The organism is Frigoribacterium sp. CFBP 13605, assembly GCF_014839405.1.
Lineage (GTDB): Bacteria > Actinomycetota > Actinomycetes > Actinomycetales > Microbacteriaceae > Frigoribacterium.
Genome location: NZ_JACYNS010000001.1, coordinates 57,672 through 241,058, shown reverse-complemented (window position 1 = coordinate 241,058; position 183,387 = coordinate 57,672). Strand labels below are relative to the sequence as shown.

The 183,387-nt window shown below is 69.8% G+C and carries 168 protein-coding genes, 2 tRNA genes and 1 pseudogene; 84 read left to right on the top strand and 87 right to left on the bottom strand.

The annotated features are described in order from the left end of the window. A partial coding sequence (locus IFT36_RS01125) for a hypothetical protein (protein ID WP_200412209.1) occupies nucleotides 1–327 on the bottom strand: 327 nt, incomplete at its 3' end. A 233-nt stretch (nucleotides 328–560) separates the two neighbouring features. Here IFT36_RS01125 and IFT36_RS01120 point away from each other — a divergent pair. The 3 genes from IFT36_RS01120 (at nucleotide 561) to IFT36_RS01110 (ending at nucleotide 2,453) form a co-directional block, all read left to right on the top strand. Next, on the top strand, nucleotides 561–1,049 hold the full coding sequence (locus IFT36_RS01120) for an FHA domain-containing protein (protein WP_056045006.1): 489 nt from the start codon (nucleotides 561–563) through the stop codon (nucleotides 1,047–1,049). Between the two features lie 2 nt (nucleotides 1,050–1,051). Beyond that, entirely contained in the window at nucleotides 1,052–1,750 is a 699-nt protein-coding gene (ftsR, locus tag IFT36_RS01115; protein ID WP_056045008.1) for a transcriptional regulator FtsR, read from the top strand. Nucleotides 1,751–1,904: 154 nt separating this feature from the next. Beyond that, complete coding sequence (locus tag IFT36_RS01110) at nucleotides 1,905–2,453, top strand: MerR family transcriptional regulator (protein WP_056047373.1); 549 nt, start codon at nucleotides 1,905–1,907, stop codon at nucleotides 2,451–2,453. A gap of 91 nt (nucleotides 2,454–2,544) precedes the next feature. Here IFT36_RS01110 and IFT36_RS01105 read toward each other — a convergent pair whose 3' ends face one another. Beyond that, complete coding sequence (locus IFT36_RS01105) at nucleotides 2,545–3,357, bottom strand: ParA family protein (protein ID WP_054146774.1); 813 nt, start codon at nucleotides 3,355–3,357, stop codon at nucleotides 2,545–2,547. Nucleotides 3,358–3,517: 160 nt separating this feature from the next. Here IFT36_RS01105 and def point away from each other — a divergent pair, with 160 nt between their 5' ends. After that, nucleotides 3,518–4,015 (top strand): peptide deformylase, encoded by a 498-nt coding sequence (gene def, locus IFT36_RS01100; RefSeq protein WP_192123712.1) that lies wholly within the window; start codon nucleotides 3,518–3,520, stop codon nucleotides 4,013–4,015. Here def and IFT36_RS01095 read toward each other — a convergent pair whose 3' ends face one another. Next, a complete protein-coding gene (locus IFT36_RS01095) occupies nucleotides 4,016–5,854 on the bottom strand; it encodes an AMP-dependent synthetase/ligase (protein WP_173150805.1) in 1,839 nt (612 codons plus the stop codon). A gap of 101 nt (nucleotides 5,855–5,955) precedes the next feature. Between IFT36_RS01095 and IFT36_RS01090 the strand changes: the two genes are divergently transcribed. The 3 genes from IFT36_RS01090 (at nucleotide 5,956) to IFT36_RS01080 (ending at nucleotide 9,053) form a co-directional block, all read left to right on the top strand. After that, nucleotides 5,956–6,909: an ROK family glucokinase gene (locus tag IFT36_RS01090; protein WP_173150806.1), complete on the top strand. Its 954-nt coding sequence runs from the start codon at nucleotides 5,956–5,958 to the stop codon at nucleotides 6,907–6,909. Nucleotides 6,910–6,939: 30 nt separating this feature from the next. Then, nucleotides 6,940–7,629, top strand: a complete 690-nt coding sequence (locus IFT36_RS01085; protein WP_200412208.1) for a lysophospholipid acyltransferase family protein — start codon at nucleotides 6,940–6,942, stop codon at nucleotides 7,627–7,629. A 95-nt stretch (nucleotides 7,630–7,724) separates the two neighbouring features. Then, nucleotides 7,725–9,053 carry a class II 3-deoxy-7-phosphoheptulonate synthase gene (locus IFT36_RS01080; protein ID WP_056047376.1) on the top strand — a complete coding sequence of 443 codons (1,329 nt, stop codon included), beginning with the start codon at nucleotides 7,725–7,727 and terminating at the stop codon, nucleotides 9,051–9,053. Between the two features lie 112 nt (nucleotides 9,054–9,165). On the opposite strand, the gene pknB is transcribed toward IFT36_RS01080, so the two are convergent. Beyond that, the gene (gene pknB / locus IFT36_RS01075) at nucleotides 9,166–11,124 is read right to left on the bottom strand and encodes a Stk1 family PASTA domain-containing Ser/Thr kinase (protein WP_123570012.1); all 1,959 of its coding nucleotides are present in this window, start codon (nucleotides 11,122–11,124) and stop codon (nucleotides 9,166–9,168) included. Nucleotides 11,125–11,211: 87 nt separating this feature from the next. Then, nucleotides 11,212–12,558, bottom strand: coding sequence for a LysM peptidoglycan-binding domain-containing protein (locus IFT36_RS01070; RefSeq protein ID WP_249408398.1), 1,347 nt, complete (start codon nucleotides 12,556–12,558; stop codon nucleotides 11,212–11,214). 193 nt (nucleotides 12,559–12,751) lie between these two features. On the opposite strand from IFT36_RS01070, the gene IFT36_RS01065 reads away from it, so the two are divergent. Further along, on the top strand, nucleotides 12,752–13,108 hold the full coding sequence (locus IFT36_RS01065; RefSeq protein ID WP_123570013.1) for an Rv2175c family DNA-binding protein: 357 nt from the start codon (nucleotides 12,752–12,754) through the stop codon (nucleotides 13,106–13,108). Nucleotides 13,109–13,164: 56 nt separating this feature from the next. Here the strand turns inward: IFT36_RS01065 and IFT36_RS01060 are convergent, their stop codons facing one another. After that, nucleotides 13,165–14,286 carry a polyprenyl synthetase family protein gene (locus IFT36_RS01060; RefSeq protein ID WP_173150808.1) on the bottom strand — a complete coding sequence of 374 codons (1,122 nt, stop codon included), beginning with the start codon at nucleotides 14,284–14,286 and terminating at the stop codon, nucleotides 13,165–13,167. Nucleotides 14,287–14,396: 110 nt separating this feature from the next. On the opposite strand from IFT36_RS01060, the gene IFT36_RS01055 reads away from it, so the two are divergent. From IFT36_RS01055 to dnaE, 21 genes are all read left to right on the top strand, one after another. Then, nucleotides 14,397–14,795 carry a DUF3040 domain-containing protein gene (locus IFT36_RS01055; protein WP_200412207.1) on the top strand — a complete coding sequence of 133 codons (399 nt, stop codon included), beginning with the start codon at nucleotides 14,397–14,399 and terminating at the stop codon, nucleotides 14,793–14,795. A 273-nt stretch (nucleotides 14,796–15,068) separates the two neighbouring features. Further along, on the top strand, nucleotides 15,069–15,500 hold the full coding sequence (gene mraZ, locus IFT36_RS01050) for a division/cell wall cluster transcriptional repressor MraZ (RefSeq protein WP_055973040.1): 432 nt from the start codon (nucleotides 15,069–15,071) through the stop codon (nucleotides 15,498–15,500). Between the two features lie 101 nt (nucleotides 15,501–15,601). Next, a complete protein-coding gene (rsmH, locus tag IFT36_RS01045; RefSeq protein WP_200412206.1) occupies nucleotides 15,602–16,552 on the top strand; it encodes a 16S rRNA (cytosine(1402)-N(4))-methyltransferase RsmH in 951 nt (316 codons plus the stop codon). Then, nucleotides 16,549–17,202 carry a cell division protein FtsL gene (gene ftsL / locus IFT36_RS01040; protein ID WP_200412205.1) on the top strand — a complete coding sequence of 218 codons (654 nt, stop codon included), beginning with the start codon at nucleotides 16,549–16,551 and terminating at the stop codon, nucleotides 17,200–17,202. Before rsmH ends, ftsL begins: the two co-directional genes overlap by 4 nt. 74 nt (nucleotides 17,203–17,276) lie before the next feature. Further along, nucleotides 17,277–19,043, top strand: a complete 1,767-nt coding sequence (locus IFT36_RS01035; protein WP_233568309.1) for a peptidoglycan D,D-transpeptidase FtsI family protein — start codon at nucleotides 17,277–17,279, stop codon at nucleotides 19,041–19,043. Between the two features lie 14 nt (nucleotides 19,044–19,057). Next, nucleotides 19,058–20,608 (top strand): Mur ligase family protein, encoded by a 1,551-nt coding sequence (locus IFT36_RS01030; protein WP_056045031.1) that lies wholly within the window; start codon nucleotides 19,058–19,060, stop codon nucleotides 20,606–20,608. Continuing rightward, a complete protein-coding gene (locus IFT36_RS01025) occupies nucleotides 20,605–22,011 on the top strand; it encodes a UDP-N-acetylmuramoyl-tripeptide--D-alanyl-D-alanine ligase (RefSeq protein WP_173150811.1) in 1,407 nt (468 codons plus the stop codon). Before IFT36_RS01030 ends, IFT36_RS01025 begins: the two co-directional genes overlap by 4 nt. Continuing rightward, a complete protein-coding gene (mraY, locus tag IFT36_RS01020) occupies nucleotides 22,008–23,111 on the top strand; it encodes a phospho-N-acetylmuramoyl-pentapeptide-transferase (protein ID WP_043594922.1) in 1,104 nt (367 codons plus the stop codon). The genes IFT36_RS01025 and mraY overlap by 4 nt, the downstream gene beginning before the upstream one ends. Beyond that, nucleotides 23,108–24,673: a UDP-N-acetylmuramoyl-L-alanine--D-glutamate ligase gene (murD, locus tag IFT36_RS01015; RefSeq protein ID WP_200412204.1), complete on the top strand. Its 1,566-nt coding sequence runs from the start codon at nucleotides 23,108–23,110 to the stop codon at nucleotides 24,671–24,673. Before mraY ends, murD begins: the two co-directional genes overlap by 4 nt. Continuing rightward, entirely contained in the window at nucleotides 24,630–25,937 is a 1,308-nt protein-coding gene (ftsW, locus tag IFT36_RS01010) for a putative lipid II flippase FtsW (protein ID WP_192123985.1), read from the top strand. The genes murD and ftsW overlap by 44 nt, the downstream gene beginning before the upstream one ends. After that, a complete protein-coding gene (locus tag IFT36_RS01005; protein ID WP_123570017.1) occupies nucleotides 25,934–27,049 on the top strand; it encodes a UDP-N-acetylglucosamine--N-acetylmuramyl-(pentapeptide) pyrophosphoryl-undecaprenol N-acetylglucosamine transferase in 1,116 nt (371 codons plus the stop codon). Before ftsW ends, IFT36_RS01005 begins: the two co-directional genes overlap by 4 nt. Next, on the top strand, nucleotides 27,046–28,476 hold the full coding sequence (gene murC, locus IFT36_RS01000) for a UDP-N-acetylmuramate--L-alanine ligase (RefSeq protein ID WP_200412203.1): 1,431 nt from the start codon (nucleotides 27,046–27,048) through the stop codon (nucleotides 28,474–28,476). Before IFT36_RS01005 ends, murC begins: the two co-directional genes overlap by 4 nt. A gap of 367 nt (nucleotides 28,477–28,843) precedes the next feature. Next, on the top strand, nucleotides 28,844–29,665 hold the full coding sequence (locus IFT36_RS00995; RefSeq protein WP_056047382.1) for a cell division protein FtsQ/DivIB: 822 nt from the start codon (nucleotides 28,844–28,846) through the stop codon (nucleotides 29,663–29,665). A 138-nt stretch (nucleotides 29,666–29,803) separates the two neighbouring features. After that, nucleotides 29,804–30,964, top strand: a complete 1,161-nt coding sequence (ftsZ, locus tag IFT36_RS00990; RefSeq protein WP_043594926.1) for a cell division protein FtsZ — start codon at nucleotides 29,804–29,806, stop codon at nucleotides 30,962–30,964. Nucleotides 30,965–30,970: 6 nt separating this feature from the next. Further along, entirely contained in the window at nucleotides 30,971–31,669 is a 699-nt protein-coding gene (locus tag IFT36_RS00985; protein WP_200412201.1) for a YggS family pyridoxal phosphate-dependent enzyme, read from the top strand. A gap of 37 nt (nucleotides 31,670–31,706) precedes the next feature. Then, nucleotides 31,707–32,231, top strand: a complete 525-nt coding sequence (locus tag IFT36_RS00980) for a cell division protein SepF (RefSeq protein WP_123570020.1) — start codon at nucleotides 31,707–31,709, stop codon at nucleotides 32,229–32,231. A 93-nt stretch (nucleotides 32,232–32,324) separates the two neighbouring features. Continuing rightward, the gene (locus IFT36_RS00975) at nucleotides 32,325–32,627 is read left to right on the top strand and encodes a YggT family protein (RefSeq protein ID WP_056045042.1); all 303 of its coding nucleotides are present in this window, start codon (nucleotides 32,325–32,327) and stop codon (nucleotides 32,625–32,627) included. Between the two features lie 145 nt (nucleotides 32,628–32,772). Further along, entirely contained in the window at nucleotides 32,773–33,549 is a 777-nt protein-coding gene (locus IFT36_RS00970) for a DivIVA domain-containing protein (RefSeq protein WP_056045044.1), read from the top strand. Nucleotides 33,550–33,553: 4 nt separating this feature from the next. Further along, complete coding sequence (gene lspA, locus IFT36_RS00965; RefSeq protein WP_200412200.1) at nucleotides 33,554–34,225, top strand: signal peptidase II; 672 nt, start codon at nucleotides 33,554–33,556, stop codon at nucleotides 34,223–34,225. Then, nucleotides 34,222–35,145: an RluA family pseudouridine synthase gene (locus tag IFT36_RS00960; RefSeq protein WP_123570022.1), complete on the top strand. Its 924-nt coding sequence runs from the start codon at nucleotides 34,222–34,224 to the stop codon at nucleotides 35,143–35,145. Before lspA ends, IFT36_RS00960 begins: the two co-directional genes overlap by 4 nt. Nucleotides 35,146–35,243: 98 nt before the next feature. Beyond that, nucleotides 35,244–38,708, top strand: coding sequence for a DNA polymerase III subunit alpha (gene dnaE / locus IFT36_RS00955; RefSeq protein ID WP_056047386.1), 3,465 nt, complete (start codon nucleotides 35,244–35,246; stop codon nucleotides 38,706–38,708). A gap of 65 nt (nucleotides 38,709–38,773) precedes the next feature. Here the strand turns inward: dnaE and IFT36_RS00950 are convergent, their stop codons facing one another. Next, complete coding sequence (locus tag IFT36_RS00950) at nucleotides 38,774–39,292, bottom strand: flavin reductase family protein (RefSeq protein ID WP_123570023.1); 519 nt, start codon at nucleotides 39,290–39,292, stop codon at nucleotides 38,774–38,776. Nucleotides 39,293–39,325: 33 nt separating this feature from the next. Here IFT36_RS00950 and hisD point away from each other — a divergent pair, with 33 nt between their 5' ends. The 3 genes from hisD to IFT36_RS00935 all read left to right on the top strand — a co-directional run bounded on the left by hisD (nucleotide 39,326) and on the right by IFT36_RS00935 (nucleotide 42,251). Beyond that, the gene (gene hisD / locus IFT36_RS00945) at nucleotides 39,326–40,636 is read left to right on the top strand and encodes a histidinol dehydrogenase (protein ID WP_200412199.1); all 1,311 of its coding nucleotides are present in this window, start codon (nucleotides 39,326–39,328) and stop codon (nucleotides 40,634–40,636) included. Between the two features lie 83 nt (nucleotides 40,637–40,719). Then, entirely contained in the window at nucleotides 40,720–41,202 is a 483-nt protein-coding gene (gene nrdR / locus IFT36_RS00940) for a transcriptional regulator NrdR (RefSeq protein ID WP_054146163.1), read from the top strand. After that, nucleotides 41,199–42,251 (top strand): quinone-dependent dihydroorotate dehydrogenase, encoded by a 1,053-nt coding sequence (locus IFT36_RS00935; RefSeq protein ID WP_307784991.1) that lies wholly within the window; start codon nucleotides 41,199–41,201, stop codon nucleotides 42,249–42,251. Before nrdR ends, IFT36_RS00935 begins: the two co-directional genes overlap by 4 nt. Nucleotides 42,252–42,338: 87 nt before the next feature. On the opposite strand, the gene IFT36_RS00930 is transcribed toward IFT36_RS00935, so the two are convergent. Beyond that, nucleotides 42,339–42,917 (bottom strand): DUF3043 domain-containing protein, encoded by a 579-nt coding sequence (locus tag IFT36_RS00930; RefSeq protein WP_056045052.1) that lies wholly within the window; start codon nucleotides 42,915–42,917, stop codon nucleotides 42,339–42,341. A 41-nt stretch (nucleotides 42,918–42,958) separates the two neighbouring features. On the opposite strand from IFT36_RS00930, the gene IFT36_RS00925 reads away from it, so the two are divergent. The 5 genes from IFT36_RS00925 to IFT36_RS00905 all read left to right on the top strand — a co-directional run bounded on the left by IFT36_RS00925 (nucleotide 42,959) and on the right by IFT36_RS00905 (nucleotide 48,187). Next, entirely contained in the window at nucleotides 42,959–44,374 is a 1,416-nt protein-coding gene (locus IFT36_RS00925) for a dipeptidase (RefSeq protein WP_056045053.1), read from the top strand. A 131-nt stretch (nucleotides 44,375–44,505) separates the two neighbouring features. Further along, entirely contained in the window at nucleotides 44,506–44,868 is a 363-nt protein-coding gene (erpA, locus tag IFT36_RS00920; protein ID WP_043594936.1) for an iron-sulfur cluster insertion protein ErpA, read from the top strand. 243 nt (nucleotides 44,869–45,111) lie between these two features. Further along, entirely contained in the window at nucleotides 45,112–46,008 is an 897-nt protein-coding gene (gene ctaC / locus IFT36_RS00915) for an aa3-type cytochrome oxidase subunit II (RefSeq protein WP_431521884.1), read from the top strand. A gap of 11 nt (nucleotides 46,009–46,019) precedes the next feature. Continuing rightward, on the top strand, nucleotides 46,020–47,765 hold the full coding sequence (gene ctaD / locus IFT36_RS00910; RefSeq protein WP_082460211.1) for an aa3-type cytochrome oxidase subunit I: 1,746 nt from the start codon (nucleotides 46,020–46,022) through the stop codon (nucleotides 47,763–47,765). A gap of 5 nt (nucleotides 47,766–47,770) precedes the next feature. Further along, a complete protein-coding gene (locus IFT36_RS00905; RefSeq protein WP_054146161.1) occupies nucleotides 47,771–48,187 on the top strand; it encodes a cytochrome c oxidase subunit 4 in 417 nt (138 codons plus the stop codon). A gap of 1,485 nt (nucleotides 48,188–49,672) precedes the next feature. Here IFT36_RS00905 and qcrB read toward each other — a convergent pair. From qcrB to ctaE, 4 genes are read right to left on the bottom strand one after another with little or no spacing between them, the layout of a single operon-like run. Continuing rightward, nucleotides 49,673–51,283, bottom strand: a complete 1,611-nt coding sequence (gene qcrB, locus IFT36_RS00900; protein WP_043595069.1) for a cytochrome bc1 complex cytochrome b subunit — start codon at nucleotides 51,281–51,283, stop codon at nucleotides 49,673–49,675. 47 nt (nucleotides 51,284–51,330) lie between these two features. Beyond that, entirely contained in the window at nucleotides 51,331–52,398 is a 1,068-nt protein-coding gene (qcrA, locus tag IFT36_RS00895) for a cytochrome bc1 complex Rieske iron-sulfur subunit (protein ID WP_043594939.1), read from the bottom strand. A 37-nt stretch (nucleotides 52,399–52,435) separates the two neighbouring features. Beyond that, nucleotides 52,436–53,251 carry a cytochrome bc1 complex diheme cytochrome c subunit gene (qcrC, locus tag IFT36_RS00890; RefSeq protein ID WP_056045057.1) on the bottom strand — a complete coding sequence of 272 codons (816 nt, stop codon included), beginning with the start codon at nucleotides 53,249–53,251 and terminating at the stop codon, nucleotides 52,436–52,438. 21 nt (nucleotides 53,252–53,272) lie between these two features. Continuing rightward, nucleotides 53,273–53,917 (bottom strand): aa3-type cytochrome oxidase subunit III, encoded by a 645-nt coding sequence (gene ctaE / locus IFT36_RS00885; protein WP_082460212.1) that lies wholly within the window; start codon nucleotides 53,915–53,917, stop codon nucleotides 53,273–53,275. 106 nt (nucleotides 53,918–54,023) lie between these two features. Here ctaE and trpD point away from each other — a divergent pair, with 106 nt between their 5' ends. Next, nucleotides 54,024–55,079 (top strand): anthranilate phosphoribosyltransferase, encoded by a 1,056-nt coding sequence (gene trpD / locus IFT36_RS00880; protein WP_123570026.1) that lies wholly within the window; start codon nucleotides 54,024–54,026, stop codon nucleotides 55,077–55,079. Nucleotides 55,080–55,158: 79 nt separating this feature from the next. Here trpD and glpK read toward each other — a convergent pair whose 3' ends face one another. After that, entirely contained in the window at nucleotides 55,159–56,679 is a 1,521-nt protein-coding gene (glpK, locus tag IFT36_RS00875; protein WP_056045060.1) for a glycerol kinase GlpK, read from the bottom strand. A gap of 157 nt (nucleotides 56,680–56,836) precedes the next feature. After that, a complete protein-coding gene (locus IFT36_RS00870; RefSeq protein WP_123517649.1) occupies nucleotides 56,837–57,574 on the bottom strand; it encodes an MIP/aquaporin family protein in 738 nt (245 codons plus the stop codon). A 198-nt stretch (nucleotides 57,575–57,772) separates the two neighbouring features. On the opposite strand from IFT36_RS00870, the gene dhaK reads away from it, so the two are divergent. The 3 genes from dhaK to dhaM all read left to right on the top strand — a co-directional run bounded on the left by dhaK (nucleotide 57,773) and on the right by dhaM (nucleotide 60,193). Continuing rightward, nucleotides 57,773–58,774, top strand: coding sequence for a dihydroxyacetone kinase subunit DhaK (gene dhaK / locus IFT36_RS00865; RefSeq protein ID WP_159826698.1), 1,002 nt, complete (start codon nucleotides 57,773–57,775; stop codon nucleotides 58,772–58,774). A 79-nt stretch (nucleotides 58,775–58,853) separates the two neighbouring features. After that, nucleotides 58,854–59,504 carry a dihydroxyacetone kinase subunit DhaL gene (gene dhaL / locus IFT36_RS00860; RefSeq protein ID WP_200412198.1) on the top strand — a complete coding sequence of 217 codons (651 nt, stop codon included), beginning with the start codon at nucleotides 58,854–58,856 and terminating at the stop codon, nucleotides 59,502–59,504. A 2-nt stretch (nucleotides 59,505–59,506) separates the two neighbouring features. Next, a complete protein-coding gene (dhaM, locus tag IFT36_RS00855; RefSeq protein WP_200412197.1) occupies nucleotides 59,507–60,193 on the top strand; it encodes a dihydroxyacetone kinase phosphoryl donor subunit DhaM in 687 nt (228 codons plus the stop codon). 64 nt (nucleotides 60,194–60,257) lie between these two features. Here the strand turns inward: dhaM and IFT36_RS00850 are convergent, their stop codons facing one another. The 6 genes from IFT36_RS00850 to IFT36_RS00825 all read right to left on the bottom strand — a co-directional run bounded on the left by IFT36_RS00850 (nucleotide 60,258) and on the right by IFT36_RS00825 (nucleotide 64,448). Beyond that, nucleotides 60,258–61,022 (bottom strand): pyrimidine reductase family protein, encoded by a 765-nt coding sequence (locus IFT36_RS00850; protein ID WP_307784990.1) that lies wholly within the window; start codon nucleotides 61,020–61,022, stop codon nucleotides 60,258–60,260. Continuing rightward, the gene (folP, locus tag IFT36_RS00845) at nucleotides 61,019–61,960 is read right to left on the bottom strand and encodes a dihydropteroate synthase (RefSeq protein WP_307784989.1); all 942 of its coding nucleotides are present in this window, start codon (nucleotides 61,958–61,960) and stop codon (nucleotides 61,019–61,021) included. Before folP ends, IFT36_RS00850 begins: the two co-directional genes overlap by 4 nt. Further along, nucleotides 61,953–62,540 (bottom strand): GTP cyclohydrolase I FolE, encoded by a 588-nt coding sequence (gene folE, locus IFT36_RS00840; protein ID WP_192123687.1) that lies wholly within the window; start codon nucleotides 62,538–62,540, stop codon nucleotides 61,953–61,955. The genes folP and folE overlap by 8 nt, the downstream gene beginning before the upstream one ends. A 12-nt stretch (nucleotides 62,541–62,552) precedes the next feature. After that, entirely contained in the window at nucleotides 62,553–63,053 is a 501-nt protein-coding gene (locus IFT36_RS00835) for a hypothetical protein (protein ID WP_200412196.1), read from the bottom strand. A gap of 149 nt (nucleotides 63,054–63,202) precedes the next feature. Then, a complete protein-coding gene (locus tag IFT36_RS00830; RefSeq protein ID WP_307784988.1) occupies nucleotides 63,203–63,667 on the bottom strand; it encodes an NUDIX hydrolase in 465 nt (154 codons plus the stop codon). A 13-nt stretch (nucleotides 63,668–63,680) separates the two neighbouring features. Further along, nucleotides 63,681–64,448, bottom strand: coding sequence for an SDR family oxidoreductase (locus tag IFT36_RS00825; RefSeq protein ID WP_056045077.1), 768 nt, complete (start codon nucleotides 64,446–64,448; stop codon nucleotides 63,681–63,683). 123 nt (nucleotides 64,449–64,571) lie between these two features. Between IFT36_RS00825 and IFT36_RS00820 the strand changes: the two genes are divergently transcribed. From IFT36_RS00820 to IFT36_RS00805, 4 genes are all read left to right on the top strand, one after another. Beyond that, nucleotides 64,572–65,051 carry an NfeD family protein gene (locus IFT36_RS00820; RefSeq protein ID WP_123570043.1) on the top strand — a complete coding sequence of 160 codons (480 nt, stop codon included), beginning with the start codon at nucleotides 64,572–64,574 and terminating at the stop codon, nucleotides 65,049–65,051. A gap of 4 nt (nucleotides 65,052–65,055) precedes the next feature. Then, nucleotides 65,056–66,195, top strand: coding sequence for an SPFH domain-containing protein (locus IFT36_RS00815; protein WP_082460214.1), 1,140 nt, complete (start codon nucleotides 65,056–65,058; stop codon nucleotides 66,193–66,195). Next, complete coding sequence (locus tag IFT36_RS00810) at nucleotides 66,195–66,983, top strand: glycerophosphodiester phosphodiesterase family protein (RefSeq protein WP_307784987.1); 789 nt, start codon at nucleotides 66,195–66,197, stop codon at nucleotides 66,981–66,983. Before IFT36_RS00815 ends, IFT36_RS00810 begins: the two co-directional genes overlap by 1 nt. A 116-nt stretch (nucleotides 66,984–67,099) precedes the next feature. Next, nucleotides 67,100–67,465, top strand: coding sequence for an RNA polymerase-binding protein RbpA (locus tag IFT36_RS00805; RefSeq protein ID WP_043594952.1), 366 nt, complete (start codon nucleotides 67,100–67,102; stop codon nucleotides 67,463–67,465). Nucleotides 67,466–67,549: 84 nt separating this feature from the next. On the opposite strand, the gene lnt is transcribed toward IFT36_RS00805, so the two are convergent. The 9 genes from lnt to IFT36_RS00760 form a co-directional block, all read right to left on the bottom strand. Further along, nucleotides 67,550–69,178 (bottom strand): apolipoprotein N-acyltransferase, encoded by a 1,629-nt coding sequence (gene lnt / locus IFT36_RS00800; protein WP_082460215.1) that lies wholly within the window; start codon nucleotides 69,176–69,178, stop codon nucleotides 67,550–67,552. A 74-nt stretch (nucleotides 69,179–69,252) separates the two neighbouring features. Next, nucleotides 69,253–71,748 (bottom strand): DEAD/DEAH box helicase, encoded by a 2,496-nt coding sequence (locus tag IFT36_RS00795; RefSeq protein ID WP_200412195.1) that lies wholly within the window; start codon nucleotides 71,746–71,748, stop codon nucleotides 69,253–69,255. Between the two features lie 4 nt (nucleotides 71,749–71,752). After that, nucleotides 71,753–72,508, bottom strand: coding sequence for a twin-arginine translocase subunit TatC (tatC, locus tag IFT36_RS00790; RefSeq protein ID WP_200412220.1), 756 nt, complete (start codon nucleotides 72,506–72,508; stop codon nucleotides 71,753–71,755). 78 nt (nucleotides 72,509–72,586) lie between these two features. Next, on the bottom strand, nucleotides 72,587–72,880 hold the full coding sequence (gene tatA / locus IFT36_RS00785; RefSeq protein ID WP_123570047.1) for a twin-arginine translocase TatA/TatE family subunit: 294 nt from the start codon (nucleotides 72,878–72,880) through the stop codon (nucleotides 72,587–72,589). A 104-nt stretch (nucleotides 72,881–72,984) separates the two neighbouring features. Continuing rightward, the gene (locus IFT36_RS00780; RefSeq protein ID WP_056047399.1) at nucleotides 72,985–73,977 is read right to left on the bottom strand and encodes a helix-turn-helix transcriptional regulator; all 993 of its coding nucleotides are present in this window, start codon (nucleotides 73,975–73,977) and stop codon (nucleotides 72,985–72,987) included. Then, nucleotides 73,970–74,992 carry a helix-turn-helix transcriptional regulator gene (locus tag IFT36_RS00775; RefSeq protein ID WP_123570048.1) on the bottom strand — a complete coding sequence of 341 codons (1,023 nt, stop codon included), beginning with the start codon at nucleotides 74,990–74,992 and terminating at the stop codon, nucleotides 73,970–73,972. The genes IFT36_RS00780 and IFT36_RS00775 overlap by 8 nt, the downstream gene beginning before the upstream one ends. A 24-nt stretch (nucleotides 74,993–75,016) precedes the next feature. Beyond that, complete coding sequence (locus IFT36_RS00770) at nucleotides 75,017–75,946, bottom strand: FKBP-type peptidyl-prolyl cis-trans isomerase (protein WP_056045089.1); 930 nt, start codon at nucleotides 75,944–75,946, stop codon at nucleotides 75,017–75,019. Between the two features lie 106 nt (nucleotides 75,947–76,052). Continuing rightward, complete coding sequence (locus tag IFT36_RS00765; RefSeq protein ID WP_192123678.1) at nucleotides 76,053–77,102, bottom strand: tRNA (adenine-N1)-methyltransferase; 1,050 nt, start codon at nucleotides 77,100–77,102, stop codon at nucleotides 76,053–76,055. Nucleotides 77,103–77,169: 67 nt separating this feature from the next. After that, on the bottom strand, nucleotides 77,170–77,862 hold the full coding sequence (locus IFT36_RS00760) for an HAD family hydrolase (protein WP_307784986.1): 693 nt from the start codon (nucleotides 77,860–77,862) through the stop codon (nucleotides 77,170–77,172). A 121-nt stretch (nucleotides 77,863–77,983) separates the two neighbouring features. On the opposite strand from IFT36_RS00760, the gene IFT36_RS00755 reads away from it, so the two are divergent. Then, a complete protein-coding gene (locus IFT36_RS00755; protein ID WP_192123676.1) occupies nucleotides 77,984–78,895 on the top strand; it encodes a proteasome assembly chaperone family protein in 912 nt (303 codons plus the stop codon). Nucleotides 78,896–78,953: 58 nt separating this feature from the next. On the opposite strand, the gene IFT36_RS00750 is transcribed toward IFT36_RS00755, so the two are convergent. From IFT36_RS00750 to IFT36_RS00730, 5 genes are all read right to left on the bottom strand, one after another. Further along, nucleotides 78,954–79,649: a response regulator gene (locus tag IFT36_RS00750; protein ID WP_056045093.1), complete on the bottom strand. Its 696-nt coding sequence runs from the start codon at nucleotides 79,647–79,649 to the stop codon at nucleotides 78,954–78,956. Next, complete coding sequence (locus IFT36_RS00745) at nucleotides 79,646–80,992, bottom strand: sensor histidine kinase (RefSeq protein ID WP_200412194.1); 1,347 nt, start codon at nucleotides 80,990–80,992, stop codon at nucleotides 79,646–79,648. The genes IFT36_RS00750 and IFT36_RS00745 overlap by 4 nt, the downstream gene beginning before the upstream one ends. 130 nt (nucleotides 80,993–81,122) lie before the next feature. Continuing rightward, nucleotides 81,123–82,385, bottom strand: coding sequence for a cysteine--1-D-myo-inosityl 2-amino-2-deoxy-alpha-D-glucopyranoside ligase (gene mshC / locus IFT36_RS00740; RefSeq protein WP_200412193.1), 1,263 nt, complete (start codon nucleotides 82,383–82,385; stop codon nucleotides 81,123–81,125). Beyond that, nucleotides 82,382–83,224, bottom strand: a complete 843-nt coding sequence (locus IFT36_RS00735; RefSeq protein ID WP_056045103.1) for an undecaprenyl-diphosphate phosphatase — start codon at nucleotides 83,222–83,224, stop codon at nucleotides 82,382–82,384. The genes mshC and IFT36_RS00735 overlap by 4 nt, the downstream gene beginning before the upstream one ends. Nucleotides 83,225–83,252: 28 nt before the next feature. Next, a complete protein-coding gene (locus tag IFT36_RS00730) occupies nucleotides 83,253–84,581 on the bottom strand; it encodes a M20/M25/M40 family metallo-hydrolase (protein ID WP_200412192.1) in 1,329 nt (442 codons plus the stop codon). A 109-nt stretch (nucleotides 84,582–84,690) separates the two neighbouring features. Here IFT36_RS00730 and IFT36_RS00725 point away from each other — a divergent pair. Further along, nucleotides 84,691–84,775 (top strand) — tRNA-Leu (locus IFT36_RS00725). A 129-nt stretch (nucleotides 84,776–84,904) separates the two neighbouring features. On the opposite strand, the gene IFT36_RS00720 is transcribed toward IFT36_RS00725, so the two are convergent. Continuing rightward, entirely contained in the window at nucleotides 84,905–85,855 is a 951-nt protein-coding gene (locus tag IFT36_RS00720) for a ferritin-like domain-containing protein (protein ID WP_043594964.1), read from the bottom strand. Between the two features lie 177 nt (nucleotides 85,856–86,032). On the opposite strand from IFT36_RS00720, the gene IFT36_RS00715 reads away from it, so the two are divergent. The 4 genes from IFT36_RS00715 to IFT36_RS00700 all read left to right on the top strand — a co-directional run bounded on the left by IFT36_RS00715 (nucleotide 86,033) and on the right by IFT36_RS00700 (nucleotide 89,832). After that, complete coding sequence (locus IFT36_RS00715) at nucleotides 86,033–86,962, top strand: alpha/beta hydrolase fold domain-containing protein (protein WP_200412191.1); 930 nt, start codon at nucleotides 86,033–86,035, stop codon at nucleotides 86,960–86,962. 55 nt (nucleotides 86,963–87,017) lie between these two features. Further along, a complete protein-coding gene (locus IFT36_RS00710; protein WP_056045111.1) occupies nucleotides 87,018–87,995 on the top strand; it encodes an aldo/keto reductase in 978 nt (325 codons plus the stop codon). A 97-nt stretch (nucleotides 87,996–88,092) separates the two neighbouring features. Beyond that, nucleotides 88,093–88,380 (top strand): hypothetical protein, encoded by a 288-nt coding sequence (locus IFT36_RS00705; RefSeq protein WP_043594967.1) that lies wholly within the window; start codon nucleotides 88,093–88,095, stop codon nucleotides 88,378–88,380. 120 nt (nucleotides 88,381–88,500) lie between these two features. Continuing rightward, nucleotides 88,501–89,832, top strand: coding sequence for an NAD(P)/FAD-dependent oxidoreductase (locus IFT36_RS00700; RefSeq protein WP_123570054.1), 1,332 nt, complete (start codon nucleotides 88,501–88,503; stop codon nucleotides 89,830–89,832). 90 nt (nucleotides 89,833–89,922) lie between these two features. Here IFT36_RS00700 and IFT36_RS00695 read toward each other — a convergent pair whose 3' ends face one another. Then, complete coding sequence (locus IFT36_RS00695) at nucleotides 89,923–90,495, bottom strand: TetR/AcrR family transcriptional regulator (RefSeq protein WP_192123668.1); 573 nt, start codon at nucleotides 90,493–90,495, stop codon at nucleotides 89,923–89,925. An 80-nt stretch (nucleotides 90,496–90,575) separates the two neighbouring features. Here IFT36_RS00695 and IFT36_RS00690 point away from each other — a divergent pair, with 80 nt between their 5' ends. Continuing rightward, complete coding sequence (locus tag IFT36_RS00690; RefSeq protein WP_200412190.1) at nucleotides 90,576–92,033, top strand: MFS transporter; 1,458 nt, start codon at nucleotides 90,576–90,578, stop codon at nucleotides 92,031–92,033. Here IFT36_RS00690 and IFT36_RS16845 read toward each other — a convergent pair whose 3' ends face one another. Further along, on the bottom strand, nucleotides 92,034–93,245 hold the full coding sequence (locus IFT36_RS16845) for an MFS transporter (RefSeq protein WP_233568316.1): 1,212 nt from the start codon (nucleotides 93,243–93,245) through the stop codon (nucleotides 92,034–92,036). An 82-nt stretch (nucleotides 93,246–93,327) separates the two neighbouring features. Between IFT36_RS16845 and IFT36_RS00680 the strand changes: the two genes are divergently transcribed. The 11 genes from IFT36_RS00680 to IFT36_RS00630 all read left to right on the top strand — a co-directional run bounded on the left by IFT36_RS00680 (nucleotide 93,328) and on the right by IFT36_RS00630 (nucleotide 105,744). Next, on the top strand, nucleotides 93,328–94,716 hold the full coding sequence (locus IFT36_RS00680; RefSeq protein ID WP_200412189.1) for an LLM class flavin-dependent oxidoreductase: 1,389 nt from the start codon (nucleotides 93,328–93,330) through the stop codon (nucleotides 94,714–94,716). 242 nt (nucleotides 94,717–94,958) lie between these two features. Beyond that, on the top strand, nucleotides 94,959–95,609 hold the full coding sequence (locus tag IFT36_RS00675) for an ABC transporter permease (RefSeq protein WP_233568317.1): 651 nt from the start codon (nucleotides 94,959–94,961) through the stop codon (nucleotides 95,607–95,609). Further along, entirely contained in the window at nucleotides 95,596–96,858 is a 1,263-nt protein-coding gene (locus IFT36_RS00670) for an ABC transporter ATP-binding protein (RefSeq protein ID WP_200412188.1), read from the top strand. The genes IFT36_RS00675 and IFT36_RS00670 overlap by 14 nt, the downstream gene beginning before the upstream one ends. Nucleotides 96,859–96,932: 74 nt before the next feature. Beyond that, entirely contained in the window at nucleotides 96,933–97,643 is a 711-nt protein-coding gene (locus tag IFT36_RS00665) for an ABC transporter permease (protein ID WP_207114016.1), read from the top strand. Then, complete coding sequence (locus IFT36_RS00660; RefSeq protein ID WP_123570057.1) at nucleotides 97,640–98,653, top strand: glycine betaine ABC transporter substrate-binding protein; 1,014 nt, start codon at nucleotides 97,640–97,642, stop codon at nucleotides 98,651–98,653. Before IFT36_RS00665 ends, IFT36_RS00660 begins: the two co-directional genes overlap by 4 nt. Before the next feature lie 695 nt (nucleotides 98,654–99,348). Continuing rightward, on the top strand, nucleotides 99,349–100,920 hold the full coding sequence (locus IFT36_RS00655; protein WP_200412187.1) for a sugar transferase: 1,572 nt from the start codon (nucleotides 99,349–99,351) through the stop codon (nucleotides 100,918–100,920). Nucleotides 100,921–100,997: 77 nt separating this feature from the next. Further along, nucleotides 100,998–102,260 (top strand): glycosyltransferase family 4 protein, encoded by a 1,263-nt coding sequence (locus IFT36_RS16285; RefSeq protein ID WP_056045142.1) that lies wholly within the window; start codon nucleotides 100,998–101,000, stop codon nucleotides 102,258–102,260. Then, the gene (locus IFT36_RS16280; protein ID WP_307784985.1) at nucleotides 102,257–103,054 is read left to right on the top strand and encodes a CDP-alcohol phosphatidyltransferase family protein; all 798 of its coding nucleotides are present in this window, start codon (nucleotides 102,257–102,259) and stop codon (nucleotides 103,052–103,054) included. The genes IFT36_RS16285 and IFT36_RS16280 overlap by 4 nt, the downstream gene beginning before the upstream one ends. After that, nucleotides 103,051–104,499, top strand: coding sequence for a hypothetical protein (locus IFT36_RS00640; RefSeq protein ID WP_200412186.1), 1,449 nt, complete (start codon nucleotides 103,051–103,053; stop codon nucleotides 104,497–104,499). The genes IFT36_RS16280 and IFT36_RS00640 overlap by 4 nt, the downstream gene beginning before the upstream one ends. Before the next feature lie 146 nt (nucleotides 104,500–104,645). Further along, nucleotides 104,646–105,086 carry an FAD synthase family protein gene (locus tag IFT36_RS00635; protein WP_056047412.1) on the top strand — a complete coding sequence of 147 codons (441 nt, stop codon included), beginning with the start codon at nucleotides 104,646–104,648 and terminating at the stop codon, nucleotides 105,084–105,086. Between the two features lie 91 nt (nucleotides 105,087–105,177). After that, nucleotides 105,178–105,744 (top strand): hypothetical protein, encoded by a 567-nt coding sequence (locus IFT36_RS00630; RefSeq protein ID WP_200412185.1) that lies wholly within the window; start codon nucleotides 105,178–105,180, stop codon nucleotides 105,742–105,744. Here the strand turns inward: IFT36_RS00630 and IFT36_RS00625 are convergent. The 4 genes from IFT36_RS00625 to IFT36_RS00610 form a co-directional block, all read right to left on the bottom strand. Next, a complete protein-coding gene (locus IFT36_RS00625) occupies nucleotides 105,693–105,947 on the bottom strand; it encodes a hypothetical protein (RefSeq protein ID WP_200412184.1) in 255 nt (84 codons plus the stop codon). The two genes, IFT36_RS00630 and IFT36_RS00625, sit on opposite strands and share 52 nt — an antisense overlap. Nucleotides 105,948–105,965: 18 nt before the next feature. Beyond that, nucleotides 105,966–107,822: a DEAD/DEAH box helicase gene (locus tag IFT36_RS00620; RefSeq protein ID WP_200412183.1), complete on the bottom strand. Its 1,857-nt coding sequence runs from the start codon at nucleotides 107,820–107,822 to the stop codon at nucleotides 105,966–105,968. Between the two features lie 11 nt (nucleotides 107,823–107,833). Beyond that, nucleotides 107,834–109,117, bottom strand: coding sequence for a DNA polymerase IV (gene dinB, locus IFT36_RS00615; RefSeq protein ID WP_056045159.1), 1,284 nt, complete (start codon nucleotides 109,115–109,117; stop codon nucleotides 107,834–107,836). A 78-nt stretch (nucleotides 109,118–109,195) separates the two neighbouring features. Further along, nucleotides 109,196–110,398, bottom strand: coding sequence for an acyl-CoA dehydrogenase family protein (locus IFT36_RS00610; RefSeq protein ID WP_307784984.1), 1,203 nt, complete (start codon nucleotides 110,396–110,398; stop codon nucleotides 109,196–109,198). A gap of 22 nt (nucleotides 110,399–110,420) precedes the next feature. Between IFT36_RS00610 and IFT36_RS00605 the strand changes: the two genes are divergently transcribed. Next, on the top strand, nucleotides 110,421–111,209 hold the full coding sequence (locus tag IFT36_RS00605) for an SGNH/GDSL hydrolase family protein (RefSeq protein WP_056045163.1): 789 nt from the start codon (nucleotides 110,421–110,423) through the stop codon (nucleotides 111,207–111,209). Between the two features lie 8 nt (nucleotides 111,210–111,217). Here the strand turns inward: IFT36_RS00605 and IFT36_RS00600 are convergent, their stop codons facing one another. Together IFT36_RS00600 and IFT36_RS00595 are read right to left on the bottom strand one after the other, a co-directional pair. Then, complete coding sequence (locus IFT36_RS00600; RefSeq protein ID WP_200412181.1) at nucleotides 111,218–112,450, bottom strand: D-alanyl-D-alanine carboxypeptidase family protein; 1,233 nt, start codon at nucleotides 112,448–112,450, stop codon at nucleotides 111,218–111,220. 8 nt (nucleotides 112,451–112,458) lie between these two features. Further along, nucleotides 112,459–113,286, bottom strand: a complete 828-nt coding sequence (locus IFT36_RS00595) for a TrmH family RNA methyltransferase (RefSeq protein WP_123570062.1) — start codon at nucleotides 113,284–113,286, stop codon at nucleotides 112,459–112,461. A 103-nt stretch (nucleotides 113,287–113,389) separates the two neighbouring features. Between IFT36_RS00595 and IFT36_RS00590 the strand changes: the two genes are divergently transcribed. Together IFT36_RS00590 and IFT36_RS00585 are read left to right on the top strand one after the other, a co-directional pair. After that, the gene (locus IFT36_RS00590; protein ID WP_056045171.1) at nucleotides 113,390–114,232 is read left to right on the top strand and encodes an NAD-dependent protein deacetylase; all 843 of its coding nucleotides are present in this window, start codon (nucleotides 113,390–113,392) and stop codon (nucleotides 114,230–114,232) included. 28 nt (nucleotides 114,233–114,260) lie between these two features. Beyond that, nucleotides 114,261–114,908 (top strand): histidine phosphatase family protein, encoded by a 648-nt coding sequence (locus tag IFT36_RS00585; protein WP_200412180.1) that lies wholly within the window; start codon nucleotides 114,261–114,263, stop codon nucleotides 114,906–114,908. Nucleotides 114,909–114,933: 25 nt separating this feature from the next. Here the strand turns inward: IFT36_RS00585 and IFT36_RS00580 are convergent, their stop codons facing one another. Next, a complete protein-coding gene (locus IFT36_RS00580; RefSeq protein ID WP_200412179.1) occupies nucleotides 114,934–116,022 on the bottom strand; it encodes a glycosyltransferase family 4 protein in 1,089 nt (362 codons plus the stop codon). Further along, nucleotides 116,019–116,924 carry an alpha/beta fold hydrolase gene (locus IFT36_RS00575; RefSeq protein ID WP_307784983.1) on the bottom strand — a complete coding sequence of 302 codons (906 nt, stop codon included), beginning with the start codon at nucleotides 116,922–116,924 and terminating at the stop codon, nucleotides 116,019–116,021. The genes IFT36_RS00580 and IFT36_RS00575 overlap by 4 nt, the downstream gene beginning before the upstream one ends. 70 nt (nucleotides 116,925–116,994) lie before the next feature. Between IFT36_RS00575 and treS the strand changes: the two genes are divergently transcribed. Next, a complete protein-coding gene (gene treS / locus IFT36_RS00570; RefSeq protein ID WP_200412178.1) occupies nucleotides 116,995–118,734 on the top strand; it encodes a maltose alpha-D-glucosyltransferase in 1,740 nt (579 codons plus the stop codon). Nucleotides 118,735–118,788: 54 nt separating this feature from the next. Beyond that, on the top strand, nucleotides 118,789–119,511 hold the full coding sequence (locus tag IFT36_RS00565) for a 3'-5' exonuclease (protein WP_052505248.1): 723 nt from the start codon (nucleotides 118,789–118,791) through the stop codon (nucleotides 119,509–119,511). 181 nt (nucleotides 119,512–119,692) lie between these two features. On the opposite strand, the gene IFT36_RS00560 is transcribed toward IFT36_RS00565, so the two are convergent. From IFT36_RS00560 to glgA, 3 genes are all read right to left on the bottom strand, one after another. Then, nucleotides 119,693–119,941 carry a type B 50S ribosomal protein L31 gene (locus IFT36_RS00560; protein ID WP_043594989.1) on the bottom strand — a complete coding sequence of 83 codons (249 nt, stop codon included), beginning with the start codon at nucleotides 119,939–119,941 and terminating at the stop codon, nucleotides 119,693–119,695. 118 nt (nucleotides 119,942–120,059) lie between these two features. After that, a complete protein-coding gene (locus IFT36_RS00555; protein ID WP_200412177.1) occupies nucleotides 120,060–120,845 on the bottom strand; it encodes an ABC transporter ATP-binding protein in 786 nt (261 codons plus the stop codon). Between the two features lie 10 nt (nucleotides 120,846–120,855). Further along, entirely contained in the window at nucleotides 120,856–122,040 is a 1,185-nt protein-coding gene (gene glgA, locus IFT36_RS00550) for a glycogen synthase (protein ID WP_123570768.1), read from the bottom strand. Between the two features lie 47 nt (nucleotides 122,041–122,087). Here glgA and IFT36_RS00545 point away from each other — a divergent pair, with 47 nt between their 5' ends. Then, nucleotides 122,088–123,329 carry a glucose-1-phosphate adenylyltransferase gene (locus IFT36_RS00545; RefSeq protein ID WP_054146106.1) on the top strand — a complete coding sequence of 414 codons (1,242 nt, stop codon included), beginning with the start codon at nucleotides 122,088–122,090 and terminating at the stop codon, nucleotides 123,327–123,329. Between the two features lie 53 nt (nucleotides 123,330–123,382). After that, nucleotides 123,383–124,021 (top strand): phosphoserine phosphatase SerB, encoded by a 639-nt coding sequence (serB, locus tag IFT36_RS00540; RefSeq protein WP_200412176.1) that lies wholly within the window; start codon nucleotides 123,383–123,385, stop codon nucleotides 124,019–124,021. Nucleotides 124,022–124,079: 58 nt separating this feature from the next. Here the strand turns inward: serB and fabG are convergent, their stop codons facing one another. Continuing rightward, on the bottom strand, nucleotides 124,080–124,790 hold the full coding sequence (gene fabG / locus IFT36_RS00535; RefSeq protein ID WP_056045191.1) for a 3-oxoacyl-ACP reductase FabG: 711 nt from the start codon (nucleotides 124,788–124,790) through the stop codon (nucleotides 124,080–124,082). A gap of 205 nt (nucleotides 124,791–124,995) precedes the next feature. Between fabG and IFT36_RS16275 the strand changes: the two genes are divergently transcribed. Genes IFT36_RS16275 through IFT36_RS00520 form a run of 3 tightly spaced genes read left to right on the top strand, consistent with a single transcriptional unit; the run spans nucleotide 124,996 to nucleotide 126,454 of the window. After that, complete coding sequence (locus IFT36_RS16275) at nucleotides 124,996–125,370, top strand: DUF3099 domain-containing protein (RefSeq protein ID WP_236556971.1); 375 nt, start codon at nucleotides 124,996–124,998, stop codon at nucleotides 125,368–125,370. Beyond that, nucleotides 125,370–125,606: a hypothetical protein gene (locus tag IFT36_RS00525; protein WP_056045199.1), complete on the top strand. Its 237-nt coding sequence runs from the start codon at nucleotides 125,370–125,372 to the stop codon at nucleotides 125,604–125,606. Before IFT36_RS16275 ends, IFT36_RS00525 begins: the two co-directional genes overlap by 1 nt. Then, nucleotides 125,603–126,454, top strand: a complete 852-nt coding sequence (locus IFT36_RS00520; RefSeq protein ID WP_159826604.1) for an SURF1 family cytochrome oxidase biogenesis protein — start codon at nucleotides 125,603–125,605, stop codon at nucleotides 126,452–126,454. Before IFT36_RS00525 ends, IFT36_RS00520 begins: the two co-directional genes overlap by 4 nt. An 89-nt stretch (nucleotides 126,455–126,543) precedes the next feature. Here IFT36_RS00520 and IFT36_RS00515 read toward each other — a convergent pair whose 3' ends face one another. Continuing rightward, nucleotides 126,544–128,142 carry an ABC-F family ATP-binding cassette domain-containing protein gene (locus IFT36_RS00515; RefSeq protein ID WP_200412175.1) on the bottom strand — a complete coding sequence of 533 codons (1,599 nt, stop codon included), beginning with the start codon at nucleotides 128,140–128,142 and terminating at the stop codon, nucleotides 126,544–126,546. A 148-nt stretch (nucleotides 128,143–128,290) separates the two neighbouring features. Between IFT36_RS00515 and IFT36_RS00510 the strand changes: the two genes are divergently transcribed. Further along, nucleotides 128,291–128,896, top strand: a complete 606-nt coding sequence (locus tag IFT36_RS00510; RefSeq protein ID WP_173150851.1) for a biotin transporter BioY — start codon at nucleotides 128,291–128,293, stop codon at nucleotides 128,894–128,896. A gap of 100 nt (nucleotides 128,897–128,996) precedes the next feature. Here the strand turns inward: IFT36_RS00510 and IFT36_RS00505 are convergent, their stop codons facing one another. The 5 genes from IFT36_RS00505 to sufB are packed head-to-tail and all read right to left on the bottom strand — an operon-like array spanning nucleotide 128,997 to nucleotide 133,108. Beyond that, nucleotides 128,997–129,329 (bottom strand): metal-sulfur cluster assembly factor, encoded by a 333-nt coding sequence (locus IFT36_RS00505; protein ID WP_043594998.1) that lies wholly within the window; start codon nucleotides 129,327–129,329, stop codon nucleotides 128,997–128,999. Between the two features lie 2 nt (nucleotides 129,330–129,331). Further along, nucleotides 129,332–130,117, bottom strand: coding sequence for a Fe-S cluster assembly ATPase SufC (gene sufC, locus IFT36_RS00500; protein WP_056045210.1), 786 nt, complete (start codon nucleotides 130,115–130,117; stop codon nucleotides 129,332–129,334). Nucleotides 130,118–130,130: 13 nt separating this feature from the next. Continuing rightward, a complete protein-coding gene (locus tag IFT36_RS00495; protein ID WP_082460222.1) occupies nucleotides 130,131–130,463 on the bottom strand; it encodes a non-heme iron oxygenase ferredoxin subunit in 333 nt (110 codons plus the stop codon). After that, nucleotides 130,463–131,689: a Fe-S cluster assembly protein SufD gene (gene sufD, locus IFT36_RS00490; RefSeq protein WP_082460223.1), complete on the bottom strand. Its 1,227-nt coding sequence runs from the start codon at nucleotides 131,687–131,689 to the stop codon at nucleotides 130,463–130,465. The genes IFT36_RS00495 and sufD overlap by 1 nt, the downstream gene beginning before the upstream one ends. After that, a complete protein-coding gene (sufB, locus tag IFT36_RS00485; RefSeq protein WP_056047429.1) occupies nucleotides 131,690–133,108 on the bottom strand; it encodes a Fe-S cluster assembly protein SufB in 1,419 nt (472 codons plus the stop codon). A 299-nt stretch (nucleotides 133,109–133,407) separates the two neighbouring features. Between sufB and IFT36_RS00480 the strand changes: the two genes are divergently transcribed. After that, a complete protein-coding gene (locus IFT36_RS00480) occupies nucleotides 133,408–134,376 on the top strand; it encodes a COX15/CtaA family protein (protein ID WP_307784982.1) in 969 nt (322 codons plus the stop codon). 17 nt (nucleotides 134,377–134,393) lie between these two features. Here IFT36_RS00480 and IFT36_RS00475 read toward each other — a convergent pair whose 3' ends face one another. Both IFT36_RS00475 and IFT36_RS00470 read right to left on the bottom strand, forming a co-directional pair. After that, entirely contained in the window at nucleotides 134,394–134,828 is a 435-nt protein-coding gene (locus IFT36_RS00475; RefSeq protein ID WP_200412174.1) for a GNAT family N-acetyltransferase, read from the bottom strand. A gap of 4 nt (nucleotides 134,829–134,832) precedes the next feature. Then, nucleotides 134,833–135,756 carry a heme o synthase gene (locus IFT36_RS00470; RefSeq protein ID WP_123570072.1) on the bottom strand — a complete coding sequence of 308 codons (924 nt, stop codon included), beginning with the start codon at nucleotides 135,754–135,756 and terminating at the stop codon, nucleotides 134,833–134,835. A 281-nt stretch (nucleotides 135,757–136,037) separates the two neighbouring features. Between IFT36_RS00470 and tkt the strand changes: the two genes are divergently transcribed. The 6 genes from tkt to pgl all read left to right on the top strand — a co-directional run bounded on the left by tkt (nucleotide 136,038) and on the right by pgl (nucleotide 144,264). Next, on the top strand, nucleotides 136,038–138,131 hold the full coding sequence (gene tkt / locus IFT36_RS00465) for a transketolase (RefSeq protein WP_043595005.1): 2,094 nt from the start codon (nucleotides 136,038–136,040) through the stop codon (nucleotides 138,129–138,131). A gap of 28 nt (nucleotides 138,132–138,159) precedes the next feature. Further along, entirely contained in the window at nucleotides 138,160–139,287 is a 1,128-nt protein-coding gene (gene tal, locus IFT36_RS00460) for a transaldolase (protein ID WP_056045222.1), read from the top strand. Beyond that, on the top strand, nucleotides 139,284–140,879 hold the full coding sequence (locus IFT36_RS00455; RefSeq protein WP_200412173.1) for a glucose-6-phosphate isomerase: 1,596 nt from the start codon (nucleotides 139,284–139,286) through the stop codon (nucleotides 140,877–140,879). The genes tal and IFT36_RS00455 overlap by 4 nt, the downstream gene beginning before the upstream one ends. A 113-nt stretch (nucleotides 140,880–140,992) precedes the next feature. Beyond that, on the top strand, nucleotides 140,993–142,528 hold the full coding sequence (gene zwf / locus IFT36_RS00450) for a glucose-6-phosphate dehydrogenase (protein WP_200412172.1): 1,536 nt from the start codon (nucleotides 140,993–140,995) through the stop codon (nucleotides 142,526–142,528). Further along, the gene (locus tag IFT36_RS00445; protein ID WP_056045231.1) at nucleotides 142,525–143,478 is read left to right on the top strand and encodes a glucose-6-phosphate dehydrogenase assembly protein OpcA; all 954 of its coding nucleotides are present in this window, start codon (nucleotides 142,525–142,527) and stop codon (nucleotides 143,476–143,478) included. Before zwf ends, IFT36_RS00445 begins: the two co-directional genes overlap by 4 nt. 15 nt (nucleotides 143,479–143,493) lie before the next feature. Next, nucleotides 143,494–144,264 (top strand): 6-phosphogluconolactonase, encoded by a 771-nt coding sequence (gene pgl, locus IFT36_RS00440; RefSeq protein WP_056045234.1) that lies wholly within the window; start codon nucleotides 143,494–143,496, stop codon nucleotides 144,262–144,264. 111 nt (nucleotides 144,265–144,375) lie between these two features. Here pgl and IFT36_RS00435 read toward each other — a convergent pair whose 3' ends face one another. The 20 genes from IFT36_RS00435 to polA all read right to left on the bottom strand — a co-directional run bounded on the left by IFT36_RS00435 (nucleotide 144,376) and on the right by polA (nucleotide 168,636). Then, nucleotides 144,376–144,732, bottom strand: coding sequence for an RNA polymerase-binding protein RbpA (locus IFT36_RS00435; RefSeq protein ID WP_043595011.1), 357 nt, complete (start codon nucleotides 144,730–144,732; stop codon nucleotides 144,376–144,378). Beyond that, nucleotides 144,732–144,983 (bottom strand): preprotein translocase subunit SecG, encoded by a 252-nt coding sequence (gene secG, locus IFT36_RS00430; protein WP_043595012.1) that lies wholly within the window; start codon nucleotides 144,981–144,983, stop codon nucleotides 144,732–144,734. Before secG ends, IFT36_RS00435 begins: the two co-directional genes overlap by 1 nt. Nucleotides 144,984–145,088: 105 nt before the next feature. Beyond that, nucleotides 145,089–145,877 carry a triose-phosphate isomerase gene (gene tpiA, locus IFT36_RS00425; RefSeq protein ID WP_056045237.1) on the bottom strand — a complete coding sequence of 263 codons (789 nt, stop codon included), beginning with the start codon at nucleotides 145,875–145,877 and terminating at the stop codon, nucleotides 145,089–145,091. After that, nucleotides 145,871–147,082: a phosphoglycerate kinase gene (locus IFT36_RS00420; RefSeq protein WP_200412171.1), complete on the bottom strand. Its 1,212-nt coding sequence runs from the start codon at nucleotides 147,080–147,082 to the stop codon at nucleotides 145,871–145,873. The genes tpiA and IFT36_RS00420 overlap by 7 nt, the downstream gene beginning before the upstream one ends. A 63-nt stretch (nucleotides 147,083–147,145) precedes the next feature. Beyond that, nucleotides 147,146–148,150 carry a type I glyceraldehyde-3-phosphate dehydrogenase gene (gene gap, locus IFT36_RS00415; protein ID WP_043595015.1) on the bottom strand — a complete coding sequence of 335 codons (1,005 nt, stop codon included), beginning with the start codon at nucleotides 148,148–148,150 and terminating at the stop codon, nucleotides 147,146–147,148. A gap of 170 nt (nucleotides 148,151–148,320) precedes the next feature. Next, nucleotides 148,321–149,301 (bottom strand): DNA-binding protein WhiA, encoded by a 981-nt coding sequence (gene whiA, locus IFT36_RS00410; RefSeq protein WP_200412170.1) that lies wholly within the window; start codon nucleotides 149,299–149,301, stop codon nucleotides 148,321–148,323. Nucleotides 149,302–149,369: 68 nt separating this feature from the next. Further along, nucleotides 149,370–150,251, bottom strand: coding sequence for an RNase adapter RapZ (gene rapZ, locus IFT36_RS00405; protein ID WP_056045245.1), 882 nt, complete (start codon nucleotides 150,249–150,251; stop codon nucleotides 149,370–149,372). Between the two features lie 40 nt (nucleotides 150,252–150,291). Continuing rightward, nucleotides 150,292–152,214: an excinuclease ABC subunit UvrC gene (gene uvrC, locus IFT36_RS00400; RefSeq protein ID WP_200412169.1), complete on the bottom strand. Its 1,923-nt coding sequence runs from the start codon at nucleotides 152,212–152,214 to the stop codon at nucleotides 150,292–150,294. Next, nucleotides 152,211–155,162, bottom strand: coding sequence for an excinuclease ABC subunit UvrA (uvrA, locus tag IFT36_RS00395; protein WP_123570081.1), 2,952 nt, complete (start codon nucleotides 155,160–155,162; stop codon nucleotides 152,211–152,213). Before uvrA ends, uvrC begins: the two co-directional genes overlap by 4 nt. Nucleotides 155,163–155,232: 70 nt before the next feature. After that, nucleotides 155,233–156,147 (bottom strand): SDR family NAD(P)-dependent oxidoreductase, encoded by a 915-nt coding sequence (locus IFT36_RS00390; RefSeq protein WP_056045248.1) that lies wholly within the window; start codon nucleotides 156,145–156,147, stop codon nucleotides 155,233–155,235. Beyond that, the gene (gene uvrB, locus IFT36_RS00385) at nucleotides 156,137–158,203 is read right to left on the bottom strand and encodes an excinuclease ABC subunit UvrB (RefSeq protein ID WP_043592809.1); all 2,067 of its coding nucleotides are present in this window, start codon (nucleotides 158,201–158,203) and stop codon (nucleotides 156,137–156,139) included. The genes IFT36_RS00390 and uvrB overlap by 11 nt, the downstream gene beginning before the upstream one ends. A gap of 10 nt (nucleotides 158,204–158,213) precedes the next feature. Continuing rightward, the gene (gene coaE, locus IFT36_RS00380; RefSeq protein ID WP_200412168.1) at nucleotides 158,214–158,864 is read right to left on the bottom strand and encodes a dephospho-CoA kinase; all 651 of its coding nucleotides are present in this window, start codon (nucleotides 158,862–158,864) and stop codon (nucleotides 158,214–158,216) included. A 78-nt stretch (nucleotides 158,865–158,942) separates the two neighbouring features. Beyond that, nucleotides 158,943–160,391 carry a 30S ribosomal protein S1 gene (gene rpsA, locus IFT36_RS00375; protein WP_043592805.1) on the bottom strand — a complete coding sequence of 483 codons (1,449 nt, stop codon included), beginning with the start codon at nucleotides 160,389–160,391 and terminating at the stop codon, nucleotides 158,943–158,945. Nucleotides 160,392–160,559: 168 nt separating this feature from the next. Next, nucleotides 160,560–162,251, bottom strand: a complete 1,692-nt coding sequence (locus IFT36_RS00370; protein WP_200412167.1) for a DUF885 domain-containing protein — start codon at nucleotides 162,249–162,251, stop codon at nucleotides 160,560–160,562. A 125-nt stretch (nucleotides 162,252–162,376) separates the two neighbouring features. Further along, complete coding sequence (locus IFT36_RS00365) at nucleotides 162,377–162,646, bottom strand: HPr family phosphocarrier protein (protein WP_043592801.1); 270 nt, start codon at nucleotides 162,644–162,646, stop codon at nucleotides 162,377–162,379. Between the two features lie 26 nt (nucleotides 162,647–162,672). Beyond that, nucleotides 162,673–163,137, bottom strand: coding sequence for a PTS sugar transporter subunit IIA (locus tag IFT36_RS16270; RefSeq protein ID WP_056045258.1), 465 nt, complete (start codon nucleotides 163,135–163,137; stop codon nucleotides 162,673–162,675). Between the two features lie 2 nt (nucleotides 163,138–163,139). Continuing rightward, nucleotides 163,140–163,448: a PTS lactose transporter subunit IIB gene (locus IFT36_RS16265; protein WP_054146078.1), complete on the bottom strand. Its 309-nt coding sequence runs from the start codon at nucleotides 163,446–163,448 to the stop codon at nucleotides 163,140–163,142. A 47-nt stretch (nucleotides 163,449–163,495) separates the two neighbouring features. Then, complete coding sequence (locus IFT36_RS16260; protein ID WP_056045261.1) at nucleotides 163,496–164,692, bottom strand: PTS mannitol transporter subunit IICB; 1,197 nt, start codon at nucleotides 164,690–164,692, stop codon at nucleotides 163,496–163,498. Between the two features lie 113 nt (nucleotides 164,693–164,805). Then, the gene (locus IFT36_RS00355) at nucleotides 164,806–165,567 is read right to left on the bottom strand and encodes a DeoR/GlpR family DNA-binding transcription regulator (RefSeq protein WP_056045263.1); all 762 of its coding nucleotides are present in this window, start codon (nucleotides 165,565–165,567) and stop codon (nucleotides 164,806–164,808) included. Between the two features lie 396 nt (nucleotides 165,568–165,963). Beyond that, entirely contained in the window at nucleotides 165,964–168,636 is a 2,673-nt protein-coding gene (gene polA, locus IFT36_RS00350; RefSeq protein WP_200412166.1) for a DNA polymerase I, read from the bottom strand. Nucleotides 168,637–168,822: 186 nt separating this feature from the next. Between polA and IFT36_RS00345 the strand changes: the two genes are divergently transcribed. Beyond that, complete coding sequence (locus IFT36_RS00345) at nucleotides 168,823–169,176, top strand: PaaI family thioesterase (RefSeq protein ID WP_249408402.1); 354 nt, start codon at nucleotides 168,823–168,825, stop codon at nucleotides 169,174–169,176. A 58-nt stretch (nucleotides 169,177–169,234) separates the two neighbouring features. On the opposite strand, the gene IFT36_RS00340 is transcribed toward IFT36_RS00345, so the two are convergent. Next, nucleotides 169,235–169,840 carry an ANTAR domain-containing response regulator gene (locus tag IFT36_RS00340; protein WP_043592796.1) on the bottom strand — a complete coding sequence of 202 codons (606 nt, stop codon included), beginning with the start codon at nucleotides 169,838–169,840 and terminating at the stop codon, nucleotides 169,235–169,237. 39 nt (nucleotides 169,841–169,879) lie between these two features. Between IFT36_RS00340 and IFT36_RS00335 the strand changes: the two genes are divergently transcribed. Together IFT36_RS00335 and IFT36_RS00330 are read left to right on the top strand one after the other, a co-directional pair. Next, nucleotides 169,880–169,965: transfer RNA gene (locus IFT36_RS00335), tRNA-Leu, on the top strand. Between the two features lie 292 nt (nucleotides 169,966–170,257). Then, nucleotides 170,258–170,461 (top strand): cold-shock protein, encoded by a 204-nt coding sequence (locus tag IFT36_RS00330; protein ID WP_043592793.1) that lies wholly within the window; start codon nucleotides 170,258–170,260, stop codon nucleotides 170,459–170,461. A 124-nt stretch (nucleotides 170,462–170,585) separates the two neighbouring features. On the opposite strand, the gene IFT36_RS00325 is transcribed toward IFT36_RS00330, so the two are convergent. The 9 genes and pseudogenes from IFT36_RS00325 to IFT36_RS00285 form a co-directional block, all read right to left on the bottom strand. Continuing rightward, entirely contained in the window at nucleotides 170,586–171,215 is a 630-nt protein-coding gene (locus IFT36_RS00325) for a hypothetical protein (RefSeq protein WP_200412165.1), read from the bottom strand. Between the two features lie 85 nt (nucleotides 171,216–171,300). Then, nucleotides 171,301–172,749 (bottom strand): pyruvate kinase, encoded by a 1,449-nt coding sequence (gene pyk, locus IFT36_RS00320; protein WP_056045267.1) that lies wholly within the window; start codon nucleotides 172,747–172,749, stop codon nucleotides 171,301–171,303. A 78-nt stretch (nucleotides 172,750–172,827) separates the two neighbouring features. After that, nucleotides 172,828–174,285, bottom strand: coding sequence for a glutamate synthase subunit beta (locus tag IFT36_RS00315; RefSeq protein WP_200412164.1), 1,458 nt, complete (start codon nucleotides 174,283–174,285; stop codon nucleotides 172,828–172,830). Continuing rightward, complete coding sequence (gltB, locus tag IFT36_RS00310) at nucleotides 174,278–178,855, bottom strand: glutamate synthase large subunit (protein WP_056045274.1); 4,578 nt, start codon at nucleotides 178,853–178,855, stop codon at nucleotides 174,278–174,280. Before gltB ends, IFT36_RS00315 begins: the two co-directional genes overlap by 8 nt. A 288-nt stretch (nucleotides 178,856–179,143) precedes the next feature. Further along, nucleotides 179,144–180,145, bottom strand: a complete 1,002-nt coding sequence (gene lgt, locus IFT36_RS00305) for a prolipoprotein diacylglyceryl transferase (protein ID WP_307784981.1) — start codon at nucleotides 180,143–180,145, stop codon at nucleotides 179,144–179,146. Nucleotides 180,146–180,230: 85 nt separating this feature from the next. Further along, nucleotides 180,231–181,046, bottom strand: a complete 816-nt coding sequence (gene trpA / locus IFT36_RS00300) for a tryptophan synthase subunit alpha (RefSeq protein WP_200412163.1) — start codon at nucleotides 181,044–181,046, stop codon at nucleotides 180,231–180,233. Beyond that, nucleotides 181,043–182,251, bottom strand: a complete 1,209-nt coding sequence (trpB, locus tag IFT36_RS00295) for a tryptophan synthase subunit beta (protein ID WP_056045283.1) — start codon at nucleotides 182,249–182,251, stop codon at nucleotides 181,043–181,045. The genes trpA and trpB overlap by 4 nt, the downstream gene beginning before the upstream one ends. Before the next feature lie 2 nt (nucleotides 182,252–182,253). Continuing rightward, entirely contained in the window at nucleotides 182,254–183,027 is a 774-nt protein-coding gene (gene trpC, locus IFT36_RS00290) for an indole-3-glycerol phosphate synthase TrpC (RefSeq protein WP_123570085.1), read from the bottom strand. Further along, nucleotides 183,028–183,243: pseudogene (locus IFT36_RS00285) on the bottom strand (DUF6704 family protein); the annotation flags it as partial. It abuts the gene before it with no gap. Nucleotides 183,244–183,387 lie beyond the last annotated feature (144 nt).

The following is a 183,387-nucleotide window of genomic DNA, read 5'->3' as shown; positions in this document are numbered from 1 at the left end:
GGTGAGGGCGAGCCACTTCTTCGAGCGGCGCGGCCTCGTGGCGCCGCCGAAGGCCGGGGGCACCGTGCCGTCCGCGCCGTCGCCACCCCGCACCGTCGATGCGCCGGCCGCTGCGTCGTAGGCCTGGTGGGCGTCGTCGCGAGCCATCCAGGTGGGAGCCGCCGACACGTAGCGTGCGTCCGACGCGCCGGTGACGTGGGGGAGCGTGTGCGCCTCGGCGGGCTGCTCGACGCCCTCGCCGGCAGGCGGGGCGGTCGACGGGGAGGGCGTCACGGGCGTGGCGTCGTCCGGGGTGCCGGTCGTGTTGTCGCCGTCTCGGTCGTTCATGGTGTGCCTCCTGTGGCGGTGGTGGTGACGTGGGGTCCATGGAACGGCGCGACCCCAAGAGATCCCTATGACCGGACCGTGAGGCGGTGGGGAGTCCCATGAGGAGGCGCGGTGAACGGAGCCGAGATCGCCTCACCATCGCGCGCACCGCGATCTGAGGGGGCCGGTCCCCGAAATCGGTTCCCGACGAGGGTCGGAGTTCCGATACGCTGGGACGCCAAAGGAGGTCCACGATGGCAGAGCCCGCCAACCCGGCACCCGGCGAGCAGGACCGCGCTCCCGGCGCCCCTCGCGAGGTCGACACGACCCTCAGCTTCAACGAAGAGTTCCAGGCGCAACTGGCCGCTCTCGAGAGCGGCGTGTCCACCGACGAGCGTGACGCCGTCGCCGCACTGCCTTCGGGCTCCGCGCTGCTCGTGGTCCGTCGTGGCCCCAACATCGGCGCCCGGTTCCTCCTCGACTCGGACGTCACGGTCGCCGGACGTCACCCCGAGGCCGGCATCTTCCTCGACGACGTCACGGTCAGCCGCAAGCACGCCGAGTTCCGTCGCGAGGGCAGCACCTTCAGCGTGCGCGATCTCGGGTCGCTGAACGGTACCTACTTCGACGGCGTCCGCATCGACGAGGCCCGGCTCTCCGACGGAGCCGAGGTCCAGGTCGGCAAGTTCCGCCTCACGTTCTACGCATCGCGGGTCGACCTCGCGAACCTGGCGATCAAGTAGTCGTGCCCCGCACCGCCACCGCCCGGTCGTCGCAGACCGGGCCGTCCGACCTGCTGACGATCGGGCAGGTCCTCTCACGGCTCAAGCCCGAGTTCCCCGACCTGTCGAACAGCAAGCTGCGCTTCCTCGAAGAGCGCGAGTTGGTCACACCGGTGCGCACCCCGTCCGGCTACCGCAAGTTCTCACCGGCGGACGTCGAGCGGCTCCGCTTCATCCTCGGTCTGCAGCGCGACCACTACCTGCCGCTCAAGGTCATCAGGCAACACCTCGCCGACCTCGACGCGGGCCGACCTGCGTCGCTCCCGTCCGGGGCGGCGCCCGTCTCGATCCTGACCCACGGTCGGCGGCTCGGTCGCGACGAGTTGCTCCGCGAGACCGGCGCCACGCCCGCCCTGCTCGACGAGGCCGTCTCGGCGTCTCTCCTCCCGTCGGCGGGGCACTACGGCGACGAGTCGATCTCGGTGTTGTCGGCCCTGGTCGAGCTGGGCAGGTCGGGCATCGAGCCTCGTCACCTCCGGACGGTCCGGGCCTCGGTCGACCGCGAGCTCGGCCTGATCGAGACGGCCCTCGCGCCACTGGCCCGGAAGCACGACGCGGCCTCCCGGGCGCGGGTCGCCGAGCTCTCCCGTGAGCTCGCGGCGCAGGTCGACGTCGTCCGGTCGGGGCTCGTCCGGTCGGCTCTCGGGCGACTCGACGCCTAGACGTCTGCCCTCCGGGCGAATATCCTCGACACGCCGACCCGTCGATGCGAATGTCGCCCAGGCAGCTCCCCGTTGTGGGTACCGTGAGTCCTGTACAACCATCAACCCGATGTTGAACGTTGAGCTCCGGAAGTAGAACGTGGAAGGCAACAGCATGAGTGAGTCAGGTTCCTCCGAGGAATCCCGCTACGAGCTGGGTCTGCTCTTCACGGACGGCCTGCCCGAACACGACGCCGACAGCGGCTACCGCGGTACCGTCGCGGCCAAGGCCGCCGGCATCAGCTACCGCCAGCTCGACTACTGGGCCCGCACCGAACTCGTCGAGCCGACCATCCGCGGCGCGGCCGGCTCCGGTTCGCAACGCCTCTACGGTTTCCGCGACATCCTCGTCCTCAAACTCGTCAAGCGCCTCCTCGACACGGGCATCTCGCTCCAGCAGATCCGCACGGCCGTCAACCAGCTCCGTGAGGCCGGGGTGAACGACCTCGCCCAGACGACCCTGATGAGCGACGGTGCGAGCGTCTACCTGTGCACGTCGGACGACGAGGTCATCGACCTCGTCAGCCGCGGTCAGGGCGTGTTCGGCATCGCCGTGGGCAAGGTCCTCCGCGAGGTCGAGTCGAGTCTCGTCGAGATCGACAGCACCCCCGCCGCGGATCCCTCCGACGAGCTCGCGGCGCGACGCGGCACCCGAGCCAGCTGACCACACCTCGACCGCGAGTGGCGGTCGAGCACGACGAAGGCCCCGCACGAGATCGTGCGGGGCCTTCGTCGTGTGCAGCTGGGACCGGAGGTCAGCGGGCGGCAGGCTCGGCGTAGTCGCCGATCTTGGCCGTCCGCATGATGCGTTCGAGGAGCTGGTCGAAGTTGCGGGCCATCTCCTGGGCGCTCTCACCGGGCCAGGCGTGCAGCGGCTTGGCGGCACCCTGTGCCTGTTGCAGCGACGTACGCTCGGGCAGCTGGGGTGACAGGACGAGGGGGCCGAACATGTCACGCAGCTCCTTGATGCGGAACTGGTGCTCGAGGGACTGCACCCGGGCCCGGTTGACGATGATGCCGAGGGGCTGGAGGCGCGGTGACAGGCCTCGACGGATCTCCTCGATCGCCCGGAGCGCCCGGTCGGCGGCGGCCACGCTGAACAGACCCGGTTCGGTGACGACCGTCACGCGGTCGGATGCGGCCCAGGCCGTGCGCGTGAGGGCGTTGAGCGACGGGGCGCAGTCGATCAGGACGAGGTCGTAGTCGGCCTCGACGTTGGCGAGGGCCTCTTCGAGCTTCCAGATGTCGCGGATCGACGGGTGCGGACCGTCGAAGTTGATGGCCGAGGGGCTGCCGATCATGACGTCGACCTTGCCCTGGCGGCCCTTGGTCCACCCGCTGGGGGCGATCGCCGCCCGGACCGTCTTCTCTTTGGGCGACGCGAGGACGTCCGCCACGTTGAGGTGGCCCGAGACCGTGATGTCGAGGCCGGTCGAGACGTCGGACTGGGGATCGAGGTCGACGACGAGGGTCCTGAGACCTTTGGCGAAGGCGGCCGACGTGAGTCCGAGCGTCACCGTCGTCTTGCCGACGCCCCCTTTGAGAGAGCTGACGCTGAGTACATGCACGACACAGACGATACCTTCACTACTGTTGAATCACCCAACAGCCACGTCGATGCGGCGTGCGTCGGCTTCTGCGAAGCGACAGCACCAGCCCACCCGTCGTCGTCACGGTGTCGCGACCCGTCGTCCGCACCACACCCCGACCCACCCCAGGAGGCGCGCCGTGAGCGTGAGACCCATCCGCCTGTTCGGCGATCCCGTCCTACGATCGGCGTCCGACCCCGTGACGGTCGGAGATCCTCGGCTCGCGTCCCTGGTCGAGGACCTCCTCGACACCGTTCGCGAGCCGGGACGAGCCGGGGTCGCGGCCGCCCAGATCGGCGTGTCGCTCCGAGCCTTCAGCTACAACGTCGACGGTGAGGTCGGATACGTCCTCAACCCCGTCGTCGTCGAGGTGTCCGGAGAGAAGACCCTCGTCGACGAGGGGTGCCTCTCGGTGCCGGGGTTCTGGTTTCCCACCCCCCGCTACGAGTACGCCCGTGTCGAGGGGGTCGACCTCGACGGCCAGAAGGTCGTGCTCGAGGGCACGGGACTCATGGCTCAGGCCCTCCAGCACGAGACGGACCACCTCGACGGCACGCTCTACGTGCTCACCCTCGAACCCGAGACGAAGCGCGAGGCCATGCGAGAGATCCGCGCCGCCGACTGGTGGCGCGCCTGATCACCGTCCCCGTGCGGTGACCGTGCGCACCGACTCGGTGTCGGGGTGGGCGGTGTAGATGTCGGCGATCTGCTGGGCGAAGTCGTTCAGCACGACGGCACGCTTGACGCTCATCTTGGGCGTGAGATGCCCGCCGGCCTCGGTGAACTCGACCGGCAGGATCTCGAACTTGCGGATCGACTCGGCGCGCGACACGGCGGCGTTCGCACCATCGACGGCTCGTTGGACCTCGGCGCGGACCTTGGGGTGCCGGGCGGCCTCGGCCAACGGCATGTCGGCTGCTTCACCGGCGTTGTTCAGCCACACCGGCAGCATCTCCGTGTCGAGGGTGACGAGGGCCGCGACGAACGGCCGCTGGTCGCCCACGACGACGACCTGGCCGACCAGGGGATTGGCCCTGATCGGGTCCTCGAGGGCGGCAGGGGAGACGTTCTTGCCTCCCGCGGTGACGATGATCTCCTTCTTGCGACCGGTGATCGTCAGGTAACCGTCGGCGTCGAGCGAGCCGAGATCGCCGGTGCGGAACCAGCCGTCGTCGAGGACCTCGGCCGTGGCCTCGTCGGCCTTCCAGTACCCCGCGAAGACGTTGACGCCCTTGACGAGCACTTCTCCGTCGGCGGCGATCGTGATGCCGACGCCGGGGAGTGCCGGGCCCACCGTTCCGATCTTGAACTTGGAGACGAGGTTGACGGCCGCAGGCGCCGTGGTCTCGGTCAGTCCATACCCCTCGAGGATGCGGATGTCGAGACTCCGGAAGAAATGACCCAGTCGTGTCCCGAGCGGAGCCGAACCCGAGACGGCGTAGCGGATGTTGCCGCCCATGGCCTTCTTGAGCTTGCTGTAGACCAGGCGGTCGAACAGTGCGAAGCGGAGCTTGAGTCCCAGGGGCACGGTGCCCTCGTCGAGCGCGCGACTGTGGGCGATCGCGACGGCCACGGCCTGCCGGAAGATGCCGCCCTTGCCCCCGGCCTCGGCTTTCTGCTCCGCCGAGTTGTAGACCTTCTCGAAGACGCGGGGGACCGCGAGCAGGAAGCTCGGCTTGAACGAGGCCAGCGACGGCAGCAACTGCTTGGTGTCCGCCTGGTGCCCGACCTTCACGCCGGCGTGGACCGACATCACGGCGATGAAGCGCGCGAAGACGTGCGCGGTCGTCACGAACAAGAGGGTGGAGGAGCCGGGCGCCACGACGTCGCTCATGGCGACGGCGGCGTTCCGGCTCGTCTCGACGAAGTTGGCGTGGGTGAGCACGCAGCCCTTGGGCCGGCCGGTGGTGCCCGACGTGTAGATGATCGTCGCGACGTCCGCGGCGACGGCCGCGCTCCGGCGGCGTTCGAGTTCGTCGTCGGACACGTCGACACCGGACGCGGCCAGCTTGTCGAGGTCTCCGAGGTCGACCTGCCAGACCCGTGTCACGGCAGGCAACTCGGGGTGCACCTCGTCGAACCGCGAGAAGTGGTCCGCGGTCTCGACGATGACGGCCACGGCCTCGGAGTCGCTGAGGTTCCAGTGGACCTGTGCCGGCGACGACGTCTCGTAGACGGGGACGAGCAGGGCGCCTGCGAACCAGGTCGCGAAGTCGATGAGCGTCCACTCGTAGCGCGTGCGGCACATCAGGCCGATCTTGTCGCCCGGTTCGACGCCCGCGGCGATCAGGCCCTTCGCGAGTGCGCGCACCTGCTCGAGGAACCGAGCCGCCGTGATGTCGCGCCAGCCACCTCGTCCGTCCGGCACGGAGAAGAGTGGTTCGTCGGGCGTGGCCGCCGCCCGCGCGAGCAACAGGTCGGTGGCGTTCGCGGACGGGTCGGCGGGGACGGCGGGGGGGACGATGTGTTCGTTCACGGCAGCTCCTTCGGTACCGAACGATGGTCCGACCACCCTAACGCGGCCTCGCAGGAGCGGGTGCCCGAGGTGGAGGGTCGTCGAGGATAGACTCGATCCTCGTGCAGGCAATCGGAATCGACATCGGTGGGACGAAGATCGCGGGCGGGGTGGTCACCGAGTTCGGCGAGATCGTCGACGAAGAGCGCGTGGCGACGCCCGCGGGCGACGCGGGTGCGATCGTCGACGCGGTCGTCGAGATGGTCACCTCCTTGCAGGCACGCCACCCCGACGTCGCCGCCGCCGGTGTCGCGGCGCCCGGCTTCATCGACGCCGCACAGTCGACCGTGTACTACACGCCCAACATCGCGTGGCGCAACGAGCCCCTCCGGGCCCGGCTGTCCGAACGGCTCGACCTGCACATCACCATCGACAACGACGCCAACGCCGCCGGCTGGGCCGAGTTCCGGTTCGGGGCCGGTCGTCTCGCCAGCGACATGACCATGCTCACCATCGGCACGGGGGTGGGCGGTGCCATCGTGGCGCAGGACCGCCTCCTGCGCGGAGGATTCGGCACGGGTGGCGAACTCGGCCACATGCGCATCGTGCCCGACGGTCTGCCCTGCGGCTGCGGGGCCCGTGGGTGCATCGAGCAGTACGGCTCGGGGCGCGCACTGCTGCGCATCGCCGGTGAGGTGGCCGACGAGGGCGGCCTCGGCCGCGGTCTCGCGGACGTCCGCACGGCGAACGGCGGCGAGCTCTCCGGTCACGACGTCAGCTTGTTGCTGCAGTCCGGTGACGACGGTGCCGTCGAGGCCCTGCGCCGCCTCGGGACCTGGCTCGGACAAGCCGCCGCGTCGCTGAGCGCGATCCTCGATCCGCAGGTGTTCGTCTTCGGCGGCGGGGTCGCGCAATCGGGCGAACTGCTGCTGGCACCCGTCCGCGCGGCCTACCTCGAGCACCTGCCCGCTCGCGGTTACCACCCCGAGCCCGAGTTCGTGATCGCCGAGCTGGTGAACGACGCGGGGGTCGTGGGCGCCGCCGACCTCGCCCGCCTCCACGCCGGCGACCGCTAGACTCCCGACGCCCCGACGAGAGGAGCACCGATGCTCTACTGGTTCCTGAAGACGATGGTCGCGAGTCCGCTCGTCCTGTCGATCTTCCGACCGTGGGTCAGCGGTCGCGAGCACGTCCCGGCCTCGGGTGCCGTCATCTTCGCGAGCAACCACCTCTCGTTCGTCGACTCGATCTTCCTGCCGCTCGCCCTCGATCGGCGCATCTCCTTCCTCGCCAAGAGCGACTACTTCACCGGCAAGGGCATCAAGGGGTGGGCCATCCGACTGTTCTTCACGGCCACGGGTCAGCTCTCCATCGACCGGTCCGGGGGCAAGGCCTCCGAGGCGTCGCTGGCGACGGGCCTGTCCGTCCTCCGTCGCGGCGAGCAACTCGGCATCTACCCCGAGGGCACCCGCAGCCCCGACGGCAAGCTGTACCGCGGTCGGACGGGCGTGGCGCGCATGATCCTCGAGGGTCACGTGCCCGTGGTCCCCGTCGCCATGATCGGAACCGAGAAGGTGATGAAGACCGGTACCAAGATCCCTCGCCTGCACCGGGTCGGGATCGTGTTCGGTGAACCCCTCGACTTCAGCCGCTTCGAGGGCATGGAAGGCGACCGCTTCATCCTGCGGTCCATCACCGACGAGATCATGTACGAGCTCAACGCCCTCAGTGGCCAGCAGTACAGCGACGTCTACGCGACCAGCGTCAAAGAGAAGCGCCCGACCCTTTCACGGTAGGCTCGCCTGTCGAGGTCGTTCGGCCTCGAGACCGTCAAGTGGCAAGGAAGACCGTGGCCCAGCTCACCGAACCGTTCGTCGTCACCGATCCCGACGTGATCGACGGTCTCGACCATTGGCGCACGCTCCCCATCAAGCAGCAGCCCACCTGGCACGACGGTGCAGCCGTCGAGGCCGCCTCGGCCGAGCTGTCCACCCTGCCTCCGCTCGTCTTCGCCGGCGAGGTCGACACGTTGCGCACCAGGCTGGCGTCGGCGGCCCGGGGCGAGGCGTTCCTGCTGCAGGGTGGTGACTGCGCCGAGACCTTCGCGGGAGCGACCGCGGACCAGATCCGCGACCGCGTCAAGACCATCCTGCAGATGGCCGTCGTCCTCACGTACGGCGCGTCCGTCCCCGTGATCAAGATGGGCCGCATGGCCGGCCAGTTCGCCAAGCCGCGCTCGAGCGACACCGAGACCCGGGACGGCGTCACCCTGCCGGCCTACCGCGGTGACATCGTGAACGGCTACGACTTCACCCCCGAGTCCCGACGTGCGGATGCCTCGCGGCTCGTGAAGGGCTACCACACCTCCGCCTCGACCATCAATCTGATCCGGGCCTTCACGCAAGGCGGGTTCGCCGACCTCCGCCAGGTGCACAGCTGGAACCAGGGCTTCGCCCGCAACCCGGCCAACGCCGAGTACGAGCACCTCGCCCGTGAGATCGACAAGGCGATCCGGTTCATGGAGGCGGCGGGGGCCGACTTCGACGAACTCAAGCGCGTCGAGTTCTACACGAGCCACGAGGGCTTGCTCATGGACTACGAGCGCCCCCTGACCCGCATCGACTCGCGCACGGGTACGCCGTACGTGCTGTCGTCGCACTTCGTGTGGATCGGCGAGCGGACCCGCGACCTCGACGGTGCCCACGTCGACTTCCTCTCCCGGGTGCGCAACCCGATCGGCGTCAAGCTCGGCCCGACGACGACGGCCGACGACATGTTGCGCCTCATCGACAAGCTCGATCCCGAGCGTGAGCCCGGGCGCCTGACCTTCATCACCCGCATGGGGGCAGGCACCATCCGGGATGCCCTGCCTCCCCTCCTCGAGGCCATCAAGAAGGCCGACGCGACGCCCCTGTGGGTCAGCGATCCGATGCACGGCAACGGTCTGACGACGCCCACGGGCTACAAGACCCGGCGCTTCGAAGAGATCATGGACGAGGTCAAGGGGTTCTTCGAGGCACACCGTGCTGCGGGCACCCACCCGGGCGGAATCCACATCGAGCTGACCGGCGACGACGTCACCGAGTGCCTGGGTGGTTCCGAGCACATCGACGAGGCGACGCTCGCCACCCGCTACGAGTCGCTCTGCGACCCCCGCCTCAACCACATGCAGTCGCTCGAACTGGCCTTCCTGGTGGCCGAGGAACTCGCGGCCGACTGAGCCCGGTCGACACGGCGACGGCCCCGGGACCCTCGGTCCCGGGGCCGTCGCCCTGTCGGTGCCCTCGACCTCAGAGCTCGTCGGTGCCCTCGGCCTCAGGGGAGGCCGGGACTCATTCCACCCGGTACGTGAGCGTGATCGTCGCACCCTTGGTCGCGGTCAGGCCGGCGACGGGGTTCGTCTCGGTGACCGGCAGGCGGGCCTCCCAGTCGTAGAACGCACACGTGAAGGCCGTGCAGGTCGGGTAGCTCACCCGGAAGCCGAGACCCTGCAACTGGGACGTGGCCGCGTCGATGGTCTTGCCTCGGACGTCCGGGATGGTGATGGGCGGCGGGCCCTTCGACACGACGAGGTTGACCGTGTCGCCGTGTCGGAGCGGCCCCTCGGCCTGCTGTTCGTATCGGATGACCTCCCCGGAGGCGACCGCATCGCTGAATTCCGTTCCGCTCTCCACACCCGTCAACTGTGCCCCCGCGAGAGCGCCCTGCGCGTCCGCCACCGAGAGGCCCGCCACGTCCGGGACGGGGCCGAGCGAGACGGTGAGCGTCACGGGTCGTCGTTCTCCGTACTGGGCTGCTCCGGCGAGATCGACCGGCGTGTCCGCGTCGTCCACGCCACTGATCCCGAGGACGGTGCCGGCGGCCGACTCGTCGAACTGGCTCGACGTCGGCTGCAGCGTGAAGTCCGAGAGCGCTTCGGTGGCCGCGGTCTCGGTGTCGCCGACGACGGTCGGGACCGGGAGTTGCCGGGGCCCCTGGGAGACGACCAGGGTGATCGTGGACCCCTTCTGCACACGGGTCGTGGCGTCGGGGTCCGTGCGCGCGACCTGGCCCGAGGGCACCACCGGGGAGAAGTCCGTCTGGGGATCGGGGGCTACCACGAAGCCGGCCGACGTGAGGGCGGCCGTCGCCGCGTCCGGTGCCCGTCCTGACACGTCGGGGACGGACGCCTGCGCCCCGGGACCCGAGCCGAACCACCAGCCGGTCCCTCCGGCGAGCAGCGCGACCGCGACGACGACGGCCATGAGCACCCGTCCCCGCCGCCGACGACGGTCGGCGACGGCCGCGAGCGTCGTGGCGGCGTCGTCGGGTGCGGCCTGGACCGGCCCGGTCCGGTGTCGCGCCTTGGGCAGGATCTGCGTCTCGCCCGTGCCGCCGGACGGCAGGACGGAGGTCGCGCCCGCGGCAGGGAGCACCATCGTCCGGTTCGCGGGTGGTCCCGAGGGATCGGCCAGCACCCGTTGCACGTCGAGCAGTTGGTCGAGCAGGGCCCGGGCGTCCCTCGGTCGCTGTTCGGGGTCGCGAGCGGTCGCCCAGAGGACGAGCTCGTCCAACTCGACCGGCACGCGGGGGTTGGCGGAGCTCGGGGTGGGGACCGTGTCGTTGGCGTGCTGGTAGGCGATCTGCATGGGCTGGTCGCCCTTGTAGGGCTGCTCGCCCGTGAGCATCTCGTACATCATGATGCCGAGCGCGTAGATGTCGCTGCGGGTGTCGGCGATGCCGCGGGTCACGAGCTCGGGGGAGAGGTACGCGATCGTCCCCAACAGCGCGGCACCCGTGGCGGTGTTGGCCGTCGCGGCCCGCGCCAGGCCGAAGTCGCCGATCTTGATGCGTCCGTCGTCGGCGAGGAGGACGTTCTCGGGCTTGAGGTCGCGGTGCACGATGCCCGCGCGGTGGGCGGCGGCGAGACCGGCGAGGACGGCTTCGAGGATGTCCATCGCCTGCTCGGGCGTCAGCACCTTGTGGTCCTGCAGGAGTTCGCGCAACGTGATGCCGGGCAGGTACTCCATCACCAGATACGCCGACTCGTCGTCCTGGCCCTGGTCGAAGACGTTGACGACGTTGGGGTGGGCCAGGCGGGCGGCCGAGCGCGCCTCCTGGATGAAGCGCTCCTTGAACGACGCGTCGTCGGCCAGGTGGCCGTGCATGATCTTGATCGCCACGCGGCGTTCGAGTCGCAGGTCGGTGGCCAGGTACACGGTGGCCATGCCACCTCGGGCGATGCGCGAACGGACCTCGTACCGGCCCTCGATGAGACGGCCGATCATCGGGTCAGTCTGGTTCACGCTCACCTTCGTGATTTTACGGACCGAGGGCCGTGCGGGTGTCCCAACTCACCGCACGGCGGGAAACCGCCCGGCAGGTGGGTCGTCCGGGGTTCAGCGCAGGGTCGCGAGCCAGGTGGTGGCCGGAGCTTCCCACTTGGCGTAGGCATCCGGGAACGCCGAGTACTGGACGGCCTGGGCCGCCTTCGTCAGGGACATCGACTGCCACCCCTTGACGTCCAGGAGGCCGCGCGTCTTGCCGGTGTTGGGGTTGCTCGCGCCACCGAAGAAGAGCTTGGTCGCGTGCACCGGGTCGCGTAGCTGCGCGGGGGTGCCCCAACCCGTGCTCGGACGCTGTTGGAAGAGGCCGAGGGAGTCACGGTCGCCGTGGTCGAGGTTGCGCAGGCTGCTCTCCTGGGCGGCCGCGGCCAGGGCGATCACGATCGCACGGTCTCCGACCCCGAGCTGGCGTCCGACCGAGATGATGACCCGGGCGTTGGCGGCCTGCTCGGCGGTCAACGTCGCGCTGACGCCCAGCGGTGCGGCCGACGTCGACGCGACGACGGTCGTGGCGGTCGGCGCGGAGACGCCGGGGAGGGTGAGGGTCTTGCCGGCGTAGATGGTGCTGGTGAACGAGAGGCCGTTCGCGGCGAGGAGGGCCTTGACGCTCGTCCCCGACTTCGAGGCGATCGAGGCGATGGTGTCGCCCCGCTGGATGACGTAGCTGCCCACCGCGGGCCCCCCGGCGGGGGCCGGTGTCGGGGCGGCGGCGGAGGCGTCCGTCGGGACGGTCAGGGTCTGGCCCGGGTAGATGATGCTCGACAGTCCCAGCCCGTTCGCCTGGATGAGCGCGCTGGTCGTGACGCCGTGCGCACGCGCGATGGAACTCAGCGTGTCCCCACGGACGATGACGTACCGGCCGCCCGTCGCCTTGGCCGGGGCGGGCGCGGCGGACGGCTTGGCTGCGGCGCTCGTGGCGGCGCTCAGGCTCAGGGTCTGGCCCGGGAAGATGGTGGACTTCCAGCTGAGGCCGTTGAGGGCGAGCACCGACGCGGTGCTCAGGCCGAACGAGCCGGCGATGCTCGCGACCGTGTCGCCCGACTTGACGGTGTACGTGGCGGGGGCCGCGCCGAAGACCGTGGCGGAGGTCGCGGCCGTCTCGACCGTGGCCGCGGTCTTCTGCTCGGGCGCGGACAGTCGAGGAGGCAGCACGGGACGCGGTGACGCGTCGGGCTTCTTCGTCGGGTTCTGGTCGAGGGCGAACACGGGGCCCGTGACGCCCATGCTGAGGGCCATCGAGCCAGCCAGGACGATCGGGACGGTGTTGAGCATCGACCGGGCCATGCGGGAGAGGGGCTTGCGCCCGTCTCCGCCACCGAGGGGGCCGAAGGCGCTGGTCGACCGGGCGTCCTGGGTCGTCACGGACTCGGAGTCGGGGCGGGCGGAACTGACGTCGTTCATGGGCTGATCCTCGGTTCGGGGGCGGGGACACGGTCGCTGGGTGATCGGTGAGCCGCGGTGCCACGTCGTCCAAAGTTGGCACACGTGGATATCCAAGTCAATCAGCGTGACGGATGTTGCGCATGTGACTCGACCCACGTGAGGGAGGCGAGGAGGCGCAGCGAGGGCCACGAACCCGTGGCAAGGTTGTGGCGTGACCGATCTCTCTCAACGCCCCTGGTTCGCCGACACCGAATGGCTCACCGTGCCCGACCTCGTCGAGCGGCTCGGCCTCGGCGTCAGCCGCGTCCGGCGCCTCCTCGAGGAGCACGTCCTCGTCGGGACCCGCGTGGACGGCGTCACGAAGGTGCCATCCGTCTTCCTCGACGGCTCGGAGCCGAGGCACGACCTCCGGGGCACCCTGACGGTCCTGTCGGACAACGGGTTCGACGACGACGAGGCCCTCGACTGGATGCTGTCCCACGACGAGGCCCTCGGCACGAGCCCCGTCGCCGCCCTCCAGGCCGGACGCAAAGCCGAGGTCCGGCGCATCGCGCAGAGCCTCCTCTAGCCCCGATCCGCGCCTCTGGCGGCTGCCGGTCCTCGGCCGCCCTGGCGCAGAGGGCGTCAGGAGGCGCGGCGCGTGACGGTCTCGGCGAGTCGCGTCAACTGCGTCCGGGCCGACGGCGCGAGTCCCGACCTCTCGAGTGCGTGGACGGCACGCTCCACCTGATCGGTGATCGTCTGCTCGACGGCGTCGACGGCACCGCTGTCGCGGAGCGTCGCCTGGAGCATGCTGATCTGGTCGTCGTCGAGTTCGGGGTCACCGAGGAGTTCGTCCAGCAGGCGGACGGCCCCGGGGGGCAGGGCTCGGCGGGCCGTCGCCACGAGGACGGTGCGCTTGCCCTCTCGGAGGTCGTCGCCCGCGGGCTTTCCCGTGACCGAGGGATCGCCGAAGACACCGAGGAGGTCGTCACGCAGCTGGTAGGCGATGCCGAGGGGCAGCCCGAAGTGCCGCAGGGACTCGAGGGCTGGCCGGTCGGCCCCGGCCATGGCCGCGCCGACGGTCAGCGGGGCTTCGACGCTGTACTTCGCCGACTTGTAGACGATGACGCGCTGGGCACGCGGCAACAGCTGCACCTCGTCGACCGTCCGCCAGGCGTTCTCCTCGAGGATGTCGAGGTACTGGCCCACCGTGACCTCGGTCCGCATCCGGTTGAGCTCGAGGCGGGCCGCGCGGGCGGCGTCACGGGACGGGAGGGAGTCCAGGGCCTCGCTGAGGAGCTCGTCGCTCCACGCCAGGAGGAGGTCTCCCATGAGGAGGGCTCCCGAGCGACCGAACGCCTCAGGGGACCCGAGCCAGGCCCCCTCGCGGTGCAGGGACTCGAAGCGCCGATGCGCCGCCGGGAGTCCGCGGCGCGTGTCCGAGTTGTCCATGATGTCGTCGTGCACGAGCGCGGCGGCGTGGAAGAACTCGAGCCCCGCCGAAGCGGTCATGACGGCGTCGATCTCGCGTTCGTCGCGGGGCTCCCCGAGGGGATCGAATCCGGTGTCGAGCCCGGCGACGGACTGCCAGCCCCAGTAGCAGAAGAGAGCCCGGAAGCGTTTCCCGCCGCGGAGCAGATCGCCCGAGTAGAGGGAGAAGGAATCGAGGTCGGGAGCGATGCCCATGAGGGCCGGTCGCTGACGCTCGAGGAACCGATCGATGCGCTCTTGAACGACGTCCACTAACCGCGTACTCTCAGCCACGCTGCCTAGCCTAGCGATAGCTGTCGGGCATACACTCGCAGCTACTCATCGCGTCGATCCCGAGGCTCCCGCCTCGCGCTTGAGAGCCCGTGCTCGAAGGGAACACCAAGATGCCACTTTCCGAACAGGAGCAGCGGCTCCTCGAAGAGATGGAGCGGAGTCTCTACAACAACGACTCCGACTTCGTGGCGACGGTCGGGACCCGCGGCGCCAGACCCAACTACACGCTGGTCGTGGTCGGGGTCCTCGGGGCGCTCGTCGGCATCGCCGTGATCGTCGCGGGCGTCATCTTCCGCCAGCCCTTGATCGGCGTGGCGGGGTTCGTGGTCATGCTCGCGGGCGTGCTGTTCGCCATCGCGCCTCCCAAGCGGAAGGGGTCCTCGACGGCCTCGATGCCGTCGGCTCCCCGTTCCTCCACCTCCCGCCCCGCGCATCCCGCCAAGGGGGGCCTGATGGATCGATTCAACGACCGGTGGGACCGCCGCCAGGACGGCGACGAGCGCTCCTAGGCGCCACCAGCACCACGACCACAGGGGTCGGCCTTCGGGCCGGCCCCTTTTTCGTGCGCCCATCCATCCTGCAGGAGGCGCGCGACACGCAGGACGCGCCTCCTCGTGGTCCTTTCCCTCCACCGTCCTCCACCCGTGTGGCCCCCGAACTGGAGCGGATCGCAGGCCGGACACGCGGCGGAGGACCCGCCTTTTCATTGCCTGGTGGTGGGTTGTGGAGTAAAGTGGAGGTACGTGCCACAGACGGGGTGCGGGGCGAGGGGAGACGGGCGCATGTTCCTCGGCACCTATTCGCCCAAGCTCGACGAGAAAGGGCGCATCATCCTCCCCGCGAAATTCCGTGACGAACTGGCTTCCGGCCTCGTCATGACCCGTGGGCAAGAGCGGTGCGTCTACGTCTTCAGCCAGCGCGAGTTCGAAGACATGCACTCGCGCATCCGTCAGGCGCCCGTCACGAGCAAGCAGGCCCGCGACTACATGCGCCTCTTCCTCTCGGGCGCGAGCGACGAGATCCCCGACAAGCAGCACCGGGTCACCATCCCGGCGACACTGCGCGAGTACGCCGGCCTCGGCCGTGACCTCACCGTCATCGGCGCGGGAAACCGTGCCGAGATCTGGGCCACCGACGCCTGGAACACCTACTACGAGGCCCAGGAGGCCGAGTTCGCCAACACCACCGAGGAGGTGATCCCCGGGCTCTTCTAGCCCGTGGGCCCCGACCCTCAGCCGTCAGCCCTGGCGCACCTTCCCCGGTGCCAGGTCCCGACGGATGGGGATCAGGGCCGACGAGCACAGCCCGTGTCGTCATGGCCGATCAGATCCACACCCCCGTCCTCCTCGAGCGGACCCTCGAACTCCTCGCCCCGGCCGTCTCGCGTCCCGGCGCCGTCGTCGTCGACTGCACCCTCGGCATGGGTGGCCACAGCGAAGCGATGCTGCAGGCCTTCCCTGAGCTCACCGTCGTCGGCCTCGACCGCGACACGGAGGCACTCGCCCTCGCCGGCGAGCGGCTCGCACCCTTCGGCGACCGGGCTCGCCTCGTGCACACGACGTACGACGGCATCGCCGACGCGCTCGACGACCTCGATCTCGAGACCGTCGACGGGGTGCTCTTCGACCTCGGCGTGTCGTCCCTGCAGCTGGACCGGGTCGAGCGCGGTTTCTCGTACTCCAAGGACGCGCCCCTCGACATGCGCATGGACCCCACCTCGCCCGTCACGGCGGAGCGCGTCCTCGCCGAGTACCCCGAGAGCGAGCTCCGGCGCATCTTCTACCAGTACGGCGAAGAGAAGCTGGCTCCGCGCTACGCCCGGCGGATCGTCGAGCACCGGGCCGACTCGCCGCTCACCCGCAGCGGTGAGTTGGTCGACCTCCTGATCGCGGCGACGCCCATGGCCCTGCAACGTGCCGGTCACCCCGCCAAGCGCGTGTTCCAAGCGCTCCGCATCGAGGTGAACGGCGAGCTGGCCTCGCTCGAGGCGGCCGTCCCGGTCGCCCTCGACCGTCTCGCCGTCGACGGGCGGATCGTCGTCCTCGCCTACCAGTCCCTCGAAGACCGTTTCGTCAAGCGGGAACTCGCCGCTCGGACGACCTCAACGGCGCCGCAGGGCCTCCCGGTGGAGTTGCCGGAGCACCGTCCCGACTTCCGCCTCCTCGTCCGAGGGGCCGAGCTGGCTTCCGACGCCGAACGCGACCTCAACCCCCGAGCCAAGCCCGTGAGACTGCGCGCCGCCGAACGAATCCGGAGAAAAGCATGAGCAGCAACCTGGCCATCGCGACCCCGTCGAGCCGTCCGCAGCCGTCGTCGACCCCGACGGCGCGCCCGGTCGAGATCGTCACGAGTCGGTCGCAGCGACGGGCCCGTCCGAAGATCGCCTACGCGCTCATCGCGACGGCGGCGCTGTTCGTCCTCCTGCTGGCCCAGCTCGCGATCAGCATCGCCTTGAGCGACGGCGCCTACAAGATCTCCGACCTGCAGGCCGCGAAGACCGAGCTCGTCCGCGACCAGCAGAAGTTCAGCGAGCAGCGCGACGTGCTGTCCTCGCCGCAGAACCTCGCCGCCAACGCCGACGAACTCGGCATGGTCCGCAACTCGAACCCCGTCTACCTCGATCTGGCCACGGGCGCGGTCCACGGCTCGCCCGCCCCCGCGGCGGGGGCGGACGAGGCGACGTCCGGCAACCTGATCCCCAACACCCTGCTCGAGGGCGTCCCGCTGACGACCAAGGCCCCCGCGACCGCCGCCGACGGCACGGCGACCACCGACCCCTCCGCCTCGTCGGTCGGTGCTCCGACCACGGCGGGCGCCGTGGCCGTTCCGACCGACGCAGGCGCGGCGGACGGGGGATCGGCCGGCGAGTCGGTAGCGTCGGGCGCGAACGAGCTGGCGGCTCCGCAGACCCGCTAGCGGCATGCCGTCACCGGTACATCGAACGACGACAGCGGGTCGGGCAGGCGCCCGGCCGCGGTGAGGAACCTCTCGTGAAAGCAGCTCCCCGAAGCCGCCGTCTCCGCGCGACGCTGGCGATGGCGCTGATCATCGCGCTCGTCGGCGTGTTCGTGGTGCGCCTGGCGGACATCCAGCTCGTGCAGGCGGCCGAGCTCAACGAGCAGTCCCAGAACAAGCGCGAGATCGTGCAGACGACCTACGGCGATCGTGGCGACATCACCGACGTCGACGGCACCGTGCTCGCCGGCAGCGTCACCCGGTACAACATCACGGCCGCTCCGGCCTTCGCCACGACGGCCAAGGTCAAGGGCGACGACGGCACGACCACCGAGCTGACGGTCGACCAGGTGGTCGAACGCATCGCCGAGATCACCGGGGGTGACGCCGCGACCATGACGAAGGCGTTGACCACCGACCCCGAGGCGAACTTCGCGTACCTGGTCAAGGGCGTCGACGTCGACGCCTTCCGCGAGGTCCGCGAGATGGACGTGTCGTGGGTGTACTTCCAGCGCCAGGCCGCGCGCACCTACCCCAACGGCGCGGTGGCGGGCAACCTCACGGGCTTCATCGGCACCGACGGGCCGCAGGCCGGACTCGAGCTGAGCCAGGACGCGTGCCTGGCGGGCACCGACGGCTCGGAGACCTACGAGCGCGGAGCCGACGGGGTCCAGTTGCCCGGCAGCACCGTCACGACCAAGAAAGCGGTCGCCGGGGGCACGCTCCGTCTCACGGTCGACAGCGACCTCCAGTACATGACCCAGCAGGCGCTGGGCGAACAGGCCGAGGCCATCGGAGCCGAGTCGGCCACGGCCGTCGTCATGAAGGCGAGCGACGCCTCGCTGCTCGCGGTCGCCGACTACCCGGCCGTCGACCCCAACGACGTCAACGGCACCGCCGTCGACGACCTCGGCAGCAAGGCCTTCACCTACTCGTACGAGCCGGGTTCGACCTTCAAGGCGATGACCGCCGCCATGCTGCTCGACTCGGGCAAGGCCGATCCCGCGACGCGGGCGACGGTGCCGTACTCCCGCACGTTCCCCTGGGGCGGCGAGATCCACGACGCCACCTTCCACCCGACCGAGAACCTCACGCTGACGGGCATCCTGCGCGACTCGTCGAACGTCGGCATCTCCCTGCTCGGCCAGTCGCTCTCGGCCCAGCAACGTCACGACTACATGGTGAAGTTCGGTCTGAACGACCCGACCGGCGTGGCCTTCCTCGGGGAACCCACGACGGGCATCCGGCCGGCCTCCCAGTGGGACCAGCAGACGAGCATCAACACGATGTTCGGACAGGGCGTCTCGACGACCGCCATCCACATCGCGAGCATCTACCAGACGCTGGCCAACCACGGCACCCGGTTGCCGGTCAACCTCGTCGCCGGGTGCACCGCCCCCGACGGCACCGTCACCGACGCGCCCTCCGCCGAGGGCACGAGCGTCGTCTCGCCGTGGGCCGCCGACACGACCGTCAACATGCTCGAGAAGGTCGTCAGCGACGGCGACCTCAAGGACGTCCTGTCGATCCCCGGCTACCGCGTCGCGGCCAAGACCGGCACCGCCGAGGTCGCGCGGTCCGACGGAACCGGCTACGGTTCTGACCGCATCGTCTCGGTGGCGGGCATCGCTCCGGCCGAGAACCCGCAGTACGTCGTCGTCGTGACCTTCACCAAGCCCAGTACCATCAAGACGTCGGCCGCTGCGGCGCCGACCTTCAACAAGATCATGTCCCAGGTCCTCGAGATGTATCGGGTCCCTCCGTCGACGGAGCCGGCACCCAGCCTGCCCGAGACCTGGTGAGAGAAGAGGATTCTTTGAGCGCCCGGATCCCCCCGGTCCTTCGACCGGAACATCCGTCGGCGAGGTCACTCGCCCAACTGGTCAGCGAGTTCGGACTCGAGCACGAGGGTTCCCTCGACGGCATCGAGATCACCGGCATCACGCTGAGCACGGCGGACCTCCACCCCGGCGACCTGTACGTGGGCGTGCCCGGCGCGCACCGGCACGGAGCCGAGTTCGCCGACCAGGCACGTGACGGCGGCGCGGTCGCGCTGTTGACCGACGCCGCGGGGGCCGAGCTGGCCCGGTCCAGCGGTCTCCCCGTCGTCCTCGTCGACTCGCCCCGGGCGGCCCTTGGCGAGCTCTCGGCATGGATCTACCGCACCGACAGCGACGACGCACCCCTCCTCCTCGCGGTCACCGGCACCAACGGCAAGACCAGCACCTCGTACCTGCTCGAAGGCGTCCTGCGACAGCTGGGCCTCGTCACCGGCCTCAGCAGCACGGCCGAGCGCCACATCGGCGACCTCACCGTCGTCAGCCGCCTCACCACCCCCGAGGCCAGCGAGATGCACGCCCTGCTGGCCCGCATGCGCGAGAGCGAGGTGCGCGCGGTGGCCGTCGAGGTCAGTGCCCAAGCACTCAGCCGCAACCGCGTCGACGGCCTCGTCTTCGACGTCGCCGCCTTCACGAACCTGAGCCACGACCACCTCGACGACTACGCCGACATGGAGGAGTACTTCCAGGCGAAGTTGCCGCTCTTCCAGCCCGACCGTGCCCGTCGTGCCGTGGTCTCGCTCGACTCTCCCTACGGACAGCGCGTGGTGGACAACGCGCGCATCCCCCTGACGACGATCACGATCCTCCCCGACGTCGAGGCCGACTGGACGGTCCAGATCCTCGACGAGCAGGCCGCCTACACCGAGTTCCGTCTGTCGGGCCCCGAGCAGCGTTCGCTCGTGACGCGCGTGCCGCTGATCGGGTGGCACATGGTCGCGAACGCGGCCCTGGCGATCGTCATGCTGGTCGAGGCGGGCTTCGAGCTCGAGGCCATCGGCCAGGCGCTCGACGCCGACGGCGGCATCGTCGCGTACCTGCCCGGGCGCACCGAGCGGGTGTCCGGCGACACCGGCCCGAGCGTCTACGTCGACTTCGGCCACAGCCCCGACGCGTTCCTGACCACCCTGGCCGCGGTGCGCACCTTCACACCCGGCAAGGTCATCATGCTGTTCGGCGCGGACGGCGACCGCGACACGACGAAACGCGGCGAGATGGCCCGGGTGGCCGCGGCCGGTTCCGACATCCTCGTCGTGACCGACCACCACCCCCGTTTCGAAGACCCGGCCTCCATCCGCAAGACGCTCGTCGACGCCGCCCGCGAGGCGTACCCCGAGCACGAGATCCACGAGGTGAGCCCGCCCGAGGCGGCCATCCGGGCGGCCGTGGCCCTGGCCCGAGAAGGCGACTCGATCCTCTGGGCCGGTCCAGGCCACCAGGACTACCGCGACATCCGTGGTGAGCGCACCCCGTACTCCGCTCGCGACGAGGCCCGTGCCGCCCTGCGCGAGGCCGGGTGGTCCGAGTGATCGCGCTCACGCCTCGCCAGATCGCCGACATCACCGGCGGGCGCCTGGTCCACCCCGAGGAGGCGCGGGTCGCGACCCCGGTCGACGGCACGGTCGAGACCGACTCGCGTCTGGTCACCCCGGGGTCGATCTTCTTCGCCCTGCGCGGCGAGGTCACCGACGGGCACCTCTTCGTCGAGGCCGCCACGTCGAACGGCGCCGCCCTCGTGGTCGCCGAGCGCGAACTCGAGACGACCGCACCGCTCGTCGTCGTCGACGACGGGGTCGTCGCGCTGTCCCGACTCGCCGCCGCCGTCGTCGAGCACGTCCGGCGCCTCGGACGCCTGAAGGTCGTCGGCGTCACGGGTTCCAACGGCAAGACGAGCACCAAGAACATGCTCCGCGCGGTACTGGGCGACGTCGCGCCGACCGTCGCCCCCCAGGGGTCGTTCAACAACCACGTCGGTGCCCCGATCTCGATGCTGCGCATCGACGAGACCACCGAGTACCTCGTCGTCGAGATGGGTGCGAGCGGCCCGGGCGAGATCGCCCGGCTCGTCGACATCGCCCGTCCCGACACCGGGGTCGTGCTCAAGGTCGGCCTCGCCCACGCGGGCGGCTTCGGCGGCATCGAGGGCACCCGTGCGGCGAAGGCCGAGATGGTGACCGACCTGCCCGCCACGGGGACGGCCGTCCTCAACGCCGACGACGACCGCGTCGCCGGCATGGCGTCCGTGACGGCCGCACGGGTCGTCACCTTCGGTCAGGGTGCCTCGGCCGACTACCGGGCGTCCGACATCGACGTCTCGGCGTCGGGCACCTCCTTCACCTTCGAGCACGGCGACGCGAGCCGCCGGGTGTCGCTGCGCATCCTGGGCGAGCACCACGTGATGAACGCCTTGGCGGCCCTCAGCGTCGTCGGCGAATGGGGCGTCGACCTCGATCGGGCCGTGACGGTCCTCGAGGGCGTGACACGGGCCGAGCGCTGGCGCATGGAGGTCCTGGACGCCCCCGGCGGCGTGACGGTCGTGAACGACGCCTACAACGCGAGTCCCGACTCGGTCGCCGCGGCGTTGAAGACCCTCGCCCAGATCACCGGCCCCGACCACCGATCGGTGGCCGTGCTCGGCGAGATGGCCGAGCTCGGCGAGTACGCGCGTGACGAGCACGACCGCGTCGGCCGCCTGGTCGTCCGGCTCAACGTCGGCCAGCTCGTGGTCGTCGGCCACGAGGCACGACACATCCACATGGCGGCGGGCCTCGAAGGCTCGTGGGACGGAGAAAGCGTGCTGGTCGACACGATCGACGAGGCGTACGACTTCTTGCAGGGCACCCTGCGAGCCGGGGACGTCGTCCTCGTGAAGTCGTCCAAATCGGCCGGCCTGCGCCTCCTGGGTGACCGCCTGGCCGGGGTGACGGCATGATCGCGCTGCTGATCGGCGGTGGGTTCTCCCTCGCCTTCACGCTGCTGATGACGCCGGCGTTCATCAAGCTCTTCCACCGTCTCGGGTGGGGTCAGTTCATCCGCGACGACGGCCCGCAGTCGCACCACACCAAGCGCGGCACGGCGACCATGGGCGGCATCGTCCTGATCATCGGCACCGTGCTCGGCTACTTCATCGGTCACCTGGTCGGCGGGGACGAGCTCACCCTCAGCGGCATGCTCGTGCTGTTCATGATGGTCGGCCTCGGCGTGGTCGGGTTCCTCGACGACTTCCTCAAGGTGCGCAACCAGCGCAGCCTCGGGCTCGGCGGGTGGGCGAAGATCGCCGGGCAGGTCGTCGTGGGGGCGGTGTTCGCCGTCCTGGCGCTCTCGTTCACGAACGATCGCGGGCTCGCCCCCGCGTCGACGATGATCTCGGGCCTGCGCGACATCCCCTGGCTCGACTTCATGTTCTTCGGCACCATCGTCGGGGGCGGGCTGTTCCTGATCTGGGTCGTCCTGATCACCGTCAGCACCTCCAACGGCGTGAACGTCGCGGACGGCCTGGACGGTCTCGCCACGGGCGCCTCCATCCTCGCGATCGCGTCGTACATCTTCATCGGCTTCTGGCAGAACAACCAGCTCTGCACGAGCGTGCGCCTCGACGAGGCCACGCGGGCGGCCTGCTACCAGGTGGCCGACCCGCTCGACCTGGCCGTGGTCGCCGCCTGCATCTGCGGTGGCCTGATCGGGTTCCTCTGGTGGAACACCTCGCCTGCACAGATCTTCCTGGGCGACACCGGTTCGCTGGGACTCGGCGGGGCGCTGGCCGCCCTGGCCATCCTGAGCCGCACCGAACTCCTGCTCGTGCTGATCGGTGGTCTCTTCATCGTCGTCACCGGCTCGGTGATCCTGCAACGGGCGTACTTCAAGATCACGAAGGGCAAGCGGATCTTCCTGATGAGCCCCTTGCACCACCACTTCGAACTCAAGGGCTGGGCCGAGGTGACCGTCGTGGTCCGGTTCTGGATCATCGCCGGGCTCTTCGTCGCCGCCGGCGTCGGCACCTTCTACCTCGAATGGATCCTCCGCACCTCATGAGCGACGGCAGCACCGCCCCCCTCGCCGAACGGCTCGCCGGGCTCGACAGCTGGCACGCCGAATGGTCGGGCCTGCGCGTGGCCGTCCTCGGGCTCGGCGCGACCGGTTTCTCGGTGGCCGACACCCTGGCCGAACTGGGCGCCGACGTCCTCGTCGTGGCCCCCACGGTCGGCGCCGACAAGGCCGAGCTGCTGCAGCTGATCGGGGCCCGTCTCGACGAGGTCGAGTCCACCGACACACCGTCGGCCACGCTCACGGCCTTCGACGCGCACCTCGTCGTGGCCAGCCCGGGCTTCGCCCCGCACCACCCCCTGGTCCGCTGGGCCGTCGACTCGGGGAGGGCCGTGTGGGGTGACGTCGAGCTGGCCTGGCGCGTACGCGACAAGGTCGAGCGCGTGGCCGAGTGGGTGCTCGTCACCGGGACGAACGGCAAGACCACGACGACGCAGCTGGCGTCGGCGATGGCCGGCGCCGACGGTCGCCGCGTGGCGGCCTGCGGCAACATCGGCGTCCCCGTCCTCGACGCGGTGCGCGACCCCGACGGCTTCGACCTGTTCGTCGTCGAGCTCTCGAGCCACCAACTGCACTACCTGCCGACCGGGGGAGCCGGTGCCCTCAGGCCCCGGGCCTCCGTGTGTCTCAACCTCGAGGCGGACCACCTCGAGTGGCACGGCGGGGCGGACGCCTACCGTGCCGCGAAGGCCAAGGTGTACGAGAACACGGTCGTGGCCTGCGTCTACAACAAGGCGGACGAGGCGACCCTGCGCATGGTCGAGGAAGCCGACGTCGAGGAGGGCTGCCGCGCCGTGGGCTTCGGCCTCGACGCCCCGGGGCCCAGCGAGGTCGGCATCGTGACCGGCGACGGGGTCTCCGTCCTGGCCGACCGCGCCTTCCTCGCCGAGCGCCACACGCGAGCGCTCGAACTGACCACCCGGGAGGCCCTCGAGGGCGTCGGCCTCGGCGCCGACCACCTCGTCGAGGACGTGCTCGCGGCCGCCGCGCTCGTGCGTGCGGTGGGCGTCGCTCCCGTCTCGATCCGCGACGCCCTCGCCGGTTTCGCGGTGGACCACCACCGCACCGAGGTCGTGGCCGAGTCCGGCGGCGTGACCTGGGTCGACGACTCCAAGGCGACGAACCCGCACGCCGCGCGCGCCTCCCTGACGTCCTTCCCGTCGGTCGTCTGGATCGTCGGAGGCCTGTTCAAGGGCGTCGACGTCGAGCCGCTCGTGCTCGAGTCCACGGACGCCGTCCGGGCGGCCGTGTTCGTCGGCGTCGACCGTGAGCCGCTCCGCCGGGCCTTCTCCCGACACGCGCCCGGCATCCCCGTCTTCGAGGTCGACGCCACCGACACTGGGCAGGTGATGCCGACGGCCGTGCGCCTCGCCGCGAGCGTGGCCCGTCCCGGGGACACCGTGCTCCTCGCCCCGGCGGCGGCGTCCATGGACCAGTTCACCGACTACACGGCCCGAGGGCGATCCTTCGCCCAGGCCGTACACGAACACTTGAGGGGTGACGTCGATGGCCAACCCGCCGTCCAGCCTCCCGCGCCGTCGGCCGACTGAGTCGAGCCGCACGCGCCGCGGGCCCGTCCGACCGACCGAGGACGCCTCGAGCGGCCTGGGGTCCTCGAAGCGCACCGCCGGCGCCGTCGTCCGCGTCAAGAAGCTCTTCGCCGCCGAGACGGGCTCGTACTTCGTCATCCTCGGCACGACGTTGTTCATGGTCGTGCTCGGGCTCGTCATGGTGCTCTCGTCGTCCTCGGTCGAGCAGTACATCTCGTCACGACACACGTCGTTCTTCGGCGCGTTCATCCGACAGGGCACGTACGCGGCCGTGGGCATCCCGCTCATGCTCATCGTGTCCCGGCTGCCGGTGTCGTTCCTCAAGCGCTGGGCGTGGCACGTCCTGGGGGCGACCATCGTCCTGCAACTGCTCGTCTTCTCGCCCCTCGGCTACGAGATCGGCGGCAACCGCAACTGGATCGACCTCGGCTCGTTCACGGCGCAGCCCTCCGAGGCCGTCAAGCTCGCGTTGGCGATCTGGCTCGGCATGATCCTCTCGGTCAAGCGCGACCTGCTCGACGACTGGAAGCACCTGGCGATCCCGCTCGTGCCCGTGGCCGGCGTCGCGATCGGCCTCGTCGTGCTCGGTGGCGACCTCGGGACGACCATGATCATGCTCCTGCTCGTCTTCGCGGCCGTCTGGTTCGCCGGCGTCCGGCTGCGCTACCTGCTGGCGCCCCTCGCGTTCCTCGCGGTGGTCGTGCCCCTGATCGCCCAGGGGTCGAGTTCGCGCAACTCACGCATCGCCGCGTGGCTGTCGGGTTGCTCGGACTCGAGCCAGTACCAGGCCGAGTGCTGGCAGACCCTGCACGGAACGTGGGCGTTGGCCTCGGGGGGACTCTTCGGCGTCGGTCTCGGCAACTCGAAGTCGAAGTGGTCCTGGCTGCCCGAGGCCGACAACGACTTCATCTTCGCCATCATCGGCGAAGAGCTCGGATTGATCGGAGCGATGGTCGTGTTGGCCCTCTTCATCGTCCTCGCCGTCGGTTTCGTCAAGATCATCCGCCGGACGAACGACCCCTTCGTCCGTGTGACGACCGGGGCCATCACGGCGTGGATCATCGGTCAGGCGCTCGTCAACATCGCGGTCGTGCTGGGGCTGCTGCCCGTGTTGGGCGTCCCCTTGCCGTTGATCTCGGCCGGTGGATCGGCGTTGATCGTCACGCTCGTGGCCATCGGCGTCGTGCTCTCGTTCGCCCGGGTGCCCGAAGAGCCCGCGACGCCGCAGGGGCTCCCGCGACAGCGGGTAGGGTCTCTGCGGTGACGACGTATCTCCTCGCCGGCGGTGGCACCGCCGGGCACGTGAACCCCCTCCTCGCCGTGGCCGATCGGCTCCGCCGGCGCGAGCCCGACGCGACCGTGCTCGTGCTCGGCACCGCCGAGGGGCTCGAGGCACGGCTCGTCCCGCAACGCGGGTACGAACTGCTCACCGTGCCGCGGCTGCCCTTCCCCCGCAAGCCCTCCGCGGCGGCGCTGCGATTCCCCGGACGACTCGCCGGCGCGATCGACGGCATCCGGTCCTTGCTCGCACAGCACGACGTCGACGTCGTCGTCGGATTCGGCGGCTACGCAGCCGCCCCGGCCTACGTCGCGGCCTGGCGCTCGAAGGTGCCCGTGGTCGTCCACGAGGCCAACGCGAAACCCGGCATGGCGAACGTCCTCGGCTCGTTCCTCTCGTCCCACGTCGGCGTCGTCTTCCGCTCCACCCGACTCCGGGGCGGACGGCAGGTCGGCATGCCGTTGCGCGACGAGATCGAGTCCCTCGACCGACGGGCCCACCGCGACGAGGCCGTCGCGGCCTTCGGCCTCGACCCGGCGCGGCCGACCCTGCTCGTCACGGGTGGTTCGACCGGTGCGCGGCGGCTGAACGAGACCATGTCGAGGGCGGCCGTCAGCGTGCTCGGCGCCGGCTGGCAGATCCTGCACATCACGGGTGAGAAGTCCGATCTCACCTCGACCGACCTCGACGGCCACCACCTCCTCCGGTACTGCGACCGCATGGACCTCGCGCTCTCGGCGGCGGACTTCGTCGTCTCCCGGGCCGGCTCGGCCACGGTCAGCGAGCTCACCGCGCTCGGGTTGCCCTCGGTGCTCGTCCCGTACCCGGTGGGCAACGGCGAACAGCGACACAACGCCACCGACGTCGTCGGTGCCGGGGGAGCACTGCTCGTCGCCGACGCCGACTTCACGCCCGCCTGGGTCGAGCGCACGCTCGTCCCCCTGCTGCTCGACCGGGCCGTCGTGGCGGACATGGCCGTCCGCGCCGCCTCGGTCGGGGTGCGCGACGGAACCGACCGCACGGTCGACCTCGTCCTCGACGCCGTGGGCCGCGCCTCCTCGTCTTCCCCGAACCCCGACCTCAGCGAGACATCATGATCAAACCCGACCTCGACCAGCCGATCCCCGCCGAACTCGGTGCCGTCCACTTCGTCGGCATCGGCGGTTCGGGGATGAGCGGCATCGCCCGGGTCTTCCTCGCCGCCGGCCACCGTGTCACCGGGTCGGACGCCCGCGACAGCGCGGCCGTCGAGTCGCTCCGGGCGGCAGGCGCCGAGATCGCGATCGGCCACGACGCGGCCAACGTCGGCGACGCCGACACGCTCGTGGTGACCGGCGCCCTCTGGCAGGACAACCCCGAGTACCAGCTCGCGCTGTCGAAGGGACTGCCCGTCCTGCACCGCTCGCAGGCGCTCGCCTGGCTCGTCGGGCAGCAGCGGCTCGTCTCGGTCGCCGGGGCGCACGGGAAGACCACGTCCACCGGCATGATCGTCACCGCCCTGCTCGCCGCGGGGCACGACCCGAGCTTCGTGAACGGCGGGGTCATCCAGTCGTTGGGCGTCAGCGCCCGTGGCGGTGACGACGACCTGTTCGTCGTCGAGGCCGACGAGTCCGACGGCTCGTTCCTGCTCTACGACACCTCGGTCGCCCTGATCACGAACGTCGACGCCGACCACCTCGACCACTACGGCTCGCACGAGGCGTTCGACGACGCCTTCGTCCGGTTCGCGTCGGCAGCGCGCGAGTTCGTCGTCGTCTCGAGCGACGACGACGGTGCCGTCCGTGTCACCGAACGCCTCGACCACCCGCTCGTCGTGACCTTCGGCGAGGCCGCCGACGCCGACGTCCGCCTGAGCGACGTCGCCACGACCGGTCCGGTCTCGTTCACCCTGCACGCCGAGGGTCGTTCGTGGCCCGTGCAGTTGCGCGTGCCCGGGCGGCACAACGCCGTCAACGCCGCCGGTGCCTTCGCGGTCCTCGTCGGCCTGGGCGTCGACGCGGAGGCCGCCATCGCGGGTCTCGAGACCTTCGGCGGCACCGAGCGGCGGTTCGAACTGCACGGCGTCGTGCGGGGCGTCAGCGTGTACGACGACTACGCCCACCACCCCACCGAGGTCGCCGCCGCGCTGCAGGCGGCGCGTTCCGTGGTCGGCGACGGGCGCCTCATCGCCGTGCACCAACCCCACCTCTACAGCCGCACGCGGATGATGGCCGGCGAGTTCGCCGAGACCTACGAGCGCCTCGCGGACCACACCATCGTGCTCGACGTGTACGGCGCGCGCGAGGACCCCGAGCCCGGCGTCACCGGCGCGCTGGTGTCCGAACGCTTCGCCGACCCCGACCGCGTCGACTTCGTGTCCGACTGGCAGGCCGCGGCGGACCGGACGGCCGAGGTCGCGCGAGAGGGCGACTTCGTCATCACGCTCGGCTGTGGCGACGTCTACCGCATCGTGCCGCAGCTTCTCGGCTCACTCGACGCGGCCCACGAACCCGTCGTCGCCGTCGCGGAGGACTCCGCGGAGTGACTCGTCACGACAGGTCCGTGGTGTCGGGGGCCCTCCGATGAAGCGGCCCGACGGATTCGACGAACCAGAACCCACCCCGACTCCTCCGGCGGCTCCGAACCGACGCCGTCGGGGACGGGACCCTGAGGCGACCGGGCCCGTCCCCGTCGTGGGCGCCGCGCGGCCTCCCCGAGGTGCTGCCGGTGACTCGCGGGCGGCCGACGCCGACCCATCCGATCCGTCGTCCCCGTCGTCGCTCAGGGACCGCCTCGGGTCGATCACCGGAGCCCCCGCGGCCTGGCGCGACCGCCTGACGAAGCCCTCGACCTCCGACGCGAGCGAGCACCCCGGGCGGGTCGCACCTCGGGGCTCCGAGCCTCCGCGCATCGTGGCACCCGACGGCACGGCCGCCGAGGCCAAGTCGCGAGCCGTCGCGGCACGCCGGCAGGCGCGTCGGGCGTCGAGCGAACGGAGGCGCGTCGAGCGCGTCGAGGTCCGTCGCTTCACGCGTCGCAGCCGACACCGTCGGGCGACCCTGGTGTCGCTCGGGGCCGTCGTGCTCCTCCTCGTCGCGTCCGTCGCGGTCGCCGTGTTCACGCCGCTCCTGTCGTTGCAGACCATCCGAGTCGAGGGGACGGACCGCGTCGACGCCGCGGCCGTGCAGACCGCCCTCGACGGGCAGCTCGGCACGCCCCTCGCCCTCATCGACTTCGACGAGGTCACCCGCGAGCTCGGGGCGTTCCCCCTGATCGCCAGCTACGTGACCGAGACCGCTCCGCCCCACACGCTCGTCGTGCGCATCCAGGAGCGGCAGCCCGTCGCCACGGTCGCCGCGGGGGAGGGGTTCGACCTCGTCGACCCGGCCGGCGTCGTGGTCCAGACGCTCGACGCCCGGCAAGAGGGAGTACCCCTGGTCGACGTCGGGGGAGCAGCCCTCGACGGCCCCGCGTACCGTTCGGTGGCCGAGGTGCTGCTGGCCTTGCCGGTCACGTTGCGTTCGACCGTCGACACCGTGACGGCGTCGACGGCCGACGACGTGACCCTGCAACTCACCTCGGGTGAGCGGGTCGTGTGGGGCAGCGCCGACGAGTCGGCGAAGAAGGCCCAGGTGCTCACCGGACTCATCGCCGACCAGGCCCGGCGCGACCCGGGCGCGAGCGTCGAGTACGACGTGTCCGCGCCCGACAACGGGATCATCAGGACGAGATGAGAGGGTGTGTTCGCGACACGCTGGCCACCCTGGCGACAGCGCCTGCGGCACACCCATACCTTGTGACTGCAGAACTTGCATACCATGTACAACTTTAACCTTCAACTGCAGAGTTAAGGTTCAAGCGGAGGCCCGGACGTGACAACGAACCATAACTACCTAGCCGTGATCAAGGTCGTCGGTGTCGGCGGCGGTGGCGTCAACGCCGTCAACCGCATGATCGAACTCGGGCTCCGCGGGGTGGAGTTCATCGCCATCAACACGGACGCCCAGGCGCTGCTGTTGAGCGATGCCGACGTCAAGCTCGACGTCGGTCGCGAACTCACCCGGGGCCTCGGCGCCGGTGCCGACCCCGAGGTCGGGCGCCGCGCGGCGGAGGACCATGCCGAAGAGATCGAGGAAGCCCTCGCGGGTGCCGACATGGTCTTCGTCACGGCCGGCGAGGGCGGTGGCACCGGCACGGGCGGGGCCCCGGTCGTCGCCCGCATCGCGAAGTCGATCGGCGCCCTGACCATCGGTGTCGTCACCAAGCCCTTCGGCTTCGAGGGCAAGCGCCGTCAGGCGCAGGCCGAGGCCGGCGTGGCCGCCCTGAAGGACGAGGTCGACACCCTCATCGTCGTCCCCAACGACCGCCTGCTCGAGATCAGCGAACGCGGCATCAGCATGGTGGAGGCCTTCGGCACGGCCGACCAGGTGCTCCTCGCCGGTGTCCAGGGCATCACCGACCTGATCACCACGCCCGGTCTCATCAACCTCGACTTCGCCGACGTCAAGTCGGTCATGCAGGGCGCCGGTTCGGCCCTGATGGGCATCGGATCGTCGCGGGGCGCGGACCGCGCCATCAAGGCGGCCGAGCTGGCCGTGGCGTCCCCGCTCCTCGAGGCGAGCATCGACGGCGCACACGGAGTTTTGTTGTCCATCCAGGGCGGTTCCAACCTGGGCATCTTCGAGATCAACGACGCGGCGCGCCTGGTGCAGGAGGCCGTCCACGCCGAGGCCAACATCATCTTCGGTGCCGTGATCGACGACACCCTCGGTGACGAGGTCCGCGTGACGGTCATCGCGGCGGGGTTCGACGGTGGTGAGCCCTCGACGAAGGTGAAGGATCGCCGGTCGAGCTTCGTCGACTCCGACGGCCCCACGGCGACCTCGGTCGCCGGCGTCTCGGCCATCGCCGACAGCGGTGCGACGCACGAGCCCGCGGCGTGGAAGCGGCCCGAAGAGCCCGCGACCCAGGCCGTCGACCCGGCCTTCGACGACGGTGATGACGACCTCGACGTCCCGGACTTCCTCAAGTAACGACGAGTGACCGATCCGACGAGTGTCGACGGCGACCTGGGCGAGCGTCTCGCCCGGGTCGCCGCGGCCGTCGACGACGCCTGCACCGCTGTGGGACGCTCTCCGGGCGAGCTCACGACGATCGTCGTCACGAAATTCCATCCGCCCGGCCTCATCAGGGCGTTGTACGCCCTCGGGGTCCGCGACGTCGGCGAGAACCGTCACCAAGAGGCGCAGACCAAGGCCGTCGAATTGGACGACCTCGACGGACTCCGGTGGCACTTCGTGGGCCAGTTGCAGTCGAAGAAGGCGCGCCAGGCCCGGCGCTACGCGAACGCCGTCCACTCGCTCGACCGTGACTCGGTCGTCGATGCGCTCTCGGACGACTCCGGGTCCCTCGTCGACGGATTCGTCCAGGTCAACCTGACCGACGACCCCGGCCGCGGGGGAGTGGCCGAGCACGAGGTCGAGCGGCTCGCCGAGCGGGTGCTCTCGACCCCGGGGCTGCGACTGCGCGGCGTCATGGCCGTGGCCCCCCTGGGTGAGGAGGCGCGTCCGGCCTTCGCGCGCCTCCGTGCGGTCTCCGAGAGGGTGCGGTCCCTCGAGACCACGGCCGTCGCCATCTCGGCCGGCATGTCTCCCGACTTCGTCGAGGCTGTCGCCGAGGGCGCGACACACCTACGGATCGGCACGGCAATCACGGGTTCTCGCCCCGATGCTCGTTAATGTCGGTCCTGACGATCCACTGACTCGGAGGAACACCATGGCCAACCCGCTGCGCAAGACGATGGTCTATCTGGGCCTCGCCGACGAAGAGCTCGAGTACGACGAGCAGCCTCACGAACGAGCGCAGCCCCAGCAGTCGCCGCGACCGCAGGCGGCCGCCCAGGCTCCGGCTCCCGTCGCCCCGGTCCACTCGGCTCCCGCCGCCCCCGCGCCCACCCGCGCCCCCGTGACGCCGCTGCGTCGCTCCTCGACCCCGAAGAACACGGTGCCCCACGACATGAACGAGATCCTGACGGTCCACCCCCGCGAGTACAAGGACGCCCAGGCGATCGCCGAGAGCTTCCGTGACGGCATCCCGGTGATCATCAACCTGTCGCAGATGACCGAGGCGGACGCCCGTCGTCTGGTCGACTTCGCCAGCGGTCTCTCGCAGGGGTTGTACGGCAAGATCGAGCGCGTGACCAACAAGGTCTTCCTGTTGTCGCCGGCGCACATCGCGGTGAGCGGTGATCAGGCTGAGGTAGAATCCGACATCGAAGCGTCGTTCTTCGCCCAGTCGTGACGAGTCCGTCGTCGCGGCTCCTCTGCGTCGACGTGACGACCTGCCCGTCCGCGAGTCTCCTCGCGCCGACTCGTGTGAGCTGATGACCCCCCGATGATCACTTACCTGATCGCCACGATCGCGTACTACGCGTTGCTGATCTTCTTCCTGCTCATGTGGGCCCGCTTCGTGCTCGACCTCGCGCAGTCGTTCAGCCGCGGGTGGCGCCCCAAGGGGCCGGTGCTCGTCATCGCCGAAGTGGCCTACACGGTGACCGACCCGCCCATCCGCCGCGTGCGGAAGATCCTGCCCCCCGTGCGCCTCGGATCGGTCGCGCTCGACTTCGGCTGGAGCATCATCATGCTGGCCGTCATCATCCTGATGAGCGTCGCCTCCGGGCTCCGCACCTTCGGCTGACCACGTCGTCCGTGGACGACAGGGTAGGCTCACTGCAGCGCCCGAACGGCACGATCCCGGCCCGACCGGGCCCCGCTCCTCTACGGTGTAGAAGAACGACCCAGACCACGATCACACGATCCAACAGATGCACGAGGTGACGGCAATGGCTTTGACGCCGGAAGACGTAGTCAACAAGCGGTTCCAGCCGACGAAGTTCCGCGAGGGATACGACCAAGACGAGGTCGACGACTTCCTCGACGAGGTCGTCGCCGAGCTGCGACGTCTCAACCAGGAGAACGACGAGCTGCGTCAGCGCCTCTCGTCCGGCGACTCCGCTCCCGTGGCGCAGGCCGCTCCCGTCTCGGCTCCGGTGGCCAGCGCGCCGGCTCCTGCGTCGGCACCGGCTCCCGCGTCGGCCCCCGAGGCCGTCGAGCCCGAGCCGGTGGTCGAGTCCGAGCCCGTCGTCGCGGCCCCCGCCGCCGTCGCGTCCGCTCCGGCCTACTCCGCCCCCGCGGTGTCCGAGGCCGACGAGACCAGCAGCACCAACAGCCTGCTGCAGCTCGCTCGCCGTCTGCACGAAGAACACGTCCGCGAGGGCGTCGAGAAGCGCGACCAGCTCATCGCCGAAGGCCACGCGACCGCGGCTCGTCTGGTGTCCGAGGGCGAGGCCCGCCAGCGTGAGGTCGTCGCCGAGGCCGAGACGAAGTCCCGCGACATCATCGGTGCCGCCGAGACCCAGCAGCGCGAGATCCTCGACCGCCTCAACACAGAGCGGTCGAGCGTCGAGCGTCGCATCGACGACCTGCGCTCGTTCGAGCGTGACTACCGCTCCAAGCTCAAGAGCTACATCGAGGGTCAGCTGCACGAGCTCGACGGCGAGGGCACCGGCGAGGCCGGTCGGCCCACTCCGGCCAGCGCCCAGGGCTTCGGCTCGAACTAAGGACTTGTCGAGCGACAAGCCCGCCACGAAGGCCAGCGTCCGCGTTCTCGCGACGCTGGCCTTCGTCGCTGTCGTGGCCTACGGCCTCGACCAGGGCACCAAACTGCTGGTCACCCGGACTCTCGTCGAAGGAGGTTCCGTCGACGTCGTCGGCGAGTTCTTCCAGTTGCACTTCGTCAAGAACCCCGGTGCCGCCTTCTCGTTCGCGAGCGGGTCGACGTGGATCTTCTCGATCGCCGCCGCCGGCGTCGCCGTCGCGATCCTGGTCGTGGCCCGACGCATCCGATCGCTGGCCTGGTCGATCATGCTGGGCATGCTGCTCGGCGGCACCCTCGGCAACCTGACGGACCGCCTGCTCCGAGAGCCGTCGTTCGGCCAGGGGCACGTGGTCGACTTCATCTACTTCCCCTCCCTGCTGCCGGCCATCTTCAACGTCGCCGACGTCTTCATCGTGTCCAGCATGGGATTGCTCCTCCTGCTCACGCTGCTGGGCATCGGGCTCGACGGCACGCGCACGCCGAGCGCCGGCAAGTCGGCTCGACCGGCGGGCGACGGTCGCGACGGCGACCCTCAGGTGGCCGGCTCCACGGCCGTCGGCGACCCGGGCACGTCCGGTGACGAGCCCAGCGGTCCCGTCGACACGACGCCTCCTGCCGATCACCGGAGCGCCTCGTGAGCGAGACCCGCGCCCTCCCGGTCCCCGACGGGCTCGCCGGCGAACGTGTCGACGCCGCCCTGGCCAAGCTTCTCGGCTTCAGCCGGACCTTCGCGGCCGAGGTCGCCGCCTCGGGCGGGGTGACGGTCGACGGGCGCACGGTCGGCAAATCGGACCGGCTCGAGGCCGGTGCGTGGCTCGACGTCACATGGTCACCGCGTGAGGCACCGGCCGTGGTCGCCGTCGAGGTGCCCGGCATGGCGGTCGTCCACGACGACGACGAGATCGTTGTCGTCGACAAGCCGGTCGGAGTCGCAGCACACCCGTCGGTGGGCTGGACGGGACCGACGGTGCTCGGCGGACTCGCCGCCGCGGGCTTCACCGTGTCGACCTCGGGGGCGTCCGAGCGTGCCGGCATCGTGCACCGCCTCGACGTCGGAACGAGCGGCCTCATGGTCGTCGCCAAGACCGAGCGGGCCTACACCCTGCTCAAACAGGCCTTCCGCGAACGCACCGTCGAGAAGATCTACAACGCGGTCGTCCAGGGCCACCCCGACCCGTTGACCGGGACGATCGACGCACCCATCGGGCGGCATCCGTCGTCCGACTGGAAGTTCGCCGTGGTCGTCGACGGCAAGCCGTCGGTCACCCACTACGAGACCGTCGAGGCGTTCCCGTCGGCGTCGCTGCTCGAGATCCACCTCGAGACGGGTCGGACCCACCAGATCCGCGTCCACATGGCCGCCCAGCGACACCCGTGCGTCGGTGACGCGACCTACGGCGCCGACCCGACGCTGTCGGCGACCCTCGGTCTCACGCGGCAGTGGCTGCACGCCGTGCAGCTCGGTTTCCGGCACCCCGGCACGGGTGAGCCGGTGGTCTACCGCTCGACCTACCCCACCGACCTGCAGCACGCCCTCGACGTCCTCCGTCACGGTTAGGCTGTTCCCCTAGTCGCCAGATCCACCACCAGACGAGGAGCCCCGTGGCCTCGAGCAAAGACTCATTCGTCCATCTGCACGTGCACAGCGAGTACTCGATGCTCGACGGCGCCGCCCGGGTCAAACCGTTGGTCACCGAGGCCGCGGCACAGGGCATGCCTGCGGTGGCGGTCACCGACCACGGCAACGTGTTCGGTGCGTACGACTTCTGGAAGACGGCGACCGAGGCGGGCGTCAAACCCATCATCGGCACCGAGGCCTACATCACGCCGGGCACGCACCGGGGCGACAAGACTCGCGTGCGCTGGGGTGACGGTGGACGCGACGACGTGTCGGGCTCCGGTGCCTACACCCACATGACGCTGTTGTCCGAGAACACCACGGGCATGCACAACCTGTTCCGGCTCTCGTCCCGGGCCTCCCTCGAGGGCTACTACTTCAAGCCGCGCATGGACCGCGAGCTGCTCTCGCAGTACTCCGAGGGCCTCATCGCGACGACCGGCTGCCCGAGCGGCGAGGTCCAGACCCGCCTGCGGCTCGGCCAGTACGACGAAGCACTCAAGGCGGCCTCCGACTTCCGCGACATCTTCGGCCGTGAGAACTACTTCGCCGAGATCATGGACCACGGGCTCGGCATCGAGCGGCAGATCATGGGCGACCTGTTGCGCCTGGCGAAAGACCTCGACCTGCCCCTCGTCGCGACGAACGACCTCCACTACACGCACGAGCACGACGCGACCAGCCACGCGGCTCTCCTCTGCGTCCAGTCCGGCTCGACGCTGAACGACCCCAACCGGTTCAAGTTCGACGCCGACGAGTTCTACCTCAAGTCCGCCCAGCAGATGCGGCATCTCTTCCGCGACCACCCCGAGGCCTGCGACAACACGCTCCTCATCGCCGAGCGCTGCGACGTGCAGTTCAACACCTCGGCCAACTACATGCCGCGTTACCCGGTGCCCGAGGGCGAGACCGAAGAGACCTGGTTCATCAAAGAGGTCGAGAAGGGGCTCGTGTACCGCTATCCCGCGGGCATCCCGGACGACGTGCGCAAGCAGGCCGAATACGAGATCGGCGTCATCACCGGCATGGGCTTCCCCGGCTACTTCCTCGTGGTCGCCGACTTCATCAACTGGTCCAAGGAGAACGGCATCCGGGTCGGTCCGGGCCGTGGTTCGGGGGCCGGCTCGATGGCCGCCTACGCCATGCGCATCACCGATCTCGATCCTCTGCGCCACGGTCTGATCTTCGAGCGGTTCCTCAACCCCGATCGCGTGTCCATGCCCGACTTCGACGTCGACTTCGACGACCGTCGTCGCGGCGAGGTGATCCAGTACGTCACCGAGAAGTACGGAGACGAACGCGTCGCCCAGATCGTCACGTACGGCACCATCAAGGCCAAGCAGGCCCTGAAAGACAGTTCACGGGTGCTCGGGTTCCCCTTCGGCATGGGTGAGAAGCTCACGAAGGCCATGCCCCCCGCCGTGATGGGCAAGGACATCCCGCTCACCGGCATCTTCGACAAGCAGCACGAGCGCTACAAAGAGGCCGGCGACATCAGGACGGTCGTCGAGTCCGACCCCGAGGCCAAGACCGTCTTCGACACGGCGTTGGGGCTCGAGGGCCTGAAACGTCAGTGGGGCGTGCACGCCGCAGGCGTCATCATGTCCAGCGATCCGCTCATCGACATCATCCCGATCATGAAGCGCGAGCAGGACGGGCAGATCGTCACGCAGTTCGACTATCCGGCCTGCGAGTCGCTGGGCCTGATCAAGATGGACTTCCTGGGGCTGCGCAACCTCACGATCATCAACGACGCCCTCGACAACATCAAGACGAACCGCGGTTTCGACCTCGTGCTCGAAGACCTCGAGCTCGACGACCGGGGGGCCTACGAGTTGCTGGGTCGCGGCGACACGCTCGGGGTGTTCCAACTCGACGGCGGGCCCATGCGCGGGCTCCTCCGGCTGATGAAGCCCGACAACTTCGAAGACATCTCGGCCGTCATCGCGCTGTACCGCCCGGGGCCCATGGGCGCGAACTCGCACACGAACTACGCGCTCCGCAAGAACGGCGCGCAAGACATCACCCCGATCCACCCCGAGCTCGAAGAGCCGCTCAAAGAGATCCTGTCGACCAGCTACGGCCTGATCATCTACCAAGAGCAGGTCATGGCCATCGCGCAGAAGGTCGCCGGCTTCTCGCTCGGTCAGGCCGACATCCTCCGGCGGGCCATGGGCAAGAAGAAGAAGTCCGAGCTCGACAAGCAGTACGCCGGGTTCGAGCAGGGCATGTTCGACAACGGCTTCTCGCCCGATGCCGTCAAGATGCTCTGGGACATCCTGCTGCCCTTCTCGGACTACGCCTTCAACAAGGCGCACTCCGCGGCGTACGGCGTCGTCTCGTACTGGACGGCCTACCTCAAGGCCCACTACCCGGCCGAGTACATGGCCGCCCTGCTCACCAGCACGGGGGACTCCCGCGACAAGCTGGGTCTCTACCTCAACGAGTGTCGCCGCATGGGCATCAAGGTGCTGCCACCCGACGTCAACGAATCCATCGGCTTCTTCGCGGCCGTCGGCGACGACATCCGCTTCGGCATGGGTGCCGTGCGCAACGTCGGCTTCAACGTCGTCGACCATGTCATCGCCGCGCGCAAGAAAGAGGGGGCGTTCACCTCGTTCCACGACTTCCTGCGCAAGGTGCCGCTCCCCGTGGCGAACAAGCGCACCGTCGAGTCGCTCGTCAAGGCCGGCGCATTCGACTCCCTGGGGTCGACGCGGCGTGCCCTCGTCGAGATCCACGAGTCCGCCGTCGAGGCGGCGGTCAGCGAGAAGAGGGCCGAGGCGAACGGTCAGGTCGGCTTCGACTTCGACTCCCTGTGGGACGAGCCGCAGGACGTCCAGCACGTGCCCGAACGTCCTGAGTGGTCCAAGCGCGACAAGCTGGCCTTCGAGCGCGACATGCTGGGCCTGTACGTCTCCGACCACCCGCTCGCGGGCCTCGAGCTCCCCTTGGCCAAGCATGCCCAGACGACGGTCACCGACATCCTGGCGAGCGACCCCGCGACCATCGACGGCGAGACGGTCACGATCGCGGGGCTCATCACCAGCGTGCAGCACCGGGTCGCACGCAACTCGGGCAACCCCTACGGAATCATCACCGTCGAGGACTTCGGGGGCGAGATCTCCGCCATGTTCCTCGGCAAGACCTACCAAGAATTCGGGCCGTCGCTCGTCGGGGACTCGATCATCGTCCTGAAGGGTCGGGTCAGCGTCCGCGACGACGGCATGAACATGCACGCCGCGAGCATGTTCATGCCCGATCTCGGTGTCGGCGTGAACCACGGGCCGCTGCTCCTGCAGATGCCCGAGCACCGGGCGACGCACGACACGGTCACCGAGCTGGCAGCGGTGCTCGGGCGTCACGCCGGCGGCACCGAAGTCCGTCTCCGACTCGTCAAGGGCGAAGCCGCACGGGTCTTCGAGATCCCCATGCCGGTCGACGTCACGGCCGACCTGTTCGGCGAACTGAAGAGCCTGCTGGGCCCCGGCTGCCTCGTCTGAGGTGGCCGGTGCTCCGGCGGGTCCTGGTGCCCCGACCGGTTCCGGCGCCCGGCACCCGTTCGGCGTCAGTCCTCGAGGTGGACCGGTCTCAGGTACCGACGGTCGTGGTACAGCAGGGCGTCGTCGTCCTCGCCCACCCCGCCGGTTCCGATGCGCACGACCACGACGGCGTTGCCGTGGACGGGCATCCGCTCGACGATCGTCCCGGTCATCCACGCGGTCACGCCCGTGAGCAGAGGTACCCCGTTCGGACCGTCGGTCCAGTGGTCGCCCGCGAAGCGTTCGGCGGCGGGTCCCGCCATGCGGCGGGCGAGGTCGCGGTTGCGCAGGCCGAGCAGGTGCACGATGACCTGGTCCGTCTCCGAGACGGCGGGCCACGAGCTCGCCGTCCTGGCCATGTTGAACGTCGCGAGGGGCGGCACGGCGGCCAGCGACGCCAGCGACGTCGCCGTGAACCCGACCGGTGTGCCCTCGCCGTCACGCGCCGTGACGATGGCCACGCCCGCGGCGTGTCGTCGGAAGGCCTCCTTGAACACCTCGAGAGAGTCGTCGGGCCGCGGAGCAGCCGCGTTGTCGTCCGTCATGCTCCCGACCCTACTGACTAGGCTGGACGGGCCATGATCCAGACCACAGATCTGCGCGGTCTCGCGCCGACCCACGCCCAGCTGCTCGACCTCGTCCCGCGGTCCCACGCCGACGTCGGGGCCGCGACGGACGCCGCCCGGCGTCTCGTCGACGACGTCCGCGAGCGGGGTGCCGCTGCCCTTCGTGATCAGGCGGCACGTTTCGACGGCGTCCGCCCCGACACCCTCCGCGTCGCGACGCAGACCATCGACGACGCCGTCGCGGCCCTTGACCCCCTGGTCAAGGAGGCGCTGGTCGAGTCGATCGCGCGTGTCACCCAGGCCAGCCGCGCCCAGGTCCCGGCGCCCACCACGACCCGCCCGGCGGCGGGGGCGACGATCGAGCAGCGGTGGCAGCCCGTCACGCGGGCCGGCGTGTACGTCCCCGGCGGCAAGGCCGTGTATCCCTCCAGCGTCGTCATGAACGTCGTCCCCGCACAGGTGGCGGGGGTGTCGTCGATCGCCCTCGTGTCGCCCGCGCAGCGCGAACACGGCGGGGGAGTGCACCCCGTCATCCTCGGTGCCGCCGGCCTGCTCGGCATCGACGAGGTCTACGCGATCGGAGGTGCCGGAGCGATCGGCGCGCTCGCCTACGGCGTTCCCGAGCTCGAGCTCGAGCCGGTCCAGGTCATCACCGGTCCCGGCAACAACTTCGTCGCCGCCGCGAAGCAACTCGTGCGCGGTCGTGTCGGCATCGATTCGGTGGCCGGTGCGACCGAGATCCTCGTCATCGCGGACGACTCGGCGGACGCAACGTTGGTCGCCGTCGACCTCATCAGCCAGGCCGAGCACGACGAGGAGGCCTCGGCCGTCCTCGTGACGGACTCCGCGCCCTTCGGCGAGGCCGTCGTCGCCGAACTGACCAGGCTCGTGCCCCGCACCCTCAGCGCCGCCCGGGTCCGGACGGCCCTCTCCGGTCGGCAGTCGGCGGTGGTCCTCGTCGACGACCTCCGGCAGGCTGCTGCCTTCAGCAACGCCTACGGCCCCGAGCACCTCGAGGTCCAGACCCGTGACGACGACGCGGTCCTGGCCGACATCACCGATGCCGGAGCGATCTTCGTGGGGCCCGACACGCCCGTCAGCCTGGGTGACTACCTCGCCGGGTCGAACCACGTCCTGCCCACCAGCGGTCAGTCGCGCTTCTCGTCGGGGCTCGGGGCGTTCACGTTCCTCCGACCACAGCAGATCGTCCGGTACGACGCCGAGGCCCTCGGTGCCGTGGCCGAGCGGCTCGTGGCGTTGTCGAACGCCGAGCTGTTGCCCGCCCACGGCGAGGCCGTCGCGGCTCGGTTGTCGCGCCCCTGAGCCGGGCGGGGCCTCCGCGATCCGGTGCTCAGGTGGCCCTGGCGTCCGACGTCGAGCCCGCCGTCCGATAATCTGGCCACACCATGTTCTGCCCCTTCTGCCGCCACCCCGACTCACGAGTCGTCGACTCCCGGACCAGCGACGACGGCACGTCGATCCGACGTCGGAGGCAATGCCCCAACTGCGGTCGTCGGTTCAGCACGACCGAGACCGCGAGCCTCAACGTCGTGAAGCGCAACGGCGTCCTCGAACCGTTCAGCCGCGACAAGATCATCTCGGGTGTCCGCAAGGCCTGCCAAGGGCGCCCGGTGACGGATGGCGATCTCGCCGTGCTGGCACAGAAGGTCGAAGAGGCCGTCCGGGCGAGCGGTGCGTCGCAGATCGAGGCGAACGACATCGGTCTGGCCATCCTCCCTCCGCTCCGCGACCTCGACGAGGTGGCCTACCTCCGGTTCGCGAGCGTCTACCAGGCCTTCGACTCGCTCGAGGACTTCGAGGCCTCGATCGGACAGCTGCGCGAAGAGCACGCGTCCCGGCCGCTCTCCACCCGATCGGTCGACGAGTGAGGACCCCGTACCGCGTCCTCTTCGACGTCGTCTTCGCGAAGATGGACCCCGAGGACGCCCACCACCTCGCCTTCCGGGTCATCAAGGCGATCCCCAAGCTGGGCCTCGCCGGCCTCGTCGGGCGCTTCACGGCCCCGGCCCCGTCCCTGGCGGTCGACGCACTCGGACTCCACTTCCCCTCGCCGTTCGGTGTCGCAGCCGGTTTCGACAAGGACGCCAAGGGCATCGCCGGCCTCGGCGCTCTCGGGTTCGGGCACGTCGAGGTGGGGACGGTGACCGCTCGACCGCAGCCCGGCAACGATCGACCTCGTCTCTTCCGACTCGTTCCGGACCTCGCCGTCGTGAACCGCATGGGGTTCAACAACTCCGGGGCCCACGCGGCGGCCCTCGAACTCAGCCGGGCTCGGTCGGCTCCGTCACGGCCCGTGATCGGCGTCAACATCGGGAAGAGCCGCGTCGTCGACGTCGACGACGCGATCGACGACTACCTGGCCAGCACGCGCCTCCTGGCTCCTCTGGCGGACTACCTCGCCGTGAACGTCAGCTCGCCGAACACCCCGGGGCTCCGCGGGTTGCAAGAGCTCGAGAGGCTCGCTCCACTCCTCGAGGCCGTGCGCGACGCCGCCGGGCACACTCCGGTGTTGGTCAAGATCGCTCCCGACCTCGACGACGACGGCGTTCGTCGGATCGGTGCCCTCGTCACCGAGCTCGGCCTCGCGGGCGTCATCGCGACCAACACGACGGTGTCCAGGGAAGGCCTCGCCACCGAGGGGGCGGTCGTCGAGGCCGCCGGAGCCGGCGGTCTGTCGGGTGCCCCGCTCGCCGTCCGGTCGTTGGAGGTCCTCAAGCTGGTCCGTGAGTCCGTCCCGAGCGGCATGTGCGTCATCTCGGTCGGTGGGGTCTCGAGCGCCGCCGACGTCGACGCGAGGCTCCGGGCCGGGGCCACGCTCGTGCAGGGCTACACGGCGTTCCTCTACCGAGGGCCCCTCTGGGCCCGACAGGTCAACCGGGGGCTCGTCGCCCTGGATCGGCGTCGACGCATCACCTGACGAACCACGCGGTCGGCGAGGTCGAGAACGCGAAACGGCGCCACCCACCGGGGGTGACGCCGTTCGTCGTACGGGGAGCCGCGTCCGCTACGCGGTCGGGTACTCGCCGCGCTTGACCTGCGGCTTCGGCAGGCGCATGGGCTTGAGCTGCATCGCGCGCATCGCCGCGTACCAGCGGTTGCCCTTCCGGACGTTCTCCGCGCCGTACTTGGCAGCGAGCTTGCGGTTGACGCTCCGGCCGACGATCAGGCAGTCGACGACGGCGAGGGCGAAGAATCCCCACAGCACGAGCAGGGTGATGGACTGGATGGCCGCAGACTGCACGAGCGTCATCGCGATGACGACGACCATGATGGGGATCATTGCTTCGCCGACGCTGTAGCGGGCGTCGACGTGGTCGCGGATGAAGCGGCGCTGCGGCCCCTTGTCGCGGTCGGGCAGGAAGCGCTCCTCGCCGTTCGCCAAGCCGACGCGGGCGCGGTCACGCTGTTCGGCGAGACGGGCCCGCTGGGCCTTCTGGGCTTCTTTGCCCGAGGCCACGAGGGGCCTCTGGTTGGCGGCTTCGCGCTCGCGTCGCGTGGGCGTCGGGCGACCCTTGCCGACCGCGGTCGACTCGGGCTCGGCGACGGTGGTCGTCTCGGTCGTCTTGCTGTCTGGCTTGGCCACGGGAGATCCTCAGGGTTGTCCGAGTTCCTAAGATTACCTGCATGAGCGACTCGCAGCATCCCGTCCGACCGACCGATCCCCGTACTGTCAGCGAACTCGCGGAGGCCGTGCACGCCGGTCTACCCGCGACGATCGCCGACCTGGGTGCCCTCGTGCGGATCCCTTCCGTCTCGTGGGACGCCTTCGACCCCGAGCACGTGAGACGTAGTGCCGAGGCCGTGGCCGCCCTGGTCGAGGGGACGGGCCTCTTCGACGAGGTGACCGTGAGCCGGGCGCCGATCGGCGAGGGCGGCCCCCTCGGCCAGCCCGCCGTGCTCGCCCGACGCCCGGCCCGCGAGGGCAAGCCGACCGTCCTCCTGTACGCCCACCACGACGTGCAGCCGCAGGGCGACGACGCCGACTGGGACACCCCTCCGTTCGAACCGACCGTGAAGGGCGACCGGCTGTACGGGCGTGGGGCGTCCGACGACAAGGCCGGCGTGATGACGCACGTCGCGGCGCTGCGCGCGGTGCACGAGGTGCTCGGAGACGACCTCGGTGTCGGCGTCTCGTTGTTCATCGAGGGCGAGGAGGAGTTCGGTTCCCGCTCCTTCGCCGACTTCCTCGTGCAGCACGAAGACGAGCTCCGTGCCGACGTCATCGTCGTGGCCGACTCCGACAACTGGAGCACGACCGTCCCCGCCATCACCGTGGGCCTGCGCGGCAACGTGACCTTCCGCCTGACCGTCCGCACCTTGGCCCACGCCTCCCACTCGGGCATGCTCGGCGGCGCCGTCCCCGACGCCATGCTGGCCATGGTCAAGCTCCTCGCGACCCTGCACGACGACGACGGCAGCGTCGCCGTCGCCGGGCTGACGAGCCGCGAGGCCGACCACCCGGAGCAGAGCGAGCAGCAGCTGCGCGACGAGAGCGGCCTGCTCGAGGGGGTGACCCCCATCGGTCGGGGACCGATCCTGAGCCGGGTGTGGTCGCAACCGTCGATCACCGTGACGGGCATCGACGCCCCGTCGGTCGCCAACGCGTCGAACACCCTGAGTCCCGAGGTGTCCGTCCGCATCAGCGCCCGCATCGCTCCCGGGCAGACCGCCGAGGACGCCTACGCCGCTCTCGACGCGCACCTGCACGCGCACGCACCGTTCGGCGCCCACGTCCAGATCGACGACGTCGACCGGGGTGACCCCTTCCTGGTGGACACCACGGGCACGGCGATCGCCGACGCGACCGTCGCGATGACCGAGGGGTGGGGCGAGGCCCCGGTCCAGACGGGCATCGGCGGGTCGATCCCGTTCATCGCCGACCTCGTGCGCACGTTCCCCGAAGCCCAGATCCTCGTGACCGGCGTCGAGGACCCCGACACCCGAGCGCACAGCCCGAACGAGTCCCAGCACCTCGGAGTCCTCCACCGGGCCGTCCTCAGCGAGGCGATCCTGCTGGCGCGCCTCGACGCGAGGGGCTGACCGGTCCGCCCGCGCCTCCCCACCACCCGCGACACCCGGGGAGGCGCGGGTCCGGAACAAAACGAGGCCTCGGCTGCTTACACTGGTCGACGACGAGTGCCCCGCACTCGACCCGGCCCGAAGGAGGCACCATGACCGACATCGCAACCGCTCCCGTCGACGCGAAGGCGCACGGCGTGACGATCACGTCCACCGCCGCGGACAAGGTGAAGAGCCTGCTCACGCAAGAGGGGCGCGACGACCTCCGCCTTCGCGTGGCCGTCCAGCCCGGTGGCTGCTCGGGGCTCATCTACCAGCTCTACTTCGACGAGCGCATGCTCGACGGGGACGCCACCGTCGACTTCGACGGCGTCGAGGTCATCGTCGACAAGATGAGTGTCCCTTACCTCGACGGCGCAGCCATCGACTTCGAGGACACCATCCAGAAGCAGGGATTCACCATCGACAACCCCAACGCACAGGGCAGCTGCGCCTGCGGCGACAGCTTCCACTGATCGTCGAGGGGCTGCTCCGGTCGTCGAAGGACGACTCCGGGCCGTCCGTCGCGGGGGAGCCGGCGTCACCGAGGGGACCATCCGACAGGGTGGTCCCCTCGGTCGTACCACGACGGTTCTCGCTCGACGTCGAGAGGCTTCCGGCGCGTGCCGTGCGTTGGGGAGGCGAACCTGCGAGTAAGCTAGGCAGGTCCCCGTCAACACTGGGAACACCCCCACTGTCGTGTCATCCGAGAGGTAACAGTGCGTTCTAACCGCCGTCTTCGTTGGGCTGCCGCCCCCATGGCAGTCGTCCTGGCTCTCGTGCTAGCGGGGTGCACCACCGACCAGCTCCAGGGGTGGCTGCCCACCACCGCGGGCACGACCAACCACGTGGACCGTGTGATCGGACTCTGGGTCACCTCGTGGATCGTCCTGCTGATCGTCGGCGTGATCGTGTGGGGCCTGATCATCTGGGTCTGCGTCGCTTACCGGCGTCGCAAGGGCCAGACCGGCCTCCCGGTCCAGCTTCGCTACAACATGCCGATCGAGATCTTCTACACCGTCGTCCCCCTGATCCTCGTGCTGGGCTTCTTCGCCTTCACGGCCCGCGACCAGGCCGCCATCGAGGCACCCACCGCGAGCCCCGACGTCAAGATCGACGTCTACGCCAAGCGCTGGGCGTGGGACTTCAACTACATCGACCAGCAGAACGAAGACGAGAGCGTCTACTACCAGGGCATCCAGGCGCAAGAACTGGGTGACGGCACGATCGACGAGAGTCAGCTCCCCGAGCTCTACCTCCCTGTCGGCAAGACGGTGCAGATCGACCTCAAGTCCCGTGACGTGGCTCACTCCTTCTGGATCATCGACTTCCTCTACAAGAAGGACACGATCCCCGGCAAGACCAACTCGATGTACTTCACGCCCGAGAAAGAGGGCACGTTCAGCGGCAAGTGCGCCGAGCTGTGCGGCGAGTACCACTCGTTGATGCTGTTCAACGTCAAGGTCGTGTCGCAGTCCGAGTACGACCAGTACATCCAGACGCTCGATGCCGAGGGAAACACCGGCCTGCTGGGCGACCAGTACAACACCAACACCAACCAGCCCGGCACCGAGGCTCCCGCCAACGCCGCCGGCACCGAAGACTCCGAGAAGTAAGGCACGGTTCGATGAGCTCAGCCACCGCCACCCGTCCCACCACCGGCGGGACCTCGTCCGGTCAGAACTTCGGCGCCACGAAGGTCGGCCGCAAGGGCAACGTCGTCGTCAACTGGATCACGTCGACCGACCACAAGACGATCGGGTACATGTACCTGATCACGTCGTTCCTCTTCTTCTGCCTCGGTGGGGTGATGGCGCTCATCATCCGTGCCCAGCTCTTCGCACCGGGCCTCGAGATCGTGGCCACGAAAGAGCAGTACAACCAGCTCTTCACCATGCACGGCACGATCATGTTGCTCATGTTCGCGACCCCGCTCTTCTCGGGATTCGCCAACGTGCTCATGCCGCTGCAGATCGGTGCACCGGATGTCGCCTTCCCCCGTCTGAACGGCTTCGCGTTCTGGCTGTACTCGTTCGGCTCGATCATCGCCGTCGCCGGCTTCCTCACCCCGCAGGGTGCCGCATCGTTCGGCTGGTTCGCCTACGCACCGCTGAGTGACACGACGTTCTCGCCAGGGCTCGGCGGCAACCTGTGGGTCTTCGGTCTCGGCCTCACCGGCTTCAGCACGATCCTCGGTTCGGTGAACTTCATCACGACCATCGTCTCGATGCGTGCTCCGGGCATGACGATGTGGCGCATGCCGATCTTCACCTGGAACACCCTCATCACCTCCATCCTGGTGATCATGGCGTTCCCCGTGCTGGCGGCCGCACTCTTCGGCCTCGGGTTCGACCGCGTCTTCGACGCCCAGGTCTTCAACCCCGCGAACGGTGGCGCCATCCTCTGGCAGCACCTGTTCTGGTTCTTCGGTCACCCGGAGGTCTACATCATCGCCCTGCCGTTCTTCGGCATCGTGTCCGAGGTGTTCCCGGTCTTCAGCCGCAAGCCGATCTTCGGGTACAAGACGCTCGTCTACGCCACCATCTCGATCGCCGCCCTGTCCGTCACCGTGTGGGCCCACCACATGTACGTGACCGGCTCGGTCCTGCTGCCCTTCTTCTCGCTGATGACCATGCTCATCGCGGTGCCCACCGGCGTGAAGATCTTCAACTGGATCGGCACCATGTGGCGCGGTTCGGTGACGTTCGAGACGCCCATGCTCTGGGCCATCGGATTCCTCATCACGTTCACCTTCGGTGGTCTCACCGGCGTCATCCTGGCCTCACCCCCGCTCGACTTCCACGTGTCCGACACGTACTTCGTCGTGGCTCACTTCCACTACGTGGTCTTCGGTACCGTCGTCTTCGCGATGTTCTCCGGGTTCTACTTCTGGTGGCCGAAGTGGACCGGCAAGATGCTCAACGAGCGTCTCGGCAAGATCCACTTCTGGATGCTGTTCGTCGGATTCCACACCACGTTCCTCGTGCAGCACTGGCTCGGCGTGATGGGCATGCCCCGTCGCTACGCCACCTACCAGCCCGAAGACCACTTCACGTGGATGAACCAGCTCTCGACCATCGGCGCCATGTTGCTCGGTGTCTCGATCCTGCCGTTCCTCTACAACGTCTACATCACGGCTCGGCGTGCGCCCAAGGTCGAGGTCAACGATCCCTGGGGTTACTCTCGCTCGCTCGAGTGGGCCACCTCGTGCCCGCCGCCGCGACACAACTTCACGTCGATCCCGCGCATCCGTTCGGAGTCGCCGGCATTCGATCTCAACCACCCAGAGGCCGGACTCCCCGTCGGCATCGGGCCGGTGAAGGATGCCCCTGACGCCCCCACGTACGACGCGTCCAGCGAGAAAGTGAAGTAGACCTGATGAAGACCAACGCGACGCTGTTCTGGATCCTCGCGATCTTCTTCTTCCTCATGTGTGCGGTTTACGTGCTCTGGAGCCTCCTCGACACCGGTCAGGTCGAATGGGCCGGTACGCTCGGCATCGGTCTGGCCGGCATGCTCGGAGCATTCCTGGCGTTCTACATGGGTCGCTCGCACGCGACCCAGGGAGGCGAGCTTCCCGAGGACCGTCTGGACGCCAACATCGACGACGGTGACCCCGAGATGGGCTTCTTCAGCCCCTGGTCGTGGTGGCCCATCATCTTGGCCGCCGGTTGCAGCCTGATCTTCCTGGCGCTGGCCGTCGGCATGTGGATCATCTACATCGGTGCGGCCCTGACGGCCGTTGCCTTGGTCGGCTGGGTCTACGAGTATTACCGCGGAAACTTCGCACACTGACATCACTGCTCTCTCGAGTGTGAAGGGCGTCGGTCTTCGGGCCGGCGCCCTTCGTCATGTTGGCAACAGGAGTGGTGGCCAGAGGTGAGGGGTGCGAGTCTGAACCGGTGGGCGGGCCGCCGGGCGTCTCGTCCTCGCGTCCGGGACAGGCCGCCCTGGGCCGGTCCAGACGATCAGTCTGGACCTCTTGTGAGCGATGCTTAGCCGCTGGCCGCTGGCCGCTGGCCGCTGGCCGCTGGTTGCTGGCCGCTGCCTACGGGCCGCTGGCCGCTGCCTAAAGGCCGCTGGCCGCTGCCTACGGGCACCGCTGGCCGGTGGCCGCTGGCCGCTGGCCGCTGGCCGCTGCCTACGGGCCCCTGGCCGCTGCCTATGGGCCGCTGACTGCTGGTCGGTGCCAAGCGCTGGTAGGCAAGCGCCGGTAGCCGGAGCTTTTCTGTGGCAGTGCCTGGGCCTGGCCCTGCGCCTGTGCTGTCCCTCTGGCTCCGCATGCGTCCGTACCGGAGGCGACGGTACAGGATTCCCTTGCTCCACGCGGCTGGCTTGGGTTCGGCCGCAGGGCCGGGTTTCGTTCATCAGGGTGTCCTCCGGGGCCGCGGTCGCTCCTGGTGCTGGTCGACGCGCGGTCCTGAGACGCGGCGACGCGGCCAGGAGTGGGAGGTAGGCGCCATGGCCCTGAGGCTCCGGACGACGTGAGTGAGGCTGGGGGAGTGCTGCCCGAACCACGGTTGACGTTCTCGCCGAGCCGGGTGTGGCTCTGGATCTCGTAAAGCGACCGATGCATCGTCGGCTGTCCGGGCCAGGGAGAGGCGGCTCAGGGACGTATATAGGCTTCCTCGGGGGGTGCCGTCCTGACGGGGAACGTGGGCCTTGTCGCTGGGGACGACAGCGCCTGTGTGGTCGATCGTGACGGACTCACGCGGTCGCCGGCTGGGGATGGTGAGCACGCCCCTCGACGGAGCTGACATCGGTCCTCCGCGCCCGGAGCGAGTGGTGGGCGAGCAAGGCAGAGTCATCCTAGGGTTCGCGTGGAGTGGACACAGGGAGGACACGAGGAAGAGTCCGGACGGTGATCGCCACTGCCGACCGTTATATGCGCTCAACCGAGGGTGTGACGTCGTGGCTGAGAAGCTGGCCGCAGGCCGCGGTGATGTCCCGATCACCGTGGCCGGGATCACTGTGTCAACTCCGTACAGGACTGGAGGAGTCATCATAGTCAGGTACCACGCAGCATCCTTCGGAGGAGGCCCGCTCGTGCGGTCGGCCGGGATGTCTCAGCCTCGACGGTTCTGAGGGAGATGCTGTCGCGGCGTCTCGACACTCGATCCGATGACGTCCAGAGGGTTGTCGCCGGAGATCCCATCTCACCCAACGGTTGGACTCGTCGGCTGCGCGAGCGTGGGCCGACTGAACTGCCGTTCGCCACCCCGGGAACGCCGAAGGCCCGGCCGCACACGATGTGCGACCGGGCCCAGGGGCTAACGAAGGTCAGTGTCCTTCGTCGTGGTGCGATGCCTCGATCTCGGAACGCTTCACCGGGGCGATGCGGTCCTCGAAGAAGAACGACGACGCTGATGCTCGGGCCCGCTGCAGAGCGGTGATCTTGCCGTTGGCGTTCGGTCGGACCATGAGGGGCTCGTACTCGTTGAAGTCGAGCAAGCGCCAGCGCTCGTACTCGTCGAGCTGCTCGTGCACCTCGATGTACTCACCACCCGGCAGGCGAACGATGCGTCCCGACTCGTAGCCGTGGAGGGCGATCTCACGGTCCTTCTTCTGAAGGGCGAGGCAGACCCGCTTCGTGACCCAGAAGGCGATGAAGGGCCCGATGATCAGGGCTGCCTGGCACGCGTGGATGACGTAGTTCAACGACAGGTGGAAGTGCGTCGCCATGATGTCGGAGCTCGCCGCTGCCCAGAGGCTGGCGTAGAACACGATGCCGGCGGCGCCGATCGCGGTGCGCGTCGGAGCGTTGCGAGGCCGGTCGAGGATGTGGTGCTCGCGCTTGTCGCCGGTCACCCAGGCCTCGAAGAACGGGTACAGCAGGACGACGACGATGAAGAGACCCAGGACCGTGATCGGCACGAGGATGTTCATGGAGACCGTGTAACCGAAGGCGACGAACTCCCAGCCCGGAGGAACGAGTCGGAGGGCGCCGTCGGCGAAACCGATGTACCAGTCGGGTTGCGTACCTGCCGACACGGGGGAGGGGTCGTACGGGCCGTAGTTCCAGATGGGGTTGATCGTGAACAGCGAGGCGATCAACACGATGACGCCGAAGACGATGAAGAAGAATCCACCGGCCTTCGCCGCGAACACGGGCATGACGGGCACGCCCACGACGTTCTGGTTCGTCTTGCCGGGGCCGGCGAACTGCGTGTGCTTGTTGATGATGAGCAACAGCAGGTGCACGCCCAGGAGGGCGATCAACAGTGCGGGGAGCAGCATGATGTGCAGCGAGTAGAACCGGCCGACCATGTCGGTACCCGGGAACTCTCCACCGAACACGAGGTACGAGATCCAGACGCCGATCACGGGGATGCCCTTGATCATGCCGTCGATGATGCGGGCACCGTTGCCGGAGAGGAGGTCGTCGGGAAGCGAGTACCCGGTGAAGCCCTCGGCCATCGCGAGGATCCAGAGCGTGAAGCCCACGACCCAGTTGATCTCGCGGGGCTTGCGGAACGCGCCGGTGAAGTAGACGCGCAGCATGTGCAGCATGATCGCGGCCACGAACAGCAGTGCGGCCCAGTGGTGGATCTGGCGGAACAGGAGGCCGCCACGGATGTCGAACGAGATGTCGAGCGTCGAGGCCATGGCCGCCGACATGTTGAGGCCCTTGAGCGGAACGTACGAACCGTTGTAGTTGACCTCAGCCATCGAGGGCTGGAAGAAGAACGTGAGGAACGTGCCCGAGAGCAGGATCACGACGAACGAGTAGAGAGCGACCTCGCCCAACATGAACGACCAGTGGTCAGGGAAGATCTTTCGACCCACCTCTTTGACCAAGCCGGACATGCTCGTGCGCTCGTCGATGTAGTTGGCCGTCGCGCCGAGGAATTTGTTCGTCTTCGTCGGTGCGAAGGCAGGGGCCTTGCCGATGTTCTCGGACGTGGCCGGTTCGGCACCGTGTGCCGGGGTGGTGGTGATCACTTTTCGCGCTCCCAGAAGCTCGGGCCCACAGGTTCGTGGAAGTCGCTCTGCGCGACGAGGTACCCGTCGGCGTCGACAGTGATGGGCAGCTGCGGCAGGGGGCGCTTGGCGGGCCCGAAGATGACTTCGCAGTTGTTCGTCACGTCGAACGTGGACTGGTGGCAGGGGCAGAGCAGGTGGTGTGTCTGCTGTTCGTAGAGGGCCACGGGGCACCCGACGTGCGTGCAGATCTTCGAGTAGGCGACGATTCCGTCGTACTGCCAGTCTTCGCGTCCCTCGGCCGGGTTGAGGTCTTCCGGCTTCAGGCGCATGAGAAGGACGGCCGCTTTGGCTTTCTCTTCGAGCAGGTGTTCTGATTCGTTGAGGTTCTCGGGGATGACGTGGAACACGGAACCGAGGGTGACGTCCGACGCCTTGATGCGGGTCCCGGAGGGGTCGGCGGCGAGGTGCATGCCTTCTTCCCACAAGGTGTGGCGGAGGACCGCGTTGGGGTCTTCCGCAGGTGCGAGGTCGCGGAACAGCACCACGGCGGGGAGGGGCGTCGCGACGAGAGCGCCGATCAGGCTGTTGCGGATCAGCGAACGACGACCGAAGCCGCTCTCGTGGTTGCCCAGTGCGAAGACCTCGACGGCCTTCTCACGCGTCGGCTCGGAGCCACGCGTGTCGTGGCGCATCTCGGTGATCTCTCGCGCCGGCATGAGGGTCTTGGACCAGTGCACCGCACCGATTCCGACGGACAACAGACCGAGGGCGATCCCGAGGCCCAGGAACAGGTTGTTCAGGCGGACCGAGCCGGAGTCACCTGACGTGATCGGGAAGGCCACGTACGCGCCGATGGCCGCGATGCTGCCGACGATCGACAGGAAGAAGAACAGGCTGACCTGACGCTCCGCACGCTTCTCGACCTTGGGGTCGATGTCGGTGACGCGGTCGCGGTGGGGCGGTTCACCCGGGTTCTGGAACACGTCGGACGTCACGACCGCCGTGCCGGCCGAGACCTGTCGAGGCTCGCGCTTCTCGACAGCCGAGCCCGCCGTGGGGGCCTCGTCGTCGTGCTCTGCCATTGATTCTGCCTTTCGTGAAGTACGGAGAGAACGCGGGTCAGTTCGACCGGGCGGTCAGCCAGATGGTGATCGCGACGATCGCACCGAGCCCGAAGATCCAGATGAAGAGACCTTCGGCGACGGGGCCGAGGCTCCCGAGCTCGAATCCACCCGGCGACGGGTTGTTCTCGACGTACTTGAGGTACGTGATGATGTCGGCCTTGTCTTGGGGCGACAGGTTGAGGTCGTTGAAGACCGGCATGTTCTGCGGGCCCGTCTGCATGGCCTCGTAGATGTGGTGGGCGGTGACGCCGTCGAGTGCGGGGGCGAACTTGCCCTGGGTGAGCGCGCCACCCGCACCGGCCACGTTGTGGCACATGGCGCAGTTGATGCGGAACAGCTCGGCGCCGTTGGTCGTGTCGCCGTCGGCCTGGAGCAGCGACTCGTCGGGGATGGCCGGACCCGGGGCGAGGGAGGCGACGTAGGCGGCCATGGCGGCGACCTGCTCGTCGGAGAACTGCGTGGGCTTCTGTTCGGCCTGAGGACCGTTCACGGCCATGGGCATGCGACCGGTGCCGACCTGGAAGTCGACCGAGGCCGCCCCGACGCCGATCAGGCTGGGACCGCTGTCGGTGCCGGCGGCGCTCAGACCGTGGCAGGTCGCACAGTTCGAGGCGAAGAGCTTCTGACCCTCGTCGATGCTCTGCTGCGACGTGGCGGTGGCGCTGCTCTCGTCTGCCGAGGCGGTCGAGGAGAAGAGCGCGTAGGCACCGCCCGTGGTGAGCAGACCGACGAGCAGGAGGGAGGCGGTGGCGACGGGGCCGCGACGGCCGGCCTTCTTGGTGCGTCGGGAGGACGAGGTTCTGGAGAACATGCTGTGCAGACGATCCAATGCCTATTTGAGGAGGTAGATGACGATGAAGAGGCCGATCCAGACGACGTCGACGAAGTGCCAGTAATACGACACGACGATGGCCGTCGTGGCCTCTTTGTGCCCGAAGTTCTTGACTGCGTAGGCACGACCGATGGTGAGCAGGAAGGCGATGAGGCCACCGATGACGTGGGCGCCGTGGAAGCCGGTCGTCATGTAGAAGGCCGAGCCGTAGGCGCTGGAGCTGAGGGTGACGTGCTCGGAGATCAGCGTCGCGTACTCGAACACCTGGCCGCAGACGAAGACCGCGCCCATGGCGTAGGTGAGGAAGAACCACTCGACCATCCCCCAGCGGCCCACCTGGAACAGGCGGCCGGTACGGTGCGGCTGCATGCGCTCGGCCGCGAACACGCCGAACTGGCAGGCGACCGAGGACAGCACCAGGGTGATGGTGTTGGTCAGCGCGAACGGCACGTTGTGCAGCGCCGTCTGGTCGGCCCACAGGCCCGGAGACGTCGAGCGGAGCGTGAAGTAGATCGCGAAGAGGCCGGCGAAGAACATGACCTCGCTGCCGAGCCACACGATGGTGCCCACGGCAACCGTGCTGGGTCGATTGACGACGGGGCCGCCAGAAGGTCTCGAGAGAGAGGTACTTGTCACGAGGTCCATTATGCCTGGTAAGTCGCTTTGGGTTTGCGCTCGAAACCCCGGGTCGGGAATTTCCCTTGACGCCGAGACATCGGAGCCGCCCGTGCTCCGCCGGTAGCCTGGGCGCATGACCTCCGAGCTCACCTGGCCCCTGATCATCGACGCGCTCCTCGTCGGTCGCGACCTCTCGATCAGCGAGGCGACGTGGTCGATGGAGCAGGTCATGACCGGCGACGTCACCCCGGCCCAGCTCGGGGCCTTCCTCGTGGCCCTGCGGGCCAAGGGGGAGACGGTGGACGAGATCGTGGGGTTCCGCGACGCCGTCCTCGCCCACGCCGTGGCCCTGCCGGTCGACAGCATGGCCGTCGACATCGTCGGCACGGGCGGAGACCGTTTCGGGACGGTCAACGTCTCGACCATGGCCTCCGTCGTCGTGGCGGCCACCGGCGTGCCCGTCATCAAGCACGGCAACCGGGCGGCGAGTTCGTCGTCCGGTTCCTCGGACGTCCTGTCGGCCCTCGGCATCGACCTGACCATCGGCGCCGACCGTGTGGCCGAGGTCCTGCGCGAAGCCGGGCTGACCTTCGCCTTCGCGGCCGCCTTCCACCCGGGCTTCGGCAACGCCGCCGCCGTGCGGCGTGAGATCGGCGTCCCGACGGTCTTCAACTTCCTGGGGCCCCTCGTGAACCCGGCACGACCCGAGGCGAGTGCGGTTGGCGTCGCGTCGCTCGACAAGGTGCCGCTGATCGTGGGCGTGTTCCAGACCCGGGGCGCGACGGCGCTCGTGTTCCGCGGCGACGACGGCCTCGACGAGTTGACCACCACCGGTCACAGCCACATCTGGGAGGTCACCGGAGGCTCGGTGACCGAGCACGACCTCGACCCGCTCGAGTTGGGCATCCCGCGGGCGCGCATCTCCGACCTCGTCGGCGGCGACGCGGCGTACAACGCGGCCGTCGCCCGCGAGGTGCTGGCGGGGGAGCGCGGCCCCGTCCGCGACATCGTGCTGCTCAACGCGGCGGCCGGACTGGTCTCGTACGGGCTGGCCGCGGACCCGGGCCAGCGCGAACGGCCGCTCCTCGCCCGCTTCCGGGAGCAGCTGGACGTCGCGGCCCGCGCCGTCGACTCGGGGGCGGCGATCGCGAAACTGGACCAGTGGGTGGCGGCGACCCGCGCCTCCTGAGACGAACCGTGCCTCCTCGTCCTCGGGCGGGAGGACGACGAAGGGCCCGTCCGATCGGACGGGCCCTTCGCGCGGAGGATCAGTTGACGTCGTCGTCGACCCAGTCGAAGGTCTTCGTGACGGCCTTCTTCCAGAGACGCAGCGTGCGGTCACGCTCGTCGGCGTCGATGTTCGGCGTCCAGCGCTTGTCCTCCTGCCAGTTGGCACGGAGGTCGTCGAGCGTCTCCCAGAAGCCGACCGCGAGACCGGCCGCGTAGGCCGCTCCGAGCGCGGTGGTCTCGGCGACCACGGGACGGACGACCGGGACGTCGAGGATGTCGGCCTGGAACTGCATGAGCGCGTCGTTGGCGGTCATGCCACCGTCGACCTTGAGCTCGGTCAGGTCGACGCCGGAGTCGGCGTTGACCGCGTCGAGCACCTCGCGGGTCTGGAACGCGGTCGCCTCGAGGGCGGCGCGGGCGATGTGGCCCTTGTTGACGTAGCGGGTGAGGCCGACGAGGGCACCACGCGCGTCGGACCGCCAGTAGGGCGCGAACAGGCCCGAGAAGGCGGGCACGAAGTACACTCCGCCGTTGTCCTCGACGGTCTTGGCGAGCTCCTCGACCTCGGGGGCGGAGCCGATCATGCCCAGGTTGTCGCGCAGCCACTGGATCAGCGAACCCGTGACCGCGATGGACCCTTCGAGGGCGTAGTGGGGTGCGGCGTCGCCGAGCTTGTAGCCGAGCGTCGTGAGCAACCCGTTCTTCGAGTGGACGATCTCTTCGCCCGTGTTGAAGATCAGGAAGTTGCCGGTGCCGTACGTGTTCTTCGACTCGCCCTGGTCGAAGGCGGCCTGGCCGAAGGTGGCGGCCTGCTGGTCGCCGAGGATGCCGGCGATGGGCACCTCGCGCAGCAGGCTCGAGGCCTCGACCGTGCCGTAGACCTCGGACGAGCTCTTGATCTCGGGGAGCATCGACCTCGGCACGTCGAAGGCCTCGAGGATGTCGTCGCGCCACTCGAGCGTCTCGAGGTCCATGAAGAGGGTGCGCGAGGCGTTCGTCACGTCGGTGACGTGGACGCCACCGTCGGTGCCGCCGGTGAGGTTCCAGAGGACCCAGGTGTCGGTCGTGCCGAAGAGCAGGTCGCCCGCCTCGGCCTTCTCACGGGCGCCCTCGACGTTCTCGAGGATCCAGACGACCTTCGTGCCCGAGAAGTAGGTCGCGAGCGGCAGGCCGACGATCGGCTTGAAGCGCTCGACGCCACCGTCGGCGGCCAGGCGGTCGACGATGGACTGCGTGCGGGTGTCCTGCCAGACGATGGCGTTGTAGACGGCCTTGCCGGTGGTCTTGTCCCAGACCACGGCGGTCTCGCGCTGGTTGGTGATGCCGACGGCCTTGATGTTGTGGCGCGTGATGTCGGCCCGGGAGAGGGCCTGGCCGATGACCTCGCGGGTGTTCTCCCAAATCTCGGCGGGGTCGTGCTCGACCCAGCCGGCACGGGGGAAGATCTGCTCGTGCTCTTTCTGGCCGGTGGCCACGATCGAGCCCGAGTGGTCGAAGATGATGGCGCGGGTGCTGGTCGTTCCCTGGTCGATGGCCAGGATGTAGTCGGTGTCGCTCACGGGTGGAACTCCTTCGTCGTTGATGGATGCGGCTCGCACGGAGGCCCGGGTCGGTCCAGTGGAGCGGACGGGCCCGAGCCTCTGCGGGGAGCGGGTGGATCGATGGGCGTCGGACGGCGCGGGGGAGCCGGCCTCGGCCGATCAGCGGATCGCCGGGTCAGGCGGCCAGGGGGAGGAGCGGGAAGGACAGCAGTGCCGCGAGGGCGCCGCCGACGAGGGGGCCGACGACCGGCACCCAGGCGTAGGACCAGTCGCTGCCGCCCTTGCCCTTGATGGGCAGGAAGGCGTGGGCGATGCGCGGGCCGAGGTCGCGGGCCGGGTTGATGGCGTAGCCCGTGGGACCACCGAGCGAGGCGCCGATGCCGACCACGAGGAGTGCGACGGCCAGGCCGCCGAGCGGGCCGAGGTTCGCGGCGTTCGGGGAGGCGCCGTTGGTGATGGCGATGATCGTGAAGACCAGTACGAAGGTGCCGATGATCTCGGTGACGAGGTTCCAGCCGTAGTTGCGGATGGCCGGGCCGGTCGAGAACACGCCGAGCTTGGTGGCCGGGTCGGGCTCCTCGTCGAAGTGCTGCTTGTAGGCCAGCCAGACGACGACCGCACCGATGATCGCACCGACCATCTGCGCCGCGACGTAGACGAGGAACGCGGCGAACGTGATGTTGCCGAGGATCAGCTGGGCGATGCTGACGGCCGGGTTGAGGTGCGCCCCGGACGAGTACGAGGCCAGGATGCCGACGAAGACCGCGAGGCCCCAGCCGAAGTTGACCATGAGCGTGCCGCCGTTGAAGCCCTTCGTCTTCGTGAGGGCGACGTTGGCGACGACTCCGCCACCGAGGGTGAGCAGCAATGCGGTGCCCACCGTTTCTGAAAGAAAAATCAATCCCAGGTTCACGTCGACCTTCCTTGTCGTACGGCGGGGCGACAGTGCACCCGCGGTGAGCGTGTGTCAACACCTTAGTGCGGTGATCACACGTGATGAGAAGGAAAGATCCGGTGATTGCACATATGTGCATCAGGGGGTGCCGGGAGTAGGTTGAGCGGCAGCCTGGTGCACCAGAGCACCGTTCCCGGCGCCGAGAAAGGGACTTCGATGAAGAAGCTCATCAACGATCCGTCCGACGTCGTCGCCGAGGCCGTGGCCGGCTTCGGCGCGGCTCATGCGGACCTCGTGGTCGTCTCGCACGACCCGACGTTCGTCCGCCGATCGGCGGCTCCCGTGGCCGGCAAGGTCGCGATCGTGAGCGGCGGCGGCAGCGGTCACGAACCGTTGCACGCGGGGTTCGTCGGCTTCGGCATGCTCTCGGCCGCCGTGCCGGGTCCGATGTTCACGTCGCCCACGCCCGATCCGATCGTCGCCGCCACGCAGGCGGTGGACGCCGGAGCGGGCGTCCTCTACATCGTCAAGAACTACACGGGCGACGTTCTCAACTTCGAGACGGCTGCCGACCTCGTGGAGGCCGAGGGCATCCAGGTGCGCTCGGTGGTCGTCGACGACGACGTCGCGGTCAAGGACTCCCTCTACACCGCCGGTCGCCGAGGCGTCGCCGGCACGGTCGTGGTCGAGAAGACCGCCGGTGCCGCGGCCGAGCGGGGCGATTCGCTCGACGCCGTCGCCGAGGTGGCCCGACGCACGAACGCGGCGACCAGGTCGATGGGCGTCGCCCTCACCGCGGGCACCGTCCCCCATGCCGGTGAGCCGAGCTTCACGCTGGCCGACGACGAGGTCGAGATCGGGATCGGCATCCACGGCGAACCGGGCCGAGAGCGCATCCCGCTCGAACCGGTCGACGCCATCGTCGACCGGCTGCTCGACGCCGTCACCGACGATCTGGGACTCGCCTCCGGCGAGCGGGTGCTGCTCTTCGTCAACGGCATGGGCGGCACGCCGCTCGTCGAGCTCTACATCGCCTACCGTCGTGCGGCCGAGGCCCTCGAAGCACGAGGAGTCGAGGTGTACCGCAGCCTCGTCGGTTCGTACGTCACGTCGCTCGAGATGCAGGGCATGTCGATCACGGTGACCCGCCTCGACGACGAGCTGGCCGATCTCTGGGACGCCCCGGTCGAGACCGCGGCCCTGCGCCGGGGCCGGTAGGCGTCCGCGTGGACGCCGAGAGCAGGGCACGCCGCGCCGCATCACCGAACCACCGCAGGATGAGAGGAACGACCACCGCATGACACTCGACGCCACCTGGACCCGGGCCTGGATCGACCGGACGGCCGACGTCGTCGCCGCCCACCACACGGCCCTCAGTGAACTCGACCGCCAGATCGGCGACGGCGACCACGGCGAGAACCTGTCCCGCGGCTTCACCGCCGTGCGCGCCCGGCTCGCCGACCTCCCCGCCGACGCGACGCCCGGAGCGACCCTCAAACTCGTCGCCACGACGCTCATCTCGACGGTCGGTGGCGCGTCGGGCCCCCTGCTGGGCACGGCGTACCTGAAAGGGTCGGCGGCCCTGGGCGACGCCACGGAGCTGGACGCGGAGGCGCTGGTCGCCTTCCTGACCGCGGCCCGCGACGGTGTCGTGCTGAGGGGCAAGGCCGAGGTCGGCGACAAGACCATGATCGACGCGTGGACCCCGGCCGTCGACGCAGCAGCCGCCGCAGCTGCGGACGGTGCCTCGCCCGCAGGCGTCCTCCGTGCCGCAGCGGACGCCGCGGCGACCGGTGCCGCTTCGACCGAACCCCTCGTCGCCCGCAAGGGCCGAGCCAGCTACCTCGGCGAGCGTGCCGTGGGTCACCGCGATCCCGGCGCGCAGTCGTCGTCCCTCATCATCGCCGCCGCGGCCGACGCCGCGGACGGCTCGAGCAAGGAGTCCTGAGCATGCCCACCATCGGAATCGTCGTCGTCTCGCACAGTGTCAAGATCGCCGAGGGCGTGGTCGACCTCGCTCGCCAGATGGCCCCCACGACCACCCTCGTGGCCGCCGGAGGGACGGACGACGGGTCCATCGGCACCAGCTTCGACAAGATCTCCGCCGCCCTGGCCGAGGCCGGGTGGGACGGCGGTGCGGTCGTGCTCTGCGACCTCGGTTCCGCCATCCTGACGAGCGAGACGGCCGTCGACTTCCTCGACGACGCCGACAAGCAGCGGGTGCTCATCGCCGACGCGCCACTGGTCGAGGGAACGGTCGCCGCGGCCGTGTCCGCCGAGACCGGGGGAGACCTCGAGGCCGTGGCGGCGGCCGCCCGGACGGCCACCGGAGTCGCCGACGCGCACGCCGACGAGCGCGACCTCCGAGGTGGCGACGCCGTCGAGCGCTCGGCCGTCCTCGTCAACGCGTCGGGGCTGCACGCCCGTCCCGCCGCCGACCTCGTCACGCACGCGTCTCGGTTCCAGGCGGACGTCACGGTGAACGGTGTCGACGCCAAGAGCCTGCTCCGCATCATGGGGTTGAACGTGGGCGTCGGTTCGACGGTGGCCGTCATGGCGACCGGTCCCGACGCCGCGGCCGCCGTGGACGACCTCATCGCCTTGATCGAAGGCGGTTTCGGCGAGAAGGCGAGCTAATCGCCCGCGGAGCCCGCGCCTCCTGACCTCGCGTCGCGCGGCCGCGACCTGGCGACGTCGCGACCTAGCGCCGTCGCGACCATTTCGTGAGGAGCATGTCGCCCGACACCAGGACGTGGTCGAGGGCGAGGCCGCGCAGGGCCATCTCGTCGCGGGCCGCGACGATGCGCGGGCCGACTCCGCCCTCGAGGTTGGGCGACACGGTGAGGCACAGCTCGTCGACGACGTCGGCGGCAACGAGGTCGCCGAGCAACGCCGGACCTCCTTCGGTGTGGATCTGGGGAAGCCCGCGCTCGACCAGGACCCGGACGAGGAGGCGCGGGTCCACCCGGCCGCGACCGCACGACACGACGTCGGCGACCTCGTCGAGTCGGGCCCGAGCCGCGCGGGGTGCCGCGTCGTGGGTGAGCACCAGGGGGCGGACGGGCGCGTCGGCGAACACGCCGCTCGCCGGGTCGAGGCCGAGTCCGCTCGAGACCACGGCGAAGACGGGATGGTCGGACAGGCCCGCGGCCCGACGCCAGGCGACGGCCTCGTCGTCGAGTCGCATCGGGCCGTAGCCCTCGTCACGGACCGTGCCCGCCCCGACCACGACCACGTCGCAGAGTCGGCGCAGCAGGTCGAAGACGAGCAGGTCGGCCGGCCCGCCCAGGTCGCGCGTCCTGCCGGCCGCCGTCGCCGATCCGTCGACGCTGGCGACGAAGTTCGCCCGCACGGACGGCGTCGTCCGGTCGTGGGGCCGGTGGAGCTCGACGAGGTCGTCGATCGTCAGTGCGCCACGGCCGACCGGGGGAGCGGGGTGCAGCTGCACGAGGGTGGTCGCGGTCACAGGGCGTCCTCGTCGAGGTTGTGGCGCTCGACGAGGGGGTCCCGCCAGCCGAGGATCGCCTCGACCATCCGGACGGCGTCGACGCTGGCCCGGACGTCGTGCATGCGGACGATGCGCGCGCCCTGCAGCACGCTCACCGTGGCCGCCGCGAGCGAGCCCGCCAGGCGGTCGGGCTTGTCGCGACCGAGCGACTCGCCGACGAAGTCCTTGTTGGACACCGCGGCGAGCGTCGGGTGACCCAGGGCCGCCACCTCGGACAGGCGCCGGGTGAGCTCGAGCGAGTGCCGGGTCGTCTTGTTCAGGTCGTGCCCCGGATCGACGACGAGTCTGTCGTCGGGCACGCCGTGGGCACGGGCGACGTCGACCCGCCGTGCGAGGAACTCGACGACCTCGGCCACGACGTCGCCGTAGTGCGGACGGGGGTGCGGACGCCGTGGTGCCGCGAGGCTGTGGGTGACGACGAGCGTGGCCTCGCCGTCGGCGACCACGTCGGCCAGGCGCGGATCGTGGAGCCCCGTGGTGTCGTTGACGACGTGCGCCCCGGCGGCGATGACGCGCTCGGCGACCTCGGGGCGGAAGGTGTCGACCGAGATCACGACGTCGGACCGGCTCGCGAGCGCCTCGACCACGGGCAGCACCCGGTCGAGTTCGTCAGAGGCGGACAGCTCGGGCCCGGGCGCGAAGGGGACGCCCCCGATGTCGACCCAGTCGGCGCCCGCCTCGGCCGCGTCCATGGCGGCCTGCACGGCGCGGTCGAGGGCGAAGGTCGCGCCACGGTCGAAGAACGAGTCGGGCGTGCGGTTGACGATCGCCATGACGGCGACCTGGTGCGAGAAGTCGAAGGCCCGGGACCCGATGCGGCGGCGGGGGACGAGGAGGGGCGGCACGGCGAATCCGGCGTGGTCGGCCGCGGGGGAGGGAGCGGCCGCCTCAGCCACGGGAGGTGCCGATCAGGGCGACCGCCTCGGCCCGCGCCGACGGCGTGGACAGGACGCCCCGGCTCGCGAGCGTCACCGTCGTGCTGCCCGTCTGACGGGGGCCCCGGGTCGTGACGCATCCGTGCGAGGCGTCGAGCACCACGAGGACGCCGTCGGGGCGGGCGCCGGTCTCCACGGCCTCGGCGATCTCCTCGCCGAGCCGCTCCTGGAGCTGGGGGCGCGAGGCGACCGCGTCGACCACGCGGGGGAGCGCACCCAAGCCGACGATCGTCTCGCCCGGGACGTAGGCCACGTGAGCGACGCCGACGAAGGGCAGCAGGTGGTGCTCGCACACCGACCGGAACGAGATGTCGCGAACGATCACGACCTCGCCCAGCTGGTGCGCTTCGGCCGGGACGGTGGCCTGGCGGACGAGTTCGGCCGCGTCGACCGTGAGCCCCGAGAAGAACTCGGCGTAGGCGTCGGCCACGCGTCGGGGGGTCGACTCGAGCCCGGGCCGGTCGACGTCCTCACCGATCGCGGTGAGCAGTTCGAGCACGGCGGCCTCGATGCGGGGCCCGTCGATCGGCGGAGGAGTCATCGCACCATCCTCTCAGGCGGAGGGGCCGACCGCGCCGTCCGTGCTGCTCCCGAGGTCGACGGCGGTCTCGCGGGGGAGCGCCTCGTGGTGGCGCCGTCCGTGGCTGCGCCGCGCCTCCTTCATCTCGGCCTCGAAGAGGTGCTTCTTGCCGTCCGCCAAGGAATCACGTACGTTCTTCTCATGGTCGCGGAACGCGGCGTAGTAGCCGTCGTCGTAGTCCTCGACGAGTTGGTACGTCCAGCGTCCCTCGACGACGTTGCGACCGACGAGGTCCCGGTCCAGCAGGTCGGCCATCTCGTCGTGCCCGGCTCGGCGCAGGGACTCGACGGCATCGCCGAGGGCGAGGTCGGCCTTGCCAGTCAGTCGGTGGAATCCGTAGAGGAATCCACGGGCCTGCTCGACGATCTCGAGCGCGGCGGAGAGCTCGCCGAGCGCCGCGACGGTGTCGTCGTCGAGCCCGTGGGGTCGGCGATGCGCGTCGTCGGGCGGTGTGGGGGTCGTGTCGGTCGTCATGCGACCAGGAAACTCCGAGGAGGCGCGGCGTGCGTCAGCGGGGAGCGCTTCCGCCGCCCCTCTCGACGTTACTTGACATAATGTGCATTATCAGTCACGCGCGGATGACGCCGGAAGGAGTGCACGGTGGCTCGGGTGGCGCCCCGCCCTCACGCCCCGGACGACTCGGCCAGCACCCGACGCAGCAGCTCGGCCAGGTCGCCGGGTTCGACCGGCTCGTCGGTGGTCGCCAGCTCGTCGAGGGTGAACCAGCGCGACTCGAGGATGTCGCTGCGCTCGTCGTCGGTCCAGTCGTCGTCGACGACCTCGAAGTGCGGAAGGCGGACGACGTAGAACTCGGCGTGACCGTGCGTGTGGTCGGCGTCGTCCCAGGACACCTCGAAGTCGTCCACGCGCACGACGTCACCGACCTCGGTGACCACCTGACCGGTCTCTTCGTGCAACTCGCGGATCGCCGCCTCGACATGGGTCTCGCCCGGGTCGACCCCGCCACCCGGCGTGATCCAGCGAGCGAAGCGACTCGTGTCGGGCGCCACCGTCTTCATCAGCAGCACGCGGTCGTCGTCGTCGAGGACGAGGAGGCGCGAGGTCGGTCGGACGATGCGCTCGGTCACGAAGGGGCCCGTCTCAGACGATCGGGGCGAAGTCGCTGGTGTCGCCCACCAGGCGGGTGTGGTCGGCCGGGACGGGGTCGACGGCGGCCGACGCGACCTCGGCGGCGAACTCGGCGACGTTGTACAGCTTGCCCGCGCTCTCTTTCCGCGACGAGATGGCACCGGGGTTCGAGCGTTCGAGCAGGGTCGCCGTGATCGTGCCCTCGATCATGTCCCCCGAGACCACGACGAACTCGACGCCCGCGGTCTCGAGCTGCGGCAGCATCTCGCGCAGGGCGTCCTCGCCGGCACGCTTGCTGAGGGCGACGGGGAGGTACTCGGGCATCGTCTCGGTCGTGCGGATGAAGTGCGCCTGGTGGCTCGTGACGAAGACGACGCGCGATCCCGGGGCGAGCAGCGGCAGGGCCGCGGTCAACAGCGCCACCTGGGCGTCGCGGTTGAGCTTGAGCGCGTAGTCCTCGGCCATGCCCGTCTCCATGCCGCCCGAGGCGTTCATCACGAGCACGTCGAGGCCGCCCCAGGCGTCACGCACCGTGTCGAACATCGCCGCCAGGCTGGCCTCGTCGGTGAGGTCGGCCCCGATGGCGATCGCCTCGCCGCCCGCCTGCTCGATGGTCGAGACGAGCTGCAGCGCGCGCTTCTCCTTGTTGCGGTAGTTCACGACGACCTTGGCTCCGGCCTCGGCGAAGTAGCGCACGGTGTCGGCACCGATCCCCCGGGACGATCCGGTGACCAGGACTCGGGCTCCGGCGAGGGACTCTGCGGCGAGGGGGTTGGACAAGGCGTGCTCCAGACTGTGCGGGGATCGATCGGCCCGTGGACCGGACTCGACCCTACCAATCCCCCTCGTCATCGTCAGGGGCGGGTGATAGTTTTCATAACAGGGGAACGAGAGAAGGTCGACGTGGACGTCTTGAACGATTACGCATGGGTCGCGTGGATCGCGCTCATCCTGGTGTTCGTCATCGTCGAGGTGACGACGCTCGAATTCACCTTCCTCATGCTCGCCATCGGCAGCGTCGGCGGTCTGCTCGCCGGCCTCTTCGGTGCCCCGTGGTGGCTGCAGGCGATCATCGCGGCCGTCCTCGCGGTCCTGTTGCTGTTCACCGTGCGGCCGCCGTTGCTGCGGGCGCTCCGCCGCGGGGGCGATCCGACCCCCAGCAACGTCGAGGCGCTGCTCGGGCTGCGCGGCACGGTCGTCGTGCCCATCGGCTCCGACCCCGGCCAGGTCAAGCTGTCGAACGGCGAGACCTGGACGGCCCGCGTGCTGTCCTCCCCCGCGACGTCGGCAGGCGCCGACCTCGCACTCGACACCGGGGCCCCGGTCGTCGTGACCGCCATCGAGGGGTCGACCGCCTTCGTCGCCCCCGCAGAGAGGTCCTGAAGCCATGGACACCATCAGTGCCGGAACCGTCGTCACGATCGTGGTCGTCGCGATCGTCGTCGTGCTCGTCCTCGTCATCCTCTTCCGCTCGGTCCGCATCATCCCGCAGGCGAGTGCCGGCGTGGTCGAACGTCTGGGGCGGTACCACAAGACCCTCTCCCCCGGGCTCAACCTGCTGGTGCCGTTCATCGACCGCGTGCGGCCGCTGATCGACATGCGCGAGCAGGTCGTCTCGTTCCCGCCGCAGCCCGTCATCACCGAGGACAACCTGGTCGTCTCGATCGACACGGTCGTGTACTTCCAGGTGACCGACGCCCGGGCGGCCACCTACGAGATCGCCAACTACCTCGGGGCCGTCGAACAGCTCACGACGACCACGCTGCGCAACGTGGTCGGTGGGTTGAACCTCGAGCAGGCCCTCACCAGTCGCGACAACATCAACGGCCAGTTGCGCATCGTGCTCGACGAGGCCACCGGCAAATGGGGCATCCGGGTCGGTCGCGTCGAGCTGAAGGCCATCGATCCGCCCCTGTCGATCCAGGACTCCATGGAGCAGCAGATGCGTGCCGAGCGCAACCGTCGCGCCGCCATCCTCACCGCCGAGGGCACCAAGCAGTCCCAGATCCTCGAGGCCGAGGGGTCGCGACAGTCGTCGATCCTCAAGGCCGAGGGCGACGCCAAGGCCCAGGTGCTGCGGGCACAGGGCGAAGCCGAGGCCATCGCGACGGTCTTCAACGCCATCCACGCCGGCGACCCCGACCCGAAGCTGCTCGCGTACCAGTACCTCCAGACCCTGCCGAAGATCGCGGACGGCTCGGCCAACACGATGTGGATCATCCCGAGCGAGTTGACCGAGGCCCTGAAGGGCATCGGGCAGGGCTTCTTCGCCCCGCGCGACCCGAACGCCCCGGGGTGGACCCCGACCGAGGCCCCCAAGGTCTCCGAGATGGACGTCACGCCCGACCTCGCATCGACCGTCGACCTCGAGGCCGAACCGGACCTCGGCTTCCCGACCGTCACCACGCCCGGTGAGACCGGCTCCGGGGTCGGTTCCGGAGGCGCGGGTGCGGCCGGCGCCGATCGGCCGGCTCCCGGGGCGGGCGCGTCGGACACCGGGCCGACCACTCCTCCGGCGACCTCGTAGTGCCGTCCGCTCCCCCGGTCTCGGCCGGCTGGTTCGCTCCCGCCGGCCCCCGGGTGTTGGCGCATCGCGGCCTGGCCGTCGACGCCCCGGAGAACACGATGCTGGCGTTCGCCCTCGCCGTGTCGGCCGGGGCGACGTACGTCGAGACCGACGTGCACGCCACGCGCGACGGCATCGCGGTGATCAGCCACGATCCCGACCTGACGCGGCTCGCGGGACGCGAGCAGCGCCTCCTCGACCTCGACCTCGCGGAGGTCAAGACGGTCCGGCTCGACGGTGAGCACGAGATCCCCACCCTCGACGAGGCGCTCGACGCCTTCCCCGAGACCCGGTTCAACATCGACCTCAAGTCGGACGAGGCCGTCGCGCCGGCCGTTCGAGCGATCGCCCGCGTCCGGGCGACGGATCGCGTCCTGGTGACCTCGTTCGACCACCGGAGGCGTCTGCGGGCGGTCCGGGCGCTGCCGGGAGTCGCGACGTCGGCCTCGTCCCGGGGCACCGTCGCGGCGGTGGCCGCAGGCCTCGTCCCGCTCCCCCGCCTCCGGCGGTCACTGGTGCGGCGCGCCCTCGTCGGGTGCCGGGCCGTCCAGGTCCCTGAGCGCAAGGGCCCGGTCCGCATCGTCACGGCTGCGCGCGTGGCCGAGTGGGCGGCCCTGGGCGTCGAGACACACGTGTGGACCGTCAACGAGCCTGACGACATGGTGAGGCTGCTCGACCTGGGGGTGCACGGCATCGTCACCGATCGCGCGGACCTGGCGCTCGACGAGGTGCGTCGGCGCGCCGTGTGACCCTGGCCCGAGACTGCCCGGGCACTGTGAAGGGACTGTGAAATCGCACGGCCCGGAACGGCGGAGGTCCAGAACGGGTTACAACGGGTGATTGCAACGCGAGAGGAGACCACACAATGGCAGATCGCAGTTTGCGCGGAATGAGGCTCGGCAGCCAGAGCCTGCAGAGCGAAGAGGGCGTGGAGTTCTCGCCCCGCAAGAAGGCCGTCTACCAGACGACCGACGGTCAGACGTTCGACATGGTGTTCGCTGCGGACGCCGAGATCCCGGACATCTGGCAGTCGCCCAAGAGCGGCCAAGAGGGTCGTCTGCTCTCGGCCGACGGCAAGCCCGTCGAGATCGACGCCGGAGACGTGAAGGTCCCCCGGAGCCACTGGGACATGTTGCTCGAGCGACGCAGCCGTGACGAGCTCGAGGAGCTCCTCCAAGAACGACTCGACTTCCTCAGGGCCCGAAAGGGTCAGCACAAGATCGGCGCCTGACGACCCGTCCGGCAGCGATCCGACGAGAAGGCCCGACCACCTCACGGTGGTCGGGCCTTCTCTCGTCCCGGCGGGGCCGGACCGTCAGTCGACGACCCGCCACCGCGGCAGGATCGGGTCGGGTGCCTCGTCGAGCCGGCGTCGACGAGTGGAACGCCGGGTCCCGATGAAGAGGCGCGACAGCAGCAGCATCGCGAGACCGAAGAACGACACGAGGAGTTCGATCGCTCGACTCGCCACGACGGCGGGCGTCGTCCCGGTACCGAGGTCGACGACAGCCACCATCGTTCCGGGCTCGTAGTCGGGGATGCTCGCGGTCGTCCTGCCCGAGGCGTCGATGGCCCGCGTCGAGGCGACGGTCGAGACGTTGACGAGGGGACGTGCCGTCTCGATCGCCCGCAGGCGTGCGATGGCGAGCTGTTGCTCGTTCTCGTCGGTCTGCCCGGGACGGGTCCCGAAGTCGGCGTTGTTGGTCTGGCCGATGATGACCTGCGCGCCCTCGTCCATCATGTTGGTGATGAGCTGGTCGTCGACGATGTCGAAGCAGATCGAGATCCCGGCACGGAAGTCACCGAGGTCGAAGACCTCGTCCCGCGTGCCCGGCGTGTAGTCCCGCCCGATGAGGTCGATCAGGTCGGGAGCGAAGGGCCGCCAGAAGGCGCGATCGGGGACGTACTCCCCGAACGGGACCGGGTGCTTCTTGTCGTACTGGTCCGCCACTCCACCGTCCGACCAGAGCAGGGACGAGTTGTGGACGGTCTCACCGTCGTCGCTCTCGGTGATGACGCCCGACACGAGGGGGGCGTCGTAGCCACGGGAGATCGCGTCGAAGACGTACTGGCCGGTGGCGTCGCGGGTGGGATCACGGTCGCTGCCTCCCTCGGGCCAGACGATCATGTCGAGGGAGCGCTGGTCCTCCGGCAGCCGTGCGAGCTGGGCCTGCAAGTCGCTCATCGCGAGGACCTGGGCGTTGGTCAGGTCGCCGTACTGCCGGTCGGCGAAGTAGCCGGCGTCGCCGTCGCCCTGGACGGCGGCGATGGTGGCGGTGCCCGAGGAGTGCGTCGGCCAGTGCGGCACCGCGAGGGCGGCGACCACGACCGTGGCAGCGGCGAGCACGCGGGTCGAACCCCGGACGGTCGTCTGCAGGGCGAGCTGGATCAGTGCGGCGACGATCGCCACCATGAGGAACGACAGCCCCGAGATGCCGAGCCAGGCGACGAGACCGGCGAACGGGCTCTCGGACTGGCTGAGAGCCACGCGACCCCAGGCGAAGCCGCCGTAGGGCCAGTTGCCGGCGACGAACTCACGGAGCGTCCAGAGCCCCCCGACGACGACGGGCAGGAGGACCGTGCGGCCCAGGGTGCCGGGCCAGATGAGCGGGACCCAGCGGTACGCGAGGGTGATGAGCATCGCCCCGGCGGCGAAGAAGAGCGCCTCGAGGGTCGACAGCGCGGCCCAGGGGACGACACCGAGGAAGAGCGTCGCCCACGAGATGTGGATCAGGTAGAAGGACAGGCCCGCCACGAGCCCGACCAGGAAGGAACCGCCGAGCGATCGGCCCCGGAGGGCCACCAGCACGAACCCGATGCCGACGAAGGTCAGCGGCCAGACGTCGCCGTCCGGGAAGCCGCCGTCGAGGACGGCGCCGGCACCGAGGGCGACGATCAGGGCGAGCCAGAGGGGCAGTCGGACGTCGGTCGCTCGGGAAGACACCCCGTGATTCTAGGTGGCGGCGTCTGGGAGGCCGGTCGTCCTCGGCGGACGTCCGGCCTCGTCGGGGAGGAGGGTCAGGGGCCGACCGCGGTGTAGGCCACGATGCCGCGACGGACGGCGTCGAGCGCCTGCCGGGCCGTCGGACCGACCGGCAGGTCCCCCACGACCGACAGCTGGTCGAGCAGGTCGATCGTCTGCTTCGTCCAGCGGACGAAGTCGCCGGCGGCGAGGTCGGCGTCGTCGAGCACAGAATCGAGTGCGGCACCTCGGGCCCAACGGTGCATCGCGAGGGCGAGACCCGGTGCCGGGGGCTGGCTGCCCGGAAGGTGGTGCTCGTGCTCGAGGTCGTCGAGCTCCGCCCAGAGCAGCTGCGTGGCGTCGAGCGCGGCACGGAACTCGCCGCGAGGCAGGAATCGCTCGGAGAGCTGGCCTTCGTCCCGACGGGGCTCGTACACGAGGGTGGCCGCCATGGCCGCCATGGACGGCACGTCGAGCATGTTCCACACACCGAGGCGCAGGCTCTCGGCCACGAGCAGGTCGCGATCGCCGTAGATGCGCCGCAACGTGCGACCGGTCGGGGCGACGGTGACCTCGGCGTCCCGCGGGACGCGACCCGCCCCTCCTGCGTTCGTGCCCGTGGGGACGAGGTAGCCGCGGTCGAGCAGCACGTCGGTGACCCGGTCGAAGACCTTGGCGACCGCGCCGGTCCGACTGCGGATCTGCGCCGACAGTTGGTCGGTCTGCTTCTTCAGCTTGAACCAGCGCTCGGACCAGCGGGCGTGCTGTTCGCGCTCCGGACAGGCGTGGCAGGGGTGCGTCCGCACCTGCCGACGCAGTTCGCCGATGCGACGCTGACGCTTGTCGCGCTCGGCCCGCGACTGCGAGTCGGCCCGGGCCGCCCCCTGCTTCTCGAGGTCGCCGACCTCGCGACGCAGCATCGTGTACTCGCCGAAGTCGCCCAGATGGCAGGCCATCGACGCGGCGTAGCCGTCGAGCGACTGCTGCTGCGATCGCACCTTGCGGGCCAGGTCGACGACCGAGCGGTCGGCCTGGAACTGGGCGAACGACGTCTCGAGCACCTCGCGGGTGCGGGATCGCCCGAACTGCTCGATGAGGTTGACGGCCATGTTGTACGTCGGCCGGAAGCTGCTGTTCATCGGGTAGGTGCGCCGCGAGGCCAACGAGGCGACGGCCTGCGGGTCGAGACCCTGCTGCCACTGGATGAGCGAGTGGCCCTCGACGTCGATGCCCCGGCGGCCGGCACGACCGGTCAACTGGGTGTACTCGCCGGGCGTGATGGGCACCCGAGCCTCGCCGTTGAACTTCTCGAGCTTCTCGAGCACGACGGTGCGGGCCGGCATGTTGATGCCGAGCGCCAGCGTCTCGGTCGCGAACACGACCTTGACGAGCTTCTTCTGGAAGAGCTCTTCGACGACTTCCTTGAAGGCCGGCAACAGGCCGGCGTGGTGGGCCGCCACACCTCGCTCGAGCCCGTCGAGCCACCGCCAGTAGCCGAGGACCGCGAGGTCTTCGTCGCGCAGGGTGCGACAACGGGCCTCGACGATCTCGCGGATCTCGCGACGCTGGTCGGCGGTCGTGAGACGGATGCCCGACCTCAGCACCTGGGACACGGCCTGGTCGCAGCCGACCCGGCTGAAGACGAAGAAGATGGCGGGAAGCAGGTTCTGGTCGTCGAGCATCTCGACGATCTTCCAGCGGTCGAGGCGACCGGGACCACCCTGCGTCGGCGGTACGACGTGGCCCCGGGGGCCGGTCCGACCCGCGGAGTGGCCGTCTCGACGACCACCGCTCCGCCCGCCGCGTCGGCCGAGCGAGGTCGCGCGCAGGAGCTCGGGGTTGACCCGGTTCGTCGCGGCCTGCCCCGAGGAGTCGAAGAGGTCGAGGAACTTGCCCCCGACCAGGACGTGTTGGTCGAGGGGCACGGGACGGTCCTCGGAGACGATGACCTCGGTGCTCCCCCGGACCGTCTGGAGCCAGTCGCCGAATTCTTCGGCGTTCGACACCGTGGCGCTCAACGAGATGAGCCGCACGTCGAGCGGCAGGTGGATGATGACTTCTTCCCAGACCGCGCCGCGGAACCGGTCGGCCAGGAAGTGGACCTCGTCGAGGACGACGTACCGCAGGTCGGTCAGCATCTCGGACCCGGCGTAGATCATGTTGCGGAGCACCTCGGTCGTCATCACGACGATGCGCGCCCGGGAGTTCACGTTCGTGTCACCGGTGAGCAGCCCGACCTCGGACGCTCCGTACTCGGCCACGAGTTCTTGGAACTTCTGGTTGCTCAGTGCCTTCATGGGTGCGGTGTAGACGACCTTGGCCCGCGGGTCCTGCATGGCGAGGTGGATCGCGTACTCGGCCACCAGGGTCTTGCCGGCGCCGGTCGGTGCCGCGACGAGGACGCTGTCGCCCGCTTCGAGGGCGGCGCACGCGGCGAGCTGGAACGGGTCGAGGGCGAAGCCGAGACGGGACCGGAAGGCCTGGAGCTTGGGGGTCTTGTCTCGCGTCTTCGCCGCGGCGAAGCGTTCCGCGGGACTGAGGTCGGGGCTCACCGGGTCACCCCGCCGCGAGTTCGGCGTCGAGCGCGGCTGCCCGCTTCGCGACCCGGCGGTCGTGCAGCCAGGCGACGCCGGCGGCGAGGAAGAACAGCACGATCATGGGGACGGCCAGGAGGAACATCGAGAAGATGTCGGCCGACGGGGTCGCGATCGCGGTGAACAGGACGATGACGAGGATGGCCACCCGCCAGCCCTTGACGATGGCGGCGGCCGAGACGACGCCCACGAAGTTCAACAGCACCAGGAACACCGGCATGACGAAGGCGATGCCCACGGCGAGCACCAGCTTGAGGACGAAGTCGTAGTAGACCTTCGACTCGATGATCGTCGCATCCTGGGTGTCGACGAAGCCGGTCATGACCTCGACGATGTGGGGCAGCACGTACCATCCCGCCAGGCAGCCGCCCAGGAAGAGCGGGATGGCGGTGCCGATGAAGCCGACGGCGTAGAGCTTCTCTTTGCGCACGAGGGCGGGAACGATGAAGGCCCAGACCTGGTACAGCCAGACGGGACTCGAGATGACGACGCCGACGGTGACCGCGATCTGGAGCTTGAGGTCGAAGGCGCCCGTGATGTTCGAGTAGTTGAGGGTGGTCTCACCCGTGCGTGCCGCCGCGATCGCCTCGACCGGCGACCTCAGGGCGTCGAGGACGAAGGGCGCGAGGAACCAACCGGCGACAGCAGCCAGGATGAGGGCCAGGGCGGAGATGAAGAGTCGCTTGCGCAACTCGAGCAGGTGTTGCCCGAGGGACATCTTGCCGTCACGGCCTCGGCTGCGGCCCGTGCCCCTCCCCTGGGTGCTGTCGCCACGAGTCGTCGTCGTGGCCACGCGTCAGGACTTCGGCGGGACGTCGCGGTTCGGCGACGGGTACGAGTCGTCGACGCGTCGTGCGGTCGGACCGTCGGTGTACCGGGCGGACGAGTCGTCCGGACGACGGACGGGACGGTTCTCGAGGTCGTCGTCGACGGCCGACTCCTTCTTGTCGCTGTTGACCTCGTTCTTGAAGATGCGCATCGACTGGGCGATGCTCTTCGCGAGGGCCGGGAGCTTCGGCGCACCGAAGAGCAACAGGACGATCGCCAGGATGATGATCAGGTGCCAGCCTGAGAGCGCGTTTCCGAACATGATGGGGTCTCCTTGCGGGGCAGGGTGACGTCCACTCTACCGTGCGGCCTCGTCTGCGGCAGGCACGGCGCAGGCGATGCACAGGGCGTGCCGCAGCCGGACGTTCAGGGAGTGACGGACGGGTCGACGTCGTAACGCTCGATCGCCCGACGCGCCCAGTCGGCCACGGCCGAGCGCGCCGACTCGGGCCCGACGACCTCGGGGTGACCCGGGAGTCCCGCCACGAGGCGACAGAGCGTGCCGAGTCGGTTGACGCGCAACCGGAGGCGCACGCGGTCGTGCGGGAGGGGTTCGGGTTCGTCGGGACCGTAGTCCGCGAGGAGCGGCGCCGCGGCGGCGTCGAGGTCGAGCACCACGACCAGGTCGTCCGGAGACCCCTCGAACAGCGTCTCGGGCAGGGTGACGTCGTCGGCCCGGTGAGCGATCGGAGTCGCGGTGAGCGCCGGGGAGGCGATCCGGTCGAGTCGGAACGTCCGGGGAGCCTCGCGCAGGTGGTCCCAGGCCCTGAGGTACCAGTCGGCGTCGACCGACTCGACCCGCAGCGGGTCCACCCGCCGTCGTTCCGCGACCCCCCGGGTGCCGCGATAGTCGAACTCGAGCTGGACGCCCGCCTCGACCGCCCGGCCGACGAGCCCCAGGACCTCGTTCGTCTCGGACTGGTCGACGGCCACCTGGCTCGGTTCGCTGGACGCCCCACGCGACAGCTTGCTCATCAGTGTGGCGATGGCCGCGCGGTCCGCGTTCTCGGGCAGCGACGAGAGGTACTGCAGGCCCGCGATGAGGGCGGCGGCTTCGCGGGCGGAGAACCGTGGCGAGTCGTCGATGGCGACGAGGTTGGTCAGCACGATGACGTCGTTCTGCTCGAAGTCGTCCCACGCGATGTCGAAGAGGTCGCCGTGCTGGTACTGCGTCGTCTCGCCAGGGACGCCCGAGACGGCGATCAGCTCGACCGCACGCCGGATCTCGCCCACGCTCACGCCGAAGTGCGCGGCCGCCTCGGCCACGCTGACTCGCTCGTGGTCCATGAGCCACGGGACGAGCGACAGCAGGAAGGCGAGCTTGTCGGCCGCGTGGAGGGCACCGCGGGGCTCAGCCACGGGCACCCCCGTCGACCGGGCCGGTGGTGTGGGCGGCGAGCACGGCCTCGAGGCGGGTGCGCACCAGGGCACGGAGACCGTCGGGTTCGACGACGGTGACCTCGGGACCGAAGGAGGCCAGCTCGTCGGCGAGCAGGTTGTCGTCGGTCCAGTGGACGAGGAGCGTGTCGGCATCGAGACGGGTCGTGCCACGGCGCTTGCCGAGTCGGGTCTCGGCGTCGGACAGGGGCTCGACGCGGACGGTCGCGGTGCGATCGCGCCAGACCTGCTCGAGGTCGGCCAGCGCGCGCTCGGCCGTGGCGTCGTCGGGTCTCGTGTACGGGGTGGTGGTCAGCTGGACGGGGCCGACGACACGGGACAGGAGGAAGGTCTTGAGTGCCCCCGTGCCGACCTCGACCGCCGACACCAGCCACCGGCCCTGGTGCTGCACCAGGGCTGCCGGGGCGACCTCGCGCCGGCGGGCGGACTCGTCACCGGGCTTCAGGTAGTCGAACCGGACGACGACGCCCCGGTCGAGCGCCGTCCGCAGCGGCTCGAAGGCCGCGTCGCGGGAACGGAGCCGAGGGGCGTACTCGAGCTCGGGAACGCTCGCCGCGCCGCCGAGCGAGCGCAACTTGAGGAGTGCCCGTCGGGACTCGTGCGAGAGCGACCCCTCGCGCCACACCATCGCCGCCAAGGTGAGGAGGGCGGTCTCCTCGGACGAGAACGAGATGTCCTCGGGCAGCTCGTACGCGCCCCGCGGGATGCGATAGCGGAGTGCCTGGTTGTTGCCTGCCGCCGCCGGGTCGTCGATCGTCTCGAGGGGGACGCCCAGTTCGCGGATGTCGTCCTTGTCCCGCTCGAACTGCCGCTCGAGCGCGGCGTTGTCACCCGAGCGCGAGTACTTCTGGCGGTACCCCTGGACGGTCGACAGGATCTCGGTCTTGCTCAACCCGGAGTCCGTCGCGAGCAAGGCCAACACGAGGCTGAAGAGTCGCTCTTCGACGGGGACGCGGGGGGTGCGGGCAGTGGGCACGGCGACCGGCTCAGCAGGGCCGGGTCATCGGATCGCCCCGAGCACGTCGAACACGTACACGTAGGCGGAGCCACCGCTGTCGGACGTCGCGGGGAGCACGACCATGACCTGCGAGCCGACCTGCTGGCCCACCAGGGCCGAGCGGATGTCGTCGGGGATCTGCTCGTCGCCGAGGTCGACCGGCGTTGCCGAACCGCCGTTGGTCCAGGTCGACCCCGCGACCGTGGACGGCTGGCTCCAGGTGACGGCCGTGAACTGCACGACGGCGGAGTCGTCGGCGGTCAACGTAGGACCGTGCCCCTTGCGGACGAGGTGCACGACCTCGTCGGTGGGGGCGTCACCCGCGGGGATCGTGATGCCGGGTGCACCGTCGGGGGCGGTGACCACCGCGGGCAGGCCGTCCGCGCCGAGCTGGAGGGCCCCGTCGGCCTTCGCGAGGAACGCCCGCTTGACGTCGACGACGGCGACGTAGGCGGCGTCGGGATCGTCGTTCGGGGTCGACGCGGCGCCGTTGATCGATGCCGAGAGGTCGCTGGCCTTGACGGCGACCGCGACGCGCGACCCCACCGTGGAGCACTCCAACGCGTCGACGAGCGGGGCGAGCGTCTGCCCGCCCACCGTCAACGGGACGTTCGTCGAGCCGTCGTAGCCGCTGTCCTCGAGTTCCTGGCCCGTGCTGCCGTCGAACAGGGTGTAGTCGATGACGACCGGGGTGCCGTCGACGAGTCGCTGACCGTCGCCCTCGATGAGCGTCGAGACCTCGGTCTTCTTGGTCACGATCGGCGTCGGCACGTCGACGTCGGGCTTCGTGCCGAAGTCGCCGGTCGCGGTGACGACCGAGGCGGCGTCACCCGTGGGAGGGCAGCCGGCGGAGCCGGGGCCGGCCGTGCTCGAGCAGGCCGTCATCGAGGCGAGCAGGCCGACCGTCACGACGAGGGCGGGGATCTTGCGCACGGGGACTCATTTCGTGGAGGCGACCGGGGGGTCGGGTGGGGCGACCGGTCGGGTCGTTCGGATGCGGGGACAGCTTAGCGGGGGTGGTCGGAGCCCTCGACGATGCTCAGGCCGGGGTGGAACCGGTCGACGTGCCGTCGGCGCCGGCTCCGTCGGTGGTGCCGTCGACGGCCTCGGTCGCCGCGATCGCGGCCTCGGCCGCCGTCCGGGCCTGGCGTGCCGTCTTGCGCAGCTTCTTGTCGCTGGCCGACCGCTCGCCGAGTGCGCCGGGCGTCCAGGCCTCGACGTCGGCATCGCTGTAGTCGGACTTGGAGGGGCGTCGTTTGAGCTGCGGGAGCACCGCTCCCGGTGCCAGCCGGCGGGCGGTGAGGAGGAAGCCGGTGTGCCCGATCATGCGGTGGTCGGGGCGGACGGCGAGGCCCTCGACGTGCCAGCCGCGGACGAGCGTCTCGGACGCGTCGGGCTCGGTGAAGGCCCCGGAGGCGCGCAGGGCCTCGGCCGTGCGCGAGAGCTGTGTCGCGGTGGCGACGTAGCAGATCACCAGACCGCCCGGCTTGAGGGCGTCGGCCGTGACGTCGACGTTCTCCCACGGCGCGAGCATGTCGAGCACGACCCGGTCGACCGTCCCGTCGGGCATCGCCGCGGGCAACTCGTCGGCCAGGTCGCCGACCGTGACCGTCCAGTTCTCGGGCTCGGCACCGAAGAAGCTCGCGACGTTGCCCTCGGCGACGTCGGCGAACTCCTGTCGGCGCTCGAAGGACGCCAGGCGACCCTCGGGGCCGACGGCCCGCAGCAGCCAGAGCGACAGCGCACCCGAACCCACGCCCGCCTCGACGACCGTCGCGCCGGGGAAGATGTCGGCGAACGCCACGATCTGGGCGGCGTCCTTCGGGTAGACGATGGCCGCGCCCCGGGGCATGGACATCACGAAGTCGCTCAGCAGCGGACGGAGGGCGAGGTACTCGTCGCCCGTCGTGCTGGGGACGACGGACCCGTCGGGCAACCCGACGACGTCGTCGTGCGCGATCATGCCGCGGTGCGTGTGGAACACGGCGCCCGGGGTCAGCACGATGGTGTTCATCTTGCCCTTGGGGCCCGTGAGCTGGACCTTGTCGCCTTCGACGAAGGGGCCGGACTGGCGGCGGAACGCGGTCATGCGAGGGTGCTGCTTTCGATCGGGTCGCACCCCGAGGGGTGCAGGAGGCGCGGCGTGCGCACCGGGGTCAGGAGTCGGAGGTCGCCTGGTCGCGGACGGCACGGCCGGCCCGGTGCAACGCGCGGAGGTCGTCGACCGTGGTGCCGACGAGGGTGTCGCGGCGGATGTAGGGGCCGTCGTCGGCGAGCGGTGCGTGGTGCTCGACGCCGATCGCGACGGTGCCGGCGGCGACGGCCGAGGCCAGGCCGGGCGTGCTGTCCTCGATGGCGATGCAGTCGGCGGGGTCGACGCCCAGCAGGGCGGCGCCCCGGAGGTAGGCCTCGGGGTGCGGCTTGGAGTGCTCGACGTCGTCGCCGGCGACGATCGCGTCGAAGGCCTCGAACTCGATGGCGTCGACCATGAACTGGGCCATGCGGCGGATGGACATGGTGACCAGGGCGGTCGGGACGCCTTCTCGGCGGAGCTCGGCGAGGAGTTCCTTCGCCCCGGGACGCCACGGGATCTCGACCGCGGCGCGCTCGAGGACCGCGGTGGTCAGGCGGTCGATGATCTCGTCCTCGGTCAGGTCGACCCCGTGGGACTGCAGGACCCGGGCGGACTGCCACAGGCCGCTCCCGATCATGGCGTCGCCGTCCTCACGGCTCCAGGTGCCGCCGAACGACTCGACCAGTTCGACCTGGCAGAGGAACCAGTACGGTTCGGTGTCGACGAGGGTTCCGTCCATGTCCCACAGGACGGCGGCAGGCAGGGTTTCGGTCACGGTGGACCAGTCTACCGGGCCTGGTCGACGTGGCCTCCCGGCCCGCGCCTCCTGGTGGCGGTCACGGTCTATCGTGGAGGGTCAAGCGCCGGACGCCCTTCCGGCACGGTGAGGACACAGGTTGACGAACACGTCGGATTTCGCTGCGGGACGCCTGCTGGTGGTCGCCTTCGAGGGCTGGAACGACGCCGGCGAGGCCGCCAGCGGCGTCGCGCGCAGCCTGGTCGAGACCCTCTCGCTCGAACCGGTGGCCGAACTCGACGGCGAACGGTACATCGACTACCAGTTCAACCGCCCGCAGGTGGGGCTCGACGACGACGGGGTGCGAACCCTCGTGTGGCCGCGCATCCAGCTGCACGCGGCCGCCGACGCCGCGACGGTCCTCCCCCGCGACCCGTCGTCGCCCACCACCGAGGTGCTCGTGCTGCTCGGTGCCGAACCGTCGCGGAGCTGGCGCGGCTTCGCCGCCGAGATCGTCGACCTGATCGACGTGCACGACGTCACGGGCGTGGTGTTCCTCGGATCCATGCTCGCCGACGTCCCCCACACGCGGCCCATCTCGGTCTTCGTCAGCAGCGAGAACGAGGCCGTCCGCGACGAGTACACCCTCGAGCGCAGCACCTACGAGGGGCCGGTGGGCATCTTGTCGGTCCTCGCCGACGCCGTCGAGGCCGCGGGCGTGCCGACCCTGTCGATCTGGGCCTCCGTCCCCCACTACGTCCACAACGCCCCGTCGCCCAAGGCGACGCTCGCGCTCATCGAGAAGCTCGACGAGCTCTCGGGCGTGACGATCCCCCGCGGCGAGCTCGCCGCCGAGTCGACGGCCTGGGAGTCCGGCATCGACGCCCTCGCCGCCGACGACGAGGACATGGCGGGCTACATCGAGCAGCTCGAGCAGGCCCGCGACACGGTGGACAGCCCCGAGGCGAGCGGCGAGGCCATCGCGCAGGAGTTCGAACGGTACCTCCGTCGTCGCGACGGCAAGGGCGGGGACGGACGACCGGACGACCCGCGGTACCCCCCGGTCCCCTGACCGGTCCTCCGGCGACCCGTCAGGAGGGGCGGGGTGGGGCCCGGTACGACGGCCCCGGTCAGGTGGCGGGCCCGCCCGGGACCGCGACGCCGTTCTCGTAGGCGAACACCACGGCCGCCGTCCGGTCGCGGAGGCCGAGCTTGCCGAGCACGTTGGAGACGTGCGTCTTGACCGTGGCCTCGCCCAGGAACAGCCGGCGGGCGATCTCGGCGTTGGAGGCCCCCGAGGCCAACCGGTCGAGCACCTCGCGTTCGCGTTCGGTGAGGGTCGCCAGTGCGGGGCTGGGGACGACGACGCGCGTCGTCGCGGGGTCGCCCACGGCGCGTTCGACCACGGCCCGGGTGAGTTGGGGCGAGAGCAGGGCGTCTCCGCGGTGGACGACGGCGATCGCCTCGATCAGGTCCTCGGGCGTGGCCGTCTTGAGCAGGAAGCCGCTCGCCCCCGCCTGCAGGGCCCGGAAGACGTAGTCGTCCCGGCCGAACGTCGTCAGGACGAGGACCGCCGGCCCACCCCCGGGTGACTGCGCGAGGATGCGACGCGTGGCCTCGAGCCCGTCGAGGACGGGCATCTCGATGTCCATGACGACGACGTCGGGGCGGAGCCGCCGGACGAGGTCGACGGCCTCGAGCCCGTCGCAGGCCTCGCCGACGACGCGGACGTCGGGTGCGGTGTCGAGGATGATGCGGAAACCCGTGCGGACGAGGTCCTGGTCGTCGACGAGCAGGACGGAGACGGGGGCGGTCGTGTCGGTCATGGTCTCTCGGTGGGATCGGCGGCGGTGACGTGGTGGAGGGGGCGGGCGTCGGTGCAGGCGTTCACGGGCAGGACCGCGCACACCCGGTAGCCCCCGCGCGGGCGGGGGCCGAGCTGGAGCTCACCCCCGTGCAGGTCGACCCTCTCGCGCATGCCCCGCTGGCCCAGTCCGGGGCCGGTCGCCGTCGATCCCTGCGAGATTCCCGCGCCGGGATAGGGCGTGGGGCCGGGACGACCGTCGTCGACGACCTCGACCTCGATCGTCCGGTCGCCGTAGCGGAGGTGCACCTCGGCGAGGGAGGCGTTGCCGTGCTTGAGGGTGTTGGTCAGGGCCTCCTGGGTGATGCGGTACAGCGTGACCCCGATGCTCTCGGGGACGTCGCGGGCGTCGCCGTGCACCGAGAACCGGACCTCGAGGCCGAGGGCTCGCGTGTCGGCCATGAGTTCGGGCAGGGCGCCGAGGCCCGAGGGGCCGGACCCGGCCTCGCCGTCCCGCGACCGCAGGACGGACAGCAGGCGGTCGAGCTCGACGATGGTCGTCCGCGCCGTGCCCTCGACGGCCGAGAGGGCGCCTCGTGCGATGTCGGGCCGGTCGAGCGTCCGCCGGGCGGCGCCCGCCTGGATGCCGATGACGGCGACGTGGTGGGCGACCACGTCGTGCAGCTCACGGGCGAGGCGGGTGCGTTCTTCGTTGATGGCCCGATCGGCGACGAGCTCGTGGGCGGCGCGAAGCTCGACCCCCGTGCGTTCGAGGGCGTGGAGCCGGGTGGCCGACACGCGGGCCGCCCGGCCGAACGCGATGGCCGTGACGAGGACGATGCCGTTCGACACGAGCGTGTAGGCGATCGTGGCGAGGGTCACGGGGTCGGGTGCCTCGGCGTCGGACACGTAGACGGAGTGCAGCCACACGCCGAGCCAGACGAACATGACCGCGGTCACGACGACGCTGACGACGAGCGCACGGGAGCGCCGGGCGGCCCAGGCGTTCGCGGTGAAGATGACCACGAACTCGACGATCGACGGGGTGAGGGTGTCGGGGTAGCCCCTCAGCTGGGCGGCCAGGAACACGGCCGACACGACGACGAGGACGCCCACGGGACGCTGCCGTCGGAAGGCAAGCGGTGCGCAGAGGCCCAGGAGCCACAGCACGCTCTCGAGGGTCGAGGGCGAACCCGCCCCCTCGGCGTCCTCGACGATGACGGCGCTGAGCCAGAGCGTGACGAGGCCGAGCGCCGCGGTGAGGGCGGTGATCCAGAGGTCGACGCGGGTGTCGCGTCGGGTGAGCGGCCGGCGGGCGTCGCCCGGCGTCGCGGCCGGGGCCGGGGCGGTCGTCGACGTCTCCACGCCGACCATCGTAGGGCAGACGGGCGTGCTGATTGAGGAAGACTCATGCATGCGCATGGAGAACGGGATGGACGACCCGTTTCGTCCGGGTGCCGGGACGGACCGGTCGCCTCGGCGCCGTCGGCGGCGTTCAGGCGCGCAGGTCGATGCCCAGCAGCGCCTGCACGGCGTCGACGTCGACCTCGGACGGGGCCGTTCCCCGGGCCACGACGGCGTCGACGGCGTCGAGGGCCGAGGGCGTGTCGAGGTCGTCCGCCAGCGACGAGCGCAGGCCGACGACCAACGGGGTGGGGGCCGGGACCGGCACCGCGCCTCCTGCTCTCGTGGCGGCCCAGGCGAGCCAGCGCTCGAGACGACGTTCGGCGGCGACGAGGTCGGCGTCGAACCACTCCCAGTCGGAGCGGTAGTGGTGCGCCAGGAGGGCGAGCCGGACGGCGCGGGGGTCGCGGCCCGCGGCGACGAGCTCGCTGACCTTCACGAGGTTGCCGAGCGACTTGCTCATCTTCTCGCCCTGGTAGCCGACCATCCCGGTGTGCGTGTGGTGGACGGCGTAGGGGCGGCCGGTGAGGGCCGTGCCGTGCGCCGTGCTCATCTCGTGGTGCGGGAACACCAGGTCGCTCCCGCCGCCGTTGACGGTGATGGGCACGTCGAGGTGCTGCTGGGCGATGACGGTGCACTCGATGTGCCAACCGGGTCGGCCGGCGCCCACGGTGGTGGGCCACGACGGCTCGTCGTCGCGGGCCGCGCGCCAGAGCAGCGGGTCGAGGGGGTCGCGCTTGCCGGCGCGATCGGGGTCGCCGCCGCGCTCGGCGAAGAACCGGGCCATCGTCTCGGCGTCGTAGCGACTCTCGAGCCCCAGGTGCCAGTCGGTGTCGCGCTCGGCGGCCCGGACGTCGAAGTACAGGTCGTCGCCGGCGCTCGAGGCATCGGTCGGCACGGGGTACGCGAGACCCCGTTCGAGGAGGCGCGCCACGGCGTCGGCGACGTCGGTCACCACCTCGGTCACCGCGACGTAGTGCGTCGGCGGCACCACGGCCAGGTGCTGCATGTCGCTGCGGAAGAGGTCGGTCTGGCCGTCCGCGAGCTCTCGCCAGTCGACGCCGGTGGCCGTCGCCCGCTCGAGCAGCGGATCGTCGACGTCGGTCGTGTTCTGGGCGTAGACCACCTCGACCCCGGCGTCGCGCCAGACGCGCAGCAGGGTGTCGAAGGCCAGGTAGGTCGACGCGTGACCCAGGTGGGTGGCGTCGTACGGAGTGATGCCGCACACGTAGAGACCGGCCCGCGACCCGTCGACCTCGGTCGGGTGCACCGTACCGGTCGACGTGTCGTGGAGCGACGGGAGGTCGCCCAGGCCGGGGAGGCGCGGGACGTCGGGTTCTGCCCAGGACCTCATGCGGCCACCACGCCCGTGCCGAGCAGGACGAGCAGGACGACGCCGAGCACGATGCGGTAGGCCACGAACGGGGCGAAGCTGCGGCGCGAGATGTAGTTCATGAAGAACGCGATGACGACGAAGCCGACGACGAACGCGACGACCGTGGCGGCCAGGGTCTCGCCCAGCGAGTAGGGCCCGGGGTCGCTGAAGCTCTGGACGAGTTCGTAGAGACCGCTGCCGAAGACGGCGGGCACGGCGAGCAGGAACGAGAACCGGGCGGCGGCGGGACGCGTGTAGCCGAGCGCGAGTGCCGTGGTCGTCGTGGCACCCGACCGCGAGACGCCGGGGAAGAGCGCCAGCACCTGGGCCACGCCGACGGCGATGCCGTGGCCGTAGCGCATGTCCTCGAAGCGCTCGGTCTTCTTGCCGAGACGATCGGCCAGTCCGAGAAGGACGCCGAACACGATCAGGACGATCGCCACGATCCAGAGCGAGCGGAACACCGTGCGGATGTACTCCTGCGCGACGTACCCCACGAGCACGATCGGGACGGTGCCGATGATGACGAGCCAGCCCATGCGGACGTCGGGGTCGGTGCGGGGGATCTTGCCGGTCACGCCCGCGAACCAGCGCGAGACGATGCGGGTGATGTCGCGCCGGAAGTAGATGACGACCGCGAGCTCGGTGCCGAGCTGCGTGATCGCCGTGAAGGTGGCGCCCGGGTCGAACTCGGCCGCCGCCCCGGGATCGCTGAAGAACAGGCCGACGAGCCGCAGGTGGGCGCTCGACGAGACGGGGAGGAACTCCGTGAGGCCCTGGACGAGGCCGAGCAGGAGTGCCTGGAGGAGATGCTCCACGCGGGTGACCCTTCTGGTGCGGGGGTTGCTAGTACGTCGACAACAAGTCCCGCAGGACGCGACTGCCAAAGGATAGTGCGTCGAGCGGGACCCGTTCGTCGACGCCGTGGAACATGGCCGGGAAGTCCATGCCCTCGTCGAGCCGGAGCGGGGCGAAGCCGTACCCGGCGATGCCGAGCAGGCTGAGGGCCTTGTTGTCGGTGCCGCCCGAGAGCAGGTAGGGCAGGACGGGTGCCCCCGGGTCGTGCCGGTCGAGGGTGGCGGTGATGGCGTCCACCAGGGGCCCCGAGAAGGGCGTCTCGAGCCCGATGTCGGTGTGCATCGTCTCGATCTCGACGTCGTCGCCGATCAGGGCCCGGACCTCGGCGAGCACCGCCGCCTCCTGCCCCGGCATGCACCGGATGTCGACCAGGGCCTCGGCCGTGTCGGGCACGACGTTGTGCTTGTAGCCGGCCGTCAGCATCGTGGGGTTGGTCGTCGTGCGCAGCGAGCCGCGGATGAAGCCCTTGGCGGTGCCGGTGCGCAGGACCAGTTCGTCGGGTGCGACCTCGTGCACGTCGACGTCGAGGATGCGGGCCACCTCGCCCAGCAGGGCGGTCGTCGTGTCCGTCAGCACGATCGGCCACTGCTGGCGGCCGAGGACGGCCACCGCCTCGGCCAGGCGCGTCACGGCGTTCGCCTCGATCATCTGCGAGCCGTGCCCGGCGGTGCCCCGAGCCCTGAGCTTGATCCAGATCAGGGCCTTCTCGCCCGTCTGCAGCAGGTACGAGCGTCGACCGTCGATGAAGGTCGAGTAGCCACCGACCTCGCTGATCGCCTCGGTGGCGCCGTCGAACAACCCGGGGTGTTCCTTCACCAGGAAGTGCGAGCCGAGGACTCCCCCGGCCTCCTCGTCGGCGAGGAAGCCCAGCACGAGGTCGCGGGCCGGTCGTTCGCCCGCCCGCAGGATGTCGCCGACGGCCGTCAGCATCATGGCGTCCATGTTCTTCATGTCGACGGCGCCGCGCCCCCAGAGCATGCCGTCGCGGACGACGCCGCCGAACGGGTCGACCGACCAGTTCGCGGGGTCGGCGGGCACGACGTCGAGGTGGCCGTGCACCACCAGTCCGGGCTTCGCCGGCTCGGCGCCCTCGACCCGGGCGATCACGCTGACCCGGCCGGGTTCGGACTCGAACAGCTGCGGCTTGAGGCCGAGGTCGCGGAGGGCCGCCTCGACGTACTCGGCGGCATCCGCCTCGCCGTTCGACCGCCCACCGCCGTAGTTCGACGTGTCGAACCGGATGAGGTCGCGGGCGATGCGGGCCGTCTCGTCGAGCTCGGGCTCGGTCGGGCCGGTGCTCGTGGGGGTCGTCGTCATGCGCCCCACGCTACCTGCCGCGCCGCTCACGCCGACGGACGTGGCCGTGGTCACGAGGGCCCTCCGAGCCGTGCTAATCTTTCGTGTCGGCTTCGGTCGGCACCATCCAGTCCGGGTGGCGGAAATGGCAGACGCGCTAGCTTGAGGTGCTAGTGCCCGTATAGGGCGTGGGGGTTCAAGTCCCCCCTCGGACACTCGAAAGAGTCTCTCTCGAGAGATGTTTCACCAGATCTGTGTTGAGACAGATGCTTGTTCGCAAGCGACGGAAGGCCCGCACACCCCGGTGTGCGGGCCTTCCTTGGTTCTCGGGCCCTCGTCGGTCGTCAGACCGCGCTGCCGGGGTTGCCGCTGGCGACGATCGAGCCGTTGATGCCCTGCGGGAAGAACCCGCCCTTGTCGATCTGGTTCGGCGTGAGGTACACGACGTTGAGCACGCGCTCGGCGGTCCGTCCGTAGACGATGGCGTTGGCGTCGGTCGGCACGAGGTTCTGGACGCCACCGAGGGTCAGACCCTGGTCGTCGTCCGTCGACCCGTCGAGGGAGTCGCGGGCGTCCGAGATCTTCGTCGCGGGCACCTGCAGTCCCTTGGCGTTCAGCGTGGTGCGGATGATGCCCGCGTGGTAGGCCTCGACCGCGAGGATGCCGGCGGCCGCGCCGAGGTACGTCTTGTTGTAGATCAGGGGTGCGGCCCCCTTGTAGGCGGTCACGCCGACGTCCTCGAAGATGAACGCCCCGAGCAGGAAGTTCTCCTCCGAGGCGAACGGGTCGAAGGTCTGGCCCGGCGTGATGACCCCTGCCGCGAGGGCCGCCGCCGTGAAGCTGCTCTGCAGGTCGATCGCCGGTCGCGACACCTTCGCGCCGCCGAGTGCCGACCGCAAGAAGGAGACGTGCGCCTTCTCGTCCGCCGCGATCTCCTGCGCGATGCGCTTGACGATCGTGGTCTTGAACGGCACGGGTGCGCCGCCGACGACGCCGCCCTGGGGGTCGATGCCCGTGATCTGGTCGGCGGGCAGCCCCGAGCCGGTGACGGCCCGGAGGTAGAACTCCGCCTCGAGGTACTCGAGGTTGAGTGCGAAGTTCAGGATCGTCGCATCACTGATCACCTCGTCGGAGGGCGAGACGGCGGCCGCGGACTGGGCGGGCAGCGTCGCGGCGACCGCGGCGAGCCCCGTGCCGAGGCCGGTGACGCCGGCGGCGGCGAGCAGCCGTCGTCGATCGATCGGGGTCTCGGCGCTCCGGGAGATGGCACTGCTGATGAAGCGTGTGTCGAACATCGTCGTTCCTTCGGGTGTGTTCGTGCAGCGAGGTGTGCCGTCGGTGCGCGCTCCCAGATGACGGCACCGGCGACGTCGGGGTCGGGTGACCCGTTCGGGGGCCAAGCTAGCCCCCTCGCATCCCGTCCGGTAGCCCCCGCCTCCCCTGGTCGTCCCCGGCGCCCGTAGGGTCGGGTCATGTCGCTCTCGATGGCCGCCACGCGTGCTCTTCTGCGCCTGCGCCTCCGCTTCCGCCCCCGTTCGACCGAGTCCGAGGACTCGCTCGTCCGCTCGGTCGCCCGTCAGGGCTCCGCCGCGCCGGTCACGCGAGCGGTGCACCGCGTCGCGACCGTCGAGGAGGCGCGGGTCGGTGGTGAGCGCGTCGTCACGCTCCGTCCGCGTCGGGCCCCGAGCGGCGTCCACGTGGTCTACCTGCACGGCGGTGCCTACGTGCACCCCGTCCTGGCCACGCACTGGAACCTGCTCGCGGGTCTCGTCCGCGCCTCCGGGGCCGTCGTCACGGTGCCCCTCTACGGGCTCGCCCCGGCCCACGACGTGGACGACGCGCTGCCGCTGCTGGACGCGGTCCTCGAGGACGTGCGCCGCGCCTCCCCGTCCCGCGTCGTCGTGGCCGGCGACTCGGCGGGCGGGGCGCTCGCCCTCGTCGCGGCCATGAGGGGACGCGACGCCGGCCGACCGGCACCCGACGCCCTCGTGCTCTTCTCGCCGTGGGTGGACGCCCTGCTCGACTCCCCCGCGATCGACGAGGTCGCACCGCTCGACCCGATGCTCGCCCGCGACGGTCTCGTCGCCGCGGGTCGGTGGTGGGCCGGCGACCGTGATCCGGCCGACCCCCTCGTCAGCCCGGTGCGCGGCGACCTCTCGGGTCTCGCGCCCGTGTTCGCCTACGCCGGCGATCGCGACCTGCTGACGCCCGACGTGAAGCGGCTGGCCGCCGGCGTGACCGCGGCGGGTGGACGCGTCGAGCTGCGGCTGTACCGCGGTGCCTTCCACGACTTCGTCGGCGCGCCCTGGACCCCGGAGGCGCGGCGGGCGCTCCGACACGCCGCCTCGGTGATCCGAGGGGACGCGTCGATCGCGGGCCGGACCGCTCCGCCCCGCGCGTAGGGTCGCAGTCGGCGCGGGCATCGGTGCCCCGCCTCGACGACGAGAGGTGCCACACATGGAGTACGCACGACTGGGCACGAGCGGCCTGACCGTCTCGGCGGTGACCCTGGGGTGCATGAGCTACGGCGTGCCCGACCGCGGGACGCACGAGTGGAGCCTGCCCGAGGACGAGAGCCGCCCGTTCATCTCGCGGGCGCTCGAGCTCGGCATCACGACCTTCGACACCGCCGACGTCTACTCGGACGGCACCAGCGAGGAGATCGTCGGACGGGCACTGCGGGACTTCGCTACCCGCGAGGAGGTCGTCCTGGCGACCAAGGTGCACGGCCGCATGCGTCCCGGCCCGAACGGGGCCGGGCTCAGCCGGGGGCACGTCATGAGCGCGATCGACGACAGCCTGCGCCGTCTCGGCACCGACTACGTCGACCTGTACCAGATCCACCGCTTCGACCCCGAGGTGCCCGTGGAGGAGACGATGGAGGCGCTCCACGACGTCGTCAAGGCCGGCAAGGCCCGCTACATCGGCGCCTCGAGCATGTGGGCCTGGCAGTTCGCCTCGATGCAGCACGCGGCCGACCTCGGTGGCTGGACGCGTTTCGTCTCGATGCAGGACCAGTACAGCCTGATCCAACGCGAGGAAGAACGCGAGATGCACCCCTATTGCCTGGACCAGGGCGTCGGCGTGCTGCCCTGGTCGCCCCTGGCCCGCGGGAAGCTGACCCGGGACTGGGACGCCACCACGGCCCGGACCGAGACCGACCGCTTCGGTCAGACGCTCTACAAGCAGCGCGAGGACGGTGACCGCCTCGTGGCGCAGGCCGTCGCCGACGTCGCGGAGGCGCGGGGCGTCCCTCGTGCGCAGGTCGCGTTGGCCTGGGTGCGGCAGCAGGACGCGGTCACGTCCCCCATCGTCGGCGCCACGAAGATGCAGCACCTCGACGACGCCGTTGCCTCGGTCGACCTGTGGCTCACCGACGACGAGCTCGACGCGCTGGAGTCGCCCTACGTGACCCGCGAGAACGAGGGGTTCTGACGACACGGTCCCGCCCGGTCGACCGGCACCACGTCGGTCTAGGGTGAGCCGCACGGGCGGCGACGACGCCGACCGACCTCGACGAAGGGCAGCACCCATGGGCAGCGACGCCAACCACCACGAGCACGACCGGCCGAGCACCGGCGGACCCACCTCGGGCGAGGACGGCTCGTACGTCGACGACGACCTCGACGGCGGCGCCCGCACGCGCGGGCCGCACGACGGCGAGGCCGACGGCACCTACACCGAAGAGGCCGGCACGAGCGAGGGCGACGGGTCGTACGTCGACGCGCAGGTCCCGGACGAGCCGGCCGCCGACGGCGGACCCCACGACGGCGAACCGGACGGGTCGTTCACGCAGAGCGACCTCGACGGCGGTCGCTGACCTCACCGTCCGACGCGCGGCCGTGCCCGGCCCGGCCCCCGAGGGGTGCCGGGCCGTTCGGCGTGTGGCGTTCCGGCAGGCGGCCCCGGGGGTACGGTCGTCTGAGGGAGGAACACATACATGACCAAGCGAATCGTAATTCTCGGCGGCGGTTCCGCCGGGCTCACCACTGCACTCGAACTGCAGAAGCGACACCCACCCCAGGCGGCGAGCATCACCCTCGTCGACCAGGCCCCGTACTTCACCTACCAGCCGTTCTTGCCCGAGGTCGCCGGTGGCCACATCGCCGCCCGCGACGTCACCGTGCCGCTGCGCAAGACGCTCAAGCGCACCAAGGTCGTCGAGGCGTCGGTCACCGGGCTCGACAGCGAGGCCAAGAAGGTCACCGTCACGAGTGCGGACGGCGAGTCCAGCGACATCGCGTACGACCAGTTGGTCGTCGCCCTCGGTGCCGTCACCCGGACCTTCCCGACCCCGGGCCTGGCCGAGAACGGCGTCGGCTTCAAGAGCGTCGAAGAGGCTCAGTACGTCCGTGACCGCATCCTCGGCAACATCGCCGAGGCGGCCAGCGTCAAGGACCCGGCCGTCCGCCGCAAGCTCCTCACCGTCGTCTTCGTCGGTGGCGGCTACACGGGCGTCGAGGCCCTCGCCGAACTGTCCGACGCCGCGAACTCCGCCGTCGACACGTTCCCGAACCTGTCGCGCGACGAACTGCGCTTCGTGCTCGTCGAGGCCCTGGACCGCGTCGCCCCCGAAGTCGGTCCCGAGCTCTCGAAGTGGACCCTGGGCCAGTTGCGCGGTCGAGGCATCGACATCCGCCTCAAGACGACGATGCCCTCGTGCGTCGACGGCGACGTCGTGCTGAGCGACGGCGAGACCATCCCCGCCGGCACGATCGTCTGGACGGCCGGCGTCAAGCCGAACCCGGTGCTCGGCGACATGGGCCTCCCCCTCGGCCCGAAGGGACACGTGAACGTCAGCGCGACCCTGCAGGTCCAGACCGAGGACGGCCAGAAGCTCGACGGCGTCTGGGCCCTCGGCGACGGCGCGCAGGTCCCCGACCTGCTGGCCGAGAAGCAGCCGGCGTACTACCCGCCGAACGCACAGAACGCCGTGCGCCAGGCGGTCACCGTGGCCGACAACGTCATCGCGACCCTGTCGGGAGAGCCCGTCAAGGAGTACCGACACGAGTCGCTCGGCACCGTGGCGAGCTACGGCATCGGCAAGGGCGCGGCCAGCATGTTCGGCCTCCAGCTGAAGAACGTGCCGGCCTGGATGGCCCACCGTGGCTACCACCTGTACGCGATGCCGACGCTGAACCGGAAGTTCCGCATCCTGTCGGGCTGGGTGACGAACTTCGTCGGCGGCCGCGACACGACCCCGCTGGTGGGTCTCGGCGACCCGCGTGCGGGATTCCTCAAGGTGACGCCGAAGGTCGACGCGAAGAAGTAGTAGCGACCGACCTCGAGAAGGAGGCGCGTCCCGGGTGACCGGGGCGCGCCTCCTTCGTCGTCGGTGCGGTGGAACGGCCCGGGGCCCGGCTCAGGCCGTGGTGAGGCGCCGCACGGCCTCGCGCACGATCTCGCGTTGCAGGGCGGGGTCGAGCACCACGCCCGGATGCGCCTCGCCGAGACCGGGCAGGTTCTGCCAGGCGCAGGCGAGCGACATGACGAGGGCGAAGATGTCGTCGCTGCTCCAGGACACCGTCACGGCGGGGTCGCCGCGAAGGCGGTCGAGCTGCGACAGGGCGGCGTCCTGGACCGAGCGCAGGGTGGGCACCGAGGCCTCCCAGTCGTGCTCGCCCTCGAGCCGGGCCCAGGCGAGCAGCCGGTTGTGGTCGGGGTGGGCCTGCATGTGGTCGAAGACGGCGAGGGCGAACTCCTCGACGCTCGCGGCAGGGCGGGACGCGGCCTCGCCCATGGTCTCGAAGGTGCCGTTCAGGACGGTCGTGAAGAGCGACCTCTTGTCACCGAAGTTCGCGTAGAGACGCTCCTTGCTGCAGCCGGCCTCGGCCGCGATGCGGTCGACGCGCGCCCCGGCCAACCCGTGTCGCGAGAACTCCGCGGTCGCGGCCTCGAGGATGGCTCGACGGGTCTCGGCGGCATCGGTTCGCATCGGATCACCGTAGCCGACTTACGAACCAACCAACTAGTAGGTAGGGTAGTTCGTCGTCCCCCAGAGAAACAGGTACCGCAGTGACCACCGTCGCCCCCGCCCCCACCGAGACGCGTTCGTCGCGCCGTTGGTGGGTGCTCGTCATCGTCGCCCTCGCGCAACTCGTCGTCGTCCTCGACGGCACCATCGTCAACATCGCCCTGCCCGACGCCCAGGCCGACCTCGGCCTCAGCGACGAGAACCGCCAGTGGGTCGTGACGGCCTACGCGCTCGCCTTCGGCGCGTTGCTGCTGCTCGGTGGTCGGATCGCCGACTTCTGGGGCCGCAAGCGCACCTTCATCGTCGGGATGGTCGGCTTCGGTGCCGCCTCCGCGTTCGGCGGGCTCGTGCAGACCGGTGGCGAGCTGATCCTCGCCCGTGGCCTGCAGGGCGTGTTCGCGGCCCTGCTCGCCCCTGCGGCCCTGGCGGTGCTCACCACCACCTTCGCGTCGGGTCGCGACCGGAACACTGCCTTCGCCGTCTTCGGCGCCATCTCGGGCGCCGGCGCGGCCGTCGGGCTCGTGCTCGGCGGCGTGCTGACCGAGTTCGTCAGCTGGCGCTGGTGCCTGCTCGTCAACGTGCCGATCGTGCTCGTCGCCATCGTCGCCGCCGCCTTCGTCGTGAGCGAGAGCCGGGCCGAGGGGCGGAACCGCCTCGACGTCGTCGGCACGATCGTCGTCGCGGCCGGCCTCGCCAGCCTCGTCTACGGCTTCACCCGGGCCGAGGACGGCTGGGGCTCGGCCGTCGTCATCGGCTTCATCGCCCTGGGGGCCGGTCTGCTCGCCCTGTTCGTCGTCGTCGAGCGACGGAGCGACCACCCGCTGCTGCCGATGCGCGTGCTCGCCGACCGCGTCCGTGGCGGAGCCTTCCTCGTGCAGTTGATCGTCGGGAGCGTCATGATCGGCGCCCTGCTCTACCTGACCTTCCACCTGCAGATCGTTCTGGGCTTCGGCCCGCTCGAGGCGGGGCTCGCCAGCCTGCCGATGACGCTCGTCATCATGGTCTGCGCCCCCCTGCTGACGAAGGCGCTGCCTGTCGTCGGCCCTCGCCCGATGATGATCGTCGGGCCGCTCGTCGCGGGGGCCGGGCTGCTCTGGCTCGCCACGCAGATCACGGCCGACGGCTCGTACGCCGTCCAGGTGCTGCCGGCCCTGCTCGTCATGGGCGTCGGCCTCGCCGGCGTCTTCGTGCCCATGCAGAACCTGGCGCTCAGCCGGGTCGCCCCGCACGACGCCGGTGCCGCCAGCGCGACCTCGAACGCCATGATGCAGATCGGCGGATCGATCGGTCTCGCCGTCTTCACGAACCTCTACGCGGGGGCCGTCGCGTCCTCGACGTCGACGGTGGGCGGGCCGCTCGGTCCGCTGGTCGACGGCTACTCGGTGGCCTTCCTCGCCGCCGCGGTCGCCATGCTGCTCGCCGCGCCGATCTCGTTCTTCCTCATCCGCGGCCGCAAGGAGGACCTGCTGCCCACCGAGGCGCCCGTGCACCTCGGCTGATCAGGCCGGGGTCGGCGTGCCGGTGGCGGTCCGGGGCAGGCGGATCGCCGCCCCGGCCGCCACGGCCAGCAGGACGGCCGCGACGCCGAACGCCGCGGGGTACGAGACCGTGTCGACGAGCAGGCCCGCGACGAGCGGCCCGGCGATCGCCCCCACGTCCGAGCACATCGAGAAGATCGCGACGGGACGACCACCGCGGGCCCCCGCGGCGTCGCCGACGAGTGCCGCGGGCGCGGTGCCCATGAACGCCGTCGCCACGCCGTAGACGCAGAGCAGGGCGCCGAGCGTCCAGACGTCCGGGGCGAGGGACACCGCGAACAGGGTCACGGCCGCCACCGCGAACGAGCCGATCACGGCCGGTCGACGGCCGACGGTGTCGACGAAGCGCGCAGCCGGTGCCAACGCGATGGTCTGGGCCACCGCCGACGCGGCGAAGAGCAACCCCGTCCAGGCGGTCGGTCCGCGCAGGACCTCGACCACGAGGACGGGGACGAGGGCGCTGCGCACCCCCAGCGACGACCAACCCTGTGCGAAGTTGGCCACGCACGCGGTCCGGAACCGCACGTCGCGCAGCACGACCCCGAGGGGCACCGGAGGCGCGGTGACGGTCGTCGAGGAGTGCTGCGGTGCCCGGCGGAGGAGCACGACGCCGACCAGGCCGGCCACGGCGAGCGTGCCCGCGTAGAAGAAGAACGGCGCCGTCAACGAGATGGTCGCGAGCAGCCCGCCGAGGGCCGGACCCGCCATGCCGCCGACGAGGAACCCGCCCTGGTAGAAGCCGACGGCCCGGGCACGGAGCGACGGGTCGGTCGCGCCGAGCAGCAACGTCATCGCCGCGATGCTGAACATGGCCGAGCCGATGCCGCCCGCCCCCCGGAGCAGGAGGAGCTGCGGGTAGGTCTGGGCGAGCCCGGCGAGCCCGCTCGACAGTGCCACGATGCCGATGCCCACCGAGAGCACGACCCGCTCGCCCATCAGGTCGATGAGTCGACCCACGAACGGGCTCGCCACGAGGCGCATGAGGGCGAAGGCCGAGAGGACGGCACCCACCAGGGCGTGGTCGACGCCGAAGCTGCGGGCGTAGACCGGCAGGACCGGGACGACCACCCCGAAGCCGACCATGACGAAGAAGGCGATCACGCCGAGGACGTACACGTCGCGGGTGAGACGGGGGCGGTCGACGTCGGTGACGTGGCGGCGGAACGGGAGCACCGACACAGGCTACGGGGCGTGGAGTGTGACCTCGTGTGTCGGCGAGGACGACAGCACGGGCCCGGGTCGTGATGATGGCCTCATGACTCGACGAATCCGGTTCAACGCCTTCGACATGAACTGCGTGGGGCACCAGTCCCCCGGTCTCTGGCGGCACCCCGACGACCGCTCGGCCGACTACACGAAGCTGAGCTACTGGACCTCCCTCGCGCGCCTCCTCGAGAAGGGCGTCTTCGACGGGCTCTTCATCGCCGACGTGCTCGGCACGTACGACGTCTACGGCGGCAACCACGACGCGGCGTTGCGCAACGGCACCCAGACCCCGGTCGGCGACCCGGTGCTGCTCGTCTCGGCCATGGCCGCCGCGACCGAGCACCTGGGCTTCGGCATCACCGCCGGCACGGCCTACGAGCACCCCTACCCGTTCGCCCGGCGCATGTCGACGCTCGACCACCTGACGGAGGGGCGGATCGGCTGGAACGTCGTCACCGGCTACCTGCCGAGCGCCGCCCGCAACATGGGTGCCGACGACCAGCTCGACCACGACACCCGGTACGACCAGGCCGACGAGTACCTCGAGGTCCTGTACAAGCTGTGGGAGGGGTCGTGGGAGGACGACGCGGTCGTCCGCGACCGTGAGTCCGGCGTCTTCACCGACTCGGCCAAGGTGCACGAGATCGGGCACGACGGCACCTACTACAAGGTGCCCGGCATCCACATCGCCGAGCCCAGCCCTCAGCGCACCCCCGTGATCTACCAGGCGGGTGCCTCGCCGCGGGGCATCCGCTTCGCCGCCGGCAACGCCGAGTCGATCTTCGTGGCGGCCCCGACCAAGGAACGCCTGGCCGCGACGGTCGGCAAGATCCGGGACGCGCTCGAGGCCGCGGGCCGCGACCGCTACTCGGCGCGCATCTACACGTTGCTCACCATCATCACCGACGCCACCCCCGAGGCCGCCCGGGCCAAGCACGACGAGTACCGGCGATACGCCTCGCACGAGGGGGCCCTGACGCTCATGTCGGGGTGGATGGGCGTCGACCTCTCGACCTACTCGCTCAACGACCCCGTGGGTGACGTCGAGAGCAACGCCATCCAGTCGGCCCTCGCGAACTTCCAGGCGCAGGCGGGTGACACGGGCGCGGAGTGGACGATCCGCGACATCGCCGAGGCGGCCGGGATCGGCGGTCTCGGGCCCCGCATCGTCGGGTCCGGCGAGGAGATCGCGGACCAGCTCCAGGAGTGGGTCGACGAGACCGACGTCGACGGGTTCAACCTCGCCTACGCCATCACTCCGGGCACGTTCGAGGACGTCGTCGAGCACGTGATCCCCGTGCTCCAGGCCCGGGGCGTCTATCCCACCGAGTACGAACCGGGCACGCTGCGGCAGAAGCTGTTCGGGCGCGGAGACCGGTTGCCGGACGAGCACCACGGGGCGCGGTACAAGATCTCGACCGGAGCCCGCGTCGGCTGACGGAGGCCCTGCGGGGCGAGGATCTGAGGATCGTTACAACGGCGTGTCGACGAAAGCCGACACGCCGTTCCCATCGGGGCTTTCGTTCGTCGGATTTGATAACGGCAGGCGACTCTAAGGCTCCCGGAAGGGTGGTCGGCGACATGACGCGGCGTGGGGGCCGTGGTTAGTGTGGACGCCGGTCGCCTCTCGGGGAAGCGACGATTCGGACTGATGGTCGTTGCTCAGAGGAGATGGTCTGCTTGGCGTGGGATTTCGTGGTGGACCGGTGGAGCCAGATCTGGTTCGCCTCATGGCAACACTTCTCGCTCGTGGTGCAGTGCCTCGTCCTGGCGGTCGTCGTCTCGGTCGGCCTCGCCGCCCTGGTGCACCGCAACCCGACTCTCTACGCGCTGGCCAACGGGGTGTCGGCCGTGGGGCTGACCCTTCCGTCGTTCGCGCTGGTCGGCCTGCTCATCCCCTTCGCGGGGTTCGGCGTGGCGCCGTCGGTCATCGTCGTCACGTTCTTCGCCGCACTGCCGATCCTGCGGAACGCCGTCGTCGGCCTGCACGAGGTCGACGGTTCGCTCGTCGAGTCGGCTCGCGGCATCGGCATGGGGCGCTTCCGGACCCTGGCGACCGTCCAGATGCCCCTCGCCTGGCCGATCATCCTCACCGGCGTGCGCGTCAGCGCGCAGATGGTGATGGGCATCGCCGCGGTCGCGGCGTACGCGCTCGGCCCGGGCCTCGGCGGCTTCATCTTCTCGGGCCTGTCCCGACTGGGCGGCGCGAACGCGCTCGCCTCCGTGGTCACGGGCGTGGTGGGCGTGGTCCTCCTCGCCCTCGTCCTCGACCTCCTCCTCGTCGGCCTCGGCCGCCTGACCATCTCGAGAGGCATCCGTGTCCAGAACTGACCCCACCCGCGCCTCCTCGTCCCCCTCGGACGAGGTCTCGGGCCGCAGCATCACCCTCGACCAGGTCACCAAGCGGTACCCCGGCCAGGCCGAGCCGGCCGTCGACGGCATCACGCTCGAGATCCCGGCCGGCAAGATCGTCATGCTCGTCGGACCGTCGGGGTGCGGCAAGACCACGACCCTCAAGATGATCAACCGGCTGATCGAGCCCACCGAGGGGCGGATCGTCCTGGACGGCGACGACGTCACCTCGATCGACGGCGACGAGTTGCGCCGCCGCATCGGCTACGTGATCCAGGCCGGCGGGTTGTTCCCGCACATGACCGTCGGGGCGAACATCGCCATCGTCCCGAAGATGCTCGGTTGGTCGAAGGAGCGCATCGCCGCCCGCGTCGACGAGCTGCTCGAACTCGTGTCGCTCGATCCGGCCACGTACCGCGACCGTTACCCGCGTGAGCTCTCGGGTGGTCAGCAGCAGCGCGTCGGCGTCGCGCGGGCACTGGCGGCGGACCCGCCCGTGTTGCTGATGGACGAGCCCTTCGGTGCCGTCGACCCCATCACCCGCCAGCGCCTGCAGGACGAGCTGATCAACATCCAGCACGAGCTGCAGAAGACCATCGTCATCGTCACCCACGACTTCGACGAGGCCGTGAAGCTCGGCGACTGGATCGTCATCTTCTCCGAGGGCGCGCACATCGTGCAGTACGACACCCCGGAGCGCATCCTCGCCGAGCCGGCGAACGAGTTCGTCGAGAACTTCATCGGGTCGGGGGCCGGCCTCAAGCAGCTGACGCTGACGCGCGTCCGTGACGTCGACCTCGCCGAGGCCGTCGTCGCCCGAGCGGGCGAATCGGCCGCCGACGTCCTCGCCCGGGTCGAGGCGGCCGGCCACGGCCACGCGGTCGTCGTCGACGACCGGGAGCGCCCCGTCTCGTGGCCCTCGCGCCGCCAGCTCGGCCGTCTCGACGTGCTGGGCTCGTCACCCGACGCCGACCTGCCGGTCATCGGCAGCGGCGCCACCCTCAACGACGCCCTGGACACGATGCTCGTCTCGAGTGCGGGTGCGGCCCTGGTCACCGGTCGACGCGACGCCTTCATCGGCGTCATCACGGTCGAGGTCGTCATGGAGGCCATCACGCGGGCGCGCGCGTCGGCCGCGGAGGCCCACCACGACGCTCCGGTGGGCACCAACACGGGCTCGTTCGACGTCGTGCCGGGAGCCCCCGTCGACGAGAAGGACGCGGCGTGACCGCCTCGGTCGCCCCGGCCTCGGTCGACGGACGCTCGTCCGGCCGGCGGGGGCCCCGCCCGGCGTGGCTCGGACTGCTCGTGCAACCCGTGGCCGTGTTCGCCGTGTTCGCGGCATTCGTCGTGTGGCTGACCACGGCCGACCTGACGACGGCCGAACGGACCACCCTCAACCCCTCCGACCTGCTGGCCTACACGGGCGAGCACCTGGCGTTGACCTTCGTCTCCGCGGCGATCGTCCTCGTCCTCGCCATCCCCCTCGGCGTGCTGCTCACCCGGCGGCCGTTCGTGCGCATCAGCGGTCCCGTCCTGCTCCTCGCGAACTTCGGCCAGGCCGCGCCGGCCATCGGACTCATCGTGCTGCTCGCGTTCTGGCTCGGCTTCACGTTCTGGGCTGCTGTCGTCGCCCTCGTGCTCTACGCGGCGCTTCCGGTGCTGCGCAACACCATGATCGGACTGCAGAGCGTCGACGCCCGCCTCGTCGAGGCCGGTCGGGGCATGGGGATGAGTGCGTCGTCCGTCCTGCTGAAGGTCGAGCTGCCGCTGGCCGTCCCCGTGATGCTCTCCGGCATCCGTACGGCCCTCGTGCTGCTCGTGGGGTCGGCGGCCCTCGCCACGTTCATCGGTGCCGGCGGCCTGGGGCTGCTGATCACCACCGGGGTCAACCTGTTCCTGCCGCGGGTCCTCGTCTCCGGGGCCCTGCTCATCGCCCTGCTCGCCCTCTTGATCGACTGGCTGGGCCGTGTGGTCGAGTACGTCGCCCGTCCGAAGGGACTCCGCGCATGACCGTCTCCCGCCTCCCCCGACGACTGCGTCGCGCCTCCTCGTCCCTCGCCGTGGTCGGCGCCGCGACGCTCGCTCTGACCGGGTGCGGCCTGCAGCCGGCGACGGCGTTCGTGCCCGCCGTGGCGCCCGGCTCGATCCGAGCCGTCGAGGGGTTGCCCGACGACGCGGCGATCACCGTGACGGCGAAGAACTTCACCGAGCAGTTGATCCTCGGGAAGATCGCCGTGCTCGCCGCGCAGGCCGCGGGCTTCGAGGTCACCGACATGACGAACGTGCCGGGGTCGGTGGCGGTGCGACAGCTGATGCTCGACGGGACGGCCGACATGACCTACGAGTACACCGGCACCGCCTGGCTGACCTACCTCGCCGAGGCGGAGGGCATCCCCGACCAGCAGGAGCAGTACGAGGCCGTCCGCGACGCGGACGCCGACAACGGCCTGACCTGGCTCGAGCCCGCGCCCCTCAACAACACCTACGCCATGGCGGTCCGGGCCGAGGCCGTTCCCGAGCTCGGCGACATCACGTCGCTCTCCCAGATCGCCGACCTGCCGGTCGAGCAGCGCACCTTCTGCGTCGAGGCCGAGTTCAACTCGAGGGCCGACGGGTTCGCCCCCATGCTCGCGGCGTACGGGCTCGAACTCGGCGCCGCCGACGGTGTGCCGACGAGCAACGTGAGCATCCTGGACACGGGCACGGTCTACACCGCGACCGACCGGGGCAGCTGCAACTTCGGCGAGGTCTTCACGACGGACGGCCGGATCGACTCGCTCGACCTCGCCGTGCTGGAGGACGACCAGGGCTTCTTCCCCGCCTACAACGCGGCACCCGTCCTCTCGACGGCCACCCTCGAGGAGTACCCGCAGCTGGCCGAGGTGTACGACGAGATCTCGCCGGCCCTCACGGACACCGAGATGCGACGACTCAACCTGGCGGTCGACGTCGAGGGCGAAGAGCCCGCCGACGTGGCCTTCGACTGGATGGTCGAGCAAGGATTCGTCACCCGTCCGTGACACGCGGACGAGGGTGATTGTGACGGGTGATGCGCCCCCCGGCCGAAGGGCCGGGGGGCGCTGTCCGTCTGTACCCCACCTGCGCTGCAGACACCAGGGGCGACGAGAGATGAACGACACCTGTCGGGGTGATGAACGGCACGGACGGCGGCGTGTCGACCCTCGGTCCGGACGTCGTGTCACCGGCCTGAACAGGCCTTTTGCGTGTCTCACGCCGCGGGCCACCCTCCGCCTGGAACGGGACGCGCCGTGGCCGCGCTTTTCACGGCTTCTTGTCACCCCCGCACGGGTGACATCGCGGGGTCCGAGGGTCACCCGTTCGGGTGTCGGCAACAGGGGGGACACGATCGCCCCCGAACGGGGGGTCTTGTTAGACTCCTATGGCGGGTGCCCCCCGAACTAGAGTCACAGCATCCTCCTGGTCGACCCGAAATCGCCAGGAACCGAGAAACCCGACCCTCTCCACCGGGAGCATCTGCTCCCGTCACCGCACCGACCCGAATCGTGCGTCGAGCAGACCCGCTGCCCGGCGCGCCCGTCGCCGCCCGGCCGACGTCGCGCACCATCGTGACGTCCGTGCTCCGGCGCGACGCCTGGGCGGTCGATCGAACCCGAACCTCGATCGACCGCCCGCCACCGCCCCCGTCGTCACCACCGACGTGGGCGTGCCGTCGCCTACCCGAACCCGAGACCCGATGTCCAGCACGCAGAGCGAACTCCGCTCACTCCTGGTCGGACCGTCGTCACCCCGACGGATCGATCCCCCGTTCGACCTGACCGAGTCGGACGGCCCCCTCGCGGCGCCCGCCGCGACGCACGACGCCGAGTCCGGCGCCGCCTGGGCTCGCCGCTACCGGCGCCGGCTCCGCCTCGTCGACACGGCCGTCCTGACCCTGAGCATCGTCGGTGCCGTCGTGGTGGACGCCGCGAGGGCCATCGCCGCCGGTCGGGGCTCGGATGCGTCCACCCTGATCGAGTCGGTGGGTTCTCCCGTGCTCCCCGTCGTCGTCGGGCTGGTCTGGACCTTCTGCCTCACGCTGCACCGCACCCGCGACCTCGCGGTCGTCGGCAGCGGCGTCGTCGAGTACAAGCGCCTCCTCACGGCGAGCGTCTGGGCCTTCGCCGTCGTGGCGATCGGGTTCGCCTCGGTCGGCCACATCGGCGGCGAGGGCTACTTCCTGGTGGCGCTGCCCGTCGGCGGTGCCGGCCTGGTCGTCGGCCGGTGGACCATGCGGCGCTGGCTCGAACGCCAGCGGGCCAAGGGCCACTACCTGTCGAGAGCCGTCATCGTGGGATCGCGCGACGACATCGCCGACGTCGTCCGTCGCATCGACAAGACGAGCGGTGCCGTGTACGACGTCGTCGGGGCGGCCGTCCCGGACGCCGACCCGAGGGGCATCGTGGTCGGAGGCCGCACCGTCCCTGTGGTGGCGGACCTCGACGGCGTCCCGCGTGCGGTCTGGCGCCTGGGCGCCGAGAGCGTGATCGTCGCCGGCGAACCGGGTCGTGGCCGGGAGTACCTGCGCGACCTCGGATGGTCGCTCGAAGGACGAGCGACGGAGCTCGTCATCGCCTCGCGACTGACGAACGTCGCCGGGCCCCGCATCCACTACCGCCCGGTCGAGGGTCTCCCCCTCATGCACGTCGAGCTGCCGCAGTTCGACGGCCCGCGACACGCCCTCAAGCGTCTGTCCGACCTCGCGCTGGCGTCCGCCGCGCTCGTCGTCCTCGCGCCGGTGTTCGCCGTCGTCGCCCTCGCGGTGCGGCTCGACGGTCCCGGCCCGGTGCTGTTCCGTCAGCGCAGGGTCGGCCGAGACGGACGCACCTTCGAGATGCTGAAGTTCCGCTCCATGGTCGTCGACGCCGAGAGCCGGCTCCCCGGCCTCGCGCAGGCCGACGAGGGAGCCGGCCTGCTCTTCAAGATGAAGTCCGACCCGCGGGTCACCCGCGTGGGTGCCGTCCTCCGTCGGTGGTCGCTCGACGAGCTGCCCCAACTGTGGAACATCGTCCGAGGCGACATGAGCGTCGTCGGGCCCCGGCCGCCCCTCCCTCGCGAGGTCGAGGGGTACGAGGACCACGTCCACCGACGCCTCTACATCAAGCCCGGCCTCACGGGCATGTGGCAGGTGAACGGACGCAGCGACCTCAGCTGGGAGGAGAGCGTCCGCCTCGACCTCTACTACGTCGAGAACTGGTCGCTGACGGTCGACTTCGTCATCATGTGGCGCACCGTCCGGGTCCTCTTCGAGCACCGGGGAGCGTATTGACCCCCACCAGCAGCATCCGAGACCACCGCGGGCCGTTCACGGGCCCGGACCACGCTCACGACGACAGGGGAGAGAGCATGTCCGTCGACATCAGGCACTACCGGGACCGCGAGTCCGCACCGGCGACGACCGCCGCACCGATCCTGCGGGAGGACGCCCGGACGGGCGTCGACCTGCCCGAACTCCCCCGCCGTCGGAGGGGATCGCGGCGCAGCCGGGTGCTGCTGGTGCACTCGTCCGACGAGATGTACGGCTCGGACCGGATCGTCCTCGAGGTGGTCGGTGAGCTCGCCGCCCGCGACGACCTCGACGTGACGGTCTGGCTGCCCTCCGACGTGTCCGTCGGGCCCCTGGGCCCGAGGCTGCGCGAGCTCGGGGCGCGCGTCGAGCGCACGCCCCTCCCGATCCTGCGCCGGACCCGGCTCGGACCGCTCGGACTCGTCCGCCTGGCCCGTGACGCGGCCCGCACGGCGCTGAGACTGTCCGGGCGCCACTTCGACCTCGTCTACTGCGCCACGAGCGCCTGCCTGATCGTCGCGCCCGTCGCCCGGGCCATGGGCGTCCGCCGCGTCGTGGGGCACCTGCAGGAGCCCTGGAGCGACGGGGACCGTCGAGGCCTCCGTCCCCTGGCCCGCGCCTGCACCTCGTTGGTCGCCGTGTCGCGGTCGGTGCTCGACTCGTCCGGCCTCTCGGAGGACTCGCGCGCCGTCGTGGTCCACAACGGCGTGTCGGACCGCTCGATCGCCGTCACCGACCGTGCCGAGGGTCGCGCGCCCCAGTACGTGGTCGCGAGTCGCTGGAACGGCCACAAGGGTCACGCGACGCTCTTGACGGCCTGGAACGCGGCAGGCTGCCCCGGCCAGCTCGTCATCCTGGGCGGCCCGCCGGCCGTCGGCTCCTCCGTCGACGTGCCCGGCCTGGTCGCGGCGATCGTCTCGCGACCCGAGACGGTCACCGTCGTGGGAGAGGTCGACGACGCGTCGCCCTACCTCCGCGACGCCGACGCGGTCATCCTGCCGACCGACACCCTCGAGGGCTTCGGACTCGTCACGCTCGAGGCGTTCAGCCAGGGGCGTCCCGTCATCGCCAGCCGCTCCGGCGGCCCGGAAGAAGTCGTTGACGAGGGTCACACGGGCTGGCTCTTCGACCGCCGAGACGTCGACGGCCTGACCGAGATCCTGGCGTCGATGGACGTCTCCACCCTGGCCGTCGCCGGGCGCCACGCCCGCGAGGCCTACCTCCAGCGGTTCACACCGGAGCGCATGCGCCGCCGCATCGGCGCGGTCGTCACCCGCGAGCTGCACACGGCCGACGTCGACTCCCTGGCGGTGGCCTCGTGACCGACGCCCCCACGACCACCGAGGGGACCTCGGCCCGGCCCGCCGTGCCCCGTGCCGTGCGTCCCGCCCTCGCCGCGCTCGCGTCGGCCCAGAAGCCGTCCACGGGTGCGCCCGCCTATTCGCGCTTCGTCAACCGCCGACTCGGTCGATGGGCCGCCGCGGTGGCCTACACCGTGGGTGCCACGCCGAACCAGGTCACGGCGCTCAGCGCCGCGTGCACCTTCGCCGGCATCGCGGTCCTCGCCTTCGCGCCGTCCGGCATCGGGACGGCCCTGGCCGTCGTCCTGCTGCTCGTCGTGGGTTACGCCCTCGACTCGGCCGACGGACAGGTCGCGCGCCTCCGGGGCGGCGGCAGCCCCGCGGGCGAGTGGCTCGACCACGTCATCGACGCGACCAAGATCGCGGTGCTGCACCTGGCGGTCTTCGCGTCGTGGCTCCGTGAACCGGAGGGTCGCGAAGCCCTGCTGGCCGCGCCGCTCGTCTACCAGGTCGTGGCGACGGTGGCGTTCTTCGCCATCGTCCTGACCGACCAGCTCCGCCGGGCGGAGGCGGCCCGGACCGGCGTCGCCGCGCCCGTCGGACGTCGCACGGGACTGCTCTACTCGCTGGCGGTCGTCCCGACGGACTACGGCCTGATGTGCCTCGCGTTCGTCTTGTTGGCCTGGCCGCCGGCGTTCACCGTCGTCTACCTGGCGCTCCTCGTCGCGAACGCCGGCTACCTCGTCCTCGCCCTGCCGAAGTGGTTCCGCGAGCTGAAGTCCCTGACTCCCCCGTCGATCGGTTCGAGGTCGTGAGGCACGAGGTCGCCCCGGTCCGTCGTGCCGTCGCGGGGGGTCTCGGTCGCGCCGTCTCGCGCCATGCCGCGCTCATCGGCGTGGCGGCGCTCCTCGGGGTGGCCGCGGGCGTCGGCGCATCGCAGCTCGCTCCGGCCGACTGGCGCGCCGAGGCGACGCTCCTCGTCCGGGTCGAGTCCCCGGGCTCGGGCCTCGCGGCCCGCGGTCAGTTCGCCCAGCAGCGCGTGGCGTCCTACGCCGAGCTCGGCACGAGCCCGGAAGTCCTCGGACCGGTCGCGGCCGACCTCGGCCTGCCCGTCGACGAGCTCGCCGAGCGGGTCTCGGTGGTCAACCCGGACGGCACCGCGGTCCTCCGCGTGCAGACGACGGCCGGAACGCCCGACGGGGCCGCCTCGCTCGCCGACGACGTCGCCGAGAGCCTCTCGGCGGTCGTGGATCGCGCCGAATCGGACGCCGGGTCGGACGGTCAGACCGTCGCGCTCGACCTCACCTCCCCCGCGGCCGTCCCGACGACGCCCGACGAGCCGGGCCTCGCGCTGACGGTCCTCTCGGGTCTCCTCGCCGGCCTGGCGGTCGGTCTCGCCGGCGCGCTCGTCCTGGCCCGTGCCCGGCCCACGGTCGACACGGTCGACGACGTGCGCCGCATCACGGGGCTGCCGGTCGTGGGACAGCTCCCGGGGGCCCTCCGGCAGGGCGACGACCCGGTGACCGGAGCCTCGTCCGCCCGGACCCGCACGGCCCTGCGCGAGGTCGTGCAGAACACGAGGGCCCTCCGGGGTGGCTCGCTGCCCGCCACGCTCCTGCTGGCCCGGACGGACTCGGTCCGCGAGGCGGTCGGCGTCGACGGCGGCCTCGCGCGCGCCGTCGTCGAGCTCGGTGCCACGTGCGCCCTGGTCCAGTCCGACTTCGACACCCGCACGCTCTCCCGTCCCTCGACGGTGCCCGTGGGCGCCGTGCCCGAGGAGGTCGAGGCCGATCGGCACGGCTACGACCGCGTGCCGGTGTCCGACGGGGTCGTCGCGTCGTCCCGTCACCTGGTCCGTTCGGGAACCCACGCCTTCTTCGCCGCCCTGCGCGAGGACTACGACGTCTCCGTCGTCCAGGCCTCCAGCGACTCGCACCCGCTCGCGCTGCGCAGCGTGACCGACGAGGTGGACGGCGTGCTGCTGGTCGTCCGGTCCGGGGTCACGACGGTCGAGTCCCTCCGGAGCCTGAGCGCCGAGCTCGTCAGCCTGGACGTGCAACCCGTGGGCGTCGTGCTGACCGGGGTGCCCCCGTGGCGCCGGGTCCTGGTGCGTGCCACCTGGCTCGACGACGACGTCCGTCACCCCGTCGAGGAACCCACGCCCTCGTTCAGCATCGCCGACCTCGTGGACCACGCGGGCGCCGCCCGCCCGCTGCAGGACCTCCCCCGCCTCCGACGCCGGCCCGGTGCCCTGTCGTGAGCACCTCCGAGCACCACCCCGACGAGAGGACCACACCCGTGGACGTCATCCCCACCCCCGCCACCGGCCTCGCCCTCGACCCCGTCGACGGCGGGAGCGGACGAGGAGGCGCGGGCCGGGTCGGCTACGCGGCCGGCGCCTTCGACCTGTTCCACATCGGCCACCTGAACCTGCTGCGGCACGCGTCCGCGCAGTGCGACCACCTCATCGCCGGCGTCGTGTCCGACGAGATGTTGCAGGTGACCAAGGGCATCTCCCCCGTCGTCCCGCTCGCCGAACGGCTCGAGATCGTCCGCCACATCGACGTCGTGGACGGCGTCCACGCCGAGACCGTGCCCGACAAGATGGACGTCTGGCGCGAGCTCCGCTTCGACGTCTTCTTCAAGGGCGACGACTGGCGGGGCACCGAGAAGGGCCTCCGGCTCGAGCGAGAGTTCGGGGCGGTCGGGGTCGAGGTCGTCTACTTCCCGTACACCATGAGCACGTCCAGCACGGTGCTCCGCAGGGCGCTCCGGGCACTGTCCGGGGCGCCGGGCCAGGGCGGCGAGACGGTCGCCGTCGGCGACTCCGTGCGACTCCAGGGCTGATCGGTCCTCCCCAGCCCCGCGTCGATCCTCGTCGATCGATGCGGCTGGGGAGAACCGTCCGGAAGCGGTGGCGGCCCGAGATGCTCGACCCATGACACTCACCTCGGTCCTCGACACCACCCTCGACCGCCCTCCCGCCGACCCGGTCGCAGCCTTCGCCGCGTCCGATCCGGGACGCATCGCTGATCCGCACGCCCCCGTCCAGGACGTCGACGACCTCGTCCGGCACGTCGAGGCCATCGTCCCGTCGGCGGTGCGTCGCCAGCTCTGGACGTTGTTCTTCGACGACGACGACGTCCCCCTCCCCCTCATGGTGCCCCTCGAGGGCATCCCCGAGGTGCCCGACACCGCCGCCCTCGACCACTACGGCGATGCCCTGGCCGCCGTCGCCACCGAGTTCGGCGCCGCGACCGTGGCGTTCGTCCTCGAGAGGGTCGGCGCCGCGTCGCCCCGTCCCTCGGACCGCCGGTGGGGCGACGGGCTCCGGGCGCTCGGGCGAGGTCGACCCTTCGAGGTCCGACCGGTGCTGCTGTGCGGCGACGAGGGTGTCTCGGTGCTCGGCCCGAGTGGGGGCGCCGGGGTGCGCCCGGCCCCGGACGGGGTCCCTCAGGCGTCCTCGAGGCCCGTCCGCCTGGTCGACATCGTCCGCCTGCCCTGACCCCGCTCGCGGTCGACGACTCGCCACCAGGCGGTCTCGGCGAGCTCGGGGGACGTGTAGACGCCCAGGCGGGCCGGCTCGGCGTCGGTCGGGCTCCATCGGCTCAGTCGGTAACCGCCACCGAAGCGCTCCACGACCGCCTCGGGTGCCCCCTCGGGGTCGGCGCGCACGGTCCACCGGTCGGGGACGTTCTCGTCGAGCATCGGTCGATCGTACCCGGGTCAGGCGCGCTGGCCGAGGCGGCCGCGCAACACGTCGATGCGCTTCTGGATCTGTTCGGTGCTGGCCTGAGCGACGGACGGGCCCCCGCTGATGCGCCTGAGGTCCGCGTGGATCACCCCGTGCGGTTCGTTCGAGTGCCGCGACCAGATCGACACGAGCCGGCTGAGCTCTTGCCGCTGCTCTTTGATGGTCTGGTAGAGGGGTCGGGCCTCGTCGACCGGAGCGGTCGTGGGCAACCCGGTCTTCGGAGCCCGTCGTGCCTGGGTGGCCTGCCGCTGCCGCAGCAGGTCGCGGACCTGGTCGGGCTCGAGCAGACCGGGGATGCCGATGAAGTCCAGTTCTTCGAGGCTGCCGATCTCGCCTCCGGTGCCGAACTCGCCGCCGTCGTAGAGCACCCGGTCGAACGAGGCCTGCGAGTCCAGGGCCTCGAACGGTTGCTGCTCGAGGAGGCTCGACGCCTTCTCGTCGCGGTTGGCCGCGGCCATCATGTCTTCTTCGGGGGCGAACAGGCCGTCGTCGGCGTCGGTGGGTCGGTCGAGCGCGTGGTCGCGCTGCAGTTCGAGCTGGTTGGCCAGGGCCATCAGGCTGGGCACGCTCGGCAGGAAGATCGACGCGGTCTCGCCCCGTCGGCGGGCTCGGACGAACCGTCCCACGACCTGGGCGAAGAAGAGCGGCGTCGAAGCCGAGGTGGCGTACACGCCGACGGCGAGACGCGGGACGTCGACGCCCTCGGAGACCATCCGGACCGCGACCATCCAGCGGCTGTCGCCGTCGGAGAAGGCCTGGATGCGGTCGGAGGCGGCCTTCTCGTCGCTCAGGACGACGGTGGGGCGTTCACCCGTGAGCTTCTGCAACACGGCTGCGTACTGCCGAGCCGCGGTGTGGTCGGTGGCGATGACGAGACCCCCCGCGTCGGGCACGCCCCGGCGCACCTCGGTGAGGCGCTTGTCGGCCGCCGAGAGCACGGCCGGGATCCAGTCGCCCTGCGGCGACAGCGCCGTACGCCAGGCCTGGGCCGTGATGTCTTTCGTCACGGCTTCGCCGAGGGACGCGCTCATCTCGTCGCCCATCCGGGTGCGCCAGCGCATCTGGCCGGCGTACGCCATGAAGAGGACGGGTCGCACCACCCCGTCGGCGAGGGCACGGCCGTAGCCGTAGGAGTAGTCGGCCCTCGAGGTGCGGATGCCGTGCTCGTCCGGGGCGTACTGCACGAACGGGATCGGAGCCGTGTCGGACCGGAACGGGGTGCCCGTCAGCGAGAGACGGCGGGTGGCCCCGGTGTAGGCCTCCCGGATGCCGTCGCCCCAACTGAGCGCGTCGCCGCCGTGGTGCACCTCGTCGAGGATGACGAGGGTTCGACCGGCCGTCGTGATGGCCTTGTGCACCTCGGGCTTCATGCCGACCTGGGCGTAGGTGACGGCGATGCCGTGGTAGTGCCGCCCGAAGGTGCCGTCGGCGTTCTTGAACATCGGATCGAGGCGGAGGTTGACCCGGTCGGCGGCGTCGGCCCACTGACGCTTCAGGTGCTCGGTGGGGGCGACGACCACGACGCGGTCGACCTCGCCGCGGGACAGGAGTTCGGTGGCGAGGCGGAGGGCGAACGTCGTCTTGCCGGCGCCCGGTGTGGCCGCCGCGAGGAAGTCCCTCGGCATCGTCGAGAAGTAGAGCTCGAGGGCGTCGGCCTGCCACGCGCGCAACTTGCTGGCGGTGCCCCAGGCGGCCCGCTCGGGGAACGCGGGCGAGAGGTGTTCGGCGGCCGAGTTGCCTGCCGAGACGCCGACGTCGAGAGGGTCGGACGAGAGGCCGTCGAGGTGCTGCTCACCCCCGGCGGGGTCGGATGCGTTGGCGGTGCTCACTCGAACCGAGTTTACCCTCGACCGGCGTCGTCGACGGACGCGGCACCCGCATCTCGACCGGAGGCGCCGGGTCGACGCCGCGAGGTGCCGAGCAGCGAGGCCGGCGTCAGCATGGCCGAGCCGAACTTGGCCCGGAGGGCGTCCATGGTCGACTCCGCCTCGCGCCAGTCGGCGTCGTCGTCCCACAGGCCGAGCGAGTCACCGCCCGTCCCCTCGCTGAGCTGCTCGACGCGCACGCCGACGAGCCGGATGCGTTCGTGCTGCTTGCCCGTGGCCTCGTAGAGGGACACGACCTCGTCGTAGATGCGTCGCCCGAGGTCGGTCGGGTCGGCGAGCGTCCGGGACCGCGTGATCGTCACGAAGTCGGTCGTCCGCAACTTGAGCACGACCGTGCGACCGCTCACGCCCGCGGCCCGCAGACGGGTGCCGACCTTGTCGCTCAGGCGGAGGAGTTCACGTCGGACGACGACGGGGTCGACGACGTCGGTGCCGAACGTGTTCTCGTTGCCGACGCTCTTCTCGGCTGTCTCGGTGTGGACGCTGCGGGGATCGCGACCCCACGCCAGGTCGTGCAGCTTCGCGCCCGCGGCCGGCCCGACCGCATGGACGAGCATGTCGAGAGGGGCCGAGGCGACGTCGCCGACCGTTCGGAGGCCGCGGTCGAGCAGCACCTGTTCGGTCTTGCCGCCCACGCCCCAGAGCGCGCTGATCGGCCGCGGGTGCAAGAAGGCCAGGGTGTGGCGGTGCGGTACGAGCAGGAGCCCGTCGGGCTTGGCGACGCTCGACGCGAGTTTGGCGACGAACTTGGTCGACGCGGCCCCGATGCTGCAGTGCAGCCCGGTCTCGGCATGGACCCGACGACGCAGTGCCGTGGCGATCTCGAACGGCGAACCCATCAGGCGGATCGACCCGCTGACGTCGAGGAACGCTTCGTCGATGCCGAGGCGTTCGACCAGGGGCGTGACGTCGTCGAACATCGACATGACTCGTGAGGACCAGTGCTGGTACTTCTCGAAGTGCGGTTCGAGCACGACGGCCTGCGGGCAGCGACGCAACGCGATCGCCATGGGCATCGCCGAGTTGACGCCGTACTTGCGGGCCTCGTAGGTGGCGGCCGTGACGACCGACCGGTCGGAGCGGTGCCCGATGACCACGGGTCGGCCCCGGAGCTCGGGGTGGTCGAGCAACTCGACGGACGCGAAGAAGGCGTCCATGTCGACGTGGAAGATCGGCGCGGTCGCGTCGTCGGTCGGCACCGTCGTGACGATCCGCCCGCTGCCGTCTTGTTTGCTCACCGGAGCATCCTCACACGCGCCACCGACATCGTCGTCGCCCGGGGTGCGGCCCCCGGTGCGGCCGCGTGCGTCGACCCGTCAGGAACCCGGTCCGAGGAGCGCCGCCGCGATGGTCGCGTGCGCCGAGTCGGTGTTCGACGGGTGGAAGCGTCCGGCGAGGACGTCCCGTTGCAGGCGCCCGAGCTCGGAGGGCGACCGGTACGAGGACCCCCCGGCCACCGTGACCGCCTGCTCGACCACCGCGCGGGCCGTCCCGGTGGCGCGCGTCTTGAGCCCGACGACGAGGCGAGGCCAGTCGGCCCCGTGGTCGACGAGTTCGTCGACGTCGCGGGCGACCCGGTCGACCTGCGGCTCGAGTCCGTCGACCGCCAGTCCGGCGTCGGCGACGCGCCAGCGGACGACGGGGTCGAGCGCCCTCGCCGCTCCCCCGGCACGCCGCGAGGTCGTCCCGAGTGCCGACTCGACGGCGAGCTCGAGGGCCCGGCGGGCGATGCCCCGGTACACGGCGGCCACGGTCGTCTCGAAGACGGCGAAGACCGCGAAGACGAACGGGTCGGCGCTCGGGCCGACGGGCAGTCGACGGACGATGCGTGAGGCGGGCACCTCGACCCCGGTCAGCCGGGTCGTGTGGCTCTGCGTGGCGCGCATGCCGATGGTGTCCCAGTCCTCGAGCGAGGCGTGGCCCGGCTGCTCACGGTGGACGAACCCGTGGACGAGGGCCGGCGCCTCCGGGTCGGAGTCGTCCCGTCCGAAGACGCCGAGGCGCGTCCAGACCGGCGAGAGCGACGTGGAGACCTTTGTGCCGGTGAACCGGTAGCCGCCGTCGCCCGTGGGTTCGGCCGAGGTCACCGAGTCGGACAGGACGAGGTCGTTGCCGGGCTCGCTCACCCCGAAGGCGAAGACCTCGTCGTGCGCGGCGTCCTCGAGGACGAGGTCGAGCGAGTCGTCGCCCCGGGCGTGCAGCACGGCCGCGCACCCGGTCCAGACCAGGTGCATGTTGACCGCCAGCGCCGTGGCCGGGGCCGCCGCCGCGAGGCGTGACTGCAGGGACGCGACCTGCTCGAGTCCGAGACCCGCGCCTCCTCGGTGCTCCGGGACGAACGCCCTCAGGTAGCCGCGCTCGCGCAGGTCGGCGAGGTCGTCGTGGGGGAACGTGTTCTCGCGGTCGTGGTCGGCGGCCCGCCCCCGGAAGCGCTCGAGCAGCTCGTCGGGCAGCAGCTCGCCGGGCGACCAGGAGGCGCGGGTCGGGTCGGACGGAGGGGCGGGCTTCGGTGCGGGCACGCGTCGAGAGTAGTTTGGTGGCATGAGTCAGCAACACCCGTGGTCCCGTTACGTCGCCCTCGGCGACTCGTTCACCGAGGGGATCGGCGACCCCGAGGAGCGCTCCCCCGGGGGGCACCGGGGCTGGGCCGACCGCGTCGCCGAGGTGCTGGGCTCCTCGACCGAGGACTTCGCCTACGCCAACCTCGCCGTGCGGGGCCGCCTGCTGAAGCAGATCATCGACGAGCAGTCCGAGGCCGCGCTCGCCCTGCGGCCCGACCTCATCTCGGTGTCGGCCGGGGGCAACGACATCATCCGTCCCGGCACCGACCCCGACGAGGTCGCCGCGGGCTTCGAGGGGTTGGTCGCGCGACTGCGGTCCGACGGTGCCACGGTCGTGGTCTTCACCGGTCCCGACATCGGCCTCACCCCGGTCCTCGGTCGTCTCCGCGGAAAGGTCGCGATCTACAACGAGCATGTCCACGCCATCGCGCTGCGACACGACGCGGTGGTCGCGGACATGTGGGCGTTGCGTCAGCTCGTCGACCCACGGATGTGGGCGCCCGACCGGTTGCACTTCAGTCCCCTCGGCCACCACACGATCGCGCGGATGGTCCTGCAGGCCCTCGCGGTCGAGAACGACCTCGCGCCCTACGAGCCCGAGCCGCTCGAGCGTCGCCCCTGGCGCAACGCACGGGCCGACGACATGGGCTGGGCCCGCGAGTACCTCGTGCCCTGGGTGGTACGGCGCATCCGGCACCAGTCGTCGGGCGACCTGGTCCGGGCCAAGCGACCGGACGCCGTCACCGTGGTCCACCGCACCGACGACTGACGCTCGGGTCAGAACACCTCGTCGGGATGCGTCAAGCGCCACCAGGCGCCCGGCTCGCCGATGCCCGCGTCGAGTTCGAGGGGCACGACGTGCCGTTCTCCGTCGACGGTGAAGGTGACGTCGCCCACGCGCGTTCCGACCGGGGCCGCGCCCACGTCGTCGGTCTCGACCGACGCCTGCACGGTCTCGTCGCCCCAGACGAGGACGGTGGCGTCCTCCGCGGCCACCGCTCGGGCCTCGTCGCCCCAGGGCAGTTCGTAGTCGGCGAAGGCGTCGCCGCGGCTGGTCAACGTGATGGTCCGGAAGCCCTCCGCGACGCTCGCGAGCAGGGCCTGCACGTCGCGGTCCAGCTGGTCGTGGTCGACACCGCCGAGCATGGCGCCCACGACCGTGACCCGTCGTCCGCCGATCGTGTAGTCGGCCGCGAACAGCAGGCAGGCGCCGGCCTCGTCGAGCGTCCCCGTCTTGATGCCGACGACGCCGTCCAGCCCGAGCAGTTCGTTGCTGTTGCTGATCTCGCCGATGCCGGGCACGGACGTCGTCGCCGTGCCGACCGTGCGGGCGACGTCGGGGTCGGCCAGGGCGAGTCGGCCGAGTGCGATCAGGTCGGTCGAGGTGCTCGTGTTCTGCGGCGACAACCCGGTGGGCTCGACGAGCGTGGTCGACGAGAGGCCGTGGCCGTCGAGCCAGGACCGCGCCGCGTCGACGAAGGCCTGGTCGCTGCCGAACGCCCACCGGGCCAGCACCTCGGCGTAGTTGTTGGCGGACTCGATCAGCATGACCTCGAGCACCTGCCGCTCGGTGAGGACCTGCCCGGCGGCCATCGGTGCCACCTTGCCGTTCCGTGCGCGGTACGCGTCGACCAGGGCCGCCTCGGCCGGGCCGAAGGTGAGGGACGGGCCGTCACCGCCGTCGAGGGGTTTCTCGTCGAGGACGACGAGGGCCGTGACCACCTTGCTGATGCTCGCGATCGGACGGGGTCGTTCGTCGCCGCTCGTCGTCAGGCTGTCGTCCCAGCCGATCGCCTCGACCGCCGTCGCGCCGTAGGCGGGGAAGGTCAGGTCGGGAGCCTCCTCGACCGGTGCGGCGTACGAGTCGACGTCCGCCGCGGCGGGCCCCAGCGGGCTGAGCAGTGCCAGGGGGACGTAGCCGCCGACCGCGACGACCAGGGCGAGCAGCGCGACCACGCCCACGCGCCTCCGGACCACGCCGGGTCGACGACGCCCGTCGACTCCGGTCACGCGACCGGTCACGCGACCGCCGCCGACCCGTCCGCCGGCAGACGCAGGGCCCAGAGGGCCACGGCCGAGGCGGCGGCCACGTTGAGGCTGTCGACGCCGTGCAGCATCGGGATGGTCACCACCGTGTCGGCGGCCCGCAGGGCGGCCCGGCTGAGCCCGTCGCCCTCGGTGCCGAGCAGCAGGGCGACGCGGTCCGGAGGCGCGGCCGCGTAGGCGTCGAGGGTCACCGCGTCGTCGCTCAGCGCCAGGGCGGCCACCTCGAAACCCGCCTCGCGGAGCAGCCCGGCACCGGCCGGCCACTCGGGGAGGCGCGTCCACGGGACCTGCAGCACGGTGCCCATGCTGACGCGGACGCTGCGCCGGTAGAGCGGGTCGGCGCAGCGCGGGGTGATCAGGACGGCGTCCGCCCCCAGACCGGCGACGGCTCGGAAGATCGCGCCCACGTTCGTGTGGTCGACGATGTCCTCGAGCACGACGACGCGCCGCGCGCCGTCGAGCACCGACTCGACCGTGGGCAGCTCGGGACGGTGCATGGCGGCGAGGGCCCCGCGGTGCAGGTGGTAGCCGGTCAGCGTCTCGAGCAGGGCCGCGTCGCCGACGAAGATCTCGCCCTCGTGGTCGGCCACGAGGGGTTCGATGTCGGGCAACCACCGGTCGGTCATCAACACCGACCGGGGCACGTGGCCCGCCCGCAGCGCCCGCTCGATGACCTTGGTCGACTCGGCGATGTAGAGGCCGCCCTCCGGCTCGGACACGCGCCGCAGCGCGACGTCGGTGAGCCGGTTGTAGTCGGCGAGTGCCTCGTGGTCGAGGTCGGTGATGCGGGTGACGTGCACGGTGCTCCACGGGGGACGGCCCCGGCGGACGGGCGACCGCTGGAATCGAATCGGAGGGGGACGCGTTTAGGCTAGCGTCACCGCACCCGAAGGAGCCCCACCCGTGTCGAACGCCCCCGCGGCCCCCACCGACGAGCAGGCCCTCGAGGCCGCGGTCGAGGCCCTCCGCGGGCGCCGCGTGGCCGTGCTCACCGGGGCGGGGGTCAGCACCGACTCGGGCATCCCCGACTACCGGGGCGAGGGCGCTCCGCCCCGCAACCCCATGACCTTCCAGCAGTTCCTCTCGAGCGAGAGCTACCGCAAGCGCTACTGGGCCGGCAGCCACCTCGGCTGGAAGTCCTTCCGTGCCGCCGGGCCCAACGAGGGGCACCGGGCGCTGGCCCGGCTCGAGGCCGCCGGCGTCACGAACGGCGTCATCACCCAGAACGTCGACAACCTGCACGTCCGCGCCGGGTCGCGCCGGGTCGTCGACCTGCACGGCACCGTCGACCGCGTCGTCTGCCTCACCTGCGGGCAGGCGTTCGCCCGCGACATGGTGGCGGCCCGCCTCGCCGCCGAGAACCCCTGGATCGACGAGCCCGACCAGGTGCGGCTCGCCCCGGACGGCGACGTCGAGGTGCACGACATCGACGCGTTCGTCGTGCCGACCTGCACGGTGTGCGGCGGCCTGCTCAAACCCGACGTCGTGTTCTTCGGAGAGTTCGTGCCCACCGAGCGGTTCGCCGAGGCGCGCTCGATGGTCGTCGGCGCCGAGGCGCTGCTCGTCGCCGGCTCCTCGCTCGTCGTCAACAGCGGCATCCGCCTGCTCGACCAGGCGACGCGTCGCAAGCTGCCCGTGGTCGTCCTGAACCGCGGCGTCACCAAGGGCGACTCGCGGGCCACGGTTAAGCTGGACGCCGGCACGTCGGAGACCCTGGCGGCCCTGGCCGAGCACCTGGGCGCCTGACCCCCGGGCCGTGCCCACCGGAGGAACGATGACGCTCTTGTACCTGGTCCGCCACGGCGAGACCGACTGGAACCGCGCCCGACGCATCCAGGGCTCCACCGACATCCCCCTGAACGACCTCGGTCGGTCGCAGGCCCGAGAGACCGGCGACCTGCTCGCCCGGCGTCGGTTCGACGCCGTCGTCGCCAGCCCTCTGTCGCGCGCGGCCGAGACCGGGTCCATCATCGCCGAGCGCCTGGGCCTGGCCGCGCCCGAGCTCGTCCCCGAGGTCGCCGAGCGTCGCTACGGCGACGCCGAGGGGCTGACCGGCGAGCAGGTCGAGGCACGGTTCCCCCACGGCACCCCGGTGCCCGGTCGTGAGAGCCGCGGGGCCCTCGTCGCACGGGTGCTGCCCGCCCTCGCCGCGATCGCGGCACGGCACGGCGACGGCTCGTCCGTGGTCGTCGCGACGCACGGCGCGGTCATCCGGGCGGTCGTGAACCATGTCTCCCCCGACACCGACGCGCACCTGGGAGTGCCCATCCGCAACGGGTCCGTCCACTCGTTCGAGTTCACGGGCGACGCCTTGACGCTGCGGGAGTTCGACGACCCGATCGAGGTCGAGTCCGAACGCGCCGGCACCTACTCGTTCGAGTACCAGAACCCCCTCGAGCGCGACGCGGCCGAACCGGCCTGAGCCGCCGGACCCGGCCGCCGGTGGGTCAGCGTCCCGGGCGTCGACGCCGGTGGCCGCCCGCTGCGGCGACGTCGGCCAGCAGGCGCAGCAGCACGTCGGCCGAGTCACGCCAGCTGAACCGGGCGGCCTGCTCGACCGACGCGGCCGAGCGCGCCTCCCACTCGCCCTCGAGTCGTCGGACGGCCGCGGCGATCGACGCGGGCGACGACGGGTCGAAGTAGAGCGCCGCGTCTCCGCCGATCTCGCGGAAGATCGGGATGTCGCTGACCACGGCCGGCGTGCCGAGGGCCATGCCCTCGACGAGCGGGATGCCGAAGCCCTCGGCGCGCGAGGCCGTCACGACGGCCGTCGCCCCCAGCAGGGTCTCGCGGTACTCGTCGTCGCTCGCCCCGTCGTGGAAGACCAACGACCCGGCGGGTGCCAGGGCCGTCAAGGAGGCGCGCTCGGCCCCGGACACCCGGCTCATCAGGTGCAGTCGGTACCCGTCGAGCAACGGCAGTGCCCTGGCCAGCGCGGCCACGTTCTTGTACGGCATGAACGACCCCATGTAGACGAGGTCGCGGCTCGCCGGCGCGGTGCGGGGCTCGACGGGGTCGACCGGGTCGGCCGCGTTGTACACCACCGTCACGGGACGCCGGGTCAGGCGGTGGCGACGCATCTCGTCCCGCGTCGTGCGGCTCACGGTGACGACGGCGTCGGCCCGGTTCAGGAGCACCCGCTGCGGCCACCAGGCCAGGTGGTACAGCCGCCAGAGCAGCTTGATCGGCCAGGCGAACTCGGGTGGCGGCGTGCGGTTCGTGTAGTAGATCAGGTCGTGCAGGGTCAGGACGAGCGGGTACCGGCGTCCGGCGGAACCCATGGTCTGCATGGGCGACCAGACGACGTCGGGGCGCAGCGCGTTCACCTGCCGGGCCACGAGCGGCTCGAGGACGCTCGTGGGCGCGCTGACGAGCAGGTGTGGTGCGTCGGGCAACGCGTGGAGCTGGCGGGGGTCGCTGACCAGCATCGTCACCTCGTGGCGCTCGGCCAGCGCCGACACCACGCCGGCGCTGAAGCGGCTGATGCCGTCGTGGCGTCCGACGCGGACGTAGCGGCAGTCTACGACGATCTTCATCGGACGAAGGCCTCGATCGCGGCGGCGGCCTGGCGCGGCTTCTCGTAGTGGATCAGGTGGCCCACGCCCTCGATCACGTCGAGCGTGGCGTCGGGGAAGAGCGCCTGCAGTCGGTGCTGGGCGGGCAGGGCGGTGATGTCGTCGCGGTCGGCGGCGACGAGGAGGGTGGGGACGGTGACGCGGGCAGCGTACGTGCTCACGTCGCTCGAGACCGATGCGCGGAACGCGTCGAGCACCACGCGACGGTCCGAGAACCGCGAGAAGAAGCTGTCGTGCTGGTCGTGGATCCACCGGCGCAGGGCCCGGTCGTGGGTCTTGACCATGGCGAGGCTGGTGAACCTCGTCACGGCCGCGTTCTGCAGCACCTGCTGACCGGCACGTTCGGGCAGGGCCGCGCCGGCCCAGTAGTAGAAGACGGCCAGACGCGTGACCACGCCGCGCGGGCCCTGCAGGGCGGGGGCGGCGATCGGGTTGACCAGGATCAACCGGGAGGCGCGGAGCCCGTCGGCCACCGCGGCCGCCGTGACGATCGAGCCGAACGAGTGCCCCAGCACCACGACGTCGTCACCGAGCGAGAGGGTCGCCACGAACGCGGTCAGCCAGCGCGCGTACGCCGCGACGCTGTGCTCGCCGTCGAGCGGGGTCGACTCGCCGAAGCCCGGCAGGTCGGGCATGACCACCCTCGCGTGGTCGAGGTGCGCCACGACCGGTTCGAGACCGTGGTGGTCGCCCCGGAAGCCGTGCACCGCGACGACGGTGACCCGCGCCTCCTGCCCCTCGGGAGGCTCGTACGTCCAGTAGCGGGTGAGGCTGCCGGCGACCTCGACGGCGTCGTCGCGCACCGGTCGGGCGTCGAGGCGGGCACGGTAGGGCGACTTCACGCGCGGGGGTCGGACGATCACGAGCCCGAGTCTACGAGCGACGCGCTGGTCGGAGTGCGCGTCCCGGGGCGCGCGCCCGTAGGGTGGGCGGGTGAGCTTCACTGCCCCGATCCAGCAGCCCGGACTGACCCTCGACCCCAACTGGCACCGCCGTGCGGTGTTCTACGAGGTGATGGTGCGGTCGTTCGTCGACAGCAACGGGGACGGGGCGGGCGACCTCCAGGGTCTGCTCACCCGCCTCGACTACCTGCAGTGGCTCGGCGTCGACGCCCTCTGGCTGCCGCCGTTCTTCCAGTCGCCCCTGCGCGACGGCGGGTACGACATCCAGGACTACAAGGCGATCCTGCCCGAGTTCGGCACCCTCGACGAGTTCCGCGACCTGGTCACGAAGTCGCACGAGCGCGACATGCGCATCGTCATCGACATGGTGCTCAACCACACCAGCGACCAGCACGAGTGGTTCCAACAGAGCCGCGAAGACCCCGAGGGCCCCTACGGCGACTTCTACGTCTGGCGCGACACCGACGACGAGTACTCGAACATCCGCGTCATCTTCGTCGACACCGAAGAGTCGAACTGGACGTTCGACCCGGTGCGTCGTCAGTTCTTCTTCCACCGCTTCTTCTCGCACCAGCCCGACCTCAACTTCGAGAACCCCGCCGTCCAGGAAGCGGTCTTCGACGTCGTCCGTCACTGGCTGGCGATGGGCGTCGACGGGCTCCGCCTCGACGCGATCCCGTACCTGTTCGAGACCGAAGAGGGCAACGGCGAGGGCGAACCGGCCACGCACGAGTTCATCAAGCGTCTGCGCGCCATGGTCGACGAGGAGTTCCCGGGTCGCGTGCTCATCGCGGAGGCGAACCAGTGGCCCGCCGAGACGGCGGCGTTCTTCGGCACCGAGGACGAGCCGGAGTGCCACATGGCCTTCGACTTCCCGGTCATGCCCCGCATCTTCTACTCGCTGCGCGCCCAGAGCGCCGACGAGCTCAAGCGCATCCTCTCCGAGACGACCGAAGTGCCCCCGGGCGCGGCCTGGGCCGTCTTCCTCCGCAACCACGACGAGCTCACCCTCGAGATGGTCAGCGAGGAGTACCGGCAGGCGATGTACGGCTGGTACGCGTACGACCCCCGCATGCGCTCGAACATCGGCATCCGTCGTCGTCTCGCTCCTCTGCTCGACAACTCGCGCGCCGAACTCGAACTCGTCCACGCGCTGCTCTTCTCGCTGCCCGGCAGTCCGTTCCTGTACTACGGCGACGAGATCGGCATGGGCGACAACATCTGGCTGCCGGACCGCGACTCGTCCCGCACGCCGATGCAGTGGACGCCCGACCGCAACGCCGGCTTCTCGACCGCCGACCCGGGCAAGCTCTTCCTGCCCGTCGTCCAGTCGCTCGTCTACAACTACAACCTGGTCAACGTCGAGAGCCAGCTGGCGCAGTCGCGGTCGCTGCTGCACTGGGTCCGCAACGTCATCCACGTGCGCAAGGCCCACCCGACCTTCGGCCTCGGCACCCTCGAGGTGCTCGAGACGAACCAGGAGTCCGTCCTGTCGTTCGTCCGGTCCTACGAGGGGGCCGGCACGCAGTTCGGCGACTCGGCCGAGGACATCCTCTGCGTCTTCTCGTTCGGTCACAACCCGACCTCGGTCGACATCGTGGCCCCGCAGTTCGCCGGGCGCACGTTGGTCGACCTCTTCGGCGGAGCGCAGTTCCCCTCGTTCGACGACGAGGGCAAGGTCACCCTGACCCTCGGCACGCAGGCGTTCTTCTGGCTGCACGTCGGCGACGTGCCCGTGGCGGCGGCACCCGCTGTCGGTGGCGCCTCCTAAGCTCACAGAGTGACTGACACCGACACGACCGGCACCGCCCCCGACCTCGCGGCCGTGGGCGAGCCGCCGGCCGCCTGGTGGCAGGCCCTCGGCGTCTTCGACCTCGAGACGACGGGCATCGACGTCGAGACGGCCCGGATCGTCACCGCGCACGTCGGCCTGATCGACGCCACCGGTGCGACGGTCGCACACGGCGAGTGGTTGGCCGATCCGGGCGTCGAGATCCCCGAGCAGGCCAGCGCCGTCCACGGCATCTCGACCGAGCGAGCCCGAGCCGAGGGGCGACCGGCCGCCGAGGTCGTGGCCGAGATCGTCGCGGCCATCCGTGCCGTCTTCGCCCGCGGCGTGCCGTTGGTCGTCTACAACGCGCCCTACGACCTCACGCTGCTCGACCGTGAGGCCCGCCGCCACGGTGTCGAACCTCTCGGCGAGGTGGGCGAGATCGGCTGCGTCGTCGATCCGCTCGTCATCGACAAGGCCGTCGACACCTACCGCAAGGGCAAACGCACCCTCGAGGCCGCCGCGGCCGTCTACGGCGTCTCGCTCGACGACGCCCACGACGCCGGGGCCGACGCGATCGCCGCCGGCCGTGTCGCCCAGGCGATGGCCAAGCGGTATCCCGATCGCCTCGACGTGCCCGTGACCGAGTTGCACGACCTCCAGGTCGGGTGGTGCTCGACCCAGGCCGAGAGCTTCCAGCAGTACATGCGCCGTGCGAAAGACCCCACCTTCACCGCTCACGGTGACTGGCCGCACCGCCCACTGCCGTTCGCCTGAGTACAAACGCTCCACTGCGCCTCCTGGGCTCGCCCGCTCCTCCGTCTCCTGGGCTCGCCCGCGCCTCCTGCGCCGCGGTGTCACACGACGTGCACCTTCTCGGTCGGGCACCCTCACCCGGGCGCACGAGAAAGGCGGCCCACCGAAGTGGGCCGCCTCTTTCGGGCGTGTGGGCTGTGGCCTACTTGCCGAAGTTCTTGTAGCGCGAGTTGAACTTCTCGACGCGACCGGCCGAGTCGAGGATGCGCTGCTTGCCCGTGTAGAACGGGTGCGACTCGGACGAGATCTCGACGTCGATGACCGGGTAGGTCTCACCGTCGAGCTCGATGGTCTTGTCGCTGGTCGTCGTGGAGCGCGTGAGGAACGTGGCGCCCGACGCGAGGTCCCGGAAGACGATCTGCTTGTACTCGGGGTGGATGTCGGTCTTCATGATTGTCCTAGGTCTAGCGAACGAGTGATGATGGTGAGTTCAGGAGGCGCGTGCAGCATCGCTGCGGGCCAGCTGTCAACGATACCAGACCGACGGCCCGGATCGTAGGAGGCGCGGTTCAGCCCGCGGCGCGGGCCGAGTACCGACCCCCGTCGGACTCGACCCGCAGTTCGACGCCGAACGTGGCGCCGAGGGTCTCGGCCGTGATGACCTCGTCGAGCGGACCGGCGGCCACGACGGAGCCGTGGTCGAGCAGCAGGGCGTGCGTGAATCCCTTGGGGATCTCCTCGACGTGGTGGGTCACCATGACGATGGCCGGAGCGCCCTCGGACGAGGCGTAGCCCGAAAGCATCTGCAGCAGTTCTTCGCGGGCGCCGAGGTCGAGGCTCGCGGCCGGCTCGTCGAGCAGCAGCAACTCGGGGTCGGTCATGACCGAGCGGGCGATCTGGACGCGCTTCTGCTCGCCGTCGCTCAGCTCGCCGAAGGTACGGTCCGAGAGGTGGTCGAGCTTCCACTCGTCGAGAACGCGGTGCGCCCGACGGACGTCGACGCCCTCGTACTCTTCGTTCCAGCGCCCGGTGACCGAGTAGGCGGCCGTCAGGACGACGTCGACGACCTTCTCCTTCGCCGGGATGCGCCGGGCGATGGCCGTCGAGGCGAAGCCGATGCGTGGCCGCAGGTCGAACAGGTCGACGGAGCCGAGGTCGGCGCCGAGGATGCTGGCCTCGCCCGAGGACGGGTGGCTCTGCGCGGCGGCGACCTGCAGCAGGCTCGTCTTGCCGGCACCGTTCGGGCCGAGCACGACCCAGCGCTCGTCGGAGTCGACCGTCCAGGTCAGTTTGTCGACGACGGCTGTGCCGCCTCGGACGATCGAGACATCGGTGAGCTGCAGGACGGTAGGCATGGTCCTCAGCCTAGTTGAGCAGGCCCTCGTAGATCCCCAGCGTCTGCTCGGCGATCCGCGACCACGAGAACTCTTCTTCGGCCCTCATGCGGCCGGCTCGTCCCATGAGGCGGGCGAGTGCCGGGTCGGAGACGACCTCGGTGAGGGTGGCCGCCAGGTCGGCCACGAAGCGGTCGGGGTCGACCGGGGTGCCGGTGCCGTCCTGCACCTGGTCGAGGGGCACGATCCGGCCCGTCAGACCGTCCGCGACGACCTCGGGGATGCCGCCCGTGTCGGACCCGACGACGGGGACGCCGCAGGCCATCGCCTCGAGGTTGACGATGCCGAGGGGTTCGTACACCGAGGGGCAGACGAAGGTGGTGGCGGCGCTCAGCACCGCACTGAGCTGGTGACGGGGCAGCACGGTGTCGATCCACACGACACCGGTGCGCTCCTCTTGCAACTCTCGGACGAGACCCGTGACCTCGGCCATGATCTCGGGGGTGTCCGGCGCGCCGGCGCAGAGCACGAGCTGCACGTCGGCCGGCAGCAGCTTGGCCGCGCGCAGCAGGTACGGCAGGCCCTTCTGGCGGGTGATGCGACCGACGAAGACGACGGAGGGGCGGTCGGGATCGATGCCCAGGCTGCGGACCAGCTCGGCGTCGTCGACGCGCTTCCAGCCGTCGAGGTCGATCCCGTTGTAGACGACCTGGACCTTCGACTCGTCGATCGACGGGTAGGAGCGCAGGATGTCGCGGCGCATCCCGTCGCTGACCGCGATGACGCGGTCGGCGGTCTCGTAGGCCTGACGCTCGATCCAGCTCGAGACGCGGTAACCGCCTCCGAGCTGTTCGGCCTTCCAGGGTCGGAGCGGTTCGAGGCTGTGGGCCGTCAGGACGTGCGGGACCCCGTGCAGCATCTGGGCCAACTGGCCGGCCGCGTTCGCGTACCAGGTGTGGCTGTGGACGACGTCGGCTCCGGCCACGTCCTGGGCCATGCTGACGTCCACGCCGAGGGTGCGCAGCGTGGCGTTGGCCTGGTCGAGCTGGGGCAGGTCGGGGTACCCGGTCGTGTCGGGTTCGGGGTCGACCTCGCCGAAGGCACGGACCTGCACCTCGACGCCCTGACGCAGGGCCTTGACGAGTTCGACGACGTGGACGCCCGCTCCCCCGTAGACGTTGGGCGGGTATTCCTTGGTGATGACATCGACTCGCACGTGGTTCACCGTAGTCGTGCGACCGCGAATCGTGCCATTCTGGCCCCATGGCATCAAAGAAGATCTTCGGCATCGTCCTGGCTGGTGGCGAGGGCAAACGCCTGATGCCGCTGACCGCCGACCGCGCGAAACCCGCTGTCCCGTTCGGTGGCAACTACCGTCTCATCGACTTCGCCCTGTCGAACCTGATCAACTCGGGTCTCCGGCAGATCGTCGTCCTGACCCAGTACAAGTCGCACAGCCTCGACCGCCACGTGTCGCAGACCTGGAGCATCGAGGGCCTGCTGGGTGCCTACGTCGCCTCGGTCCCGGCACAGCAGCGGCTCGGCAAGCGATGGTTCGCCGGCAGCGCCGACGCGATCCTGCAGAGCCTGAACCTCCTGCGTGACGAGAAGCCCGACATCGTCGTCGTGGTGGGTGCCGACCACGTCTACCGCATGGACTTCTCGCAGATGATCGAGGCGCACATCGCCTCGGGCGCCGGGGTCACCGTCGCCGCCATCCGTCAGCCCATCTCGCTGGCCGACCAGTTCGGCGTGATCGAGGTCGACTCGGACGACCCGACCCGCATCGGCCGGTTCCTCGAGAAGCCGACCGACGCCACGGGCCTGCCGGACTCCCCCGACGAGATCCTCGCGTCGATGGGCAACTACGTCTTCGACGCGGACGTCCTGATCGACGCCGTGCTGCGCGACGGCGAGAAGCCCGACTCCAACCACGACATGGGCGGGGACATCGTCCCCGACTTCGTCTCCCGGGGCGACGCGGCGGTGTACGACCTCAACCGCAACGAGGTGCCCGGGTCGACTGAGCGCGACCGCTACTACTGGCGCGACGTCGGCACCATCGACTCGTTCTACGACGCGCACCGCGACCTGATCTCGGCCCTGCCGATCTTCAACCTCTACAACACCGACTGGCCGATCTTCAGCCAGCAGCTCAACTCGCCCCCCGCGAAGTTCGTCCGCGACGGCCACGGCAACCTCGGCACGACGATCGACTCGATCGTGTCGCTCGGCTCGTTGCTCTCGGGAGCGCACGTGGAGCGCAGCGTCCTGGGGCCATGGTGCACCCTCGACAGCGGCTCGCGGGTCGTCGACTCCGTGGTCTTCGAGCGGGCCCACGTCGGCCCGAACGCCGTCGTCAACCGGGCGATCCTCGACAAGGACGTCGTCATCGCGGCCGGCGCGTCCGTCGGCGTCGATCCCGAGGCCGACCGGGCCCGCGGGTTCACCGTCACGCCCTCCGGCATCACGGTGGTCGGCAAGGGCGTCCGGGTCGACCAGTAGACGCCCGGAGTCACACGAGCGGCGCGGTGCGTCGGCGGCCCTAGGCTGTCGGCGTGCCGCGTTTCCTCATCGTCCTCGACGTCGACTCCACCCTCATCGAGGACGAGGTCATCGAACTCCTCGCCGACGCGGCCGGCTCCCGGGCGCACGTCGAGGACGTGACCTCCCGGGCCATGGCCGGCGAGCTGGACTTCGCCGCGAGTCTCGCCGAGCGCGTCGCGACCCTCGAGGGTCTGCCCGAGTCGGTCCTCGCCGAGGTCCGAGCGCACCTCACTCCGACCCGCGGCGTCCGTGAACTCGTCGACGGCGTCCATGCCGCCGACGGTCTGGTGGGCGTCGTGTCCGGTGGGTTCCACGAGACCCTCGACCCGCTCGCGGACGACCTGGGGCTCGACTTCCGCCGGGCCAACCGCCTCGAGCTCCGTGGGGGCAGGCTGACCGGACGGGTCTGCGGGCCCGTGATCGATGCGCACGCCAAAGCCGCCGCTCTTCGCGGATGGGCCGAGGAGGCGCGGGTCGACCTCGCGCACACCGTCGCGGTCGGCGACGGCGCCAACGACCTCGAGATGATGGCCGTGGCAGGGCTCTCGGTGGCGTTCAACGCCAAGCCGCGGGTCCGGGAGCGAGCCGACGTGGTCGTCGGGACGAACGACCTGTCCCAGGTGCTGCCCCTGCTCGGGCTCCGGGGCTGAGCCACCGGAGGAGGCGGGCACCCGACGGCGGTCGACCCGCGCCTCCTGGCCGGTGGGCCTAGTGGCCCATGCCGAGGCCGCCGTCGACGGGGATCACGGCACCCGAGATGTAGGCGGCGTCGTCGCCCGCGAGCCACGTGATCGTCTTCGCGACCTCGGCCGTCGTGCCGTACCGGCCGGCGGGGATGCTCTTCTTGTACTCGGCCTGCTGAGCCTCGGGCAGGACGGCGGTCATGTCGGTCTCGACGAAGCCGGGGGCCACCACGTTGGCGGTGATGCCGCGGGCACCGAGCTCGCGGGTCAGGGAGCGGGCGAAGCCGACGAGGCCCGCCTTCGAGGCCGCGTAGTTGGCCTGACCCGGTCCGCCGTAGAGGCCGACCACGCTCGACACGAGCACGATGCGGCCGAACCGGGCCTTGAGCATGCCCTTGGACGCCCGCTTCACGACGCGGAAGGCCCCACCGAGGTTCGTGTCGACGACGGAGGTGAAGTCGTCCTCGGTCATGCGCATGAGCAGACCGTCCTTCGTGATCCCGGCGTTGGCCACGACGACCTCGACCGGGCCGAGCTCGGCCTCGACGGTGCTGAAGGCCGCGTCGATCGAGGCGGCGTCGGTGACGTCGGCGACGACGGTCAGCGTGCCCTCGGGGCCCTGACCGCTCCGGGCGGTGACGGCGACGCGGTGTCCCTGGGCGACGAACTCCTCCGCGATGGCGAAGCCGATGCCTCGGTTGCCGCCGGTGACGAGGACGGTGCGGGGCGTGGTCATGGGTGGTCTCCTCGGGGGCGATCTCGACGGCCACCGCTCGGTGCGGCGGACTCACGGCGAACCTGTGATCGGCAGGCCGCCGACCAGCCTACTGTCGGACCCGGGTCTTAGGATCGAGGCGGTCCCCCGGACGTCTGGTCCCCGAGATCGATCCGGCACCCGTCCGTGGTGCGTCCACCCTCCTCCCGACATCGAGGTGTGCCCCGTGAAGGCCTCGAACACGATCACGTCCCTGCCCCCCTCCCCCACCGACGACCGGCACTCCCGCATGGTCAAGTACCTGGTGGCGATGGGCATCAGGTTGGTCTGCATCGCCCTGTGCTTCGTCTTCCCCCTCGGGTGGTGGACGTTGTTGCCCGTCATCGGTGCCGTCGTCATCCCGTACATCGCCGTGGTGTTCGCCAACGTCGGTCACGAGTCCGGCGACGCGGTCGAGAGCCCCGGCGGCATCGAGCTGTACCGCGAGCCCCAGGCGCCGTTCCGACCGACGGTGGTCGACGGCGACGCCGGTCCTGCGGGCCCCGCCGACCCGTCCGACGACGTCCCCGGCGAGCCCGACCACGATCGGCGCACCGTCTGATGCTCGGTCTCGATCCCGTCGGCGTCCAGTGCTCTCGCGCCTCGTGTCGAGCCGAGGCACGGCATAATGTCCACTGGCGCAACCCCAAGATCCACGGCATCGACCGGGTCAAGGTGTGGTCGGCATGCGACGAGCACGTCGACTTCCTGCGCGAGTTCCTCGCGGCACGTGACTTCCCGGTCGTCGTGACGGGGGTGTCAGAGGTCGTCGAACAGGTCGGAACGGAGGCGCGGTGACGAACATCCGCTTCGCCCTCTCACGCAGATGGCTGGGCTACCTCGCCGTCGCCGTCGCGTTCGCGATCATCTGCGTGTTCCTCGCGCACTGGCAGTGGTCCCGACACGACGAGAAGCTCGCGGTCGTGCACCAGCTCGAGCAGACCTACGACGCCGACCCGGTCCCCCTCCACCAGGCCCTGCCCGAACTGTCGTCCTACGACGCGGCCCAGGAGTGGCAACCGGTCGAGATGACGGGGCGCTACCTCACCGACGACGAGTTGCTGGTCCGCAACCGTCCGCTCAACGGCCAACCCGGCTTCGAGGTCCTCGTCCCGTTCCGCACCACCCAGGGCGACGTCTTCGTGGTGGACCGCGGTTGGGTACCCACCGGCAACGCCCAGGACTCCCCCGACGTCGTGCCCGCGCCTCCTTCGGGCGACGTCACCGTGGTCGCACGCCTGAAGCCGGGCGAGCCGGCACTGGGCGACCGCACGGGCGTCCCCGGGACGAACCAGATCGCGACCATCCAACTCAGCGAGGTCGAATCGCGAGTCGGGCAGCCCGTCTACTCGAGCGCCTACGGTCTGGTCGTCAGCGAGAGCCCCGCGCCGGCCACGGCACCCGTGCCGTCCACGAAGCCCGAGATCGACACCGGTCTGAACCTGTCGTACTTCGTCCAGTGGCTCATGTTCGCGGTCGGTGCGTTCGGGTTCCTGTTCTACGTGTTCCGCCAGGAGTACCGCAACCAGAACGCGGACGACGACGAACTCGTCGAACGCGAGGCAGAACGCCAGCGCCGTCGTGACGCCCGACCCCGCCACGACAACGACGTCGAGGACGAGATCCTGGACGGCGCTCACCGCTGACCGGACCGCCGGCCGGGCCCGGGTGGACCGGGGCCCCACGGCACCCAGGGCCGGGAGCCTGGGGCCTGGGGCTTGGGCCGGTGCCCGGGTCAGGCCAGGTTGATCAGGTCGGAGTAGTCCGGGGTCCAGTGGTCCTCGGTGCCTTCGGGCATGATCAGCACGCGCTCGGGGTTCAGGGCCTCGACGGCGCCCTCGTCGTGGCTCACCAGGACGACGGCCCCCTCGTAGTTGCTCAGGGCGTCGAGGATCTCGAGTCGGCTCGCGGGGTCGAGGTTGTTGGTGGGCTCGTCGAGCAGCAGGACGTTCGCCCCCGAGACGACGATCATGGCCAGCGCCAGGCGGGTCTTCTCGCCGCCGGACAGCACGCCGGCCGGCTTCGCCGAGTCGTCGCCCGTGAAGAGGAACGAGCCCAACACGCGTCGCGCCTCCATCTCGGTGATGTTCGGAGAGGAGGACACCATGTTCTCGAGGACGCTGCGCTTGACGTCGATCGTCTCGTGCTCCTGGGCGTAGTAGCCGACCCGCAGCCCGTGGCCCGGCTCGAGCTGCCCGGTGTCGGGAGCGTCGACCCCGGCGAGGATGCGGAGCAGGGTCGTCTTGCCCGCACCGTTCAGGCCCAGGATGACGACCTTCGAGCCACGGTCGATGGCGAGGTCCACGGCCGTGAAGATCTCGAGGGAACCGTAGCTCTTCGAGAGGTTCGAGGCCATCAGCGGCGTCTTGCCGCACGCGACCGGCGTCGGGAAGCGCAGCTTCGCCACGCGGTCGACAGCGCGGACCTCGTCGAGGCCGGAGAGGAGCTTCTCGGCCCGTGCCACCATCTGGTGTGCCGCAGCGGCCTTGGACGCCTTGGCGCCGAACCGGGCCGCCTGCTTCTGCAGGGCCGAGGCCTGCTTCTCGGCGTTCGAGCGCTCTTTCTTGCGGCGCTCCTCGTCGGCGGCGCGCTGTCGCTGGTAGTTCCGCCATCCCATGTTGTAGACGTCGATCGCCTGCCGGTTGGCGTCCAGGTAGAAGACGCGGTTGACGACCTCCTCGACGAGTTCGATGTCGTGGCTGATGACGATGACACCGCCCTGGTAGGTCTTCAGGTACTCGCGCAGCCAGACGACCGAATCGGCGTCGAGGTGGTTCGTCGGCTCGTCGAGGATCATCGTGTCGGCGGCCGAGAAGAGGATGCGGGCCAGTTCGATGCGCCGGCGCTGACCACCCGACAACGTCGACAGGGGCTGGTCGAGGATGCGATCGGGCAGGCTGAGGTTGCTCGCGATGGACGCCGCCTCGGCCTCGGCCGCGTACCCGCCGAGCGCGTTGAACTGGTCGTCGAGGTCGCCGTAGCGCTTCATGGCGCGGGCGGCGACGGCGGGGTCGGGGTCGCCCATGGCCAGGGTCGCCTCCTGGATGCCGAGCAGCAACTGGCCGAGACCTCGGGCGTCGAGGATGCGCGTCCGGGCGAGGTCCTCGGGGTTGCCGCTGCGGGGGTCCTGCGGCAGGTAGCCGATCTCACCGGTGCGTTCGATCTTGCCACCCGTCGGGAGGGTCTCGCCGGCCAGCGTCTTGGTCATGGTCGTCTTGCCGGCGCCGTTGCGGCCGACGAGGCCGATCTTGTCGCCCCGGTCGACCCGGAACGAGACGTCGGCCATGAGGAGGCGCGCGCCGACGCGGATCTCGAGATCGTGCACGGAGAGCACAGCAGATGTCCAATCGATTGGTGAGGAGTCCACAACGGGGCCCGGAAGGGGGCCGCCCATAAGATGGGGACGTCGTGTGGAGAGGGTCGCAGCACTGCGCTGCCGACCAGCCGCTCGGCCGATCAACCTACCCATTCTAGGAGTCCCCATGACGAACACTGCCGCATCGACCTCACGGCCGGTCCTCGCCGACCGTCTGGTGGCCCGGGGCGCCGCCGCCGACGTGGCCCTCGTCCTCGGTGGAGTCGCCGTCGTCTCGGCGCTCGCGCAGGTCCAGGTGCCGCTCTGGCCGGTGCCCGTCACGGGACAGACGCTCGGCGTCATGCTCGTCGGCGCCTCCCTCGGGGCCCGTCGAGGGGCGCTGTCGTTGGCCACCTACCTCGTGCTGGGAGTCGCCGGCCTGCCGATCTTCGCCGAGTTCTCGGGCGGTCCCCTCAGCGTCCTCAAGCCGAGCTTCGGCTTCGTCATCGGATTCGTCCTGGCGGCTGCCGTCATCGGCTGGCTCTCCGAGCGCGAGTGGGACAAGCAATGGTGGCGTTCTGCCGCCGCGTTCTTCCTCGCGAGCCTGATCCCCTTCGCCGTGGGCCTCCCCTACCTGGCCGTCGTGCTCGGATCGCTGGGCCTGCCGAACGACCTGCCGAGCGTCCTCGCCGCCGGTCTGTACCCGTTCATCGTGGGCGGGATCGCCAAGTGGCTGATCGCGGCGGCGGCCCTGCCCCTCGCCTGGCGTGCTCTGAAGCGCATCGGCGACTAGCTGCCTCCCGCTCCCTCGGCGTGCCCGGCGAGGGACGCGACGACGAAGCCCCGCCCCTCTCGGAGGGGCGGGGCTTCGTCGTGTCGTCGTCGGGCGACTCTCAGATGGAGAACCCGATGGCTCGCATCATGTCGCGTCCGTCGTCCGTGATGCGGTCGGGGCCCCACGGCGGCATCCACACCCAGTTGATGCGGAACGCGTCCACGACCCCGTCGAGGGCGTTGGCCGTGTCGCCCTCGATGACGTCCGTCAACGGGCAGCCTGCGCTCGTGAGCGTCATGCTGATGATGAGGGCGTTCTCGTGCTCTTCGTCCATCGCCAGGTCGTAGATGAGACCGAGGTCGACGATGTTGACGCCCAGCTCGGGGTCGACGACCTCTTTCAGGGCCTCGATGGTCTGGTCGAACTTCTCGGGGCTGAGTGCGACGGCCATGGTCAGACCGCCGAGGTCGCGGCGGCCTCGGCGGCGGCTGCCGTCACGTACCGGTCGTAGCCCTCGTTCTCGAGACGGTCGGCCAGCTCGGGGCCGCCCTCGTCGGCGACGTGGCCGTCGACGAAGACGTGGACGAAGTCGGGCTTGATGTAACGGAGGATGCGCGTGTAGTGCGTGATGAGCAACAGACCGAGGCCGGTGTTGGCCTTCGCGCGGTTGACACCCTCGGACACGATCTTGAGGGCGTCGACGTCCAGACCGGAGTCGGTCTCGTCGAGGACGGCGAACTTCGGCTTAAGCAGTTCGAGTTGCATGATCTCGTGGCGCTTCTTCTCGCCACCCGAGAAACCCTCGTTGACGTTGCGCTCGGCGAAGGCCGAGTCCATCTTGAGGGCGGTCATCGACTCGCGGAGGTCCTTGATCCAGCCGCGGATCGCGGGGGCCTCTCCGTCCAGGGCCGTCTTGGCCGTCCGGAGGAAGTTCGAGACCGTGACGCCGGGGATCTCGACGGGGTACTGCATGGCGAGGAAGAGGCCCGCCTTGGCACGCTCGTCGACGCTCATCTCGAGCACCTCGCGACCGTCGAGCAGGATCGATCCGCCGTCGACGTTGTAGCGGGGGTGGCCGGCGATCGTGTAGGCGAGCGTCGACTTGCCCGAGCCGTTGGGGCCCATGACGGCGTGGATCTCGCCCTCGTTGATGGTGAGGTCGACGCCCTTGAGGATGGGCTTGGGGCCGGCGTCGGTGTCGATGCTGACCTTGAGGTCACGGATCTCGAGAGTGGACATGCGTTCTGTTCCTTTACTGTGCGGCGTCGGTGGAGGTCGAGGTGGTGTCGACGTACACCTCGCCGTCGATGACGGAGACCGAGAAGACCGGTACGGGTTCGTAGGCGGGCAGCGTGAGCGGCTTGCCGGTGGTGAGCTCGAATTTCGAGCCGTGGGCCCAGCATTCGAGGGTGTCGTCCTCGACGAAGCCCTCGGAGAGCGAGATGTCGCCGTGGGTGCAGGTGTCGCCGATGGCGTGGATCGTGCCGGCGCTGTCCTTCACGACGGCGATCGCGACGCCGTCGACGACGACGCGATGGGCCTGGGAGGGGCTGACGTCGTCGACGCCGCAGACCTTCGTCGCCATCAGGCGATCGTCTCGGTCGAGGTCGCCTCGCCCGCGGCCAGTTCGACCTCGATGGCGTCCACGAGGCGGGCCTGCAGGTCGGCGTCCCCGATCTTCTGGATGACCTCGACGAGGAATCCGAGGACGACGAGGCGACGCGCCTCGTGCTCGGAGATGCCGCGCGACTGGAGGTAGAAGAGGTGCTCGTCGTCGAAGCGACCCGTCGCGCTGGCGTGACCGGCGCCTTCGATGTCGCCGGTCTCGATCTCGAGGTTCGGGATCGAGTCGGCGCGCGTGCCCTCGCTCAGCACCAGGTTGCGGTTCTGCTCGTAGCTGTCGGTGCCTGGTGCCGTCCGACCGATCAGGACGTCGCCGATCCACACCGTGCGGGCACCGGCACCCTGCAGGGCGCCCTTGTAGTTCACCCGGCTCCGCGTCTTGGGGGCGTCGTGGTTCACGTACACCTGCTGTTCGAGGTGCTGACCGGCGTCCGCGAAGTACACGCCATAGAGCTCGGCGTCCGCGCCCTGCTCGGCCAGGTGGGCCGACGGGTTGACCCGGACGACCGAGCCACCCAGGCTGACGACGAAGTGCTTCAGCTGGGCGTCGCGCCCGATCCGGGCGTGGTGGCTCGCGACGTGCACGGCGTCGTCGTCCCACTCCTGGAGCGTGACGACGGTGAGGTGCGCGCCCTCGTCCACGACGATCTCGACGTTCTCGACCAGCTGGGCCGATCCGGTGTTGCGGAGGACGACCATGGACTGGCTGTTGGCCTTGGCGTGGATCAGCGTATGACCCGCCCGTGGTTCACGGTCGAGGCCCGAGCGGCCGATGGTGATGGCCGACGGTTCGTCGCCGTCGAGGGTCACGACGAGCACCTTCTCGACGCTCGACCACGCGTTGGCGGCGGCCTTGTCCTCGGGAGTGCCCGCCGTGCCGACACGGGAGTCGGACCGGTCGACCCATTCGACGGTCGCGCCGGGCGTCTCGCGGGCCAGGTAGGCGTAAGGCGAGCCGTCGAGGTCTCCGTCGATCAACGGACGGAGGCGCGACACCGGACTGAGCTTCCAGTCCACCTCGCGACCGGTCACGTCGGGGAACGCCGTGGGGTCGACCGAGGTGAACCGCTCGGAACGCGTCTGGACGGGCACGAGGCCCCAGCCGCCGTCACTGTGGGCACCCGCGCCGTGCTGGACGCCCGGCGTGGTGGTGGACTCTGGTGTGGTGGTGGGTGCTGCGGCGGACATCTAGCCGACTGATCCTTCCATGCTCATCTCGATGAGCTTGTTGAGTTCGAGCGCGTACTCCATCGGGAGTTCGCGGGCGATGGGCTCGATGAAGCCACGGACGATCATGGCCATGGCCTCGTCTTCGGCCATGCCGCGTGACATGAGGTAGAAGAGCTGCTCTTCGCTGACCCGCGACACCGTCGCCTCGTGACCGAGCTGGACGTCGTCGACGCGGATGTCGATCGCGGGGTAGGTGTCGGAACGAGAGATCGTGTCGACGAGCAGGGCGTCACAGCGGACCGTGTTGGCCGCGTGGTGGGCGGCCTCGTCGACTCTCACCTCGCCACGGTAACCCGCGCGACCGCCGCCTCGCGCGATCGACTTCGACACGATGGACGACGTCGTGTAAGGCGCCATGTGGATCATCTTCGCGCCGGCGTCCTGGTGCTGACCGGGGCCCGCGAAGGCCACGGACAGGGTCTCGCCCTTGGCGTGCTCACCGACCAGGTAGATGGACGGGTACTTCATCGTCACCTTCGAGCCGATGTTGCCGTCGATCCACTCCATGGTGGCGCCCTCGTGCGCGATCGCCCGCTTGGTGACCAGGTTGTACACGTTGTTCGACCAGTTCTGGATCGTCGTGTACCGCACTCGGGCGTTCTTCTTCACGATGATCTCGACCACGGCCGAGTGCAGGGAGTCCGATTTGTAGATCGGGGCCGTGCAGCCCTCGATGTAGTGGACGTAGCTGCCCTCGTCGGCGATGATCAGCGTCCGCTCGAACTGACCCATGTTCTCGGTGTTGATGCGGAAGTACGCCTGGAGCGGGATCTCGACGTGGACGCCCTTGGGCACGTACACGAACGAGCCGCCCGACCACACGGCGGTGTTCAGTGCGGCGAACTTGTTGTCGCCGGCCGGGATGACCGTGCCGAAGTACTCCTGGAAGAGTTCGGGGTGCTCGCGCAACGCGGTGTCGGTGTCCATGAAGATGACACCCTGCTGCTCGAGGTCCTCGCGGATCTGGTGGTAGACCACCTCGGACTCGTACTGGGCGGCGACGCCGGCGACGAGGCGGTTGCGCTCGGCCTCGGGGATGCCGAGCTTCTCGTAGGTGTTCTTGATGTCGTCCGGCAGCTCGTCCCAGGTCGTCGCCTGCTTCTCGGTCGACCGGACGAAGTACTTGATGTTGTCGAAGTCGATGCCCGACAGGTCGGCACCCCACGTCGGCATGGGCTTGCGTTCGAACAGCGTCAGGCCCTTGAGCCTGTTCTTGAGCATCCACTCGGGTTCGCTCTTCAAGTTCGAGATGTCGGTGACGACCTCGGGTGACACCCCTCGGCGCGCCGAGGCGCCCGCGGTGTCGGAGTCGGACCAGCCGAACTCGTACTGCCCCAGGCTCTCGAGCTCGGGTCGATCGATCAACACGTCTGACATGACTACCTCTTTCTCTGCCGGACCGAACACGGGTCGGCCGAACGGCATTCCCCGGGTGGTGGAGCGGCCCAGCTGCTCGCCCTGCGAGTCGAACACGTCGGCTGTCGCCGCTCCGTCCGTCGACGCTCGACATGATCGAGACGTCAGGTGGCGTTGCTTAGACTGTTGATGAAGGCCGCGTCCCGCTTCTGCGGATCTCACGTCCTTCGGATGTCTCCGTCGACACCCTGCCGGGTCGTGTTCCTGAACCCGTTGATTCTACAGGGCCGACCGCCGAAAGTGACGAAAGGCAGCAAGTCGTGAGCAACGCACAGGTGGGCGCCACCGGAGTCCTGACCCGAGCCTGGTCGTGGCTCCCCACGACCGTCGATCGCCGGGTCCGTTTCGTCGCGTGGGCGTCGTTCGTCTGCCAGGTGCTGCTGATCGGCACGGGAGGTGCGGTGCGGCTCACGGGATCGGGGCTCGGCTGCCCCACCTGGCCACGCTGCACCGCCGACTCCTTCGTCAGCACGCCCGAGATGGGCATCCACGGGGTCATCGAGTTCGGCAACCGCCTCCTGACCTTCGTGCTCACGCTCGTCGTCATCCTCGCCTTCCTCTTCGTGCTGCGGATGCGGAAGGTCCGCCGCGACTTCTTCTGGCTCACCCTCGTCCAGGGCCTGAGCATCCCCTTCCAGGCCGTGCTCGGGGGGATCACCGTCCTCACCGGTCTGAACCCGTACATCGTCGGGGCACACTTCGTCGTCTCGATCGCCCTCGTCGCCCTCACCACCACCCTGCTCTGGCGCGTGTACCGCGGGCCCCGTGGGCACCACGCCGCCACTCCGCGTGGTCATGCGCGACTCGTCCACGTGACGGCCGCCGTGGTCGGCGTGACCGTGATCGTCGGCGTCCTGACGACCGGCTCCGGCCCCCACGCCGGCGATGCGGCGACCCCCCGCAACGGCCTCGACCCGGCGATCATGGACCACGTCCACAGCTGGCCGGCCTACGCGACCCTCGCTCTCACCCTGGCGGTCCTCGCCTGGACCGTCCAGGCGGGCCTCCCCCGTCGGTTCCCCGTGGCCCTGCTGGGCGTCGAACTCGTCCAGATCGCCGTCGGCATCACCCAGGCGCGCTCCGGACTGCCGCCCCTGCTCGTGGGGAGTCACATGGTCCTGGCCGCGCTGCTGGTGGCCGCGACGACCGCCGTGGTGCTGTCGCTGCGCAACGACCAGGCTCCCGACGAGGTCGAGCCGATCGTCGAGGCGGCCGCCGCCCGCGTCTGACCCGGGCGACGGGGGGTCTAGCCCCGGCGCATGACGGTGTCGACGTCGTCCTGCTCGACGACGACGAAGCCCGTCCGCTCGTAGAGCGACACTGCTCGGCTTCCCGTGAGCACGTCGAGGGTGACCGACCCCGTGGTGACCGAGCCGATCGCCTGCGCGAGGAGGGTCGTCCCGATCCCGTGGCCCCGCGCCTCCTCGACCAGGTAGAAGTGACGGAGCCAGGTCGTGTCGCCGTCCGGGTGAAGCGCGATGCAGCCGAGGAGGCGCTGGTCGCCTTCGACGACTCGTGTCTCGTCGGCCACGTACTCGCGGACGAATCGAGCCCGGTGGCGGGCCGGGTTCCAGATGCCGAGCCTCTCGAACTCGGGTCGCAGCACCACGAGCTTGAGAGCGGTCAGCTGTTCGAGGTCGTCCGGGCGCGCCGGACGGACGGTCCAGTCGGACGGCCTCACGGGATCAGAACGGCAGCAGGGGGTCGACCCCGACGGCGACGAACAGGAGCGTGAGGTACGTGATGGAGCTGTGGAAGACGCGCATCGGACGGACCTCGGCGACGTGCTGGATGGCCCGGCTGTAGAGCCGATGCGACTCCCAGACGAACCAGGCCCCGCTCGCGAGTGCCACGACGGTGTAGAGCACGCCCATGCCGGCGACGGGGACGAGGATCAGGGAGCAGACCACGGTGGCCCAGGCGTAGAGGATCACCTGCAGGCCGACGATCGACCGGCCGCGCACCACGGCGAGCATGGGGACGTCGGCCGCGGCGTAGTCGTCGCGGTACTTCATCGACAGTGGCCAGTAGTGCGGCGGCGTCCAGAGGAAGATGACCATGAAGAGAATGACGGCCGACCAGGACAGGTCGTTCGTGACGGCGGCCCAGCCGATGAGCACCGGCATGCACCCGGCGATGCCGCCCCACACGATGTTCTGCGGCGTGCGGCGCTTCAGCCAGAGCGTGTACACGACGACGTAGAAGAGGATCGCCCCGAGCGACAGCGCCGCCGAGAGCAGGTTGACCGTCAGGCCGAGCCAGACGATCGACGCGACGCCGACCACGTACGAGAAGATCAACGCCTCGCGGTCGCTGACCTCGCCGGTCACGAGCGGTCGACCCTGCGTCCGCTTCATGATGCGGTCGATGTCGCGGTCGATGTAGCAGTTGAAGGCCGAGGCCGAGCCGGCGCTCAGCGCCCCACCGATCAGCGTCGCGGCGACGAGCCACAGGTTGGGGATGCCCCCCTGGGCCAGGAACATCGTCGGCGCCGTGGTGACGAGCAGGAGCTCCATCACGCGGGGCTTCGTGAGGGCGACGTACGCCCGAGCCTTGCGACGGAAGCCCCGGGGTGACGTGTCGGGGCGGATGTCAACGGCTGCGGTCATGAGTCCTCTAACGAGACGAACGGTTTGCCCAAGGAGTCTAGGCGATGAACGTCGACGCTGACGGCGAACCCTCGGCCGATGCGGACGGGCGAAGGGGGTTCGTCCCTATACTTACAGGTGCTTGCCAGTCGTACGCCCTCTCGGTCCCGAATCACCGGACGAACCGTCCCGATCTCCGCCCCGGCGTGTGTGCGACCCAGCCGACGACGTCTCGGCAGGCGCACGTCAGCGCGGGAGCGAATCGACCCCGCGCAGTTCGCATCAAGAAGGGTCAACTTCCAGTGGCAGATCTGCAATGGGAATCCATTGACAACAAAGCAGTAGACACGGTCCGCGTCCTCGCGGCCGACGCGGTCGAGAAGGTCGGCAACGGTCACCCCGGCACCGCGATGAGCCTGGCGCCCGCCGCGTACCTGCTCTTCCAGAAGGTCATGCGTCGTGACCCGAGCGACAGCACCTGGATCGGTCGCGACCGGTTCATCCTGTCCGTCGGCCACAGCTCGCTGACGCAGTACATCCAGTTCTACCTGGGCGGCTACGGTCTCGAGCTCGACGACCTCGAGGCCCTGCGCACCTGGGGCTCGAAGACCCCCGGCCACCCCGAGTACGGCCACACGGACGGCATCGAGATCACCACCGGTCCGCTGGGCCAGGGCTTCGCCAGCTCGGTGGGCTTCGCCTACGCCGCCCGTTTCGAGCGCGGCCTGTTCGACCCCGACGCCGCCCCCGGCACGAGCCCCTTCGACCACTTCGTGTACGTCATCGCCGGTGACGGCGACATGCAAGAGGGCGTCACGAGCGAGGCCGCGTCGCTGGCCGGGCACCAGAAGCTCGGCAACCTCGTCGCCATCTACGACTCGAACCAGATCTCGATCGAGGACGACACCAACATCGCCTTCACCGAGGACGTCCACAAGCGCTTCGAGTCCTACGACTGGGACGTCCAGGTCGTCGACTGGAAGAAGACCGGCGAGTACGTCGAGGACGTCGCCGAGCTGCACGACGCCATCGAGAAGGCCAAGGCCGTCACCGACAAGCCCTCCCTGATCATCCTCAAGACGATCATCGGCTGGCCCTCGCCCAAGAAGCAGAACTCCGGCAAGATCCACGGTTCGGCCCTCGGCGCCGACGAGGTCGCCGGCCTCAAGTCGGTCCTCGGGTTCGACCCCGAGAAGTCCTTCGACGTCGACCCCGCCGTCCTCGAGCACACCCGCAAGGCCGTCGAGCGCGGTCAGGCCCAGCACGCCGAGTGGGACGAGAAGCTCGCCGCCTGGGCGTCGGCCAACCCCGACAAGAAGGTCATGCTCGACCGCATCCTCGCGAACGAGCTGCCCGAGGGCGTCGAAGAAGCGCTCCCCGTCTTCGAGGCCGGCAAGGACGTCTCCACCCGCGCCGCCTCCGGCAAGGTCATCAACGCCCTCGCCGGCGTGGTCCCCGAGCTCTGGGGCGGGTCGGCCGACCTGGCCGAGTCGAACCTGACGACGATCACGGGCTCGAAGTCGTTCGTCCCCACCGAGTGGTCGACCGACGAATGGAGCGGAGACCCCTACGGTCGCGTTCTGCACTTCGGCATCCGCGAGCACGCGATGGGCGCCATCCTCAACGGCATCACGCTGCACGGCAACACGCGCCCGTTCGGTGGCACGTTCCTGATCTTCAGCGACTACATGCGCCCGGCGGTCCGCCTCGCGGCACTGATGAAGTCCCCGGCGATCTACGTCTGGACCCACGACTCCGTGGCCCTGGGCGAGGACGGTCCGACGCACCAGCCGATCGAGCAGCTCGCGTCGCTCCGCGCGATCCCCGACCTCGACGTCGTGCGTCCCGCCGACGCCAACGAGACGGCCTGGGCCTGGGCGACGATCCTCGAGCGCCACCACGGCCCCGCCGGCATCGCGCTCAGCCGTCAGAACCTGCCCGTCTTCGAGCGCGGCACCGGTGACGCCGAGGGTGACACCTTCGCGTCGGCGAAGAACGTGGCGAAGGGCGCCTACGTCCTGGCCGAGGCACCGGGCGGAACGCCCGACGTGATCTTCGTCGCCACGGGTTCCGAGGTGCAGATCGCCGTCGAGGCCCGTGAGGTCCTGCGCGGCGAGGGCATCAACGCCCGCGTCGTCTCGGCACCGAGCATCGAGTGGTTCGACGAGCAGAGCGACGAGTACAAGGAGGCGGTCCTCCCGGCCGCCGTCAAGGCCCGCGTCTCGATCGAGGCCGGTGTGGCCATGCCGTGGCGCGGCATCGTCGGTGACGCCGGTCGCAGCGTGTCGATCGAGCACTTCGGTGCTTCGGCCGACTACAAGACGCTGTTCAAGCAGTTCGGCATGACGACCGAAGCCGCCGTCGCCGCCGCCAAGGACTCGATCGCCGCTCTCTGAGCGACGACGAAGGAAAGAGAAGAACACCATGACCGATTCCAACACCGCACAGCTGTCCGCCGCAGGCGTCAGCATCTGGCTCGACGACCTCTCGCGTGAGCGCATCAACGCGGGCGGCCTCCAGAAGCTGATCGCCGAGCGCAACGTCGTCGGCGTCACCACCAACCCCACGATCTTCGCGTCGGCTCTCGCCAAGGGCGAGGCCTACGACGACCAGGTCGCCCTGCTCGCGAAGACCGGTGTCAGCGTCACGGACGCCGTCTTCGAGATCACGACCGACGACGTCACCCGCGCCTGCGACATCTTCCGCGAGCTCTACGACACGACGGACGGCTTCGACGGCCGCGTGTCGATCGAGGTCGAGCCCGGTCTCGCGCACGACGCGCAGGGCACCATCGACCAGGCGGTCAAGCTCGCCGCCAAGGTCGGTCGCCCCAACGCCCTGATCAAGATCCCCGCGACCGTCGAGGGCCTCGAGGCCATCACCGCCGTCATCGCCCAGGGCATCAGCGTCAACGTGACCCTGATCTTCAGCCTCGAGCGCTACCGCGCCGTCATCAACGCGTACCTCACGGGTCTCGAGCAGGCCAAGGCCGCCGGCATCGACATCACCGAGATCCACTCCGTCGCCTCGTTCTTCGTGTCGCGCGTCGACACCGAGATCGACAAGCGTCTCGACGCGGTCGGGACCGACGAGGCCAAGGCCCTGAAGGGCAAGGCCGGCGTGGCCAACGCCCAGCTCGCCTACGAGGTCTACCAGCAGGCCTTCGACACCGAGCGGGCCAAGGGCCTCCTCGCCGCCGGTGCCAACAAGCAGCGTCCCCTCTGGGCTTCCACCGGTGTCAAGGACCCCGCCGTCCTCGACACCACGTACGTGGTCGAGCTCGTCGCCCAGGACGTCGTCAACACGATGCCCGAGAAGACGCTCGAGGCGACCTTCGACCACGGTGACGTCCGTGGCGACACGATCAGCGCCTCCTACGCCTCGGCCAACGAGACCATGGACGCGATCGCGGCGCAGGGCGTCTCGTACGACGACGTGACCGAGGCCCTCGAGAAAGAGGGCGTCGAGAAGTTCGTCGTCTCGTGGAACGAACTGCTCGACACGGTCACCGCTGCCCTCGAGGCCGCCAAGCCCGCCGGGGAGTCCAAGTGACCATCACCATCGCTGCCAGCGGCGACGCCGCACAGGCGGTCGAGACGGTCGTCCCGCAGCTCGTGAGTGACCTCGTCGCCTCGGGCATCACGGCTCAGAACCCCACCCTGTGGGGCCCTGACGCCGAGGACGAGTCCGCCAAGCGTCTCGGCTGGACCGAGGCCGTCGTGGTCTCGACTCCGCTGCTCGACGAGATCGACTCGCTCCGGGACGAGCTCGCCGCCAAGGGTGTCGACCACGTCGTCCTCGCGGGCATGGGTGGATCGTCGCTCGCGCCCGAGGTCATCACCCGCACCTACGGCGTCGAGCTCACCGTGCTCGACGCCACGGAGCCCGGTCAGGTCCTCACGGCCCTCGCCGACCGTCTCGAGCGCACCGTGCTCGTGGTCTCGTCGAAGTCGGGTTCCACCGTCGAGACCGCCAGCCAGCGCAAGACCTTCGAGAAGGCGTTCACCGACGCCGGCATCGACCCCGTCGAGCGCATCGTCGTGGTCACCGATCCCGGATCGCCCCTCGACGGGCAGGCCCGTGAGGCCGGTTACCGCGTCTTCAACGCCGACCCCAACATCGGCGGGCGCTACTCGGCCCTGTCGGCGTTCGGCCTCGTGCCGTCCGGCCTGGCCGGCGCCGACATCCGCGAGCTGCTCGCCGAGGCCGACGCCGTCACGGTCGAGCTGGCCCAGGACCGCGCCGACAACCCGGGTCTCGTGTTGGGTGCCGTCCTGGCAGGCACCTCGCCCCTGCGCGACAAGATCGCCATCGTCGCCGACGGCACCCACATCGTGGGGTTCCCGGACTGGGCCGAACAGCTCATCGCCGAGTCGACCGGCAAGCAGGGTCGCGGCCTGCTCCCCGTCGTCATCGGCACCTCCGCCCCCGAGATCACGGCGGGGCTGCACGACGTGCAGGTCGTCCGTCTCGTGGCGAACACCGACGAGACCCGTGAGGTCGCGCCCGGCGAGGTGGAGATCTCGGGTTCGCTCGGTGGCCAGATCATGGTCTGGGAGTACGCCGTCGCCGTGGCCGGGCGTCTGCTCGACATCAACCCGTTCGACCAGCCCGACGTCGAGTCGGCCAAGGTCGCGACGCGGGCGTTGCTCGACGACCGTCCCGAGCCCACTCCCCCGGCCTTCACGGCCGAGGGTGTCGAGGTCCGCGAGGTCGGAGGAATCGAGCTGGGCGACTCTCTCGAGTCCGCCGTGGCCGCGCTCCTCTCGCACCTGAGCGACGACGGCTACGTCTCGATCCAGGCCTACGTCGACCGCGTGGCGAACCCGCAGCTCGAAGAGGTCCGCGACGTCCTCGCGATGCGCACGCAGCGTCCCGTCACCTTCGGATGGGGTCCGCGCTTCCTGCACTCGACGGGTCAGTACCACAAGGGTGGGCCGGCCAACGGTGTGTTCCTGCAGATCACGCAGGTCCCCGCGACCGACCTCGAGATCCCGGACAGCCCGTTCACGTTCGGGCAGCTCGTGCAGGCCCAGGCCGCCGGTGACGCCAAGGTCCTGGCCGAGCACGGCCGTCCCGTGCTCACGCTGACGGTGACCGACGTGGCGGCCGCGCTGCCGGTCATCACCGCCGCACTCCGCTGAGCCGAAAGGGCCGGCGTCCCCAGGGGCGCCGGCCCTTTCGCCTTGCCACCGGTGTTCCCGGCCGGCTCCGCCCGTCCCGACCGGAACACCTTCGAACCACAGAACGGAACATCATGTCACCGGTGCCGATCACGCCGGAGTCCAACCCGCTCCGGTTGCCCTCCGACCGACGTCTCAACCGCATCGCGGGGCCCAGCGGTCTCATCATCTTCGGTGTGACGGGTGATCTCTCCCGCAAGAAGCTCATGCCTGCCGTGTACGACCTGGCCAACCGTGGTCTGTTGCCCCCCGGGTTCGCGCTCGTCGGCTTCGCCCGTCGTGAATTCGAGGGCCAGGACTTCGAACAGGTCGTGTACCAGGCCGTCAAGGAGCACGCTCGCACGCCGTTCGACGAAGACGTCTGGCGTCAACTCAAAGAAGGCTTCCGTTTCGTCCAGGGGGTCTTCGACGACGCCGACGCGTTCGCTCGGCTCAAGGACACCATCGAAGAGCTCGACCGTGAGCGCGGGACGATGGGCAACCACGCCTTCTACCTCTCGATCCCGCCCAAGGCGTTCCCCATGGTCACCGAGCAGCTGCGCAACTCGGGCCTCGCCGAGGAGAAGGACGGTGCGTGGAGACGCGTCGTCATCGAGAAGCCCTTCGGCAGCGACCTCACGACAGCCCGCGAGCTCAACGCCGTCGTCGAGACCGTCTTCGAGCCCGACAGCGTGTTCCGAATCGACCACTACCTCGGCAAAGAGACGGTGCAGAACCTCCTCACGCTGCGGTTCGCCAACCAGATGTACGAACCCCTCTGGAACTCCAACTACGTCGACCACGTGCAGATCACCATGGCCGAGGACATCGGCGTCGGCGGCCGCGCCGGTTACTACGACGGCATCGGCGCCGCTCGTGACGTCATCCAGAACCACCTCCTCCAGCTCCTCGCCCTGACGGCGATGGAAGAGCCGGTCACCTTCGCCGCCCGTGACCTCCGGGCCGAGAAGGAGAAGATCCTCTCGGCCGTCCGCCTCCCCGCCGACCTCGCCGCGGGAACCGCGCGGGGTCAGTACGCCGGGGGGTGGCAGGGCGGAGAGAAGGTGCTCGGCTTCCTGGACGAAGAAGGCATGAATCCCGAGAGCACGACCGAGACGTTCGCCGCCATCAAGCTCGAGATCGCGACCCGGCGGTGGGCGGGAGTCCCCTTCTACCTCCGGGCCGGAAAGCGTCTCGGCCGTCGCGTGACCGAGATCGCCGTCGTCTTCAAGCAGGTGCCCGAGAACATCTTCGGCACGCAGACGTCGCTGGGGCAGAACGCCCTCGTGATCCGGGTCCAGCCCGACGAGGGAGTGACCCTGCGCTTCGGGTCCAAGGTGCCCGGGATCGGCACGCAGGTCCGTGACGTCACGATGGACTTCGGATACGGGCACGCCTTCACCGAGGCGAGCCCGGAGGCCTACGAGCGCCTCATCCTCGACGTCCTCCTGGGCGACCCGCCCCTGTTCCCCCGGCACGAGGAGGTCGAGCTCTCCTGGAAGATCCTCGACCCGATCGAGGAGTTCTGGGCGACTAAGGGTCAGCCCGAACAGTACCGACCCGGCACGTGGGGACCCGCCTCTGCCGACGAACTCATGGCCCGTGACGGCCGTACCTGGAGGCGTCCGTGATCGTCGACCTGCCCGACAGCACCATCAGCCGCGTCCAGAAGACGCTGGTCAAGATCCGGGAAGAAGGAGGCGCGGTCGCGCTGGGCCGAGTCCTCACCCTGATCATCTCCACCCGTCTCGGTGACGAGGAGGAAGCCATCGAGGCCGCGAACGACGCCTCGCGAGAGCACCCCATGAGGGTCATCGTCGTCTCCACGTCGACCGACCTCGATCTCGACGAGGTCGACGGGCGACTGGACGCGCAGATCCGGGTCGGCGGCGACGCCGGTGCCAGCGAGGTCATCCTGCTCCGGGCCTACGGAGAGACCGCGAGCGACGAGGAGGGGCTCGTGACCGGGCTCCTGCTGCCCGACGCTCCCGTCGTCGCCTGGTGGCCGAAGACCGCTCCCGCCGTCGTCTCCGAGTCTCCCCTCGGGCGCATCGCGCAACGGCGGATCACGGATGCGGCGAGCCAGTCCAACCCACGCCAGTCGATCATCGACCTCGCCCGGAGCTACGCTCCCGGCGACACCGACTTCGCCTGGACCCGGCTCACCCTCTGGCGGGCGCAACTGGCTGCCGTGCTCGACCAACCGCCTTACGAATCGGTCACCGAGGTCGGTGTCTCCGGCGCACCCGATTCTCCGTCGACTTTGCTCTTGGCCGCCTGGTTGCGTCTGCAGCTCCAGGTACCCGTCGACGGTGAGCTGACGACCCGGGCGACGGGATCGAGCGGCATCCACGGTGTCCAACTGGTCCGCGCCTCCGGGTCCATCGTCCTCGAACGCTCCCTGGACGACGTGGCGACGCTCACCCAACCGGGTCAACCCACGCACGACCTCGCGCTGCCACGCCGCTCGCTGCGCGACTGCCTGGCCGAGGAACTCCGTAGACTCGACCCCGACGACCTGTTCGGGAACGTCGTGAGACACGGGGTCGGCCAACTGAGCGAACCCGTCCAGAGCAACTAGAGCAGATAGAGAACCGTGACGAACGAACGCCGGGTGCTGGTCCACCCCGACAAAGAATCGCTGGGTGCCTCCGTGGCTGCCCGCTTCATCACCAAGATCATCGACGTGCTCGAAGAGCAGAACTATGCGTCGGTCGTCGTCAGCGGTGGCTCGGTGAGCACCCTCGTGCTGGCGGCCATCAACGCGTCGCCGGCTCGTGACAGCGTCGACTGGTCGAAGGTCTCGATCTGGTGGGCCGACGAGCGCTGGGTCCCCGCAGGGGACGCGGACCGAAACGACACCCAGGCCGGCATCGACCTGCTCGACCACATCGGGTTGCTGCCCGAGAACGTCCACCGATTCGGTGCGGTCGGCGACTTCGACGACGTCGAGGCGGCCGCCGACGCTTACCGGAACGAGTTGCTGCAGCACGCACAGGCCGACGACGCGGCCCCCCGCTTCGACATCACGCTCCTCGGGGTCGGTCCCGACGGTCACGTCGCCTCGTTGTTCCCGGACAAGGCACAGATCCGCCAGCTCGAGCCGACCGTGCTCACGATCGACGACTCCCCCAAGCCTCCGCCCGTACGCCTCACGTTGAGCCTGCCGGTCATCAACAACTCCCAGCGCGTCTGGATGATCCTCGCCGGAGCCGAGAAGGCTTCGTCGTTGGGGCTCGCCCTGGCGGGTGCCGGCGCAGACCAGGTGCCGGTGGCAGGGGTCAAGGGACGCAAGCGGACGGTCTTCTTCGTCGACCAGGACGCGGCGGCTGAGGTCCCCGAGAACTTGATCGCCTCCACCTACTGAGTCCCGCCGCGGGCGCACCGACGCCGGCATGACGAAGGGCCCCACAGCTCACGGCTGCGGAGCCCTTCGTCATGTCCGGTGTGGAGACACCGGGAGGCGCGATCGGCTGGATCAGGCCTTGCCGCGTCGGACTCGCAGCTGCTGTAGAGCCTCTTCGAGCAACTGCTCGGCTTCTTCTTCGGTCCGTCGCTCTTTGACGTACGCGAGGTGCGTCTTGTACGGCTCGAGCTTCGCGACCGTCGGCGGGTTCGCCTTGTCGCGCCCTGCCGGCAATCCACTCGAGGGTGAGTCGACGGTCTCGGGGATCTCTTCGTCGGGCACGTTGGCCGCGAAGTGACGGACGACCTCGTTGCCGAGGGCATCCCAGTACGAGATGGTGATCCGCTCGGCGTGGAAGCCGCGATCTTGCTCACCCATGGGACCTGCGCCGACGCGCGAGCCGCGGATTGCGCTACCGCCCGAGGCCATCAGCTGACCGCCGCGAACTTGGTGATGAGGCCCAGGACCACGATGCAGGTGATCCAGACGAGACCCAGGAAGACCGTGATGCGGTTGAGGTTGCGTTCGGCTACACCGGACGCCCCGAGGTTGCTCGTGACGCCACCGCCGAACATGTCGGAGAGACCGCCACCACGGCCGCGGTGGAGCAGGATGAGGAGGGTCAACAGGAGGCTCGTGATGCCGAGCAACACCTGCAGGATGACCTGGAGAATTTCCACGTAGGACCTTTCGATGCGGTGAGACCGCTGAACAGTATAACCGCGAGAGGCCGTCGCCCCGGCAGGCCGAGTCGGAGGGGCGCCGACGGGCGACGCGCCCGGCCCTCAGACGCCGACGTGCGCCTGGAAGCGGACGATGTTGGCGAACTCGGACACGTCGAGGCTCGCCCCACCGACGAGCGCTCCGTCGACGTTGGGCTCTCGCATGAACGATGCGATGTTCGTGGACTTGACCGAGCCGCCGTAGAGGACGCGGGTGGTGGCGGCGGCGTCCGGACCGACGATCTCGACCAGGGCCGCCCGCAGGGCCGCGCAGACCTGCTCGGCCTGCTCGGCCGTGGCGGCCTGTCCGGAGCCGATGGCCCAGACGGGCTCGTAGGCGACGACGATCTCGGCGGAGGCCGGCACCTGGGCGAGCGCCGCACGGAGCTGGGCGACCGGCACCGCGCTGGGGCCGTGCTGCTCGAGATCGTCGGCCGTCTCACCGACGCAGACGACGGGGACGAGGCCCGAGCGATGCGCGGCGGCGACCTTCGTCGCCACGACCTCGTCGTCCTCGGCATGCAGCGTCCGACGCTCAGAGTGCCCGACCAGGACGTAGCGCACGTCCAACTTGGCGAGGAACTGCCCCGAGATCTCGCCCGTGTAGGCGCCCGAGTCGTGAGCGGACAGGTCTTGGGCTCCGAGAGCCAACTCGAGCTTGTCGGCGTCGAGCAGGGTCTGCACGCTTCGGAGGTCGGTGAACGGCGGGAACACCGCGGTCTCGACCGCGTCGAAGTCGTGCTTGGCGTCCTTGAGGGACCATGCGAGCTTCTGGACGAACGCGATCGCCTGCAGGTGATCGAGGTTCATCTTCCAGTTGCCGGCGATGAGGGGCGTGCGTGTGGTCACCATCCGAGGACCTCCAGTCCGGGGAGTCGTTTGCCCTCGAGGAACTCGAGGCTGGCTCCACCGCCGGTGGAGATGTGGCCGAACTGGTCGTCGGAGAACCCCAGGGCACGAACGGCCGCGGCCGAGTCGCCGCCGCCCACGACGCCGAGACCGGAGACCCGGGTCAACGCGTCGGCGACCTTCTGGGTGCCGTGTGCGAAGGCGGGGAACTCGAAGACTCCCATCGGACCGTTCCAGAAGACCGTGGACGACGTCTGGACGGTCTCCGCGAAGCGCGCGGCCGTCTCGGGGCCGATGTCCAGGCCCAGGGCCTCGGAGCCCAGAGCAGAGGATTCGATGCCGTCCGAGGCGACCACCGTGTGCTCGGCGTCCGCGCTGAAGGACGAGGCGACCACCACGTCGACGGGGAGCACGAGGTTGACGCCCCGGCGCGCGGCCTCTTCGACGTAGCCGCGGACCCGGTCGAGCTGGTCCTTCTCGAGCAGGCTCTTGCCGACGGGGAGTCCCTGGGCGGCGAGGAACGTGAAGAGCATCCCTCCACCGATGAGCAGGTTGTCGACCCGGGGAAGGAGGTGCTCGATGACGCCGAGCTTGTCGGAGACCTTCGAGCCGCCGAGGACGACGCTGTAGGGGCGCGTGGGGTTCTCGGTCAGCTTGTCGAGGACCTCGAGTTCGCGCGAGATGAGCGTCCCGGCCGCACTCGGGAGGAGCGCGGGCAACTCGTACACACTCGCCTGCTTGCGGTGCACGACCCCGAAGCCGTCGGAGACGAACACGTCACCGAGCTCGGCCAGGCGTGCGGCGAACTCCTGACGCTCGGACTCGTCCTTCGACGTCTCGGCGGCGTTAAAGCGGAGGTTCTCGAGGACGACGATCTGGCCGTCGGTGAGGTCGTCCACTGCTGCGGCGGTCTCGTCACCCACGGTGTGCGCGGCGAAGCCGACGCTCTTCCCGAGGAGTTCGCTGAGGCGTTGGGCGACCGGTCTGAGGCTGTACTCGGGCTTCGCCTCGCCGTCGGGGCGGCCGAGGTGCGAGATGACCACGACCCTGGCCCCCTGGTTGATCAGCAGGTCGAGGGTCTCGAGGGAGGCACGGATGCGGCCGTCATCGGTGATCTCGCCGTCCTTCAGAGGGACGTTGAGGTCGCATCTGACGATGACGCGTCTGCCCGACAGGGGACCGAGGGAATCGAGGGTACGCAGGCTCATGGGTTCGTTTCGGGTTCGGAGGACGGTGCCCCGGCCCGTGAGGGCCGGGGCACCGAGGTCGGACTAGAGGCGGTCGGCCACGTACTTCGTCAGGTCGACGAGACGGTTCGAGTAGCCCCACTCGTTGTCGTACCACGAGGTGATCTTGACGAGGTTGCCGATGACCTTGGTCAGGCCCGAGTCGTAGATCGACGAGTGCGGGTCGGTGGTGATGTCGGTCGACACCAGAGGGTCTTCGGAGTAGGCCAGGATGCCCTTGAGCTCACCCTCGGCGGCGGCCTTGTAGGCGGCGTTGATCTGCTCGACCGTTACCGGCGTGCTGGTCTCGAGGGTCACGTCGGTGATCGAGCCGGTGGGCACGGGCACGCGCAGGGCGTAACCGTCGAGCTTGCCGGCGAGCTCGGGGATCACGAGGCCGATGGCCTTGGCGGCACCGGTCGACGTCGGGACGATGTTGAGCGCGGCGGCACGGGCACGGCGGGGGTCCTTGTGCGGACCGTCCTGCAGGTTCTGGTCGGCCGTGTACGCGTGGACCGTCGTCATGAGACCGCGCTCGACGCCGAAGTTGTCCAGGAACACCTTCATCAGGGGGGCCAGGCTGTTCGTCGTGCAGGACGCGTTCGAGATGATGTGGTGGTTGGCGGGGTCGTAGATGCCCTCGTTCACACCCAGCACGATGGTGGCGTCGTCACCCGTGGCCGGAGCCGAGATGAGGACCTTCTTCGCGCCGGCGGTGATGTGCTTGCGTGCGTCCTCGGCCTTCGTGAAGAAACCGGTCGACTCGACGACGATGTCGACGCCCAGCTCGCCCCAGGGCAGGTTGGCGGGGTCGCGCTCGGCGAGGACCTTGATCGGCTTGCCGTCGACGACGATCGAGTCGCCGTCCAGCTCGACGGTCGCGTCGAGACGTCCCGTGATCGAGTCGAACTTGAGGAGGTGCGCGAGGGCGGCGTTGTCGGTCAGGTCGTTGACGGCGACGATCTCGATGTCGGTTCCCTTGGCGAGCGCCGCGCGGAAGTAGTTACGGCCGATGCGACCGAAGCCGTTGATGCCGATCTTGACGGTCAATGAAACTCCTGATGATCAGGCGTCGTGGGGACGCGTGGAGGGTGTGGGCGACCAGGCCCGTGGCGACGCCCGAACTCTCGATGACCTCGGGTCGGACACCGCTTACGACAGTAGCAGCAGCCCTCCGGAATTCGTCCTCCGGTGACGTCGTGAAGACCCTCCGCCGCCCCTTAGTCGAGGTCGAGGTCGTGCGGCAGGTTGGCGTCCGTACCCGGCAACCCCAGGTCGCCGGCCTTCTTGTCGGCCATGGCGAGCAGGCGACGGATCCGACCCGCGACGGCGTCCTTGGTCATCGGGGGGTCGGCGTGGTGGCCGAGTTCGTCCAAGCTGGCGTCGCGATGGGCAAGTCGCAGCTCGCCCGCGTACTTGAGGTGCTCGGGGATGTCGTCGCCGAGCAGTTCCATCGCCCGGTCGACGCGGGCGCACGCGGCCACGGCGGCCTGGGCCGACCGTCGCAGGTTGGCGTCGTCGAAGTTGACGAGTCGGTTCGCCGTCGCGCGCACCTCGCGGCGCTGGCGCATCTCTTCCCAGTCGGTGACGCTCTTCTCGGCGCCCATCACCTTGAGCATGGTGCCGATGGCCTCGCCGTCGCGGATGATGACCCGGTGCACGCCGCGGACCTCTCGGGCCTTCGCCGCGACGCCCAGTCGGCCAGCGGCCCCGACGAGCGCCATGGCGGTCTCGTTGCCGGGGCACACGACCTCGAGCGAGGCGGACCGACCGGGATCGGTCAACGAGCCCTGCGCGAGGAACGCCCCTCGCCAGATGGCGGCGAGATCGTCGCGCGAGCCGGTCGTGAGCCGGTTCGGCAGGCCACGGACGGGTCGTCGGCGGGCGTCCATGAGTCCGGTCTGACGGGCCAGCGTCTCACCGGCCTCGTGGACCCGGACGAGGAACCCGGGGGTGCGGCGTGAGCCGGAAGAAGCCGTCATCGCGACGTCGCTCCTGGCTCCGTACAGCTCGGCCAGGTCCTTCCGGACCCGTCGGGCGATGAGCGCGGAATCGAGTTCCGCCTCGACGGCGATCCGACCGGAGATGAGGTGCAGTCCCCCGGCGAAACGGAGGACGGTGGCGAGCTCAGCGGCCCGGATCGTCGTCCTGCTCACCTCGACGCGGGCGAGTTCTTCTTTGACGTCGGCAGTCTGGGCCACTCCGGTTGTTCCTTTTCGTCAGGTCGAGGTGTCGTCGGTGCACGGGCGTGCTGAAGCACCTCGGTGGGTCATTCTCGGCCGAGGTCGCGGTGTTTCACGCTGACGGCCACGCCGGGGAGTCCACGCAGACGCGCCGCCAGTTCACCCACGAGGGTGACCGATCGATGTTTGCCCCCGGTGCAGCCAATGGCGATCGTAGCGTGTCTCTTGTTCTCACGCTGATAGCCCGACAAGACGGGGACGAGCGAAGCGGCGAAGGCGTCGACGAACTCCCGGGCCCCGTCCTGCTGCATGACGTACGACGTGACCGGCTCGTCGAGCCCGGACTGCTGCCGGAGCGCGGGCACCCAGAAGGGGTTGGGGAGGAACCTCGCGTCGCCCACCATGTCGGCGTCGGTGGGCAGGCCGTACTTGAACCCGAAACTGAGGACGGTCACCTGGACCCCGGCGCGGTCGGACTCGGCGAACTTCTCGGAGATCGTCGTGGCCAACTGGTGGATGTTGAGTTCCGACGTGTCGATGATCACGTCGCTCGTCTCGCGGAGCTCTTCCATGCGCGCACGCTCGGCGAGGATGCCGTCGAGCAAGGTGCCGTCACCCTGCAACGGGTGCGGTCGCCGGACCTGCTCGAAACGCCGGACCAGCGCCGCGTCGGTCGCGTCGAGGAACAGCACCCGCACCTTGCTGGGCATGCTCGCCCGCAAGGTGCGCACGGCCTCTTGGGCCTCACTGAAGAGGCGTCCCCCGCGGACATCGACCACGGCAGCGATCTTGGGGAGCGAGTCCCCCGCACGTTCGGCCAGGTCGAGCAGCGGTCGCAACATCTGCGCCGGCAGGTTGTCGACCACGTACCAGTCGAGGTCCTCGAGGGCGTTGCCGACGGTCGACCGTCCGGCGCCGGACATCCCCGTCACGATCAGGACCTCTTGCTGTTCGCTGACGTCGCTCATGTCGGTGGTGTCCTCCGGGTCGGCATGCGGTGCATCGAGTCTAGGCGGGGCTCGTGGGGGGCACGACGTCGTCGGCCGCCACGTCGTCGGCCGCCACGTCCTCGGCTCCGCGAAGCCGCTCGACGACTGCGGCGGCGAGCGTCGGGCCGATGCCGCGGATGGCCGAGATGTCCGCTGCCTCGGCATCCTTCAACCGCTTGACCGAGCCGAAGTGCTTCAGGAGCACGGCCACCCGGGAGGGCCCCAACCCCGGGATCTCCGCGAGCTGCGTCGAGATGTCGCGCTTGCGACGCTGTCGCTGGTGTGTGATCGCGAACCGGTGCGCTTCGTCGCGGATGCGTTGGATGAGGAACAGCGCGTCGCTGTTGCGAGGGAGGATGACCGGGAAGTCGTCGTCGGGCAGCCAGATCTCCTCGAGCCGTTTCGCGATCCCGCAGAGCGCGATGTCCGTGACGCCGGCGTCGTCGAGTGCTCGTCGGGCCGCCGCCACCTGGGGTTGTCCGCCGTCGACGATGAGGAGGTTGGGGCGGTAGGCGAACCGTTTGCGTTGCTCACCCACCTCCTCGACGGGAGCGAGTTCGTCGTCGAGGCGAGAGAGACGGCGGCTGAGCGTCTGGTAGATCGACTCGGTGTCGTCGGTCGACCGGGGGATGTTGAAACGCCGGTACTGGTCCTTCCGCGGCAGGCCGTCCTCGAAGACCACCATCGAGGCGACGATGTTCGTGCCCGAGAGGTGGGACACGTCGTAGCACTCCATGCGCAAGGGCGCGTCGCTCATGCCGAGGGCCTCCTGGATGTCGGCCAGGGCGGTCGACCGGGTGGCGAAGTCGGCGCTGCGACGGGTCTTGTAGAGCATGAGCGACTGCTGCGCGTTGAGGGTCGCCGTCTGCATCAGGTTGGCCTTCTCGCCGCGCTGTGCCGTGTGGACCTGGACCCGTCCCCGACCGCGGAGGGTGCTGAGCACGCTCTCGAGGGCGTCGTTGTCGTCCGGCGTCTCGGTCACGACGATCTCGCGGGGAAGCTCGGCGCCGGCGGTGTAGATGCCCTGCAGGACCTGCTCGACGAGGTCGCCGGTCGAGATGTCGATCTCTTTGTCGACGACCCAGCCGCGGGAGCCACGGATGCGACCGCCCCTCACCGTGAAGAGCTGGACGGCGGCCGCCAGCTCGTCCTCGGCGAGGGCGTAGAGGTCGAGATCGACGTTGTCGCGGAGGACGACCGCCGACTTGTCGAGCACGGCCTCGAGGGCCTGCACCTGGTCGCGGTACGTGGCCGCGTCCTCGAAGCGCTGCTCCGTGGCGGCCGTCTTCATGGAGCGCTGCAGGTCGGCGATCACCCTCTTGTCGTAGCTGCCCATGAACTTGACGAACTCGTCGACGATCGCCCGGTGCTCGTCGATCGACACCTTGTGCGAACACGGCCCCCCACAACGACCGATCTGCCCCGGGAAGCAGGGCTTGCCCGTCTGCATGGCCTTCTTGTAGCTGCTGTCGGAACAGGTCCTGATCGGGAAGACCTTGATCATCAGGTCGATGGTGTCGTGGACGGCCCAGATCTTCGGGTACGGCCCGAAGTACTTGGCCCCCTTGATGCGCGGGTTGCGCGTGACCATCACCCGAGGTGCCTCGTCGGCCAGGGTGACGGCCATGAACGGATAGGTCTTGTCGTCGCGGAACTTGACGTTGAAGGGCGGGTCGAACTCTTTGATCCACGTGTACTCGAGCTGGAGGGCCTCGATGTCGCTGCCCACCACGGTCCATTCGACGGATCGAGCGGTGAGGACCATTCGTCGGGTGCGTTCGTGCAGCGACGGAAGCGGTGCGAAGTAGTTGCTCAGCCGGGCCCGGAGGTTCTTGGCCTTGCCGACGTAGAGCACCCTCCCCCGCTCGTCACGCCAGCGGTAGACGCCGGGGTCGGTGGGGATCTCGCCCGCTTTCGGACGCCAGGAGACGGTGTTGCTCATCGTGCTTCGACGGCCTCCCGGCGTCGAGTCGACGTGGCCTTCTTCTTCTGCACCCGGGGCACGGTGTGACCCGATTCGAGGATCTCCTTCAGGAAGACGCCCGTGTGGCTCTCGGGCACGGTCGCGAGGTGCTCGGGGGTTCCGGTGGCGATGACGGTGCCGCCACCCGCGCCTCCTTCAGGGCCCATGTCGATCAGCCAGTCGGCGGACTTGATGACGTCGAGGTTGTGCTCGATCGTGATGACGGTGTTGCCCTTCTCGACCAGACCGTTCAGCACGAGGAGGAGCTTGCGGACGTCCTCGAAGTGCAGGCCGGTCGTCGGTTCGTCGAGCACGTAGACGCTGCGCCCGTTGGAGCGCTTCTGCAGCTCGGTCGCGAGCTTCACGCGCTGGGCTTCGCCCCCGCTCAGCGTGGTGGCACTCTGGCCGAGTCGCACGTAGCCCAGGCCGACGTCGACCAGCGTCGACATGAACCGGGAGATCGCCGAGATGGGGGCGAAGAACTCGGCGGCCTCGCTGATCGGCATCTCGAGGACCTCGGAGATGTTCTTGCCCTTGTACCGCACCGCCAGGGTGTCGCGGTTGTACCGCGCACCACCGCACACCTCGCAGGCGACGTAGACGTCGGGAAGGAAGTTCATCTCGATCTTGATCGTGCCGTCACCTGCGCAGTTCTCGCAGCGGCCGCCCTTGACGTTGAAGCTGAACCGGCCCGGCAGGTAGCCGCGGGCCTTCGCGTCGGTCGTCTCGGCGAAGAGGGTACGGATGCGATCGAAGACACCCGTGTAGGTCGCCGGGTTCGAGCGCGGGGTGCGACCGATCGGCGCCTGGTCGACGTGGACGACCTTGTCGAGGGCGTCGAGGCCCGTGACCCGCGTGTGCTTGCCGGGGATCTGACGGGCTCCGTTGAGCTGGTTGGCCAGGACCTTGTACAGGATGTCGTTGACGAGCGAGGATTTGCCCGAGCCGCTGACGCCTGTCACCGCGACGAAGGTGCCCAAGGGGAAGTCGACGGTGACGTCGCGCAGGTTGTTGGCCTTGGCGCCCACGACCGAGATCATGCGCTTCTTGTCGACGGGGCGACGGCTGGTCGGGGTCTCGATGGAGCGCCGCCCGGCGAGGTAGTCGCCGGTGTACGAGTCGGTGTTCGCGACGAGGTCCTCGTAACTGCCCGAGTGCACCACCGTGCCGCCGTTGACGCCGGCACCCGGGCCGATGTCGACGACCCAGTCGGCCGTCTTGATGGTGTCTTCATCGTGTTCGACGACGATCAACGTGTTGCCGAGGTTCTTGAGTTTGACCAGCGTGTCGATGAGTCGGCGGTTGTCACGCTGGTGGAGGCCGATGCTCGGCTCGTCGAGGACGTAGAGGACTCCGGTGAGACCCGACCCGATCTGGGTCGCGAGGCGGATGCGCTGGGCTTCTCCACCGGAGAGGGACCCCGCGGCGCGGGCCAGGGAGAGGTACGTGAGACCCACTTCCAGCAAGAACTCGAGTCGGACCCGGATCTCACGCAGCACCTGGGCCGCGATGCGCGCCTCGCGGGTCGTGAGGGTGAGGCTGTTCATGAACCCGAACGCGTCGGCGAGGCTGAGTTCGGACACGCTCGCGATGTCGTGCCCGTCGACCAGGACGGCGAGGACCTCGGGCTTGAGCCGCTTGCCCTTGCAGACGACGCACGGGATCTCGCGGAGGTAGGACGCGTAGCGCTGGCGCTGCGTGTCGGTCTCGGCCTCGGCGTACTTGCGCTCGATGTAGGGCATGACACCCTCGAAGCCCGTCGAGTAGGTCATCTCTCGGCCGAAGCGGTTGCGCCACTTCACGGTGACCTCGAAGTCGTTGCCCTGCAGGACGGCCTGTCGGACCTTCTCGGGCAGCTCGTGCCAGGGCGTCTTGAGGCTGAAGCCCAGATCACCGGCCAAGCCCTCGAGGAGCTTCTGGAAGTAGTTGTAGAGCCCCTTGCCGGATTGGGTCCAGGGCAGGATGACTCCGTCGGCGAGGCTGAGCTCGGGGTCGCCGAGCAGCAGGTCGGAGTCGACCGACATCTTCGTGCCGAGTCCGGAGCACTCGGGACAAGCGCCGAAGGGGGCGTTGAACGAGAACGTGCGGGGTTCGATCTCGGTGAGCTGGACCGGGTGGTTGTTCGGGCACGAGAGCTTCTCGGAGAACGTCCGGTACTTGCCGGCCGCGCCCTCGTCGGTGTCGACGAAGTCGATCGTGACCAGGCCGTCCGTCAGGCGCAGGGCGGTCTCGAGCGAGTCGGTCAGACGGGTCAGCGCCTGGTCGGAGGCGACGAGGCGATCGACCACGACCGAGATGTCGTGCTTGATCTGCTTCTTCAGCTTGGGCGGCGAACTGAGCTGGATCTGCTCACCGTCGACGATGGCCCGGGAGTACCCCGTGGACGCGAGCTCGGCGAACAGGTCGACGAACTCGCCCTTCTTCTGCGAGACCACGGGGCTCAGCACCTGGTACCGGATGCCCGACTCGAGGGTCATGAGCTGGTCGGCGATCTGCTGCACGCTCTGCTTGCTGATCTTCTCGCCGCAGACGGCGCAGTGCGGAACGCCGATGCGTGCCCAGAGGAGGCGCATGTAGTCGTAGATCTCGGTGATCGTGCCGACCGTGGACCGCGGGTTGCGGTTCGTGGACTTCTGGTCGATGGAGACGGCCGGGCTCAGGCCCTCGATGAAATCGACGTCGGGACGGTCGACCTGACCCAGGAACTGCCGCGCGTAGGCCGACAGGGACTCGACGTACCGACGTTGCCCCTCGGCGAAGATCGTGTCGAACGCCAGGGACGATTTGCCCGAGCCGGACAATCCGGTGAAGACGACCAACGAGTCACGTGGGATCTCGAGGTCGACGTTGTTCAGGTTGTGCACTCGGGCACCCCGGACGCTCAGCGTGGAGGAACCTTCTACAGGTGAGATGGACACTCTTACCATTCTGTCGATGTGGACGACACTCGTCGTCGTGGCGGGCGGGCCCGCGGGAGGTGCAGCCGGCGGCGCGGGGTCAGGGGGCCGGGGACGAGACGGTCGGATGGACGCCCGTCAGGCCGGCGGACACCTGCCACAGACGCGATGCCACCGACTCGTCACGGCTGTGACGTTTCGCGGGCACGCGGGCCGGAGCGCCGGTCAACTGGAACCATCCGGCCGGACCCCAGTATTCCCCGCCGTGGACGTCTTCGCCCACGAGGGCGTGGACGAGAGGCTCTGCTCCGACCTCCTTGCCCTGGGAGAAGACGTGCATCATCGAGGTGAGGACGGCGGGAGGGCGGCGGGGCTCGACGACGGGCGGGCGCGGGTCGCTGAGCGAGTCCCACGAGAACCCGGGGTGGGCGACGACGCTGGAGACCGAGGATCCGGCGGCCCGGAGGCGACGGTCGAGGTCGAAGCCGAAGGTCATGACCGCGAGCTTGGAACGTGCGTAGGCGACCGCGCCGGAGTAGCTCGAGACCATCATGGGATCGTCCAGGTCGAGTCGCACCCACCGATGGCTGATGCTTCCGAGGTGGACGACTCGAGCCCGCCCTGCCGACTCGAGGGCCGGCATGAGGTGCGAGACCAGGGCGAAGTGGCCGAGATGATTGGTGCCGAACTGGAGCTCGAACCCGTCGGTCGTCGTCTGACGCCGACGGGAGCCGACGACGCCGGCGTTGGCCAGGAGGCCGTCGACCGGTCCGCCGGCGGCGATGGCGGATGCACCCGTGCGGACCGAAGCGAGGTCGGCCAGGTCGAGGGCGACCGTGTCGACGTCCGCCCCGGGCACGCGGCTGCGGAGGAGATCGGCGGCCCGCACGGCCCTCTCGGCGTCGCGGGCCGCGAGGACGACCTGGTGACCGGCCGCGACGAGCCGCTCGGCGGAGTAATAGCCGAGCCCTGCGGTCGCACCCGTGACGACGACGCGTCGACGATCACCGGGCATGACCGGCCGCCTCCATCTGTCGCAGATCTTTCTTCAGGTCGGCGACCTCGTCGCGGAGCCGACCGGCCAACTCGAACTTGAGCTCGGCCGAGGCCTGCAGCATCTGCTCGTTGAGGTCGGCGATGATCGCTTCGAGGCCGTTCGCGGCGCTGGCGGCCTTGCCCTCGCGGCGGAGGTTCGGCGTGGGGGCGCGCTTGCCACCCTGGCGATCCGCGAGGAGGCGTGCGGTGTCGGCACCTTCTCGGGCCAGGACCTCGGTGATGTCGGCGATCTTCTTGCGGAGCGGTTGGGGGTCGATGCCTCGCTCGAGGTTGTAGGCGACCTGCTTCTCTCGACGACGATCGGTCTCTTCGAGCGCCTGTTTCATCGAGTCGGTCATCACGTCGGCGTACATGTGGACCTGACCCGAGACGTTTCGTGCCGCACGGCCGATTGTCTGGATGAGTGACGTGGACGAACGGAGGAAGCCCTCTTTGTCGGCGTCGAGGATCGCGACGAGCGACACCTCGGGGAGGTCGAGGCCCTCACGGAGCAAGTTGATGCCGACGAGCACGTCGTAGACGCCCTGCCGCAGTTCGGTGAGCAGTTCGACCCGCCGGAGCGTGTCGACGTCGGAGTGCAGGTAGCGGACTCGCACTCCGGCCTCGGTGAGGAAGTCGGTGAGTTCTTCGGCCATCTTCTTGGTCAGGGTGGTGACCAGGACACGTTCATCGATCTCGACCCGTGTGCGGATCTCTTCGAGCAGGTCGTCGATCTGGCCCGCGGACGGCTTGACCACGATCTCGGGATCGATGAGCCCGGTGGGTCGGATGATCTGCTCGACGACGCTGTCGGTGATGCCCAGCTCGTACTTGCCGGGCGTCGCCGAGAGGTAGACCTTCTGGCCGACCCGGTCGAGGAACTCCTCGAACTTGAGGGGTCTGTTGTCGAGGGCGCTGGGAAGCCGGAAGCCGTGGTCGACGAGGGTGCGCTTGCGCGAGGCGTCGCCTTCGTACATGGCGCCGATCTGGGGCACGGTGACGTGCGACTCGTCGATCACCACGAGCAGGTCGTCCGGGAAGTAGTCGAGCAGGCAGTGGGGTGCCTCGCCGGGCGACCGACCGTCGATGTGCGCGGAGTAGTTCTCGATGCCGTTGCAGAAGCCGATCTGTTCCATCATCTCGAGGTCGAAGGTCGTGCGCATGCGCAGGCGCTGGGACTCGAGGAGCTTTCCCTGCTTGTCGAGCTCGTCGAGGCGGGTGGCGAGTTCGTCCTTGATGGTGCCGATGGCGCGGTGCATGACATCTGTGCCCGCGACGTAGTGCGAACCGGGGAAGACCGAGACGGCGTCCATCGTCTTGACGACGTCGCCCGTCAGCGGATGGAGGGCGTACAGCGCCTCCACCTCGTCGCCGAACATCTCGATGCGGATGGCCAGTTCTTCGTACATCGGGATGATCTCGATCGTGTCTCCCCTCACGCGGAAGTTGCCACGGGAGAAGTCGATGTCGTTCCGCTGGTACTGCATCGAGACGAACCGCCGGATGAGCGTCTCGCGATCGATCCGCATGCCGACCTGGAGGGCGATCATGGCCTCCATGTAGCCCTCGGGGGTGCCGAGCCCGTAGATGCAGGAGACCGTCGAGACGACGATGACGTCGCGTCGGCTCAGCAGCGAGTTCGTCGTCGAGTGCCGCAACCGCTCGACCTCGGCGTTCACCGAGCTGTCCTTCTCGATGAAGGTGTCGGTCTGCGGGACGTAGGCCTCGGGCTGGTAGTAGTCGTAGTACGAGACGAAGTACTCGACGGCGTTGTTCGGGAAGAGCGATCGGAACTCGTTCGCCAACTGGGCCGCGAGCGTCTTGTTGTGGGCGAGCACGAGCGTGGGCCGTTGCACCTGCTCGACGAGCCAGGCGGTGGTCGCCGACTTGCCCGTTCCGGTGGCGCCGAGCAGGACGACGTCGGTCTCGCCGGCGTTGATGCGCCCCGCCAGTTCGGCGATGGCGGCCGGCTGGTCGCCACTGGGTTCGAATTCGCTGATGACTTCGAACGGGCGCACACTGCGGGTCGGTTCCATGGATTCCAGCTTAGGAGGGACCACCGACACTCGTGTCGTGGGAGGCCGCCTGCTTCGCCGCTGACAGCGAACGCAGACGGTCGTAGAGGTCGTCCGCCTGTTCCAGCGTGCTCTCGAGCGAACCGGAGGAGTCGACGACGAGGTCCGCCACGGCGAGCCGCGTCCGGTCGTCCGCCTGCGCGTCCACGCGACGCCGCGCCTCCTCGTCGTCCATCCCGCGGAGCTCGACGAGTCGCCTCAGGCGGACCTCGCGCGGGGCGTGCACGACGACGACCACGTCGAAGCCGTCGGTCCCCCGCGATTCGACGAGCAACGGCACGTCGTAGACGACGACGCGACCCGCGTCGTCCGCGACGGCGTCGGACATGCGCCGGACCGAGAGCTCGTGCACGGCCGGGTGGGTGATCCCTTCGAGGTCACGGCGTGCAACGGCGTCGGCGAAGACGATCGTCCCCAGGGCGGCTCGGTCGAGGGAGCCGTCGGGCTGCAGGACGTCGGAACCGAAGCGGGCGACGACGGCCTCGAGTCCGGCGGATCCGGGCTCGACCACCTCGCGGGCGAGGGCGTCGGCGTCGATGTGCGCCGCGCCCCGTTCGGCGAGTCGACGGGCCACGACCGATTTGCCGGCGGCGATGCCACCGGTCAATCCACAGACGAACACGACGTCGAGACTACGCCGGAAACGCCCGAAGGCGGCTCCCCCGAGGGGGAACCGCCTTCTGGTCGAGACCGGAGGGACTCAGTTGTTGTTCGACAGCTTCTCGCGCAGAGCGGCGAGCGACTCGTCGTCGGCGAGGGTGCCGGCGCCCGAAGCGGACTCGGCCGAGAACGACGAACCCGTGGGAGCGTCGAACGTCGTCTCTTCGACGAGCGAGGCAGCGACCTGCTTCTTGTGGGCTTCCCAGCGCGCCTGGGCGGCAGCGTAGTCCTGCTCCCACTTCTCGCGCTGCGAGTCGAAGCCCTCGCGCCACTCGTTCGTCTCGGGGTCGAAGCCCTCGGGGTACTTGTAGTTGCCCTGGTCGTCGTACTCGGTGAGCATGCCGTAGAGCGCCGGGTCGAACTCGGTGCCTTCGGGGTCGACGCCCTCGTTGGCCTGCTTGAGGCTCAGCGAGATGCGACGGCGGTCGAGGTCGATGTCGATGACCTTGACGAACACCTCGTCGCCGACGGCGACGACCTGCTCGGCCAGCTCGACGTGCTTCGCCGACAGCTCGGAGATGTGCACGAGGCCCTCGATGCCGTCGGCCACGCGGACGAACGCACCGAAGGGGACGAGCTTGGTGACCTTGCCCGGAGCGACCTGACCGATCGCGTGCGTGCGGGCGAACACCTGCCACGGGTCTTCCTGGGTGGCCTTGAGCGAGAGCGACACGCGCTCACGGTCGAGGTCGACCTCGAGGATCTCGACGGTGACCTCCTGGCCCACCTCGACGACCTCGCTGGCGTGCTCGATGTGCTTCCAGCTGAGCTCGGAGACGTGCACGAGGCCGTCCACGCCGCCCAGGTCGACGAACGCACCGAAGTTGACGATCGACGAGACGACGCCCTTGCGGACCTGGCCCTTGTGGAGGTTGTTGAGGAAGGTCGTGCGGCTCTCGGACTGCGTCTGCTCGAGGAGGGCACGGCGCGACAGGACCACGTTGTTGCGGTTCTTGTCGAGCTCGAGGATCTTGGCCTCGATCTCCTGGCCCAGGTAGGGCGTGAGGTCGCGGACGCGGCGCAGCTCGATGAGCGATGCGGGGAGGAAGCCACGGAGGCCGATGTCGACGATGAGGCCACCCTTGACGACCTCGATGACCGTACCGGTGACGACGCCGTCGGCGTCCTTGATCTTCTCCACGTCGCCCCAGGCACGCTCGTACTGAGCGCGCTTCTTGGACAGGATCAGACGGCCTTCTTTGTCTTCCTTCTGGAGGACGAGGGCCTCGACCGTGTCGCCGACCTCGACGACCTCGGTGGGGTCGACGTCGTGCTTGATCGAGAGTTCGCGCGAGGGGATGACGCCCTCGGTCTTGTAGCCGACGTCGAGGAGGACCTCGTCGCGGTCGATCTTCACGACGGTGCCCTCGATGAGGTCGCCGTCGTTGAAGAACTTCAGGGTCTTCTCGACCGCGGCCAGGAAGTCATCAGCGGATCCGATGTCGTTGATGGCGACCTGCTTGGGTGCCTTGGTCGTTACGGTTGTCATGTAGTTAGTGCTCCAGTACGGGCATGAATCGGGCCGTGCTCGTCCCTCGAACGGTGTCCGGGAGGGTGTGTCGAACGCGGCGTGCGGAAATGTCGACGCAGATAGCGCTCGGTCATCTTAGCGCGGCGCCGCAGGTGTGGGCAACGGCGTGTCGCGGGTCGCGGCGACTCACGCGAGCAGTGCCCGCCTGAGCGTGTCGAGCCCGACCCCGCCCAGCTGAAGGGCGTCGCGGTGGAAGGCCTTGACGTCGAAGGTGGCGCCGTCTCGACGGGCTCGTTCGGCACGGAGGTCTTCCCAGATGCGCTGACCGACCTTGTACGACGGCGCCTGCCCCGGCCAACCGAGGTACCGGTCGACCTCGAAGCGCACGAACTCGGTGTCCATGTTGACGTTCTCCGACATGAAGGCGAAGGCGTTCGTCGCGTCCCACCGCCCGCCGCCGCCGGGGAACGGCTTGCCGAGGTGGACACCGATGTCGAGCACCACACGCGCGGCACGCATGCGCTGACCGTCGAGCATGCCCAACCGGTCGCCCGGGTCACCGAGCCAACCGAGTTCGTCCATCAGCCGTTCCGCGTACAGGGCCCAGCCCTCGGCGTGCCCGGAGGTGCCGGCCAGTTGTCGACGCCACGTGTTCAGCGTGGCCCGGTTGTGGACGGCCTGACCGAGCTGGAGGTGGTGGCCGGGGACCCCCTCGTGGAAGACCGTCGTCGTCTCGCGCCACGTGCCGAAACGGGTGACCCCCTCGGGCACGGACCACCACATGCGGCCCGGACGCGAGAAGTCGTCGCTGGGGCTCGTGTAGTAGATGCCGCCGTCCTTGGTCGGTGCGATGCGGCACTCGAGCCGGCGGACCGGCTCGGGGATGTCGAACTGGTCCCGACCCAGCTCGGCGACCGCGCGGTCGCTGAGCTCCTGCATCCAGGCGCGGAGTGCGTCGGTGCCGTCGAGCTGGCGTGCGGGATCGGCATCGAGCAGCTCGATGGCCCGGGAGACCGACGCCCCGGGTTCGATCCGCCGGGCGACCTCTTCTTGTTCGGCCGTCATCCTGGCGAGCTCGTCGATCCCCCACTCGTAGGTCTCGTCGAGGTCGACCGTCGCTCCGAGGAACCGTCGCGAGTGCAGGGCGTAGGCGTCGCGCCCGACGGCGTCGTCGGCCGTCGCCGCGGGGAGCAACTCGTCGAGCAGGAAGCGTCGGAGGTCGACGTAGGCCTCCGCCGCCGACGAGGCGCCCGACGAGAGGTCCCGGCCGAGCGCCGTTCCGGGTTCGGTGCCGTCACCGAGCCGGGCGTCCCGCACGAACTCGGCGAAGAAGCCGTCGTCGGCACCGATGCGGGCACACTGCTCGGCCACCTTCTCGACCTGGCGCCGGGCGGGGGTGACTCCCCCGGCGATGCCCGCGCGCAACGTCTCGACGTACTGGTCGACGGCGGTCCGTACCCGGCCGAGGCGGGTCGCGACGTCGACCCAGTCGCGCTCGGAGGCGGTGGGCATGAGGTCGAACACGTCGCGGATGCCCTGGGCGGGTGACGCGATCACGTTGAGGTCGCGCAACTCGAGGCGCTGTTCGGCGTAGAGCAGCTCGAGCTCGAGCTCGCTCGTCAGGTCGTCCCGGGTGACCCGGTCGACGTCGTCCACGGGGGTGGTGGCCCGCAGTTCGGCCAGCGTGGCCCGGACGGCCTCGACGCGTCGGGCATGACCGTCGGGCGAGTAGTCGCCGTACTCGCCCGTCCGGCCCTCACGGCCGATCCAGGTCGCGGTCGTGGGGTCGAGCTCGCAGAGGGTGTCCACCCAGCGTTCGGCGACCCCGTCGACGGGGGTGGGCGTGCGAGGGGTCGGCGTCGTCGCGGCATCGGTCATGCCGACGAGCCTAGTGACGCAGGAAGCGCGGTGCAGGGGGCCCCGCACCGCGCCTCCTCGGCTCCCACGACGAACGGGACGCCCGCCGACTCTCGTCGGCGGGCGTCCCGTTCTGGTGTCGGTGCCTACTCTTTGTCGAGGTCGGTCGCCAGGAGCGCGACGAGTTCGTCGAGGGCGGCCTCGGCGTTGTCGCCCTCGGTCGCGACGACGACCTCTTCACCGTGGCCGATGCCCAGCGAGAGCACGCCGAGGATGCTGGCGGCGTTGACGCTCTTGCCGGCCGCGGAGGTCAGCGTGACCTTGGCGCCGGTCTTGCCGGCGGCCTGGCTGAACAACGAGGCGGGGCGGGCGTGCAGCCCGACGCTCGAGGCGATGGTGACGGAACGTTCTGGCATGTCTTCTCCTCTGGAGGGGGTGGGGATCAGTCGTCGTCGTCGGTCGACGCGAGCAACTCGTAGACCTCGGCGGTCGTGGTCGACCCGCGCAGGGCGGCGGCCTTGTCGGGGTCCATCAGGATGCTGGCGAGCTGGCTGAGGATGGCGATGTGGCCGTTGCCCTTGGCGGCGATGCCGACCGTGACCGATACCTCGTTGCCGTCCCAGTCGACCGGGGTCGGGAACCGCAGCACGACGAGGGCGTCCTCTTTGACCGAGTCCTTGCCGGCGAGGGTGCCGTGCGGGATCGCCACACCCTCGCCGACGTAGGTGGACACCGAGTTCTCGCGCTCGAACATGGCGTCGACGTACGACTCGTCGATCGCACCCGCGTCGATCAGGGCCCGACCCGTCTTGCGGATGGCCTCGTCACGCGAGGCGGCGACCTCGTCGAGTCGGATGGACGACTCCGCGAGGAGCGCCGAGAGCTCGGGTGCCTGCTGGTCGGTCATCGTCAGACCTCGACCGTCGAGCCGTCCTGGATCGCCTTGACGACCTTGGCGACGTTGGGGTCTCCCATGAACAGCTGGAACGGCACGACGGGCACGTTCGGCACGACGCCGCGGGCGCGCTCGGCCAGGTTGTTCTGGGTGACGACGACGTCGGCGTCCGACGGGATCGACGCGACGGGCGAGTGCTCGACGGTGACACCGCTCTTCTTCAGCTGCTTCTTGAGCGTGGACGCCAGCATGACGCTGCTGCCCATGCCCGCGTCGCACGCGACGATGAGTTTCTTGATGCTGGAACCGTCGAGGGTTGCCATGACCTTCTCCTTGTGTGGTGGTGGTGCTGACTGGTGGTGCGGGCGGGCTAGGCGGTGGGTGCCGCGGTGCCCTTGCTGGTGGCCTTGTTGGCCGCGGTGGCGGCCTGGGCGTCGGCGAGAGCCTGCTCCTGTGCGGCGGAGTCCTCGGCACGGGCCTCGCGGTTCTCCTTGCGACCGAAGCCCATGAGGAGGGACGAGACGACGAACGAGACGGCCGCCGAGAGCAGGATACCCAGGTAGATCGGGAGAAGGTCCCCGCGGGCGGCGACGAGCGTGTAGGCGATGATGCTGCCGGGCGAGGCAGGGCCGACGAGCCCGACGTTGAACAGGGCGAACGTCGCGATGCCGGTCGCTCCACCGAGGACGGCGGCGACGAGCAGGATCGGCTTCATCAGCACGTACGGGAAGTAGATCTCGTGGATGCCACCGAAGAAGTGCACGATGATCGCGGCCGGGGCCGAGGGGCGGATGGCGCGCGGACCGAAGAAGAGGTACGCGAGGAGGATGCCGAGACCCGGGCCGGGGTTCGACTCGAGCATGAAGAGGATCGACTTGCCGGCCTCCTGCACCTGCGTGCCACCGAGGGGGGTGAGGATGCCCTGGTTGATGGCGTTGTTGAGGAACAGGACCTTGGCCGGCTCGATGATGATCGACGCCAGGGGCAGCAGGCCACGGTCGACGAGGAAGCCGACGGCGCCGCCGAAGACGTTCGTGATCGCGGTGGTGACCGGGGCCAGGCCGAAGAAGGCGAGCACGCCCATGGCGCCACCGATGATGCCGAGCGAGAAGTTGTTGACGAGCATCTCGAAGCCGGACTTGATGCGGCCGTCGACGAGCTTGTCGAACTGCTTGAGGACCCAGGCGGCGAGCGGGCCGACGATCATCGCGCCGAGGAACTGGGGCACGTCGGTCGCGACGATGACGCCCATGACGGCGACGGCGCCGATGACGGCACCGCGCTGACCGTGGACCATGCGACCACCCGTGTAGGCGATCAGGATCGGCAGCAGGTACTTGATGATGGGACCGACGAGGCCGGGCCACGGGGTGCCGTCGGACATCTCGCCGAAGCCGCCGAGCTGGGGCACCGGCGTCCAACCGGTCTGGATGAACAGGGCCGTGATGAGGCCCCAGGCGATGAAGGCGCCGATGTTCGGCATGATCATGCCGGCCAGGAAGCCGCCGAAGCGCTGGACGCGCGCTCGGGCTCCCGTACCGGTGACGGTGGGGGTGAATTCGGACATGGTGACGACTTCTCCTTGTTTCTCTCAGCGACGAGAGGGGTGTGGGGTGATGGAGGTGGTGCGAGGTGCTGTGGTGCGTCGGGAGGGAACGAGGGGGGCCGGTCGGAGTCGCGTCATGCGATCACGACCCGGGGGCCGGCCTGTTCGACGTCGTCGGCCAGCTCGGCGTCCACGCCGGAGTCGGTGATGACGGTGTCGACGTCGGTGAGCGGTGCGACCTTGGCGAAGTCCTCGCGACCGAACTTGGTGTGGTCGGCGAGGACGACTGTGCGTCGTGACGCGGCGATGAGCGCGCGCTTGACCCGCGCCTCCGCCAGGTCGGGGGTGCTGATCCCACGCTCCACCGAGACGCCGTTCGTCCCGATGAACGCGACGTCGGCGAAGACGTCGGCGATCTGGGCCCGCGTCCAGTCCCCCACCGCGGAGTACGTGCGGGTGCGGATGAGGCCGCCGAGCAGGTGGAGCGTGACGTTCGGTCGGCTGATGAGGATGGTGGCGACGGCGAGCGAGTGGGTGACCACGGTCAGCTCCCGGTCGAGGGGCAGGAGTTCGGCCAGACGGATGGTCGAGGTGCCGGCGTCGACGATGATCGAGCCGCCGTCGGGCAGTTCGTCGAGGGCGGCCCGGGCGATGCGCTCCTTCTCGGACGCGGCCGTTCCCTCCCGGTCGACCACGGGAGGCTCGATGCCGAGGCGCTCGACGGCGATGGCGCCTCCGTGGACGCGGCGGAGGACGCCCCGGCGCTCGAGGGCGGTCAGGTCGCGGCGCACGGTCTCGGGCGCGACCGAGAGCTCTCGTGCGAGACCGGCCACCTCGACTCGGCCCCGGGACAGGGCCGTGTCGAGGATCTGCTGGTGACGCTCCGGTGCGTACATGGGAGACCTCGTCGTCGGACTGCACGGCCGCCTCGGGGGCTGACCGGTGGTGCGGAAGTGCGGAAGGAGTTCAACTGTTGTTGATCTGCGCTTATATAAGTCCGTTTGTGTGGCCCGGTCAAGTCTGTACCGCGTGTCGTGTCCGTTTGTGCCCGAGTGGGGCGTCGATTGGCTGCCCGATGGGCAACCGATGCCCGATGAACGGGCAGCACGTGCCCGAGCGGGGCCGCTCGGGCCGGGTCGTAGGACCCCGGGGACAGGAGGCGCGCGCAGAAGGGCAGGACGGACCGTCTCGGCGACGTGCGACGTGCTACGTGCTACGTGCGACGTGCGACGTGCGACGTCGCCGAGACGGACCTCGGGTCCGTGGCCGTTCGGCGCCGCGGCGCCCGGGGCTCAGTGGGCCGCTGCGTCCCAGCTCTCGCCGAGGCCGACGCTGACGTCGAGCGGCACGCGCAGGTCGGCCGCCCCGCTCATGCGCCGACGCACGATCTCGCGTACGTCGTCGACCTCGCCCGGTGCGACCTCGACGATGAGTTCGTCGTGCACCTGCAGCAGCACGCGCGACCCCATCTCTCGCTCGTCGAGTTCAGATCGGACACCGAGCATCGCGATCTTCATGATGTCGGCGGCCGAGCCCTGGATCGGCGCGTTCAGGGCGGCCCGCTCGGCGTTCTCGCGCAGGACGCGGTTCGGGGACTTGAGGTCGGCGAAGGGGCGGCGCCGACCGTAGATGGTCTCGGTGTAGCCGTCTTCGCGCGCCTGCTCGACGACGTTGCGGAGGTACTCGCGTACGGCACCGAACCGGGCGAAGTAGTCGGTCATGAGCTGGCGTGCCTCGGCGGTCTCGATGCGCAGCTGCTTCGACAGGCCGAAGGCGCTGAGCCCGTAGGCGAGGCCGTAGGACATGGCCTTGACCTTCGTGCGCATGGCCGGGCTGACGTCGGCGGGTTCGACCCCGAAGATGCGGGCACCGACGAACCGGTGCAGGTCTTCGCCCTCGTTGAACGCCTGGATCAGCCCCTCGTCGCCCGAGAGGTGCGCCATGATGCGCATCTCGATCTGCGAGTAGTCGGCCGTGAGGAGCGTCTCGTAATCGGGCCCGTGCACGAACGCGGCGCGGATCTCGCGACCGACGGCGGCCTTGACCGGGATGTTCTGGAGGTTGGGGTCGACGGACGAGATGCGCCCGGTCGTCGTGCCCGTCTGGTCGTACGTCGTGTGGATGCGCGCGTCGTCGGCGATCGACTTCTCGAGGGTCTCGATGATCTGGCGCAGCTTCGTCGCGTCGCGATGCTTCAGGAGCAGGTCGAGGAAGGGGTGCGGGTGCTTCTCCTGCAGATCGGCCAAGGAGGCGGCGTCGGTCGAGAAGCCCGTCTTGGTCGCTCGGGTCTTGGGCATCTGGAGTTGCTCGAACAGCACCTCTTGCAGCTGCTTGGGTGAGCCGAGGTTGACCTCGCGTCCGATCTCGGCGAACGCCGCCGTGGCCAGTTCGCCGGCCTGTTCACCCAGACGGAGCGAGAGCGCCTTGAGCGTGTCGCGGTCGGCGGCGACACCGGTGAGTTCCATGTCTCCGAGCACCGGCACCAGGGGCAGCTCGATCTCGGTGAGCACCCGACGGGAGCCCTCGTCGAGGGCGGCAACCAACGACTCGGACAATCGGAGGACGTACCAGGCCTCGGAGGCCACGTTGACGTCGTCGTCCGCCGACACGAGCTGGTTGGGATCGCCGACGGGCAGCGTCTCTCCGAGCTGCTCGTAGACGAGGTCGGACAGGGCGAACGAGGTGCGGCCCGGGCGCAGCAGCCAGGCGGTGATCCGCGGGTCGCCGGCGATGCCCGTCAGCGTGAGGCCGGCCCGCGACAGCGCCTTGTAGGCGCGCTTCGCGTCGTGGACCACCTTGGGCGTGGCGTCGTCGAGCCAGGCTTCGAGGGCCACGTAGTCGCCGCGACCCGCGGCCCAGGGCACGTACGCCGACTCGTCGAGGGACGAGATGCCGAGCCCGACGATGCCGTCCGTGCCGTACTCGACCGTGAGGCCGACGGGCTTCTCGGGGTCGGACGCGTGCTTCTTCAGCCAGAAGGCCAGTTCTTCGTCGATGAGGGTCCGGACGACGGGGAGGCCTTCGGGGGCCGCCGTCACCGCTGTCTCACCCGCGTTCGCGGCGGAGGGTTCGGTCGATCCCGACAGGGCCAGGACGCGCTCGAGCAGGGTGCGGAACTGCAGTTTGTCGAAGAGCTCTCGGACGGCCGCCTCGTCGATCGCCCGGCGCTCGAGGTCACCCGGCCCCACCGGGAGCTCGACGTCGGTCACCAGCCGGTTGAGCCGGCGGTTGCGGATGGCGTTCTCTTTCTGCTCGCGGAGCTTCTGCCCGACGACGCCCTTGATCTCGTCCGCGCGAGCGATGATCTCGTCGAGACCCCCGTAGAGGTTGATCCACTTGACGGCGGTCTTCTCCCCCACCTTGTCGATGCCGATGAGGTTGTCGCTCGTCTCGCCGACGAGAGCGGCGACCTCGGGGTACTGGTGGGGTTCGATGCCGTATCGCTCGAAGACCTTGTCGCGGTCGTACCGGGTGAGTTCGCTCACGCCGCGGGCCGAGGGATAGAGGAGGGTGACGTCGTCGTTGACCATCTGGATGGCGTCGCGATCGCCGGAGACCACCAGGACCCGGTACCCGTCGTCACGACCGCGGCTCGCCAGGGTCGCGAGGATGTCGTCCGCCTCGAAGTCCTCTTTGGTGATCGTGGTGATGCCCATGGCGTGCAACGCCTCTTGGAGAAGCGGTATCTGGCCCACGAACTCGGGCGGGGTCTCGGACCGCGTGCCCTTGTACTCGGGGTACTCGCGGGTGCGGAAGGAGAAGCGAGAGATGTCGAAGGCCACGGCCAGGTGCGTCGGTTTCTCGGCCTTGAGTAGGCTGAGCAGCATCGAGATGAAGCCGTGGATGGCGTTGGTGTGCTGACCTTCGCGGTTCACGAAACTGTCGACCGGGAGGGCGTAGAAGGCCCGGAACGCCAGGGAATGGCCGTCGATGACCAGGAGGGTAGGCTTCGTGTCGTCCGTCACCACGTCAGCCTAGCGGGCACCCCCGACACCGTCGCCGGGCGCCCCGGTCCGATCCACCGGAGAACCATGAGCACTCCGTCCGCCGTCCCGAACGACGCCGAGAGGACCGTCTCGTCGGACGCGTCCCTGAGCGACGCCGCCGCCGAGTTGTTCCGCCGACGGGGTGTCGGTGCCCTGGCCGAGAAGATGGGCATCGTGATCGACGAGATGAGCGCCGAGCGTGCCGTGGGTCGGATGCCCGTCGACGGAAACACCCAGCCCGTCGGCATCCTGCACGGCGGGGCACACGTCGTCCTGGCCGAGACCCTCGGGTCGGTGGCGGCCAACGTGCACGCGGGAGCCGGACGCGTCGCGATGGGCATCGAACTGAACGCGAGCCACAGCCGGTCGGCGGCGACCGGATGGGTGACGGGCACCTGCACGGCCCTTCATCTCGGTTCCACCCTCACGACGCATCAGGTCGTCATGACCGACGATCGCGGTCGTCTGTTGTCGACGGTCCGCATCACGAACTTCCTCACGGACGCCCGCGACCGGTAGGCCGACGAGAGAAGGCCCACCCCGATCGTCGGGGAGGGCCTTCTCTCGTCGCGGACGACTACTTCTTGGCGCTCAACTGTTCGATGATCGCCTGGGCCACGTCGTGCATCGTCAGGCGGCGGTCCATGGACGCCTTCTGGATCCAGCGGAAGGCCTCGGGTTCGGTGAGCCCCATCTTCTCGTTGAGGAGCCCCTTCGCCCGGTCGACGAGCTTGCGGGTCTCGAAGCGCTCGACCAGGTCGGCGACCTCGGCCTCGAGGGTGATGATCTGTGCGTACCGCGAGAGGGCGATCTCGATCGCGGGCAGCAGGTCGTTGGGGGTGAAGGGTTTCACGACGTAGGCGAGGGCGCCTGCCTCGCTCGCCCGCTCGACGAGCTCCTTCTGGCTGAACGCGGTCAGGAGGACGACCGGCGCGATGTGCGCCTTCGAGAGCCGCTCGGCGGCGGAGATGCCGTCCAATTGGGGCATCTTGACGTCCATGATGACGAGGTCGGGGCGCAACTCGGTGGCGAGGGCGACGGCGGTCTCGCCGTCCCCGGCCTCTCCCACCACCTCGAAACCGTTGTCGCGGAGGATCTCGACGATGTCGAGGCGGATGAGGGACTCATCTTCGGCCACGACGACGCGACGGGGTGCTGCTGGGGTTGCTTCCTGGTCACTCACGACGTGAAGCCTACGGTATTGTCGACCTGGTTGTTGTGCGCCGGATTGGCGGAATGGCAGACGCGGAGCACTCAAAATGCTCTGTCCGTGAGGGCGTGTGGGTTCGAGTCCCACATCCGGCACCAGCCCCGGCGCGAAGCCGACCGACGAGATGTGGCTCTCCTTGCCTCGTCCGGTCATCGGGCCGACACACCGACACGAGTTCTGCTCAGAGGGTGTGTTCGTGGGCATCCGTGCACTACGCTGATGGAACTGGTTGTTGTGTTACGCATTTGTATCTCGCGACGTGCCGAAGGCCTCCTCTCACCGAGAGGGGTTCCGACGGTGGCGTCGTTCTCAGAGGGAGCGGACAAAAAGGCACCGCGACGAGCGATCTCGAAATCGAGATCGACAACTCTGATTGAAGGAACAAGAAAAATGGCAACAGGCACCGTTAAGTGGTTCAACTCCGAAAAGGGCTTCGGCTTCATCACCCCCGACGACGGAACCACTGACGTCTTCGCGCACTTCTCCGCGATCGCCGGCGACGGCTACCGCAACCTGGAAGAGAACCAGAAGGTCGAGTTCGACACGGCTCAGGGCAACAAGGGCCTCCAGGCCGAGAACATCCGCGTCATCTGACTCGGTGGCGTCCTCGTGACGCCGTCAGTCGGCGGGCTCGCCCGCCACTGAACCGAAAGCCCCGATCCGCTCCGGCGGGTCGGGGCTTTCTCCGTTCCCGTCTCGGGTGGGAGGGTCGGCCATCTCACGGCAGGGGAAAGCCGAGGAGGCGCGCCACCGGCTCGTAGTCCCGGCTCGCAGTCCGGTAGGCGCTCTCCCATTCGGCGATCCGTGCTCCGGCCTCCCTCGGGTCGGTGAACCGGTCGTCCTCGCCGCCACCGGCGACGAGGGCTTCCCGCGCCTCGCGGTATCGGCTGGTCAAGGTCGCCCAGAGGACCAGTTCGTCCCCGGTGGAGTCCTCGGGCGCCGCCCGGGCGACGTCCCACGGCACCTCGACGGCAGGCAGAGGTCCTTCCGGTGGACTCGGCGCCGCGGCGGTCCCACGAGCTTGGTCACCCGCCCCCTCCTGGAAGATCGTCCGGGTGCCGATCGCCAGCACGGCCCCGACCGCGGCGCCGAGGACGAAGATCAGCGAGAGGGCCCAGAGGCCGTCGACCCGCCACACGGTCGCCGCCACTCCCCCGAGGAACGAGCCGCCCACGAGGGCACCGAGAGCTGCCCACCGGCCCACCCCCGCGCCTCCTCGGCTGGTCTCTCGGATCTCGGGGCCGAGGCTGCGACGAGTCTCGACCACACCGTGACCGCTCCAGGACGGCACCACGTACAAGCGGGCCTCGAACTCGAAGCACGAGGGATGACGGGCGTCCACGGACATGCCGTGAGCGTACGCCCCGCCGACACGACGAAGCCGGGGCGATCCGAGGGGATCGCCCCGGCTTCGCCAGGGGTGTCGCGGTGCGTCAGGGCTGCGACGCGTAGGCCGGAGCGGCCTCCCCGTGGGCGTCACCCACGCGGTGCACCCGGAGATCGTTCGTCGAGCCCGCGATCCCGGGAGGGGACCCGGCGATCACGATGACCTTGTCGCCCGACTCGGCGAGGTCGTTGCCGAGCAGGATGTCGTCCACCTGCGCGAACATGGCGTCGGTGTGCGTGACGGTCTCGACCAGGTAGGACTGGACGCCCCAGCTGATCGCCATGCGGCGACGGATCGCCTCGTTGGGCGTGAAGGCCAGGATGGGGATCGAGTGACGCAGGCGCGACATGCGACGCACCGAGTCGCCCGATTCGGTGAAGACGCAGAGGAACTTCGCCTGGACGAAGTCGGCGACGTCGGCCGCTGCCAGGGTGATGGCGCCGCCCTGCGTGCGCGGACGCGTGCCGAGCGGAGGGATGCGCTCGAGCCCGTGCTCTTCGGTGGAGGCCACGATGCGCGCCATGGTCTGCACCGTGATGACCGGGTACTCGCCGACGCTCGTCTCGCCCGAGAGCATGACCGCGTCGGTGCCGTCGAGGACGGCGTTGGCGACGTCCGAGGTCTCGGCGCGGGTCGGGATCGGGCTCGAGATCATGGACTCGAGCATCTGGGTGGCGACGATGACCGGCTTCGCCATGCGACGCGAGAGCTCGACCGCGTGCTTCTGCACGATGGGCACGGCCTCGAGGGGCAACTCGACGCCCAGGTCGCCACGGGCGACCATGATGCCGTCGAAGGCGTCGATGATGGCCTCGAGGTTGTCGACGGCCTGGGGCTTCTCGATCTTCGCGTAGACGGGGACCTTGCGGCCCTCTTCGGCCATGATCTCGTGCACGCGCACGACGTCGTCCGCGTCGCGCACGAACGACAGGGCGATCAGGTCGGCGCCGAGTCGGAGACCCCAGCGGAGGTCGGCCTCGTCCTTGTCGGAGAGGGCGGGCACGTTGACCGCCACGCCGGGGAGGTTGATGCCCTTGTTGTTCGACACCGTGCCGGCGACGACGACCTCGGTCGTGACGACGGTGCCGTCGGTCTCGAGGACGCGGAGCTTGACGCGGCCGTCGTCGATCAGGAGCGGGTCTCCCGCCGTGACGTCGTCGGGGAGGCCCTTGAACGTCGTGCCGCAGATCTCCTTGGAACCCAGGATGTCGTCCGTGGTGATCTTGAACACGTCGCCGACCTCGAGGTCGTGCGGACCGTCGGCGAACTTGCCGAGGCGGATCTTGGGGCCCTGCAGGTCGACGAGGACCGCGACGGCGCGGCCCGAGTCGGCCGACGCCTGGCGGACGTTCGCGTAGACGCCTTCGTGGACGTCGTAGCTGCCGTGGCTGAGGTTCATGCGGGCGACGTCGACGCCGGCGTCGATGATCGCCCGGATGTCGTCGTAGCTCGACGTCGCCGGCCCGAGGGTGGCGACGATCTTTGCGCGTCTCATGTGTTCCGTTCGTGTGGGGGGAAAGGGGGTGGGACGACTACAGCCCGACTCCCACCCTATTCCCGTCGGATGGCCGGATCAGACCGAGATGGACCGATCGGTGGGCTTCACCGGGAAGGGCAGCACGGTCTGGCCCTCGAGGTAGGCGTCGACGGCGGAGGCCGTGGCGCGGCCCTCGGCGATCGCCCAGACGATGAGCGACTGCCCGCGCCCGGCGTCGCCGGTCACGAAGACGCCTGGTTCGCCCGTCTCGTAGGTGGCACCGCGCTCGAGGGAGCCGCCACCGTCGAAGGTGAGCCGCAGCTGCTCCTCGATGGTGTCGCGCTCGGGTCCGGTGAAGCCGAGCGCGAGCAGGACGAGGTCGGCGGGGACCTCGCGCTCGGTGCCCGCCTTGGGGACCCGTCGACCGTCGACGTACTCGGTCTCGGCGACGCGGATGGCCCGCACCTCGCCGACCTCGTTGGTCAGGAACTCGACCGTCGACGCGAGGTAGACCCGCTCGCCGCCTTCTTCGTGGGCACTCGACACCTCGAACAGCGTGGGGAACATCGGCCACGGCTGTGCCTCGGGGCGTTCTTCCGGGGGCTGCTGGCCGATCGCGAGGTTGGTCACCGAGAGGGCACCCTGCCGGTGGGCGGTACCGATGCAGTCCGCACCGGTGTCGCCGCCGCCCAGCACGACGACGTGCTTGCCCTCGGCCGTGATCTGGTCGGCCACCGTGTCGCCCGCTCCGGCCCTGTTCTGCTGCACGAGGTAGTCCATGGCGAAGTGGATGCCGGACAGGTCGCGTCCCGGGATCGGCAGATCACGGGGAACCGTCGCGCCCGTCGCGACGACCACGGCGTCGTAGCGGGCCCGGAGGTCGTCCCACGAGATGTCCCGACCGATCTCGACCCGGGCGCGGAAACGCGTGCCCTCGGCCTGCATCTGGGCGATGCGCTGCTCGATCTGCTTCTTCTCCATCTTGAAGTCGGGGATGCCGTAACGCAGCAGGCCACCGATGCGGTCCTCGCGCTCGTAGACGGCGACCGTGTGGCCGGCACGCGTGAGCTGCTGGGCGGCGGCCAGCCCGGCGGGGCCGGAACCGACGACGGCGACCGTCTTGCCCGTCAGGCGCTCGGGCGGGTGCGGGGTGACCCATCCGGCGGCGAACGCCTGGTCGATGATCGAGACCTCGACCTGCTTGATCGTCACCGGGGGCTGGTTGATGCCCAGGACGCAGGAGGACTCGCACGGCGCGGGGCAGAGACGACCGGTGAACTCCGGGAAGTTGTTGGTCGCGTGCAGGCGCTCGACGGCCTGACGGCCCTCTCCACGCCACATGAGGTCGTTCCACTCGGGGATCAGGTTGCCGAGCGGGCAGCCCTGGTGGCAGAACGGGACGCCGCAGTCCATGCAACGGCCCGCCTGACGTCGGAGCTCGCCGCTCTCCTGCTGCTCGTAGACCTCTTTCCAGTCCATGAGCCGGACCGACACGGGTCGGCGCCTGGGCAGCTCGCGGGTCTGCGTCTTCAGGAAGCCTTTGGGGTCAGCCACCGGTCACCTCCAGGATTCTCTTCCATGCTTCGTCGCCATCGGGGTCGAGACCCTCGTCGACGGCCGTCTGCCGGGTGGCGAGGACGGCGGCGTAGTCGCGGGGCAGCACCTTCACGAACTCGGCCACCGTGGCATCGAGGTCGTCGAGCATGTGCTCCGCCACGGGTGACCCGGTCTCGGCGAGGTGCCGGCGCAACAGGTCGGTCAGGATCTCGACGTCGGCGCTGCCGAGGGGGTGGAGTTCGAGTTCACCCGAAGCGAGTGCCTCGGCGTTGACCCGTTCGGGCTTGAGCCGGTGCACGTAGGCCGTCCCTCCGGACATGCCTGCTCCGAGGTTGCGGCCCGTGTCGCCGAGGATGACGGCGAGACCGCCCGTCATGTACTCGAGCGCGTGGTCGCCCACGCCCTCCGCGACCGCGCTGGCCCCCGAGTTGCGGACCAGGAAGCGCTCCCCCACGATGCCCCGCAGGAACATGCTGCCCTGGGTCGCGCCGTAGCCGATGACGTTGCCGGCGATGACGTTCTCCTCGGCGGCGAAGGCGCTGCCGCGGGGCGGACGCACCACGACGTTGCCGCCGGAGAGGCCCTTGCCCACGTAGTCGTTGCTGTCGCCCTCGAGGCGCAGGGTGATGCCGGCGGGCAGGAACGCACCGAGCGACTGACCGGCCGAACCACTGAGGTTGATCTCGATGCTGCCGTCGGGCAGGCCGTGCTCACCGTGTCGCAGGGTGACCTCGTGCCCGAGCATGGTGCCGACCGCCCGCTCGGTGTTGCGGATCGGGAGCGTGATCTCGACGTGCCCACCGTTCTCGAGCACGTCGGCACTGCGCTCGATCAGCTGCACGTCGAAGTGCTCGTCGAGGCCGTGGTCCTGCGAGGTGCGGTTGCGTCGGGGCTCGTCGTCGGAGAACGTCGGACCGACCAGCACCGGGGCGAGGTCGAGACCCGAGGCCTTCCAGTGGTCGACGGCGCGGTCGACGTCGAGGACGTCCGTCCGGCCGATGGCCTCGTCGAGACTGCGGAAGCCCAGCGCGGCGAGGTACTCGCGTACCTCCTGCGCCAGGAACTCGAAGAAGTTGACGACGAACTCCGGCTTGCCGGAGAAGCGGGCACGGAGCTCGGGGTTCTGGGTCGCCACACCGACCGGGCAGGTGTCGAGGTGGCAGACCCTCATCATGATGCAGCCCTCGACGATCAACGGCGCCGTGGCGAAGCCGAACTCCTCGCCGCCGAGCAGGGCGGCGATGAGGACGTCGCGGCCGGTCTTCATCTGACCGTCGACCTGGACGACGACACGCTCGCGCATCCCGTTCAGCATGAGGGTCTGCTGGGTCTCGGCGAGGCCGATCTCCCAGGGCGTGCCCGCGTGCTTGAGCGAGTTCAACGGGCTCGCGCCGGTGCCCCCGTCGTGGCCGGACACGAGCACGACGTCGGCCAGGGCCTTCGTGACCCCTGCCGCGACCGCGCCGATGCCGGACTGGCTCACGAGCTTGACGTGGACGCGGGCCTTGGGGTTGGCGCGCTTGACGTCGAAGATCAGCTGCTTGAGGTCCTCGATCGAGTAGATGTCGTGGTGCGGCGGCGGCGAGATGAGACCGACGCCGGCCGTCGCGTGACGCGTTCGTGCCACCCAGGGGTAGACCTTCGTCGGCGGGAGCTGACCGCCCTCGCCCGGCTTGGCGCCCTGGGCCATCTTGAGCTGGATGTCGGTGGCGTGCGTGAGGTACATGCTGGTGACCCCGAAGCGCCCGGAGGCCACCTGTTTCACGGCGCTGCGGCGCTCGGGGTCGAGGAGGCGGTCGACGTCCTCTCCGCCCTCGCCGGTGTTGGATTTGCCGCCGAGGCGGTTCATCGCGATGGCGAGGGTCTCGTGCGCCTCCTGCGAGATCGAGCCGTAGCTCATCGCCCCCGTCGAGAACCGCTTCACGATCGACTCGATGGGCTCGACCTCGTCGAGCGGGACGGCCGGGCGGACGCCGTGCTTGAGCCGGAACAGCCCGCGCAGCGTCATCAGCTGCTCGGCCTGGTCGTCGACGAGCTTGGTGTACTCGCGGAAGATGTCGTAGCGGCGGGTGCGCGTGGCGTGCTGCAGCCGGAACACGGTGTCGGGGTTGAAGAGGTGCCGGGGACCCTCGCGGCGCCACTGGTACTCGCCGCCCGTGGCCAGCCGCTCGTGCGCGATGACGGAGCCGTCGCTGGGGTAAGCGCTCGTGTGTCGCTGCTTGTTCTCGGCCGCGATGACGTCGATCCCCACGCCTCCGAGCATCGACGAGGTACCGGTGAAGTACGTGTCGACGAACTCCTGGCTGAGGCCCACGGCCTCGAACGCCTGCGCCGCGGCGTAGCTCGACACCGTCGAGATGCCCATCTTCGACATGATCTTGAGCACGCCCTTGCCGAGAGCCTTGATCAAGTTGTGCACGGCGTCCTCGGGGCTCAGCCCGGTGATCATCCCGGCCCTCACGAGGTTCTCGCAGGTCTCCATCGCGAGGTACGGGTTGACCGCGGACGCGCCGTAGCCGATCAGCGTGGCCACGTGGTGCACCTCGCGCACGTCACCGGCCTCGACGATCAGGCCGACCTTCATGCGGTTCTCGGTGCGGATCAGGTGGTGGTGCACCGCGGCGATCATGAGCAGCGACGGCACCGGGGCGAAGTCGGCGTTCGAGTCGCGGTCGGAGAGGACGATGAACTCCGCACCGGCCTCGATCGCGTCGTCCACCTCGTTGCACATGGCGGCGATGCGCTTCTCGAGTGCCCGCGGGCCCTTGTCGGCGCGGTACAGCCCGCGGATGGTCGACGTCTTGCGGGAGCCGGGGCTCGGGTCGATGTGCTGGATCTTGGCGAGCTCGTCGTTGTCGATGACGGGGAAGTCCAGGATCACCTGGCGGGCGTGCTCGGGGGTCGCGGCGAGCAGGTTGCGCTCGGGACCGAGACCCAGCTTGAGCGACGTGACCACCGACTCGCGGATCGAGTCGAGCGGAGGGTTCGTCACCTGGGCGAACTGCTGCGTGAAGTAGTCGAACAGGAGGCGCGGGCGCTCGGACAGGACGGCGATCGGCGTGTCGCTTCCCATGGCGCCCAGGGGCTCCGCGCCGGTCTTCGCCATCGGCGTCAACAGGATGCGGACCTCTTCTTCGGTGTACCCGAAGGTGCGCTGACGGCGGGTGACCGACGCCGGGGTGTGCACGATGTGCTCGCGTTCGGGCAGCTCCGAGAGGTGGATGCGCCCCTCGGCGAGCCACTCGCCGTAGGGCGCGGCCGTGGCGAGGTCGCGTTTGATCTCGTCGTCCTCGATGATGCGGCCGGCCTCGGTGTCGACCAGGAACATCTTGCCGGGGCGGAGCCGTCCCTTGCGGACCACCTTGGCGGGGTCGACGTCGATGACGCCGATCTCGCTCGCGAGGACCACGAGGCCGTCGTCGGTGACGAGGTAGCGGCCCGGCCGCAGGCCGTTGCGGTCGAGGGTGGCGCCGACGTGCGTGCCGTCGGTGAACGTGATGGCCGCGGGGCCGTCCCACGCCTCCATGAGCATCGAGTGGTACTCGTAGAAGTCGCGCAGGGTGGGGTCGATGTCGACCTGGTTCTCCCACGCCTCGGGGACCATCATCATGACCGCGTGCGGCAGGGACCGGCCGGTCAGGCTGAGCAACTCGACGACCTCGTCGAACGACGCCGAGTCGCTCGCCCCGGGGCTGACGATGGGGAGGATGGGCTTCAGGTCGCCGATGAGCTCGTTCTCGAGCTGGGACTGCCGGGCACGCATCCAGTTGCGGTTGCCCCGGACCGTGTTGATCTCGCCGTTGTGGGCGATCATGCGGAACGGCTGTGCCAGCGGCCACGACGGGAACGTGTTCGTCGAGTAGCGCGAGTGCACGATCGCGAGTTTCGAGGCGAAGCGCTCGTCGCTCAGGTCGGGGTAGAACGGCTCGAGCTGAAGTGTGGTGACCATGCCCTTGTAGACCATGGTCCGGCTGCCCAGAGAGGTGAAGTAGGCCGAGAGTTTGCGCTCGGCACGCTTGCGCAGCCGGAACGCCTGGCGGTCGAGCGCGACGCCGGCGAGCGGGACGCCGTCGGCGTCGTGGTGCCTGCTGGCGACGAAGAGCTGCTCGAAGGCGGGCATCGCGTTGCGCGCCAACGTGCCGAGTTCTTCGGGGCGCACGGGGACCTCGCGCCAGCCGAGGACGTCGAGGTGCTCGAGGTCGGCGATGCGCTCGATGCCCGTCTTCAGCTCGGAGCGCTCCTGCTCGTCGAGGGGCAGGTAGGCGATGCCCACCGCGTACTGGCCGGCCGGCGGCAGGTCGAAGTCGACCTCGTGGCGCAGGAACTCGTCGGGCACCTGGCAGAGGATGCCCGCACCGTCCCCGGTGCCGGCGTCGGAACCCACGGCACCTCGGTGCTCGAGGTTCCGGAGGGCCCGCAGGGCGGTGTCGACGATGTCGTGACCGGGGGTTCCACGGAGGGTCGCCACCATGGCGAGGCCACAGGCGTCCTTCTCGTTGCGCGGGTCGTAGAGGCCGCTGGCCTCGGGGACCGTGCTGAACTGCTGGTGTGCTGGCGTGAGAGCCATGGAATCCGTCCTCACGAAGAGATCCGACAGGGGGCGGGACGACGTCGGCCCGAGGTGCCTGACGGGGCCGGCTTCTGTGGGCGGCCCCGACTCGGCGGGAGAGGTCGGCTCGTGGCGACCGTGGGCGTGCACGCCGGCGGGAGGGGCCGACTGCGCTCGATCTTACGAGGCGCGGGTGCGTGCACGGGACCGTGTCGCGGGCGGATCGTTCGCACCGGGATGGGGTGGAGGGGATCGGGCGCCACGACGGTGGGGCGCCGGGCCCGCGGTCGTCGTGGAGTGGACGACCTAGGGACGCGGTGAGCGATCGGTGTTGTCGTCCGATGCGCCGACGGTGACCAACTCGGGTTCGTCGTTCTCCGTGTACGTGCCGTCAGAGTCTACAGCAGCCGCCCGCTCGCTCGGCGCACGGCCGGGCACGTAGGGGCCGGGGACCGTGCCGGTGTGGCGGCGGGAGGCGAGGATGAAGAGGACGATCCCGAGGACGATGGCGAAGAAGCTCATCCAGACGTTGGTGCGGATGCCGAAGAAGAGCAGGCTGGGATCGGTGCGGATCGACTCGAACCAGGCCCGTCCGATGCCGTACCAGACCAGGTAGAAGGCCAACGACCGACCCCACTGCATGGGGGCCTTCTTCTCGAGGAGCACGAGGATCGCGACGCCGGCGAGCATCCAGACGATCTCGTAGAGGAAGGTCGGGTGGAAGAGCGTGCCCTCGGGCAGGCCGGTGGGGTAGGCGGCGTTCGTGGACTCGATCTCGAGGCCCCAGGGCAGGTCGGTCGGCATGCCGAAGAGCTCGTGGTTGAACCAGTTGCCGAGGCGTCCGAAGGCCTGCGCGACGAGCAGGCCGGGGGCGAGGGCGTCGGCGAAGACCGTGAACCGGAGACCGGTGAAGCGGCAACCGAGCCAGACGCCGACGGCACCCAACAGCAGGGCGCCGTAGATGGCGAGGCCGCCCTCCCACACGAAGAGGACGTGGATGTACTGGTCGGGCGAGGAGAAGTAGTCCGCCGGGTGGGTGATGACGTGGAACAGGCGTCCCCCCGCGATGCCGAACACCACGGCCCAGATGGCCACGTCGATGACGATGCCCTTCTCCGCCCCCTGCCGGTTCAGACGGTGGTTCGTGATGACCACCGCTGCGACGATGCCGACGAGGATGCAGATCGCGTAGGCGTGTATCCGCAGCGAGCCGGGCAACGACGCCCCGAAGGTCGAGTTCAACCAGGCGGTGACGTCGAAGTACTGCCAGGCGGCCGACGGGCTCGGGATGCTCAAGGGAACGAACACGGGCGTGATGCCTTTCGGAGGGGGTGCGGAGCGTCGGTCACCCGACGGGTGACGACTCTAGCGCGAGGGCGTCGGACCCGAGGGGTCAGGAGGCGGAGGGGGCCGCGCCGGACGACAGGTCGGCGGAGACCTCGGCGAGGCGTTCGACCCCGCCGTCGGCGAGGGCACGGACGAAGGCCGAACCGATGATGGCACCGTCGGCGTAGTCGAGCACCTCGCGGACCTGCTGGGCCGTGGAGATGCCGAGACCGACGCAGGCGTTCTCGACGCCCACCTCGCGGAGTCGGGCGACGAGGGTGCTCGCCGCCGCGTCAACGTCGGTTCGGGCTCCTGTGATGCCCATCGTCGAGACGGTGTAGACGAAGCCGCGACTACTGGCCACGGCCCGCCGGAGGCGCGAGTCGCTGGACGACGGAGCGGCCAGGAACACCCGGTCGAGGTCGGCGGCCTCGGCCGCGGACATCCACGCGTCGGCCTCGTCGGGGATGAGGTCGGGGGTGATGAGCCCGGCACCGCCCGCGGCCGCGAGGTCGTCGGCGAACCGCTGGACGCCGTACTGCTCGACCGGGTTCCAGTAGGTCATCGGGATGACCGGGGCGTCGACGCGGGAGGTGATCTCACGGATCGCCGTGAAGACGTCGCGCACGCGGAACCCCTCGGCGAGGGACCGCTGTGTGGCTGCCTGGATGACCGGGCCGTCCATCACGGGGTCGGAGTACGGGATGCCGAGTTCGATGACGTCGATGCCGTTCTCGGCCATCGCCACCGCGGCCTCGATGCTGGTGTCGAGATCGGGGAACCCGACCGGCAGGTATCCGACGACGGCGCCGCTCCCGGCGTCTCGCCGGGCCCGGATCGCGTCGCCGACCTTGCTCGTACCGGCGGGGACTGCGGCGGTCACAGCTGCTGTGCCTTCTCGTCGAGGACGCCGAAGTACCGGCTCGCGGTCGAGACGTCCTTGTCGCCACGGCCGCTGAGCGAGACCAGGATCGTCCAGTCGGGGTGCTCCAGACCGAGCTTGATCGTGCCCGCCAGGGCGTGTGCCGACTCGATCGCGGGCATGATGCCCTCGGTCTGCGAGAGCAGTCGGAAGGCCTGCATCGCCTCGTCGTCGGTGATCGGCTGGTACTCGGCCCGGCCCGACTCGGACAACCAGGCGTGCTCCGGGCCGACGCTCGGGTAGTCGAGGCCCGCGGAGATGGAGTGGCTCTCGAGCGTCTGACCGTCTTCGTCCTGCATGAGGTACGACTTGGTGCCCTGGAGGTTGCCGATGCGGCCGAGGGTGATCGACGCCGCGTGACGGCCCGTCTCGACGCCGTCCCCGCCGGCCTCGAAGCCGAACAACCGCACCGAGGGGTCGTCGAGGAACGCGTGGAAGATGCCCATGGCGTTCGAGCCGCCGCCGACGCAGGCCGTCACGGCGTCGGGCAGTGCTCCGGTCAGGTCGAGGACCTGCTGGCGGGCCTCTTCGCCGATGATCTTGTGGAAGTCGCGCACCATGGCCGGGAACGGGTGCGGACCGGCGACCGTGCCCAGCACGTAGTGCGTGGTGTCGACGCTGGAGACCCAGTCGCGCATGGCGTCGTTGATGGCGTCCTTGAGGGTGCGGGAGCCCGTCGTGACCGAGACGACCTCGGCTCCGAGCAGGCGCATCCGCGCGACGTTGAGCGCCTGGCGCTCGGTGTCGACCTGCCCCATGTACACGACGCACTCCATGCCGAAGAGGGCGGCGGCGGTGGCCGTCGCGACGCCGTGCTGACCGGCTCCGGTCTCGGCGATCAGGCGAGTCTTGCCGAGCTTTCGGGCCAGCAGCGCCTGTCCGAGCACGTTGTTGATCTTGTGGGACCCCGTGTGGTTGAGGTCTTCACGCTTGAGGATGATGCGGGCACCACCGGCGTGCTGGGCGAACCTCGGAACCTCGGTGATGATCGACGGCCGGCCCGTGTAGGTGGCGTGGAGAGCCGTCAGCTCGGCGGCGAACTCGGGGTCGACGGCCGCGGCCTTGTAGGCCGCGTCGAGCTCGTCGAGGGCGGCCACCAGGGACTCGGGGACGAAGCGACCCCCGAACGAACCGAAATACGGACCTGTCTCGTCGCGCAGTGCCATGGTCAGACCTCCAGGAAGCGGGTGATGGCGTCGGCGGGGTCGCCGTGGGTCACGAGGGCTTCGCCCACGAGCACGACGTCGGCACCGGAGCGACGGTAGTGGGCGACGTCGTCGGGCGACGAGACCGCCGACTCGGCGACGCGGGTGACGCCCGTCGGGATCGAGTGCGACAGGCGACCGAAGAGGTCCCTGTCGAGTTCGAAGGTCGTGAGGTCGCGGGCGTTGACGCCGAGGACGGTGGCACCGGCGTCGAGGCCGCGCGACACCTCGTCGGCGGAGTGCGCCTCGATGAGTGCGGTCATGCCCAGTTGCCTCACGAGGTCGTGCAATTCGAGGAGGCGAGGCTGTTCGAGCCCGGCGACGATCAGCAGCACGAGATCGGCACCGGCCGCCCGCGCCTCGAACACCTGGTACGGGTCGGCGATGAAGTCCTTGCGGAGGACGGGCACGTCGACTGCGGTGCGAACGGCCTCGAGGTCGGCGAGGGAGCCCTTGAACTTCCGGCCCTCGGTGAGGACGCTGATCGCGCTCGCTCCCCCGGCCGCGTAGGAGCGGGCCAGAGACGCCGGGTCGGCGATGGTCGAGAGGTGGCCCCGTGACGGGCTGGCGCGCTTCACCTCGGCGATGACCTTGACACGGTCGCCGGGGGCGAGGGCGGTGCGGGCGTCGAGTGCGGGCTCACGAGAGAGCGCCGCTGCCTCGACGGCGGCGAAAGGGAGGGACTCGCGGCGTGCTGCGGCGTCGGCCACGGCACCCGCGTAGAGGTCGTCGAGCACCTAGTTGTGGGCCTTCGGCACGTAGCGGTGACCACCGACGCCGTAACCGGCCTTCTTGAGCACGAGACCGACGATCAGTCCGACGACGACCAGGCCGGCCGACGCCCAGACGATCCACGGGACGTCGAGGAAGAAGGCCAGCGTGCCGATGGCGAAGCCGACCAGCATGATGACGACGGCGGTCCAGGCGGCGGGCGAGTTGCCGTGCCCGAGGTCGTCGGCCGTCTCGGTGTCGCGGCCCTTCGAGCCGGAGTCGACCTTCGCGGGGGCGTTCGCGAGGGGCGCGTCGCCACCGGACGGGGTGCTCGTCGTGTTCGTGCTCACAGTGCTCCTTGGATCAGGTCGGTACGAGTGCTGAGT

Excerpts from the sequence above, each read along its gene's own strand:
- IFT36_RS01120 (WP_056045006.1), top strand. The coding sequence starts at position 561 with ATGGCAGAGCCCGCCAACCCGGCACCCGGCGAGCAGGACCGCGCTCCC.
- IFT36_RS01110 (WP_056047373.1), top strand. The coding sequence starts at position 1,905 with ATGAGTGAGTCAGGTTCCTCCGAGGAATCCCGCTACGAGCTGGGTCTG.
- IFT36_RS01085 (WP_200412208.1), top strand. The coding sequence starts at position 6,940 with ATGCTCTACTGGTTCCTGAAGACGATGGTCGCGAGTCCGCTCGTCCTG.
- IFT36_RS01070 (WP_249408398.1), bottom strand. The coding sequence starts at position 12,558 with ATGAACGACGTCAGTTCCGCCCGCCCCGACTCCGAGTCCGTGACGACC.
- IFT36_RS01055 (WP_200412207.1), top strand. The coding sequence starts at position 14,397 with ATGCCACTTTCCGAACAGGAGCAGCGGCTCCTCGAAGAGATGGAGCGG.
- mraZ (WP_055973040.1), top strand. The coding sequence starts at position 15,069 with ATGTTCCTCGGCACCTATTCGCCCAAGCTCGACGAGAAAGGGCGCATC.
- rsmH (WP_200412206.1), top strand. The coding sequence starts at position 15,602 with ATGGCCGATCAGATCCACACCCCCGTCCTCCTCGAGCGGACCCTCGAA.
- ftsL (WP_200412205.1), top strand. The coding sequence starts at position 16,549 with ATGAGCAGCAACCTGGCCATCGCGACCCCGTCGAGCCGTCCGCAGCCG.
- mraY (WP_043594922.1), top strand. The coding sequence starts at position 22,008 with ATGATCGCGCTGCTGATCGGCGGTGGGTTCTCCCTCGCCTTCACGCTG.
- murD (WP_200412204.1), top strand. The coding sequence starts at position 23,108 with ATGAGCGACGGCAGCACCGCCCCCCTCGCCGAACGGCTCGCCGGGCTC.
- ftsW (WP_192123985.1), top strand. The coding sequence starts at position 24,630 with ATGGCCAACCCGCCGTCCAGCCTCCCGCGCCGTCGGCCGACTGAGTCG.
- murC (WP_200412203.1), top strand. The coding sequence starts at position 27,046 with ATGATCAAACCCGACCTCGACCAGCCGATCCCCGCCGAACTCGGTGCC.
- IFT36_RS00980 (WP_123570020.1), top strand. The coding sequence starts at position 31,707 with ATGGCCAACCCGCTGCGCAAGACGATGGTCTATCTGGGCCTCGCCGAC.
- IFT36_RS00975 (WP_056045042.1), top strand. The coding sequence starts at position 32,325 with ATGATCACTTACCTGATCGCCACGATCGCGTACTACGCGTTGCTGATC.
- IFT36_RS00970 (WP_056045044.1), top strand. The coding sequence starts at position 32,773 with ATGGCTTTGACGCCGGAAGACGTAGTCAACAAGCGGTTCCAGCCGACG.
- dnaE (WP_056047386.1), top strand. The coding sequence starts at position 35,244 with ATGCTCGACGGCGCCGCCCGGGTCAAACCGTTGGTCACCGAGGCCGCG.
- IFT36_RS00950 (WP_123570023.1), bottom strand. The coding sequence starts at position 39,292 with ATGACGGACGACAACGCGGCTGCTCCGCGGCCCGACGACTCTCTCGAG.
- hisD (WP_200412199.1), top strand. The coding sequence starts at position 39,326 with ATGATCCAGACCACAGATCTGCGCGGTCTCGCGCCGACCCACGCCCAG.
- nrdR (WP_054146163.1), top strand. The coding sequence starts at position 40,720 with ATGTTCTGCCCCTTCTGCCGCCACCCCGACTCACGAGTCGTCGACTCC.
- IFT36_RS00925 (WP_056045053.1), top strand. The coding sequence starts at position 42,959 with ATGAGCGACTCGCAGCATCCCGTCCGACCGACCGATCCCCGTACTGTC.
- erpA (WP_043594936.1), top strand. The coding sequence starts at position 44,506 with ATGACCGACATCGCAACCGCTCCCGTCGACGCGAAGGCGCACGGCGTG.
- ctaD (WP_082460211.1), top strand. The coding sequence starts at position 46,020 with ATGAGCTCAGCCACCGCCACCCGTCCCACCACCGGCGGGACCTCGTCC.
- IFT36_RS00905 (WP_054146161.1), top strand. The coding sequence starts at position 47,771 with ATGAAGACCAACGCGACGCTGTTCTGGATCCTCGCGATCTTCTTCTTC.
- qcrA (WP_043594939.1), bottom strand. The coding sequence starts at position 52,398 with ATGGCAGAGCACGACGACGAGGCCCCCACGGCGGGCTCGGCTGTCGAG.
- qcrC (WP_056045057.1), bottom strand. The coding sequence starts at position 53,251 with ATGTTCTCCAGAACCTCGTCCTCCCGACGCACCAAGAAGGCCGGCCGT.
- ctaE (WP_082460212.1), bottom strand. The coding sequence starts at position 53,917 with ATGGACCTCGTGACAAGTACCTCTCTCTCGAGACCTTCTGGCGGCCCC.
- trpD (WP_123570026.1), top strand. The coding sequence starts at position 54,024 with ATGACCTCCGAGCTCACCTGGCCCCTGATCATCGACGCGCTCCTCGTC.
- dhaK (WP_159826698.1), top strand. The coding sequence starts at position 57,773 with ATGAAGAAGCTCATCAACGATCCGTCCGACGTCGTCGCCGAGGCCGTG.
- dhaL (WP_200412198.1), top strand. The coding sequence starts at position 58,854 with ATGACACTCGACGCCACCTGGACCCGGGCCTGGATCGACCGGACGGCC.
- dhaM (WP_200412197.1), top strand. The coding sequence starts at position 59,507 with ATGCCCACCATCGGAATCGTCGTCGTCTCGCACAGTGTCAAGATCGCC.
- folE (WP_192123687.1), bottom strand. The coding sequence starts at position 62,540 with ATGACTCCTCCGCCGATCGACGGGCCCCGCATCGAGGCCGCCGTGCTC.
- IFT36_RS00835 (WP_200412196.1), bottom strand. The coding sequence starts at position 63,053 with ATGACGACCGACACGACCCCCACACCGCCCGACGACGCGCATCGCCGA.
- IFT36_RS00815 (WP_082460214.1), top strand. The coding sequence starts at position 65,056 with ATGGACACCATCAGTGCCGGAACCGTCGTCACGATCGTGGTCGTCGCG.
- IFT36_RS00805 (WP_043594952.1), top strand. The coding sequence starts at position 67,100 with ATGGCAGATCGCAGTTTGCGCGGAATGAGGCTCGGCAGCCAGAGCCTG.
- tatC (WP_200412220.1), bottom strand. The coding sequence starts at position 72,508 with ATGTCCCTCGGGCAACACCTGCTCGAGTTGCGCAAGCGACTCTTCATC.
- tatA (WP_123570047.1), bottom strand. The coding sequence starts at position 72,880 with ATGTTCGGAAACGCGCTCTCAGGCTGGCACCTGATCATCATCCTGGCG.
- IFT36_RS00765 (WP_192123678.1), bottom strand. The coding sequence starts at position 77,102 with ATGACCGCGTTCCGCCGCCAGTCCGGCCCCTTCGTCGAAGGCGACAAG.
- IFT36_RS00750 (WP_056045093.1), bottom strand. The coding sequence starts at position 79,649 with ATGACCGACACGACCGCCCCCGTCTCCGTCCTGCTCGTCGACGACCAG.
- mshC (WP_200412193.1), bottom strand. The coding sequence starts at position 82,385 with ATGAGGTCCTGGGCAGAACCCGACGTCCCGCGCCTCCCCGGCCTGGGC.
- IFT36_RS00730 (WP_200412192.1), bottom strand. The coding sequence starts at position 84,581 with ATGACGACGACCCCCACGAGCACCGGCCCGACCGAGCCCGAGCTCGAC.
- IFT36_RS00720 (WP_043594964.1), bottom strand. The coding sequence starts at position 85,855 with ATGTTCGACACACGCTTCATCAGCAGTGCCATCTCCCGGAGCGCCGAG.
- IFT36_RS00715 (WP_200412191.1), top strand. The coding sequence starts at position 86,033 with ATGTCGCTCTCGATGGCCGCCACGCGTGCTCTTCTGCGCCTGCGCCTC.
- IFT36_RS00710 (WP_056045111.1), top strand. The coding sequence starts at position 87,018 with ATGGAGTACGCACGACTGGGCACGAGCGGCCTGACCGTCTCGGCGGTG.
- IFT36_RS00705 (WP_043594967.1), top strand. The coding sequence starts at position 88,093 with ATGGGCAGCGACGCCAACCACCACGAGCACGACCGGCCGAGCACCGGC.
- IFT36_RS00700 (WP_123570054.1), top strand. The coding sequence starts at position 88,501 with ATGACCAAGCGAATCGTAATTCTCGGCGGCGGTTCCGCCGGGCTCACC.
- IFT36_RS00695 (WP_192123668.1), bottom strand. The coding sequence starts at position 90,495 with ATGCGAACCGATGCCGCCGAGACCCGTCGAGCCATCCTCGAGGCCGCG.
- IFT36_RS00680 (WP_200412189.1), top strand. The coding sequence starts at position 93,328 with ATGACTCGACGAATCCGGTTCAACGCCTTCGACATGAACTGCGTGGGG.
- IFT36_RS00660 (WP_123570057.1), top strand. The coding sequence starts at position 97,640 with ATGACCGTCTCCCGCCTCCCCCGACGACTGCGTCGCGCCTCCTCGTCC.
- IFT36_RS00655 (WP_200412187.1), top strand. The coding sequence starts at position 99,349 with ATGTCCAGCACGCAGAGCGAACTCCGCTCACTCCTGGTCGGACCGTCG.
- IFT36_RS16285 (WP_056045142.1), top strand. The coding sequence starts at position 100,998 with ATGTCCGTCGACATCAGGCACTACCGGGACCGCGAGTCCGCACCGGCG.
- IFT36_RS00630 (WP_200412185.1), top strand. The coding sequence starts at position 105,178 with ATGACACTCACCTCGGTCCTCGACACCACCCTCGACCGCCCTCCCGCC.
- IFT36_RS00625 (WP_200412184.1), bottom strand. The coding sequence starts at position 105,947 with ATGCTCGACGAGAACGTCCCCGACCGGTGGACCGTGCGCGCCGACCCC.
- IFT36_RS00605 (WP_056045163.1), top strand. The coding sequence starts at position 110,421 with ATGAGTCAGCAACACCCGTGGTCCCGTTACGTCGCCCTCGGCGACTCG.
- IFT36_RS00585 (WP_200412180.1), top strand. The coding sequence starts at position 114,261 with ATGACGCTCTTGTACCTGGTCCGCCACGGCGAGACCGACTGGAACCGC.
- IFT36_RS00580 (WP_200412179.1), bottom strand. The coding sequence starts at position 116,022 with ATGAAGATCGTCGTAGACTGCCGCTACGTCCGCGTCGGACGCCACGAC.
- IFT36_RS00560 (WP_043594989.1), bottom strand. The coding sequence starts at position 119,941 with ATGAAGACCGACATCCACCCCGAGTACAAGCAGATCGTCTTCCGGGAC.
- IFT36_RS00555 (WP_200412177.1), bottom strand. The coding sequence starts at position 120,845 with ATGCCTACCGTCCTGCAGCTCACCGATGTCTCGATCGTCCGAGGCGGC.
- IFT36_RS00545 (WP_054146106.1), top strand. The coding sequence starts at position 122,088 with ATGGCATCAAAGAAGATCTTCGGCATCGTCCTGGCTGGTGGCGAGGGC.
- fabG (WP_056045191.1), bottom strand. The coding sequence starts at position 124,790 with ATGACCACGCCCCGCACCGTCCTCGTCACCGGCGGCAACCGAGGCATC.
- IFT36_RS00525 (WP_056045199.1), top strand. The coding sequence starts at position 125,370 with ATGCTCGGTCTCGATCCCGTCGGCGTCCAGTGCTCTCGCGCCTCGTGT.
- IFT36_RS00510 (WP_173150851.1), top strand. The coding sequence starts at position 128,291 with ATGACGAACACTGCCGCATCGACCTCACGGCCGGTCCTCGCCGACCGT.
- IFT36_RS00505 (WP_043594998.1), bottom strand. The coding sequence starts at position 129,329 with ATGGCCGTCGCACTCAGCCCCGAGAAGTTCGACCAGACCATCGAGGCC.
- sufC (WP_056045210.1), bottom strand. The coding sequence starts at position 130,117 with ATGTCCACTCTCGAGATCCGTGACCTCAAGGTCAGCATCGACACCGAC.
- IFT36_RS00495 (WP_082460222.1), bottom strand. The coding sequence starts at position 130,463 with ATGGCGACGAAGGTCTGCGGCGTCGACGACGTCAGCCCCTCCCAGGCC.
- sufD (WP_082460223.1), bottom strand. The coding sequence starts at position 131,689 with ATGTCCGCCGCAGCACCCACCACCACACCAGAGTCCACCACCACGCCG.
- sufB (WP_056047429.1), bottom strand. The coding sequence starts at position 133,108 with ATGTCAGACGTGTTGATCGATCGACCCGAGCTCGAGAGCCTGGGGCAG.
- IFT36_RS00470 (WP_123570072.1), bottom strand. The coding sequence starts at position 135,756 with ATGACCGCAGCCGTTGACATCCGCCCCGACACGTCACCCCGGGGCTTC.
- tal (WP_056045222.1), top strand. The coding sequence starts at position 138,160 with ATGACCGATTCCAACACCGCACAGCTGTCCGCCGCAGGCGTCAGCATC.
- zwf (WP_200412172.1), top strand. The coding sequence starts at position 140,993 with ATGTCACCGGTGCCGATCACGCCGGAGTCCAACCCGCTCCGGTTGCCC.
- IFT36_RS00435 (WP_043595011.1), bottom strand. The coding sequence starts at position 144,732 with ATGGCCTCGGGCGGTAGCGCAATCCGCGGCTCGCGCGTCGGCGCAGGT.
- tpiA (WP_056045237.1), bottom strand. The coding sequence starts at position 145,877 with ATGGTGACCACACGCACGCCCCTCATCGCCGGCAACTGGAAGATGAAC.
- IFT36_RS00420 (WP_200412171.1), bottom strand. The coding sequence starts at position 147,082 with ATGAGCCTGCGTACCCTCGATTCCCTCGGTCCCCTGTCGGGCAGACGC.
- rapZ (WP_056045245.1), bottom strand. The coding sequence starts at position 150,251 with ATGAGCGACGTCAGCGAACAGCAAGAGGTCCTGATCGTGACGGGGATG.
- uvrC (WP_200412169.1), bottom strand. The coding sequence starts at position 152,214 with ATGAGCAACACCGTCTCCTGGCGTCCGAAAGCGGGCGAGATCCCCACC.
- uvrA (WP_123570081.1), bottom strand. The coding sequence starts at position 155,162 with ATGGTAAGAGTGTCCATCTCACCTGTAGAAGGTTCCTCCACGCTGAGC.
- IFT36_RS00390 (WP_056045248.1), bottom strand. The coding sequence starts at position 156,147 with ATGCCCGGTGATCGTCGACGCGTCGTCGTCACGGGTGCGACCGCAGGG.
- uvrB (WP_043592809.1), bottom strand. The coding sequence starts at position 158,203 with ATGGAACCGACCCGCAGTGTGCGCCCGTTCGAAGTCATCAGCGAATTC.
- rpsA (WP_043592805.1), bottom strand. The coding sequence starts at position 160,391 with ATGACAACCGTAACGACCAAGGCACCCAAGCAGGTCGCCATCAACGAC.
- IFT36_RS00370 (WP_200412167.1), bottom strand. The coding sequence starts at position 162,251 with ATGACCGATGCCGCGACGACGCCGACCCCTCGCACGCCCACCCCCGTC.
- IFT36_RS00365 (WP_043592801.1), bottom strand. The coding sequence starts at position 162,646 with ATGCCAGAACGTTCCGTCACCATCGCCTCGAGCGTCGGGCTGCACGCC.
- IFT36_RS16270 (WP_056045258.1), bottom strand. The coding sequence starts at position 163,137 with ATGACCGACCAGCAGGCACCCGAGCTCTCGGCGCTCCTCGCGGAGTCG.
- IFT36_RS16265 (WP_054146078.1), bottom strand. The coding sequence starts at position 163,448 with ATGGCAACCCTCGACGGTTCCAGCATCAAGAAACTCATCGTCGCGTGC.
- IFT36_RS16260 (WP_056045261.1), bottom strand. The coding sequence starts at position 164,692 with ATGTCCGAATTCACCCCCACCGTCACCGGTACGGGAGCCCGAGCGCGC.
- IFT36_RS00355 (WP_056045263.1), bottom strand. The coding sequence starts at position 165,567 with ATGTACGCACCGGAGCGTCACCAGCAGATCCTCGACACGGCCCTGTCC.
- IFT36_RS00345 (WP_249408402.1), top strand. The coding sequence starts at position 168,823 with ATGGGCATCGTGATCGACGAGATGAGCGCCGAGCGTGCCGTGGGTCGG.
- IFT36_RS00330 (WP_043592793.1), top strand. The coding sequence starts at position 170,258 with ATGGCAACAGGCACCGTTAAGTGGTTCAACTCCGAAAAGGGCTTCGGC.
- IFT36_RS00325 (WP_200412165.1), bottom strand. The coding sequence starts at position 171,215 with ATGTCCGTGGACGCCCGTCATCCCTCGTGCTTCGAGTTCGAGGCCCGC.
- pyk (WP_056045267.1), bottom strand. The coding sequence starts at position 172,749 with ATGAGACGCGCAAAGATCGTCGCCACCCTCGGGCCGGCGACGTCGAGC.
- gltB (WP_056045274.1), bottom strand. The coding sequence starts at position 178,855 with ATGGCTCTCACGCCAGCACACCAGCAGTTCAGCACGGTCCCCGAGGCC.
- trpB (WP_056045283.1), bottom strand. The coding sequence starts at position 182,251 with ATGGCACTGCGCGACGAGACAGGTCCGTATTTCGGTTCGTTCGGGGGT.